The 198,344-nt window shown below is 41.5% G+C and carries 165 protein-coding genes, 1 tRNA gene and 7 pseudogenes; 86 read left to right on the top strand and 87 right to left on the bottom strand.

Translation table 11 applies throughout. From position 1 onward, the window contains the following. Window positions 1-394: 394 nt before the first annotated feature. The 5 genes from V7K46_RS27355 to V7K46_RS27335 form a co-directional block, all read right to left on the bottom strand. Window positions 395-1,183, bottom strand: a complete 789-nt coding sequence (locus tag V7K46_RS27355; protein WP_335118800.1) for an ABC transporter permease — start codon at window positions 1,181-1,183, stop codon at window positions 395-397. Window positions 1,184-1,229: 46 nt separating this feature from the next. Next, a complete protein-coding gene (locus tag V7K46_RS27350) occupies window positions 1,230-2,210 on the bottom strand; it encodes an ABC transporter ATP-binding protein (RefSeq protein WP_335118798.1) in 981 nt (326 codons plus the stop codon). A 245-nt stretch (window positions 2,211-2,455) separates the two neighbouring features. Further along, window positions 2,456-4,102: an ABC1 kinase family protein gene (locus tag V7K46_RS27345; protein WP_335118795.1), complete on the bottom strand. Its 1,647-nt coding sequence runs from the start codon at window positions 4,100-4,102 to the stop codon at window positions 2,456-2,458. A 32-nt stretch (window positions 4,103-4,134) separates the two neighbouring features. Further along, window positions 4,135-4,431 carry a membrane protein insertion efficiency factor YidD gene (gene yidD / locus V7K46_RS27340; RefSeq protein WP_335118793.1) on the bottom strand — a complete coding sequence of 99 codons (297 nt, stop codon included), beginning with the start codon at window positions 4,429-4,431 and terminating at the stop codon, window positions 4,135-4,137. A 78-nt stretch (window positions 4,432-4,509) separates the two neighbouring features. Further along, window positions 4,510-5,631: a mannose-1-phosphate guanylyltransferase gene (locus V7K46_RS27335; protein WP_335118791.1), complete on the bottom strand. Its 1,122-nt coding sequence runs from the start codon at window positions 5,629-5,631 to the stop codon at window positions 4,510-4,512. 115 nt (window positions 5,632-5,746) lie between these two features. Between V7K46_RS27335 and V7K46_RS27330 the strand changes: the two genes are divergently transcribed. Both V7K46_RS27330 and V7K46_RS27325 read left to right on the top strand, forming a co-directional pair. Beyond that, on the top strand, window positions 5,747-7,261 hold the full coding sequence (locus V7K46_RS27330) for an LCP family protein (protein ID WP_335118789.1): 1,515 nt from the start codon (window positions 5,747-5,749) through the stop codon (window positions 7,259-7,261). A 49-nt stretch (window positions 7,262-7,310) separates the two neighbouring features. Then, a complete protein-coding gene (locus tag V7K46_RS27325) occupies window positions 7,311-7,817 on the top strand; it encodes a pentapeptide repeat-containing protein (protein ID WP_335118787.1) in 507 nt (168 codons plus the stop codon). Between the two features lie 106 nt (window positions 7,818-7,923). Here the strand turns inward: V7K46_RS27325 and V7K46_RS27320 are convergent. Continuing rightward, a pseudogene (locus V7K46_RS27320) lies at window positions 7,924-8,178 on the bottom strand (sensor histidine kinase); the annotation flags it as partial. A gap of 177 nt (window positions 8,179-8,355) precedes the next feature. On the opposite strand from V7K46_RS27320, the gene murJ reads away from it, so the two are divergent. The 3 genes from murJ (at window position 8,356) to V7K46_RS27305 (ending at window position 11,131) form a co-directional block, all read left to right on the top strand. Continuing rightward, a complete protein-coding gene (murJ, locus tag V7K46_RS27315) occupies window positions 8,356-9,960 on the top strand; it encodes a murein biosynthesis integral membrane protein MurJ (RefSeq protein ID WP_335118783.1) in 1,605 nt (534 codons plus the stop codon). Between the two features lie 153 nt (window positions 9,961-10,113). After that, window positions 10,114-10,626, top strand: a complete 513-nt coding sequence (locus tag V7K46_RS27310; RefSeq protein ID WP_335118781.1) for a hypothetical protein — start codon at window positions 10,114-10,116, stop codon at window positions 10,624-10,626. Window positions 10,627-10,846: 220 nt separating this feature from the next. Further along, window positions 10,847-11,131, top strand: coding sequence for a hypothetical protein (locus V7K46_RS27305; protein ID WP_335118779.1), 285 nt, complete (start codon window positions 10,847-10,849; stop codon window positions 11,129-11,131). 302 nt (window positions 11,132-11,433) lie between these two features. Here the strand turns inward: V7K46_RS27305 and V7K46_RS27300 are convergent, their stop codons facing one another. The 5 genes from V7K46_RS27300 to V7K46_RS27280 form a co-directional block, all read right to left on the bottom strand. Further along, window positions 11,434-14,394: a DUF3769 domain-containing protein gene (locus tag V7K46_RS27300; protein ID WP_335118777.1), complete on the bottom strand. Its 2,961-nt coding sequence runs from the start codon at window positions 14,392-14,394 to the stop codon at window positions 11,434-11,436. A gap of 196 nt (window positions 14,395-14,590) precedes the next feature. Continuing rightward, on the bottom strand, window positions 14,591-14,707 hold the full coding sequence (locus V7K46_RS27295; RefSeq protein WP_335118822.1) for a photosystem II reaction center protein I: 117 nt from the start codon (window positions 14,705-14,707) through the stop codon (window positions 14,591-14,593). 384 nt (window positions 14,708-15,091) lie between these two features. Then, window positions 15,092-15,793 (bottom strand): acyltransferase, encoded by a 702-nt coding sequence (locus tag V7K46_RS27290; RefSeq protein WP_335118775.1) that lies wholly within the window; start codon window positions 15,791-15,793, stop codon window positions 15,092-15,094. 430 nt (window positions 15,794-16,223) lie between these two features. After that, entirely contained in the window at window positions 16,224-16,379 is a 156-nt protein-coding gene (locus V7K46_RS27285) for a hypothetical protein (RefSeq protein WP_335118773.1), read from the bottom strand. A gap of 712 nt (window positions 16,380-17,091) precedes the next feature. After that, window positions 17,092-17,256 carry a hypothetical protein gene (locus V7K46_RS27280; RefSeq protein WP_179063512.1) on the bottom strand — a complete coding sequence of 55 codons (165 nt, stop codon included), beginning with the start codon at window positions 17,254-17,256 and terminating at the stop codon, window positions 17,092-17,094. Between the two features lie 559 nt (window positions 17,257-17,815). On the opposite strand from V7K46_RS27280, the gene V7K46_RS27275 reads away from it, so the two are divergent. The 3 genes and pseudogenes from V7K46_RS27275 to V7K46_RS27265 form a co-directional block, all read left to right on the top strand. Continuing rightward, on the top strand, window positions 17,816-18,139 hold the full coding sequence (locus tag V7K46_RS27275) for a hypothetical protein (protein ID WP_335118771.1): 324 nt from the start codon (window positions 17,816-17,818) through the stop codon (window positions 18,137-18,139). 823 nt (window positions 18,140-18,962) lie between these two features. Continuing rightward, window positions 18,963-21,527, top strand: coding sequence for an alpha-glucan family phosphorylase (gene glgP, locus V7K46_RS27270; RefSeq protein ID WP_335118769.1), 2,565 nt, complete (start codon window positions 18,963-18,965; stop codon window positions 21,525-21,527). Window positions 21,528-22,451: 924 nt separating this feature from the next. Further along, window positions 22,452-25,040 (top strand): annotated as a pseudogene (locus V7K46_RS27265) (beta strand repeat-containing protein); the annotation flags it as partial. A 28-nt stretch (window positions 25,041-25,068) separates the two neighbouring features. On the opposite strand, the gene V7K46_RS27260 reads toward V7K46_RS27265, so the two are convergent. Next, on the bottom strand, window positions 25,069-25,803 hold the full coding sequence (locus V7K46_RS27260) for a DUF429 domain-containing protein (RefSeq protein ID WP_335118820.1): 735 nt from the start codon (window positions 25,801-25,803) through the stop codon (window positions 25,069-25,071). Between the two features lie 151 nt (window positions 25,804-25,954). On the opposite strand from V7K46_RS27260, the gene V7K46_RS27255 reads away from it, so the two are divergent. The 3 genes from V7K46_RS27255 to V7K46_RS27245 all read left to right on the top strand — a co-directional run bounded on the left by V7K46_RS27255 (window position 25,955) and on the right by V7K46_RS27245 (window position 28,355). Then, window positions 25,955-27,214 carry a glycosyltransferase family 4 protein gene (locus V7K46_RS27255; protein WP_335118764.1) on the top strand — a complete coding sequence of 420 codons (1,260 nt, stop codon included), beginning with the start codon at window positions 25,955-25,957 and terminating at the stop codon, window positions 27,212-27,214. Window positions 27,215-27,326: 112 nt separating this feature from the next. Next, window positions 27,327-28,193, top strand: a complete 867-nt coding sequence (locus tag V7K46_RS27250; RefSeq protein WP_335118762.1) for a calcium-binding protein — start codon at window positions 27,327-27,329, stop codon at window positions 28,191-28,193. Continuing rightward, window positions 28,194-28,355, top strand: coding sequence for a hypothetical protein (locus tag V7K46_RS27245; protein WP_335118760.1), 162 nt, complete (start codon window positions 28,194-28,196; stop codon window positions 28,353-28,355). Between the two features lie 331 nt (window positions 28,356-28,686). On the opposite strand, the gene V7K46_RS27240 is transcribed toward V7K46_RS27245, so the two are convergent. Continuing rightward, window positions 28,687-29,592, bottom strand: a complete 906-nt coding sequence (locus V7K46_RS27240) for an acyl-CoA desaturase (RefSeq protein ID WP_335118758.1) — start codon at window positions 29,590-29,592, stop codon at window positions 28,687-28,689. An 839-nt stretch (window positions 29,593-30,431) separates the two neighbouring features. Further along, a complete protein-coding gene (locus V7K46_RS32190) occupies window positions 30,432-30,677 on the bottom strand; it encodes a hypothetical protein (protein ID WP_442939878.1) in 246 nt (81 codons plus the stop codon). Between the two features lie 330 nt (window positions 30,678-31,007). On the opposite strand from V7K46_RS32190, the gene trpS reads away from it, so the two are divergent. The 3 genes from trpS (at window position 31,008) to V7K46_RS27225 (ending at window position 33,945) form a co-directional block, all read left to right on the top strand. Beyond that, window positions 31,008-32,018, top strand: a complete 1,011-nt coding sequence (trpS, locus tag V7K46_RS27235; RefSeq protein ID WP_335118756.1) for a tryptophan--tRNA ligase — start codon at window positions 31,008-31,010, stop codon at window positions 32,016-32,018. A gap of 57 nt (window positions 32,019-32,075) precedes the next feature. Then, window positions 32,076-32,996 (top strand): methylenetetrahydrofolate reductase, encoded by a 921-nt coding sequence (locus tag V7K46_RS27230; protein ID WP_335118818.1) that lies wholly within the window; start codon window positions 32,076-32,078, stop codon window positions 32,994-32,996. A gap of 127 nt (window positions 32,997-33,123) precedes the next feature. After that, window positions 33,124-33,945, top strand: coding sequence for an Rpn family recombination-promoting nuclease/putative transposase (locus V7K46_RS27225; RefSeq protein ID WP_335118754.1), 822 nt, complete (start codon window positions 33,124-33,126; stop codon window positions 33,943-33,945). 202 nt (window positions 33,946-34,147) lie between these two features. On the opposite strand, the gene V7K46_RS27220 is transcribed toward V7K46_RS27225, so the two are convergent. From V7K46_RS27220 to V7K46_RS27210, 3 genes are all read right to left on the bottom strand, one after another. Beyond that, window positions 34,148-34,393 (bottom strand): hypothetical protein, encoded by a 246-nt coding sequence (locus V7K46_RS27220; RefSeq protein ID WP_335118752.1) that lies wholly within the window; start codon window positions 34,391-34,393, stop codon window positions 34,148-34,150. 215 nt (window positions 34,394-34,608) lie between these two features. After that, window positions 34,609-35,163 carry a phosphate-starvation-inducible PsiE family protein gene (locus V7K46_RS27215; RefSeq protein ID WP_335118750.1) on the bottom strand — a complete coding sequence of 185 codons (555 nt, stop codon included), beginning with the start codon at window positions 35,161-35,163 and terminating at the stop codon, window positions 34,609-34,611. 83 nt (window positions 35,164-35,246) lie between these two features. Further along, on the bottom strand, window positions 35,247-36,167 hold the full coding sequence (locus tag V7K46_RS27210; protein WP_335118748.1) for a tetratricopeptide repeat protein: 921 nt from the start codon (window positions 36,165-36,167) through the stop codon (window positions 35,247-35,249). Window positions 36,168-36,434: 267 nt separating this feature from the next. On the opposite strand from V7K46_RS27210, the gene V7K46_RS27205 reads away from it, so the two are divergent. Next, window positions 36,435-38,483, top strand: a complete 2,049-nt coding sequence (locus tag V7K46_RS27205) for an elongation factor G (protein ID WP_335118746.1) — start codon at window positions 36,435-36,437, stop codon at window positions 38,481-38,483. 98 nt (window positions 38,484-38,581) lie between these two features. Here V7K46_RS27205 and V7K46_RS27200 read toward each other — a convergent pair whose 3' ends face one another. Both V7K46_RS27200 and V7K46_RS27195 read right to left on the bottom strand, forming a co-directional pair. Further along, window positions 38,582-38,785 (bottom strand): type II toxin-antitoxin system HicA family toxin, encoded by a 204-nt coding sequence (locus V7K46_RS27200; RefSeq protein WP_335118816.1) that lies wholly within the window; start codon window positions 38,783-38,785, stop codon window positions 38,582-38,584. Beyond that, a complete protein-coding gene (locus tag V7K46_RS27195; RefSeq protein WP_229550098.1) occupies window positions 38,782-38,982 on the bottom strand; it encodes a type II toxin-antitoxin system HicB family antitoxin in 201 nt (66 codons plus the stop codon). Before V7K46_RS27195 ends, V7K46_RS27200 begins: the two co-directional genes overlap by 4 nt. Window positions 38,983-39,380: 398 nt before the next feature. Here V7K46_RS27195 and V7K46_RS27190 point away from each other — a divergent pair, with 398 nt between their 5' ends. The 5 genes and pseudogenes from V7K46_RS27190 to V7K46_RS27170 all read left to right on the top strand — a co-directional run bounded on the left by V7K46_RS27190 (window position 39,381) and on the right by V7K46_RS27170 (window position 44,215). Continuing rightward, window positions 39,381-40,286, top strand: coding sequence for a polyphosphate kinase 2 family protein (locus tag V7K46_RS27190; protein WP_335118742.1), 906 nt, complete (start codon window positions 39,381-39,383; stop codon window positions 40,284-40,286). Between the two features lie 108 nt (window positions 40,287-40,394). Further along, entirely contained in the window at window positions 40,395-41,036 is a 642-nt protein-coding gene (locus V7K46_RS27185; RefSeq protein WP_335118740.1) for a chemotaxis protein CheB, read from the top strand. 76 nt (window positions 41,037-41,112) lie between these two features. Then, entirely contained in the window at window positions 41,113-43,008 is a 1,896-nt protein-coding gene (locus V7K46_RS27180) for a CheR family methyltransferase (protein WP_335118738.1), read from the top strand. A 170-nt stretch (window positions 43,009-43,178) separates the two neighbouring features. Next, a pseudogene (locus tag V7K46_RS27175) lies at window positions 43,179-43,792 on the top strand (tRNA-(ms[2]io[6]A)-hydroxylase). A gap of 18 nt (window positions 43,793-43,810) precedes the next feature. After that, window positions 43,811-44,215: a VOC family protein gene (locus tag V7K46_RS27170; RefSeq protein WP_335118736.1), complete on the top strand. Its 405-nt coding sequence runs from the start codon at window positions 43,811-43,813 to the stop codon at window positions 44,213-44,215. A 155-nt stretch (window positions 44,216-44,370) separates the two neighbouring features. On the opposite strand, the gene pip is transcribed toward V7K46_RS27170, so the two are convergent. Then, the gene (pip, locus tag V7K46_RS27165) at window positions 44,371-45,318 is read right to left on the bottom strand and encodes a prolyl aminopeptidase (RefSeq protein ID WP_335118733.1); all 948 of its coding nucleotides are present in this window, start codon (window positions 45,316-45,318) and stop codon (window positions 44,371-44,373) included. A gap of 241 nt (window positions 45,319-45,559) precedes the next feature. On the opposite strand from pip, the gene V7K46_RS27160 reads away from it, so the two are divergent. Beyond that, window positions 45,560-46,246, top strand: a complete 687-nt coding sequence (locus V7K46_RS27160; protein ID WP_335118731.1) for a hypothetical protein — start codon at window positions 45,560-45,562, stop codon at window positions 46,244-46,246. A 152-nt stretch (window positions 46,247-46,398) separates the two neighbouring features. Here the strand turns inward: V7K46_RS27160 and V7K46_RS27155 are convergent, their stop codons facing one another. The 7 genes from V7K46_RS27155 to V7K46_RS27125 all read right to left on the bottom strand — a co-directional run bounded on the left by V7K46_RS27155 (window position 46,399) and on the right by V7K46_RS27125 (window position 56,443). Further along, window positions 46,399-48,171 carry an iron uptake porin gene (locus V7K46_RS27155; RefSeq protein ID WP_335118729.1) on the bottom strand — a complete coding sequence of 591 codons (1,773 nt, stop codon included), beginning with the start codon at window positions 48,169-48,171 and terminating at the stop codon, window positions 46,399-46,401. 466 nt (window positions 48,172-48,637) lie between these two features. Then, window positions 48,638-49,036 carry a hypothetical protein gene (locus V7K46_RS27150; protein WP_335118727.1) on the bottom strand — a complete coding sequence of 133 codons (399 nt, stop codon included), beginning with the start codon at window positions 49,034-49,036 and terminating at the stop codon, window positions 48,638-48,640. Between the two features lie 510 nt (window positions 49,037-49,546). After that, window positions 49,547-50,185: a K(+)-transporting ATPase subunit C gene (gene kdpC, locus V7K46_RS27145; protein WP_335118725.1), complete on the bottom strand. Its 639-nt coding sequence runs from the start codon at window positions 50,183-50,185 to the stop codon at window positions 49,547-49,549. Next, the gene (locus tag V7K46_RS27140; protein WP_335118722.1) at window positions 50,185-50,454 is read right to left on the bottom strand and encodes a potassium-transporting ATPase subunit F; all 270 of its coding nucleotides are present in this window, start codon (window positions 50,452-50,454) and stop codon (window positions 50,185-50,187) included. The genes kdpC and V7K46_RS27140 overlap by 1 nt, the downstream gene beginning before the upstream one ends. A gap of 6 nt (window positions 50,455-50,460) precedes the next feature. Continuing rightward, on the bottom strand, window positions 50,461-52,602 hold the full coding sequence (kdpB, locus tag V7K46_RS27135) for a potassium-transporting ATPase subunit KdpB (protein ID WP_335118720.1): 2,142 nt from the start codon (window positions 52,600-52,602) through the stop codon (window positions 50,461-50,463). Between the two features lie 362 nt (window positions 52,603-52,964). Continuing rightward, on the bottom strand, window positions 52,965-54,710 hold the full coding sequence (gene kdpA, locus V7K46_RS27130) for a potassium-transporting ATPase subunit KdpA (protein ID WP_335118718.1): 1,746 nt from the start codon (window positions 54,708-54,710) through the stop codon (window positions 52,965-52,967). Window positions 54,711-55,213: 503 nt separating this feature from the next. Then, window positions 55,214-56,443 carry an FIST signal transduction protein gene (locus V7K46_RS27125; RefSeq protein WP_335118715.1) on the bottom strand — a complete coding sequence of 410 codons (1,230 nt, stop codon included), beginning with the start codon at window positions 56,441-56,443 and terminating at the stop codon, window positions 55,214-55,216. Between the two features lie 371 nt (window positions 56,444-56,814). Between V7K46_RS27125 and V7K46_RS27120 the strand changes: the two genes are divergently transcribed. The 16 genes from V7K46_RS27120 to V7K46_RS27045 all read left to right on the top strand — a co-directional run bounded on the left by V7K46_RS27120 (window position 56,815) and on the right by V7K46_RS27045 (window position 68,476). Continuing rightward, a complete protein-coding gene (locus tag V7K46_RS27120; RefSeq protein ID WP_334726089.1) occupies window positions 56,815-57,060 on the top strand; it encodes a Calvin cycle protein CP12 in 246 nt (81 codons plus the stop codon). A gap of 686 nt (window positions 57,061-57,746) precedes the next feature. Next, window positions 57,747-58,343, top strand: coding sequence for a DUF3177 family protein (locus V7K46_RS27115; protein ID WP_335118712.1), 597 nt, complete (start codon window positions 57,747-57,749; stop codon window positions 58,341-58,343). Between the two features lie 36 nt (window positions 58,344-58,379). Further along, a complete protein-coding gene (locus tag V7K46_RS27110; RefSeq protein ID WP_335118709.1) occupies window positions 58,380-58,676 on the top strand; it encodes a DUF7734 family protein in 297 nt (98 codons plus the stop codon). Between the two features lie 44 nt (window positions 58,677-58,720). Beyond that, entirely contained in the window at window positions 58,721-59,200 is a 480-nt protein-coding gene (locus V7K46_RS27105) for a GNAT family N-acetyltransferase (RefSeq protein WP_335118707.1), read from the top strand. Between the two features lie 7 nt (window positions 59,201-59,207). Further along, window positions 59,208-59,432, top strand: coding sequence for a DUF433 domain-containing protein (locus tag V7K46_RS27100; protein WP_335118705.1), 225 nt, complete (start codon window positions 59,208-59,210; stop codon window positions 59,430-59,432). After that, complete coding sequence (locus V7K46_RS27095) at window positions 59,429-59,761, top strand: DUF5615 family PIN-like protein (protein WP_335118703.1); 333 nt, start codon at window positions 59,429-59,431, stop codon at window positions 59,759-59,761. The genes V7K46_RS27100 and V7K46_RS27095 overlap by 4 nt, the downstream gene beginning before the upstream one ends. 116 nt (window positions 59,762-59,877) lie before the next feature. After that, the gene (locus tag V7K46_RS27090) at window positions 59,878-60,069 is read left to right on the top strand and encodes a hypothetical protein (protein WP_335118702.1); all 192 of its coding nucleotides are present in this window, start codon (window positions 59,878-59,880) and stop codon (window positions 60,067-60,069) included. Beyond that, window positions 60,066-60,248 (top strand): type II toxin-antitoxin system HicA family toxin, encoded by a 183-nt coding sequence (locus V7K46_RS27085; RefSeq protein ID WP_335118700.1) that lies wholly within the window; start codon window positions 60,066-60,068, stop codon window positions 60,246-60,248. The genes V7K46_RS27090 and V7K46_RS27085 overlap by 4 nt, the downstream gene beginning before the upstream one ends. Window positions 60,249-60,654: 406 nt before the next feature. Further along, window positions 60,655-60,945 carry a hypothetical protein gene (locus V7K46_RS27080; protein ID WP_335118698.1) on the top strand — a complete coding sequence of 97 codons (291 nt, stop codon included), beginning with the start codon at window positions 60,655-60,657 and terminating at the stop codon, window positions 60,943-60,945. A 42-nt stretch (window positions 60,946-60,987) separates the two neighbouring features. Next, entirely contained in the window at window positions 60,988-61,233 is a 246-nt protein-coding gene (locus V7K46_RS27075) for a hypothetical protein (RefSeq protein WP_335118696.1), read from the top strand. A gap of 62 nt (window positions 61,234-61,295) precedes the next feature. Then, window positions 61,296-62,411, top strand: a complete 1,116-nt coding sequence (cbiD, locus tag V7K46_RS27070) for a cobalt-precorrin-5B (C(1))-methyltransferase CbiD (protein WP_335118694.1) — start codon at window positions 61,296-61,298, stop codon at window positions 62,409-62,411. Between the two features lie 227 nt (window positions 62,412-62,638). Continuing rightward, complete coding sequence (guaA, locus tag V7K46_RS27065) at window positions 62,639-64,261, top strand: glutamine-hydrolyzing GMP synthase (RefSeq protein WP_335118691.1); 1,623 nt, start codon at window positions 62,639-62,641, stop codon at window positions 64,259-64,261. 861 nt (window positions 64,262-65,122) lie between these two features. Next, window positions 65,123-65,524 (top strand): response regulator, encoded by a 402-nt coding sequence (locus V7K46_RS27060; RefSeq protein WP_335118814.1) that lies wholly within the window; start codon window positions 65,123-65,125, stop codon window positions 65,522-65,524. Window positions 65,525-66,016: 492 nt separating this feature from the next. Then, a complete protein-coding gene (locus V7K46_RS27055; protein WP_335118689.1) occupies window positions 66,017-66,832 on the top strand; it encodes a class I SAM-dependent methyltransferase in 816 nt (271 codons plus the stop codon). 109 nt (window positions 66,833-66,941) lie between these two features. After that, entirely contained in the window at window positions 66,942-67,583 is a 642-nt protein-coding gene (locus V7K46_RS27050) for a DUF4232 domain-containing protein (protein WP_335118687.1), read from the top strand. 101 nt (window positions 67,584-67,684) lie between these two features. Beyond that, window positions 67,685-68,476 carry a GH25 family lysozyme gene (locus tag V7K46_RS27045; protein WP_335118685.1) on the top strand — a complete coding sequence of 264 codons (792 nt, stop codon included), beginning with the start codon at window positions 67,685-67,687 and terminating at the stop codon, window positions 68,474-68,476. 487 nt (window positions 68,477-68,963) lie between these two features. On the opposite strand, the gene V7K46_RS27040 is transcribed toward V7K46_RS27045, so the two are convergent. Then, window positions 68,964-69,413: an NUDIX hydrolase gene (locus V7K46_RS27040; protein WP_335118683.1), complete on the bottom strand. Its 450-nt coding sequence runs from the start codon at window positions 69,411-69,413 to the stop codon at window positions 68,964-68,966. A 481-nt stretch (window positions 69,414-69,894) separates the two neighbouring features. Next, window positions 69,895-70,866: an RsmB/NOP family class I SAM-dependent RNA methyltransferase gene (locus tag V7K46_RS27035; protein WP_335118681.1), complete on the bottom strand. Its 972-nt coding sequence runs from the start codon at window positions 70,864-70,866 to the stop codon at window positions 69,895-69,897. Between the two features lie 151 nt (window positions 70,867-71,017). Between V7K46_RS27035 and V7K46_RS27030 the strand changes: the two genes are divergently transcribed. Then, the gene (locus V7K46_RS27030; protein WP_335118679.1) at window positions 71,018-72,436 is read left to right on the top strand and encodes a DUF2157 domain-containing protein; all 1,419 of its coding nucleotides are present in this window, start codon (window positions 71,018-71,020) and stop codon (window positions 72,434-72,436) included. A gap of 185 nt (window positions 72,437-72,621) precedes the next feature. Next, the gene (locus V7K46_RS27025) at window positions 72,622-73,332 is read left to right on the top strand and encodes a GDYXXLXY domain-containing protein (protein ID WP_335118677.1); all 711 of its coding nucleotides are present in this window, start codon (window positions 72,622-72,624) and stop codon (window positions 73,330-73,332) included. A gap of 381 nt (window positions 73,333-73,713) precedes the next feature. On the opposite strand, the gene V7K46_RS27020 is transcribed toward V7K46_RS27025, so the two are convergent. Together V7K46_RS27020 and V7K46_RS27015 are read right to left on the bottom strand one after the other, a co-directional pair. Continuing rightward, window positions 73,714-74,598 carry a metal ABC transporter permease gene (locus V7K46_RS27020; protein ID WP_335118675.1) on the bottom strand — a complete coding sequence of 295 codons (885 nt, stop codon included), beginning with the start codon at window positions 74,596-74,598 and terminating at the stop codon, window positions 73,714-73,716. Then, entirely contained in the window at window positions 74,598-75,326 is a 729-nt protein-coding gene (locus V7K46_RS27015) for a metal ABC transporter ATP-binding protein (protein ID WP_335118673.1), read from the bottom strand. The genes V7K46_RS27020 and V7K46_RS27015 overlap by 1 nt, the downstream gene beginning before the upstream one ends. 54 nt (window positions 75,327-75,380) lie before the next feature. On the opposite strand from V7K46_RS27015, the gene V7K46_RS27010 reads away from it, so the two are divergent. After that, entirely contained in the window at window positions 75,381-76,400 is a 1,020-nt protein-coding gene (locus V7K46_RS27010) for a metal ABC transporter solute-binding protein, Zn/Mn family (protein WP_335118671.1), read from the top strand. Window positions 76,401-76,499: 99 nt separating this feature from the next. Here V7K46_RS27010 and V7K46_RS27005 read toward each other — a convergent pair whose 3' ends face one another. After that, window positions 76,500-76,907, bottom strand: a complete 408-nt coding sequence (locus tag V7K46_RS27005) for a universal stress protein (protein WP_335118669.1) — start codon at window positions 76,905-76,907, stop codon at window positions 76,500-76,502. A gap of 89 nt (window positions 76,908-76,996) precedes the next feature. Between V7K46_RS27005 and V7K46_RS27000 the strand changes: the two genes are divergently transcribed. From V7K46_RS27000 to V7K46_RS26980, 5 genes are all read left to right on the top strand, one after another. Beyond that, window positions 76,997-78,199, top strand: a complete 1,203-nt coding sequence (locus V7K46_RS27000) for a phosphoglycerate kinase (RefSeq protein ID WP_335118667.1) — start codon at window positions 76,997-76,999, stop codon at window positions 78,197-78,199. 138 nt (window positions 78,200-78,337) lie between these two features. After that, window positions 78,338-79,507, top strand: a complete 1,170-nt coding sequence (locus tag V7K46_RS26995; RefSeq protein WP_335118665.1) for an AAA family ATPase — start codon at window positions 78,338-78,340, stop codon at window positions 79,505-79,507. Between the two features lie 11 nt (window positions 79,508-79,518). Beyond that, window positions 79,519-80,103 carry a DUF4276 family protein gene (locus V7K46_RS26990; RefSeq protein WP_335118663.1) on the top strand — a complete coding sequence of 195 codons (585 nt, stop codon included), beginning with the start codon at window positions 79,519-79,521 and terminating at the stop codon, window positions 80,101-80,103. A 54-nt stretch (window positions 80,104-80,157) separates the two neighbouring features. Further along, a complete protein-coding gene (locus V7K46_RS26985) occupies window positions 80,158-80,775 on the top strand; it encodes an NUDIX hydrolase (RefSeq protein ID WP_335118661.1) in 618 nt (205 codons plus the stop codon). Between the two features lie 488 nt (window positions 80,776-81,263). Then, a complete protein-coding gene (locus tag V7K46_RS26980) occupies window positions 81,264-83,150 on the top strand; it encodes a sensor histidine kinase (RefSeq protein ID WP_335118659.1) in 1,887 nt (628 codons plus the stop codon). Between the two features lie 62 nt (window positions 83,151-83,212). Here the strand turns inward: V7K46_RS26980 and V7K46_RS26975 are convergent, their stop codons facing one another. From V7K46_RS26975 to V7K46_RS26940, 8 genes are all read right to left on the bottom strand, one after another. Continuing rightward, window positions 83,213-83,890: a response regulator transcription factor gene (locus V7K46_RS26975; protein WP_335118657.1), complete on the bottom strand. Its 678-nt coding sequence runs from the start codon at window positions 83,888-83,890 to the stop codon at window positions 83,213-83,215. A gap of 327 nt (window positions 83,891-84,217) precedes the next feature. Beyond that, window positions 84,218-84,919: a hypothetical protein gene (locus tag V7K46_RS26970; RefSeq protein ID WP_335118655.1), complete on the bottom strand. Its 702-nt coding sequence runs from the start codon at window positions 84,917-84,919 to the stop codon at window positions 84,218-84,220. An 18-nt stretch (window positions 84,920-84,937) separates the two neighbouring features. Next, complete coding sequence (locus tag V7K46_RS26965; RefSeq protein ID WP_335118653.1) at window positions 84,938-86,350, bottom strand: HlyD family secretion protein; 1,413 nt, start codon at window positions 86,348-86,350, stop codon at window positions 84,938-84,940. A 24-nt stretch (window positions 86,351-86,374) separates the two neighbouring features. Continuing rightward, window positions 86,375-88,522 carry a peptidase domain-containing ABC transporter gene (locus V7K46_RS26960; protein WP_335118651.1) on the bottom strand — a complete coding sequence of 716 codons (2,148 nt, stop codon included), beginning with the start codon at window positions 88,520-88,522 and terminating at the stop codon, window positions 86,375-86,377. A gap of 207 nt (window positions 88,523-88,729) precedes the next feature. Further along, window positions 88,730-89,062, bottom strand: a complete 333-nt coding sequence (locus V7K46_RS26955) for a hypothetical protein (RefSeq protein ID WP_335118649.1) — start codon at window positions 89,060-89,062, stop codon at window positions 88,730-88,732. A gap of 433 nt (window positions 89,063-89,495) precedes the next feature. Then, window positions 89,496-89,729, bottom strand: coding sequence for a CTB family bacteriocin (locus tag V7K46_RS26950; protein ID WP_335118647.1), 234 nt, complete (start codon window positions 89,727-89,729; stop codon window positions 89,496-89,498). A 167-nt stretch (window positions 89,730-89,896) separates the two neighbouring features. Then, window positions 89,897-90,130, bottom strand: coding sequence for a CTB family bacteriocin (locus V7K46_RS26945; protein ID WP_335118645.1), 234 nt, complete (start codon window positions 90,128-90,130; stop codon window positions 89,897-89,899). 183 nt (window positions 90,131-90,313) lie between these two features. Further along, a complete protein-coding gene (locus V7K46_RS26940) occupies window positions 90,314-90,544 on the bottom strand; it encodes a CTB family bacteriocin (protein ID WP_335118643.1) in 231 nt (76 codons plus the stop codon). Window positions 90,545-91,326: 782 nt separating this feature from the next. On the opposite strand from V7K46_RS26940, the gene V7K46_RS26935 reads away from it, so the two are divergent. Continuing rightward, complete coding sequence (locus tag V7K46_RS26935) at window positions 91,327-92,196, top strand: TauD/TfdA dioxygenase family protein (RefSeq protein WP_335118641.1); 870 nt, start codon at window positions 91,327-91,329, stop codon at window positions 92,194-92,196. Window positions 92,197-92,240: 44 nt separating this feature from the next. On the opposite strand, the gene V7K46_RS26930 is transcribed toward V7K46_RS26935, so the two are convergent. Further along, on the bottom strand, window positions 92,241-94,418 hold the full coding sequence (locus V7K46_RS26930) for a serine/threonine-protein kinase (protein WP_335118639.1): 2,178 nt from the start codon (window positions 94,416-94,418) through the stop codon (window positions 92,241-92,243). A gap of 55 nt (window positions 94,419-94,473) precedes the next feature. Next, on the bottom strand, window positions 94,474-96,156 hold the full coding sequence (locus V7K46_RS26925) for a serine/threonine-protein kinase (protein ID WP_335118637.1): 1,683 nt from the start codon (window positions 96,154-96,156) through the stop codon (window positions 94,474-94,476). A gap of 209 nt (window positions 96,157-96,365) precedes the next feature. On the opposite strand from V7K46_RS26925, the gene V7K46_RS26920 reads away from it, so the two are divergent. After that, window positions 96,366-97,880 (top strand): phenylacetate--CoA ligase family protein, encoded by a 1,515-nt coding sequence (locus V7K46_RS26920; RefSeq protein ID WP_335118635.1) that lies wholly within the window; start codon window positions 96,366-96,368, stop codon window positions 97,878-97,880. Between the two features lie 211 nt (window positions 97,881-98,091). On the opposite strand, the pseudogene V7K46_RS26915 reads toward V7K46_RS26920, so the two are convergent. The 6 genes and pseudogenes from V7K46_RS26915 to V7K46_RS26890 all read right to left on the bottom strand — a co-directional run bounded on the left by V7K46_RS26915 (window position 98,092) and on the right by V7K46_RS26890 (window position 103,918). Next, window positions 98,092-98,679: pseudogene (locus tag V7K46_RS26915) on the bottom strand (Uma2 family endonuclease). Window positions 98,680-98,730: 51 nt separating this feature from the next. Next, a pseudogene (locus V7K46_RS26910) lies at window positions 98,731-98,964 on the bottom strand (transposase); the annotation flags it as partial. Window positions 98,965-99,048: 84 nt separating this feature from the next. Next, a complete protein-coding gene (locus V7K46_RS26905) occupies window positions 99,049-100,377 on the bottom strand; it encodes an ATP-grasp domain-containing protein (RefSeq protein ID WP_335118633.1) in 1,329 nt (442 codons plus the stop codon). A gap of 119 nt (window positions 100,378-100,496) precedes the next feature. Further along, window positions 100,497-100,706 carry a hypothetical protein gene (locus V7K46_RS26900; RefSeq protein ID WP_335118631.1) on the bottom strand — a complete coding sequence of 70 codons (210 nt, stop codon included), beginning with the start codon at window positions 100,704-100,706 and terminating at the stop codon, window positions 100,497-100,499. Window positions 100,707-101,375: 669 nt separating this feature from the next. Beyond that, the gene (locus tag V7K46_RS26895; RefSeq protein ID WP_335118629.1) at window positions 101,376-102,755 is read right to left on the bottom strand and encodes an ATP-grasp enzyme; all 1,380 of its coding nucleotides are present in this window, start codon (window positions 102,753-102,755) and stop codon (window positions 101,376-101,378) included. A gap of 134 nt (window positions 102,756-102,889) precedes the next feature. Then, window positions 102,890-103,918, bottom strand: coding sequence for a D-alanine--D-alanine ligase family protein (locus V7K46_RS26890; protein ID WP_335118627.1), 1,029 nt, complete (start codon window positions 103,916-103,918; stop codon window positions 102,890-102,892). Window positions 103,919-104,295: 377 nt separating this feature from the next. Between V7K46_RS26890 and V7K46_RS26885 the strand changes: the two are divergent. The 3 genes and pseudogenes from V7K46_RS26885 to sppA form a co-directional block, all read left to right on the top strand. Then, window positions 104,296-104,474 (top strand): annotated as a pseudogene (locus V7K46_RS26885) (ISKra4 family transposase); the annotation flags it as partial. 108 nt (window positions 104,475-104,582) lie between these two features. Next, window positions 104,583-105,632 (top strand): type 2 isopentenyl-diphosphate Delta-isomerase, encoded by a 1,050-nt coding sequence (gene fni, locus V7K46_RS26880; RefSeq protein ID WP_335118625.1) that lies wholly within the window; start codon window positions 104,583-104,585, stop codon window positions 105,630-105,632. Between the two features lie 202 nt (window positions 105,633-105,834). Further along, window positions 105,835-107,670, top strand: coding sequence for a signal peptide peptidase SppA (gene sppA / locus V7K46_RS26875; protein ID WP_335118623.1), 1,836 nt, complete (start codon window positions 105,835-105,837; stop codon window positions 107,668-107,670). Here the strand turns inward: sppA and V7K46_RS26870 are convergent. Next, window positions 107,634-107,873, bottom strand: coding sequence for a PCC domain-containing protein (locus V7K46_RS26870; RefSeq protein WP_335118812.1), 240 nt, complete (start codon window positions 107,871-107,873; stop codon window positions 107,634-107,636). The genes sppA and V7K46_RS26870 overlap by 37 nt on opposite strands. A 130-nt stretch (window positions 107,874-108,003) precedes the next feature. Continuing rightward, window positions 108,004-108,210, bottom strand: a complete 207-nt coding sequence (locus tag V7K46_RS26865; protein WP_442939877.1) for a PPC domain-containing DNA-binding protein — start codon at window positions 108,208-108,210, stop codon at window positions 108,004-108,006. Between the two features lie 160 nt (window positions 108,211-108,370). Between V7K46_RS26865 and V7K46_RS26860 the strand changes: the two genes are divergently transcribed. Next, a complete protein-coding gene (locus V7K46_RS26860) occupies window positions 108,371-110,812 on the top strand; it encodes a dynamin-like GTPase family protein (protein WP_335118621.1) in 2,442 nt (813 codons plus the stop codon). A gap of 192 nt (window positions 110,813-111,004) precedes the next feature. Then, window positions 111,005-112,030, top strand: a complete 1,026-nt coding sequence (locus tag V7K46_RS26855; protein ID WP_335118619.1) for a S66 peptidase family protein — start codon at window positions 111,005-111,007, stop codon at window positions 112,028-112,030. A gap of 135 nt (window positions 112,031-112,165) precedes the next feature. On the opposite strand, the gene V7K46_RS26850 is transcribed toward V7K46_RS26855, so the two are convergent. The 3 genes from V7K46_RS26850 to V7K46_RS26840 form a co-directional block, all read right to left on the bottom strand. Beyond that, window positions 112,166-112,687, bottom strand: a complete 522-nt coding sequence (locus V7K46_RS26850; protein WP_335118617.1) for a hypothetical protein — start codon at window positions 112,685-112,687, stop codon at window positions 112,166-112,168. A 68-nt stretch (window positions 112,688-112,755) separates the two neighbouring features. Continuing rightward, on the bottom strand, window positions 112,756-113,193 hold the full coding sequence (locus tag V7K46_RS26845) for a hypothetical protein (protein ID WP_335118615.1): 438 nt from the start codon (window positions 113,191-113,193) through the stop codon (window positions 112,756-112,758). A 126-nt stretch (window positions 113,194-113,319) separates the two neighbouring features. After that, window positions 113,320-114,183, bottom strand: coding sequence for a DUF2382 domain-containing protein (locus V7K46_RS26840; protein ID WP_335118613.1), 864 nt, complete (start codon window positions 114,181-114,183; stop codon window positions 113,320-113,322). A 679-nt stretch (window positions 114,184-114,862) separates the two neighbouring features. Between V7K46_RS26840 and V7K46_RS26835 the strand changes: the two genes are divergently transcribed. From V7K46_RS26835 to V7K46_RS26815, 5 genes are all read left to right on the top strand, one after another. Then, a complete protein-coding gene (locus tag V7K46_RS26835) occupies window positions 114,863-115,318 on the top strand; it encodes a CAAD domain-containing protein (protein ID WP_335118611.1) in 456 nt (151 codons plus the stop codon). A gap of 129 nt (window positions 115,319-115,447) precedes the next feature. Further along, on the top strand, window positions 115,448-115,930 hold the full coding sequence (locus V7K46_RS26830; RefSeq protein ID WP_335118609.1) for a hypothetical protein: 483 nt from the start codon (window positions 115,448-115,450) through the stop codon (window positions 115,928-115,930). A 147-nt stretch (window positions 115,931-116,077) separates the two neighbouring features. Then, on the top strand, window positions 116,078-116,404 hold the full coding sequence (locus tag V7K46_RS26825) for a hypothetical protein (protein ID WP_335118607.1): 327 nt from the start codon (window positions 116,078-116,080) through the stop codon (window positions 116,402-116,404). Between the two features lie 293 nt (window positions 116,405-116,697). Beyond that, window positions 116,698-117,189 (top strand): hypothetical protein, encoded by a 492-nt coding sequence (locus V7K46_RS26820; RefSeq protein WP_335118605.1) that lies wholly within the window; start codon window positions 116,698-116,700, stop codon window positions 117,187-117,189. Beyond that, window positions 117,177-118,796, top strand: a complete 1,620-nt coding sequence (locus tag V7K46_RS26815) for an NAD(P)/FAD-dependent oxidoreductase (protein ID WP_335118603.1) — start codon at window positions 117,177-117,179, stop codon at window positions 118,794-118,796. The genes V7K46_RS26820 and V7K46_RS26815 overlap by 13 nt, the downstream gene beginning before the upstream one ends. Before the next feature lie 157 nt (window positions 118,797-118,953). Here V7K46_RS26815 and V7K46_RS26810 read toward each other — a convergent pair whose 3' ends face one another. Beyond that, on the bottom strand, window positions 118,954-119,322 hold the full coding sequence (locus tag V7K46_RS26810) for a peptidase inhibitor family I36 protein (protein WP_335118601.1): 369 nt from the start codon (window positions 119,320-119,322) through the stop codon (window positions 118,954-118,956). 653 nt (window positions 119,323-119,975) lie between these two features. Here V7K46_RS26810 and V7K46_RS26805 point away from each other — a divergent pair. Then, window positions 119,976-120,860: a hypothetical protein gene (locus V7K46_RS26805; RefSeq protein WP_335118599.1), complete on the top strand. Its 885-nt coding sequence runs from the start codon at window positions 119,976-119,978 to the stop codon at window positions 120,858-120,860. A 306-nt stretch (window positions 120,861-121,166) separates the two neighbouring features. On the opposite strand, the gene V7K46_RS26800 is transcribed toward V7K46_RS26805, so the two are convergent. Both V7K46_RS26800 and V7K46_RS26795 read right to left on the bottom strand, forming a co-directional pair. After that, window positions 121,167-121,433, bottom strand: coding sequence for a hypothetical protein (locus tag V7K46_RS26800; RefSeq protein ID WP_273767019.1), 267 nt, complete (start codon window positions 121,431-121,433; stop codon window positions 121,167-121,169). A 682-nt stretch (window positions 121,434-122,115) separates the two neighbouring features. Next, complete coding sequence (locus V7K46_RS26795; RefSeq protein WP_335118597.1) at window positions 122,116-123,240, bottom strand: THUMP domain-containing class I SAM-dependent RNA methyltransferase; 1,125 nt, start codon at window positions 123,238-123,240, stop codon at window positions 122,116-122,118. Between the two features lie 540 nt (window positions 123,241-123,780). Between V7K46_RS26795 and V7K46_RS26790 the strand changes: the two genes are divergently transcribed. Next, window positions 123,781-125,178, top strand: a complete 1,398-nt coding sequence (locus V7K46_RS26790; RefSeq protein WP_335118595.1) for a hypothetical protein — start codon at window positions 123,781-123,783, stop codon at window positions 125,176-125,178. A 330-nt stretch (window positions 125,179-125,508) separates the two neighbouring features. Here V7K46_RS26790 and V7K46_RS26785 read toward each other — a convergent pair whose 3' ends face one another. Together V7K46_RS26785 and hemW are read right to left on the bottom strand one after the other, a co-directional pair. Next, window positions 125,509-126,396, bottom strand: coding sequence for a sugar phosphate nucleotidyltransferase (locus V7K46_RS26785; protein WP_335118593.1), 888 nt, complete (start codon window positions 126,394-126,396; stop codon window positions 125,509-125,511). A 10-nt stretch (window positions 126,397-126,406) separates the two neighbouring features. Further along, window positions 126,407-127,588 (bottom strand): radical SAM family heme chaperone HemW, encoded by a 1,182-nt coding sequence (gene hemW / locus V7K46_RS26780; protein ID WP_335118591.1) that lies wholly within the window; start codon window positions 127,586-127,588, stop codon window positions 126,407-126,409. A gap of 251 nt (window positions 127,589-127,839) precedes the next feature. On the opposite strand from hemW, the gene V7K46_RS26775 reads away from it, so the two are divergent. Beyond that, window positions 127,840-128,916 carry a PIN/TRAM domain-containing protein gene (locus tag V7K46_RS26775; RefSeq protein ID WP_335118589.1) on the top strand — a complete coding sequence of 359 codons (1,077 nt, stop codon included), beginning with the start codon at window positions 127,840-127,842 and terminating at the stop codon, window positions 128,914-128,916. Between the two features lie 309 nt (window positions 128,917-129,225). On the opposite strand, the gene V7K46_RS26770 is transcribed toward V7K46_RS26775, so the two are convergent. From V7K46_RS26770 to V7K46_RS26755, 4 genes are all read right to left on the bottom strand, one after another. Next, complete coding sequence (locus tag V7K46_RS26770) at window positions 129,226-129,741, bottom strand: hypothetical protein (RefSeq protein WP_335118587.1); 516 nt, start codon at window positions 129,739-129,741, stop codon at window positions 129,226-129,228. A 133-nt stretch (window positions 129,742-129,874) separates the two neighbouring features. Beyond that, on the bottom strand, window positions 129,875-130,708 hold the full coding sequence (locus tag V7K46_RS26765; RefSeq protein ID WP_335118585.1) for a peptidoglycan-binding protein: 834 nt from the start codon (window positions 130,706-130,708) through the stop codon (window positions 129,875-129,877). Window positions 130,709-131,352: 644 nt separating this feature from the next. Continuing rightward, a complete protein-coding gene (gene gloA2, locus V7K46_RS26760; protein ID WP_335118583.1) occupies window positions 131,353-131,739 on the bottom strand; it encodes an SMU1112c/YaeR family gloxylase I-like metalloprotein in 387 nt (128 codons plus the stop codon). Between the two features lie 271 nt (window positions 131,740-132,010). After that, a complete protein-coding gene (locus V7K46_RS26755; protein ID WP_335118581.1) occupies window positions 132,011-132,700 on the bottom strand; it encodes a Crp/Fnr family transcriptional regulator in 690 nt (229 codons plus the stop codon). Window positions 132,701-132,944: 244 nt separating this feature from the next. On the opposite strand from V7K46_RS26755, the gene V7K46_RS26750 reads away from it, so the two are divergent. Beyond that, on the top strand, window positions 132,945-133,568 hold the full coding sequence (locus V7K46_RS26750; protein ID WP_335118579.1) for a chemotaxis protein CheB: 624 nt from the start codon (window positions 132,945-132,947) through the stop codon (window positions 133,566-133,568). A gap of 690 nt (window positions 133,569-134,258) precedes the next feature. On the opposite strand, the gene V7K46_RS26745 is transcribed toward V7K46_RS26750, so the two are convergent. Both V7K46_RS26745 and V7K46_RS26740 read right to left on the bottom strand, forming a co-directional pair. Continuing rightward, window positions 134,259-135,539: a vWA domain-containing protein gene (locus V7K46_RS26745; RefSeq protein ID WP_335118577.1), complete on the bottom strand. Its 1,281-nt coding sequence runs from the start codon at window positions 135,537-135,539 to the stop codon at window positions 134,259-134,261. Next, window positions 135,536-136,792, bottom strand: coding sequence for a vWA domain-containing protein (locus V7K46_RS26740; RefSeq protein WP_335118575.1), 1,257 nt, complete (start codon window positions 136,790-136,792; stop codon window positions 135,536-135,538). Before V7K46_RS26740 ends, V7K46_RS26745 begins: the two co-directional genes overlap by 4 nt. Before the next feature lie 159 nt (window positions 136,793-136,951). Here V7K46_RS26740 and V7K46_RS26735 point away from each other — a divergent pair, with 159 nt between their 5' ends. Together V7K46_RS26735 and rnhA are read left to right on the top strand one after the other, a co-directional pair. Beyond that, complete coding sequence (locus V7K46_RS26735; RefSeq protein WP_335118573.1) at window positions 136,952-137,095, top strand: hypothetical protein; 144 nt, start codon at window positions 136,952-136,954, stop codon at window positions 137,093-137,095. Window positions 137,096-137,360: 265 nt separating this feature from the next. After that, window positions 137,361-138,269 carry a ribonuclease HI gene (gene rnhA / locus V7K46_RS26730; protein ID WP_335118571.1) on the top strand — a complete coding sequence of 303 codons (909 nt, stop codon included), beginning with the start codon at window positions 137,361-137,363 and terminating at the stop codon, window positions 138,267-138,269. Between the two features lie 40 nt (window positions 138,270-138,309). On the opposite strand, the gene cruG is transcribed toward rnhA, so the two are convergent. Further along, window positions 138,310-139,530 (bottom strand): 2'-O-glycosyltransferase CruG, encoded by a 1,221-nt coding sequence (cruG, locus tag V7K46_RS26725; protein ID WP_335118569.1) that lies wholly within the window; start codon window positions 139,528-139,530, stop codon window positions 138,310-138,312. Between the two features lie 132 nt (window positions 139,531-139,662). Further along, complete coding sequence (gene cruF, locus V7K46_RS26720; protein ID WP_335118567.1) at window positions 139,663-140,571, bottom strand: gamma-carotene 1'-hydroxylase CruF; 909 nt, start codon at window positions 140,569-140,571, stop codon at window positions 139,663-139,665. A gap of 531 nt (window positions 140,572-141,102) precedes the next feature. On the opposite strand from cruF, the gene V7K46_RS26715 reads away from it, so the two are divergent. The 3 genes and pseudogenes from V7K46_RS26715 to V7K46_RS26705 all read left to right on the top strand — a co-directional run bounded on the left by V7K46_RS26715 (window position 141,103) and on the right by V7K46_RS26705 (window position 143,934). After that, window positions 141,103-142,188 carry an ABC transporter substrate-binding protein gene (locus V7K46_RS26715; RefSeq protein ID WP_335118808.1) on the top strand — a complete coding sequence of 362 codons (1,086 nt, stop codon included), beginning with the start codon at window positions 141,103-141,105 and terminating at the stop codon, window positions 142,186-142,188. A 48-nt stretch (window positions 142,189-142,236) separates the two neighbouring features. Beyond that, window positions 142,237-143,130 carry an ABC transporter permease gene (locus V7K46_RS26710; RefSeq protein ID WP_335118565.1) on the top strand — a complete coding sequence of 298 codons (894 nt, stop codon included), beginning with the start codon at window positions 142,237-142,239 and terminating at the stop codon, window positions 143,128-143,130. A gap of 54 nt (window positions 143,131-143,184) precedes the next feature. Next, window positions 143,185-143,934 (top strand): annotated as a pseudogene (locus V7K46_RS26705) (Uma2 family endonuclease). Between the two features lie 22 nt (window positions 143,935-143,956). On the opposite strand, the gene V7K46_RS26700 reads toward V7K46_RS26705, so the two are convergent. The 8 genes from V7K46_RS26700 to V7K46_RS26665 all read right to left on the bottom strand — a co-directional run bounded on the left by V7K46_RS26700 (window position 143,957) and on the right by V7K46_RS26665 (window position 156,311). Continuing rightward, window positions 143,957-147,583, bottom strand: coding sequence for a hybrid sensor histidine kinase/response regulator (locus V7K46_RS26700; RefSeq protein ID WP_335118563.1), 3,627 nt, complete (start codon window positions 147,581-147,583; stop codon window positions 143,957-143,959). A gap of 48 nt (window positions 147,584-147,631) precedes the next feature. Next, entirely contained in the window at window positions 147,632-147,982 is a 351-nt protein-coding gene (locus tag V7K46_RS26695; protein ID WP_335118561.1) for a four helix bundle protein, read from the bottom strand. Between the two features lie 123 nt (window positions 147,983-148,105). Then, window positions 148,106-151,414 carry a GAF domain-containing protein gene (locus V7K46_RS26690; RefSeq protein WP_335118559.1) on the bottom strand — a complete coding sequence of 1,103 codons (3,309 nt, stop codon included), beginning with the start codon at window positions 151,412-151,414 and terminating at the stop codon, window positions 148,106-148,108. A 130-nt stretch (window positions 151,415-151,544) separates the two neighbouring features. After that, on the bottom strand, window positions 151,545-152,018 hold the full coding sequence (locus tag V7K46_RS26685; RefSeq protein ID WP_335118557.1) for a chemotaxis protein CheW: 474 nt from the start codon (window positions 152,016-152,018) through the stop codon (window positions 151,545-151,547). An 89-nt stretch (window positions 152,019-152,107) separates the two neighbouring features. After that, window positions 152,108-152,473 carry a response regulator transcription factor gene (locus V7K46_RS26680; protein ID WP_335118555.1) on the bottom strand — a complete coding sequence of 122 codons (366 nt, stop codon included), beginning with the start codon at window positions 152,471-152,473 and terminating at the stop codon, window positions 152,108-152,110. Between the two features lie 591 nt (window positions 152,474-153,064). Beyond that, window positions 153,065-154,264 carry a response regulator gene (locus V7K46_RS26675; RefSeq protein WP_335118553.1) on the bottom strand — a complete coding sequence of 400 codons (1,200 nt, stop codon included), beginning with the start codon at window positions 154,262-154,264 and terminating at the stop codon, window positions 153,065-153,067. 621 nt (window positions 154,265-154,885) lie between these two features. After that, window positions 154,886-155,812 (bottom strand): N-acetylmuramic acid 6-phosphate etherase, encoded by a 927-nt coding sequence (gene murQ / locus V7K46_RS26670; RefSeq protein WP_335118551.1) that lies wholly within the window; start codon window positions 155,810-155,812, stop codon window positions 154,886-154,888. A gap of 70 nt (window positions 155,813-155,882) precedes the next feature. Beyond that, complete coding sequence (locus V7K46_RS26665; RefSeq protein WP_334723735.1) at window positions 155,883-156,311, bottom strand: DUF3110 domain-containing protein; 429 nt, start codon at window positions 156,309-156,311, stop codon at window positions 155,883-155,885. A 262-nt stretch (window positions 156,312-156,573) separates the two neighbouring features. Between V7K46_RS26665 and V7K46_RS26660 the strand changes: the two genes are divergently transcribed. Next, entirely contained in the window at window positions 156,574-162,519 is a 5,946-nt protein-coding gene (locus V7K46_RS26660) for a translocation/assembly module TamB domain-containing protein (protein WP_335118549.1), read from the top strand. 67 nt (window positions 162,520-162,586) lie between these two features. Here the strand turns inward: V7K46_RS26660 and V7K46_RS26655 are convergent, their stop codons facing one another. Then, window positions 162,587-163,516, bottom strand: a complete 930-nt coding sequence (locus V7K46_RS26655) for a carbohydrate ABC transporter permease (protein WP_335118547.1) — start codon at window positions 163,514-163,516, stop codon at window positions 162,587-162,589. A 124-nt stretch (window positions 163,517-163,640) separates the two neighbouring features. Between V7K46_RS26655 and V7K46_RS26650 the strand changes: the two genes are divergently transcribed. After that, entirely contained in the window at window positions 163,641-164,297 is a 657-nt protein-coding gene (locus tag V7K46_RS26650) for a GIY-YIG nuclease family protein (protein WP_335118806.1), read from the top strand. Window positions 164,298-164,396: 99 nt separating this feature from the next. Here V7K46_RS26650 and V7K46_RS26645 read toward each other — a convergent pair whose 3' ends face one another. Beyond that, entirely contained in the window at window positions 164,397-166,235 is a 1,839-nt protein-coding gene (locus V7K46_RS26645) for a tetratricopeptide repeat protein (RefSeq protein ID WP_335118544.1), read from the bottom strand. A gap of 442 nt (window positions 166,236-166,677) precedes the next feature. Further along, a complete protein-coding gene (locus tag V7K46_RS26640) occupies window positions 166,678-166,806 on the bottom strand; it encodes a hypothetical protein (protein WP_335118542.1) in 129 nt (42 codons plus the stop codon). A gap of 297 nt (window positions 166,807-167,103) precedes the next feature. Between V7K46_RS26640 and V7K46_RS26635 the strand changes: the two genes are divergently transcribed. Further along, a complete protein-coding gene (locus tag V7K46_RS26635) occupies window positions 167,104-167,511 on the top strand; it encodes a hypothetical protein (protein ID WP_335118540.1) in 408 nt (135 codons plus the stop codon). A 245-nt stretch (window positions 167,512-167,756) separates the two neighbouring features. Continuing rightward, window positions 167,757-168,929, top strand: a complete 1,173-nt coding sequence (locus V7K46_RS26630; protein ID WP_442939876.1) for a sulfate ABC transporter substrate-binding protein — start codon at window positions 167,757-167,759, stop codon at window positions 168,927-168,929. 8 nt (window positions 168,930-168,937) lie between these two features. Here V7K46_RS26630 and V7K46_RS26625 read toward each other — a convergent pair whose 3' ends face one another. Both V7K46_RS26625 and V7K46_RS26620 read right to left on the bottom strand, forming a co-directional pair. Beyond that, window positions 168,938-170,344 carry a lysophospholipid acyltransferase family protein gene (locus tag V7K46_RS26625; protein ID WP_335118536.1) on the bottom strand — a complete coding sequence of 469 codons (1,407 nt, stop codon included), beginning with the start codon at window positions 170,342-170,344 and terminating at the stop codon, window positions 168,938-168,940. A gap of 152 nt (window positions 170,345-170,496) precedes the next feature. Then, a complete protein-coding gene (locus V7K46_RS26620; RefSeq protein WP_335118534.1) occupies window positions 170,497-170,943 on the bottom strand; it encodes a DUF2127 domain-containing protein in 447 nt (148 codons plus the stop codon). A gap of 291 nt (window positions 170,944-171,234) precedes the next feature. On the opposite strand from V7K46_RS26620, the gene V7K46_RS26615 reads away from it, so the two are divergent. After that, window positions 171,235-171,636 carry a hypothetical protein gene (locus tag V7K46_RS26615; RefSeq protein WP_335118532.1) on the top strand — a complete coding sequence of 134 codons (402 nt, stop codon included), beginning with the start codon at window positions 171,235-171,237 and terminating at the stop codon, window positions 171,634-171,636. A 190-nt stretch (window positions 171,637-171,826) separates the two neighbouring features. Here V7K46_RS26615 and V7K46_RS26610 read toward each other — a convergent pair. Continuing rightward, window positions 171,827-171,896 (bottom strand) — tRNA-Ala (locus tag V7K46_RS26610). 72 nt (window positions 171,897-171,968) lie between these two features. On the opposite strand from V7K46_RS26610, the gene trhO reads away from it, so the two are divergent. Continuing rightward, complete coding sequence (gene trhO / locus V7K46_RS26605; RefSeq protein WP_335118530.1) at window positions 171,969-172,886, top strand: oxygen-dependent tRNA uridine(34) hydroxylase TrhO; 918 nt, start codon at window positions 171,969-171,971, stop codon at window positions 172,884-172,886. A gap of 52 nt (window positions 172,887-172,938) precedes the next feature. On the opposite strand, the gene V7K46_RS26600 is transcribed toward trhO, so the two are convergent. Both V7K46_RS26600 and V7K46_RS26595 read right to left on the bottom strand, forming a co-directional pair. After that, window positions 172,939-174,471, bottom strand: coding sequence for a SagB/ThcOx family dehydrogenase (locus tag V7K46_RS26600; protein WP_335118528.1), 1,533 nt, complete (start codon window positions 174,469-174,471; stop codon window positions 172,939-172,941). 590 nt (window positions 174,472-175,061) lie between these two features. After that, on the bottom strand, window positions 175,062-175,910 hold the full coding sequence (locus tag V7K46_RS26595; RefSeq protein ID WP_335118526.1) for a M28 family peptidase: 849 nt from the start codon (window positions 175,908-175,910) through the stop codon (window positions 175,062-175,064). Window positions 175,911-176,229: 319 nt separating this feature from the next. Between V7K46_RS26595 and dnaK the strand changes: the two genes are divergently transcribed. The 4 genes from dnaK to V7K46_RS26575 all read left to right on the top strand — a co-directional run bounded on the left by dnaK (window position 176,230) and on the right by V7K46_RS26575 (window position 180,559). Continuing rightward, window positions 176,230-178,296, top strand: a complete 2,067-nt coding sequence (gene dnaK, locus V7K46_RS26590) for a molecular chaperone DnaK (protein WP_335118524.1) — start codon at window positions 176,230-176,232, stop codon at window positions 178,294-178,296. 146 nt (window positions 178,297-178,442) lie between these two features. Continuing rightward, window positions 178,443-179,438, top strand: a complete 996-nt coding sequence (locus V7K46_RS26585; RefSeq protein ID WP_335118522.1) for a J domain-containing protein — start codon at window positions 178,443-178,445, stop codon at window positions 179,436-179,438. A gap of 254 nt (window positions 179,439-179,692) precedes the next feature. Then, window positions 179,693-180,217, top strand: a complete 525-nt coding sequence (locus V7K46_RS26580; RefSeq protein ID WP_335118804.1) for a J domain-containing protein — start codon at window positions 179,693-179,695, stop codon at window positions 180,215-180,217. 69 nt (window positions 180,218-180,286) lie between these two features. Next, window positions 180,287-180,559: a DUF3143 domain-containing protein gene (locus V7K46_RS26575; RefSeq protein ID WP_335118520.1), complete on the top strand. Its 273-nt coding sequence runs from the start codon at window positions 180,287-180,289 to the stop codon at window positions 180,557-180,559. Window positions 180,560-181,159: 600 nt separating this feature from the next. Here the strand turns inward: V7K46_RS26575 and V7K46_RS26570 are convergent. From V7K46_RS26570 to lysA, 3 genes are all read right to left on the bottom strand, one after another. Next, complete coding sequence (locus V7K46_RS26570) at window positions 181,160-181,909, bottom strand: isoprenyl transferase (RefSeq protein WP_335118518.1); 750 nt, start codon at window positions 181,907-181,909, stop codon at window positions 181,160-181,162. Continuing rightward, window positions 181,906-182,832 carry a diadenylate cyclase CdaA gene (gene cdaA / locus V7K46_RS26565; RefSeq protein WP_335118516.1) on the bottom strand — a complete coding sequence of 309 codons (927 nt, stop codon included), beginning with the start codon at window positions 182,830-182,832 and terminating at the stop codon, window positions 181,906-181,908. Before cdaA ends, V7K46_RS26570 begins: the two co-directional genes overlap by 4 nt. A 213-nt stretch (window positions 182,833-183,045) precedes the next feature. After that, entirely contained in the window at window positions 183,046-184,464 is a 1,419-nt protein-coding gene (gene lysA / locus V7K46_RS26560) for a diaminopimelate decarboxylase (RefSeq protein ID WP_335118514.1), read from the bottom strand. A gap of 92 nt (window positions 184,465-184,556) precedes the next feature. Here lysA and rimI point away from each other — a divergent pair, with 92 nt between their 5' ends. From rimI to V7K46_RS26515, 10 genes are all read left to right on the top strand, one after another. Further along, window positions 184,557-185,108 carry a ribosomal protein S18-alanine N-acetyltransferase gene (gene rimI, locus V7K46_RS26555; protein WP_334969682.1) on the top strand — a complete coding sequence of 184 codons (552 nt, stop codon included), beginning with the start codon at window positions 184,557-184,559 and terminating at the stop codon, window positions 185,106-185,108. A 579-nt stretch (window positions 185,109-185,687) separates the two neighbouring features. Continuing rightward, window positions 185,688-188,156: an ATP-dependent Clp protease ATP-binding subunit gene (locus V7K46_RS26550; RefSeq protein ID WP_335118512.1), complete on the top strand. Its 2,469-nt coding sequence runs from the start codon at window positions 185,688-185,690 to the stop codon at window positions 188,154-188,156. Window positions 188,157-188,311: 155 nt separating this feature from the next. Further along, a complete protein-coding gene (locus tag V7K46_RS26545) occupies window positions 188,312-188,518 on the top strand; it encodes a hypothetical protein (RefSeq protein ID WP_335118510.1) in 207 nt (68 codons plus the stop codon). Then, complete coding sequence (locus tag V7K46_RS26540; RefSeq protein ID WP_335118507.1) at window positions 188,518-188,787, top strand: type II toxin-antitoxin system RelE/ParE family toxin; 270 nt, start codon at window positions 188,518-188,520, stop codon at window positions 188,785-188,787. The genes V7K46_RS26545 and V7K46_RS26540 overlap by 1 nt, the downstream gene beginning before the upstream one ends. A gap of 232 nt (window positions 188,788-189,019) precedes the next feature. Continuing rightward, window positions 189,020-191,884, top strand: a complete 2,865-nt coding sequence (locus tag V7K46_RS26535; protein WP_335118505.1) for a UvrD-helicase domain-containing protein — start codon at window positions 189,020-189,022, stop codon at window positions 191,882-191,884. A gap of 113 nt (window positions 191,885-191,997) precedes the next feature. Then, on the top strand, window positions 191,998-192,159 hold the full coding sequence (locus V7K46_RS32185; protein WP_442939875.1) for a DUF6972 family protein: 162 nt from the start codon (window positions 191,998-192,000) through the stop codon (window positions 192,157-192,159). Beyond that, the gene (locus V7K46_RS26530) at window positions 192,107-192,376 is read left to right on the top strand and encodes a hypothetical protein (protein WP_335118503.1); all 270 of its coding nucleotides are present in this window, start codon (window positions 192,107-192,109) and stop codon (window positions 192,374-192,376) included. The genes V7K46_RS32185 and V7K46_RS26530 overlap by 53 nt, the downstream gene beginning before the upstream one ends. Before the next feature lie 219 nt (window positions 192,377-192,595). After that, window positions 192,596-192,868, top strand: a complete 273-nt coding sequence (locus V7K46_RS26525) for a hypothetical protein (protein WP_335118501.1) — start codon at window positions 192,596-192,598, stop codon at window positions 192,866-192,868. Then, entirely contained in the window at window positions 192,865-193,230 is a 366-nt protein-coding gene (locus V7K46_RS26520; RefSeq protein WP_335118499.1) for a clan AA aspartic protease, read from the top strand. The genes V7K46_RS26525 and V7K46_RS26520 overlap by 4 nt, the downstream gene beginning before the upstream one ends. 249 nt (window positions 193,231-193,479) lie before the next feature. Next, on the top strand, window positions 193,480-195,024 hold the full coding sequence (locus V7K46_RS26515; RefSeq protein ID WP_335118802.1) for an ArnT family glycosyltransferase: 1,545 nt from the start codon (window positions 193,480-193,482) through the stop codon (window positions 195,022-195,024). Between the two features lie 107 nt (window positions 195,025-195,131). Here the strand turns inward: V7K46_RS26515 and V7K46_RS26510 are convergent, their stop codons facing one another. Together V7K46_RS26510 and V7K46_RS26505 are read right to left on the bottom strand one after the other, a co-directional pair. Further along, window positions 195,132-196,397: a mannosyltransferase family protein gene (locus tag V7K46_RS26510; protein ID WP_335118497.1), complete on the bottom strand. Its 1,266-nt coding sequence runs from the start codon at window positions 196,395-196,397 to the stop codon at window positions 195,132-195,134. 670 nt (window positions 196,398-197,067) lie between these two features. Next, window positions 197,068-197,892: a hypothetical protein gene (locus tag V7K46_RS26505; protein ID WP_335118495.1), complete on the bottom strand. Its 825-nt coding sequence runs from the start codon at window positions 197,890-197,892 to the stop codon at window positions 197,068-197,070. Between the last annotated feature and the right edge of the window lie 452 nt (window positions 197,893-198,344).

Here is a 198,344-nt window from a genome sequence, read left to right as displayed (position 1 = left end):
TCGTTTCCAGGCTCTGGCTGGAAATGCTGTTCATTGCGGCTCTGCCGCGAGTAAGGAAGGCTCCGCCTAAGAGTAGGCATTCCCAGTCTCAGACTGGGAACGAGACACAAAACCCTTTTCAAACCTCGTTTCCAGGCTCTGGCTGGAAATGCTGTTCATTGCGGCTCTGCCGCGAGTAAGGAAGGCTCCGCCTAAGAGTAGGCATTCCCAGTCTCAGACTCTTAACGAGACAACCCCTACGGGTGTACCTCATATAAACGAGAACCGCTTTAGTCCAGCAAATCGTGAGGTGGGATATATCAGTGTTCGAGAAATCTTTCTTTTATCAAGGAAGTTTTAAATTACCTTAACTTAGCCAAACTCTGGGGTGGTAAACCTCTTAATTATGAATTGTTCATGCTCCCATTCCAGAATACCGCTTCAAACCCGCACGCCACAGCAAGCGATTCACACCCAAAAACACTAATATCCAACCCACCATTGACCAAAATCCTCGCCCTATATCCACAGGTAGCCCTACCAAAAGACTCGCAGGAAAATCAATCAAATAAGGAAAAGGCGTAAACATGACTATTTTCCGTACAGGTTCTGGAAAGACCTCTAAAGGTGCTATTAAACCAGATAAAAATAGATAAAACAACAACCAAAAATTTTCTAAAGCGCTAGCCCGTTCTGTCCAAAAGGCGAACATAGCAAAGGTGTACTGAATCGTAAACCGCAAAGCAAAAGTTAGCACCGCCGCCAACATAAAAAACAAAAATCTACTTAAACTTGGTAACCAAAAAGCTTGGGGATAAAGAATAAAAAATAATGCCACTAATAGAAAAGCAAACATTAGCCGAGTAAATCTTTCAGAAATATGCCCCGCAACATGATGCCATACTGGATCAAGTGGTTGTAGCAACTTGGGCGAAAGCTTGCCTTCCACTACCTCTGTTTCAAAGTCCCAAATTACCCAAACAGCGGTGAGTTGTCTAATAATGAAAACCGTGATGAAGTAACGGCCAAAATCCACAGGTGATAGCCCAAACTGTCCGCCTTGTGCCGCCTGTATCCAGATACCCATGAGGATAATCGGCAAAGAACCAGACAAAACCCAAAAAATTAGCTCTGCTCGATACTCAACCGAATAGGCGTAGTATACTGACAGTAAAGTTAGAGCTTTTCTAATAATCTTTTTCATTTGTGGTGCATTCTCCTCTTAGCAACTCTATTCCTCGCAGCACTCACTACACGACACCTGCCTGAAAAACTCGTCCAATCACTTCCTCCACGGGCGGTTCGGTAACTGTTAAATCAATTACCTCCAAATCCGCCAAAATCTGAGAAACGGTGCGGGTGAGCGCCTCTCTCGACACCATAAAACGCACTGCTCGCCCTTCTAAGAGTTGCACATCACCATAGGTCATAAGTTTTTCTATCGGTAGAGGTTGGGCTAACTCTATATGGACTTCTCGGTACGGGGCAAAACGTTCCAGCAGTCCATCTAAACTACCGTCATACATCAGCTTCCCCTGATGAATCAACAGCACCCGTTGACACAAAGCTGTGATGTCAGCCATGTAATGACTCGTCAACAGCACTGTAGCCTGATAAAGCTGATTGTACTCGCGCAAGAACTCGCGCACTGCTGCTTGAGCATTTACATCCAATCCCAGCGTTGGTTCATCTAGGAACAATACGTGGGGACGGTGCAAAAGTGCTGCTAGCAATTCTGCTTTCATTCGCTCACCCAAAGATAGCTTCCGTACTGGTTGGGTAAGTTTGCCTTCTAAGGAAAGCATCTCTGTTAATTCTCCCACCCGCCGCTGGAACTCTTTATCAGAGATGTTGTATACAGCGGCGTTAATTTTTAAAGAATCCAGCGCTGGCAAGTCCCAAATTAGCTGCTGCTTTTGCCCCATTACCAAGGTGATTTTTTGCAAAAATGCTTCTTTACGATGAAACGGAATTTGTCCAGCTACTGTGACTGTACCGCCAGAAGGATGAATTAGCCCCGTGAGCATTTTGAGTGTAGTGGTTTTACCAGCTCCATTTGGGCCCAAAAACCCCACTATTTCACCAGGTGCAATTTCAAAGGAAACATCCTGAACTGCTTTAATTGAGCGGTAGGTACGGCGAAAAAGGTGGGTGATTGTACCTTTAATACCCGGACTTTTAACTGCCACTGGATAAGATTTACTCAGATTTTCAGCAATAATGATTGACATATTTTTATGCAGCAGATTGCAACTTAGTGAGGTACAGATTATTGTGAGGGCACAACAATGTTGTGCCCCTACCTGTATACCTCATTTACCTGAAAAACGTTGTATTAGAACCACGGATGTACACAGATAAATCATTGCTGTTTAGCGCTATTTATCTGTGGTTCCAAATACTAAAGCCGGAATTTTTACCAGTGATATATGATGATTTCCTGTAGTGGGCATTACTCAAGCACAACACATAGACTTTACCGTAAACGTCCCGATCGCAATGTACTAATAATTAACCACAAACCCAATAAACTAGCGACTGCAAACAGGGTGGTGCTTAAAAAAGATAGCTGAGTTGTCTGCGCTTTGGTGGAAATTATTGCTGCACCCATAATCAGCGAACCCACTAAAATACTAAAAGATAGTCGGTTAGCTGCATCGTCCATAGTGCGCCGCACGCCATCTAACCCCCGCAGCGATAGATTCCACTGTAAGGTTTCTGAGGTAACTCGGTCTAATAATAGTTCGATTTGGCGAGGAGATTGGAGAGACAGACTTTTAATATCTAAGGCTGTCCGTAATAGCGATCGCACTGGATTATCGCCTAGTAACTGCCGACGAAACAAGTCTGTAATTAATGGTTTGATTTCATCAAAAAAATTAAGCTCCGGGTTGAATGTCCGCGCCACCCCTTCTAAATTTGCTAGGGTTTTGGCATACAAACCCATATTGCTAGGCAACCTAATTTTATTGTTGCGGGCAACTTGTAAAACTTCATAAATTATCTGACTGAAGTTTATTTGGGTGAGGCTGACATTGTGATACTTTCGCAACATGCGATCGTAATCATTTTCTAACCGCGACAAAATTACTGGCTGACCAGAATCTGATAGCTGTAAAGTTAACTGAGCGCACCGTTGAGCATCTAAATCAACGATCGCTAATAACATTTCCGTTAATATCTGCTGTGTACGGGGATCGAGTCTTCCCACCATCCCACAATCTAAGAGGGCAACACGACCATCTTTGAGATAAAACAAGTTTCCTGGATGAGGATCGGCGTGAAAAAAGCCATCAATATATAGTTGCTGAAAAAATACCCGAAATAACAAAGTGGTTATTTCTTTACGCTTTTCGGCAGGATCTTTAACATTGGGGTCACTATCCAAATCCGCCGCCAAGAATGGTACTCCATCCAGCCATTGCATTACCAGTAACTTTGGTGTGGTCAATTCCCAGTTAATTTCCGCAACCACTATTTGTGTAGGATCGTACCAGCGACTTTTAGATAAGTTGCGCCGCAGTTGGTCTGTAAAACCCGCTTCCCGTGTAAAATCTAACTCAGCTTCTAGAGCTTTGGTAAATTCTTCGGCGATAGATTTGATTTCGTAGGTTTGCCCAAAATCAGTTCGCGCTACTAAATCAGCAATACCTTGAATTAAAGCAATATCTTGAGCAATAGTCAGATCAATTCCCGGACGTTGCACTTTCAGAGCAACTTCGCTACCGTCTATTAATGTGGCGCGATGTGTCTGGGCAATTGATCCCGCCGCTACTGGGATCGGGTTAACTGTGCTGAAGGTTTCTGCTAGTGAAAGTTTTAATTCTTTACGGAGGATTATTTCTATCTCTGACCAAGGAACTGGCGGTACTTCGTCTTGTAAAGTTGATAGTTCCTCAATGTAGGCGGCGTTCAGTAAATCTGGACGCGTAGACATTAGCTGGCCAAGTTTGACATAAACTGGCCCCAAGTCTACCAGGATATTTTTTAAAACCGCAGGTGTAGGTAGCTGGGGTTCATCAGCTTTGCCACCAGTAAGTAACCTTCGCATATAGTCCCAGCCATTGCGAAGGAATACTTCAAGAATTTCTCGTTGACGGGGAACAGTTTGGGTGAGGAACATTTTTGTAAAGAATTGCAAAGAAGCAGAAAAGTTTAAAGAGGTAAGCAGCAGGGGATGACAATACAACGAAACTTGGCTGTAGCTTTGGTACTTGTTAAAGTTTTGCTAGCTGCGGCACAGTCTTGGAATCTTTTTATGGATGATTGTACGGCTTGGTGGAGCTTCTGTTCCTTCAAAAGAGTTTTGACGTAATTAGAGCAGGAATCCCCGCCGTGTAATAAGCGATGGGAGCAACAAAATCCTTTGGACGGAGAAATATATTTTTGATAGGCAGTAATAGACTCGATTGCGATTGTCTTGGCCAGAGGCTCAAAGCTAATAATGTCCATAACTGTCAGATAGAATAATAGACTGTCAAGTTATAATGGAAAAATAGACTTTTTCGCCTCTGCCAAGGGTTTTAATTTTTATAGCAGGTCAGTAAATCGGGAATCGCTTTGGAGAATTTTGAGGATCTGCTTGATTTCCTGGGTACGTTCTTTTTTGACAACGAGGGTGACATTGCGATCGCGCACAATCACCACGTCCTCTAACCCAATAGTAACAACTACATCCTCTGGATTGGAGGCATAAATAATCGCTCCCTGCGTATCCAGCCCTACATGTGTACCGAGTTCTACATTGGGAGTCTCCTCTGTTTTGAGTAAGCGCTCGATCGCATTCCAATCTCCTAAATCATCCCAACCAAAATCAACTGGCAAAACGTATGCTAGAGTTGTCTTTTCCATTAACGCATAGTCTATACTCTTCTTAGGCAACTGGGGATAGATATCAGGACCATGTTGTTCTAAAGGTTCGATAATTTCTGGTGCATGGGTATGTAGTTCCTTGAGAACAACCCCTGCCCGAAAAACGAACATTCCACTATTCCAGCTAAAGCGTCCCGTAGATAAAAAAGTCTCGGCTGTTTCACGGTTGGGCTTTTCAGTAAAACGGTTGACGTGATAAGCTGGCAACTCATTAAAGCTACCTATTTTTTCACCTTGTTCAATGTAGCCGTAACCGGTTGATGGAAAAGTAGGCTTGATCCCCAGTGTAACGATCGCTGCTGTGCTTGCTGCCAGTTGCGTAGCCGCGCTTAATGTGTGTGCAAACGCCTCTTGATCAGCAATCCAGTGGTCAGCAGGGAAAAAGCCAATAACAGCGTCTTCTCCATAGCGTTGTTTGATTTCTAAACTTGTCCAAGCAACGGCTGCGGCAGTGTCTCTACCTTCCGACTCAATCAGTAAGTTTTGAACTGGTAGATCAGGTAATTGTTGTCGTACCCCTTCAGCTATCTGACTAGAAGTTATTACCCACAAGAAATCCCACCCCCTTGGGGTTCGCCAGTCGCCTGTGGAGGGAAACCCTCCCGCAGCGCTGGACTCACCGCCACCGAGTTCAATCAATCGATCGGCGGTTGCTTGTAATAAGCTTCTAGAGCTACCATCAAGACTTAAAAATTGCTTGGGTCGGTCTTTGCGACTCAGGGGCCAAAAACGTTCACCTTTACCACCAGCAAGGATTACGGGGAACAATAAAGTATTCATGTTGTCATACACGCCTACCGAAGAACATTACAAGTTTACAGTGAGCTTTTCCACTGGCAATATTTGTAGCTTGGATTAACATACTTTTAGGGAGTGGTTGAGTGGGGAGATAATTGTGATAAAACAAGTCGAATGGTCGGAAAATCCGCTCGGATCTCAGCAAGTAGCATTTGAAACTGAGGTGCGATCGCAGCAACTTCAACGCCCGGAAAATCAGGTAACGCCTGCACCAGTAGCAGACGCACAGGAGGAGGTAGAACTAAACCAGCCAGCGAATCCGAACCGTAGCGTCGTCGAATCAGTGGGTGCAATTCCCAATCAGCTTTATGAGAGACTGGGCTTGACCGTGCCTCGATGGCTGTTGTGGATCATGACGGTGGTCCTCGGCATCATCTTATCTGGGTTACTGGTATCAACGTTGGCCCTTTGGACTCCGTTGTGGAGCAATCTAGATCGAACAGATGAAGATTTAGGAACTGCTGGTAAAGACGAGATAAAAATACCACTACCAGGGGAGTTATGGAGCAAACTCTCCCAATACCAGCTTTCACGACCGATGAATATTTTAATTATGGGGATTGAACCAGTCACCGGTACTGTTGATGGTTCACCAGAAAGCTTTGCTGGGAAAAGCGACACCATGCTGCTGGTACGGCTTAACCCTAGTGAAAAATCTGTACGGGTGCTTTCGATTCCCAGAGATACGATGATCGCCATCCCAGAAAAGGGAGAAAAGGGATTAACTAAGGTATCTGATGCCAATGCCAAAGGCGGCCCAGTCTTGGCAGCGCGGGTAGTTAGCCGTACCTTAAATAATGCCCCAATTGATCGTTACATCCGCATTTCTACCAGCGGCTTACGGCAGTTAGTTGATCAGTTAGGCGGAGTAGAGGTCTTTGTTCCCAAATCAATGGAATATAAAGACTCTAGCAGCCGGCTGTCGATTAATTTAGTCAGTGGCTGGCAAACCATCAACGGCGAACAAGCAGAACAGTTTGCCCGGTTCCGCGACCCAGGTTTGGGAGATTTGCCGAGAGTGCAGCGTCAACAAGCACTAATAGCAGCCCTGCTGCAACGCCTCAATAGTCCCACCGTCTTACCCAGGTTGCCTCAATTAACTCGCTTGATGCGAAAATATTTTGATACCAACCTGAAGATGGAAGAAATGATGGCGTTGGTGAACTTCGGACTCAACTTGGATCGGGATAATTTCCAAATGACCGTGTTGCCTGGTACGTTTAGCCGTTTTAGCAAAGACCCTGATAGCTATTGGCTGAACATGACTGGACAACAGAGCCTGTTGAATGATTATGTTGGGGTAAATGTACCTGGTTTAAAACCAGATATGCGCCGGGTTCCTAACCTCAAAATTGCTATTCAAAATGCTTCCAATCAACCTCAGCTAACTGAAAAAGTTATTGCTTATCTCAAACAGAAAGGCTTTACTAATATTTACAAAGTGCCTGATTGGCCAGATACCCAACGTCAAACTCAGATTGTTGTCCAAAAAGGCAACCGACAAGTTGGAGTTGATTTGCAAAAAGTCTTAGGCTTGGGTCAAATCGAAGTGTCGGCGATTGGTGATTTAGAATCTGATCTCACAATCCGCATTGGTAAAGATTGGAAATAAGTTACTAGAGGCGCACAGTTAGCTGTACGCCTCTACAAATAATAAAGTTATGAAAAAGATTTTACTACGCTTTTTTGGTTTGATTGTAATTTTAATACTAGCATTTTTGTGGATAATACTTAATCCCAAACCTGCTTTTGCTCAACTAAACACAATTAACTACAACAATATAAATTTAGAAAATCGTGACTTTTCTAATGCTGATTTGGCAGGTGTGACTTTTGTAGCAGCAGAAATGCGAGGGGCGAATTTCCAAGGAGCGAATTTAACCAACGCAATTCTCACTAAAGGAGTTTTATTGAAAGCAAATTTGGAAGGCGCGAACCTGAGCGGTGCTTTAGTCGATCGCGTGACTATGGATAGTGCTAACCTAAAAAATGCCATTTTTACAGAAGCAACTTTGACGAGTAGCCGCTTTTACGATGCCGAAATTACAGGCGCTGATTTTACAGACGCTTTGATTGACCGTTATCAAGTGTCGCTATTGTGTGAAAGAGCCGATGGCGTAAATTCAATTACGGGTGTGTTAACGCGAGACAGTTTGGATTGTAAGTAAAAAATTTCAGTTGTGAGTATAAATACATCGGTAAACAGAATAAAACTCTACTTATCCTCGCTCTTTTACTTAAGATTGACTGAGAATTGTCAAAAACCAGTCACCTCTAATTATTGCTGGAAATTTCAATCAAAAACTCTGTTCCTTCTCCTGGTTTAGAAGAAAATTTAATCTGGCCATGATGTTTTTCAACTATTATTTGATAGCTGATAGACAATCCTAAGCATATACCTTTACCTGGCGCTTTGGTGGTAAAGAAGCGGTCAAACATGTGCGAGCGCACCTCTTCTGGAATCCCAAGACCATTATCAGCTATTCTAATTACAATCTGGTTATTAACGGCTTGCGTACTAATCCAGATAGTTAAGGGTATTATTGGACACGTTTTAGAAAACTTCAAATACCTTTATCGCTCTGCCTTCACCCTTGGCGTAGGCATTTAAAATCACTAATTTGTCAAAATTTACCTGACAAACTGCGGGATTTCAGGTTAAATGTTTTAAGGTATGCACTCTGCAAGAGTTGTCGGGTATTATTCGTGACACAACAAGACCAAAAACCCTCTCGTTCTTTCGCTGGAATTGCTGGCATTGTTGCCGCAGCCACATTAATTAGTAAAGTCTTCGGTTTAGTGCGGCAGCAAGCGATCGCTGCCGCTTTTGGTGTTGGTGCAGCTGCCACTGCCTATAGTTATGCTTATATTATCCCTGGCTTTCTATTAATATTACTAGGTGGCGTAAACGGCCCATTACACAGTGCAATTGTCAGCGTTTTAGCCAAGCGTCGGCGAGAAGAAGCGGCTCCCCTAGTGGAAACCGTGACAACGCTGGTGGGTGGATTGCTGTTGTTGGTGACAGTTGCTCAGATTTTCTTTGCGGATGCGATCATTGATTTCGTCGGTCAAGGTTTGCAAGAGACAACCAGAGCGATCGCAATTCAACAGATCCGGATTATGGCACCGATGGCTTTATTTGCCGGTTTAATTGGTATTGGCTTCGGTACTCTCAATACAGCCAATCAATATTGGTTACTCTCCATTAGTCCTTTATTATCCAGTATTACCGTTGTTGGCGGTCTTGGTATCTTGGCTATGCAACTGGGCAAGGACATTATTAAGCCGGAGTTCGCTTTAATCGGTGGAATGGTGTTAGCTTGGGGAACCTTGGTAGGAGCCATTCTCCAATGGTTAGTGCAGCTAATTGTCCAGTGGCGGTTAGGATTAGGCACATTACGCCTGCGGTTTGAGTTTAAATCTCCAGGCGTTCAAGAAGTAATTAAAATCATGACTCCGGCAACAATTTCCTCTGGAATGATGCCAATTAATGTCGCTACTGACCTTTATTTTGCCAGTCCTATCCCTGGTGCTGCGGCAGGATTTAACTATGCAAATCTATTAGTACAAACTCCTTTAGGGATTATTTCTAATATCATTTTGCTGCCCCTATTACCGATATTTGCCAAACTAGCCGATCCAGAAAATTGGCCAGAGTTAAAATTACGCATTCGCCAAGGATTGCTACTGACTGCTTTCACCATGCTACCGTTAGGGGCGCTGATGGTGTCGTTATCTGTACCTATTGTGCAGGTGGTATATGAACGCGGTGCTTTCAAGCCAGAAGCCACACAGCTAGTTTCATCATTGTTAGTCGCTTATGGGATTGGGATGTTTGTCTATTTGGGACGTGATGTTTTGGTGCGGGTATTCTATGCTTTAGGCGATGGACAGACACCTTTTCGCATCAGTGTTTTTAACATCTTGCTCAACATCTTATTAGATTCGTTTTTCGTTAAACCTTTTGGCGCTCCCGGTTTGGTGTTGGCAACAGTGGGTGTAAATTGCAGCTCAATATTAATGCTGTTATGGTTGCTTGATCACAAACTTAATGGTTTACCTTGGCGTGAGTGGAGTTTGCCGATTTTGGGTTTGACTGCTGGTAGCGTAGTAGCTGGGGTAGCAAGCTATGGGACTTTGGTTGGTTCTCAGCAGTTGTTAGGTAAAACGGGTTTACTGATATTGCTGTTGCAGTTGTGTGTATCTGGCTTCGTGGGAATTGCGGTGTTTGCTGCGATCGCTTCATGGATAAAAATACCAGAGGTGAATATTTTTATATCTCGCCTACGTCAGCGCTTTTTGAAGAAATAACTGTTATTTGAAAATTTTAGTTGGTACACCCAAATGGGTGATTAATAATTCAGCCATTTGGGTGAACCAGGTGTGCGAGGTTACATTTTGTAAAAAAAGAGATTCTAGTACTAGAGAATATTGATTTTACTTAACTCTGGTGAGAAGAATTCTATGAAACTTACAAAATTAGCTGCGTCTTTCCTTGCTGTTGCTTCCATTGTCCTCTCAGGGGGAATTGCTTCTGCTCAAACTGCGGGTACAAACGGCAATTACATCGGTGCTGGTGTTGCTGTTGGTGCAACCAGTGGCGGACAAGGAAACGATGAGGCACAAGTTGGTGGCAATATCCAAGGACGGTACGCCGTTCCCAAAACACCTCTTTCACTGCGAGGTTCTGTGCTGTATGGTGGTGATGCTGCCGCAATTATGCCTATAGTGACTTACGATGCGCCCATCGCCAAAAATACTAACGTTTACTTCGGTGGTGGTTATTCTTTTGTAACTGACGAAGGTCAAAAAACCCCATTGGGCAATCAGAATGCACCTGTAGTCACCCTTGGTATTGAATCAGAAATTAGAAACAATGTCATTGCCTATGGCGATACTAAATGGGGTATTGACGCCTACAGAAATAGTGATGCTGATGCTGTCAGCTTTCAAGCTGGATTAGGCTATCGCTTCTAGTGATTACAAACTAGAAAACGGCTTATTCGGAAACTGAAGCAATGATGTTTCCCAGGCGTAATAGTAATTCATTCGTCATATCTGAGTATTCATACTCAGGTATGAACTTTTTTTTAATCATTTTTATTTATGATTTTGAAAAAAAATTATATTGGCTAGTATTCACCCTTTCTCTTAAAGTGAAATGAGTAATCGTGAATACACGTATAAGATATTACTCATGAAAAAGATTAATCCCATTCCAGAAATACTGGGTGAAACAACTGATGTAGAATCTTGGCTAATTCGGGCTGGGCTAAGATTTTCAGACTTAGGTGACGATGCCGCCAGTATAGCAATCCGTAAGCAATGGCGAGAGTACCAAGCCGCAGTTCAAAGATGCTGTGCAACTCTACACCAACCACCGTCACGTGTTCAACTAAGCGGCGATTATGCCAACCTGAGAATACCTGGTAGTGGATTAACCAATTGTGCGATCGCCTGTCGAGTCGTGCCAAGTCCTTAGACTGGGCAAAAGATAGAAAATCTGTAAATAGAAAGTATTCATTGCGGTTAAAGAATCAAGTGTTGGGTAGGGCACCTGATAACTGTTTGACCGTGCCAATTTTAGATTAAAAATTATTTCGGTTCATGCCCCGCCCTGTTCATTTTGGATTTGAAATTGAATAATTGTTCAAATAAAAACACGGCTACCTCTAGGTATTTTCTTCCAATCTAAAATCTCAAATCTAAAATTGATTGCCCCAAGCCATAAAGTGGTCGGGGTAAATTCCATTTTTCCATTATTTAAAATCTAAAATCGATTGACTAGTAATCCTGTTGCACGCCACCTACTACTGGCTTAATTTCAGAAAATGGATCAGTACCGCCACCCCAGTTAAAATCACTAATTCGGATGCTGAAGCCACCTAACTCCAACACTGGATTATAACGTAAGGTGATGCCATAGGTGCGACGGCTATATTCCAAAATGTAGTCGGTGCTAGCTTCTCTACCAGTATCCAAGTTAACAGACGTTTGAAAGCCTAAGCGAAAAGGACCGTAGATTTGCTGTGATATCCCAGCACTCAACACTTTGTTATCAACGGAGCGATCGAACAAAAAGGGTGATAATCCGTTATTTAAGCCTTGAGAATAACTAATATTAAAGGCGGTATAGTCTAAAAAAGGTCGAGAGAAATGACCAATTTGCCCTTGTAAGCCAATTGTAGCAGTTAGAGTGCTTTGGTTATCACTATTGGTGTAATAACTGGTAGTGCCCGTAAGAACAGCGAACGTTTGCAAGTAAGGAACTACAGGGTTAGCTGTGTATCGTAATCCCTCAGTGGCAGTGGGTGGTAATGGTTTTCCTTGCCACAGCAACAGCCCTTTACTCAGAGAAGCGCTGGCTTGTAAACGACCTAGTGAGATGCGATCGTTTTCCCGCACTGGTTCTAGTAAGTCTTGGCGATCGGTGTTGGCATTGATATATCGAGCGCTTGCCTGATAGGTAAGGTTGATACCACTTTTTCCTAAAGGAATCACAGGAGAGGTAATAATGCCGCCAAGACTGCTCTGGACGGTTTGAAAGCCGAGAGTACCGTTGTAGAGACGATTGCGGTAGTTGTATTGCAGATTCAAGATATGGGGAAGGGAAGTCCCTATTATTTGGCGCAATCCCAAATTCACCCGCAAATTGTCTTCCACCTTGTTTAAGTCAAAACTGGTTAACTCCCCAGTCCCCTGAATTACTGTTCGTGGACTCAAAACAGAATTTATCTTTGTCTTCACAGCAAACAGTGCGCCTAAGTCACCCGTGCCTTCTTGCACAGCTCTCTGTACTAGCAACTGGGGCGTGATCGTCCAGCGAGTCTGGTCTGTATCGATCACTGGAAAACCACGCTCAATATACAAACCACCCCGATCTTTTCCATCAAAGCCGGGGGAGACTATTGCAGGTGTAACGTCTCGTTCCCGGCGGTCAATAGTCCGCTCATTCACCGGAATTGGTAAGGAGAGTCTTTGATCCAATACCAAACGCTGCTTCTGTGTCCTGATGCGGTCTACCAAGGGTGATTCTCGCGTCAGAGTTACTGTATCTGCGCGTAACTCTAATTCTGGCGGTGAAAAAGGATCATTGGTGATGCGGACATCCCTTGCTTGCCAGCCTTGCGGATAGAAGTCAATGTGTTCAGCTTCAAACCTGAGCCGCTTGACTACACCCCCTGATTTTGGTGGCGGGATGTTGGTAGCGCCTGTCTGACCACCAATTGTCACATCAATTCCTCCAGGGCTGCTCACACCCGAAACGGGCTGATTGGCTATAATGCGATCGCTGGGCGGACGTTTTGGGACTCCACCAGCACTTACATCCGTGGGTAAGAAAGCAAAATCTGTTTGTGCTGAGGGTACGTAAATTTCTCCTCTACCATTTAGCAGTTCCCCACTATCTTGAACAAAGTTATAGGTAAAGCGTTGTCCACGCAGTACCTGATCACCCCGTGTTAAAGTTACGTTGCCGAACCCCGCAGCGATCAAGTTGTCTAAATTGACTTGCAGGCGATCGGCATCCACCACCGCCCCATCAAATCGCACAACTACATTCCCAACAGCTGTAATAATTCGCCGTTGCTCGTCATACTCTTGCCGATCTGAAGTGACTTCCACAATTCTCGGTCTGGCTGGCGGCGTGCTGGCTGGCGCAGTTGTACCAGATGGTTGACCTTGCGGCTTATTAGTAGTATCTACCTGTGGTGTAGGTATTGGTACTTGAGCTTGTTGCTGAATTTGGGAATTGAATTCTACAGTGAGGGGCGTTGAGAGTTGGTTTGTCGAACTGCGAGACTTGAATTTTATAAAATTTTGTACTGATTGAGAACTTGGTGCAAGATCAGCAGCAGATACAGAGATATTGTCTCTTCCTAGAGACTGTGGTGCAGTAATATCACTTTGCTGTTTTTGCTGGGTTAACTTCTCAGCTAAAATTTCCGCCTTGGATTCGACTAACTTGTTGCTGTTTGTGAGACTTGGGGCAATTTCAAGAGGACGCAAAGATTGAGCGACTTGGGGACTTGGGGAAACTCTATAGCTAAAGCTACCATTTAAAAATGTTTGTTTTTCTCCACCACTATAGTTGGGATCTGGCGTAGACGCGGAGCGGCTTGTCGTCAGACATCGCTCACCGAGTTTTTGAGAAGGTTCACGTTTTGCGTCTCCCAATGCCACTTGATTCGAGGTCGAGAATCCCAAGTTGGGATGTTTGACCACAAGCCGCTTTGCATCTAGGTTAAAAGCCTCCGCTCCAACTTTTCTTGGCAACGCAGTCGCTTCGGTTTGCGTCTTTTGTTTGTGCGACAACCTGAGGAGAAGTTCCGAGCGTCGGCGTCTGGCACTTAGACTTGTCTTTGTGTCTTCTTTATCTTGGCGATTAGAGGTTTTAACCTCCTGCGTGGGATAACCAACAACCAGTGACTGCCCCAAAAGTGCAGCACTTCCAGGTGCGGTGATCGGGGAAATTTCTAGTGGATGGGATACAGAGGGAGTTTTGACAACTACCAAGTCATCCTGAGTTGAGTCGATCTCAGTTGGCAATGGCGGATTACTGTTGGTGTTACCCGCAATTGCCAACTGAGTCAAATCCTTGGGCTGCTTGGATTTGTCTGTCTTTTCCTGCATTCCAGTCTTTACAACTGAAAGAAACTTTGTATAACTACCAGACGGGGCGGGATTTACAGGTTGTAAAGATTCGAGGATCGGAGGCGGATCGGGTGGCAGAACTGGATGAAGCATATTTGAGCAAAATCGGGCTAACAAACAGCCAAATGACGGGCGGAAGGATAAATATACATTATTGCCTTCCGACTGTCGCCTTCTGCTACCTGCAGTAAGCCACTTGGACGAGGAAACTTACTAAGCGAAAGTTTAGTAAGTTTCCGTGGCGTTTAGTATCTTCCGCCTTCCAAAGTCGCGGATGATTTATCGCCTTTTACTCTAAGTCCCGACGGCCGGGGTTACGAGCTGGGTCGTTCGACAAAAATCCGAAGACGAAGATAATTACGAAGAAGGCAACAACAATATAAACAGCGATTTTTAAAGTCAGCATAGAAATATCTCCAAGGGGTAAGACAAAGAAAGCTTTTCTTTCAGGATCTGCCATGCAGAAAAGATAGCTCCTTTATATTACCCAAATCTTGTCCCTTTTTTAGAGGACTCTGGGGACTTGGGACTGGGACTTAGAGATTAGGGACTAGCAGTGCCTACTTTACAGTTATTGAGAATGGTGCAAGATGTCAGTTATCTGACTTTTAGATGCCCTTAAAAAATAACTCAGAGACTGTTTACTCTTGTGACGTTAACTGACGGCAAAGGTTTCCCAAAAAAGGTAACAGGTTATAGCTTACAGGGGATAGTTAATATTCCAAATGCCCCATAACGCCACTTGCTTTAAGTCGGGGAACCCTCTTGGGCGCAGTGGCTCCCCAATGCCCTATTTTTCGGTTTGAACTTTTGCTAGGTCTTTGCCAATTCGGTTTTTGATTACTCGTGCAGGTATGCCTACAGCAATGGAAAAAGGAGGAATATCTTTATTGACAACAGCTCCGGCACCAATAACACTGCCTTTACCGATAGTAACTCCATCTAATACCGTTACTCCATGCCCTAGCCAACAGTCATCCTCAATCACAATTCCCTTGCGAGTAACACCTTGGTATTTAATCAGCTCCATCGGATCAGCAAAATTATGATTATTGGCATATATCCCTGAGTGGGCAGCAATCATGCAATGTTTGCCAATTTTAATGTCTCCTGGCCCTTCAATACATACGTTGGGAGCAATGAAGGTGTCTTCATCAATATGTATACACGTATTTTCTAAAGACCCTATATCAACGTTACGCTCAATAGCGACTCTATTTCCTAGATGAATTCTATTATTTTTGTGTCCTCTAGCATCCATCCGTACACCCTTAAAAATATATACTCCACTGCCTATCTCAATACAAGAAGTACCGTTAAATTCAACACCATTTTGAATATAAACTGGGCTGCCTATTTGAGCAAAAATACTACGATATCCCAAATTACGCAACTTCGGACCCAGAATGAGTGTAGGAATATCCCCTAACACAGTAGTTACTAAAAGTTCTTGCACGCGCTGCAATTTTGAAACATATTGCTCGTTATGCATGGCTACATATCTCTTCAATCAATTGTTGTTGACAGTATTGAAAGTTGTTTTGGCTGTATCCCTAATCTTCTGCCAATACCAATAAAATTTGTATTTCTTAATACATCAGGTAAGTTGGCAGTATTACCGAAATTTACCCATATTTTTAAATGGTTTTCCAACATTTGGAAAACTAAAGTCTAGCTTTGACTATGTGAGCAATTCCTTAATTTAGGTGCGATAGAATTACTCAATTGATATACACAATTGATTTGGGTCGCTAGAAGCTTTTGTACCTAGTTTATCAATTTTAGATTTTGGATTTTGGATTTTGGTGAAGCAGCGTGGTCGTCTCCCCTTGGGAGACGCCAAGGGCGATGGGGGTTTCCCCCATGAGCGACTGCTGTTAGCGCAGCGTTAGCGATAGCGTAGCGTTAGCGATAGCGTAGCGTTAGCGATAGCGATAGCGCAGCGTTAGCGAGGAACGAGCGTCGGAACGAGCGTCGGAACGAGCGTCACCTGAAGGGATTGACCCCAGCAAGATTGGGTGTGGGGCAAGCCGAATTTTGGATTTTGGATTTGTTCCGCCCACGCTTGGATGAGGCATAAACCGAAGTAATTTTTAACACTTTGCCTCCTTTACCTCGGCAACTCTTGGAGACGCTGCGCGTAGCTTGCTTCCCCATAGGGGTACGCTCAAGGCAAGTCGCTCAGTGTTAAAGCCGAGCGGACTTGTACTGAGAATTTCGGCTTGCTTCTCTTCGAGAGGCTGCGCCAACGACTGCGCTTAACACAAGTCGCTGATGGAGCCGGCGTCGAAGTAGTCGAGGCTTTAATTCTTCAATTCTTTAATCTAAAATCGTTCGACTGAGCGTAGCCGTACCACTTCGTGGAAGCAAGCTACGCGTAGCGTTCCGCAGGAAAGTCTAAAATCTAAAATTGGCACAGTCAAGGCACGTAACAATTCTGCTTCTTTTTTACCAGTTCAATTAATCAAACAATATCACTGCATTGCAGAGTCAAATATCAGACTATTAAATTGTCTGACGGGTAAATTTGCTGGTTAGATAGGCTACTGTTTTGGTTATCCAATAAATTTGAAAAGGTTGTTACGTAACTAGGGATGGAGTTGTTTGCCTTGAAGCTACTTTCTCTCAGGCGGTTTTAGTCTTTTAAAACAACTCAGTTCCACAAGCTATTTTGCAACAAAAAATACATTTAACTAGACTATATTCAAAGTTTAGATAAAATTTTTGCCTAGCATGACAATGTAATTATTGTTGGATTATTCTGGGTATTTTTGCCCAAATAAAATCCAATTAAGGTGGATTATCTCCCACATCAGCCATCACATTGAAATTAACCATCGGTGCAAACAAGTAAGCGCTTCCCCGACTGCTATGACGGCTTTCTTGCAACGAATTTCTAGAGTATGCTGCTCCAATCATGTTGCACACAGATGATTTACAGACTAACCAGTTCACGTTTGTAATTACATGAATGGTTTTTAATAACAATTGTTTTTAACGATAACACATTTTATTTTTAGTGGAACACTCTCAATAAATAAGTTGATTTCCAGGTTGCTTATTGATGAGAATATTGGAAATCAGTTAACTTTTTTACTGGAGCGATCGCTACCTAAAATAATTTTATACACTTAGAGTAAATCCATTGAAGATGGGAAGTTTAAAAATGCTGTAAGCGGTTAATTGGCATTTTTGTCCATATTTCTATCGTCGCTTGTCCAAGTTATTTTATGATTGAGCGTTCAACTCAGAATGATATCTACTATACTTATTACACCCTCTTCCTGAAAATGCTAAAAATATTCCTCTTGCCTATTACTTATATCTAAAACATTTGTAAATCACCCATTCGGGTGATCCAAGCGGGTGATGCGTGCTTGGCACTACTCATTATAAATTTAATTTTATCGAGAGGAAGCTAAAACATAACTTAGTTTTCAGGAGAAGTCCACAAAACAACATCCAATTGCTCAAATTGAGGTATCGGTTTTAACTCACACACTTGGTTCAAATTATGGCTTTAATTAAAGAAATTGTCGAAGAAGCTCTAACTATCGGCTATCTGAGTGTTGTAGCTGAAGATCAACTGCGATCGCAACTTCAAAGTAATTATGACTCAGAAGACCTAGATGCCTGGATCATTTTACAGCGGGCTATTGTGGCGGGTGATGTTAAGCAAGAGTCGCGCCGAAAAAAGGTTTCCCTCTCTCCTAAAGCTAAAGACGCTTCATCGAGTATCAAACTTGCTTATCAAATGGCAGCGGAGATTGCTTATGCAGCAGCTGTGGCTTTGTCAATGACAAAAAATACCAAAGATCAGCCTTCATTAGGCGCGTAAAATAACACGCTAAGAAGTTATTTTCCTGATTTAGTATTAAAAATTATACCAAGTAGTTAGCGTCGGCGTAGCCCGCACTTCTCTACGAGACGCTGCGCGTAGCAAGATCCCCGTAGGGGTACGGCAAGCTCAGTGACCACCGCAGGCATCGGTTTTCCTGGTTAATTGCTTGGTAAGGTTTTCGTGCGATTATTTATGGGGTTTACATAGCTGCTTTCTGCCCCCTGCCTTCTGACACTGCTTCTTTGCCAGCGCCATTTTATTAAAAAATATAGGACTTACGCACTGTACAAATTAACCATAATGTAAATTATGAGATTTCGTCGTTTCAGGCGCTTCGTATAACCCTAATTTACTCCCATATTTGCGTAGGCGTAGCCCGTCGTGTAGACATCGCTGGCTGCTAAACATGGTTGAAATACCTAAATAGCCTGTAGTACTTATGTACGATGCGTAAGTCCTAAAATAACTAAAAATTTAATTTTTCTGGACACAGGTATGGGGAATTTTCACCCTCAGCTAAGACCTAGAATTGATCCCCAGAAGCAATACTAAAAAAAATATAAATTATTTATTCAAAACTAGATTTTTTTTAAGTGATCCAGTGCCAGTAAATGATTAAATCTTAATATACCAAGTACATGGCTGAGGGTAAGGCATAGAATTAGAAACACCTTGGTGTAAACTTTAGCAACGAGGTAAAGAATAATTCTCAATGCTTAACAAAGTCATCGCTTTTTCACAAAATACAGTATAAAGAATTGGCAACATTGGTAAAGAGAGTAAACAATAACCATAGCTAAACTTGGAGTTTTGCCAACCTATGCAGCCAATTCGCACATTTAACGTATCCCCTTCACTACCGCCGCGACTCGAACCACTACGGCGGCTGGCACAGAACTTGCACTGGGATTGGAATGTTGAAACTAAAGATTTATTTCGTCGCTTAGACTCTGACCTATGGGAGTCTAGCCATCACAACCCGGTGTTAATGTTAGGTACTATCTCTCAATCACGGCTTCTGGAAGTTGTCGAAGATGAAGGCTTCCTAGCGCAAATGGATCGAGCTGACCGTCAGTTAGAAGATTATTTGCAAGAGCGCACCTGGTATCAGAAACAACGAGAGCAGAAACCAAAAGAATGCTACGCCTATTTTTCGGCGGAATTTGGACTTGTAGATTGTTTACCCGTCTATTCTGGGGGCTTGGGCGTTCTAGCGGGAGATCACCTCAAATCTGCCAGTGACTTGGGTCTACCGCTTGTAGGTGTAGGTTTACTGTACCAGCAAGGCTACTTTGCTCAGTACCTCAATGCCGATGGCTGGCAGCAGGAACGCTATCTGAGCAATGATTTCTACAATATGCCCTTGCATCTAGAGCGCAATCCCGATGGTTCAGAACTGCGGATTGCGGTAGATTATCCAGGACGCAAGGTGTATGCCAGAGTTTGGCGCGTACAGGTAGGAACGGTGCCCCTATATTTGATGGACACCAACATTGAACCCAACAATGTTTACGACCACGACATCACAGATCAGCTGTACGGTGGCGACATCGATATGCGTATCCACCAGGAAATCATGCTGGGGATCGGTGGTGTGCAAATGCTTAAAGCTTTGGGGCTGAAAGTCACCGCTTACCACATGAATGAAGGTCACGCCGCCTTCTCTGCCCTAGAGCGCATCCGCTTGCTGATTCAGGAAGAGGGACTCAATTATGCCCAAGCTAGACAGGTGGTGGCTTCCAGTAACATCTTTACTACGCATACACCAGTACCGGCGGGAATTGACTTGTTTGCTCCCGATAAAATGTTGTACTACCTGGGGTACTATGCAGAGATATTTGGGTTGCCCAAAGAGCAATTTTTAGGACTGGGGCGCGAGAATACAGGCGATTTATCTGGGCCTTTCAGTATGGCGGTGCTAGCGCTGAAGATGGCCACATTTTCTAACGGTGTAGCACAACTGCATGGTGTAGTGTCGCGGCAAATGTTCCAGGGCTTGTGGCAGAATGTGCCTGTAGAAGAAGTGCCGATCGCAGCAATTACTAACGGTGTCCATGCCCGGAGTTGTGTGGCGAAATCGACTCAAGAATTGTACGATCGCTACTTGGGGCCAAATTGGTCATCAGCACCACCAGATAGTCCATTGTGGGAGCGGATGGACGCCATACCCGATGAGGAGTTGTGGCGCAATCACGAACGCTGCCGCTTAGATATGATTTTGTATGTGCGGGATCATTTGGTTAAGCATTTGAGCGATCGCGGCGCTTCCGCCTCCGAAATTACCCAAGCCCAAGAAGTTTTAGATCCTTACGCTTTCACCATTGGTTTTGCCCGTCGGTTTGCCACCTACAAACGCGCTACCCTTTGGATGCGTGATTTGGATCGCATTAAGCGGCTTTTGCTGGCTAACAAAGACCGAAAAGTGCAATTCGTGATTGCTGGTAAGGCGCATCCCAAGGATATTCCCGGTAAAGAACTGATCCGCGAAATCAATCACTTTATCCGCGAACAACATTTAGAAAAGCAGGTAGTGTTTGTTCCGAATTACGACATTCACATATCCCGGTTGATGGTTGCAGGTTGCGATATCTGGTTAAACACACCGCGTCGTCCACGGGAAGCTTCTGGTACCAGTGGCATGAAAGCGGCAATGAATGGATTGCCGAATTTAAGTGTACTAGATGGCTGGTGGGATGAAGCTGATTACGTCCGCACGGGCTGGGCAATTGGACATGGAGAGAATTACGACGATCCCAACTACCAAGATGAAGTAGAAGCAAATGCTCTCTACGAGTTGTTAGAGAAGGAAGTTGTACCGTTATTTTATGAACATCGGGATAGTGATGGTTTACCCCGTCCGTGGGTTGCGAAAATGAAGGATGCAATTCGGTTGAATTGTCCATTCTTTAATACAGCGCGGATGGTAGGAGAGTATGCCGGACGGGCTTATTTCCCAGCTAGCGATCGCTATCATACCCTGACTGTTGATAACTATGCCCCAGCTAAAGAACTAGCTGCTTGGAAGGAAAAACTGAGGGAACACTGGTTCAACATCAAAATCAAAGATATTGACGTATCGGCAGTTTCGGACATTGAGGTTAACCAAACTGTTACAGTCAAAGCCAAAGTTGACTTGGCAACTTTGACGAATAATGATGTGCAGGTGGAGCTATACCAAGGTGCGATCGATCCCAATGGTGAGATTGTCAACGCTGTGTCAGTGGTAATGGATTACGAAGGTGAGGATGGACAGCAATTGGGTATTTACACGGGTAATATCACCTATACCGCTTCTGGTTTGCAAGGCTTGTCTTTGCGTGTATTGCCGAAAAATCAATACCTGGCTAATGCTTATGAACCAAGGTTGATTGCTTGGGCAGAGTAATAGTGCTGAGTAGTTATTGACTACTCAAGATTAGGCGTTGCTGATTTAAGTTTAGCAACGCCTTTTATTATGCTACGCAGTCACACCCAAAAAATAACTATTGCTAGAATTACGAAGAATTATAAGGAAATGCGATTTGACTGGGATAATCACAAAAGTTAGCTTCTTAAGCTTTGATTGATCCGTGCTTCAAAGCCAGAAGTACTAATGTCTGCGATCGCGGATTTCTTGGTTTACAAACCTTATACCAATCCGTAATAGCTTAGGGTAACATTGACTATCAAAAGATTAATAGTATACAAACGAAGTATTTTTACGTGGATTTATCAGCAAATAATGTGAAGAATATGTAAAGATGCGTCTCGAAGCAAAAATATCTAAGTAAATACAGTAGTATATGCTCAGTGTTGGGTTATTTAGATATTCTCTATTTTCAAGTTAAATATCTACGCATAATTGCTCATAAAAAAGGTATAAAAATTTTCATCGCTCAAAAGTTGACTATTTTCTCTTCTACTAGGACTTAGATTTGGCAAAAAACCAAATATCGAGTGTGAATTTTACGTATTCAATTGTCAGATTTTTTAATCTCCTGCGTAAAGCCTGCGGCATAGCTTCTTTACAAGACGCTATGCGTGCTTCCCCGCAGGGGTACGCTTAGAAGCGAGTCATCTCCCAAAGGGAGACGCTTTAGCGCAACGAGCGTCGCGGAAAGTGCCGTGAGATATATATAAAGCGTTCAAGATGAATACCACGTTTTTAAACGTGGATTCCCTTCTGTCTTCTGAATGATCCTCAAAGGTGACGGATAAAGTATGCCGAAAACGTCAAATTTCGATGATCTATTTGTGCCATAAAACAGCACTAACTACAAATTAACAACTGAAAGTTACTCAAAAAATCGATTTAGGTAGGTAAAAAGTTATGGCAAATATCAATGGCACCAACGGTAATGATACCCTAGTAGGCACTCAGAACACGGACACGATTAACGGTAAAGCTGGTAACGACATCATCATGTATTCCAATGGCGATGATACCTTGACTGGTGGAGGCGGCAAGGATAAATTTGTTAGCATGGACGGCAACTCCTACTCTGAGAGTTTTAATACCATCACCGATTTCGGTGGTGTAGGTAAAGGAACAAACCCGACAGCAGCAGTCATTGCCGAAGTTGATACCCTGATATTCCAAGGTGATGGCTTTACTGCCCGAAATCTGCTGCTTACCCAGAATGGCAACAATCTGGAAATCACCTTTGAAGGAGTGATAAATACTTTCAAAGTCATCCTGCAAAACTTTGCCCTGGAAAACCTGGAAAACTTGAGCAAATCTACTGGAGCCACTGTAGACTTGGGTAATATCCTGTTTGATGGGCAAACTAGCATTACGGATAGCTTTGATGTTTTCAATGCCAACTCCACTCAAAGCACTATCTTTAATTTGAATACAGTCACGTTCCTTAACGACCTCTCCAATAATGTTAACGGCTTTGATAACTCAGATGATGTGATCAATGGTCAGGGGGGTGATGACAAAATTGACGGCAAAAGTGGCGATGACATGCTCAGAGGTGGTGCCGGGAATAATACTCTCATTGGTGGTGCGGGCAATGACACTCTCATTGCTAATCAGGGCAATAACTTGCTCTCTGGTGGCGATGGAAATGATTATGTCTTTGCCTCTGGTGACTACAGCGAGTACCGAGCAGGCTCAATTGTATTTCGCAATCCTACCTCTGGCAAAAACACCCTCTACGGTGGTGCTGGTGACGATACCTTGGATGCTAATTATTCAACAGGGAATAACACTCTCAACGGTGATGCTGGTAATGATAGCTTGAATGTTGACTATTCAACAGGTAATAATCTGCTTTCTGGTGGCGCTGGTAACGATTATCTCTCCGTTTCTGGCTTCCACGACGACCAATATGGATTTTTTAGTAGATTTTATGGCACAGGCAACAATACCCTCTACGGTGGTGCTGGTGACGATATCTTGGATGCTAATTATACAGCAGGTAATAACACTCTCAACGGTGGTGCTGGTAACGATACCTTGGATGTTAGTTATACAACAGGTACTAACACTCTTAACGGTGATATTGGTGATGATTACTTGAATGTTAACAACTCAAGAGGCAATAATTTGCTCTTTGGGGGCGATGGCAACGATACCTTCTATGGGGGCACTAGTGGCAATGATCAGCACGCTCTGGGCATTACTGGCAAAGATACGATCGATGGGGGTAAAGGTGATGATTTGTTGTCTTTCGATTACACCTATACTACACAAGAAATTACAACAAATTTCAATGCTACTACTAACATTGGATCAATTACAGCAGGCACGAATCTGGTTAGCTACAAAAATATCGAACGATTAGATATCGTAGGTACAGACTACGATGACAACATTGTGGGGAGCAATGGCAACGATACCCTCTCTGGGGGCAACATTGGCAATGATACGATTGATGGGGGTAAGGGTGACGATGTGTTGTTCGCCAATGGTGCCTATTATGCTACCGGAGGAATCACAACAAATTTCAATGCTACTACTAACATTGGATCAATTACAGCAGGCACGAATCTGGTTAGCTACCAAAATATCGAACGATTAGATATCGTAGGTACAGCCTACGATGACAATATTGTGGGGAATAGTGGGAACGATACCCTCTCTGGGGGCAATGCTGGCAATGATACGATTGATGGGGGTAAGGGTGACGATGTGTTGTTCGTTAATGGTGTCTATGCTACCGGAGGAATCACAACGAATTTCAATGCTACTACTAACACTGGGTCAATTACAACAGGCACAAATCGGGTTAGCTACAACAATATCGAACGATTAGATATCGTAGATACAGCCTACGATGACAACATTTTGGGGAGTAATGGCAACGATACTCTCTCTGCGGGCGATGGCAAAGATACGATCGATGGGGGTAAGGGTGACGATTTGTTGTCCGTAAATTATGGCAGTAGTTTCGAAGCAATAACTTCGACTTTCAATGCTACTACTAACACTGGGTCAATTACGAGAGGGATCAATAGTGTTAGCTACAAGAATATCGAACAATTAAATATCGTAGGTACACATAGCAGTGACAACATTGTGGGGAGTAATGGCAACGATACGCTCTCTGGCGGCTACTTTGGTGGCAATGACACCCTGACAGGTGGGAACGGTACTGATACCTTTAATTTCTATAATTACACCAAAGGTGTTGATACTATTTATGACTTCAACCCTACTAATGAATTGATTCAGCTATCGGCTTATGGGTTTGAAAGTCGCTTGTCAATAGGTTCACTTTCAGCAAGTCAGTTTACAATCGGAACATCTGCAACTACTAGTGAAGAGCGATTTATTTACAACAGCGCTACAGGTGCATTGTTCTTTGACCTTGATGGTAGTGCATCTGGGTTTATTCAGGTACAATTTGCACAACTATCTGCTGGATTGTCACTAACCAACAACAATTTTGTGGTTTTTAATCCTGATTAGCGTAAAGCTGCATATGCAAAGCCTTTGTTCAAATTCTTTGAGGGATGACAATGTAGCCGCTGGTGCGATCGCCTAATACGAGATTACGTTGTTCTCCCCAATACCACCAATAAGCAGCAACATAAGCGCAAATTAAGCTATCTAGCTTATCTTCGGTTGCTTTGAGTGCTGCGCCTGTGGTGGGGATTTCAAGAAGGAAGGAACCGCAGAGGCGCAGAGGGCGCAGAGGAGGAGAGAAAGAGGGGAGAATATCGAGAAGATAATTTTGGAGTTTGATTAATTCTAGGCGGCGCTCATTGAGGCGTCCTTTTTTGTATTTGAGGATGCGTTCTAAGTTGAATAGGTTAACGATTGCTGGGTGGGGAAAGACTTCTATTTGATATCGGCTGAGTTTTTGCGCTTCAATGGTGGGCGCGTGTGCAAAACCGCGTGATTCTAATTCTAAACCAAAGTTGATGGTGCGTTCTGCAAAGGGTAGGTTTTTGTTAGCTGGGTAGCATCCTGCATGATATCTGCCAAAGTACTTATGGCTGAGTTTGTCGGGAAGGCGACTCCCGCTATCGTTGGGTATGAGAGTAGGTGCATCTACGGCGATGATGGCTGGTTCATCTGGTTTTACTCTCTGATCAATCCAGGTGAGGATGTCTGCAATGGCTTCTTGGCGGTCTAGATCAAGTAGTTGCAGTTGTCCATCTATCCATTCTAAGCAACATAATCCACTTGGTTGTGATTTCCAACCTAAATCAATGCCAAGAAATTTCATGGTCATAACACGAATTTGTGATTATTTTCGCATTTTCGGGCAACCATTTACCTAAGTTTACTTGCTAAAAATCGTGGTAAATAATCTTATAATCTTAAGCAGCTTGTCTTAATTTATTTTATCTCGCAATAAATTAATCAAGATTATTCCAATGAAAATTTTATTTTTACATCCCAATTTTCCCTCTCAATTTCGCAACTTGGCGACAGTTTTAGGTAAAAATCCTAATTACAAAGTCGTCTTTGGGACAAATCGTCGTGAGGGAGAAATACCTGGCGTTTATAAAGCTATTTACACTCCTTCTCGTGAAGCTGCTCCCCAAACCCACCACTACGTTCGCAACCTGGAAAATGCTGTTCTCACTGCTCAGGCTGTGTATCGCGTGGCAGAAAACTTAAAAGCTCAGGGTTTCGTTCCAGATATAGTTTATGGTCATTCTGGTTGGGGACCGACTTTATTTATGAAAGATGTTTTCCCCAAAGCCGAATTATTGTGTTATTTCGAGTGGTTTTACCACGCTCACGGTTCGGATGCAGATTTTGATCCCAAGGAACCACTGAATGCTGATGATGAATGCCGCATCCGCGTAAAAAATGCGCCGATTTTGACTGATTTATATAGTTGCGATCGCGGTCTTTCTCCGACGAATTGGCAGCGACAGCAGTTTCCTAAAGAATATCATAGCAAAATCACTGTACTTCATGATGGTATTGATACCAATTTTTTTGTTCCCAAACCAGGCGCAAAGTTAGTTTTACCAAGAATCAATCTTGATCTTTCGCATGTAGAAGAGTTGGTAACTTATGTGGGACGGGGAATGGAACCTTATAGAGGTTTTCCGCAGTTTATGGAAACGGTGGCACTAATTCAGCAGCGAAGACCTAAGTGCCATGTGGTAGTTGTGGGAGAAGATAGGGTGGCTTATGGGAAGAATCTCCCCGATGGTCAGACTTATAAAAAATTAATGCTAGAAAAATTATCTTTGGATTTATCGAGGCTCCACTTTACAGATAGGCTACCTTACAATGAGTACCTTCAGGTTTTACAAGCTTCTTCTGCTCATGTTTATTTAACCCGTCCTTTTGTTTTATCCTGGTCAATGTTAGAAGTCATGGCAGCAGGATGTTTACTAGTAGCTTCTAAGACTCAGCCAGTATTGGAAGTCGTACAGGATGGGGTAAATGGACTGCTGGTAGATTTCTTTTCTCCGCAGAATATTGCTAATCGGGTTGAAGAGGCGCTGAATCATCCTCAGGAGATGAATGCAATTCGTGCGAATGCGCGAGAGACAATTTTGAAGCGTTATGATTTAGCGAAACTGTTACCACAGCATTTGCAATGGATGTTTGCTAGTAAAAGTTCTAATAGCTTGAAAAATCGCCCATCTTCTAAAGGATTTGGCAGAAATTAGATGATTAGTTTGGGTTGAGTTTTCCGAAGTTTAATTAAGGTACACTGAAGTTTTTTGATTGGGAAAAATTAATGAAACTAAGATATTTACAAAGAATAAATTAATAGCCTCAATGCGAATTATTTTTACCATTGCTCATTTTTTCAAACCTAGCGGTGAGGGTCGTCATGCTTCCCAACGCAAAGACTCACAACCCCGCTTGCAGGCGTTAACTAAAAGCCTTACCGCCTTACACCAATTATTTGGCAAATCTCAAAGTATCATCAACATTGCTCAACGACTAGCTTTCCCTGCTAACCAACCCCAGTCGCACGAACTAGATATTGTTATTTGTACAACCAAAGATAATCATCTTCTGAATCAGCTTCCCTTACCATCCCATTTATATAAGCATCATTCTACTAATATAGAACCTCTGCTTTTGGGGTTTGAATGCCAAGCTGTTTTACAAAGTTGTCTCGGTCAGTATGATTACTACTGCTTCCTTGAAGATGACCTAATTATTTATGACCCTTGGTTTTTTATAAAATTAAACTGGTTTACGCAACAAGCGGGTGATTTAAATTTGCTCCAGCCACATCGTTATGAAGTCTCTCCCCACGGTTTGGTTAACAAAGCTTACATTGATGGGGATTTAGCTTTGCGAGTAACTGCTCCTTTTCAAAATGTGCAAGAGCAGCAGGAACTAAAAGGTACAATTATGAATGCACCAATTACCTTTTGTCGTGCCCTTAATCCTCATTCAGGCTGCTATTTTTTGAATGCAAATCAGATAACTCATTGGGCTAATCAAACTTATTTTCTCGACCGCGATATTAGCTTTGTTGGGCCTCTAGAAAGTGCTGCCACGTTGGGAATTATGAAGACATTTCAGGTTTACAAAACCTCACCAGAGCAAGCAAGTTTTTTGGAGATTCAGCACTTTGGAACTGGATTTCTGGGGCTAATTGGAGGACGGGTGGGTTTAGCAGAAAGGTGAATGCTACAAGGTAATCATACAATAAATCCGGTTTCTGGAAGGCGATCGCAACCAACTGCCACTAGAAACGGAAACGAGTTGAGCGAACAAGTTATAGGACGTTTGCCCTTGGTATGCTTACCTTTTATCAAGTTAAAGTGCCGTCAGGTGCATTGGAGATAAACATTCCTAAATGTATGTTACAAATTCTTACATTTTGGTGTTAAAAAACTAAAAAAATCTAATTAATTATTATAGTCATGTTGCATGGTTATAATGCTTGTTTAAAAGTGTGACTATGACTGCTAGTACCCTGCTGCAATTTTAATGGTTCATGCTTAACCGCACAAAGCTAGTGTTTCACCTGCTAGGGGATGGACATCCTGCCTGTCCTTATTTAACTGGCTGAAGATGCCTTCTTGACAAAAACATCTTCATTCTGTTAAATATTTGGATTCTTGACTGAGAAGGCAAGGAACAGACTTTTATCCTGAGCAATCTGTCAACCAGAATATCAAATAGATGTCTTTGCTTCCACCTTGAAAACTGAGTTCTGATAGTTGCGGTTTCTGGCGCGAGTGAGAAGTTCTGTTTCAGAAGGTACTCTAATCTTTGACGCTAGCTTCAGAAACTCAAGGATTTTGATGAACCAAAATGTTGGGTCTGGAAGATAGGCAACCTGACCCTCTCGCACGGTTATGCCATGCCGGGCTGACCACTGGAATGCATGATGAAGATTATGCCAGCCTTCACCCAGGGTCAGAAACGCGACGAGCCAATGGTTCTTACTGTGGTCGTTGGTTATGAATGGTTGCTCACCCAGTATGTGGCTGAGTGAGTTGACGGTAGCAACACCGTGGAAGAGGACAGTCGTGCTGAGGAAAAAAGCGCCGAGATATTCAACTCCACCGATGTAGTACGAGAGCGCACCAAGAGCAACGGTGGGAATAAAGTGCAAACGGTCAACAATCTTCAAAATCACATTACTCTCAACATCGGTAGGAAGCTTCGAGGGAAAAAACTCTGGGGAGAATAGCCATCCAGCTTGAGACCACCAGAATCCTTTGATTCCCTTGAAAGGCATATAGGGGGAATGAGGATCTTTTTCCTGGTCTGAGCATTGATGATGCTCCACGTGGTGAGCTTTCCACCAACTTGGCCCCATCTGCCCAGCTGAAGCAGCCACGATGCTTCCAACGCATAGAACTGAGGTTGGAGCCTGGTAGCTCTTGTGGGTGAGTAGCCTATGGTAAATGCCAGTAGTTGCAAGCATTCGTATTACATATAACAACACGGCCCACAAGGCAGCACCCCACGATAAGCCAGTAACAATAATCAGTAGTGATCCTAAATGACTCACCACGATTAAAGTAGGCCCTAATATGTAAGAAATAATTGTCAGTTGAGAGTACTGCTTCATTAGTCTTTTAATGTCCTTAAGCTTCAAAATAGAAATGCACCATATCTTCGCCGCAGTTTAGCTCATGGACAGCAGAACGCCCACCGTTGCCAGCGTTAATACCACAGGGATATCTTGGCATAATTCGCTTGGAATATGAAAAGCAGCTTCAAACACAAGCGATGGCAAAAAAGTATTGAAAATGAGTTCCTTTGTAAGCGAATGGCACTAAGCAATTTCTGAGAAAGCAATTACGACCCTTGTTGCTATCAGTCCTACCGTGTATGGTAGTTGCACCCTCCAAGCAAGCATTGCCATGACAACTGCAATCAAAAGTAGGATCTTAATTAGTTCAATGCTCAGTCTTATGAAGTCAATTTTCGTCTAGCCATTGGTTACACTTACAATCCTTTAAGCTTACACTATTTGGGCTTTTTAGGGTTTTTAAATGGTTGCTCTATTTACGCCGTGTTGTATTATAGACAGTCCCGGCTAAGGTTTCACCTTTTCTAAGTGCCATTCCATTTTCGGCTAAAGTTGTAAAGCTTTCATCAACAGACTTCCCGGAGTGGAAAAATTAACTTACAATTCTCAGGTTAGTCCTCCTTCCTTTGACAAAAACTTAAATTTTGTCTATCTCTATAAATTAAAGATACATAAAGCGCTCAGATCAAGAGAAAAAGTATTGTTATTTACAGGGTCTTACGGTTTAGTATCAGGAGTTACGCAAAATCATGATAAAACGAACCGCAAAGGGGAGGCAGCGCGGTCTTGGGGGTTTCCCCCATGAGCGACTGCCGTCGCAAAGGACACAAAGGAATAATAGTTTCAGAGAGTTCTTGCGTAAGTCCTGAGTATTTCTATTGCCGTGCTATATAAACGCAACCTTCTGCATTGTTAATGTATCGACTTACAATGCGATTGTATCGATTTACAATGCGATTGTATCGACTTACAATGTGATTGTATCGACTTACAATGTGATTGTATCGACTTACAATGTGATTGTATCGACTTACAATGTGATTGCATCGACTTACAATGTGATTGCATCCATTTACAATGTGATTGCATCCATTTACAATGTGATTGCATCGATTTACAATGCGATTGTAGCGACTTTTTATTTACAGCAGACTACAGTAAGGCATTACAATGCCCACCCTATAATCTATTGTTACTACACAAAGTTGTCGTTTTATTTCATGAAGAGTTTCTATACCAATCCGAGTTGAGTTAAAATCTCTAATCCACAACGGCGAGTTGACCTGGAAAATGTCAAAATTAAATGAGTTTTGCGTAGGCGCATACTCCTACGGGGATCTTGCTACGCGTAGCGTCTCCTTGGCGCAGCCTCTCGTAGAGAAGAGTTGCGACTTGTCGCCAGACATTGCCACTTTACATAACGCGGATTTGAGATAACTAAGTTGAAATTTATGGGCAAGCAACGTGTTCTTTCTGGAGTTCAACCAACGGGCAATTACCATCTAGGCAACTACTTGGGAGCCATTCGCAACTGGGTAGAAGGTCAGAGCGAATACGAAAACTACCTCTTTGTGGCTGATTTGCACGCGATTACAGTGCCACACGACCCAACACAGTTGGCCGTTGATACCTACACTCTCGCTGCGCTCTATCTAGCTTGTGGTCTTGATTTAAATCACTCCACCATCTTTGTACAATCTCATGTTTCCGCCCACAGTGAACTCACTTGGTTGCTCAACTGCATTACACCTCTAAACTGGCTGCAAGATATGATCCAGTTCAAAGAAAAGGCACTCAAGCAAGGAGAAAATGTCAGTGCAGGCTTATTGGATTACCCTGTGCTGATGGCGGCTGATATTTTGCTTTACCAAGCCGATAAAGTGCCAGTGGGTGAAGACCAAAAGCAACATTTGGAATTGACACGGGATATTGCAGCTCGGTTAAATCACCAATTTGGTAAACCAGATCAACCAGTTCTGAAGTTACCAGACCCTTTGATTCGTAAGGAAGGGGCAAGGGTGATGAGTTTAGCAGACGGTACACGCAAAATGTCAAAGTCTGATCCTTCGGAGTTAAGCCGAATCAGTTTGCTAGATCCGCCAGAGCAGATTCAATACAAGATTAAGCGTTGTAAAACTGATCCGATTCGTGGGCTGACTTTTGATGATCCAGCGCGTCCAGAGTGTAATAACTTGTTAACGCTCTATACATTGCTTTCTGGTAAGAGAAAGGAAGATGTAGCAGTTGAGTGTCAGGATATGGGCTGGGGACAATTTAAGCCATTGTTGACGGACACGATAATTGAGTCCCTGAAACCAATCCAAGAAAAATATCAGTCAATAACGGCGGACAAAGGCTATTTGGAATCTGTGTTGCGGGATGGAGGGGAAAAAGCTAGAGCGATCGCAAATCAAACTTTATCACAAGTAAAGGCTGCTTTAGGCTACTCTCTTCCTTTATAGGTTTTCCCTTCAGGTGTGATTTGCTATACCATTTAATAAATGGAAGTTCTTAATTTTATGCATCACACCCATAGCCCCACAGCCTTCAAGAGAGCTGTACAAGCAGGTGAATTTCTAGTTACCGCCGAGGTAGCACCGCCGAAAGGAGGAGATCCAGCCCACATGATTCAAATGGCGGCGACCCTTAAGGGAAGGGTTCATGCTGTCAATGTTACTGATGGTAGCCGTGCAATGTTACGCATGTCTTCGTTAATGGCGTCGGTGATTTTGTCACAAAACGGCATAGAGCCGATTTGTCAAGTTGCTTGCCGCGATCGCAATCGCATTGGTTTACAAGCTGATTTAATGGGCGCTCATGCTTTGGGCATCCATAACATTTTAGCTTTGACTGGTGACCCAGTAAAAGCAGGCGATCATGCAGACGCCAAATCAGTATTTGATTTGGAAGCTGTGCGACTGCTGCAACTAATTCGGAAGATGAATCAAGGTGTTGATTGCAACGAGAAACCCTTGACTGATGGAGCGCTAGATTTATTTGTTGGTGCAGCGGTAGATCCACAATGTAAAAGCTGGTCGGGTTTGCAAAGTCGATTTGAACGCAAAATTGAAGCAGGAGCGCAGTTTTTTCAAAGTCAGTTGATTACCGATTTTGACCTGCTAGAAAAATTTATGGACACAATTGCCGCTGACTATAAAAAACCGATTTTGGCAGGAATTTTTCTGTTGAAATCGGCAAAAAACGCCCAGTTTATTAATAAGTGTGTTCCGGGTGTAAATATTCCCCAGCATATTATTGATAGATTGGCAAAAGCCAAAGACCCTTTTGAGGAAGGGATAAAAATTGCAGCCGAGCAAGTGCAAATAGCGCGGCAATTGTGTCAGGGTGTCCATGTGATGGCGGTGAAGCGTGAAGATGCGATCGCGCCAATTTTGGATTTAGCTGGGGTTGCGCCAGTTAATCAGTTGGTATCCAAGTAAACGAAATGATGGATTTTTTATTAAAGCAGATGGAAACAACCATCTGCTTTTTTTTACACTTAATCAGACATGAATACACTATTTTTGATAAACTTTCAATATCCAATTTTCGCTTGACTAAATCCAGGTGCAAACTGAAAAAATATTTTATAGTTTATTTCAAGCTTTTCCTAGCATATTTTTTACAATAATTGGCGAGCCGACTGTCAATGTCAACGCCTATGAATTTGTTTCAGTCGAACTAAAAGAAACTGCTTTTAGGATTGATGGGGTATTCATCCCCACAAATCAAACCACAAATCAACCACTGTACTTTGTGGAAGTCCAGTTTCAATTAGACTCAACTTTTTATAGACGCTTTTTTGCCGAAATCTTTCTTTACTTGCGTCAAAACGAATCAGTACATTTTTGGCGTGCTGTTGTTATTTATCCGCAACGAAGTTTAGATCCCACCGATCGGTTACCGTATGAGTTGCTGCTAAACAGTTCACAAGTGCAACGCATTTATCTAAATGAATTAGATACGGGGGAGAACTCACTTCAAGTTGCGATCGTTAAATTAATTATTGAAAGAGAAGAGATAGCCGTTGACAAAGGTAGGGAATTGATTTTACAAGCAAGACAAGAACTGACAGATGAAGCAACCAGAAAGCAAATTGTAGAATTAATAGAGACTATCCTGTTGTACAAATTTACCCGGTTAAGCCGAGAGGAGTTAGCAGAAATGTTGGGTATAGACGACGAATTCAAAAAGACAAGGATGTATCAATCAATCAAGCAAGATGGCTTGGAGGAAGGTCGGCAAGAAGGTCGGCAGGAAGGTCGGCAGGAAGGTCGGCAACAAGCTAAATTAGAAGCTATTCCTCGGTTGTTGGCATTGGGGTTAAGTGTGGAACAAGTGGCAGTGGCTCTCGATTTGACAGTGGCACAAGTACAACAAGCAGCCTAGAATCAGTTTGGCTGATAGTGGGCGCGCTTGAGTATTGCGCTTTATCTTTGGAAACACTTTGCTATATATTGCTTAAGCAAAGCGTGCAAGATATCAATAAAGTTTTTTACCTGAAGTGCGATCGCCTCTTTGATGTTTAATTTCACTAAATGAGAAGCGATGTCTACGACGGGCTATTCGGCGTCGCAGTTAAACACCTGGGTTACATCTTACCGTGTTGCATCACTTGTTGTAGATGTTGGCGAATCTCTTGTGCGTGTTCAATATCAGATTGCCGCAATTTTTGGAATAACTCTACACAAGGCTGAGAACCTGCTTGCTCTGCATCTTTGATGTAAATATCGTAAGCTTTAACGGCTTCAGCCTTGTTTTGCAAAACGGTAATAAAATCATACTCCAAGTTGCTAATTGGTTCTTGAGACTGTCCGTTACCTGTATTTGTAATCATTGCTTGACCCTCTTTTAGAATTTCTAATTAACTTTATACTCAGCCTTCAAGAGCAATTCATCTCCCAAAATGAGTATAGTTGAATACGTCGGAAGTACCTTATGAGGGTAAGTTAGGTACTAATACTTTTGGCTTAACAGCCGTCAAAGAAACCGATATGGTTTCAACTCTTTCTCCCTGCTCTCCCACTCCTCACTTCCTAATTTCATAGAAGTTTATCCAAGAGGTTGATTTTCATCACATTGACGTGAATACTGCAATTCCAACTCATTTTGCCGTTCCCTATCTCCTCTATGCACAATCGGGCACAATTTAGTGTTAGCGCTCATACAATCCATGTGTGGTGTCTTAGCACAGACTACAAGTAGTCCACCCAAAACAAACAACAAACCACAAATTGCAGCTGTATTAACCCAAGAAATTTCCAGCGCTCCCTGAACTACTACTTCTCGCAGGAGAGATACAATTGTTACCTCAACTGCTACCCCTACAGAGATACTATGTTCTTGCAAGTAGACCATTAACAGTCGAAATAACTCGACTAAAATCAACACAAATAGGATTTTTGCAGTCACATGTTTATAATCCAGTTGCTGCGTAATGGCGATAAATAACCCCCACAATTGCATCAGCATGACGGCAAACAAAGCCAAACACAAGACAATCACAATTAAGTCTTGGAAGGCTTCCATATTGCGAACAATTGAGTGCCGATCAAGCCAGCGATCACTAAATAAAAATCGACTCTTCAGGCGCTTTTGCATGTACATTTCATTCCAATCGGGACAAGTTAAGACAACACCAGCGAGTCAACCCAATAGTTTTATGTTATGCAATATTAAGCTTTTGCGCCTCAGCGAGGTTGGTAATTTAAATTTTGTGCCTGTTGCAACAATTGCTCGGCATTTTTCGTCCATTGAGGATTTTTCTGAGCATTGTATAAATCTCTGGCAAATTGGAATACTTGTACTGCATTTCCATATTGCTGTAGCTGCATAAAAACTAACCCTGCACCATAATAAGCGTTGGGATAGTTGGAATTAGCTTCGGCTGATTTTCTAAAAGCTTCTAATGCCTCTTGTGATTTACGTTGTTGAAACCAAATTGAGCCGAGATTGTAGTAAGCTTCAGGATACTTCGGATTAATTTTTACTGCTTGACGAAAGGCATCTTTGGCTTGATCGAGTTTACCTTCTTGGAGATAACACATCCCTATATGATAAGGAGGCTCTGGTGCATTTTTGCTATATTCTATGGCTTTTCTAAAAGATGCGATCGCTCGCTCACAATCTCGTTGCTGTTCTCGTACCAACCCCAAGTTATAGTGGGCAAATCCTAGTTTGGGATCAAGTTCTAAGGCGCGTTGCAAATAATCGTTAGCTAACTTTAAATTATTCCCTTCTAACAACGCACCACCTAAATTAGCAAAAGCTGGAGCAAATTTGGGATCGGCTTGCGTCGCTCGATAAAATGCATCCGCAGAGGGTTGTAATTGTCCCGTTTGTCGGAATGCTAGCCCTAAATTATAGTGCGCTGGTGCTAATGTCGGATCTAATTGGGCTGCTTGTTTAAAGGCGGCGATCGCATCTTGTACCCTTCCCGCCTGAATTGCCTGTAAACCTTGGTTTAACCAGTCTATGGCAGTTTTACCATTAGATTGTACCAGCTTTGAGGGGACAGGAGGAGATAAAGAAAGAGAAGGGGAAGGAATGCTAACAACCAGTATCAAACTTACTAACCCTACTATGCGATATTTAGATAATGATAATCCCATTGATTTCCTAACTTGCAACACTTTCAGTTAAATTTACTTCATCAGAAGTTTTTTACAAATATTTTTAATTTGCCATGAAAATTTGTGATAATTAATTTTTCTTAAGCTAAATCTTACGACAGACTACAATTTTTTGAAGTTTCGATTAAAAGAAGGATAATAATAAATTAAAGAAGGGGTAATTTTGACTCCAGAGAACCATTTTTTATCCCTGATATATACAGCAGAATAATGCGGTTAGGAAAGACTTACCGCAAGGGGAGTTTTATGAACGAAAAAGTAAAATCGGGTTCGCGGAATGTTGCAATTGTCGGGCCTTATTTAAGTGGAAAAACCACTTTACTAGAAAGCTTGTTATTTGTCACAGGGGCAATTTCCCGCAAAGGGAGTATTAAAGACAGCAATACAGTGGGAGATTGTGCTGCCGAGTCGCGCGATCGCCACATGAGTGTAGAAGTCAGCGCCGCTAGCACTGAGTATAGCGGTATTCGCTTCACTTTTATTGACTGTCCGGGAAGTGTAGAATTTGCCCAAGAAACGTACAATGCTTTAATCGGAGTGGATGCGGCAATTGTAGTTTGCGAACCCATACGCGAACGAGTCCTCACCCTTGCCCCTCTATTTAAATTCCTAGACGATTGGGAAATTCCCCACCTTGTCTTTGTTAACAAAATGGATCGGGCAAATATTCACGTTTTGGAAACATTGCACGCCCTCAAAGCAGTATCTAGCCGTCCTTTGGTAGCGCATCAATATCCGATCATGAACGGGGAACAACTCATCGGCTTTATTGATATGGTGAGTGAACAGGCATATCAATATCATCCAGGCGCACCTGCTGATCCCATCCCCTTTCCCGAAAGCTTAAAAGAAGAAGAACATATAGCACGAGCAGAAATGCTCGAAGCCCTAGCAAATTTTGACGACCATTTACTCGAAGAACTTTTAGAAGACATCGAGCCACCCCAGGAGGAAATCCTCAAAGATTTAAAAATGGAATTAGGGGCAGATTTGGTAGTGCCCGTTTTCTTTGGTGTAGCAGAACAAGATTATGGTGTTAGACCTCTATTAGAAGCCTTGTTACGGGAAGCCCCCGAACCAGAAACCACAGCAGAACGTCGCTTAAAAAACTTAAAAGGTGATACAGCCTTAGCACAGGTATTAAAAACTTACTACACTCCCCAAGGTGGCAAACTCTCTCTGGTGCGTGTTTGGCGGGGCAAATTAACTGATGGTATTGTCCTCAATGGCATTCGGACTGGTGGAATTTACCGCCTCATGGGACAACAACAGCAGTTTGTTAACCAAGTTAGTGCTGGTGAAATTGTCGCATTGAGCCGTTTAGAAGGAATCAAGACAGGGGATACAATCTCTATAGAACAGCAGTCTGCAATAGAATTACCCAAAGCTGTACAGTTGGAACCAGTGTATGCTCTGGCTATCACACCAGAAAAGCGCAACGATGAAGTTAAACTCAGTGGTGCCATTACCAAGTTATTGGAAGAAGACTGCTCACTTGCTTGGGAACAACACGGCGATACTCACGAAGTAATCTTGTGGGGTCAAGGTGAGATTCATTTGCAAGTCACCCTAGACAGACTGCGCCGCAAATATAACTTGCCGATGACAACCCACTTGCCGCAAGTGCCTTACAAAGAAACCATCCGCAAAACGGTAGCTTCAGTTCATGGGCGCTACAAGCACCAAAGCGGTGGTCACGGACAGTTTGGTGATGTTTTTCTGGAAATTAAGCCTTTACCACGCGGTACAGGTTTCAACTTTAATGAAACTATTGTCGGCGGCGTGGTTCCCAAACAGTACATTCCTGGAGTAGAAATGGGCGTGCGGGAATTTTTGACACATGGGCCTTTGGGCTTCCCAATAGTCGATTTGGCGGTAACTCTGACTAATGGTTCATACCACAACGTTGATAGTTCCGAACAAGCTTTTAAGCAAGCTGCCCGATTGGCAATGCAAACGGGGATACCCCAAGCGGAACCTACGCTGTTAGAACCAATTCTGCGGGTGGATGTTACCACACCTAGCGAATTTACCTCCAAAGTGCTGCAACTGTTGAGTGGTAGACGGGGGCAAATTTTAGGCTATGAGGGGAGAAACGATTGGCAAGGCTGGGATAATGTCTCTGCATACTTGCCACAAGCAGAGATGCAAAACTTTATTGTAGAGCTGCGATCGCTCACCTTAGGCGTTGGTTCCTTCCACTGGGAATATGACCATCTCCAGGAAGTGCCAGAAAAACTCGCCGAGCGTGTGATTCACAGCAATGGTAATAGTGCTAACGGCAACGGCAAGTAATTTTGGATTTTGGATTTCAGATTTTGGATTCATCTAAAATCAACACTAGCCCGGAACTTTAAGTTTCGGGCTAATAACTAAAGTCTAATAAATCGTTGTCAGTCTATATCTTCTTCAGTAAGACCTGCATCCTTCAGCAGTCCTTTCAGTGTTCCAATAGGTAAATCGCGATTGCCATGAACAGGAATAGAGAGAATGATCCCTTTGTTGACATAAATATGATGACTGCCAGTAATCCGTTTCAGGTTCCAGCCATACCGTTCAAGAATTTTACATAAGGCTTTACCAGAAACAGATTTTATAGAGATATTTCAATCAACTGTTGATCAGGTTCAAGTTCTTCCTGCTGGCTAGCAACTTCAAGCCAACCCTGAATTGCATCTTTAAGCATTTCTAACAAGTGTTCGTAGCTTTCTCCCCATGTGTGACACCCTGGTAGGGCTGGTACTGAAGCACACCACACATCATCTTCTTGCCAGATAACAGCTTTGATTTTCATGATAAATCTGTTGCAGTGTCGTGTTGTATATCTTAGCGTAACTACATTTAAGAGTTGCGTAGGCTTTGTCCGCCGTAGGCATCGCTCACTCTCAGCGTTGGTTCCTTCCACAAGACAACCTCTAAAAGTTTTTTCGCTTACTGGCTTTCAGCTTAAGTTGACACGCATGAGCTTTTTCTGTGCCCCGAAAGTGCGGGTCTATTTATTATCAAAGAATGATTAATAAAAGCCTGAAACGACCTATGCATGGTAAACTCATACCATAATTAATTTGTACAGTGCCTAAAGCCTAGTATTTTAAATTAAAATTCTTCTTGAATTAAGAAATAATAATTGTCAGAAATTAATACTTCATAATATGCTTGGGTATAAGTAGCTGTCAGGAAATTTTATTATATATGAATTACGATGCTTTCATTGTTCCACCTGGTTCAAAGATTTCTCTAAAAAAAAACTATGACCCAGCTTATAAGACTGATTTTAATCAAAAAGCTGAAGCTGCAATCAAATTACAAGCAGATATTGAACGACTAGCAAATTACCAAAATATTCTCTACGCTCAAAACACTTATGCCTTATTAATTATTTTTCAAGCAATGGATGCTGCTGGTAAAGATAGCACAATTAAACATGTGACATCTGGTGTTAACCCGCAAGGATTTCAGGTGTTTAGTTTCAAGGCTCCCAGTGCGGAAGAATTAGACCATGACTACCTGTGGCGAACAACTAAGGCTTTGCCAGAAAGAGGTCGAATTGGGATATTCAACCGTTCATACTATGAAGAAGTGCTAGTAGCTCGTGTCCATCCAGAAATCTTGAAAAAGCAACAACTTCCTTACTTACCTGAGGGAAATAAGATATGGAAACAACGCTTTGAAGAAATTAATGGTTTGGAAAAATATTTGGTAGACAATGGTGTAATCATCTTGAAGTTTTTTCTCAATGTTTCTAAATCAGAGCAGAAAAAACGTTTTTTACAACGGATTGATACTCCTGAAAAAAATTGGAAGTTTTCAGATAGCGATGTCCGAGAACGAGTTTTTTGGGATGATTATATGAATGCTTACGAAGAAGTTTTCAATCACACTAGTACGAAATCGGCTCCATGGTATATTATTCCTGCCGATCGCAAATGGTTTACCCGGCTGGTAGTCGCTAATATTATCTGCACAAAATTAGAACAACTAAATCTGCAATACCCAACAGTGAGTAAGGAACATAGGCAGCAGCTTTTAGAAGCAAAACGCATTCTAGAGCAGGAAGATGAACCTATGAAATCAGTAGAGAAAGAGAAAAAAAAGTAAATTATTTCAAATACTACATTGTAGAATTAATTCAATTGAATATGAAAAATGAGAAATTTATTTTCTCTGTAACTAATAAGTTTGGTTGATAGTAAGAGCCTAAAAATCATGATTAAAATCGCGGAAAATGCCAAGAATCATCCACCTTACTTTACTAATGCTGCTTTTGATATTCTAACGATCGCAGCTTCAGCAGGCGGTCTGACTGCTTTAATTGAAGTGCTATCGACTTTACCAGCAGAATTTAGAGCTGCGATCGCCATTGTGCAACACCTTGCCCCGCAATATCCGTCGCTCATGGCAGAAATTGTCAGTCGGCGCACCGTTATTAGCGTCAAACAAGCAGAGGAGGGAGATATTCTTACCCCAGGAACGGCTTACATTGCTGCACCCGATCATCACTTGTTGGTTAACGGTGACGGCACGCTTTCCTTATCACAGTCGGAATCAGTACATCATTTACGTCCTTCGGCTGACTTGTTATTTGAATCGGTTGCAGCCACTTACAAAAATAGAGCGATCGCCCTTGTGCTAACTGGAACGGGTAGTGATGGCACGATTGGGGTAGAGGCAATTAAAAAAATGGGCGGTACTGTGATTGTCCAAGACGTAAAAACCGCCGAATTTTCCGGGATGCCCTCAGCTGCGATTGAAACTGGCAAAGTAGATTTTATTCTCCCCCTGAATGAAATCTCTAGCACCTTGGTGACTTTGGTCATGGGGTGCGATTCGTTCACTCGAAATGAATAGAATGCGTTAACGAGTCTTTGATACTCAAAGGACGCAGTTCAGAACTCCACTCCTCTGCCCCCCTTGCGCCTGCCTTATGACTTCCGCAGAAAGAGACCTTAAATTTGAAAATCTACTGATTTATCTCAGACAAAGCCGGGGATTTGATTTCACAGGTTATAAGCGCTCGACTTTGGTCCGTCGGGTACGCAAGCGGATGCACTCATTGAGCATAGAGAGCTTTGAAGATTATCTAGACTACCTAGAAGTTTATCCAGACGAGTTGAATCATCTCTTCAACACTATCCTAATTAACGTCACCGCTTTTTTTCGAGATTCATCAGCTTGGGAATATCTAGCAGAGCAAATACTGCCTAATCTGATTAAAAATAGAAAAAGTTCTGACCAAATTCGCATCTGGAGTGCTGGCTGTGCCTCTGGGGAAGAAGCTTATACCCTAGCAATGTCAATGGCTGAAATGTTGGGAATAGAGGAATTTCGCCAACGAGTGAAAATCTACGCCACAGATGTAGATGAAGAGGCTCTCAACCAGGCTCGCCAAGCTATGTATTCAGCAAAAGATATCCAGGCGGTGCCAGATGAACTGCGGCAAAAATACTTTGAGATTCTCGGTAACTGGTATGTCTTCCGCTCAGACTTGCGCCGCTCAGTGATTTTTGGACACCACGATCTACTTGAGGATGCGCCAATTTCGCACTTAGATTTGTTGGTTAGTCGCAATACCATGATGTATTTTAATTCTGAGACTCAGGGGCGAATTCTGGCCCGATTTCATTTTGCACTCAATGATACTGGCTATTTGTTTTTGGGGAAAGCAGAGATGCTATCCATGCATTCAAGGCTGTTCACCCCATTAGACTTAAAAAACCGGATATTTACTAAGGTATTGTCGGTGAATGTACGCGATCGCCTTTTAGGGATGGGAAATTCAGTAGATGACGAATCTAGCAGCCGTTTGTCTCGACATCTCCAACTGCGAGACATGGGTTTTGACACATCACCAATCGCCCAAGTAGTCATTGATAACAATGGCATTATAATACTGGTAAACGAGCAGGCGCGGACTTTGTTTGCCCTTTCCTCCAGAGATTTAGCTCGTCCCTTCCAGGATCTAGAACTTTCCTATCGACCAGTTGAGTTGCGATCGCTTATTGAACAGGCTTATGCCGAACGCCGCCCGATCACCCTGACAAATGTAGAGCGCTATTTGTCCAACACAGAAACCCAATATCTGGATGTGCAGATTACGCCTTTGCAAGAAACAAACACCAGCTTCTTAGGTGTCAGTATCACCTTTCATGATGTCACCCCTTACATTCAACTCCAAGAGGCACTGCAACGCTCGCAACAGGATTTAGAAACTACCAACGAAGAATTACAATCCACTAATGAAGAATTAGAAACTACCAACGAAGAATTACAATCCACCAATGAAGAATTAGAAACTACCAACGAAGAATTAAAATCCACTAATGAAGAATTGGAGACGATGAATGAAGAACTCCAATCTAGTAATGAAGAATTACAGACAATTAATAACGAACTGAGTGAGCGCACCGCAGAACTCAATCGCACAAATATTTTTTTCATTTCTATTCTTAAAAGTCTCCAAACTGGAATAGTAGTAATTGATAGCAACTTTAACATCTTAATTTGGAATTACATGGTAGAAGATTTATGGGGCCTGCGGACTGATGAAGTACTAGGAAAGTCTATCTTCAGCCTAGACACTGGGCTACCCATTGAGCAGTTGCGATCGCCCATCCGTGAGTCCGTATCTGGGAAAAAGCAGTTTCAAGAAATAATCCTCAATGCTACCAATCGTCGGGGTAGGCAAATAAAATGTTACCTGGCAATCACTCCGCTGCTTGATATTTCAATGCAAGGAGCAGTTTTGATGATGGCAGATATAGAGAGAGTCAATAGTATGATTTCTACTCAAGAAATCGAGAAACGGCAGCAGCAGGAATAAAAGTAACAAATTACCCCATCCGCCATTACAGCAGTTTTCATTTATTTGAACCACGTCTGTTATCGGGAACATTGCTGTACCCCAAAAGCACAAGTTTATTTACCAAAAAATAGCTGTAAAATCAATTTGCTGGGCTATTTAGCTAAATTAAAATTCTGGAATTTTGTGATCTGCTTACTCAGTTACCGACTATCAACGCCCTGAACCAGCCCCTAGTTCTGCTTGGGTTGAATAAGCGATGCCTGCGGTGGGCTACGCCTACACTAACTTAGACATCATCTTACTCGACCACTCCCACTGTGAACCCAAAGCAGCAAGCGTAGCCTTGAACTTGATGTTTCGCTACCCTTCCAATACTAAAATGGTTCGGGTACTAACTGCGATCGCCCGCGAATAACTAAAACACTTTGAGCTAATTAACCAATGGTTAGAACGCCGAAATATTCCCCTGGCTCCTTTAGCACCACCTCCCTACGGCGCTCTTTTAAAAGCTACTGTCTGCCCTCAAGAACCTGAGCGATTTCTGGATTCCTTGCTAGTCATTGGTTTAATTGAAGCTTGCTCTCACGAACGCCTGAGACTATTAGCTACTCATTGTCCAAAGCCAGAATTAGCAAAATTTTATCTGGAGTTAATGGTATCCGAAGCGCATCACTACGGTATATATTGGGTTTTAGCTGCTACTTACTTCGACAAAGAAATTGTCATGCAACGGCTTGATGAATTAGCAATTGTCGAAAGTGAGTTGCTGGCGATGCACCCAGAACCTAGAATTCACAGTTAGTAGACTAACCCAACAGATATGAAGCTTCAGCTAACACACCTGAGACTGCTTGTCTCCAACTACAAAGATTCTTTTCTGTTCTACCGGGATCTGCTGAAATTTGATGTCGATTGGGGCGATGAAGATAGCGGATATGCTGAGTTTAATACTGGATCTCTCAAGTTGGGTTTGTTCAAAAAAGAATTAATGGCTGAAGTAGTCCCAAGAATCGAACAGCCTTCATATGTTGTCAACCGAGATAAAATTGTCTTGATTTTCGCAGTTGATAATGTGGATGAAGTCTATAAGCAAGTAAAAGATCAGAATGCGATAGTTGTAACTCAACCACAAGATCGCCCAAGCTGGGGAATCCGCACAGCTCATTTTCGCGATCCTGATGGCAATCTCATCGAAATCTACAACAATCTAGGAATTGTCAGTTAACTGAACCTTAGGGATTTCCCAGAAAGAAATTATCCAATCTTGTGGGCTGGGCGAAAAAGCCCGTCTCTAACAAAAAGCGGACTTTCCGGCCCGCCCCACCCGACAAATTTTAGATTCCTCCTTTGGTGGACTCCCCCATCCCCCAAGCTAAGTATTCAACAGAACTCGATATTATCTGTTGCTTCAATCAAGGCACTACAAATTCCTGGTTCACTCATCGAATGCCCAGCATCAGGAACGACTATAAATTCTGCTTCTGGCCAAGCGCGATGTAATTCCCAAGCTGATATCATTGGGCAGACTACATCATAGCGCCCCTGAACAATTACAGCCGGAATATGGCGAATGCGGTCTACATTTAAAAGTAATTGATCTTCTGTTTCAAGAAATCCCTTATTCATAAAATAATGACATTCAATGCGAGCGAAAGCTGAAGCAAATTCATTCTCGCCAAACTTTTGCATAAGTTCTGGGTCAAAGAAAAGTCTACTGGTACTAGCTTCCCAAATTGACCAAGCACGCGCTGCTGCTAATTGAATTTCTAAATCTGGACTAGTCAACTGCTTGTAATATGCTGCGATCAGATCGTCATGTTCATCTATGGGAATTGGTTTAAGATATTCTTCCCAAGCATCAGGAAAAATATAGCTAGCACCCTCTTGGTAGAACCATTGCAACTCTTTTTGCCTCAACATGAAGATACCACGGAGAATTAACGCCGTACATCGAGAGGGATGGGTTTGACTGTAGGCTAATGATAAAGTGCTACCCCAACTACCACCGAAGACCGCCCACTTTTCTATACCTAAATGTTGGCGCAGTTTTTCGATATCACTGACTAAATCCCAAGTAGTGTTTTCCCGTAATTCAGCATGGGGCGTACTTTGACCACAACCACGCTGGTCAAACATCACCAACCGCCATTTTTCTGGGTGGAAATATTGCCGATAAAAAGCTGGACATCCACCACCAGGTCCCCCATGCAGCAAAACGATGGGTTGACCTTGCGGGTTACCTGACTCTTCAAAATGAATAGTATGAAGGTCAGAAACCTGTAAACTGCCTTCTAAGTAAGGCTCGATCGCTGGGTAAAGTTCTCGCATTTTAGGCATTTTATCAGTAATTTTGTTATTGCGATCGCTTGTCTTTGTGAAACAACTTCAGTCTCTTCACGTCAACGCCTGGGTGCGGGTTCTAAGTTTTGCCTAATACTCTTTCCCGCGCTTTTTTTTGGGCTGTTTCTGGCAAAAATTAGACTACCTCTGTTTTTGGCAAAGGTATTTTTAGAAAAAAGGGAATCTTAAGTACAGGATTTAAATCTTGATAGTAGAGGACAGTAATTCAATGGCATACTATTCTAATTCAGCCCCGTTCCGTTTGCGGATATATCTGAAACAGAATCGTAATTTTCAAGTTTTTATTGGTTATCCTTTAGCAAATCCTACCGAATGGATACAAATATTCAATTTTAATAGTACAGAATTAATTTGTGCAAAACAGAGATTTGATATAAATGATGTACGTTCATTTATTATTGCTTATACCAGTGGTGAAATATTAGATGGGGAACTAATATTTTACCCACTTCCTCAAGGAATATATTATATTGAAAATGAAAAAAATATAAAATCAGAAATTATTCTTCCAGAAAATCTCAAGAGAGGAAACAAACTTTTAAAAGTAGTACATGAAAAAGCAATAGATGAAAAAAGAAATAATTATTATTCAACTAAATTAATAAATATATCTCCAGAAAAGATTAGAGTTATCAAATTTGCTGCTTATACGCTATACCACGGAATGTATATTATTAGTACTATTACTGGTGGTTATTTCAGCGAACAAAATTTTAGAGAGTGGTATGGTGTTGATGAAGACGGTTGGATAAAACTGGAACAAATAGTCATAGACCCAAATAATTATAGTGGCGGCAAGAGTTATTGGGTTTACTTTTGTGTAAATGAGAGTGGTAAAGAATTCATTGCAGGAGCGCAATTTCAAGAAGTAAGTCCCTGGTGGAAGCTATGGTAATTATAGCTATTTTCAATTAATTGAACTACTCTACAAAGGTTCTGGATAACGCATATTTATTTAATTTCACTAGATGTCTAATTAAAATTAGAGGTTAAAATTACCGCAGGGGCACACAGATGTACGCCCCTACAGCAAATTGCTATAAACCTTTAGAAGGTGAAAGTTGTTCTCAGCGTACCGATAAACGCATCGTCGTTATCGCTGTTTTGACCAGGAGAGGTCAACCAGATCACACCAGGGGTGATTGAGACATTATCTGACACGCGATACTTGTAAAAGCCTTCAAAGTGATAAGGTATATCATTCCCAGCAAAACCTGGTCGGTTAAAGGCATAGGGTTCTGCACCAGCAAAAATGCCTAAAACGTTACCCTTTTTACCAAAGTCAGGCAAGGCTACGCCAAGACCGTAGCTCCAAGCTTGAAAATCATCATTTGCACCGAAGCCTGTAACATCGTGGTAAGAAATGAAACCACTAATTGACAGTTTGTCGCTGGGTCTGAAGGCTGCCGACACACCATAGGAATTACTGGAAGATGCATTTAGGGCACTTAGAGTGTTAGCTTGAGCAGTGCCTACTACGCGGCTAGTACTAGCCAAACCACCACCTAGATCAAATAAATTACCACCTGCACCGTGATAACCGTGAACGTAGGTAGCAGCTATAGCAAAGCGATCGCCAACACTAAAGTTCAACTGTCCAAGAGCTGCATAGTTCCCCTCCAACAAACCTAGATTTGGCCCAGGATTATTAGCATTTGACGCCAAGTAGCCTATAGTCAGTGAACTTGCTTTGAAAAAACTGCCACCGCTACCAAAGGGTAAAGTCAGTGCTGCACCGGCACCACCACCAATGCGATAGATGGCACTTTCAGAAGCAAAGGTAGACAAAGCACCATTACCGCCATCATAGTCCTCAAAGTAAGGGTTATTAGTGGCAACATAATCGCTATGAATACCTCCCGTGCCCGCAAAGTAAGCTTGGACTGGACCTATGGGTACGTAATACGCTAGCCAGTCTATAATCACACCGTTGTTACCAGTGCTGCCGATTTGAAAAGTTTGTGTGCCTTCAGCAGTATCAATAGGAAGACCAGCATTATCCACTTGATTAAAGGCTAATGCATTCCCAGCTGCAAGACGGGTGTGTAAAATATCTTTACCAGTAAAACTGGTTTGCAAGTCTAAACGTACCCTATCTTGGAAGACAGTATTGTTAGCATCGCCAGTGTTTCCGCCAAAAATATCATTAACGGCAAAAATAGCTTCACCCACCAATTTTGTGGTAGTTGAAAACTGATTAGCTTCTAGTTCAGCAGTCCGTGCTTCTACAGTATCTACTCGACCACGCAAAGTTGTCAGTTCTGCCGAGAATTCTTCTTGCAAACGCTGGAGGGTCGCCAAATCTTGTTTTGACACCAAGTCACCAGTTGCTGTCGCAATCAGTTCATTAACCCGATCTAGACAAGCATTCAAACCTGCGGCAAACTCATAACGGGTTAATGCCCGGTTGCCACGGTAAGTGCTATTGGGGTATCCAGCAATACAACCGTAGCGTTCAACCAGGGATTGCAAAGCTTGGAATGCCCAGTCAGTCGGCTGTACATCAGAAAACTGAGAAACTGATGTGACTTGAGACAGTGAATTCTGGTTCTTACCTTCGCTGCTGTAGCGGTTAACCTCTTCTAAAACTTTATTATCATCAGTCTTTTGGGCAACCAACTGCTGATTAACTTTTGGTTGCTCTGTTTGAATGAATATTGAAGCAGTAGAAGCTATTGGTGCTTCTGTCTGAGTAACTTTTGCCTTTATATCTTTAGAATAGCTTGCTACTTCAGCAGCCATAGCCCTAGCACAAACCAACACCGTCACTCCCAAAACTACTGGACTTAGTACCAGAGTTTTCCACAATAGATGAGACATTTTTATTTTCCTTTCCCAAAAAAGACCCGAAATCACTGGCTTCAAGAAAAAGATAACAAGCAGTTATTCTACTTGTTGGAAATCTTATCAGATTGCTGTGAACTAAGCTATAACTGACAGAATGTTTACAAAAAATTGTAAAGTATTACAAATGACTTGTTTGCCAAATAGAGGGTTTCTTGTAAATTAAAGGGTTTTTAACACCCCTACGTCTAAACGTAGCTCGTCCTATTCGGTGGCTTCGACTCCGCTCGGTTTTCGTCGGGGTTTAAATCCCTGTCTGAAAATGTCTTTAATGCGTGAATGCGTGAATGCGTGAATTGTTAAGCTGGGATTTCGCTAGATTTCGCGCTGTTTCTGATTTGAGCAGTTTACCTCGACATATCTCATCGCCTATTAAAGATTGCGGGCTAGTTTCAATTAATGCATCTAGTCGCATATTGCCATAGCGTGGCGATAAACTCACCTATTTAGGTTTGTAATCAGAGCAATTGAGTGCTTGTTTACTTAGAACAGTGGAAGGGTGTACTGCACAGTTTAAAAAATGGTTGTTGTTAAAAAATCGGCAATTTTTACAGGGATGTTGCCAAAAATGTTTAATGCTTACTATTTCGTCTTTATCTTGTGTTGCATTTTCTAGGGGATCTTCTACTGCTTTGCAGACGTATGAAACAATATTAACGACAAGTCCGCAAACAATTATGAAGCAAAGGTGAGCCAAAATCACTGCTAGAAATGGAATATCTCCGTTATGTGGTTTTGTGTCATGATGTGTTAATCCAGCCGGGTTAGCTTCAATCAAGCTGGATTGATTAACACTTTTTTGGGCGAATAAATAAAATCTTAAAAGCTCCGAAGTGTGCATATTTAAAGCCTTAAATGCTATTTCCTTGGATTAAAAAATCAAATAAGCTTGGCTCTAAAGCTCTTTTGTTTTTGAACACAAAATATTTTTTAACTCTAATAACATTGTCCAATATTAGATAAAACTTTTTATTCATCTTTGATATATTTTTAAGCTATTTGATATATACCGGAATAAATAAAAATATGTTTATTAAATACTTAAAACCATATATATTTAGAGATATATTTTTTATAAATTTAATAATATTTGGTAAAAAAACTTTTTACGTAGACATCTAGTGGTTTGTCACAGCGAAAAATCTGAGCGGCGGGAACGGCTGCTCAGACTTTTCAAGACAGGCTAGCGTAGATAATAGAAAAGGAGAAAATCTTAATTTAACTGTATTAATATATGACCATTGCTAATAATTAATAAAAAATAATGTCTCCGATTTATTGAATAATTCGGAGATATAATATTTAAAATTAAATCTGATAATAAATAGCTTTTTTAACTACTTTCATACCTTTATACCTTGATTTTATCCAGAGCTAAATTCAACTTCAAAACATTAACTCCAGGTTCGCCAAAGATGCCGAGAAAGCGACCATCGGTGTTTTGAGAAATCAAAGTTTGTATTTGGTTCGGCTGAACTCCTCGCACCTTGGCTACTCTGGCAATTTGCGCGATCGCAGCTTCGGGGGTAATGTGAGGGTCAAGGCTGGAACCAGAGGTGTAGACTAGATCACCAGTCGGCTGTACACCTGCTGTTTTTAGACGATTCAGGTCACCTTCAATCTTTTTGCTCTTTTCGGGATCATCTTTACCTTTAATGCGTTCCAGCAATGCAGGATTACTGGGAGCCAAATTACTAGCGCCGGAAACCCCAGTTTTCAAAACTCCCGCATCGTCCTTTTTGGGGTCGGCTGTGCTGTAGCTGGTGGTACTGGGACGGCTGTTAAAATAGCGATCGCTACTAAAAGGTTGACCAATCAAGGCAGAACCTACAACTTCACCTGTACTATTTTTCAGTAGACTACCGTTTGCTTGAAAGGGAAATACAATCTGCCCAATGGCAATCATCGCAAAAGGATAAATAATCGCTCCAATAACCCAGAGTACCAGGGTAGAACGAACAGCTCTGCTAGCTTCACGTGCAAAACTCATTAGAATTTCTCCGGTACAAACATTACAAAAAATAGGTAGATGGAAAGCCCTAGTGTCACCAGTCCTAATAGTCCCAATCCCCAAGATTGACTGCGGGAAACTTGTTCACCAGTAGCTGCATAAACCAAAGGTGCAACTACTAGGTTGAAACACATCGCCAAGAACAAATACAGTGGCAGCTTTTGTCTACGCCATTGACACCAGATTTCAGTTATTTCTTCAATTACTTGGGATACAGGGATAGTGCGTCGGATATGAGAAGGTTTCATAGTTAATTAAGACAACGGCAGAATAATATCTATCAGTTTGATGGCAATGAAGGGAGCAATAATGCCGCCAAGTCCATAGATGAAGATGTTGCGGCGTAGCAGTTGATCTGCTGTTAAAGGTAAAAACTTTACCCCTTTGAGTGCTAGCGGAATTAGTGCCGGAATAATCAAGGCATTGTAAATCAGCGCTGAGACGATCGCAGATTGGGCACTCTTTAATCCCATAATATTAAGTGCGCCGATTCCAGCAGCTGCAAAGATAGTGGGAATGATCGCAAAATACTTGGCAATATCGTTTGCGATCGAGAATGTTGTCAATGCGCCACGAGTAATCAGCAACTGTTTACCTATGGTTACTAGGTCAATTAACTTTGTGGGGTCTGAGTCTAAGTCCACCATGTTAGCAGCTTCTTTGGCAGCTTGCGTCCCCGAATTCATCGCCACACCCACATTTGCTTGAGCCAAAGCAGGTGCATCGTTAGTACCATCCCCGGTCATTGCCACCAGTTTACCCTGAGATTGTTCGGAGCGAATCACCTCAATTTTGTCTTCTGGAGTCGCTTCGGCAATGAAATCATCAACTCCAGCTTCTTCGGCAATTACTGAAGCGGTAATTCGATTGTCACCTGTGAGCATAACGGTGCGAACACCCATGCGGCGGAGTTGGTCAAACCGTTCCCGTAGACCAGGTTTGACAATATCTTTGAGGTAGATGACCCCATAAATCTTGTCATCTTGGCAAACAGCTAAGGGTGTACCGCCTAACTGGGAAACTCGCTCATAAGCTGCGTCTACATCATCAGGAACATAGCCGCCACGGGAACGGACAAATCCGTTAATTGCCTCTACCGCTCCTTTGCGAATTTGTTTACCATCAGGTAGATTCGTGCCACTCATCCGGGTTTTCGCTGAAAATTCCACACCTTCGGCTTTGTCGATATTAAAGTCTACTGCAACCTGGGACTTTTCTGCCAATATCACGATTGACTTGCCCTCTGGTGTATCGTCAAACAAGCTAGCAGCTAGGGAGACTCGCGCCACATCTTCAAGTGAGTGATTATCCAGAGGAATAAACTCATCAGCCATCCGATTACCCAAGGTAATAGTGCCTGTTTTATCCAGCACCAAGGTATTGATGTCGCCACAGGCTTCTACTGCTCGACCAGAAGTAGCGATGACATTAAATTGGGCAACTCTATCCATACCAGCGATGCCGATCGCACTGAGCAAACCACCGATAGTTGTAGGAATTAAAGCTACCAGTAGCGAGATTAGAATAGCAACGCTAGCACCTGCACGCAAGCTGTTTCCTGCTTCAACGCCAAAGGCAGCGCTGATAAAGCTGGCAATGTAGCCAACAAATGGAGGCATAGTCGCCACCACAATCAAGAAAACCTGTGTTAGTACTGCCAACAATACCGTCAAAGCAATCTCGTTGGGAGTCTTGCTGCGTTCTGCCCCTTCTACCAGGGAAATCATCCGATCAATAAAGCCTTGACCAGGATCAGCACTAATGCGAATTGTCAACTCATCTGAGAGAAGGCGTGTACCTCCTGTCACGGAACTTGCAATATCTGTACCTGGTTGCTTGAGTACAGGGGCAGATTCTCCAGTAATCGCAGACTCATCCACTGAGCCAATGCCTTTAATTACATCCCCATCGGCGGGAATCATATTATTTGCAATCACCTTAACCAAATCACCCCGTCGCAGTTCCGTAGAATTGACTTGTTGTATAGAACCATCGGGGAGGATTTTGTTAGCGATCGTATCCGATCGCGTTGAGCGCAGTGAATCAGCCTGTGCTTTCCCGCGTCCTTCAGCTACGGCTTCGGCAAAGTTGGCAAAAACAAGTGTGAAAAAGAGAATAAAGCTAATCAACCCGTTTAACAGGCGTTGTTGATTGATATCTGCCTGGATTGTGCCAAACAGATTTGGGTTAAGGGTAACAAGGAAGGTGACAATTGTCCCCACCCAAACAACAAACATAACTGGATTTCTGACAGTAATTCGAGGATCGAGCTTGACAAATGACTCACGAATTGCTCTCTGGTAAAGCCCCCGCATATCTGTTTTGGGGGTGTGCTTGCGCGAGTCACGAGTTCCAGATGGAATAAGGGGGGAGGGAGAATCAGTAGTAATTGGCATACATTAAATTTTGAGCATAAGTCTTTGAAGTGGATGAACGGAGTTAAAAGGTGAATTGACGGAGTTAAAAGGTTGATTGACGGAGTTAAAAGGTTGATTGACGGAGTTAAAAGGTTGATTGACGGAGTTAAAAGGTTGATTGACGGAGTTAAAAGGTGAATTGACGGAGTTAAAAGGTGAATTGACGGAGTTAAAAGGTGAATTGACGAAGTTAAAAGGTTGATTGACGAAGTTAAAAGGTTGATTGACGGAGTTAAAAGCTGGATGAACGGAGTTAAAAGCTGGATGAACGGAGTTAAAAGGTTGATTGACGGAGTTAAAAGCTGGATGAATCAGTCTCTAATTCTCCTTGTCCCCAATTCCTAGCCAATGCCTTTGGTGATAAAGAAGGCTTCAGCGATGGGGCCTAACGCAAGTACTGGGAAGAATGTAAGTGCGCCCAAGATTAAAATCACACCTGCGGTAACGCCTGTAAATAGTCCAGTATCGGTTCGCAATGTACCAGTGGTGTAGGGAACAGCTTGCTTACGAGACATACTATCTGCTAAAAACAGCAAACCCAAAATTGGAATATAGCGGCCAGCTAGTAAACTGAAGCAGGTACTCAAGTTCCACCACAAGGCTGTTGCAGTGGTTTTTGCGCCTGTGGCGATCGCAAAAGGAGATGGTTGTGAATCGCCTAAACCTTCAAACCCAGAGCCGTTGTTAGCAGCAGCTGAGGCATATTCGTAAATCACTTGAGAAAACCCATGAAAGCCAGGATTGCTAATCCCCGCCAGTTGGTCAGAAAAAGCTAAGGCAATTCCCCCCGGAATTAAAATTGCGATCGGGTGAACCAGCAAAATTAGGAAGCTAGCAAGCACTACCTCACGTTTTTCAATCTTGCGTCCCAGAAATTCTGGCGTGCGTCCTACCATCAGACCTGTGACGAATACTGCCAGGATGCTATAGGCAAACAAGTAAGCTGTTCCTGTACCCTGTCCACCCCAGATGATTTGCAGGAACATATTAGAGAGAAAAATAAAACCGCTGATCGGCATGAAGGAGTCGTGAAAACTGTTAACTGCTCCGCACATGGTTGCAGTTGTACTTACTGCAAATAATGCCGATTCTGCCCAACCAAACCGGACTTCTTTACCCTCTAAATTCGGTTGCTGACTGCCCAAAAGCGTATTTACAGCCGGATTGCCGTTGTATTCCCCAATCGCGGTAACAATCAGAAATCCTAGAAAAATTACACCGATCATGCTGTAGAGTAACCAGGCTTGCTTGGTGTTATTTGCAAACAAGCCGTAGGTGTAGATCAGGGAAGTGGGAATCGAAAGCATTGCCACAATCTGAATTAAGTTAGAAAATCCGTTGGGATTTTCAAAGGGGTGTGCCGAGTTGATGGCGAAAAAGCCGCCACCGTTTTCCCCTAATTGCTTGATAATTTCAAAATGGGCAACTGGGCCACGAGCGATCGCCTGACTAATATTCGGGTTTTCCAAGGTCGGGAATACAACTGCACCCGCCAGGGTTTCTGGAACGCCAACTGCCATCAAGGCAATGCCACCCACAATACAAATAGGCAGCAAAATTCGGGTAATCGAGCGAATTATATCTACATAAAAATTGCCTAACGGTCTACCCGTCAATCCCCGAATAAAAGCAATTCCTACCGCCAAACCAGTCGCAGAGGAGGTGAACATGTGATAACCAAGTCCCCACATTTGGCTGGCATAGCTCATGTAGGTTTCACCAGAATAGTGCTGCTGGTTGGTATTAGTAATAAAGGAAATAGTAGTATGTAGCGTTGTGTCCCAAGTTGGGGCATTTATCCCCGTGGGGTTGAGTGGTAACCATCCCTGATTCATGATGATAGAGAAAATCAGCAACCCCATTACTACATTGCTATACAGGATTGCCCGCCCATACTGCCAACCGGTCATGTTTTCTTTAGTTTTAACGCCAACCAAAGCATAAAGCACTCGCTCAACCGGATTCAAAATTGGGTCGAAAAAAGTACTTTGCTCCAGGTAGACACGCGCCATGTAGCGCCCAAAAAAGGGAGTAAGCGCTACTACAATTAGTAGCGTTAATACAATTTGAATCCATCCTTCTAGCATTGGATTAGTCGAACTCCGACATGAATAAATTTCAGATTAATATTAGATATTTTCTTGCTAGTAATCAGAAAAAATAATGAAGTTTATTTGCATTCATTATTAACTCACCTAAAACTATGTACTTTCTCAATCAATCATAGAGCTTTTAGTTAAATAACACAAGGTATAAATTAATATTTAAACTAGTCTATATAAAGAATATATTTCTCTATATATAAGTCTTCATAGCGTTTATCTCAATATATATCTGCAAATATATAGCAATCCTAAATGAGTCGTGAAAATCTCCGATTCCTCTCTCTGCGCTCTCTGCGCCTCTGTGGTTAATTTATTTTTACAAATGATTTAGGACGCTAAATACTAAACAAACATGTGTAGCAGCCATAAATCATTCGTGAAAAGTCAGATCCCCGACAACTTTTACGAAGTCGGGGATCTGGACACCGCGAATTTGAACTAAATTCAGATAAGATTGCTATAGAGTCAGGAGTCTAATTCATAATTCATAACTGATTTTGGCGACAAATTCCAAATACTGAAGTGTAGGCGTGTAAGAAGGTTCTGCCACCAACAGGGCCGATTTCACCACCACAGAAAAAGCCGACTACAGGAATATCGTTAATGTAGCGCCGAAATAGTTCAGAATCGAAATTGGGTTTACCATACAGTCCTTCACCTCGCCCCAGACAGGCAAACATCAAGGCAGCTACGGCAGAGGGTTCAGATTCTCGTTCGGTTTGATAGCTTTGGAGAAGTAACTCTAGGTCTTCAGCAGAGGCTTGGGAATCACGTAGGTGGAATTGCAGCCTTTGACCAGGACGGACGCGATCGCCAATTGCGATCGCCCCAGCTGCTGGATCGACCCCAAGAATACCACGAATTAAAAAGTCTCCTTGCTGCAAAGCCAGCTTAAATTCATCCATTGCCACACCAACAAACAGAGAGTGCTGTGCTAAAGTCCGTTCTTCTTCGCTGAGACTGGCAATCAAATCCCGTAACACCATCAGAGGGACTTTATCATCTAACTCCAGAATAATATTGCGATCGGCTTTTGTGACTTGCAGTGGTTTGCCAATCGGTCGGCATCCTTGGGCTACAATCGTTTCCAAAACAATATTGCCAGTCAAAGCTATACCAACAGTGCCCTCGCGATACAGGTTTTGGTGTTCCTCAGCATCATTACAAAATAGGGCAACACGACCACCCATACCCCCACCACTAGCCTGTCCCCCCACTATCACCGATCCTGGATAAGCAAAATCCAGTCCCTGCAATAAATTGTTGATTCCAGAGGCGAAAGAACTAGACAGCAAGATGAACTTGGGTGTCGGTGATGCTGGCACACCGATCAAATCAACCCAAGCATCTGGTGAACTGTCTAAGTCAGGTAATTCTTCAGCAACAATATGAAAGACTTGAACCTTCACTCCTGGAAGGTGTGCCAAAGTCAAGCTGATAGCTGGTTCAGTTTCCAGTTCTTGGGTTTCTCCGCTAACTGTCGTCCCAATCACACCTCCACCACTACAGCCAATTAGGACTGGCACAGAAAGTTTTTCGGCTAACAACGGTAACAGTCGGGAATACTCACTCGCAAAAGCAGACGAAATGAATACCAGTCCTAGATCCGCAGGTGCTGTTAATGATGAGACAGCTCGTTCCACCACATCTGTAACAGCGGCTTCCAAAGAATGACGGGTTGATAGGGCGTTTGCCCACTGCATTTGGTCTGCCATGAGTTTTGAGCTTCTTTCTCTTTTTAGGCTAGTAGGTTTTGATTTTTTCTTTTGGGAAGAATTGCATCTTAACAAGAATTAGCCCCAGCCCTTTGTCTCCTCCATCCCAAGAAGCTGGGGTTGTCATTCCCTAATAGATGCATCTAAATATATTGTATGATTGTTTATCTCTAGTACTGATTCCACAAAATCTTAAAAAATTAAAGATGAATGCATTATAGATACGGCAGTTTCCTGTATTGGTTATAAATCAATAGGCTAAAATACTAACTTATGAGCTAAGTGGTTAGAATGGTTAGTAATCAAGCCAAAATCTGCCATTTCTTAATTTTTCTATACTGGTATTAACAACACACCACGAGATTAAAGCAATGACTAACATCCAAGAAACAGCAAAGAGCGGTATCCAAGAGAAAATTCAAGAAGAAGTCGAACAAGCGCGTACTGTCTGTGATACTAGCGGTAGCAACTCACCAGAGTGTGCTGCGGCTTGGGATGCAGTAGAAGAATTGCAAGCCGAAGCTTCCCACAAGCGCCAAAGCAAGCCAAAAAACTCTCTAGAACAGTATTGTGATGACAACCCAGATGCAATTGAATGCCGGGTTTACGACGACTAGAAATTCAGGTAAGTGAATTTTCTGTTCATTTGGTCAGCAAGCAACCAGGATTTACTTACTCAAATGTCGCATTATCACCTCACTCCCGCCTAAAATCGCACTCTCCCTCTTTGATCATTTTCTCCAACGGCTGGAAAATTGGTGAAATATATCAAGTTACGGATGTATAAAGGTTAAACTTTGAGAGTTTTTTATCTTATAAGGAAACCTTTACACCCAAAAAAGTTGGGGTTTTGTCTGGGAGTGCCGAGTTTGTAGTTGGTGGGTGGGTTTTAAACAGACTCCCTGATGCTACTACAGGTAGGTGCAAAATCTAAGTTGAGGATCTTTGAGTTGCTTGTTTTTTGCTAAATAGAGAGATTAAGGAAAGTGAATTGAGCATCTTACCATGTAATACCTTTTCCAAAAATCTTTGCAACAAATGAATTGACTGTAGGGGCGTACACATGTATGCCCCTACAAACGTATTTATAGTATAAATTTCGTGAAATGGTATGAGTTGGGGAGCCACTTACTTGCACAAAGAAGTTAGAGCGCAGTCTTGAGGCAAGACACTGAGCTTTGTGCTTTGATTAAACTGTTATCTAATATAGATAGACTACTAGCTAGCTAATAGCTTACAGGTTTGTCAGTTATGGATACTTGCTCTTGGTTAAAAATTTTTTATTTATCGTTTGAGAAAAACAATGGACTATAGTATTCGGTTTCGCCCTTTCGTCTGGATTGATTACCGACTAGCAGTATTATTCCTGGTAATTATTCCGCTAATTCTTCTGATTTGGGCATTTGTGCAAAAAGCAGAAAGCATACAACGCTTATTGAGTATATACTGGCGGGTATCAAGCCTGGTGGCTATCACGATTTACTTAATGATTGCCCAGTATCCAGTTAGCTTTATTTCTGGATTGATAGCTCAGATTTTGATCCCGATTTCGCTGTGGTTCTGGGTGGATATCAACGATGAAATTGAGTATCAAACCAGTGGGTCTTTGAAATTTATTTTTACCTCCTGGCGCTGGGCTACAACTGTTTATTGTATTTTGGGTACACTAGCCTTTATCCCTTTTTTGGGTTGTGCTTTTTCTGGCAATATGCTTAAGACTCCCTATTGTCGCGTCTGGTTCGAGGCTCCGTTGCTATTCAAAGAATATTTCCATGCTAATAGCAAAGCTGAGTTTTTAGGTTTTCTTGGCATAATTAGTTTAGTAATTTATGTGCTTTACTTAAGCTATTTTGTTCTGATTAAGCTGGGCAAACAGGGACGTTCAGCCACACCACAGTAACCGTCGCTGCACCACCGTACCCCTACTCTTAAAAAAATGAATTTTATTGGCAAGCGACTGGAACAATACACCGCTAAACGCCCCCAAGAAGTGCTACTTGTAACGGTGGAAATTGCCGATGAGCAAGATACAATTGCTATTTTCAAAGGCTTTTCCAGTTCTTTGATGCGTCCAACGGCATTTGATGCAGATGTACCAGTTTTACCCGATGGGGCAAAGATACTCAATATTGACCGAATAGCTAGTCCTTACAATCCTGAAGCACCTCGTTATATTCAACAAGGAGTTTTTTGGGAAGCTATGGAAGCTCTATTATCAGAAGTAGGTGTTTAACTAATTAGGCGTTGCATAATTTGTAATTCCTAACATAGAGCAGTATGACAATAATTAGCCAAGTAAAGCCGCACAATACTCAAGCCATTAAAGTTTTTTACAGCCACTGTGGTTATGGAGGTGATTTAAGCACACTAGAAGAAGATTTGATACTCATTGCTCAATTAGAGGAAAAAATTGTTGGTGCAGTACGTTTGTGTCCAGAGACTCGGTTCTTTGTGCTTCGAGGGATGCAGGTTTTAGCTCCGTTTCAGCAGCAAGGCATTGGTACACGGCTACTTCAGGCATGTACTGAGCAACTTGTCGATCAAGTCTGTTACTGTATTCCGTGGCAGCATCTGCGATCGTTCTATCAACAAGCAGGGTTTCAAGAAGTTGCACCAGTCGAAGTTCCAGACCTCTTGCGTAAGCGATTTGATAACTATATTTCCAGGGGAATGAACGTCGTTCTAATGTGCCGATCGCCAGCCGTTTATACAATGAAGATCGAAGAACGCATGGCATTGATTAAACAAATATCTTGACTAATTTATGAATTACCACGACATTATTACGATTGATCCTGGAAAACGCAGTGGAAAACCCTGTATCCGGGGAATGCGAATCACTGTTTATGATATTTTGGAGTATCTTGCGGGCGGAATGACTGAAGCAGAAATCCTAGAGGATTTTTCTGAATTAACTTCCAAAGACATTAAAGCGTGTCTAGCTTTTGCTGCCGATCGTGAGAAGAAGTTATTTGTGGTATCCCTGTGAAACTGATTCTAGACGAAAATCTATCTAATCGGATTATTTCACAAATTGTAGATTTGTATTCTGATTCAGTACACGTTAAAACTTTAGGGTTAATCAACACAGACGATGTGGTTATCTGGGAGTACGCTAAAGCACACGATTTCGTAATTGCTTCCAAAGATTCTGATTTTCATCAGCGCAGTCTTCTCTATGGTCATCCACCCAAATTTATCTATCTCCGTATTGGTAACAGCCCAACTTCTAAAATTGTCCAAATCCTACGAGATAACTTTGGTATAATCAGCCAGTTTGGAAATAGCGAAGTGGAAAGTATTTTGGTGTTAGCGTAGGTTAAAAATACGGCATAACAACGGTATTGCAGCGGACGGTGTACAGATATTGGTTGCGATCACCCAGTTTGATAAGATGGTTAACATAGTTGGAGAAGTTCATAAGTAGTTACCCTATGACGACCAAGAAATATGTTTACTGGCAAGATGAACAGATGTGGCTCGGTTATCTGGAGGAGTATCCAGACTACTGGACTCAAGCAGAAACCGAAAACGAATTGAAGGAGAACTTAACTGATATTTACAAAGAATTAACGAGTGGGATAATCCCCAATGTCCGAAGAGTGGCTGAACTTGAGGTATCGTGAAACGACGGGACTTGATCAAACACCTCGAAGAAATGGGTTGTGTATTTATTCGTCATGGTAGCAAACATGACTGGTATCAGAACCCAAGAACGAAGGTATCTCAACCTGTTCCAAGACATCGAGAAATTAAGGAACAGCTTGTCAAACATATCATAAAAGTGCTTGGCGACGAGGGCTGACACGACGTTGGATCTGAACGCTGAGAGGTTATTTGATGAGAAGATGAGGAGAATAGACCTCTTGCAAAAATAATTCATGGTACAATAGGAGGTTTTAAAAATATGCTTTCTATCTTAATCAGACATACTAATGAAGTAATATAAGTTATCAGTATATATTTTGATATGCATTTTTTATAAAATCTTTGATGATACCACAAAATAATTATGCAAGAGGTCTAATCATTAGGTTGGGTTGTAGCTTGCTTCCCCGTTGCTGTACAAAGTGAAACCCAACAATTAACAGGAAGCCTTACCCAAGCCAACAATACTTAGAGTGGGTAGGAAACACTTTTATGGTAAGTACAGCTTTAAGTACCTGACGATAGATAGAGTAAGTTATTAGTAATTACCTTTAGGGAATTTTATGGTAGAAAAACCAAAATTATCAACTAATAGCGAGTTGTTAGCTAATATTTATAAACCTCTAATTTACATCCTCCCTAGAGAGTCATATAATCTGAACCAATTGGTCTCACCTGAGATATCAACATTAGAAAAAAGGGTTAGTAAAGGATATGTAGATGTTGTTATAGACAGTGCATTAGCCACATCTGAAACAATTGCAGGGTTGGGGCTAAATTCAATATCTTCACAACTTTTAATATGGGGTTTGAAACGATTAAAGGAAGCCCAAAGCTCTACTAGCAGGCTATAAAAGAGGAAATAAGCTCTTTGTTCACTGAGAAGAGTACGAGTTATGAAAACCATTACAATTTCAGAGGATTCTGCTGAAATTCGCGCTTTATTAGAACAAGCTCGTAGTAAGGATGTGATTGTGCGGCTTGCTGATGGTAGCGAATTTATTCTAAGTGCAGTTGATGATTTTGATGTTGAAGTTGCACAAACGCGACGAAATGAGAAGTTAATGGCATTGTTGGATGAACGTGCTAAACAAACACAGACAATTCCATTTGATGAAGTCAAACGCCGATTAGGTGATTAGTAGTTGAGCTTGACACTGCGCCAAGAATTTTGAAGAATTATTTTGACTTTGAAATTTAAAAAATGTCCCGTTCTGGATACACACTTCCCGTTTTTGCGTGCGCTGCTGCTGTTGCAGCTTTACACTGGTTACACGATCGCCAACCCCTAAAAGTTGCGTCTGTAGATTTACTTGAACCGACTAAAATCGCAGAAATCCCCATTGAACAGGTAGCAGGACTATCTGAGAATACAGCTTTGGCAATCACCCGTAGCGATCCTGGTGATAATCTTGACCTGACCAAAAATACACCGATTTGGGCATTGGTGGAGTGGGGAGGGGGAGATGAGGAGACAGTAATTATTAAAGGAGGGGAAGGAATTGGCAAACAGATGAATGCTGATGACAAGCCGGCTATTTATGCTTATGCTCAAAGGCTTTTACGCGATAACTTGCAACGAATGCTAGCACCGGGGGAAAAAATCACGGTGACGATTATTCTACCCGAAGGGCGATCGCTAGCTGTTCGGACTTCAAATTCTGCTTTTGGTGTGGTTGAAGGACTTTCCCTTTTAGGCACAACAGGCATTTCTCAACCATTGAGTACACCAGATCAACTTGCAGTTTTTCGGGCTGAATTACAAAATAAAGCTAGTCGTTTTGAAAGTTTAGTATTCTGTATCGGAGAGAATGGCCTAGATTTGGCGCGTAAACTAGGGATTAATCCCGATCAATTGGTCAAAACTGCTAACTGGCTTGGCCCAATGTTAGTAGAAGCTAATGTGCTGGGCGTAAAAGAAATCTTATTATTTGGCTATCACGGTAAGCTGATGAAACTGGCTGGAGGGATTTTTCACACCCATCACTATTTGGCTGATGGACGCCGGGAAATTTTGGCAGCGCACTGTGCGATCGCAGGTTTAAAATCACCAGATATCCAAGCTGTGTTTAACAGTGCTACCGCAGAAGCCGCATTAACATATTTAAAATCGTTAGATGCTGCAACTGGTAGTGATTGGGTAAATCAAGTTTATACTGCGATCGCCGAAACTATCGATCTGCGTTCCCAAGAATACATCCAAAGCCATAGTGAAAGCACCACAGGAGTAACAGTCTGTGGCTCTATCCTCTTTGATCGCGATCGCAAAATTATCGTGAAGAGTAAAACTGCTGGTCTGTTGATGGAAAAATTATGTTAATTTATTATGAATAATCGTAAACAATCCAAATAAATAATCTTTTAAGTAACCACTCTAGGGTAGATTTATCGTTTTCATACCATCTCCGCCTCCAGGACTAGACAAACGCACATAACCTCGCGTTTGTCTAGGGCTTCTATACCATTATCAGCCTATGCAGGCTGAATAATAGCATCACCATAGACCACAAAGCATCTATTTATCCTTAACAGATATAATTTTCCGTCATGAATACAGCGGTGACTCTACCAGCAGAACAAGCCCCCCAAACATTGGAAGATTTTGGGCGGCTTGATCGTCAATTGATTGTAATTCTGGACTTCGGCTCTCAATATTCTGAGTTGATTGCCCGGCGCATTCGCGAGACTCAAGTATACTCTGAAGTTTTGTCCTATCGCACTTCTTCTGCACATTTGCGCCAACTTAATCCTAAGGGAATCATCCTCTCTGGTGGCCCGAGTTCGGTTTATGGTGATAAAGCTCCCCATTGTGACCCAGAAATCTGGAATTTGGGAATACCCGTCTTGGGTGTTTGCTATGGGATGCAGCTAATGGTAAACCAACTCGGTGGGGAAGTGGTAAAGGCTGACCGAGGTGAGTACGGCAAAGCATCATTATATATTGATGATCCCACAGATTTGCTCACTAATGTCGAAGATGGCATCACCATGTGGATGAGTCATGGAGACTCAGTTATCCAAATGCCGTCAGGGTTTGAATTGCTAGCACATACAGAAAATACTCCCTGTGCTGCCATTGCCGACCACGAAAAGAAACTTTACGGCGTTCAATTCCATCCAGAGGTAGTGCATTCTATTGGCGGTATAGCATTAATCCGTAATTTTGTCTACCATATCTGCGATTGCGAACCCACTTGGACAACAGCGGCTTTTGTCGAAGAGGCAATTGGGGAAATTCGCACCAGAGTTGGCGATAAGCGGGTGCTGTTAGCGCTATCTGGGGGAGTGGATTCTTCTACTCTGGCCTTCTTGCTGTATAAAGCGATTGGTGAGAAACTAACTTGCGTATTTATCGATCAAGGCTTTATGCGAAAGTATGAGCCAGAGCGATTGGTAAAGCTGTTCCAAGAGCAGTTTCACATTCCTGTAGAGTATGTGAATGCCCGCGATCGCTTTTTAGCTACAATTGCCAATATTACAGATCCTGAAGAAAAACGCCGCCGCATCGGACACGAATTTATCAGCGTATTTGAGGAAACATCCAAGCGCCTCGGCCATTTTGACTATCTGGCTCAAGGGACTCTTTATCCAGATGTGATCGAATCTGCTGACACCAACGTTGATCCCCAAACTGGTGAGCGCGTAGCGGTGAAAATTAAGAGTCATCACAATGTTGGCGGTTTGCCCAAAGACTTAAGATTTAAATTGGTGGAACCACTGCGGAAACTATTTAAAGATGAAGTCCGCAAAGTTGGGCGTTCCATTGGTTTACCAGAAGAAATTGTCCAACGGCAACCTTTTCCTGGTCCTGGTTTGGCAATTCGCATCCTGGGGGAAGTCACATCTGAACGGTTAAATATTTTGCGCGATGCTGATTTGATTGTCCGGCAAGAAATTAACCAACGCGGCATGTATCATGATTTCTGGCAAGCATTTGCTGTCTTGCTGCCAATTCGTAGTGTTGGCGTTATGGGGGATCGGCGTACCTACGCTTACCCCATCGTCTTGCGAATTGTGACTAGTGAAGATGGCATGACTGCTGATTGGGCCAGAGTCCCTTACGATGTCCTGGAAGTGATTTCCACTCGGATTGTGAATGAAGTGAAAGGGGTGAATCGGGTAGTTTATGACATCACCTCTAAGCCACCTGGAACCATTGAATGGGAGTAATCAAGTTTTGAGTTTACTTAACTAAAAGCTGATCACCGAATTTACGATGTTTAAATTTTGGATTTTGGAATTGAAAGATTCAAAATTCAAAATTTAAAAAGTCTGTTCGCGCAGCATCCGTACCAAAAGCAAGCGAACGAGACGCTTCCTTGGCGTTGGAAAGACCGCAGTAGCTCCCCTTTTTAAGGCTTGCTCAATGCTACGCCTTGATCTAGTAGAGAGCGTCTGGGGGTTTCCACGCCAATTGTTCTACTTGGAGAAACCCCTGTGAGCGAGTAGCGTGGGTTAAAGAGGATCGAGTCTTAACCCAAGCGGATTGATTTTAAAAGCCTCCATCAAAATCCAAACCTATTAGTAAGAAAGCAGTCAACCAATTTTGGATAATGGAAAAATAGAATTTATATTGACCCCAGCAATCAAGTCACTTGCTTGTCAAAAAATGTTTGGATAATGGAAAAATAGAATTATTCTCGCGTTTAAATTCGCAAGTATCAAACATGCATTAAATAATGGAATACAAGAATCTTCTCTACGATAGGCTCCGCCAACAATTCCATTATCCAAAATTTAAACATCGTAAATTCGGTGAGTAATTATGAAAATTATTCTGAAACTCCAACTATTTGTTAAAATGGATTTTTTAAATGTAAAGGAATTTAAATACCAACATAATTTTAGCCAGTCAATAATTATAAATGCTAGCTAATAATTAACCATCAATTGGATGTGGCTGGACAAATTGAATTATTGCTTAGAAAAATAGGCGCGATCGCAGTAAAATTACCAATGGTGTGGTCACTGAGAAAAAACAAGCAGCTGATTAGAAATAACTTTCATTTGATCAACATTAATGGAGATGTTATGGAACCTGTTCCCCTTGCTGGCTTAAACATCCTCGTAGTTGATGATGATGACGATAGCCGCTTTTACATTACTACCGTGTTGGAAGCAGATGGAGCCACTGTGATGGCAGTTGCATCCGCAGCGATCGCATTGAAAGTACTACCTGAGTTGCAACCTGATGTCTTGATTTGTGATATTGCTATGCCTGGTGAAGATGGCTACACTCTTATCCGCAAGATCCGGGCGCTAAAGCCTGATATTTGGGGAAAACTCCCCGCTATCGCCTTAACTGCCTATGGCGATAGCGAGTATCGTAGCCATGCCCTGGAAGCGGGCTTTCAGACTCATGTGGCTAAACCAGTTGACCCAGGAGAACTAGTTGCGATCGTCGCAAATTTGGTCGCTTCTTATAAGAGTTAACACAAAGATTATTTTATGAGCGATCGCATCCCCTCTAGTTGACTGGCGATCGCAATGATAACAGGACTTACGCAAGAACTCTTTGAAACTCTTATTCCTTTGTGTCCAACTCTTGGAGACGCTGCGCGAATGCGTCCTTTGCGGTAGCCTGCGGCAAGCCGCTTTGCGTCTACGTTTTATTATGATTTTGCGTAAGTCCTGGATAATATTACTGATAAAATATCGAAAATGTGATAACTTTACCCAGCGCTCAAGCCTTATTTAGAAGGTAGTTTACAGGTTTGTCACCTTCATACCATTCATGATATCAAACCAATTGCGATCGCAAAACGTTTCGGGTTTGCATTTAGTAGCTGACAAGCTTTCTTCCAAAAAAATCCCAATCTTTAGAGGGTCTTGCAAACAGTATCGAGACAATCGATATTGAATTGGTCTTTGATCCACCAGACCAAATAAAATGAAGTTGGACTCAAAAGCTGATAAAACTAGCTTATGCAAGACTCTAAACAAGAGATAAATGCCAGAGCTTCTATAGATTTAGAACAGCGAAGGAATTGGTATTCTTTTGTAGCTGATATTTATTACAACGCCAGACCAAAATATCCAAAGGAACTGATCGAGCGGTCCGTCGTTTTAGCCCAACTTGACTCAGATGCATCGATTCTTGAGGTCGGTTGTGGTCCAGGAAATGCGACGGTAGCTTTTGCTCAATTCGGTTTTTCAATGACGTGTATTGAGCCAAACCAGGATTTTTGTCGTTTGGCACAACGCAACTCTGCAACCTATCCAAACGTTGCAATCTACAACACCTCATTTGAGGAGTGGGAACCAGAAGCGAAACAGTTCAATGCCGTTCTATCTGCTAATGCCTTTCACTGGATACCGTCAGAGATTCGGTATGCCAAGGCAGCGACGGCATTACGCGACAACGGGTTTCTCATCCTGCTATGGAATCTAAGACCTGAACCGAAATACGAAGTTTACCAAGCGATCGAGGAAGTATATCAAGTTTATGCTCCCTCACTTGTCCGGTATGAAGGTGCAGAAACTCAAGCGGAAATTTTGAGAGGGTTTGAACAAGACATTCTAGACTCTGGTTATTTTAAGGAGTTGGTAACTGAGCAAATCGCGTGTGAGGTAACGTACAGCATCGATGACTTCCTTAAACTATTAAATACCTTTGGGAGACTGGAGCCAAAGGCGAAGGAGTTGCTATTTGCAGGATTGCGGGAAAAGCTGAGGAACTTTGGAGACAGTGTAGACCTCTCGTTTCTTTCTGCTGTTCACGTTGCCCGAAAAGATGGATAAGCTGTTAAATTCGTTACGTAATGACGCAGCAACGCTAACCCTTGTGAATTTGGAAACTTATACTGGATGTGAAGCATCAGTGTAAGTAGTTCACTACAAAAAAAGAGCTATGCGAATTCTAATTGTGAAAGGCAGTGTATTATTGCTCCTGACTGCGGTGACAACTGGCTGTGTCGGTTCTTCCTCTGTTACAAAACAGCCACAAGCCTTACCTGTAAGCACTGAACAGCCGACCAAAGCAACTGTGTTGACCTCAACACCTACACCTGCTGGAAAAACTACAGAGAATTCTACCCCTGAAGCCACTATTGCCACAAATCCGACGCGCTGTGAAACTAGTCAATTGTCAGTGCGCCGAGTCTCCGAAGATGCTGGCGTTGGGAATGTTGCCCTCACCTACGCCTTCAGCAATAACGCCTCATCTCCTTGCAACCTCTACGGTTATCCGGGATTGGCACTACTGGATGCAAAAGGTCAGCCTTTGGAGGGGGTTAAAGTCATCCGCTCCCAGGACACTTACTTTTCGAGTAAGCAACCTCGACAACAAGTAACTCTAGCTCCTGGAACACAAGCCTCATTTCAGATAGCATACAACCACATTAATTCCCCAGAGGAACACTGCCCAATGTCTAGTAAAATTGAAATCACGCCTCCTAATGCTTACCAGCACTTTACCCTCACAGAACAAATCAAGCCTTGTACAGGCAAAGTCACAGTAACTCCGGTGCGAGCCGTTGGCACTCAACCCTAGTAAATTTCTGTAATTTACTCAAACATCCAGAAATAGCATAAATTTGATCACAGCCTCTGATAAGTTCAGTATTGTACTGTTTAAAAAGGTTAAAAAATTCTATGGAAGGAATTGATGTTGCTGATCAAGACGGCAGAGTAGATTGGACGGCAGTAAAAAACTCTGGTAAAACTTTTGCGTTTGTCAAAGCTACAGAAGGAGTTAGCATCAAAGATTCTGCTTTTGCTCATCACTGGCAGACCATGAAAGCTGTTGGTATTATTCGGGGTGCTTATCATTTCTTTCACCCACACACATCTGACCCGGTTGAGCAAGCGAAGGAATTCTTAAAAACGTTGGGGAAATTAGAACCAGGAGACTTACCACCAGTTCTGGATGTCGAGGTAACTGACAGAGGAAGTAACCAAGCTGTAATTAATGGAGCGAAGCAGTGGTTAGCAGAGGTGGAAAAAGCCCTTCTACAACAAACAAAAAAACCAATCAAACCAATTATTTATACCTTTCCTAGTTTCTGGCAAGAAATTGGTAATCCATCTGATTTTGCTAGTTATCCGTTATGGATTGCCCATTACGGAACCAAGAACCCAAGTATTCCTAGCGCTTGGCAGGGGCAATACCTAATCCATCAATATGAAGGTGATATATCTGGTGTAGCTGGTGTTAGTGGTCGAGCCGATTTGAATAGATTTAATGGATTGCAGCTAGGAGATTCTGGGCTAATAGTCAAACAATTACAACAGCAATTAAAAAATATTGGATTATATACTGATGCCATTGATGGGCATTTTTCGGAGTCAGTTAAAAATGCAATTGTCAGTTTCCAAACATCTAAAAAATTGCAAGCTGATGGAATTGTCGGTGTAAAAACTTGGGTAGCTTTATTGTGGATTTAAAATTGATTGTACACTCAATAAATAGACCAATACTCACCATAAACTGAATGTAAACATGGGTGATACTTTACATCTAAGGTTTACTTATTTTAATTAACGAGTACAGTTGTTTTAAATATAGCTACTTATTGAAAATCCCTTACGGTGCTTAGAGTGCTTTTCAATAAGTAGCTAGGCGTAAATAAATTAAAGTTTGTAGTAAGTTAGCGCGGCAAGGGTAAGGACTTTAGTCCCGATAAACCTTGCTATGAGCAATGAATCGCTCACTACGAGCTAGGATTTTATTGTATGTTTAGTTATGCCTACCTACTTGTAGCCATTTTCAATTCGGTAAGTATACAAGTATGCAGACAGACCTAGCCCCCTAGCCCCCTTCCCACTTCGGGAAGGGGGAAAAATTCAAAGCCTCTTTCCTAAAAACACAGAGGAATGGAAGTGAGGTCAAAACTGTACCTCACTGGGTCGAAAACCGCTATAGTGTGTATTTTTATATCTGACTAGCATCTCGAAATGCACAAAAGTGAGATTTGACTTGAAAAAAACCTTTCAGGATTCGTTTGAGTGAATTAAACTTAACCCACCTGATAGCTTTATTCACTTCCACCCACTGCCGTTTTCTTTTACTTGCTTCTGGATAATCTTCACTCAGCATCTCCACTGGCAACAAATACATCTTGACCCGGTAAATTTTACCTCGTTTGCGGTACTTGTAAGTGCCCAGTTCATTGGCGTCTACCTGCCCAATTACCCCTGCTTCTTCCCACGCCTCTTTGGCTGCTGAAGCGGGCGGACTCATACCATTAGGAATATCTCCTTTCGGAATTACCCAGTGTTGAAAGTTACGGCTAGTGATTAGTAATATTTCGACTTTGCCATTGTTTACTCTATAAGGAATCACCCCAGACTGTTCAAACACTTTGCTGACTTTTCGACTCATGTAATTTGCATCTTGTACGGTCTAGCTTTTTTGTACAATGTTTATTTCAAAAAGTCGAGAGCTGATACTGGATAAATTTTGGTTAATTTTAGGTTATGAAAAGGTTAAGTTTTTATTCATAAGAGTTAATTATTGGAAGTTTTTATTAATCTTTTAATCTCGTTTCCAGATTCTAGCTGGCAATGCTCTTCAATTGCGGCTCTGTCGCTTGGACTAGAGGCAGAGCCTCCCAATTGCATTCCCAGTCTGAGACTGGGAACGAGGTACGAGATTTTTAAAGCTTTTGGCTGTAATTTGATGTAGATAAAAATGTTTTATCCGTAGCGCATGTTGCATTTATACGAGAATTACTATATCTGTTACCTTAATATAAAGTCAACTGGCTTAAAAGGTGTATTCCTGATGGCTGATTGACAAATGCAGCATTATTCAAAGCATTATATATTCTGGCATTAAGCTAGAATATATGTCACCAATGTAACTAACTTGACTTTTTCAAATTTTGGTAGATATACAGCGAAGATATTGTATTTAAATCTAATTCTTTAGGCTCATCTTCATCGTCATTAGTATTTTTAAACAAAACTGTAAACGCACCAGCGCCTAACCCATCTTGAGGAAACATCCGATAACAAGGCATGGTAGTTAAATGCGACTGATATTTGGCTAAATCACTCATTTCTATTGCCTGAAACTGGGGAAAGCGTTCTAAAAACCATTCACAAATTTGCTCATTTTCTTCGGGTGAATATGTACAAGTCATATAAGCCAGATAGCCTTGTGGTAAAACAATTTTAGCAGAGTTAGCTATAATGCGCTTTTGCCGATTTGCACTCTTATTAATAGCAGTTGGGTGAAAACATCCGGGTGCTTTTTCACCTTTAGCAAGTAAGGATTGTCCAGTACAAGGAGCATCTACTATTACTAGATTGCTAGAGCAGGGAAACATTTCGGCAAATATACTCGAATCTCTATTAACCACTGCACTAGGGCTAATCTGACAACGCTTAAAATTAGAAATTAGCATTCCCAGACGTTTGCCAATGACTTCATTACTGATCAGTAAGTCAGGTTGTAAAGCTTTCCAAGCGAAGATACTTTTACCTCCTGGTGCGGCACACATATCAAAAACTAAACGTATTGACTGAGGAATAGCTAACAAAGTAGTAGCTGCAAACACCGAAGAAAAATCTAAGCAATAAAAATATCCTTTTTGATGTAAGGGATGCTGACCAGGTTTTTCTCCCAGGTATAAGCGGTCTATAAATTTTGGTTGCCAAGAGGTTGGTGTTTCCACTGCCAAAGGTGAAATATCTGGCTTTTCTTGACACCAAAGAATACTGGGTGAAAAAGGCTGAGGATTCATTAAAGCCTCGGTAAATTTTTCTTGTTCATCTAGATTAGTGAACAAACGCCGCGAGACTTTAAGTAATAAATTAGAAGGTTTTTCCATGTAGATATATAAATAACTAGGTTGTATCCAAATACAAATCAAACTGTTACACAAGAACAATGTAATTAAGGCTTTTGGCTTCATACTCAAAATATAATGACCGCCATTGGGATTGCAATGGCCAAGCTACCCCACTGCACCGGAGAAGGTCATGATCTTAGAGAATTTTCCGCAAAAATTACGCAAAGAAGCACAACTATGGAGGGATGAAGGATTAATTAGTTCTTCGCTGTATGAGCAATTAGCAGAACGTTATCAATTTAAAAACCTGGAAGCTGCTGCACGCGATCGCAATAAAGCGATCGCGATTGCTGTAGGCGGCATCCTTTTATGCTTAGGCATAATTACCTTTGTAGCCGGAAACTGGCAGGGAGGGTCACGAGAAATCAAATTTATTCTGATGATGAGTTTGTTTTTTGCGATCGCTATCACTGGTTTTTACACCTGGAGACCACCTGAAGGAAAGAAGCCACAACGGAGTAAACGCTTACTGGGAGAGGGGTTGCTAATTTTAAGCGCCTTCATTTTCGGTGCAAATTTACTGCTGATGGCCCAGATGTTTAATATTGCCGGTTCAACTTCCCAATTGTTTCTCGCCTGGGGGTTGGGTGTTGTGGTGATGGCCTTTGGTTTGTGCTTAAATTCTTTAGGAATTCTGTCAATTGTCCTCGTGGAAATCGGGTATTGGACTGGACTTGAAGACTTGTGGTCCGCTTCAGGTGAGTTCACTTGGTCGCGGCTAGTGGTGCAGCATATGCCTTTGTTGGCATGGCTGGTGTTTGTTCCCTTAGCCTACTTCTGTCGATCGCGTTGGATTTTTGGTCTAGCAGCCTTTGTCTTTGCTAGTTCCTTACAAGCCAACCTCAATCCGCTGCCACTGCTGAATTATGCTGATATAGCCCCTTGGGTGGCATCTTTTGCTTTTGCACTCCCACCTGCATTATTCTGGAGTTATGATGATTTGCTGTTTCCAAGCATAAATTACAGGTTGTTTCAATCCCTGGCCCGTAATTTAGCGTTGGTAAGCTTCGGCATTGTCTTTTACGTTCTCTCTTTTCGTTGGGTCTGGGAATCTCCAAATTATGGTTATAATCAGCCAACGAATGTGACAAACTTGTTCGAGTCTCTGCCGATCATCGATCTGGGGATTCTCAGCGGGTTAGCGGTATTGCAATGGTTGTTTCTACTGCGTCAAAGAAATAACCCTCCGCGCCGCGAAGTGATTTTCACAACTGCTGTCATTAGTACTTTTCTTGCCTTTATTGCCATAGTACCTTTTTGGCATCAAACTATCAGCCGGATTGATGAACTTGGTGTTTTTATTTTCAATGTACTTCTAGCAACATTAGCCTGGGGACTAATTCAAGAAGGATTGAAATTAAGCAACAGAAATTCATTTTGGGGCGGTATGCTATTATTAACAGTCCAAATTATCAGTCGCGTGCAAGAGTACGATACAGACTTACTTTTTAAGTCGCTGGTCTATGTCTTGTGCGGTTCTGCTTTAATTAGCGCTGGACTTTGGTTTGAACGCCGTCTACCTGGTGGTAGCTCTACAAGTAAGAAGTAGTGCAAAAGATGAAACAAGCCGTGAAAATTTTAGATTTTTAATTTTGGATTTTAAATTGAATAAAAAAATCTAAAATCTAAAATTCTGAAATCTCTGTGCGTCAAAATTTTTAAAGTTTCTCTGCGTTAGTCCTAATCTCGTTACTTTTGACCTCCTCAATCCCTCTGCTTTTTAGGACTACGCTCATGACTAATAGTTCTCCTGAATCTAAAAATAAAACCTTGTCTCCCGAAGCCGAATTCTCCAATAAGGTGACTTTTCGGGATTACTTGATTGCCAGTGAACAAAAATCGAATAAGCCCTTACCTTTTTGGCGGTTACTAGCTCCCCTGGCGCTGCAAACAGGGCTAATTATGGCAGTACCAGCCCAAGCGGTTTATACAGACGTGACAGGTAAGACGGTGATTTTGCAAACCGTACCTGTAGACCCTAACAATGTGCTGGAAGGTAACACCTTAGCGTTAGATTACAACATATCCCGTACCGCAAATTTAAGCCGACTACCTGGTTGGCAAACATTAGTCAGCAGAGGTCGTGGAAGTGGCAGAAGATTGCCTGAAGGAACCAACATCTTCGTGACTTTGCAAGAGCAACTATCCGCTGGTGGCGGTGTTCCTAGAGCTTGGAGACCGTTACGAGTAAGTAGTGATCGCCCCACTTCTTTAAGAGCCAATCAGGTAGCCTTAAAAGGTGTTTATCAGGATGGTTCTGTTAACTACGGCTTAGAAACATATTACATAAAAGAAAACCAACGGCGGCAGATTAGCAACGACTTACAAACTCAACGCGCCCGCAGAGGACAGCTACCACCCATTGTGGTGAAGGCGAAAGTAGATCCACAGGGGAAGGCAGTGCCAGTTAGTATGTGGGTGCGCGATCGCAACTATCGCTTTTAAGCTGTTAGTAGATCACAAACTTTCGGAAGTTAACGGAAAACAAGGGTTTGTGCCCTCGTGAAGAAAGAGTATTCAGCATTGGTAATAGAGCGATCGCTTTCAAGCAGCTAATAGTATCGGCTGAAATGCTGATTAATATGTTTTGTGACGGGGATTTCAACCCCGACACAAAACAAGCTGTTTATAGAAATGGGGGTATCAACCCCTATTCAATTACGATTGACAAGTAACGATTTTGGTAAATGTGCTTGCATTGGGATGCTCCCAGGCGACAGAAATGCACTAGTACGCCACGGCGGAAATAGAGCAACCATTTAAAAACCCTAAAGAGCTTATTCCGTAATACTTTTGAATGAGTGACTTCCGCCTTGCGGTACTGGCTCACTTCGTCTTTTGAAATTTTAATTGGCTAATAAGTCTAGCTCTTCGATCAGTCATTTCTGGTCTGGTCAAAATTCCTTGGGTAGGACTAAAAAATAATGCTAATAAAAATAGGACGGAAACAACTAAAACTATAGCTGCGCCTGATGGGACGTTCAAATAGTAACTAATATACATTCCAGTTACACTGCTAATTACACCAATAATTGCGCCTAATTGCATCATTTGGTGTAACTCTTTCACTAATAAATAAGCTGTAATTCCTGGCCCGATCAGCAGGGAAACAACTAATACTACACCTACAGTTTGCATACTAGCAATAATCGTCAAGGTGATAGCACCAGTTAAACCAAAATGAATCAAATTAATTGGTAAACCACTTGCTTGAGCGCCAAGTGGATCAAATGTATAAAATAGCAATTCTTTGTAAAAAAGCTTTACTAAAAGCAAGACAATAACCGTAATAATTACAGTGCGCTTCACATCATCTGTAGTTACACCCAAGATATCGCCAAACAAGAATTCATGCAGGTCTAACTTACTTTTCAATAGAGTAATTAGCATGATACCCAAGGCTAAAAATCCCGAAAAAACTAACGCCATAGCTGCATCAACTTTGATCCGAGATTGGGATTGAATCCAACCAATTACAAAGGTGCTGAGAGTTCCAGAAATAAATGCACCTAAGAAAATATCAATACCCAAGAAAAAGGCTATAGCTAGTCCTGGTAAAACTGCATGAGCAATCACATCTCCTAGTAATCCCATGCGTTGAACGATTAGGTAAGTACCAACAACAGCGCAAAGAACACCCAACAGAATTGCTGTAACAAGTGCGCCACGCATAAATTCAAAACTTAGGGGTTCAATTAGCCAATTTAACATTAAACTATTTCCCTATTCAATATAAATACACTATCTCCATAGGCACGTTGAATATTATCTGCTGTCATCACTTCGTTCATCGACCCGTTGGCAATTATTTGTTTATTTAATAACAGTAACTGGTCACATTTTTTCAAAACTGTTCCCAAATCATGAGTGACCACTAATAAAATCTTGCCTTGAGATTTTAGTTCTTCAAAGACATCAAACATTATGGCTTCTGTCTTTTTATCAACTCCGACAAATGGCTCATCGAAAAATAATAACTCGGCTTGTTGTGCTAAAGCTCTTGCTAAAAATACTCGCTGCTGCTGTCCGCCTGATAATTCTCCAATTTGACGCGATCGCAACTCTAACATCCCCACCCTTGCCAAAGCATCTTTAACTATTTCTTCAGAGGATCGTGAAGGTGCGCGAAACCAGCCAGTATGCACAGTCCGCGCCATCAGCACCACATGCCAAACTGTGATCGGGTAATCCCAGTCTATTTGCGATCGCTGTGGTACATACGCAACAGAACTTAATTGTTGTTTCAAAGCGCGATCGCGAAACTTCACAACTCCACTCGTAGTTGGTACTAAGCCCAAAATTGCCTTCACCATTGTGCTTTTACCAGCACCATTTGGGCCAATTACACCCACAATTTGTCCCGGTAAGGAGCGGAAACTCACATTCTCAACCGCCATCACTCCTCGGTAATTTACAGCTAAATGTTTAACCTCTAACATAAATTTACCATTTATATGATAATGATAATCACTATAACTAAAGCAATCAGATTTATGATATCTTACAAATTGCGATTAAAATCCCTAGCTGCTCTTGCCTTAACATGCGGAGTACTTGGATGTAGTCCGACATCAGAGACTAGCCAATCGACTCCCACACCTGCTAATAATGTGGTGGCTCCCCAAACAGGTACTTCACCTGTTCCAGAAGCCAATGGGAAAGGCCCATTAGTCGTCGCCACCAATACCGTTGCTTGTGGCTTAACTAAAGAAATCGCAGGTGATACAATTGACCTCAAATGCTTAATCGATCCTGGTTCAGACCCGCACGTATACCAACCAAAGCCAGAGGATAGCAAAGCAATTGAGCAGGCTAAATTAATCCTCTACGGCGGTTACAATTTTGAACCTGGTTTAATCAAGTTAATTAAAGCTAGTTCAAATTCTGCTGCCAAGGTAGCTGTAGATGAAGTTGCAGTCCCCAAACCTCAGCAGTTTGAGGAGGATGGTAAAACTGTTACTGACCCCCATGTATGGCACAATGCCCAGAATGGGATAGCTATAGCTCAAACTATTTCCCAAGAATTAGCAAAGATAGCTCCAAATAATGCTGCAACTTATACCAGCAACACCCAAAAATTAACAACCGAAATCAGCCAGATAGACACCTGGATTAAATCAGAGATTGCCACAATTCCACCTAAGCAACGCAAACTAGTCACCACTCATGATGCTTTTGGTTACTATTCCAAAGCTTATGGAATTCCTCTTGAAGAGGCGCTAGGGGGCATTAGCACAGACGAAGCGCCGACACCGAAGCGAGTTGGTGCATTATCAAAAGATATTGAAAAAGAGGGTGTGCCGACAATTTTTGCAGAAACGACGATTAACCCGAAACTAATTCAAGCGGTAGCAAAAGAGGCAAAAGTTAAGGTTTCAGACCGAGAATTGTTTGCTGATGGTTTGGGAGAAAAGGGGACAGAGGGGGAAACTTACCAAGGAATGTTAATTGCCAATACACGCACGATTGTAGAAGGTTTAGGGGGCAAATATACGGAGTTTAAGCCTAAATAAACAGAGTTAGGGACGCCGAATAGTTCCCCCTAGCGATCGCCCTCTTGGTGGATACGAGAGTGTGTATCTATAAGTAGAAGCGATCGCGCCGATATAAACCTAAGGCACAATCAGCACTGGGCAAGGGGAAAGGTTAATCACGCGAGTCGTGACACTATCATCAGCTCCCTCTTCAGTCAAACCTAGCCCCCGACACCCCATGATGATTAAATCGGCCCCCATTTCATCAGCGACATCGCAGATAGTAAAAGCTGGTTTCCCTTGCCTTTCCAGGATTTCGGATTTAATTCCTTGCCCAGAAAATAAAGATTGGGCACTTTCCAGCAGTTTGGCAACTACCTCTGGTGACACCATCGGATCTGCACTAGGTGCGTCTTTTGATGGTTCTTCTACCACAGACAGCAGCACCAAGCGACTGCCGAACTTTTTAACTATGTTGGTCACCATATCAGCAGCTTCCCGCGTTTCCCGGCTTTGATCAATAGGAAATAGTACTGTCTTAAACATCTCTGTCACTTGGGTACCCCTGACTCCGGTAAAATCTTGATGGTTCTACTTTCAAAACAATAACAAAAAGGCAATCAGGAGAGTTTGGTGTGTCCAAAAAAAGTTTAGCAAGTTTATCTTCGGCTGATATATCTGGGAAACGTGCCTTAGTGCGGGTTGACTTTAATGTGCCTGTGGATGATCAAGGCAATATTACCGACGATACTCGTATTCGCGCAGCTCTGCCAACCATTAAAGATTTGACGCAGAAGGGTGCTAAGGTCATTCTCACGAGCCATTTTGGCCGTCCCAAGGGTGTGGATGACAAATTACGCCTAACTCCCGTTGCCAAGCGTCTATCGGAATTGTTGGGGCAAGAAGTCATTAAAACTGATGACTCCATTGGCGATGAAGTTGCAGCTAAAGTTGGCGCGTTGGAAAATGGCCAAGTGCTGTTACTGGAAAATGTCCGCTTTTACCCAGAAGAGGAGAAAAACGACTCAGAATTTGCGAAAAAATTGGCAGCTAATGCTGATTTTTACGTAAATGATGCTTTTGGTACTGCACATCGCGCCCATGCTTCTACTGAAGGTGTGACTAAATTCCTCAGCCCTTCTGTGGCTGGATATTTGGTTGAGAAGGAATTGGAATATCTGCAAAACGCCATTGAAAATCCCCAACGTCCTTTGGCGGCAATTATTGGCGGTTCCAAAGTTTCCAGTAAAATTGGTGTGATTGAAACACTGCTGGAGAAGTGCGACAAGCTGATTATCGGCGGTGGGATGATTTTCACGTTCTACAAAGCCCGTGGTTTGAATGTCGGTAAGTCGTTGGTGGAAGAAGACAAGCTAGAACTAGCGAAATCTTTGGAAGCGAAGGCTAAGGAACGGGGCGTTACCTTCTTGTTACCCACGGATATAGTATCGGCAGATAAATTTGCTGCCGATGCTAATGCGACAACTGTCAGCATTGAGAATATCCCCGATGATGGTATGGGTTTGGATATTGGCCCAGACTCGGTGAAAGTTTTCCAAGAAGCCCTTGCAGATACCAAAACGGTAATTTGGAACGGGCCGATGGGTGTGTTTGAGTTTGATAAGTTTGCGGCAGGTACGGAAGCGATCGCTCATACCCTCGCCGAAATTAGCAAAACTGGCACAACTACCATTATTGGCGGCGGTGACTCAGTAGCGGCTGTGGAAAAGGTTGGTTTAGCCGACCAAATGAGCCACATCTCCACTGGCGGCGGCGCAAGCTTGGAGTTACTTGAAGGCAAGGTATTGCCTGGAATTGCGGCTTTAGATGATGCTTAAGAAAATTAGCTCTTAAGCTACTGAAAAAAATCTGGTAGTTTTTGACAATTGTGGTAAGGGTGCGGTATACCGTACCCTTACTGTATTTATTAGCATTTTTGGCAACTATACCACCAAAATTGTGGAGGTGAAAGTGTAATGGCAAGAATTGAAGAAATTTCAGTCAAAAACTATAGGGTTTTACAAAATATTACCCTAAAAGATATCAAACCTTTTTCCGTTTTTCTTGGGCCTAATGGTAGTGGCAAGACTACTTTTTTTGATGTGATAGGTTTTCTTTCCGATTGCCTTACTACTAATGTTCGCAAAGCCTTAGAAAAGCGAGGAAGGTTTCAAGAAGTTATCTCCCGTGATTGTCAAGGTCAAGAAATTGAAATTGTAATTAAATATCGTGAAGATAATAAATCTCCTAAAATCACCTATACAGTTGCTATCGCTTTACAAAATGGAGCCCCAATTGTTTCAAGAGAAACTCTCAAATGGAAGCGCGGTTCTCGTGGAAAGCCATTTGATTTTCTTAAGTTTGAAAATGGTGGAGGTGAAGTAATTAGTGGTGAAAATCCCGAAATTAATGACAAAAGAATTCACTATCAAATGGATGACCCCAGTTCTTTGGCTATTAAAACAATAGGTCAATTATCAGATAACCCACGCATTGCTAGTTTGCGCCGTTTTATTGAGGGATGGTTTCTCTCTTATTTCATACCAGATCAAGCTCGTCAGCTAGCGACTGCTGGTGCAATGGAACATCTTTCTCGTGAAGGAGACAATATTGCTAATGTAGTTCAATACCTTGCTGATGAACATCAAGAAACTTTATCCAAAATTTTGAAGTTACTGGCTAGCCGTGTTCCCCAGTTAGAAAAAGTGGAATCGGAGCCAACAATTGATGGCAGACTTGCTCTTTTATTTAAAGATGCACCTTTTAGTAAACCATTTCTAGCAAGATTTTCCTCAGACGGCACACTAAAGTTACTGGCATATTTGATATTATTAAATGACCCTAATCCTCCTCAATTACTTTGCATTGAAGAGCCAGAAAATGGATTACATCATCGACTTCTTGATTCTTTAAGTGAGGAAGCTCAGGCTTACTCGCAACGCTCACAAGTATTTGTTTATACTCACTCCACATTTTTTGTTAATACAATAAAAGATGCTAAACAACTCTGGATTTTTCAACGTGATGATAAGGGTTATACAACTGTTAGAAGGGCTGATAAAATCGATGATGCTAAACCTTTTATAGAATCTCAAGCAGGCTTAGGTGATCTATGGTCTGAGGGATATTTTAGAGAATTACCTTAGTAGTAGCAATTATGCATATAGAGTTTTTAGTAGAAGAACCTTCAACTGAAGTTGCTTTAAATTTTATTGTACCTAAAATTATAGGTTATACTCATACGCTGAAAATTCATAACTTTCAAAATAAAGATAGACTTTTAAAAAGACTACCTGAGCGGATGAAAGCTTATGCTAACTTTGTGCCTGATGACTGGCGAATCGTGATTCTAGTAGATGAAGATAGATCTGATTGCCAAGAATTAAAGAGGAAACTTTGTGATGCTAGCAGTATTGTGACTAAACACAAAGGAAATATTGTTCTCCATAGAATTGCAGTAGAAGAACTGGAGTCATGGTTTATAGGTGATGTGACAGCCATTAGGGCTGAATATGAAAAGATTCCTATTTCTTTATCCCAGCAAGCCAAGTTTCGGAATCCAGATACTATCAAAGGTGGTACATGGGAGCAACTAGATAAGATCCTAAAAAAATATGGCTATGAGACAGGGTTACAAAAAATCGACTTTGCTGAGAAAGTTTCTCCCCACATGGATGTAGAAAACAACCTCTCTAAAAGTTTTCAGATTTTTCGAGATGGACTAAGAAGCATCATAAAATAAAATTTATTAATCAGATGCTTGCCTGCACTAACTTACATAAACTTGGAAAAAACTGTGGAAACTAAATGGCTGGAATGGGCACAGAAGTTACAAGCGATCGCTCAAAATGGTCTAACCTATTCTGAAGGCCCTTTTGATATCGAACGCTACAAACAATTACGAGCGATCGCCACAGAAATGATGGCGACTTACTCAAATGTAGAACACAGCTATGTCCTCGATTTGTTTAGCCGTGAAGTCGGATATGCAACTCCCAAAGTTGATGTGCGGGCAGCAATTTTTCGTGATGATACGATATTGTTAGTCAAGGAAAGAGCCGACGGCTGTTGGACTTTACCTGGTGGATGGGCTGATGTCGGCGAGTCTCCCAGTGAGGTAGTTGTGAAAGAAGTATATGAAGAATCTGGATATCAAGCACGCGCTATCAAACTACTAGCAGTCTATGACCGAGACAAACAGGGACATCCACCATTCCCGTTTTATGTCTATAAGCTATTTTTTAAGTGTGAAATTATTAGTGGTTCTCCATCATCAAGTATTGAAACTGAAGAAGTAGGTTTTTTCCGTGAAGATGCGTTACCAGAACTTTCTCTCGGACGTGTGACACCAGCGCAAATCACGCGACTTTTTCAACATTACCGCCAACCAGATTTACCAACAGACTTTGATTAGTAGCCGCTTTTGCCGATCTGTTAGCAAAAATCAAATAGAATTCCTATATATTTATCAAAAAAATAGTTGAGTAATCTTCACAAATAAAAAGCACTAACTTTGTTCAGTGTACTGAACTTAACCTGATTAAATTCAAAGCTATTGTCTACAATTTCAACCCTATAGAATGACAAGTATACGAAGACCAGCTATACAAGAAATTAAAATTTTATGAAGACTACTCAACAATTGAAGATGTGATGAAGACCACTAAGTAAATCTGACATACTCAGGAACTTTGTGATTTGATAGAAATAATAAATATATCACGCAAGTGTCGCTTTCACTGACAGTGTTTTAAATAAATTACTGATAGTACAAGTAAAGCATTCAATTTGTGTCTTCAAGGTTATTCTTAGGACTCTCAAATGATAATGATTAGTTTTAAATCTAAATTACTAAACGCTATAGCTGCTACCGCTGCATTCCCCAGATGAAGGCGGACGTTTATGAAGCCTAAACTTTGGAGAACAATTAAAGAGGAAATTACTATTTGGCGTGTAGGTACATTACCAGGTATTGCAGTGATTGGGCTGGTGATGATTGCTCGTCTCACTGGTTTAATGCAATCTTTGGAGTGGCTGGCTTTTGACAATTTTCTCCGACTACGCCCCGATGAACCTAGAGATGAGCAAATTGTAATTGTGGGGATTAATAAAGATGATATCAGCACTTGTACAGATTTTTCCCTATCAGATCACGATTTGGCACAGTTGCTGTTGAAATTGCAGAGTTATAAACCAAGAGTTATTGGTCTTGATATTTATCGGGATTTACCAGTTAATCCTGGTCATACTGAATTAGTTACAGTTTTTCAAAGTTTCAAAAATTTAATTGTTACTGAAAAAGTATTACCTGATGAAATTGTCCCACCACCAGCATTGTCAACTGAACAGGCTGGTTTTGCCAATCAAATTATAGATAGCGATGGCAAATTAAGGCGTAGCCTGTTAAGTACACCAACAAGTAAAGGTTACAAGTCATCTTTATCTCTAAGTCTGGCAGCAGTATATTTAGGTCATCATGGTATTAGTATAGAAAACGGTATTCGCGATCGCGCTGCTATCAGGTTCGGGAAGACTGAAATACCCCGGTTTTTCGCTAATTCTGGAGGATATGTCCGAACTGATGCAGGTGGAGTTCAGGTACTACTCAATTTTCGTAGTGGTCGAGAAAAATTTAGAACTTTATCTTTGTATGATCTCAAAAGCGATAAATTTAATCCAGACTGGATACGCGATCGCATTGTCATTATTGGGATAACTTCGCCCAGTTGTAAAGACTTTATCCCTACTTCAGCGATTGAATCTATTGAACCTGCACCAGAGCGAGTTTATAGAGTAGAAATTCAAGCACATGCTGTTAGCCAAATTATTAGCGCGGTGCTTAACTCTAGACCACTCTTAAATACTTGGCAAGATGGATGGGAATATATATGGATTTTGGCTTGGGGTTTGGTTGGAATTGCCATTGCTAGGCTCACTCAATCGCCTCTGATTAGTCTATTAGTTGTTGGTGTCGCTAACTGTAGCCTGCTGGTCTTTTGTTATTTACTCCTGACTTGGGGTTGGTGGGTTCCGCTGATCCCGACACTCGTTGTTTTAACTTTAAATGGTATGAAAATCACAGCTTTATATCAATACGATCAAGCTTTGCGTTCTGGAATTAGAGCTAGAGAAGCTCTTATTGAACGCATATTTGCAAAAATTCATAATGGCCCCCTGCAAAGGCTAGCTAAAGTTTTGAAACTAGTTCGAGACAAGGATTTACCAATGAATGACTTGCTACTAGAACTAGAAAAAGAGCTTGAAAAATTGAACTACGAGTTACGGGGAATTTATGAATTTTTGCAACGAGAACCTATCGACGAAGAAACGAATCTTTATTTAGGCAAAAATCTCGTGCTAAATTTGCGAGACCCTCTTCATGAAATTCTTTATCAAGTTTATAACTCTACCTTAGAGCGAGAGTTTCCCTGTTTTAAAACTATCAAAGTTAAAATTAGAGCTTTTGAACCTCTAAATGAACGAGCCTTGAATATTGAAGAAAAACAGGGTCTCTGCCTATTTTTGGAAGAAGCTTTATGCAATGTGGGCAAACATGCTACAGGAGTCACCCGTCTCGAAGTTACTTGCTCTTCATCTGAAGGCTGGTACACTCTAAGCATTATCGATGACGGCTTAGGGGTGAATTCATCTAGAGAAGGTTGGGGAACACAACAGTTTATAAATTTAGCTCGACAATTAAAAGGGAAATTTCGGCGAGTACCCCTTTCTCTTAAAGGTACTCTTTGTGAGTTATCTTGGCCAATAGTTAAAAAATCAAGCTATTTTTAGACTTTTGACTATTGCTCGGATCAATATAAATTATCAAAAAATTGATTAATTATTATTAATAATTAATCAATTAGTCCTTCTTCTCTAGCTCGCATTTCAGTTTGAATTCTGATATTTTTTCCCTCTTCAGGATAAACATTTAAAGCGTCTTGTAGCTTACTCCAGTAATGACGCACCATCCGCTCAGATATACATATACGTTCAGCAATTGTTTTATCTTGCAATCCTTCCTCAAATGCTAAAGTCAGCACCCTGAGCCACTCTGGTTTAACCTCTAATACAGAATGTATTCCTTTAATATCTTTTGTATGAGTTAAGCCCTGTAACGCCCAATCAATCCTGGTCAACATTTCCTGAGTCGATAGGCTTTTATCCGCGACTGTAAAGCCTCCTTTATGACTATCAATATCAAGTCTAATCCTTACCAGGGTTCTTACATTAGCACTTTGGACAACAATATTTAAGTTGGGATAGTTTTTCGTCAGAGTTCTTAGAAGTTGAACCCCTATATCAGGTCGGGCTGTCATTCCAGAGTTATCTGGAATAGAAAGATCCATTACAACCATATCTGGCTGTGAGGTAACAATTTCATGAAGAGCGTTCTTAGCATTTACCGCAATGATGAATTCAGCGTCAGGGTAATGCTTTTGCAACACATTAACAGTTCCAGCTAAAACTGATTCGTGGTCATCAATTACTAAAATTTTTAGAAGTTTTTTATCTTTTAAATCTTGTCTCATAATTAACAATACCCTAATAAAATCATATTTTAATTAATGCATAACTGTGATAACTGGCTAAATATATAAGACTATAAACTAACTAAAATATTTGACTAACAATTAAAATATTTTTACCATTTACTTTAAAGTTTTTACATAAGTTTTTGGTTGATACCTATAATATTTATTATACTGTTTTATCTAACTACATCTAATAAAAATTTCAGAACTATTACTTGTTGAAAAAATATTTATAACCTTAACCTGTCAAGGATGAGTAACGACTGACCCAGAGACTTTACATCCTTGTAAATTTTCCCAACCACTTACTTATCGCAATAATTCTTACCAATAAAAATAACAAGTAATGCTCAGGTTATCTTTACGATAAAAGCATTTACCCGAAGTTAAAAATCGAAAACTTTTGCAAAGATACTCTAGTTCTTTAAAATTAGAAGAGAAAATAATTGTAGATGGCTCAGGATATGTAATTTGCACCATTAGCTGACCGAGATTTTTGTGTTGTTTTAAACTGATAAAAATTGATATAGGAACCGAAATATTCGGCAAAGTTAATATTAGTAGTTCTTCTAAAGATTTGAAAACTATCAAACTCCGTTCAGCTTGCTCATATCGCCAGTAGGGTGGTATATCGAAATGGAAACAGAGGTGGGAATTTGATGTTAACCACTGTTCTAATAGGCACTCAATAGCCAACGGTAGGCTATCTTGAATATATGCCGGAAATAAGCGATCGCTCAATTGCACTAAAGCGTGATGAAAATTATCAGCTTGTTTTAGGTATTCTTGGATTTTGTTAATTGTTAGATTTAGGTTGTCTTGTGCCAATAAATCCAAGCTGCGACGGATTGTGAAGGATTCTTGTAATAAGCCTTCATGAATTTTACTTGCTTCTAGAAATAACTTGATAGATTGTCTATAAGACCACCATTGTAATGCTTGCTGAATTCTATAATAAGTTTTCAAATACATTATCAATGTCAGGACATAAATAGCTACAACTGTAATTTGTACATAAAATTCCATTATCACATATTTATATCCTTATAAATCAGTAATTAACCTAGCCTTTCTCAACATAAATTGCAGTGCTGTTTCTTCTTTTGAAATAATGTCAGCTTTGGCTTCCATGCCAGATTGGATATGACACTGGCGATCGCCATTGCCAAATATCATTATTTCAGGTTGAATAGTAGCTTCAAAGTAGCTACTTCCAGGGGTTGTAGAACCTGATATGGGGCTTTCTGCATTGTTACTTTTAGACGTAATTGTATCGGGAGAAACAGCCGTGACCACACCTTTGAGAGTGCCATAATCAGGATAAGGACAAGCATCAATTCGCAATTGGACTTTTTGACCAACTGCAACATTTTTAATTTCTTGAGTAGGGATAACTGCTTTAATAACTAGAGGAGCATTATTAGGAGCAATTTCAGCAATAGCTTCGCTAGCACGTAGCACTTGACCGGGGTTGCGTAAATTGAGCTTGAGAATGATACCATTACTACTTGCTCGCAGAATAGTATCTTGTAATTGACTAATTACTTGTAAAAGTTCTTTATGAGATTGTCCGAGTTGGTTTTGCATTTCCACTCGCCGCTGAATTAAAGCTTGTTTTTCCTTTTTTAAAATAGCGATGCTGACTTCACCTCTAGCAAATTCTTGGGCAATGCGATCTTGAGCGATCGCAACTGTGGCAGTGGTAGGATTAACAGCACCTAAAGCTACTTGCACTTTAGCTTTAGCAATATCAACAGCTTTTTTTTCAGATTCAAGTATGGCTTTAGTCTGGACAACAACTAGCTTTTTCTGCTCAAATTCGCGCTTACCAATTGCGCCAACCTGCGCCAACTGCTCATAGCGATCGCGATCCACCTCAGCAAAGCTTAAATCAGCTTCGGCTTTTTGCAATTCTGCTTGGGATTTTTGCAAACTTGCTTGTGCTGCTAGTAATTCGCTGCTGGTGGTAATCTGTCGCTCTTGATATTCCCGTTGATTACGTGCCAAATCCGCTTGAGCAGAGGCCACAGTTCGCTCTGCTACTGTTGCTTCAGCGATAATTTGAGTATCTAAAATCTTAATTTGGGCATCAAGTTGAATTATTTGTAACCTGATTTGTTGAATGTTATCTTTTAATTGACTCTGTTTGATTTGCAGTTGTTCGTCATCTAAGCGAGCGATCGCATCTCCCTGTTTGACTAGTTGATTTTCTTTCACAAAAATATCTTTAACAGTCCCTTCAATTTTCGGTTGCACTAACCGAATTTCTCCTGTAGGACGCACTACTGCTCCTGCTTTCACTGTCACATTATACTTCACCCATGAGCTGAGACTAATTCCAGCACTAAGGCTTCCAACCAGGAAAATTCCTGCTAAAGATGTCCAACGACTTACAGGAGGAAGAAACTCTTCACTTTGCACCGATGGCAGAAGTTTTTTACTATCTGTGTAGAGCATAATTATCTGAATAGATGTTAATAATTAAGAATTTAAAAATTCCAAATGCTCTCCAGATTGGGAGCGTAACTCATTTAAAGAACCTTGAGTTTTTAACTTGCCTTGATCTAGTAGAACTATCCAATCAGCACGATTAACTACCTTAGGACGGTGAGTAATCAAAATAGTGGTTTTACCTTGGCGATGCTCAAACAATTTATCTAAAACTTGCGCCTCACTTACTGGATCAAGTCCACCAGTAGATTCATCTAAAATAAGAATTGGTGGATCTGTGACAATGGCTCTTGCTATTGCTAATCTTTGCCGTTGCCCACCAGAAATATTTGCACCAAATTCCCCTAAAACAGTTTGATATGTATTAGGTAGCTTACTAATAAATTCATCAGCTTCTGCCACTTTACAAGCTCTTACAATCTCTTCAAACGTAACTTCGGGAGCAACTAAACGAAAGTTTTCTATAATCGATCGACTCCAAAAATGAGGTTCTTGGGGAACAAGAACCACCTGTTTTCTAAGACATTCAAGGGACAGGTCTTGAAGGTTATAGAGTCCAATACGAATATTACCAGATTGCAGTGGATATAACCCAGCAATAAGTTTGGCTAAAGTACTTTTGCCACAACCAGATTTGCCGATCAATGCAACATTTTTCCCGCCCGGAATTATTAAAGAAAAGTCATCTACTAAATCTAGACGACCAGCATAATGAAAATTAATATTTTTACAAATAATGTCATCATCCCCTGCAATCTTGGCGTAAGGCTTTATCTCATCGCCCTCATTTTCTGAGGTAGCATCTATGACTTCTGTTAGACGTTGTGTAGCAGTTTTTGCACGAGTAAATTCCTCAACAAAGCTGATTAAAGTAGCAAATAAGCCCAGAAAATTACCATTCATTGAGTTAAAGGCAAATAGTTGCCCGATACTCAAGTTTTCTACTGGGTTAATTACCAAATTGCCACCAAACCAAAGCAAAATAACGCCACCAACTCCCGAAACCAAGCCAGAAAAAGTATTATTAATGATCCCAATGTGTATTGTGCGATATGTAATGTTAGCAAGACGACCAAATCGACTTTGTAATTCCTCCCAAAATTGCAACCCAGATGTAGTAGTTTTGAGAGTTAGTGCGCCTTTAAAAGTTTCTACTAAAACCCCTTGTGTTTCTGCTTCTTGAACTAAAAGCTCACGAGTTTTTTGCTGCAAATTTGGCTGAAAGACTACTGTCGATAAGCTCATTACTATAGCGATGAATACAGCTACTACAGTAAGTTTCCAGCTATAAAAAACCATGAATCCAAAAGAAATCAAGGCAATAAAAAATTGGCTAGGTAAACCAACAACAACTTGAGCAACTAATTGATTAATTTGGTCGATATCTTGCAGACGACTAACAATTTCACCACTGCGACGGGCTTCGTAGTATGAGAGAGGTAATCGGAGAATTTGCCGCCCAAATTCTAGCACTAACCCCAATTGCAGACGTTGTGCAAAGTGAGCAATTAAATTAGACTGCACAAAGGACAGACTACGGGAAATAAAATTCATCACTATCACAGCGATCGCTACAGTAGTAAGTAACTTTGTATCACCTCTAACCAGCACATCGTCAGTCAAAATTTGCATCAAAAAAGGGGAAGCTAAAGATAGCAATCCCAACATTAGGTTAAGAGGTAAGGCTTGAGCTAAAATAGCACGATAAATCCAGACGCGCCTGAAGAAACGCCAAAATCCACCTAGTTTTTCATCTTTTTGAGCAAAAAACTTTACATCTGGCTCAAGTAAAAGCATCAACCAATCTGTACAACCTTCGGCTATCTCTTTTTTAGAAAGATAACGGATACCTACAGCCGGATCAGCAACTAAACATTTTTGACCTTTCTTACCGTATAAAACAACCCAGTGATTACCTTTCCAGTGAATAATTGCAGGTAATGGTGCTTCTTTAATCCTGTTTAAAAAATCTGGTGAAGTTTTAACTGGACGAGCATTGAAACCAAGTGTTTCTGCTCCTCTCTTTAATCCTAATAAAGTAGTGCCGAACTGCCCAGTACCTACAGCTTCACGGATGCGACTCAAAGTAAAAGTCCGTCCATAATATTTAGAAATAGCCGCAAGGCAAGCAGCCCCACAGTCTTCTTCACTATGCTGTTTAACAAATTGGTATTTCATAGGTAATTTACCTTATCTAATGACAACTTTAAGCTAATAATGTTGTCAATCTGTTGGTATATTTTTTGATAATTGGAGTGCGCTCAACTGATATAGGACTCATCTCTGATTTTTGAACAAAATTTCATAGAAAACTCTGATCAAACAGGTTTTTCATTCTCAGGATGTTTTCAAAAATCAAATCTGAGTCCTATAAAATCTTTAGGATTAACCTAGAAGAGACATCATGCTAAACAACATATTAAGTAAACCAGAGTTGCTCCTCGCTGACCTACCCCCCCGTAGTTGACGACCTAGACTGAATCCAAAGGTAATTTGTGAGAACCTATATCCAGTTTGTTGAATAGAAGAAATACTACCATTACTACCAGATACATTAATTGCACTATTGGCAAAAGTTTCTATATCTGTTTTTTGGAAGAACAAAGTGCCAAAATCTAATCCTGAAGAAAGTGAGCCTCCACCAGAGATAGTTTCTTGTTGTTGTGCTGATAAATCAAGAAATAATTCAGAAACTTCCGGTTTGATATCCTTAGACATTGTTGTTAGGTTTGTAAAAGTAGAATTTAGATTATTTATGAAAAGGCATAAGGTAAACCCCATAAATAAATTTTAGTGGTTTAAAACAAGGACACCTTTTTTATTGCGCTTCGGTCTTTAAAAAATCTTTTTATCCAATTCAATAAAATTAGGGGCTTTAACCCCTTTGGTACAGGGCAAAATATATATTTTATTCCTTATGCCTTTCTACGGTAAAAGCATTAAACTGACACAAAAATTTAGAATGTAAAATGCAGTTAGCTTTCAGTAATTTATGGAACCATAATTAATTGTGTGTCCATAAACATTTAATATATAGCTGATTGCTAACTGCTATGAAACCAATAAGCTAGGGAAAGATAGGGGAGCGCTGATTACTCCCCTTCGTAACGCGTTGAGAGACGATGATACTCGTCGCAATCTATTGCAGAAACTAGTCAACCAATGCCTTAAATGAAGTACCTGATTTAATCAAGTTTAGGCTTAATGTTTGCACGCCACCACTTGATATACTGCTACCGCCAGGACCAGACATACTATATACTGGCGAGATGTTTGCAGTTTTTAATTTCAAGAGAGAATAAAAGGTGTCCTGGAAAACTGCTGCACCACCAGCTACGCTTTCTTGTTGTTCAGTAGATAAATCGGTAAATAGTTCGTGTGACATAGTTGAAAACTCCCTTGATTTTATTTGAGTTGAATAATCTCGAAAACTGAAATACTGAATTAAAACATCAGTTAACTAAGAAGCTAGGGAAAGATGGGGGAGCGCTGATTACTCCCCTTCGTAACGCATTGAGAGACGATGATACTCGTCGCAATCTATTGCAGAAACTAGTCAACCAATGCCTTAAATGAAGTACCTGATTTAATCAAGTTTAGGCTTAATGTTTGCACGCCACCACCTGATATACTGCTGCCGCCAGGACCAGACATACTATATACTGGCGAGATGGTTGCAGTTTTTAATTTCAAAAGAGAATAAAAGGTGTCCTCGAAAACTGCTGCACCACCAGTTACGCTTTCTTGTTGTTCAGTAGATAAATCGGTAAATAGTTCGTGTGACATAGTTAAAAACTCCCTTGATTTTATTTGAGTTGAATAATCTCGAAAACTGAAATACTGAATTAAAACATCAGTTAACTAAGAAGCTAGGGAAAGATAGGGGAGCGCTGATTACTCCCCTTCGTAACGCGTTGAGAGACGATGATACTCGTCGCAATCTATTGCAAAAACTAGTCAACCAATGCCTTAAGCGAATGCTTTAAACGAAGTATCTGATTTAATCAAGACTAGGTTTAATGTTTGCACGCCACCACCTGATATACTGCTGCCGCCAGGACCAGACTTACTATATACTGGCGAGATGGTTGCAGTTTTTAATTTCAAAAGAGAATAAGAGGTGTCCTCGATAAGTGCTGCACCACCAGCTACGATTTCTTGTTGCTCTTCGCTTACATTGATAAACAAATTGTCAGACATAATTACCAACCTTTAATTTTGAGTTTAATTGATTTTCAGCTATTTAGTTGAGTGCCTTTGTTTGGTGTCTCAACCTTTCGCTTAATCAATACAATAAGTTAAAGCACTGAGGTTGTCATTTCCAGTTTACGTAAACTTAATTACCATATTTAGAAAACTAGATTTCACAATTACGCCACTACTATTTCCGAAAAATACATAGAGAGCAATTGCCCTGAAACTATAGCAATCCGATTTGATTGTGTGAAAAAATTTAACTATATGTAGGGTGCGTTAGAACGGAGTCCGTAACGCACCAAAGCCTTCGGACGTTGCCGTACTTTCGTCTAGTACAACGCCAGTTGCTACAACAGATAGCGCAGCGTAAAGCCTTCTCTTCTCCCTACAGCCCTTGCCTAACGGGACGCCTTGCGGCGAACAGGCATTCTACGGCAGGCGCTAGCCTCTGGTAATGGGAAAAGGGGCAATATCCCCAGATACAGGAAGCCACAACTCTACAAGATGCTTTGCGTAGCTTGCTTCTCCGTAGGAGTACGTATCTACGTGTCCTTAAACATTTTTTTACTTGCCAACTTTCTGAGGTAAAATACTACTACACAAATTTCCTAACTAATTGACTACATAGTTTGCTCCAGAAATAGTTGCATGAACCTATCCCACTATTCTAAAAATCCCTACTTCTTTTTGTAAAATGTGCTTTAAAACCTTGATTTTTCGTTTTCATTTATCAATAAGCTTAAGCTTTGTAGCACAAATATTATTAGTGGGATAGGTTCATAGCAATGACTCCAATAACTAAACACCAACCAAGACTCGGAGTTGAAGTCCTGCGGGGTTGCAATCTTAGCAACCTTACAAATCTAGAGTCGCGTGAATTAAAGGAATCACTTTGGAAACACGGCGTTGTCGTCGTTAGACAGCAACACCTCACCGCAAAGCAGTTGGAAGAATTTGCCAGGAAGACCTTTGGTGACTTAATGTTTGGCTATTCTAAAACCAAAACATTAGATCCTGATATTAGTCCAGACCTCCAAAGCCAATTTGTGAATATTTTGGGTAATCCCAAGGGGCTTGCTCAACCAGTAGTAGGGAAGTTTGCTTGGGAATGGCATCATGATAAAGATGGCGTCCCCTGCACAGAGGGACTGGATATGAATGCACTATATGTTGTCATGCTTTATGGTGTGGAAGTGCCTGCCGAAGGTGTAAATGGGCAGCCTCACACCACAGAGTTCCTCGACATGATAGAGGCTTATAATAACCTAGATCATCAACATCAGCAGCAGTTAGAGCAGATGTCGATGTATCACTCACCACCCATGTTTTCTAAAAGTACCAATGTAAAGACTGATGTACCGAGGAAAGTGCATCCCATTGTGTCTACTCACAAAGTCACTGGTAAAAAGGGATTATATCTAGGTTCGGACACTGCGATCGCAGTTGGTATGGAAGATAGACCAGAGCAAGCAAAACGTTTCTGGCAGGATTTGTTTGGAACTGTTCTAGACTGCACACCAGTCTACTCCCATGTTTGGCAGCCAGGAGATATAATTTTTTGGGACAACTCACAGGTAATGCACAGAGGTGTACCCTATGAAGCAACGAATTACAAGCGAATTGCGTTGCGTTTAGGTGTAGTGGATCAGACATAATTTTTATCTCACGTAGAGATGCTTTAGACGCAGAGGATAATTCTCTACTGAGGCGTTGTCTCCTGCGTCGGTGTCGGTATCGGTGTAGGAGTGCCGGTTTCTGTAGGTGTAGGTGTAGGTGTGGGTGTTGGCGTGGACGTGGGAGTTGGCGTGGGTGTTTGCGTGGGCGTTGGTGTAGGCGATGGGGGAGGGGTGGGATTTTCTGCTGTAATGCTGAGTTGATAATCTACTGGTTTCGATGCTGTAGAAACCACGACAAACTCGTAAAATCCTTTTTCTGGTAATTTAGTTGATAAACTGCGCTGGGTAGAATCTTCTAAAAATTGAATTTTGCCAGAAGGTGAATAGACTGATAACAAAACTTGGGAATTTGCTTGTAGCTTCAAATCCAGAGATTGCTCTTTGGCAAGTCCAGCAATGAATACTTTACCACCGCCAGGTTGGAGAGTACCGTTGACTGTTTTACTGATAGCGCCCGGTTCAAAGACAAGTTTCTCAAAAGCGCTACCGCCGAGGATAGCACTGAGTTTATCGCTAACAAAACCGTACCAAACTTGTCCAATCGGCTGAACTCGGAAATTTTTACCACGCTGCTCAGGGAATATATTTAAGAAAGCAGCATCTCCCAAATCATACAAAGAACGACTACCAACGTTGATTTTGTTAACTTCTACTTTCCAGCGATCGCGTTCAGCAGTTGTGTAAGTTCCCAATTGTCGGCGTGTATTGGCACTTAATGGTACTAGCTTTTCCAGCAATTCTGAGCCTGTTTTATCCCATTCTGCCCGCAAACTCTCATCTTCAGGGCCATCGCTGAGAGTGCGTCCCCGTAAACTGGGATTTCTGTCCCAAAAAACTTCATTCACCAAGTTAATGTAAAACTTCTCATTAATACCCAACTGTTGACGGCGATCGCTTAATCTTTCTTTGCGTTGCCGTTCTGCTGGTGAATATTGCGCTAAGGGATCAGTTGGCTGATCGCTGGTTGGAATTGGGCTGGCTGTAGGAGTAGGTTTGACTTCCCCGACATCACGCCTGCTATTCACTCCCCACCAAAGTAATCCAACAGTACCAGCTACCGCCGCCGCCACAAGGAAAGTTTTTGTTGGTGTCCACCAGGTTGTGGGTTGAGGAGATGGGGAAGATGTAGCTTTAGCTTCCCGCAGGGTAGGGTATGAAGGAGATGGGGGAGGTGGGGAGATGGCGACGGTGGCGGATGTGGGTTCTGGTGCAGTGGAATATTGAGTTGGGGGAAAGTTAGCTGGGGATGGGTTGAGGATTTGGAGTACTTGACGGGCTGATTGATAGCGATCGCTTGGTCTGGTAGATAGCATTTTATCTAATACCTGTGCCAAAATCGGACTCAGGCTTACTTCCCGTCGCCACTGCCAGGTAAGATTGTAGTTATCAATTAATTCTTGGGGTTGTTTGCCTGTCAACAAAACTAGCATTGTTGCAGCCATTGCATACAAGTCGCTGTGGGGAGACACTAACCCAGTTTGCATCTGTTCTGGGGGAGCAAATCCTACTTTACCCAATAGGGTTGGTGATGGGGAAGATGCAACTACGCCGGGTTGGTAATATTCAGAAGCAACGGTTGCTACTACTTGTTTGACACCGCCAAAATCAATTAATACTGGCAGTTTGTCAACAGTGCGAAGCATTAAGTTATCTGGAGAAATATCTCGATGAATTACTCCTAGTGAGTGGATGTATTCCAACACTGGCAAAATTGAAAGCAACAATTGGCGTACTTCCGCCTCTGTAAAGCGCAAACCCTGCTGTATCCGGGCATTTAACAACGAGTTGTAAGTTTCCCCTTCCACATAATCTTGCACCAAAAACAGATATTCTTTGCCCCCTAAGTTCATGCGAAGCAGTTCCCGGAAGCGGGGAATTTGGGGATGTTGCAGTTTATAGAGAACACTCGCTTCTCTCTCAAACAGTTCTTCAGCTTTTTGGACAATGTAAGCGGTTTGAACTTGGGGGGAAAATTCTTTTAAAACACAAAGTTCGCGGAAACGGTTGACATCTTCAGCTAAATAAGTCCGTCCAAAGCCACCTTGGCCTATTTGACGCACAATTATATAGCGATCGCCTAAAGTTAGTCCCGGTTGGATACTATAACTCATGGGCGTATCCAACAATTTTTCACCACACTGGAGACAAAAGCGACTACCTGGGGAATTTTCATGTCCTTTAGAACAATATATTGAATTCATAAAAAAGTGAGCAATTAGGAGTTAATTCATAACTCATCACTTATAACTCCTAACTCTATTTTTGTACTTTACTGACTTGATCAGCTGCGATCGCATACCAAATTTGACCAAAAGTCTGTTGATTCAGTTTCCCACGCTGCTGACCAGGAAACAACCGATCAAATTTTTTATTTGTCTCTTTGTTCAGTTGATCAATTGTATAGTTCCCGAATTGCCCCGATCGCGCTTGTCGTCTCCATGTTTCGTAATCTTGTGCAGTATATTTCCCCAATTTCCGACGAGATTCTGTACTGAGGTTAACCTGTTCTAGTTTATTCAATAAATCGTCAGCGATACCAGACCATTCATCTCGTAAACCAGCGTCTTCAGGTTTAGATGTAAGGCTACGTCCCTTTAATTCTGGTTTTTTTGTATAAAATAAATTATCTACGAAGGGAATAAAAAATCCTTCAGTAATTTCTAGCTGTTGGCGACGACTGACTATTTCCTGGAGATCACTATTTTTTCCTTTGTCGCTGACTGGTTTACTGCTCGGATTTGGAAACTGGGGAATTTGCGGTAATGAAATTGATGGAAGAGTGATTGAAGATACGCTCCGAATGACTGCATTTCCCACCGCCAAAGTTAATCCAACTAAAGCTGTTCCCCCTAAACTGATCACAAAAGGGCGAATCCAAACAGGCCAAGATATCGGTTTAGCAAGCGCTTGGGTTTTGCTCTGGAATCCACTCACAACAGCACTGGCGCGTTGTCTTCCTGGAGCAACTACCATCGTCTTGATCTTGGCGCTAATATAATTACCTATGGGTTTAGTAGCAGTTGGCGATGGTAAATCTTTGAGGATTTGCTCGGCTCGTTGATAGCGATCGCTCGGTTTATAAGCTAGCATCTTTTTTAACACCGCTTCCAGTTGGGGACTAACTTGAATTTCCTTTGCCCATCCCCAAATTCCCTGATAGCTGTCGTATAATTTTTGCGGTTCTTTCCCCGTGAGCAACACCAATGATGTTACCGCCAAAGAATATAAATCACTACTTAGAAATACTTTCCCCTGCCGTAGCTGTTCTTCTGGAGCGTAGCCCTTTTTACCCAGCAAGGTGTTATTTCCAACCAACTTAGTCTGCCAAAAACCTTGAGAAGCTGGCAATTGCTTGACACCACCAAAATCAATCAGCACTGGCAGATGATCAGAACGCCGCCAAATCAGATTATCAGGAGTGATATCACGGTGAACCACATCTTGTGAGTGGATGTATGATAACACAGGTAAAATCTGTTGCAGTAGGGTGATTACTTCCTCTTCACTGAAGGTTTTTCCTTGACTCTGACGCTGTTCTAATAATTGGTAGTAATTGTCACCATCGACATAATCTTGTACTAAAAAGAAAAAATCTTTAGTGCCTATCTTCACTTGTAGCGAGGCGTGAAAATGCGGAATCTGTGGATGCTGGAGTTTTTTCAGAACATTTGCTTCTCGCTCAAATAACTCTTTAGCTTTTTGTAAATCTTGCTGTTCTTGTACTTGGGGTGCAAATTCCTTCAGCACACATATTTGATGGGATTTACTTCTATCCTGTGCCAAATAGGTGCGTCCAAAGCCGCCCTGCCCTAAATGACGGATAATTTGATAGCGATTATCCACCACCTGTCCCACAGCAAGAGGTAATGGCTCACCACAATGGATACAAAAGCGGTTACTACCATTATTTGTGTGTTGTTTACTGCAATAGAGCTGCATGGTGCTGAAGGATAAGTTAAGGTTTTATTGATTGACTACGACGTGCATACCCTCATTTTCGGATATTTTAGGAAATGTTAAAAGCAGGGTGTTCCTATATAAAATCCGTGTTGTTAAGAATCACTGGGGTTTTGGGGTATTAAATAACAGCTAAAATACTGGCAGCAAGTAACGGTGTTGGTTCTACTTCAGGATAAACAACAAGCGTCATGAACTGCAAATCACAACAGCAGCGAGCAATTAAAGCATTTGAAGATTTTTTGTCTACCCCTTTAGAAACGCTACTGCAACGGCATCTCAACACTCAAACTTCGGCAGCTTTGAGTTTATTTCACGATGTGGCGGCTAATGTACCAGCCTACAAGGCTTTTTTAGCAGAAAGGGAAATTAATCCGGCGACTATTCAAACCTTGGAGGAGTTTCAAAAACTCCCAGCGATCGCTAAACAAAATTATATACTGCGTTATCCTTTAGCTGACTTGTGCCGCAATGGGCAACTCCAAGCGTGCGACATGATAGCTGCTTCATCAGGTTCTAGTGGAAAACCGACATTTTGGCCCCGTTTTTTCACAGATGAACTCCAAATCGCCATACGCTTTGAACAGATTTTTCACGATAGTTTTCATGCAGATACTCGACGTACCCTAGCAGTGATTTGTTTCACTTTAGGCACTTGGGTAGGTGGAATATTCACTACTAATTGCTGTCGTTATCTTGCTAGCAAAGGTTATCCCATCACTGTAATTACTCCTGGTAATAACAAAGAAGAAATTTTGCGACTTGTCCAAGAATTAGGTTCAGCATTTGAACAAGTAGTGCTGTTGGGATACCCGCCATTTTTAAAAGATGTGATTGATACTGGTATCGCCCGTAGTGTGGAGTGGCAGCAATATCAGATTAAATTAGTGATGGCGGGAGAAGTATTTAGTGAAGAATGGCGGAGTTTAGTTGGCGAAAGAGTTGGTTCACAAAATCCTTGCTCTGATTTTGCATCACTTTACGGCACTGCGGATGCAGGAGTTTTGGGTAATGAAACACCGTTAAGTATCTGCATTCGCCGTTTTTTGGCAGAAAATCCCGATGCAGCTAGAGCTTTATTTGGGGAATCACGTTTACCCACACTAGTACAGTATGATCCTTGCAGTCGCTTTTTTGAAGTTGACGATGGCGGATTGCTGTTTTCTGGAGATAACGGTATTCCCTTAGTGCGTTATGACATCTTAGATACTGGCGGAATAATTAGTTATGATGCCATGCTGCAATTTTTAGCTGAATGGGGATTTAATCCGCTCGAAAATCTCCGTTCTGACACTCAACAATCACCTAGAGGTATTCATCAGCTACCTTTCGTTTATGTCTTCGGTCGTTCTAATTTTACAGTTTCTTACTTTGGCGCAAACATCTATCCAGAAAATGTGACTGTGGGATTAGAGCAACCAATAATTCAAGAATGGGTGACAGGTAAATTTGTATTGCAGGTGCAGGAAGATGCAGACAAAAATCGATTTTTATCGGTGATTGTGGAGTTAGCACCAGGGGTAGAGGGTAGTGAAGAGAAAAAAGAAGCGATCGCATCTTCTATTCTTTCACAACTGCTACGCCTCAATAGCGAGTTTGCTAATTATGTTCCGCCAGAATATCAAACACCACAAGTTACATTAGCCCCAATGGGTGATTTTGAATATTTTCCTATTGGAGTGAAACATCGTTATACCCGTCAATAGGGAATAGGAAATAGTTTTCAGTTAGATGTAAGTCCCTTAATATTAGTGATTTTGCCTGTTAATCTAACTGCGAACTTACTTTAAATAGAGCATCCAAAATGTGTAAAAACATAATTTGTCATGAATCATGTATAAATAATGATAACCACTATACATAGGGAGTCAGGGCGTAGGCGTCGGCTACGCCCTGACTCCCTATTTATCTACTGTTTTATTCCTCAATCAACTCAAAATCAACCCGTTCATAAATATCACGCAAGGCAATTTGAAAATCGATAGAATCTAGGACTAAAACTGCCTCTTCACCTTCATATTCCTTAAAAATCCATTGACCCTCTGCTTGCTTGGCAAATTGTTCCACAGCAAAACTATACTGGTCAATCATAATATATTCCTGAAAACCAGGAATTGAACGATAATATTTAAACTTATCTGTTTTGTCATAATTCTTAGTTGAATTTGATAAGACTTCAACAATTAACAAGGGATTAGTAATAGTTGTTGTACCTGTTCCCTCATAAATAGGCTTACCTTTGATGACTATAACATCAGGATAAGTATAAAGGCGATAACGAGGTATTGATAATTTAACATCGCCTATATATATGTCATAAGCTTGATCTTACACTGTCAGGGGAAATTTTCTACAAAAATTAAGTGCAATTTTATTGTGGTTGGTTGTTCCTCCTGTCACAGGTATAATTTCTCCGTCTCTGTATTCATTTTTATATTCAGCCTTCTCTTCTAATTCCAAATATTCTTCTGGGGTGTAGTAGCGTTTTTCTGTTTGTAAAACCATATTAATTAACCTCATAAAATGGGGAGATGACTATGTTAAGCTAGTCGGTATTTAAATTGCAACATAGTCTCTATTTCCCTTTTTTTTGATTTTCCTATGCCACTTAATGACTAACTCATCCTGATTCAATAGCTTATCTAGTAAATACTTCAACTCATCTAATAATTGAAATAGACAATGAGCAATGTATTCCTTACATGAATACCAGACTAATTCGATGATGTTGTAATCATGACTATATGTGGGTACAAATTCTAATACAAAATTAGGAATGCTTCTGTCAATACCTGCTACTGAGAAACCATTACTGGCAATTACTGCTCTAGTTTTTCATTTTACCAATATTACGTTTTAGAATGCGGATTGGTATCACTCTATAAGTTCGCCCATATTAAAGTCTATTCTTATCCAACCTTTGAGTCTTCGTAAATTGTCGAGAATCAGTAAGGGAATCTGCCAATGATGTACTATCAGGAAGGGTAAGGGATCGCCCACCTCAAAAATTGCTTCTTTCCCCCGCCTGATGTTTCTTACCCAGGTTTGCAGTTGCTTAAACGATCTAATCTCATTCAGCCGCCAAACTTCGTGGTACAGCCAATAGGTTGGCTTACTATCACCAAGAGGCTGCAAAGATTCAGCCAGAGGCTCATTACCAAGATAGGCATCCGCTACTCCTGGATGATTGTAAAACATAGTAATGGCGGAGTGAGTCCGGGGATTACACTCAATTGCGTAAACAGTTCCGTCTTCTGCCTGGATGAAGTCAAAGGAAAGTTGCCCAGTTTTTCCCAGTTCTTTGGTAAAATGACTCGCCCATTGCATAATTTCTCGCTGATCAACGTTTTCGTAGTTGACTTGAAAGGCGGATGACTTACAGCAGCAGTACATTCTTGATTCTCCATCTCGCGCTGTAGTATGAGTGCAGTATTCCTTTCCAGGGATGAATTCCTGCATAATCCAAGGATTCTCCTCACTCATGGGCAGACTGTTGACAAATGCTGCTGTTTCTGCTTGTGTATCGCAAGGTAATTTGGTGAGATTCAAGCGACGTATTTGATCGTAGGGGATGCTTTTAAGAATGTATTTGCACTTCTCCTGAGAAAAGTCAAAGTTGATGACTTGTTCGGGATCGGTAATTTTGAAGGATTTGGGGACAGATAAACCGAACGATCGCGCTGTTTCAGCAAAGGCAAACTTGTCATCCAGGAGCTTTGTGACATCAGCATCGAAGTGGAAAAACTCTACACAGTCTGGTAATGGTGGCTTGCCGCGATCATAGTGGATGACAGAAAAAATCGCTACCGGAATAAAAAAGTCGATCTTTTCTTTTTTGGCGATCGCGTGTAGGGTTTCAATGTAGCCTTCTAAGTCTTTGCTGGGATCAGGAACGGTATAAAAGCCTGCAACAGAGTTGGAATATTTATTACCACTTGACCAGAATTTCTCAATGTCAATTATAATAACCCGATGCCCTGCTGCATGAAATGAACGCGCTAGCTGAAGGGTTTTAGTCATTCTAGCGCCAGCAATCAAGATATTTTTGGAATTGGGGTTAACAACAGTTGACTTACTGAATGGTTGCTTAAGAAAGTTCCACAGTAGCGATGTTAAGACGACGATGCAGTTTAAGGGAAATGCGATCGCTAGTAATACAAGAGTGCCCAAGTTTTGGAACACTACAAAAATATGCTTTCTCATAATTATAATTGTTACATAATAGTGGAATCATTCGCTGGTGGATCAAAAAAGGTTAAGGAGACAAGCAGATACAAGCCTGCTCTTACTTCCATGCTTTCCTACACTTGTATATATGATCGTCAAGCCGTCTCGAATTGACAGCGAACACTTACATGGTACTGGGAATCATCTTTGACGATGCGATTGCAATAAGCGATCGCCTCTCCATTTTTGGATCGCTCCTCTAAGCGCAAGTAAACTTGCCCTTGAAGCAATGTGTTGTCCACACAGATGAATCCAAGAAAAGCCAACAAATTGTCGTTGGCGAGCGTGACCAGATGAATTGACATAGTGATGCTGTTATGCTTTCAAAATGCAACATTTACCTCATTATTAAAAATACAGCATTTCCGAGCGCATTCCAAGCAATCTGGGATGAACACTCTTTAGTTTGCTTTATCGAATGGTATTTAACCTGGGGAGCAAAGCGAAAGATGGCAAGCAAACTCATTCTCCAAACTGCACGAGTTTCCCGATGTTGAAATCAATCCTTACCCAACCTTGTAACGGGCGCAAATTATCGAGTAATAGTAAAGGAATGTGCTAATTATGTACCATTAATAACGGTAGTAGGTTGTTAACTTCAAAGATTGCATCCTTTACTCGCAAAATATTTTTAAATCAATAATTGCAACTGCTTTAACGAGCTAATTTCATTAGACTTGTCCAGAATTTTAAAACTCAGTCTGTACAAGGGTTTTAAAGTTTGACTATATGTCTTCATTCAACGTAGCAATAAGGGTTTGGCATAGTTGATGATAGTTTAGAGAGAAAAAATAGGATTTTTAAATTTTGAGCGGGAACATGATTTATTATGCTGTACAATCCGCAGAAACTATATCCGGTAAATATTAGTATTTATAAAGATAAAATTTTATATTCTATCTTTACGCAAATTTAATTTTAGGACAGGTATATTAAATCTCTATTCGTGACTAAGCCGATAACTAGGCTTACTATTACTTAGGGGTTGCAGAGGTAGAGGTTTTATATTTTACGTCTTCTCCAAACTGGATGAGTTTCCCGATGCAAAAATCAATCCTCACCCAAGTTTTTAAGGAGCGCAAACTATCGAGTAACAATAAAGGAAAGTGCCAGTGATGTACCATTAAGAACGGTAGTGGGTCGTTAACTTCAAAGATTGCATCTTTTCCTCGCAAAATATTTTGAAACCACTTTTGCAACTGCTTAAACGATCTAATTTCATTAAGTCTCCAAAGTTCGTGATAAAGCCAATAAGTAGGCTTACTATCACTCAGGGGTTGCAGAGGTTCAGCCGGAGGTTCTTGATTGAGATAGGCATCCGCTAAACCTGGATGGTTGTAATACATTGTAATCGCCGAGTGAGCGCGAGCGTTGCACTCGATCGCATAAATTGTTCCATCTTCCGCCTGAATAAAGTCAAAAGAAAGTTGTCCAGTTAGTTGTAATTCTTTGACAAAATGACTCACCCACTCCTGAATTTCTGGGTGATCAACGTTTTCGTAATTGACTTGAAAAGCAGATGATTCGCAGCAGCAGTGTACCGTTAATTCACCGTTTCTCACTGTACTGTGAGTACAATATTCTGTTCCGGGAATAAACTCTTGCAATATCCAAGGGGTATCTTGACTAATTGGCTTACTTTTAACATGAAGCGCCATTTTTTCGGGAGACTCCATTGGTAGCTTAGTCAGATCCAAGCGTAAAACAGAGTCATAGACAATAGTTTTGAGAATGTATTTGCGCTTTTCGTTGGCAAAGTCGAATTTAAGAACTTGTTCGGGATCTGTAATTAGGAAGGTTTTCGGGACAGATAGCGAGAGTGAGCGGGCAATTTCTGCAAAGGTAAACTTGTTATCCAGCATCTTCATTGTATCAGCATCGAAGTGAAAATTCTCGCAATAGCCTGATAACACTGGCTTGCGCTCAGAGTCAAAGTAGCTGGCAGCAAAAATGCCTACCGGCACAAAAAAGTCTATGTTTTCTTTTTTAGCGATCGCCCGCACGGCTTGAGTATAGCCGTCTTTGTCTTCTTGCGAGTCAGGAACTGTGTAAAAGCCAGCCACAGAGTTGGAAAATCGATAACCACTGAACCAGTATTGGTGGAGATCAAATAAAATGACTCGATGCCCAGCAGCATGAAATGATCGCGCTAGCTGAAGGGTTTTGGTCATTCTACCGCCACCGATCAAGATATTTTTCGGATTCTCGTTCAAAACCACTTGTTTGCTGAACGGTCGGCTGAAAAAATTCCACAGTAACGATGCGAGTACGACGGTGCAGTTAAAGGGAAATGCGATCGCCAGTAATGCAAGAGTGCCCAAGTTTTGGAATATTGCAAAAATCTGCTCTCTCATAGTTGTAATTGTGACAAGTTAGTGATTAAGTGGCATGGCTAGATAAAAATAAAGGAAATAAGCAATATGTTGCATTAAATGCTTATTAGCTTCTTCCAAGTTAGAAGAAAGCTAATAAGGTGATTTGCCGGACATCAGTTTATGCTCAACGCTTGATTGATCATCATCGGAAATAACTCATTTAAAGGAATTCCCACTTTGTTCGCCGTACAGGAAATCACCGCATTGTGGTCAAAAATACAAAACAGCCCCGCTTCTAAGAACCAAGGTTGTCCCTGTGGGTCGATCCGGAAGTCAAATAAACTATAATGGCGACAGCCCAAAGCCAAATGACACTTTTTAACTTCTTCCTGAACCTTTTGGGTGATCGGGTCATTAATATCTACAATCCAACCTGGGACATAATTTTTAGCAGTTGAAGCCAAGTCGCCCTCGATGGGTATTTTGAATTTGTCAGTATAGCTGCGGATTGGTCTGTTTTGAGGGTCTATCTGATACTCTTCAAGGGGTAAACCGATTAGCTCCCCATCTTTGACAATGGCACCGCATCTGACTTCTCGACCGGCTTCAATGAATGTTTCTACAATCACCTCATCAGCAAATTCAAATGCTTTCTTCAAGGCAGCGTCATACTCACTCTTTTCTTTGACTAAGGACACCCCTAAAGAGTTGTCAGCATTTGCAGGTTTGATGACTACTGGAGGTGTAATTGTCGGAACGTCTCCTTGGCGGAGCAGTTCTCCAAAAGGTACTTTCACCCCTGCTGCTGCCACAATTGCTTTGGTTCTGGCTTTGTGAGCCGTTAATGCCATGACATCCGCAGTATTGCCTATGTAAGGGATCTTAAGCAGGTCGAATAGTGCCCGGTACTCAGTCATTCCAGGGAGACAAAACATTTGTGGCAACATAACGTCAATGTTTTGCGCTGTTATAAACTGTATGGCATCTAACAGAGAAACCGGTTTGGCGACAGCAATATCTTCAAGACTGAGAGAGGAAGGAAATCGCCACTGACCATCAGGTGTGATGTATGCAATCAGAAAGTCATAGAGCGATGAATCTGCTGTAGCCATTATACAGCTTAGGGCGTAATTACGTGACAATTCACAATAAAAATCATTGTATGCAGACCCAGCTAAATGAAGGATACGAAGTATTGCCATGATTCATCTTCTAGTTACTATTATATTTTATATAACAACTGCGATTGTAAAAAATAACTTGATGTGAGAAGATTTTGAAAATGGAATCGGAAACTCTAAAAACAAGAGTAATAGGTAAATTGCATCGCTATTTTACAATATAAATGTATTTTTAAACTGAATAATCATCAGTCGTTACTGGAGTTTGGATTAGTCAGAGTGCGAAACTGCTAAACAAATCAGATATAAAACTCTGTTCATAATCAATAGTTAGCACATGCAACTATTGATTATTAATAAAGTTCAGAGAGTATGGAATTTAGTCAAAGAATTTGCGTAGGCGTTCCTTGCGTGTCTCGAAGAGTTGCCCGTCGTAGACATCGCCTTTCCATTGGTGGGAAATTTTAGACTGGTTTCAACGATAAAGAAAATCTCTTGCATTGTTGGTGATTCCGTCAAACGGCTCAAAAAAGCCGAAACCTTATTGTGGCAGGGGCAAGCGGAGGCAGCCCAAGCTTTGTTTACCGATATTTTGGGTAAGCAGGCGAAGAATTTCTGTACTTATCTTGAGCGACATCGTTTGACAATTGACTAAAGATAGCGAAAATAAATATTTTTGTTGTAAAAAGACGATTGCAGACAATGTAACAATAGCGATCGCAAATACTTTTAGCCATACCCACCAGTGAACGCCCCTACCAATATCTCTGCACAAACTCAGAATCGCAAAGCCGATCACATTCGGATCTGTTTAGAGGAGGATGTTCAGTGTGATCAAATCACCAATGGACTAGAACGCTATCGCTTCACCCATTCTTGCTTACCCGAACTAAACCCCAACGATATTGATATCAGTACAACCTTCCTGGGGAAACACCTTGGCGCACCCTTGTTAATTTCTTCCATGACTGGCGGAACAGAACAAGCCGCAATCATTAACCAACGTTTGGCCGAAGTCGCGCAACACTACAAAATTGCAATGGGTGTTGGTTCCCAACGGGTAGCGGTGGAAAAACCCCAGGTGGCTGATACTTTTGCTGTCCGCAAGTATGCCCCCGATGTTCTGCTATTTGCGAACTTGGGCGCTGTGCAACTTAACTATAAGTACGGCTTAGATGAATGTTTGCGGGTAGTTGATATCTTAGAGGCTGATGCCCTGATTTTACATATTAACCCTCTACAAGAGTGCATTCAACCCAAAGGTGATACTAATTTTCGGGGTTTGCTTGACAAAATATCTAAATTATGCAGTAAAATGCCAGTACCAGTGATTGCGAAGGAAGTTGGTAACGGCATTTCAGCAGCGATCGCCGAGAAACTGATCGCCGCAGGGGTAGCAGCAATTGATGTGGCGGGTGCGGGGGGTACTTCTTGGGCAAAAGTAGAAAGTGAACGGGCAGAAAATCCCTTGCAACGTCGCTTAGGGAGAACTTTTGCCGATTGGGGTTTACCGACGGCAGAGTGCATTACAACTATTAGAGCGATCGCTCCAGATGTCCCCTTAATTGCTTCGGGAGGTTTGCGTCATGGATTGGATGTTGCAGCAGCGATCGCCTTGGGAGCAGATATAGCTGGTTTAGCAATGCCTTTTTTGCAAGCAGCAGCAACATCTGAAACAGCAGTAGCGGAACTCGCTGAAGTATTAATCGCTGAAATCACCACAGTCTTATTTTGCACTGGCAACGCCACCTTGTATCAGTTAAAGCACTCTGGCAGTTTACAGCGCATAGAATAAATTAAGTAGGTCATTGGGCATTGGGGAGCCAGCGCGGTCTTCTCCCATTCGTGAGAAGACTAGACTGCTGACGTTCCTACGTCACTACCGCTTGGCATCGATGACTAGCTAACGCTAATACCACAGCGCTGGCTCCCCAATGCCCAATGCCCAATGCCCAATGCCCAATGCCCAATGCCCAATGCCCAATAACTAATAACTAATGCGTAATTTTATCAAACAAACTTTTGCTAGTTTAGTTGGCACTTTACTAGGACTAATTATTTTCGGTGGTCTAGGAACCACTGGACTGTTCTTGCTAATAATGGCTGCTACCTCCTCTAAAGATAGTGGACCATATGTGAAAGATAAGTCAGTGCTGGTTTTTGACTTGTCGATGAAAATTACTGATAGCGAACCTAGTTCAGGCGAACTGTTTCAAAACACAATATCAGGTGTGGATGACGAAAGGATATCACTCCGCAAAGTTGTGGAAACTTTGGAAAAGGCGCGGCGCGATCCACGAATTGTCGGGATCTACCTGGATGCAACTAGCACAAGCCAAGTTAGTAATGTCGGCTATGCCTCCCTTAAAGAAATTCGGAAAGCGTTGGAGGAGTTTCGCGCTGCTGGGAAAAAGATTGTGGCCTATGGCAGTGATTGGAGTAAAAAGGAATATTACGTCAGTTCAGTGGCAGATTCCATTGTACTTAATCCTCTGGGAATGATGGAAGTCAACGGTTTGAGTTCACAATCGATGTTTTTAGCAGGAGGATTGCAGAAATATGGCATTGGTGTGCAAGTTGTGCGGGTGGGGAAATTTAAAGGAGCTGTTGAACCGTTTATCCTCACAAAATTGAGTCCAGAAAACCGGGAACAAACTCAGAAATTATTGGATGATGTTTGGGGAGAGTGGCGCACTGCTGTGGGCGCAAGTCGGAAAATTGAACCTAATCAGTTGCAAGCGATCGCAGATAATCAGGCGCTACTGGAAGCCACACAAGCCAAAACTAGCGGTTTAGTTGATCGAGTAGCATACCCCGATGAAGTTGTGACTGACCTTAAAAAGTTGACAAATAGTGATAAAGACGACAAAACATTCCGACAAATTAGCTTGAATAGCTACGCAGAAGTTTCCGGCAAATCTTTCGGTGTAGAACGGAACTCAAAAAATCAAATTGCCGTTGTTTATGCTGAGGGCGAGATTGTCGATGGTAAAGGTGATGATGGGCAAATAGGAGGCGATCGCTTTGCCAAAATCTTCAACAAACTCCGACAAGATAAGGCTGTGAAGGCTGTTGTATTACGGATTAATAGTCCTGGTGGTAGTGCTACCGCAGCTGAAGTGATGCAGCGAGAAGTGAAATTAACTCGTGAAGCGAAACCAGTTGTAGTCTCAATGGGTGATGTCGCCGCCTCTGGTGGTTATTGGATTGCTAGCGACTCTAACCGCATTTTTGCTGAACCAAATACCATTACAGGCTCAATAGGTGTATTTGGGTTGCTATTCAATGGGCAAAAGCTGGCGAATGATAATGGCATCACCTGGGATTCAGTGAAAACTGCACGCTATGCTGATAGTCAAACAGTTTCGCGTCCGAAATCGCCCCAAGAGTTGGCACTTTATCAGCGCAGTGTTAACCGCATTTATGATATGTTTCTGAATAAAGTTTCTCAAGGTCGGAAACTCCCAGAACAAAAAGTAGCAGAAATTGCCCAAGGAAGAGTTTGGTCGGGTGTGACGGCCAAAGAAATTGGTTTGGTGGATGAAATTGGCGGTTTGAAGACTGCGATCGCATATGCTGCCAAGCAGGCGAAACTAGGAGAAGACTGGGAAGTGCAAGAGTTTCCTCGCACTAACAACTTCGGAGAACGGTTTTTTGGGCGTGCAACTGAAGAGGCGCGGACTGCTTTAGGAATTGAGGGGGCGCAACTCAAACCATCTAATCCCCTTACCGCTGAATTCCAGAAACTGCAACAGGAAGTAGAGATTCTACAAAAGATGAACGATCCACAGGGGGTTTACGCCCGCTTGCCTTTCAACTTGAAAATTGAGTAGATACTTTTTTGAGCATCAGTAGGGGCGCAAGGCCTTGCGCCCCTACGACAGATGTGGTTCAAATATTTGAATTCTGCTGTAAAGTTAAATTCCTCACTTGCACCAATGACTATTTCAGCAGTTGTGTAGATAATGCATCCATCGCCCTGATGCCCACCGATAGTTTTGCCTTCTTGATCAAAGATAGCGATCTGCAAATGCACACTTGTAACAATACGGTTCACTTAATAAAATTGTAGGTTGGGTAGAACGAAGTAGAACCCAACAAAGTCACGGAAGTGTTGGGTTTCGTTCCTCAACCCAACCTATGCAAAAGTTGAGTTTTAGGCTTAACTAAACTGTATTGACTGTAGTTGCTGTTGTCCCATTGAGAGTGATGATTTCAAATTTTTTGATTAATACTGTACTAATGACTTGATTAGCAAAGCTAATTTTTGCTTTTTCTAGGCTACCAATGGCACTTAATATAAACCCTGCTTTGATCTCTTCCTGTTTGACAAAATTCTTTAAGCTTTGTTTTAAATCGTCATCCGGTTTTATTTAATCTGATCGCAAAACTTTTCATTAGTCAATAGTCTTTAATTAGTTGTTTAGGTAATATCTAGCAACTAAACATCATTAATTTTATCAGAAATTTTACTGAGCCATCCTCCCAATAAATATTATTAATATATACATAAATATTATCAGGATGCTGAATATGTCAGATTTACCGCTTCAGTGCCAAAATTTGAAAGAGCAGGTTGAATCTATATTACAACTTTTACAGCAAGAACCCACGCTACGTTCCCAAGATATTACACCTGTACAAACTTCTCTAAGTAAGGCGATTTCTCCCAAGTTTGAGATTGTGTTTGCGGGTGCATTTAGTGCTGGTAAATCAATGCTAATCAATGCACTGTTGGAGAGAGAATTACTGTACAGTGCAGAGGGACACGCTACAGGTACAGAATGCAAAATCGAGTATGCAGAAGTAGATCAAGAACGTGTTGTTTTGACGTTTTTAAGTGAAGTAGAGATTCGGGAACAAGCAGTTTATTTGTGTCAACAGCTAGGATTTAAGACAGTAACTAATATTAACAAAGTTGAGGTAATTAAGTTGCTATGTCAAGGTTGTGAAACTATTATTCACCAAGAAGGTGGTGAGAGTAAATCAGAACGTGCAAAACAGGCGAAGGCGTTAATATTATTGCTAGAGGGATATATAGCCAACCGCGATCGCATCAATACGGTTAAAAATGCTACATATTCAATGGAGCAATTTCACTTTTCTAACCTTAAAGAAGCTGCTGGATATGCGCGTCGTGGTAGTAATAGTGCAGTATTGAAGCGGATAGAATATTACTGTAATCATCCTTTACTAGAAGATGGTAATGTAATTATTGACACGCCGGGTATAGATGCACCAGTGGAGAAAGATGCACAACTAACTTATGCCAAAATTCAACATCCTGATACTTCAGCGGTGGTGTGTGTGCTAAAACCTGCTTCGGCGGGTGATATGACAAAAGAAGAAACAGAACTTTTGGAATTAATGCGGGAGAATGGGGGAGTACGCGATCGCGTTTTCTATATCTTCAACCGCATCGATGAAACTTGGTATAATACCCAACTACGGCAGCGATTAGATGATTTAATTAGTAGACAATTTGGTAATTCAAGCAAGGTTTATAAAACGAGTGGATTATTAGGATTTTACGGCAGTCAAATTAAACAGACAAGCCAACGAGATAGATTTGGTTTAGATTCTGTTTTTGCAGAAAGTATTAAAGGTTTAAATGGTAAAGAAGAAACACCACAATTTGTCTATGCGTTTAACAACTACTGTGTAAATTCAGGAAAGCTGTCTTCCAGTAAATTTCATGTCTCTGTTAACGGCTTTGAAACCCCAAATCAAAATTATGTGCGGATTCTGGGAGATTGGGGAAATGAACTGATAGAAAAGCTAATTAAAGATAGTGGTACTGAAGAATTTTGCACAGCTATAACTCGCTATCTTACAGAAGAAAAGCGTCCACAATTATTTAAAAATCTTGCTAATGATTTGGGAGATGTTTGTATTAAACTGAAAAAAAATTATCAAAGTGCCCAACGTAATTTAGATAGTCAGCCCCAAGAAATTGAGACGATGAAGGCACAAGAATTGCAACGTCTAAATCAGCAACTACAGCAAATTTGCAGAGAATTTATTGAGCATATCACAGAAGAAGTTAACCATGTAATTAATAACTCCTGTGATGCTTTTGAAGCAGATTTTAAGCAATTGCAATCACGAATGATTCGCCGTCTAGATGAATTGCTAGATACTTTTTCTGTAGCTTCTGCTTATCAACGTGCAACAATTAGTCATCCTCGCAATGCTACGGCACCTTTAATTGCTATTTTAGTAGAGGCATTTTATTACTTAGCAAATCAATTAGAAGATATTTTGGTTGAATCTTCTCAGCAAGTAATTGCCAATTTTTTTCAACGGTTGATTGAAAAGATTCGCAAGTCAGAATATTATCGCCAGTTGTATCGCTTGTTAGATAATGATGGTGGAATTGAACTAGAAATCAGAATTTTAGAAAAACTAGTTACTCAAGCACTGCTGAGTGCAGCTAGCGTAGAGTGCGATCGCTTCGTGCGAGAAAGTCCGAGATTTTATGATGAAGGCACTTTTTCTATATATCAATTTCGCCAGACTTTATTACAAACTTCTCAAAGTTACGATGCTGAAAGTATCGTAGAAGCAGAACCAGCAATTAGGCAATTATTGAAGTTAGATTTTGAACCAAAAGTTTCTCAAACTATTCGGAAATCTTTCCGTCAAACCATCAACCAAACACTCAAAACTCAGTTGTTACCAATGGCAGATCAGCAAGCAGATGCAATTTTGCAGCAATACCCACAGGCGCGTGCTTATTTAGAGAAAACACTGCAACAAGAAGCTGAAGAACAAATTGCGAATAATCGGCGATTATTGAGTGTTCTTGAAGAAAATATTGCCGGATATAATTCAGCAGCTTCTAGCATCAATAGTTGTTTACATGCGATGCAATTATCTGACCATTCTTTGCCTATAATTGGTGATTTATTTGACACTGATGCTAAGTTTGCTAATAATGGATTTGTGATTTCAGATGTGGTACAAGAGGTTTAATTTTAGATATTACAATCCTATTTGATGTGTGAAAATTCGCAGTGTTCAGATCCCCGACTTCTTAAAGAAGTCGGGGATCTAACTTTTTGATGAATGATTTAGGCTTGCGAAACCGAATCTACTCTTGGTTGGGTTTGAGTCTCCAGCAAAATTTGTCACTATTCCTAATCCCCAGTCTCCAACTTAATGGTTATGCTTATCAAGCGTCGGCAATTTCTCACAACCTGTGGACTAACTACCCTAGCCACCCAAATATCACCACTTACCGCCCAAGGTAAGCTATCCCCAAACACCATCCGCAAGCCGCCCCGCCTCCAAGTGGGCGATACCATAGGATTAATCGCCCCTGCGGGTATCGTTGATGTCAAAGACATTGAAGCAGCGCAGCAATGCATTCCACAGTTAGGATTAAAAGTCAAGCTAGGGAAACATATTTTAGATCGTTATGGCTATTTAGCGGGGAAAGATGCCGATCGCGCTGATGATATAAACTTGATGTTTAGCGATCGCACCATAAAAGCAATTATTCCCATGCGCGGTGGCTGGGGTTGTAATCGCATTTTACCCCTACTCAACTACTCGCTGATTCGTTCCCATCCAAAAATTCTCATCGGGTACAGCGATATTACAACGCTATTGTTAGCAATTAATGCCCGTAGTCAAATGATTACTTTTCATGGGCCAGTTGCTACCTCTACCTGGAATCAGTTTACAGTGGATTACTTCAAGCGCATCCTATTTAATGGTGAAGCGGTGACTATGCAAAATCTCAACCCTAGCGAAGTGCGGGTAGAGATAATAGCACCGGGAAAGGCGAGGGGTAAACTTGTAGGTGGAAACTTATCAGTACTATCAGCGATGGTTGGTTCACCTTACCTACCTTCTTGGAACAAAAGCATTCTGTTTGTGGAAGAAATTGGCGAGGATGTTTATCGTGTAGATAGGATGCTGACGCAATTAAAAACTGCTGGAATACTGAATCAAATTGCTGGCTTTATCTTTGGGCAATGCACTAAATGTAGTCTTGGAGATGAACCGTCATTTACATTAATGCAAGTATTGCAACAACACATACTTCCTTTAAATATCCCTGCTTGGTACGGTTCAATGATTGGTCATATAAAGGATAAATTTACCTTGCCAATCGGTGTAGAAGTGGAAATAAATGCTGAACTTGGAACAATACGAATGTTAGAGGCGGCTGTTAGCCTTGTGTGAAGGAGGCAGGAGGTTAGAATATAAAAATAGTGACTCACATTTTATCTAATATGTAGGGGCAATTCATGAATTGCCCCTACGGATAAATCAAGGCTTTCACTGCCTTTTTGCCTATTGTATCAAGTTTGGGAATGCTTACTTATGACCACCAAACCATTTAGAGGCGATCGCTCCTAAAGCTGCTCCGACCACTGGATTACTGAGAAACTTAATCAGCGCTGGTTGTTCAGCCATCACTTCTCGGAAGATATCAGGATGGCTATGATATGTGAAAGATGCAAGTTTGCTCAGGTCATCTGCATTCACATGGTTAGGGTTATGAGTAGAAAGTCCCAAGTCTTTCTCTAGATGGCGCTCGTCTAGACCTCTTTGCTTTAAGTGCTTGAAAAATGCCCGTGCAACATCATCCCGTTCGTTAGGCTTAATCTGAGCGATCGCCTTCTGCAATTCTGGCTCCATCTGGCTGGGAGGAATGCTGTTATGGTTGAAAGACCGACCAAATAATTGACGACGTTCTTCGTGGGATGAGCGTTGAGCAAAATCATCAAAATTTTGGTATTCCTTGGTTGGATCAGATGAAACATCATCTAAAGACTCTATATTACCGTGAGCCAACTCGTTGAGGATTTCGTGTTTATACTTGTCACTGCTGCTCATTTTAAATGTCTCCTTTTCTACTTACAATCAACTTGAATTAATTCAGGTTTCCCTAAAATCGTGAGTCGTTATTTATAGTCAATTTGCTGAGATTGCACATCATACTGAGCCGTCAAAATCAGTTTTTTGTCTGGTGCATACATCAAAACTTTTAAGTCTTGATTCGGGAAATTTTGGTGAAAACCTTGGAGTAAGGATTTTGCTAATGGTCGCACTTCGGTCGGACGAACTTGAGGTGCAATCACGACACCTAACTTATTGTTGTCACGTACATAAGCATCCTGGACAATTCCCTTGGCTGTAGCGACAACCCAGTTCCCAAAATCTTGACCCTGTACACTGTTACCGCGTGACAACAAGGCATAGTCGGCACTCTGACTGATTCCAGGCGTTAATTGAGTTGGTTGTTTAGCTTGAACAGTACCACTACAAGCGGCAGTCGTTGTTACTACTAATACCAATACTAAAGCTGTTAAAACCCGACGAAACTGTTGAATTATTTTCAATTTAAGCACCTCATCTAAACTAATGACTTTTCTGCAATATCAATCTTCTGAAAGTATTTGAGTAGAAGTAGGTAGAAAACCCACTCTTACTAACTCAAATGCAATGACCTTTGTAGTTTAAGTAGGTTAACCCCGGTCAGTTTTATTCTCTATTCGAGTTCCATCAGTGTTAACATCTAATTCTTCGCGTCGAATCGTTTCTTGAGCTTCAACGGTTTCTTTGTCTACAACTTTCTGCACTTTGACTTCTTCGCGCAAAAAAGCTTCCTTATGGATGTCTGCAACTTCTTCATAGAGGTCTATATGCGCTACCTCGCCCTCGTCAAAGTCAGTCGCTTCAGCAGACACAACTTTGCCTGCATCTTGAGGAGTAACTCGCTCAATCACGACTCGCTCTTTTTCCACCGGAACAGCAACTCTTGCAGTTTCGGTTTCAACATGCTTACTAATCGAGACTTCTCCGCTTTTTCGGCGCTGTTTATTAGCAACTAGCCTTTCTTGGTAAAGTTTGAAAGTTTGGTCTTCGTGAGCGCTGACATCATACAGATCCGCGTCGTGTGCGTAGGTATAGTTGTCAGGACTTGGAGTAGTGCGGCCAACTGTCGATGCTAGCGCAGCTGAACTTTCTACAGACGGTGTACGATATCCTCCACGCACCTGTTCTTCATAGTCGTAGTCAAGTGTTGTATGCTCTTGATATTCAGGTAAATTTTCCGCTTGCTCTCTAGTTATACCAACGACATATACACGGTTTGCTGTAGAGTCAATACGCGATTTTCCTACTGGTAGTAAGACTTTTTTGCCAAAAATCCAAAAGCCGATGTCAACAATTAAATAGCGGAATTCTCCTTGGTCGTCTACTACAGCATCATTTACTGTGCCTATCTTCTCATCAGTTCCTTGAACATACACACCCATTCCTTTGATGTCATTGCCTTCAATAGTATTATGGTAGTCTGTATCAAATTCACTTATTTTCTGGAGTGGCATTCTTTTATTCCTTAAAATCTTGCTGTGTCTTTTTTATAAATTACACAATTTAGTTTAGGTAAATCTTCTGTCCGAGGATTGACTTCAATCATCTTAATATTTAATCAATCGAAGTAATTAAATATAGTTTTATAACCCAAAAGTATGAGATAGGATAAGGCTTTTAGTATTGATGTATTACTCTCAATGAGATGGATTATAACTAAAACTTTATAACTTTCGTGACTAGTTTCTAGCATTTATGTGACTACTTACTAGCAGTAGATTTTAATTCTAAATTTAGCTAAATCGATACATACCATCAAAACTAGCTAGTTTAATATGTTTATTAATACCTTACACTTAAATCAAATATCCTTACATTCTTAAAGATTTACTGCCTGAAGTTGTAATGCTTGCTCTATCACTCTTGTTGAAAACAGAATTTATTCCAAAAGATTGATGATAAGTAAATCTAAAAATGCCTAAATATTATTAAAGTCCTAATAAATTTGCAAACAAATATTTACCTGTGCTGCTAAGGAGCAATAAGGAAAAATAATGGACTTAAGTGTACATCAGCGTGCTATAGGCGTATTTACTCATCATCGGGATGCAAACAAGCGCTGCATAAATTGATAAATTGTGGCTAAGTGTAAACTTTAAAACTGCTCTCATTGCAGAAAATCAGGAGATAATTATGGATACAGAATTAGAGCAACAGCAGTATGTCGATACTGTTTCCCAAAACCAGATAAAAGCACTTAAAGGTTCAGAGTCTGGAAACCTGCCAATGTTGCCACCCGCCTCGAAAAATGAAGAACAATGGCAAATAATTGGTAAACAGATTTCTATATTTTTGGCAAAAATACCTGAGTACATAGGTAGATTCTACCAAGAATACAAACTACCGATTATCAGCTTTGCTTTGCTTGTGATAACGGTTACGGCACTAAGAATTTTTCTAGCGGTACTCAACGCAATAAGTGATATTCCACTAGTTTCTCAATTTCTCCAATTAATTGGACTTGGTTACACAATTTGGTTTACTTTCCGCTATTTGCTCACAGATTCCACTCGGCAAGAATTAACAGCAGAAATTCGCTTGCTTAAAAAACAAATTCTAGACACAGAAGAATCACAGACTTTAAGCTAACTAAAGTATAGTGGCGAATCCAGTGTACTTTAACTTTCGGTCAAGTAAAACTCGGCTTTTTACTTGAGCATTGTATAGAACTGTAGACTCTTATACCACGTCAGCTAAATTAGCAGGAAAAGAAAATGTATGATCAAGACAAATAGATTAGCTTCGCTGACAACAACAGTATTTCTTTCAACATTGCTAACAGTCCCGCTGCTTAATAGCTGCGGCGGAGGTTCCCGAAATGCTGCGCCACCTCCAATTGACGATAGTGTTGGTAGAAATTTAAATAATCCCGCCCCCGTAAATCAACCCCAAGCTAGGAGGGGATTGAGTACAGGGCAGAAAGTGGCAATATTGGCAGGAGCCGCTGGACTTTTCTACCTCTACAATCAGCGAAAAAATGCCCAAGGAACAGGAGCGCAGGGGAAATACTACCTTTCTAAGAATGGGCGTGTTTACTATCGAGATGCTCAACGTCGCCCTGTCTGGGTAACAGCGCCACAAGAGGGCATTCGTGTTCCACAGGAGGAGGCACAACAATACCGGGACTTTCAAGGATATAATAACAGTCCCACAGGGCGAGACTTAAGGGGTTTGGGTGAAGGTACTGTTCCAACAAATTAATTTTTGTACATATTATAAATAGATGGCGTTTAACCGTCATTCTATTTATTAATAGAAACTTTTTTCCATATATCAGGAATCTGCACAAGAAGCCTTCAGTCGGATGTCACCACAAGAGCGGATGCAGTTTGGTCGCTCTCTTCAAACTTGAATTTTCCCGATCTAAACCAAGATGGTATAGACGATCGCTTTCAAGACCCAAATTATCTTGCTCAAACGACAGGCCGGGTTCACCAGCAACAACCAGATATACTCAGTCAAATTATGAGTGGTGCTGCGGGGAGCTTTACAGGTGGTCAAGGTGGTAACATTATGAGTAATCCATTAGCTAAGGGAGCGATCGCTGGTATCGCGGCTCTAGCTGTCAAAAAGTTAATGCAAAGAGGCAATCAAGGAAATTCCGGGCAGTATGGTAATATCCACCCAGCTAGCGAAGACCCGTATAGAGATCCCGCTGACCAACAGTACCGTTAGTAACGATCAAGCAGCAAAGCTGCAATTCGTAATTGATAATTTGTAATTCGTAATTACAATCAGTGAAAGCTTGAACTCATCACTGATAATTATGGTCAAGTAAAATCAGTTTTTTTACTTGACCACTTTTTATTAGATTGGTATCACCTGGTGTCAAATATCTTACATTGTTGGTGGTTGTTTAAAGCGACTCAAAGCGGCTGAGAGTTTATTCTAGCAAGGTCAAGTAGAAGAAACTCAGGCTTTATTTCATCATTGTAAATTATTTACGTAAGTAGTAAATTTGTATAAAAATGACTTATTTAACAAAAATATTATATAGTAAACTTCTGCATTTATTTCACCAGGTAATGAGAATTACCATTTCCCGTAATCCAAATTCAAAAGAAACTAATGTTGCTCTTGATGAAGAATCTCTAAAAGACCCAACTACTCAATTATCAAAGCAAATTCCTCTTCAAGACAGAGTTAATAAAGATGAGCAAAAATTACAATTAAATTACCAGTATTCAGCAAAACCTCGGCAATTCAAAAAAGCTTCTTTATTTACTGATAGTAAGACTAATGTTGCTGCCTTGTCGCTAGTTTTGTATGGAGTTGCTGAAGTCTTATCTCAAAAAATGAATCTGTCATGGAATCAAGTAAATAATACTTTTAGTTACGAAAAAGAAGCTGAAACCGGAAAAGGAAAAATCTTTTATAAGGCAGTATTCGTCCTGCCTCCTGCCTCTCTTGTTAATATTTTGATAGACAGTATGCATTTCTCCTCGCTATGTTACGACTAACAGAAGTAAAGCTTCCGCTCGATCATCCTGAAGATGAGATCAAGACTGCTATCCTCAAAAAGCTGCAAATCACGCCCCAAGAATTGATCAGCTATTCCATCTTCAAGCGTAGCTACGATGCCCGTAAGAAAGGAGAGATTGCCCTTGTTTATATTCTGGATGTAGAAACGACTCAGGAAACTCATTTACTCAAGCGCCTGAAAAAAGATCCCCATGTGATTGCCACGCCAGACATGAGTTATCGCCCAGTGGCACAAGCACCTAGCAATTTGGCAATTCGCCCCATCATTATTGGTACAGGGCCTAGCGGCTTGTTTGCGGGTTTGATGCTGGCGCAAATGGGCTTTTGTCCAATCATTTTAGAACGTGGCAAACAAGTCCGCGATCGCACCGTTGATACCTTTAACTTTTGGAAGAAAAAATCAGACTTCAACCCAGAATCCAATGTCCAGTTTGGCGAAGGTGGTGCGGGTACATTCTCCGATGGCAAACTCTACAGTCAAGTCAAAGATCCTCAGCATTATGGGCGCAAGGTGTTGACCGAACTCGTAAATGCGGGAGCCTCACCAGAAATTCTCTATATCAACAAACCGCATATCGGCACTTTCAAACTGGTGGGAATCGTCCAAAGTATGCGTGCCCAAATCGAATCCCTCGGTGGCGAGATTCGTTTTCAAAGTCGGGTGGAAGATATCAACATCGAAAATGGACAGGTGCGGGGAGTCACCCTCGCCAGTGGGGAATATATCGCCAGCGATTATGTGGTTCTGGCAGTAGGTCACAGCGCCCGCGATACCTTCCAAATGCTATTTGAGCGTGGGGTTTACATAGAGCCTAAACCTTTTTCCATCGGCTTTCGAGTCGAACATCCCCAGTCTCTGATCGACCAATGTCGTTTCGGCACTCAGGCGGGTCATAAGATTTTAGGTGCTGCCGATTACAAACTGGTTCACCACTGCCAAAATGGTCGTTCTGTCTATAGTTTCTGTATGTGTCCAGGGGGCTTGGTAGTTGCAGCCGCATCCGAGCCGGGGCGACTTGTTACCAATGGAATGAGCCAATACTCTCGCAATGAGCGCAATGCTAATAGTGCGATCGTTGTGGGCATTACCCCCGAAGATTATCCGGGAAATGCCTTAGCGGGAATTGACTTCCAACGGCGCTTGGAAGAACGGGCTTTTGAATTGGGCGGTGGAACTTATGAAGCTCCAGGGCAGTTGGTGGGAGACTTTCTCAACCATCGCCCCTCTACAGCATTGGGCACAGTTAAGCCGTCTTATACACCTGGGGTACATTTGGGTGATTTGAGTCAGAGTTTACCAGATTATGCGATCGCAGCCATCCGTGAAGCACTTCCCGCTTTTGACAAACAAATTAAAGGATTTGCGATGGACGATGCTGTGTTGACTGGGGTGGAAACCCGCACGTCATCACCGATTCGGATTAAACGCCAAGAGGATTATCAAAGTTTAAATACAGTCGGTCTTTATCCGGCTGGTGAAGGTGCGGGATACGCAGGGGGAATTCTCTCGGCTGGTATCGATGGTATCAAGGTAGCGGAGGCGGTGGCTTTAAGTATTTTGAGGAATTGCGATCGTAAAATCTGAAATAGTGAATGCGGTACCTACGGTAAGCTGCCAAGAGCGTAAAGTACGAGTAGTTGAAAGCATTCAGAAGATCGGATTAAGTGACATACTCCACTTTCAGGACAAGCGCCTTACCCCTAGCTGTCTAATACTTATCCGAACTGTATTGGAGGATGACTTAACGAATTGATTTGAGGGATGAGATTCTATTATTCACCTTACCAAGGTTTCCACGAGCCTCATCTGGTCCTACATCAATATATTCACCTGTGAAGTTTTTGTCTGCGTAGAATCTCCACTTTTGACCATTGTTGACTTGAATAGCTGAGGCTTTGTTGTTGAATCCAAACTTAGTTAAATCTGCCACAGCATTGTTTGTATCAAATGATGCTCCTTTTCCAATTTGCTGATCCCATAAAGTTACATCTGTTACAGTCTGTGAAGATTGTGCCAATACACTTGTGTGGTAAATGGCAAATCCACCTATGGAACTGGCAATTAAAACTGCCAAAAGTGTGAATTTATTATTCAGCATTACTGGATTCATGATGTTTTTTCCTATTTTGTAAGTGAAACTTGACTTCTATATATTTATCGGTGTGAGGAATCAATATTATGCATTTAGTGGGAAAAAATTTATTTTTGCCAAGCTGTACTAGCAGTCCACCTGCATAAAGTTTTTACAATTTCTCTATCTTTAAATCACAACTTAATTTCAGTTGAGCTTTATACAGCAAATACACATATACCTGCTTCTCTAACTAATTAGCTCCCTGAGTGTAGATATTCCTGATTTGGCACAGAAATGACTTCTATATTAGACAAGTCCTAATGTCTTTTTTAGTCACTACATTAAGTGCATTTATAATAGCTTGATCTAACTTATGATAAGTTTTGGCAACTTGCGAACGTAATACAAATTATTTAGCTTTAGGTGTTTTTATTCTTATTTGTACCCCCTGAACGTTTACAATTAATTTAATGGCAACCTAACTAGTGCGTCACACACTTACAGGTGTAATCTTGCATATATAGCAGATTTCAAGTTTGTGAGGTACAAAAATACCCCACCCGCACTGTCGCGCACCCTCTCCGATGCTTTGGGGAGGGTTGGGAAGGGGTGTACTTAATTTACTTGCAAAGAACTGTAAACTCCTCACTCGCTGAGAAAATTAATTGAATGGTAACAGAATTACAGTAATGATGAACAAATTCAAATATTTTTCCATCTTATTTTTATATATCCTTTTGATGGACGGAGCGACTGTAAATATTTCTGCCCAGGCTGCTGGAAGTAAAGTTTTAGTAACGGCTCAAAACGAATCTCTCAACAAATCGGATATTGATAAAGTTATCGCTTTTTATGAATGGGCATTTTCAGCAAAATTCACTAGCGAACAGCGCAATGAATATCAGTCAATCAAATTAAATGAGTTTCGCAAAGACCCAGATAGAACCAGAAAAAGCATTGACAATTTAATTTCCAATTATACCCAAGCTCGTGCTAAGAATGAAGAGGAACAAAGCCGGATTCGGCAGGCATTTAACGGAGATTTTGTAGGGCAATTGCGAAATTTACCGAATGATCCAGAAGCCAAACTTTTGCTGTCTGTTTACGATAGCGCACACGCGGCTGAAACCGCTTCAAATGATGCTGGTGATTCATCTGGTAGCGTTGGAGATATTTCGTCTCTAGTTGGAAAATGGGTTTGGGCGCATACCGGAAACAGTGCTATAAGCACGAGTGGTACATATATCGGATCAAACGGTTCGCGTTTCACTTATCAATTTATGCCGAACGCAACGGTCGAATTTACGGGAATAATGAACGTAATGAACGGCAGCTGCAACCAGCAAATTTTCCAATCTAAAAAAGGAAAAGTCAGTCTGAGCGGCAGTACGATGACAATTAACTGGTCTCCGGCAACTTTCACTCGTGACTTTTCGTGTGACAGAGCGAACAACTACACAAAAACTCTGCCTGCTGAAAACGAAACTTATCAGGTTAAATTCAAAACCGATCTGGGTCAGAAACAGCTTTGTCTAATAAGTAAGGATGAAACCTGTTTCAGCCCGACAAAGTAGGGCAAATGACAAAGCAAGCTTTACTCGTTTACTCAACTAGCTAGATTGTCAATTTCTTTAAGGCGATCGCAATACTTACGGTAAACTGCGAAGATCGCAAAGTCCAAGTAGTTGAGAGCGATCGCCTTAAACAGACTACAAACCGGAAATCGCAAAATCTGAGCTATTTTGTATCAATTCTAATATCAAGCCCCACCTAGATACTTTCGAGGTAGGGCTTTTGTTTTTATGTCTGGAGTCAATATACAATCATGTCTCAAGTGCGATGGCGTACACGCCCGCTTTATAGCGATCGCAGTCGGGAATTTATCCGATTGTTAAAGCTGGTTCTTTACAGAAGTTAAATAGGGCTGACTCAGTTTCTGATTCATCTTCAAATACAGCAGAGATGTACCATTCACAGGGCGAACCATTCGTATATTCAGCCCAAGCAATTGTTGCTGTTTGACCTGATGGAATCCCTGACTCACCCAAGCTAAATGAAGCCCACTCCTGATCATCGACAGATACCCATAACTCTGTAATTGTCAGTTCGGTTTTATTGGTAACGGTAAAGGTGAATAGGTCTGACATAAATAGCCTTTTGGCAATAAATAAATTGCAGATTGTCAGTAATAGATCATACTGGTACTTTTTTAAAGCATTTGTGATCTTAACTGTCAGAATCTATGCTCAGAGAAGGGTCGAAGTTTTTTTAGCTCAACTTAAATTTATGAAACAGGATTAAAAATCTCACTGACTCTATATGAGTCTATTGAGATAGCCAATGCTACACAAGAGCGGATTTAGGTTACAGCTTTCACAAACTCCGACAATACAGCACATCCCTAATGTCACTAAATTTTGAGGCAATGTATTTTTTACTGAGCAGAAGTAGTTGAGAGCGATCGCCTTAAACATACTACAAACCAGAAATCGCAAAATCTGATCGATTCTGTCTTAGTACAGTTTTGCATAAAAGCGTAGTGTTTTTAATGCAGGGGGATGCATTGGCATTGCGGCCAACGCATTAACATTGTATCGGGATGCATTGGCATTGCGACCAACGCATTAACATTGTATCGGGATGCATTGGCATTGCGGCCAACGCATTAACATTGTATCGGGATGCATTGGCATTGTGACCGACGCATTAACATTGTATCGGGATGCATTGGCATTGCGGCCAACGCATTAACATTGTATCGGGATGCATTGGCATTGCAAGGTATTACCAAATTTAATTCGCTAGGAATTAATGAAATATGAACTCTACTTAGTACAACTCATATTTCATTAACTGACAGGGCAGCGTTCCGTTGTACACTGCAATCCGCTGGGATGATTTTAGTCCAATCGATTGAGACAGTTCTTTGTTGCCACTCAGGACAAACGCAGTCCAGCCTTTGAAGCGTTGTTTCAAGACATCGCCCAAAAGTTTGTAAAATGCTCCCAAATCACTATCTCGCCCCAGGCGTTCGCCATAGGGTGGATTGCAGAATAAAACCCCACTGTCTGCGGGGGCGACAACATCAGCAAGCTCCATTTGAGAAAACCATACATGGTTATCAACGCCGCAGTTTTGAGCATTGTTAATTGCTTGCTCGATTATATTTTCATCGCGATCGCTTCCCCAAATAGGCGCGGGAAGGGTATCCAGTTGGCTGTCCTTAGCTTCTTCGAGCAGCTTTTCTAAAAGGGACAGATCAAAATCGAGCCAAGTTTCAAACCCAAAGCACTCACGAAACAGCCCTGGTGCTATGTTCAGTGCCTTTAAGCTAGCTTCTAAGGGTAAAGTGCCAGATCCACAGAGAGGATCATAGAACATCTGGTTTGGCTGCCAACCCGAAAGTTGAATCAGGGCAGCAGCCAGAGATTCCTTGAGAGGGGCTGATCCAACCGCAGGGCGGTAGCCTCGGCGATGCAAACTATTTCCAGAACTGTCGAGTTTAACGGTACAACTATCGCGTTCAATATGAACATTGATCCGCACATCTGGGTCATGCAGCTCTACATTTGAACGCTCGCCCAGATTTTCTTGCTGCTGGTCAACGATCGCATTTTTGACTTGGAGAGATGTGAAGTGGGAGTGGTTGAGGCGATCGTTTTTGCCCGTGACATTCACCGCCAGCGTCATGTCTGGCGTCAAATAGTTTTGCCAATCAATGGTCTGGATGCCGCGATAGAGATCCTTGGCATCAAGGCATGGAAACTCATGGATGTTCACCAAGATTCGGAACGGCAGCCTAGCCCAGAGGTTGACGCGATAAAGCAGGGTGCGATCGCCCTCAAAGGCTACACCGCAAAACCCTGGCTCTACCGAATGGGCACCCAGTTGCTCTAACTCCTGAGCTGCAAGGCTTTCTAATCCGCGAGCAACGGTTGCAAAATACTGATTCATCCTCTAATCCAAAGCATTGTCTTCATTGCTGACCAATTGACGCACTTTAGCTTAACTCATATCTTGTGACATTCTCTCTCGTTAAGTCTGCGATTATAACGTTAGTAGGGTACAACGACAGAACTAGCCCAAACAAGCGTGAGCATATGTACTATCAAAGTTTTTACGGCATTTCAGGTATTGGCTGGAATTGAGCAAAGAATTTATGCATTAAACTCCAAATTTTTGGACTTTAAATTAAGTGATGCCTACGCAATCGCCAAAATATTAAGATTAGGTTAAAAAATCATTTATTTCATAGTACAAACGTTCACCTTGAAAGGGCTACTTCTGAACGAATTAAGTAACTCAGCATCACAAGTTCCAGAGAAACGGAATTAAGGCTGAGTTAGGACACAAAAAATATTTTTTGAAAGAGATTATATTTCTTCAGTTGAAGTACTATCTTAAATCAATCAACCCTGCTAGTATCAGCCTGAAATAGCATTTTTGCACTTTGCAATACAACCCATTAATTAAATCTAGTCAGAGGAATAAACTATGACTTTAATATCTGATATTGTTCTAATACAAGACTTAACAGCGTCAGATGATCACGAATTGGTCGAGTTAAAAGCTGAACTTCCGGCGACGGTGAATCGGTTAACCAACCCGCTTTTAGCAAGTATCTTTGGTCGTGACCTGAAATTTGGTATTGCCTCTTTCAAGGATAAGCCGATTCCGCCTTTTGGCGGTTACGCTGACTATGTATATCAAGCAGAAGTCCCTTTGACAAATAATGTAACAACAGTTAAAGACAAAATTTTTGGCTTTGAAGCTTTTGGTGGCAATGATGGGCCGGAATCACAATTAGACGCACTCTTGTACGCAGCCTTAGATAGCGGTGGCAGCCTTGGTTACAGAGTAGGTTCATTTCGTGTTGTTTTCCTAGCCACTGATAGTGTTTATCATGTTGCCGGCGATCGGGCAGCAGTTAGTCCAAGTGATACTATTGCTAATAATGGAGATGGTGTAATTGATCCTTATGAAGATTATCCAGAGATTGGACAAGTAAAAACTGCGCTAGAAGCAAATAACATTATTCCGATTTTTTTAACTACAAGTAATGTTGTAACCGATTACGAGAAACTAATTACTAAGCTTGGTCGAGGTGATGTACTGACTCTTGGTTCTAAAAGTGAGAATGTTGCTGATGCCATAAAAGAGGCAATTGCTCGATCCAGAAATGTGATAAGTACTGATGTCGTTACGACAAATGCTGATGATACCTTTAATAGGAGGGATTTTTCACCTGGTAATAAGGTTATTTTTGCTGAGGGCGGTAATGACAGTATTTCGCTTTCTGGTGTTGCTGGGAACCATTACATTGATGGGGGGGCCGGTTCTGACACCCTTTTTGGTGGATCTGGTGCCGACAGAATAGATGGGGGTAGTGATGACGACAAACTCGTGGGGGGCAAGGGTGATGATATTCTCTTTGGCAGTAGTGGAAAAGATACTCTGATCGGTGGCAACGGCAACGATTACCTCCAGGGAGATAGTGGGGACGACATCTTAATAGGAGGCGCAGGTTCAGATAAGTTTGCATTTGCAACCGGATCAAAGTTTGATATTAGGGAACTCGGAGTTGATACTATTAATGACTTCACTCCTGATCAAGACAAGATCCAACTATCGCAATATACCTTTACCGCTCTTAGTAACTCGGTTTTCCCAACTGCATTAAATTCTACAGATTTTGCCACAGTGACGAACGATAGTTTAGCAGCAGTTAGTAGTGCTAAGATTGTTTACAATAGGGTTAATGGTAGTCTCTTTTATAACCCCAATGGTTCAGCGGATGGTTTTGCTGATATTAATTCGGGGGGTAAATTTGCACAATTGGGTGCTACCTCCTTTCCGGCTCTAACTACCGCTAGTTTTGAGGTAGTTTTGTGATTGAGTTAGTTTAATTTTCAACTTCACACAAACGACTTCCAACGAATAAAGTACTTAGTCATTGATAATAATCATTGGAGAGTGTGATCAGTCAGTGCTGCATCACACGCTCCACACACCCCCGCTATAAGCCAATACGCTTCGGTTAAGGCTATGCAGTCCTAATAACAAAGAAAACAGGGGGCTGTCACCAAGGGCAAACTAAACGGTGTAGTTTCAATGTGCCTCAAGTTCTTGCTCATCGCTCTACTTACCTCAATGGGTTACTATCTGCTTGAGCCACCTTAAAAAGTGAGATCCTCCCGACAAACTAATTGAACTGAAATTAATCTATAATTTTCTAAAATCAATCATTGTCTGACGATAGGCATCTGGCAATCCTGTATCAAAACACTTGCCTTTAACAACATATCCTGTCATTCCCTCTTCCTGACGCAATTCTTCAAGACAGGATGTTAACTGAAATTCGCCTCGTTCTCGGAAATTTTTGTTGATGTGTTCTGCTAGAAAGTCAAAAATTTTCGGCGTTAGTAAATATAAGCCAAATATACATAAAAACTCATTTTCTGACATTCCCTCTACACGCAAATGCTGTTGTGCATACTCAATGGTAGGCTTTTCATAGAGTTGTGTAACTTCCAGAATCGAGTTTATATCTTGCCAAACTCCTGTTACACACCCAGATGTATGAAGAAGTTCTGCTGGCTTTGTAGTTAAGCTGACAACGCTTTGATTAACTTGTTCATAAACTTCTATTAGTTGACTAGCACAAGATTTGTCAATATCAGATGCATAAATGTGGTCACCCAACATTAGCAAAAACGGCTCATCTTGCACCCAATCTTTAGCACAAAATACCGCATGTCCATAGCCTAATTGCTCCTCTTGCAATAAGATGGTAATTCTGCCACCTAAATCTTCGAGATATCGGCTATATTCTTGATTTTGCGGTGAAAGTTTATCTAAAAGTTCTTTTTTGGGTGGGTTTTTCAATAAATCTTCAAATATTTCTTTGTCATCTGGCTGCACCACGATCGCCACTTCTGCAATTCCAGCACTGATTGCTTCTTCAATAATTGCAATAATAACAGGTTTTGCCCTGCCATCTTGATCAATAATCGGGAAAAGTTCTTTTTTTACAACTTTAGTAGCTGGAAACAAACGAGTGCCAAAACCAGCTACTGGAATCACAGCTTTTCTAACTTGATTTTTCTGCATAAGCAGTTCGTCACCCCAATTTTTCAAACAAGTGTGCCAACACCACATTAGAAAACAGAAATCCTTGGGGATCAATCAAACGCAACCTTCCGTCTGCAACTTCCACCCAACCTGTCTCAAAATACGATCGCAAACACTTGCAAATCTCTTCTACCTTCTCTTCCCCAAACGCCTGTGCCAACGCCACCAAACTCAAACCCTCCGCCAAACGCAACCCCAACATTAACGTCTCTAACAATACTTCTTTTGGGGGAGTCAGATCACAATCAATCACACCGCCAGCTTGTACCCACTGGTAATACTCCCTAGTTTTGCGCGGACGAGTGAAGCGCTTCCCCTGAATATAACTCGCCGCACCCATTCCAAAGCCGTAGTAAGGGCGGTTTTCCCAATAGACTCGATTATGCCGACACTGATGACCAGGTTGGGCATAATTGGAAATTTCATAATGCTCATAACCTGAACTAGTCAAAATCTGCTGCCCCATCTGGTACATTTTGACTGTGGCCTCATCCGTAGGCAAAGGGGTATCACCAGGTTTGTAGTAACGCCCAAAGGCTGTACCTGGTTCGATGGTAAGATCATAGATGGAAATGTGAGTGGGTAAAAGCGCCACCGCTTTTGTTAGGGAATCCTGCCATTGATCCAAAGACTGATGCGGCAACCCGGAAATTAAGTCTAAACTAAATTCGGGAATCTCGACTTGGTGGATTAGTTCCACAGCTGCAAAAATATCTTCAACCGAGTGCGATCGTCCCGCCCTTTGCAATAATTCTAATTGAAAGGCTTGTACACCTAGACTTACTCGGTTCACGCCCACATTGCGATAGCCTGCTATATGTGCTAAATCAAAGGTGGCTGGGTCTATTTCCATAGAAATTTCTGCCCCAGATGCAATACCAAAATGCTTCTCTAGCTCTGTCACTATCCGTTGTAACTGCTCTATTGATAGCAGCGAAGGAGTACCACCACCGAAGAAAATTGTCTTCAGAGGTTGACCAAATGCTGGTGTAATGGCAATTTCTTGACATAGCACCTCAACATATTGGGAAATAGTACCAGATGTTTCGCCCCGCAAGCGATCGCCCACAACAGACACCGGGAAATCACAATAAAAACATCGCCGTCTGCAAAAGGGAATATGCACATAAGCAGAACTCGCAATTCCAGAAATACTAAATTTTTGACTCATTTTGAGAAAAGTTTTAAGTTAACCCAACTGCGAATTAGAAACAATGAAAATAAGTGATTTTTTTACAAGTTTTTGTCGTTCTACAACGAAACAATGAAAAATATTAAGATAAAAGCCTTTCGTTATAATAATTGCAGATATTGCCCTACTAAACCCTTAGTGTAAGTCAATATTGATTAGTTTATCTTACCGATGACATAAAAAATACTTAAGTTTCTCGGTTAACACAGTTGCAGAAAAACAACACAACCATGCTTGACGCAATTATCGTTTTCTCATTTATCCTAGCAGCGTCGGGAATAGCGTTCTACAGCATTGAACTACTACCCAATGGCACGCTAGATCAAGTAACAAATCTTGAAGCTTTACGCTTAGTTGTTGCCGTCTTTGCCGCTATTATTGGTGGTGCGATCGGGCTGAGTTTCCAGACGACATATCGTCGCCTAGAATCACAAATCAAAGAAATGCCTCTGGAAGTGATCTTAACTCGTGCCATTGGCTTAGTGATTGGGCTATTACTAGCTAACCTCATGCTAGCCCCACTATTTTTACTACCTATACCGGCAGATTTTGGATTTATTAAGCCACTAGTGGCAGTTGTCGGCAGTATTATCCTCTCTGTCACTGGCATGAATTTGGCAGACACCCACGGACGAGGCTTATTGCGGTTCATTAATCCCAACACCGTCGAATCGATGGTTGTGGAAGGAACGCTAAAACCAGCCAATACCAAAGTTTTAGACACCAGTTGCATTATCGATGGTCGCATTGAAGCGTTACTAGAAACAGGGTTTCTGGAAGGGCAAATTCTCGTGCCACAATTTGTCCTGCAAGAACTCCAACAAGTAGCGGATGCTAGCAAAGACCAAAAGCGAGTACGGGGAAGGCGAGGATTAGAGATTCTTAACCGGATTAAGGAAATTTACCCCGATCGCATCCTGATTAATGCAGTTGACTACGAAGATATTCCCACAGTGGATGCGAAGTTAGTGCGCTTCGCCCAAGAAATTAGCGGCACACTGCTAACCAACGATTACAACTTGTCTAAAGTCGCCAGCGTCCAGAAAGTACCTGTTTTGAATGTGAATGATTTAGTGAACGCCGTCCGTCCCAGTTATTTACCTGGTGACAACCTGGATTTGAAAATTCTCAAGGAAGGCAAAGAACCCAGTCAAGGTATTGGCTACCTAGATGACGGTACAATGGTAGTCGTTGAAGAAGGTAGTAGTTATGTGGGTGGTGAATTGCGCGTGGTAGTCACCAGTGCTTTACAAACTACAGCAGGAAGAATGATTTTTGCCAAACCCCAAGCTTCCGCATTAGCGTGAGGGAAATGCCAGGTGCAATTAGAGTTAAATTGTGCTTACGCGCAGCGTCGGCGCAGCCATCGGTGCAGATTGACTGCACCGATTTTGTATAGGGTGAAATATTAAGAGGGTAACAAGTGGATTTTTGTCTGTTCTGAATGTTAGCCTTCTGTCAGTGAAAACAACCCGTTTTATGTTGACGGTGGAACGTGGAAAGCTCAAAAAACTAGATATCTAGAATCATAACTAATCAAGCAGACATGATATGATTATCCAGACAAAATATTACTTAAATCGGCGTTGAATCCCTGGTATACTAACTCGTAATCTCTAATCAGTTCCACCCCAACTCCACGCTGGATTGCCATTATTTAAACTCTTCTTAATAACCATCAGAGGATAGTCATTAGCGTCGTGGCCGCCAGCCAAATCCAGGATGAAGTAAACCTTACCTTTTAAAAAATGTGTTCGTAAATAATTGGTGTTTCCAGAGTAGTCTTTGCCATCAACCTTTGTTATTCCAGCAGATGCCAAACATTTGGCATATTTTGGCTTTAGCTTACCAACCCATGTAACGCTAAATCTATTACTACCATTGACAGAGATATTACTTGCGTATGCACTCAGGTCAACAGAGCCATCTGTCGCAAAACCACCTTCTTGATAAGGACGAGCTTTTTCAGTAACTATAACTTTGTCTGGACAGCTTTGTTTGCGATCGCTTTCGCTATGAACTTTTAGCTCAATAGTTTGTGACTCTTGTTGGGCTTGGACGCTCAAGCTGGACAATAGGGATAAACTAATACTTGCACCTATAATTAGATGCTTCAAGGAAATGATACTCATACTAAATAATGATTTCAATGGGACAAGTTGAGGAAACTCAAAAATAAATTATTAAAGCTGTTATCAACTTTTTTGTCAAAATTTTGTCAGTAATTGCATAAAAAATATTATCCAAGCACAACCAAATACTCAGCTATAATCCCAGCGCTTTCAACGTCGTTTCTCCAACCCTACCATCTACACTTAAACGCTTTGTTGCTTCTTGGAACTGCTTAACTGCATTTTCAGTAGGAACATCAAAAATTCCAGTGACTTTAATATCTATTTTCGCTATTTTAGCATTTAGCAATGCTGCTTGCACTTTTTTGACATCATCGCCCTGCATAGGTGGGTTTGTTAATCCTAATGTCCTAACAGGAATAACTTTAAAGCCCTCAGCAGGTGAATCTGCCAGTCGTGCTTCAGTCTGAGGCCCATAATCACCATCTTCAAGAATGCGATCTTTGGGATTAAACTGATTCCACAATTTCTGAAAAGCTATGATGCCAATTTTGCCTAAATCTCTGCGAGTAGCAGCAGGAAATTTGTAGTCATAGTGAGGAAAGTCAAAGTCTCGACCAAGCCTAAACCAATTGTGCCGTTCAAAAAACTGTTGCCAATCATCAGCATGTTCTATATCCAATGCTAAACCGCCTTCATGATTACTAGAACCAGGATAGGCAGCAGCAGTAATTCCACACAGATTCCTCTCATACTGTTTACGTATAAGATACTGCTGGGCAACCGTTCGATAAGCTGAGTTAACAACAAGTTGTTTTCCACGTTCTTTAATCGCCAAACGTAGTGACTCTTTAGCAGCAGGTTGCAGATATGGGTTAATCTGATCACCTGACACATCTACGTCTAGATCGTCAAAATTGACAAGTAAATTCGGAACAATTGTGTTGATTACAGCAATAATCTGCAAATTGAGACCCTTGCTCAAACCAGTATCGCACTTATTAATAATATCTTTAACTTTTGTCATACTTAAGTCTTATGCAAAACTTTTCAATAGAGGAGTTGATAGTATACTTTGCGACTTTGGAAACATCCTCTTAGACAATTCATTTAGGGGATTACTACTATTTTATGTTTATTTAGATTATTTTTATCTATAATGTATTTTAGATTAAAATCAATAAGTTTAATAATTAATTTTATAAAAGTTTATAAAATGTCATCTTCTTGCAGATATTTCGTTATACTCCCGTTAACTATATCTAATTCAGGCTGTCTTTTGTTATTTGTCATTTGTGATTTGTCATTAATAGTTTCTCACAAATGATTTAGGACTGCTATAGGAATCTGATTTTATTCATAAACTTACTTGGTTTAGCAGGCAATAGGCGATAGCAAAGAAAATTCTTTGATATCTACTGAGTTTTTTCAAAATCAAATAGGAGTTCTATATATGGGTAAAAGGTGATCTATATAGATAGCAATCCTAAGTCATTCGGAAAAAAAATCTATTGCCTATTGTTTATTGCCTGCTTCCACGACTAATTTTACAACAAAATAGGATTGCTATATTAGGCTATGGATTATTATCTCAAAACTCTGGATTTTATGGAAAACCTAAAAAGCTATCTGTGTAAGGGGTAGGACTTACGCAAGATATCTCTGAAACCTCTAACCCTCATAAATCTCCAATGGCAAATTATCTGGATCTTTAAAGAAAGTAAATTTTTTAGCTGTAATCTCATCAACTCTGATATTTTCTACTTCAACATCATGAGATTTCAAGTAATCAACAGTTTGCTTTATATTATCAACTTCAAAAGCAAGATGTCTTAAACCACAAGCTTCTGGATTACTGACTCGTTCTGGAGGATTTGGGAAAGAGAATAGTTCTATTTGAGTATTTTCTGCAACTTTTAAATCTAATTTATAAGAATTTCTTTCGGCACGAAAAGTCTCTTGAATAATCGAAAAGCCTAAAACTTCTACATAAAATTTTTTTGAGCGAACATAATCAGAACAAATAATTGCTACATGATGAATACCAGTGGTTTTCATGTATACTTCTCAAGCTCCCAATCATTTAGCTTTATCACTTTTAGCAGAATTTTACTAGTACACTGTAGCGGAAGTTTATCCACCTTTAAAGCAAAAGGGATTTGTTTATAAAACAATACAGTTCAGTTAAGGCTTGATCCTCCCTAACCCTCCTAAAAAAGGAGGCAACTAGAGCAAGCCTTTTTAAGGGGAGTGCGATCGGTGCATTTACTCGCACGTAGTTTTGGCTTTTGGGGCTTCGTGTGCAGATCCCAAGATGGAGCTAATAACCTTATTTGCCGTTAAGCAAACGGTTAAACTCCGCTCTGACGACTTGGTAACACTCGCAGGTGATATCTTCTAAACCTGGGCGGTCAAGGATAGTCATTTGTCCGCGAACATATTCGATTAGCCCCGCCCTTTGAAGAATAGAGGCAGTAAGGCTAACACTGGAGCGATTCACACCTAGCATTGTGCTGAGAAATTCTTGAGTCAGTGAAAAAGAGTCTGTCTCTACTCGATCAGCAGTCATCAGCAGCCAACGGCACATTCGCTGTTCTATTGAGTGCAGGCGGTTACACGCAGCTGATTGGGCAATTTGATTAAACAGCGCTTGCGTGTATCGTTGTAGTAGATTGTACAACTGACTATCTGTGGTGACATTAGTTTTAAATGCATCTACTGTCATCCTTAAGCCAGAGCCAGCGACTTGTATAAAACACTCGCCCGGAATCCTATCGGCTCCCAGGAGTATTGGAAGACCCACCATTCCTTCATTGCCCACCGTAGCCACTTCGATTGCCGAACCGTCCGTCATCACTGTGAGCATAGAGGCTACGCCATAGTTGAGGAAATAGACGTACTCAATTGGTTGGTTACGTATGTAAAGGTCTTGCTTTAACTCTAGGGGGACAACCTCCATATAAGGAGCAAGACGAGAGTATTCCTCAGGGGATAGGGCAGCTAGAAGTTGGTTTTTCACAAGTGCAGGATGTTTGAAACACAGATAGCAAGAGGCTGTTTAAGTCACTCTTATCTGTATTAAATAACTGGCAGCAATCAAGAACCTCTAACAAAAGGTTTATTTATTGTAAAGAATATATGTTAGCTAACTAACATATACTGTTTAGTATGTTAGTTAGCCAACACAGCAGTGTAACTTGTCAAGCTGCTACAGCACTAATTAGACGATCGCTACTAAGCACTAAACATTCTCAAAGAAGAAAATGGCGTTACAACAACGACACCGAATTCTGTCACACTTCCCCAATGTTGCCTACAACATAGTGGCGATCGGAGCTTCTATAGGCGGGCAAAAGCCAATGATCGAAATTTTATCGGCTTTACCAGCAGATTTCCCGGCGGCGATTGTTGTAGTTCAGCACATGAATCCTCTCTACCCTAGTTTTCTGGCACATATCCTCAGCCGCCATACAGCGTTGCGGGTAGAGCAGGCAAAATCAGGGGAGATAATGCGTCCAGGGACAGTTTACACTTATGTTACAGATCGGCATTTAGTAGTCGGTGCTAACGGTAAGCTGTCTCTGTTAGAGTCGCCAAAGATGAACTTTGTTCGCCCCTCAGTGGATAAACTATTCATGTCGGTAGGACTTAATTACGGAATCCGGGCGATTGCTGTTGTCCTAAGTGGGTTTGGCAGAGATGGTGCTTTAGGAGTGATGGCAATCAAAAAGTATGGCGGCACAACGATTGTTCAAGATGAAGCTACTTCGGAGTACTTCGATATGCCAAAAGCTGCTATTGACACCGGGAAAGTAGATTTTGTTCTGGCTCCAGAGGCGATTGCCAAGAGGTTGACCAGCCTGGTAATGACGGAATTAGCAGTATAAAGAGTAATTATATTAATTAAATGCTGCACTAGTACAGCGCGGCGGAAATAAACAACCCCTTCGGGTGACGCTCGCAGGCTCGCTAACGCTGCGCTAACGGCAGTTCCTCATGGGGGGAACCCCCAAGACCGGACTGCCTCACCATTTCAAATCAACGAAACGTTTACGCTGTATTTCTTTTGAATGCATGACTTTTGAATGCATGACTTCCGCCTTGCGGTACTAGTGCGATCGCCTTGTGGCAATTTCGCCTCGGCTAACTGGGTTTGGCGATACTTTGCTTTACTTGAGGTGGGAAATTACCTGAATCATATCATGTCCGCTTGATTACTTATTAAACCCGAAGAACCCCACCCCGCCAAAGCTACGCTTTGTCTCCCCTCCCCGCAAGCGGGGAGGGGATTAAGGGGAGCCAGTGCGTTGGGCGGTGCCGACTTGTTCGCGTAGCGTCTCCCCTTAATTAGCTCAATCAAAAAGACCTCTCCCTGATTTTACTACGCAAAATCGTCCCTCTCCGACTCGGAGAGGGACTGCCTTGAACTTTAGTTCAAGGCAGGGAGAGGTTTATCGAACTCACGTTAAATTAGAAATATGCGATTACTTTGTTGCTCAATTGAGGAATCAAATATTTTTTCTCGCTTTGCGCTTTGGCGTGAAACTTTCATACCGTTAATCAACAACGCTGGATTACTATTCTTGTAAAACAGTCTTTGACACAATTCTAGTTTTCTTCAGGTCTGCTTCGGAAAGTTCTTCCCCAGCTTGCAGGCGGGTGGCAGAAGTTTGCAATACTGTCGCCGCCCCTTTATCTCCGATTTGTAAAGCAGTTTTGGCTGCTGTTTGCAACATTGTGGCTGCACCAGTGCGATCGCCTTGTTGCAATTTCGCCTCGGCTAACTGGGTTTGGCGATACTTCGCTAATGCTAAAATAGACTGTTGTACCTGCGGATTCGATGCCGATTGATACGCCCGCACTACATCTGCATACACTGGCACAAGGGGCGAAAGTAAGCCTTGTTCGTTAACCAACGGGTCATCATAGCGAATTTGCAGATGGGCGATCGCTTGTTTACCTTCTGGCAATTGTCCCAGATAAATGTTAGCCAAAACTACCCGTTCTACATTTTGCATCAAATCTCCCAAACGCACAGCAAAGCTACCATCAGTTTCCGCTTCCACTGGTAACTCAATTGTGTCTGGGGCAACTTGGGCAATGGGTTTCAATTCTGCTAGTCGGACATTGGGCACTAGAGATAACAGCAAGTAGGCATTAGTTAGCCCAATCGACTGAATCCGTCCAAACAGTCGGCTAAACTGATCCACAGCTTGTTCAGGACGTTCAATATGGGCTAGAGTCCCACCACCGACATCAGCAATTTTTTCCAGTAAATCCTGATTCCAGTTATTGCCAAATCCGAAAGTGTTGATAGTTAAGTTCAACTTGGCAGCCTTTTGTGCAAGTGCAAGACAGCGCTTGTTGTCATCTCGCCCAATATCCCATTTCCAAATTCGCAAACCGCTTTCACCATGCCCATCCGTCAGCAGAAACGCTTGGGAAACAGCGCCTCTTGTGCCTTTCATCAGTTCTGTAATTCCCAGTTCCAAACCATCAGCGATGACTGTACCGCCGCTAGCAGTCAGTTTGCTTTTTATTTGAGATTTGATGCTTTCGGGGTCTTGGATCTCTTGGTTGGGGATAATGACTTCCGCAGAACCAGAAAAAGCCACAACTGAGATGCGATCGCCTACTTTCAACCGATCTATTAATCTTTCCACCGCCTGGATCACCGTTTTAATTGGCTGTCCATGCATAGAACCACTTCTATCCAAAATCAAGCAGAGGTTAAGGGGCAGATTTTGGTCAAACTCACCAGCAATCGCAAAAATTGTCATTGCCAGTTGACGTTGGCTACTTGTTTGAGCCACATCAACATTATTGTCATTTAACGCCGATAGCAATTTAACTTTCATTGCAAAGGGGTACCTTGCAAAATTGTTTTAGAGACAATTCTGGTTTTCTTGCGATCGCTTTCGGATAAATCTCCACCAGATTGTAGCTGGGTGGCAGAAGTTTGCAACACCGTCGCTGCACCAGTATCTCCCATTTGTAGGGCGGTTTTAGCAGCCGTTTGTAGCATCGTCGCGGCACCAGTGCGATCGCCTTGTTGTAATTTCGTCTCTGCTAGCTGGGTTTGGCGATACTTAGCTAATGCTAAAATAGATTGTTGCACCTGGGGATTCGGGTCTGCTTGGTAATTTTTGACTACATGGGCATAAACTGGGATATTTGGTGTAATTAAACTTACCTGGTTGGCGGCTGGATCATCATAGCGGACTTGCACATTAGCGATCGCTTGTTCACCTGTTGGCAATTGTCCCAAATAAATATTAGCTAAAATCATCCGTTCCGCATCTTTCATTAAATCTCCCAACCGTACAGCGAAACGTCCATCAGTTTCTTGTTGCAGTGGTAACTCAATTGTGTCTGGGGAAACTTGGGCAACAGGTTTGAGTTCCGCTAGCCGGACATTGGGCATCAAGGAGAATAGCAGATAAGCATTAGTCAATCCCACTGTTTGAATGCGGCTGAACAAGCGATTAAACTCATCCACTGCCTGTTCGGGTTTTTGAATATAAGATAAAGTCCCCAAACCAGCATCGGCAATTTTTTCTAAAACATCTTGGTTCCAGTTGTCACCAAATCCTAAAGTGTTCAAAGTCAAATTATAACTAGCAGCCAATTGGGCGAATTTCAAACAGCGATTGTTATCACCGTGTTCATTTTCCCCGTCGGTTAATAGGAAAGCTTGGGAAACAGTATCTTTTTTTCCCTTCGCCAACTCCTCAATCCCCAAGCGCAATCCTTCATCAATCGCAGTCCCACCATCGGCAGATAAACGGTTAATTTGCTGTTTGATTTTCTCTGGATTTTCGACACTTTGACTAGGTATTAAGACTTTGGCACGGTGATCGAAAACTACAATACTGAGGCGATCGCCAGGATTGAGTCTATCTACCAGACGATTTGCTGCTTTTTTGACCGTTTCCAGTGATCGCCCATTCATGGAACCACTATGATCGAGAATTAAGCATAAATTCAGTGGCACATTGCGGTCTTGATTTTCGGCGATCGCCGAAATCGAAATTCCCAACTGACGTTGACTATTCAGTTGATTCGCGTCCAAATTACCATCATTCAAGGCAGGCTGCAAACTAACCTTCATAACTCAAAGTCCCTATTCAGCATATACATATTAATAAATAACTTCAAAGCACCACTTTAACTCTACGGAAAGCCTATCCGACACAAATACATTCATATAATCAGAATATCTTAGCTTAATTGGGCAGAAGCCCACGTCTGTCACTTCGGGCAGCCTGGGATGAATGACCCGACAAAAACCAGACGCACCTTAACCAATATCAACCGCTCTTTGATCAGCTATGCATTACTGGGAAGTTTATTAACAATTATAAAACACTTTAATGATCAGGGTTTTGAAGAAAAAGCAGAAGTTGAGACTTGACAAATATTAATAAGTGTGGAGGGTGGAGATTGACTGGATGACAAATTAGATTTGAGAATGCGATCGTTAACTAAAAATGGAAGCTAGGGAATGTGAATGAATCAATTTCCAAGTTGAGGCAATGTCATGTAAATGTCTCAGCCTTAGATAAATCCTCATAATACCTGGTTCTACGTCTCTTTTAGCCCTAAAAACCCGCAGTCGCTACAACTTTGGGAACCAAAGCAATGCGCTGCCTCTTTTTTGCAGTTTGATATCCTAAACCATGTCCACCCAAACCACAATCCAAAGCATATACACCGATGGTGCTTGCACCGGGAACCCTGGCCCTGGCGGTTGGGGAGTAGTTGTCTACTTCAGCGATGGCTCAATCCACGAAATGGGCGATGCATCTCCTCATACCACTAATAATAAAATGGAAATGCAAGCTGCGATCGCGGCCTTACAATTCCTGCAAACATCTCAACAAGCCCAAGCCATCACCCTTCATACCGATAGCGAATACCTGATTAACTGCGTTACCAAGTGGGTGAAAGGCTGGAAAAATAAAGGCTGGAAAAAGTCAGATGGTAAACCCGTCCAAAATCAAGACCTTTTGGAAACTCTCGATCAACTCAATACCCAACAGGTAAAATGGCAACACGTCAGGGGACATTCTGGTAACATAGGTAACGAACGTTGTGATGTGATCGCTCGCACCTATGCTAGTGGGAAAATCCCTTCGCTACAACAATTAACTCCGATAAATTTTTATAAATCTTTACTTTCTACAAATGAACTAAATGTAGCAAAAGTAGCTGATTCTGAGAAAAACTCTAGAGTAATTAACCAAAGTAGACAACAAGTCAGTACTTCTGCACCAGAAATAACTCTTATGGAACCATCAACTGGGCCAATTGCGGCCGCAACCGAAGAGAAACCGCCAGAAATGAGGGTTTCGCAACTCCGCAGCTTGGTCGAAACTCTGCGTATCGCTGACGAAATCTCTGAAAAAGGCTACTTAATCACCAGTTCTGAGTTAGCAGACTTGATGGATGTCCACGCCAGCGCTGTTACCAGTCGGGGAGATCAATGGCGCTGGCGAAACTGGATAGTGTCACGGGTACGTCGTGAAGGAAATCAAATTCTTTGGGAACTGGAACGCGGGGATAAAGTAGGAGGTGAAGAGGAGTGAGGAGTGAGGAGTTAGGAGTTGAAAATTCATAATTCATAACTCATAATTCAGCACTGTATTTGCGTCCTCGCCACTCGCGCGGGGTATGGAACGCAGATAAGAAGATTCGCAACACAGCTAAGGGATCAGCCAAAGGGGAAAGCCAGAATAACCAGCTGCCTTTGGCGCTTTTGCGATCGTAAGAAGGTGCGATCGCAATTAGCATAGCAAAGCGAATCACCACCAAGAATAAATTCAGTCCCACCAGGAGGAGTAGTGAAGTTGGTAGAGACGCGATTAATCGCGTCTGTGGGGGAGAAATCAACAAAAAAGTGAGGACAATTAAAAGGGGTAGACCCTGAACAGATGTGAGTAGCCATAAATCTCCCCACAACTGCGATCGAGTTGTTGCATCTTTAAGATCCAGACTCCGCCCCCATTCCTTCCACGTCTCCATCGCCCCTTCATACATCCGTACCTTTAGCACCTTTGCACCATCTAAAAAGCCCACTTTATACCCTTGAGCAGCAATCTTTCGTGCCAAAGTGACATCATCACAAAAAGAAGCACTCGCACTGCTATAGCCACCCACAGCAGCTAAAACCGAGCGACGACACAAAAAACACTGCCCATTTGCCATCACCCGTTCTGGCTGCTCTGTATTGATCCCAGCGGGGTCAAATCGGTAAAGCAAAGTCATCAACAAAGCCGGTTGTAGCCAGCACTCTCCTGGATATTTGAGGATAAACTGGGGTGAAAGGGAAACCAGATCATAGCCTTGTGCTTCGGCCGTCTTCACCAAACCAGCAACCAAACCAGGATGCGGTTGGATATCAGCATCCAGCCCCAGAAACCACTGACTAGCCTCAGAGCTATATAGAAAACCGTTATGCAACGCCCAAGGACGCCCCACCCAACCAGAGGGTAAGGGGTCATCTGTCATCACGCGAAAGCGCGGATCTTTCTGCTGTGTCGCTTTTACCAAGTCGGGAGTGCCATCATCAGACTTGCTGTCTACAACAATAATTTCCCGAACTTCGTAGCTTTGTTGACTTAAACCAGCCAACAGAGGGCTAATGCGAAGCGCCTCGTTCAGCGTGGGAACAACGACGCTAACCCTACCCAAAAGCTCCGGCGTTGGCTGTTGCGGTTCTATTGGGGGAAGGCGTCTTGGCCCCTTTAGCAGGCGCGAAAACAGAATCGCCGTTGCTGGTACTTGGATAAGTAGCAATAAAAGGGAGATGGCGCTTTCTACTATCAAAGCGTTGTCTACTGTTGTCAAAATACTTAACAATTAAAATTGCGACTATACAAAATAAATGGGCAAGGGGCAAGGGGCATGGGGCATTGGGCATTGGGTTATTGGGCATGGGTTATTCTCCTAGTCCCCACTCCCAACTCCCCAATCTCTAAGCTATTTCAAAGCAACTTCAACCTTTGCTACTGATACTTCCTTGCTTGCTGATTCAACAGCAACTGGAGTGGGTGTGGTTGAACTCCTTAACCACAGCGCCACGGCGGGAGCCACACCAAGCAATAAGCCGAGCAATACAGGGATGGAGAACCCAGCAGCCACACTTAGTCCGGCGGCGAAGGCAAAGTTAGTTAAATAAACGACTAAGGGTAGATTGAGTTGCGATCGCTCTAATTTAATCGATGTATTTCTCCACAACAATCCTGCCACACTCATAAACAGGGCGCTAGTGCCAAACCAACCTGCATAGTTCTGGTAAGGTGTCCCAAAGAAAGCTCCCGGTTGTTCCCAATACCAGAAGGGCAGAGAAGATTGACTCATAGCTGGCTCAAGGGCAAAATCCCAGCAAGTAAAGAGCAAAGCACCAACGGCTATAGCAGTAATATGGCGTCCCCAACTGGGTTTTTGAGCCACTTTCAAACCAGATATTGCAATTAAATAAGACGACAGCCCAACATAGAACCAAGATAAAGGAATTGTGAAAGGAACTAGCCCCCCAATCTTATAACCCAAGCCACTCAAGTAGCTATAATCACCAAATGGAAAACCTGTACTAGTTCCCAGTAGTTCACTTCCCAAAGAGATAAACATAGCCGGCAGCATAAATGCTAACCAAGTTCCCAATCCCAATGTCCGGTAGGCATAAATAGAGACAGCTATTGTCCCCAATATGATATCAACTACACCGCCACCAGCCATACTTAACTGTATGGCAGTTTCGCCAACCTGCGATAAGTTTAAAATTATTTCAGCATTAGGTACGACCAGTAGCATCCCTACCAATCCAAAGGCTTTTGACACGATATGACCAATGAGGCATACGCGCTCAACGATAACAAGTTGTCTCATAATAATTCCTTAACAAGATGTGACACGCGGCTACTCGGCTGCTAACAGTTTACAAATGTTTAACAACATATTTAAATACTTTGTGCCGCAATTCTCTACAAACTTGTTTGGCTTTCTTGGGAACAGCATAACAGCCTATTGATTGAAGCTATAAGAAATATGATGATAAACCTACTAGTGTAAGCCATATAGTCAAAATCTACATAATTTCATCTGCAAAAACTTCTGGTTTTTTGTCCCACTGATACCCGTATGGTGAAAAACTCTTTTCATCCAGGGATCTGCTTGAGGCAGGACAACCATCATAGATTAACCAAGTCCGAAAGTAAAATAAAGTCTTTAGCTAACTCCGACAGAAGCGCCACATCTCACCCGTTCGTAGAGCGTACATTCGCGTAGTGGGCGACCATAGGAGAAGGAAAGGGTGCGTTTGGTAAGTGTGAAGAATGATACATTTACCCCAGAAAATCACGCCAGGGGCTATGAGGTATACCGTAATCTAGAAGTTGTCGATGAATGACTTCTAACTTAATGACTAACAGACGGCAATTTTTAAAAGGGGTGGCAGCGCTTTCTAGCTTATCTTTAGTTAGTTGTGGCTGGAGGCTGGGTGAAGTCCGTGCTAATTCTAAGACTTCTGGTCAACGTGACCAACTTTATATCTTTACCTGGACGCAATATACTGACAACCAATTACTGAAAACCTTTAGCACCCAAACTGGTATGAAAGTGCTAGCAGATGTATATGATTCCAATGATGTGATGCTGGCTAAGTTGCAAGCTGGAGGCGGTGGGACTTACAGCATCATCTATCCATCTGATTATATGGTGCAGAAGATGGTAAAGAAAGGTTTGTTAACAGAAATAAATCACGATAGCTTAATCGGTTTAGAGAATTTATTTCCCCGGTTTCAGAATCCTAGTTATGACCCCAATAACCGATATAGTATCCCTTTTAATTGGGGAACAACAGGTTTCCTTTACAATTCCGAAAAAATAAAAGATGCACCACAAGACTGGGATTACCTTTGGCAAAACCAAGACCAACTTAATCAGCGGATGACCTTGCTCAATGATGTTCGAGAAGTTATGGGTGCGACGTTACGGATGCTAGGTTATTCTTACAACTCAAAAAATGAACAACAAATCAAACAAGCTTATGAAAAGTTGAAGGTGCTAAAACCTGCGATCGCACGTTTTGACACCGATGCTTGGCAAAATCAAATTTTAGCAGGAGATTTACTATTGGCAATGTGCTATTCAGCAGATGCGGTGAAAATCTCTAAAGAAAATCCTAAACTAAAATATGTGATTCCTCGCAGCGGTTCTTCATTATGGACAGACACTATTGTTATTCCCAAAACAGCCCCCAATTTAGCTGGAGCTTATGCTTGGATTAACATGATTCTGCAACCAGAATTAGCGGCCAAAATCAGTCAGCGTCTGAGTATTTCTACGCCTAATAGTGCTGGATTTGAACAATTGCCAAAAGCAATCCAAAACAATGCTAATTTATTTCCATCAGAGTCGTTTTTAGCAAATTGTGAACGTGTTACCCCTGTAGGAGAATTTGAAGAGGTTTACGATCGCTATTGGACTCAATTAACTAGTAGCTAAAATAGACGCGATTAATCGCGTCTGTACAGGAGTTAGGAGTTATAAGTGGTGAATTTTGAAAAAAACGATATTTCTAAAATAGAAGAATTGCATCGCTTGCGAGGAAACTGGCTGCAACCTTTGGTATTACTTGCACCATCTGGGATTTGGTTATTACTTTTGTTGGTGCTGCCAACTTTGATAATTTTCGAGTTAAGTTTGGTTGCAGACATCCGGCCGGGAGATTTGGTCAATCCCAACGGATTCAAAAACTATATCCGAATATTTGATCCGCTTTATGTGCAAGTAATTGGGCGATCGCTATTTTTTGCGTTTGGTACTACAATAATTTGTTTAATTTTGGGCTTCCCTGTCGCCTATTGGATTGCTCAGATAGCGCCACAGCGTTGGCGAAATTTGCTGCTATTAAGCTTTATATTACCTTTATGGACTTCCTCATTACTTCGCTCCTATGCTTGGATTACAATTCTTCGTCCTACTGGTTTATTGAACAGTTTACTCAGCAATTTAGGCTTGCCTACTTTGGAATTACTTAACCAAAGTCAAGCTGTATTTATTGGCATGAGTTACAGCTTGTTACCTTATATGGTTTTGATTTTATATGCTTCTCTCGAAAAGCTAGACAAGCGGTTGTTAGAAGCAGCGGCTGATTTAGGTGCAAATCCGGTGGAAACTTTTTGGCAAGTAACCGTACCACAAATTTTTCCTGGAATTGCGGCTGCTTCTATGCTTGTATTCATCACAGGCTTGGGGGATTTTGTCGATCCAGAATTACTTGGTGGTGCTTCTAGTATGACGGCGGCGCGGTTAGTTTATAACCAGTTTCTTGGAGCAACGCAAAATTGGGGATTTGGTTCAGCCTTGAGTATGACGTTAATTTTGCTTGTTAGTATTGCGATCGCGCTTTTGATTAAGTTTGGTGAACCTGCACCCAAACTCTAAACTTTCCCTCACTAACCTATAATAAGGGCATTAAACGCCAGCGAGACAACGGTTATGCTCTCACCTGATCTCAAAAATGCGTTACCAACCACTGATGAACTTCCCTGTTCAGACGATACACCAGTGGATAACGTAGACTGAAGGGCTTGGCGAAGCCTAGACCAAAACTTTTTGCCCAACATTTTACTTTTCTTACTCAACTCTATTTGGGCAAATCGCATGGATTGGTACTTCGGAGTAGATATGGGAGTCTATCACACCACAGGAGTAAATCCTAGAGTCCCAGTAGTGCCAGATGCTTTTTTAAGTGTGGGAGTAGAACGCAAAAAGGGTGGCAAATCACGCAAAAGTTACGCGGTTTGGGAAGAAAAGGGGATAGTTCCAATATTCACATTAGAAATGGTATCCCACACCCCAGGAGGTGAATATGACGAAAAGCTAGATATATACCGGAAACTCGGTGTATTATACTACATAATTTATAACCCTGAGTTTTGGCGACGCGACCAACATCAACCCTTTGAAGTGTATAAGTTGATAGATGGAAACTACCAACTACAAATAGGTGAACCCTATTTGATGTCAGAGGTGGGGTTAGGTATTGGGCGACACCAAGCTGTAATTGCCGGAATACAACAGGAGTTTTTATGTTGGTATGATCAGCAAGGAAACCGCTATTTGACAGACGCAGAACAGGCACAACAGGAGCGACAAAGGGCTGAACAAGAACGGCAAAGGGCTGAAAAGTTAGCGCAGTATTTACGCTCTTTAGGTGTAGATCCAAATAATCTACCTGGTAATTAAGACGATATAATTTTCCAAATTATCAATGATTTTTCACCATGAGTAAATGGTTAAAATCATCTGTATTACTGTTCATTAAACCCTTAATTGTAGAGAGAAACTCATGCTCTAAATAAGGCTTGGTCAAGTAAGCCTTTGCACCCAATTCTTGGGCAAGCTGACGATGTTTTTCAGCGCTGCGAGAAGTGAGAATCACTACAGGTATTTTGGCGAAATTAGGGTATTGACGGAAATTGCTCAACAACTCAAAACCATTCATTCGTGGCATCTCTAAATCGGAGACGACAACTTGAATTTCAGGATGTAACTGCAACTTTTCTAGAGCTTCTACACCATTTTGGGCTTGTATTACTTGATAGCCAGATTTTTGCAGAGTCAGAGAGAGAGTCTGCCGCAGACTAATTGCGTCATCTACTACTAAAATAACTTTTGGTGATTTATGATCTGGCTCTTGAGAATAACTGGGTTGGGTTTCTATAGTTGTTGTAGAAGTAGATGCAGCAAGTAATCGTGTAGATGAAAAAGTGTGTCCTGATATCGGCAAGGCTTTTTTATTTGAGGAAGAAGCTATTGGTAACGCCATGATATCAAGTGTTGTTTCTTGGATCTCGTTAGATACCAGCAATGAAGCATCAATCACTAAGATGAGATTACCATTAGCTAAACTACTACAACCATAAATATATTTTGGCGGTGCGATCGCATTTCCTAAAGGTCTAATTACCAGTTCTTGTTCACCAATGATTTGGTCAACTTCTAAAGCAAATGTTCCCTGATTTCGTCGTAGCAAAAGCACCGGATTTTTGGCTATGCTTGGGTCGTGAGTATTTGATGTGTTGTATAAAGTACTACTATTCAAGAATGAACCATTATAATCAATCAACTTTGAAAGTTGACGGAGGCTGACCATAGTCTCATCATTGTCTGTGTTCCAATGCAAGACTTTTTTTCCTTCAATTTCTTTAATCTGTTGTTCAGAGGGAATCAATATTTTTTCGATACTGTCCAAAATCAGGGCATAAACAACACCTTTGGATTGAACTAGCATTAATTTTTCTGTAGTCATAGAAAAAGGAATTTTGAGTATGAATATTGTTCCTTGGTTGGGCAAGGATTCAACTGAAATTGAGCCGTTGAGCGCGTGCATTTGAGTACGCACAATATCTAAACCCATACCGCGCCCAGAAATTTCACTCACTTTATTAGCGGTAGAAAATCCCGGTGAAAATATCAAATCTAAAAGTTCAGATTCAGCCAGATTAGAAGTATAATCTCTAGTTTTGTCTTCAGTTTGTATGGGATAAAATTCAGCAGCTTTTCTGCGAATTCTCTCTAAATTCAATCCCTGACCATCATCCCGAACTTCGATAACAGTTTGGCTACCCTGATGATAAGCGCAGATTTCGATTAAACCTTGTTCTGGTTTACCAAGCTCTTGGCGAACTTGTGAAGCTTCAATACCGTGGTCAAAAGCATTACGCACTAAGTGTAATAAGGGATCGTAGAGCTTTTCTGCGATCGCTTTATCTACTAGTACTGCTGTACCATTAAGTTTCAATTCTACAAGTTTGTCATAAACATTCCCCAACTTATTTACCATGTGGGGAAAGCGATTTAGGATATTGCCCAAAGGCAACATTCGTGCTTCTACTAAGCTATCTATAATATTAAGAGTTAAATTCTCTTGTTTGTCACTAATTTGAGCAGCTTGTGTCACGAGTAAGTCAAGCGACTCTGTGGTTTCTTGTAGTTGTAGTGTCTCTTCTATTGCTTCATGCAATGTCATATGAAATTCTGTATAGACATCCATTTCTAAAGAGTCAAACTTCACTGCAAAATTTTGCGTTTGTTGTAAGGTAATATTTTGTATTTGTAATGGTAAATCACGTAATTCATTTAAAGTTGTTTGGTGTCTAGTTAGTTGCTGTATTAATTGCTCAATTATTTCTTTGACTTGTTCATCTTGCAAACTACGCCGTTTTTGGTAAATCAGCAATTCTCCTGCTAGATAATTGAGGTGTTGCAGTCTCTCTGTATCTACTCGAATAAATGAAGGTTGGCGAAAATTTTTAGTTTGAACATCCTGTAATTTATCTTCTATTTCTATGTTGATTTGTGTAGTTAAATCAGGCATGACTTCAATAGCTGTTTCCGAACCATCTGTAACTACCTGCTCACTGACAGTTAATGAATCAAGCTTTTCTGAAGAATCATCATTCTGAAACGTCACGATTTCAGCAGCAATATTTTGGCTAACTTCTTCTCCCCATATTGATTCTAGGAGGTTATTAGTTGCTTGATCAGATAGAGATTTAGATATTTCTTTAAGAATTAACAGTGTTTGTAACTTGGGACTATCAAGCCAATTTTTCTCCTCGCCAGTAACAGGAAGATAATTTTTATATTCTTGTGCTAATGTATGAATTCGGTTTTGTAATATTTTAATTACTGAGAGGTAGCTGTCAGATGGTTTAATAGAATATTGAAATTTTGCAACTGCGAATAGGATGATTAAGATAATCCCACGTCGATAAATACAAAGACTTTGACTATCTTCTTCCTCTTGGACAAAATTAAGAAACTTTTTCAGCCAGTTTTCGATATAATTAAGTAGACTTTTTCTTTCTAATATGGGAACCAGTAAAGTCAAACTGAGTTCTGGCTCTGGTATTTCCATCTGGTGATTAAACCAGCCAAAAATGTAGCGAATTACTTTTAAATAAAACTTGGCAGTTGTTGGGTTTACGGATTCGTTTTTATTGTGATCAGATGTAGTGAGAAACTGGTAAAATTGTTCTTCATTGACAATAAATGCGCCAGCAGAGGAATTATTTTGTAATTCTCCAGATGACTCATTATTTGCCACTATCGTGAGTTTTCGCAAACCTGGAGAAGTTTCTCCACCAAATGTGCGATCGCCTTCTAATACTAATTGTTGTGCTTGTTGTAAATCTGCAAGGGCAATTTCTGCAATTTGCTGCACGTGCGTGGGATTTGCTTGCAGCGCTAACAGAATTGTTTGGGCTATTTCTCCCAATCCAGGTAAATTTAAAGATTCTGCTAATCCGAAAAACACTTCAGCTTGAGAGTGTAAAAACTCGATAAATTCGTCACTATTTGGTGGATTGTTAACAGCGTCAGCAATACTGTTTAGACGTTGCTCTACTCCCACTTCAAAAACAGACTGTACAATATCAAATCCCAATTCTTCAGAACTGGGAATATGAGACTCAGCACCAAATGCATCGCCCAGTTTTTCTTGCAACTGTGCAAACACTGAAGTTGCTCTATGGAGGAGTTCTTCATCATTAATAGTACTGCCTATTAGCTCGGTATTTAATGCTATGCTCAGACACTCATAAGCTTGTAACAAAAGTGTTTGCAACTCTGCATCAACTACCACTTGTGGATTATATAGAGCCTTAAATACATCTTCTAAAAAATGGGCTATCATCTTAATTACTTCTAGCCCAACATTAGCAGCGCCACCTTTAAGTGTATGAGTAGCCCGCATTAAGTTATGAACTTTGGCAATGCTATAACCTTCCGATAAGCTAAATAGTTCTTGTTCAATAATTTGGACTAATTCTGGAGCTTCAGCCAGAAAGTAGATGTATCCTTGTTCGCGAATTTCGTTATCTGTAATCATAGTTAGGAGTTAGGAGTTAGGAGTTAGGAGTTGGGAGTTGGGAGTTAATTAACCAATTGATTTTTCAGTTCTCTTGACTATTGAACTCAAAATCCGAATGATTTCATCTGCATAGATTAGTTCATTTGTTAAATCAATATTTACTAGATTAGACTGTTGTAGTAAACGTAGCCAGTATTTAGTTTCTCTAGCTTCTTTATAAGCAATATACATTTTTGCCAAGAAATCCTTTCTACTCTGACCCCCACTAGCTTCTTCGACATTTGTGCCAATACTTGTTTCACTGCGTAATAATTGCTTAGAAAGCACATATTCCCGTTGCTCTTGCAGTTTAATATATAGGTGAATAATTTCCAAAACAGATTTAAAACTCTTCTGCTGAATAATACTTTCTGGCAATTAATGTTCTCCTATCTTCAACTCAAAAATTAGAATTATTTAAGGTCAAAGCATTTTCCAAGTTGCGAATCAGATCATGATTTATCTAACTAATGCTTTGACCCAATAACTCCTAACTTTTTTTCAATTTACTTTAAACTTACTAGCAGTTGTTAATAGTTCTTGCGCCATTCCTGATAAACCTTGGAACACAGTAGCAATTTCTTGAGATTCAGCAAAAGTTTTATTAGCAATTTCTGCTACATCTTCCATTGATTTAGTTACTGTTACAGATTGCGCCATTTGTTTTTGAGTCGCTGCGGTAATTCGCTCGATTAGGTGACTAATTTCGGCAGTTGCAGAAACGATCGCATTTAAGTTTTGACGAGTATCACTGACAAGATTTGTACCTTCTACCACCTGCTGAATACCAGTTTCCATCGCTACTGCAACTTCTCCGGTTTCTGCTTGAATCTCCTGGACTAATTTTTCTATTTCGATGGTTGCTGCTGCTGACTGGCGAGATAAAGAACGGACTTCATCAGCTACAACTGCAAAGCCTTTGCCATATTCACCGGCACGAGTAGCTTCAATGGCTGCATTCAGAGCCAGTACGTTTGTCTGTGTGGCAAAATTACCAATCAAATTCACCACTTTAGAGATTTTTTGCGAAGATTCACTGAGGCGTTTAATTTTTTTGCTGGTTTGAGCAACGGTTTCGCGAATTCCTTGGATTGCTTTTACAGTCAGGTTCATGGCGGTATCGCCAGACTCTACAGTTTGATTGGCTTGTTGCACTGCTAGTTGCACTAACTCAGCATTCGCTACTACAGCTTGAGTAGAGTCCACCATCTGTTGAATTTCGCCTAATGCTGCGGTAATTTCCTCAGATTGTTGTTGCGCCAGATTGGTCAGTCCCGCCAGTGAAGCGTCGCTATTGCTAGAAGTTTGGGCAACTTGTTGAGCAGCTCCCTGTACCTGAATAACTATTTGCCGCAGCGCTTGCAGAGTATTATTGTAAGCATCGGCGATCGTGCCTAGCTCGTCTTCTGTAATCGGTGCGCGTACCGTTAAGTTGCCGTTGAGGGCGGGTCTAAGGGCTGTTAGAAGTTGAATAGATCGTTGTTGTAGTAACTCCTTGGCTGCCTTTTCCCGTGCTCCTGCTTCTGCTAATTTTGCTGACTGCGCTTGTACTTGTTGCAAAAATTCAGTCTGTTGTAATCCCAGTCCTAACTGATTACCAATGCGTGTTAATAAGGTGACTTCCGATTCTTCCCAATCACGAGTTCCAGAATTTTGATAAGCTGCCAGCAATCCCCACAATTCTTCCCCAGCAAATACAGGAACAATCATATAAGCTTTGACTTCAAACTGTTCTAACATCTCAATGTGGCAGGGGAAATGACCCACCTGGTAGATGTCATTTACAACAAAGTTTTCTCCTTCAACATATCGACCTCCCTGAGTTTCTTGTAAGTGGGTATCTTCCCAGACAGTTTTGATATCGGGGCCTACCAGTTTTACCCAAGTATGACCTACTGATTCTGCTACAAATTCGCCACTCCAATTAGGGTTGAAGCGATAGACTGCGACGCGATCGCATCGCAGTAATTGCCGTACTTCTTGAGTGGTTGTTTTGAATATTTCTTCTACATCTAAAGATTGCCGGATGCGGTTACTGATCTTGGTGAGAGCTTTCTCTTGTTCCGCTATCTGAGCTAGTTTATCAGATTTTAACCGAACTAATTCCAAATAATCTATCTGTGATTTAGCTAGGCTAAATTGCAAGCTAGTCTGAACCAAAAAGTTCGCTTCCCAAGTTTCCCATTCACGGGGGCTAGAATTTTGATAAGCTGCCAGCAAACCCCATAATTTATCCCCAAAGAATATAGGAACAATTATGTAAGCTTTGGCTTCAAACTGGTCTAAAATCTCAATATGGCAAGGAGCAAGCCCTAGTTGATAGATGTCATTAACGATAAAGTTTTCACCTTTGGCATACCTACCTCCCTTAGTTTCTTGCAAGTAGGTATCGTCCAAAACGGTTTTAATATCAGGGCCTACCAGTTTTGTCCAACCAGTACCCACAGACTCAGCCACAAATTCGCCACCCCAGTCAGGGTTAAAGCGATAGACTGCGACGCGATCGCATTGCAATGATTGACGCACTTCTTGGGTGGTTGTTTTGAAGACACTATCTACATCTAAAGATTGTCTGATACGGTTGACTATCTTAGTGAAAGCTTTCTCTTGTTCAACTATTTGAGCTAGTTGGTCAGATTTCGTCTGCACTTGTTCCAGATATTCCCCTTGTGAGATAGCCACACCAAATTGCAACCCAATTTGAGTCACAAAGGTTTCTTCCCAAGGTTGCCAATCACGAGGTCCAGAATTTTGATAAGCTGCCAGCAAACCCCATAATTTTTCTCCAGAAAATATTGGCGCAATGATGTAAGCCTTCATTTCATACTGCTCTAAAATGTCAATGTGACATTGAGCATGACCCATTTGATAAATGTCATTGACCACAAAGCTTTCACCCTTGGCATAACGTCCTCCTTGAGTGTCTTGTAAGTGGGTATCTTCCCAGACCATGTAAAAATCAGGGCTGACCATTTTTATCCAGCCATTACCCACTGACTCCGCGACAAACTCGCCACTCCAGTCAGGTTTGAAGCGATAGACGCCGACGCGATCGCATTTTAGTAATTGACGTACTTCTTGAGTGGTTGTTTGAAAAAGCTTATCGACATTTGATACCCGCAGAATTTTATCGATGACTTTAGCTACCGATTTTTTTGCTAGTATCCGCTGTTGCTGTTCTTTTTGGAATTCAAAGCTCTGCAATTTGTAGGTCAATTCTGTTGTAATTTGAGATAGTAGGCTAATTTCTACCTCTTGCCACTGTCGCGTTGAATTACAATTATTTACTGCCAGTAACCCCCATACTTTACCTTCTACTAAAATCGGTAAACTCAAACTAGCTTTAATTTGAAACTTCTCTAACAGTTGCTTTTGATAAGGTGTAAGTTGTATCTGATTGATATCGTCAATAACTACAGGTTCTATATAGTCTTGATTGGTATATAAGCCAAAAATAATTCCTGGAATATTTTCGCCTAAAGTCGGTGTCCAACCTAATGTTCTGGATTCTGCTAAAACATTACCTGATTCTAGAGAAGTAAACTGATAAATCAAGGCGCGATCGCAGCCAATCTTTTCTCTAATCTGCGCTACAGTGATTTTGAGTAATGTATCAAGGTCTGGCGCTTGACGCATATGAGTTGCGATGTCTTGTAACTGTCGCCGCCAAATTTTAAATTCCTGAGCGATTGCATTTAATAAAGATATTTCATTGCTAGCAATATTCGCTATATTTGCGTTTCCATTCTGATTTTTTAATTCAGAAATTAGATGATCATTTTCATGGCTATTATTATACAAAAATGTCATGTAATTAACCTCCAAAATTGTGATTTATACTACTTTTATATGTGGCAGATTAGAATTAACTGGTATTTCGTAATTAAGGATTAGGAATTTTCAAAATACTACACGTAACTAATCACCCATTACTAAATGTTCAATTATGAATTCCCCACATGGGAGCTTGGATAATAGTTGTGGCATCCAGATTAAAAATCATATCCTCCGAATCATTAATAAAGTATCCTTGTAAAAAAGGTGATATTTTAGGATAAAATAATTCAGCAGTTGCGGGTTTCATTTCTTTAGTATCCAGCCATTCAATATCTATAAGCTGTCGCACCAATAGTCCCAAATACTTACCCTTATTTTCCAGAACAATCGCCATCATTCTTGAAAGTAAATTTGGTCTTTGCAAAATTGGAGGATAACCTAACATTGCCTCTAAATCTATCAACCAAAGCATTTCACCGCGCCAGTTATAAATACCCAAGACGCTACTGGGCATTTGAGGAACGCCACATATTTCTGGTAATGATACTTGCAAAACTTCTGTGATGTGTTGTAACGAAATTACGGCTGTATCACTTACTCCTAAATTAAAACTTAAAAACTTTTCCTGGGTTTCCAAAATTATTGCTCCTTTATCCTTGATGATTTATCTTTAGCCACTATTTTGAATTATTCTTTAATTTATAATTAGTGACTTTTTGGACATTATTATTTATTAATTAACAGCTTCAACATTCCCACTAATTCCTCTCGAACAATCGGTTTTGATAAATAACCATCAGCGCCCAACATATTACCCCAAATTTTATCTACATCACTATTTTTGGTAGAGCAAAAAACCACAGGTATTTCGCTAGTGTTGGGATTGGTTTTCAGTTCTCGGCAAATTTCAAAGCCACTTTTCCCTGGTAAAATTACGTCGAGAAATATTAGGTCTGGTTTATTTTTATCTATTTTATCTTGGGCCTCTTCACTACTTGTGGCGCTAATTACAGAATAACCTGCCTGTTGTAAGTAACGGCTGATTATTTCCATATCAGTTAAGCCATCTTCAACAACTAAAACAGTATTCATGGCAATTACTCGTTAAACTTTTCTCAGAATGTAAACAAATTAGACATACAAATCCTAAATGATTCCTCAACTAAGACATGGAAGGGACTAGAGACTAGCCCCTAACCCCTTTCACATAACTAATATTTCATAACTCAAATAGGACTGCCATAAATACAAAAACTTGTATTTATCTAATTTTGATTCAATCTTTATGTATCAACCTCAGAAAAAGTACGTAATAAATATAACTTAATATATATTGAACATTAAATAGTTTTGTCACCTCAACAATTGAATTTTTGCTGAAGTGTAAAAGTCTATGAGTTATAAATTTTGGTTATGGCTATTCCTAATAGGTTTATATTCAGGAATGAAGTTTTCAAGCTAATGGAATTATCTGATGAATAATCGTAAATTAAAATTCCTAATAGACCATTTATCAAGTAATTATTAAACTTGTAGTGTCTATTAAAGCGGAACCTAACGTACCAAAAAACACATGATAGATGGCGGCATTTTTATTTATTTTTTACTTGCAGTATCAACGTAGCATTGCTACACACCCACTCTACGCTTAATATTTTATTTATAAATAGCCTCTAATTTTCTCTAATTACAAATGTCTAAATTAGATTTATTCTTGTCGATGGATACACTCGGTGTAGGTAAATATTTACGTACTATAGCCATCACCTTATCAGCGACTACAGGTTTAGTGAGAAAATCTGTAGAACCAACTACTTTGGCACGAACTCTATCCAAAAGACCATCACTGCCTGTTAATATAATTATTGGTGTGTTGGCAAAGGTGGATATTCGTCGCAACTGAGTGCAAATTTCGTAACCACTGGCAACTGGCATAATCAAATCCAAGAAAATCAGGTCTGGTTTATCTTGAATGAGGGTTGGTAGAGCCTGTACAGCATCTTGAATCTTGACAAACCTTAATCCATTGGAAGTGATAATATTCTCTAGCATTTTACATACCTGAGGGCTATCATCGACGCAAGCTATTAGTGGAGCAGGCCGCTTCTTTGGTTGTGTGGTGGGAGAGTTATTGTTGACTTCAGTAACTCTTAAGGGCAAGTCAGGTACTTCCACCAATTCAATGATTCCTTTAAGAACATAGGAAAGCAACGAACGCGTGAGTGGCAGTACATTGTGCTTCATTTTCACGGCTAAATCTCGCAGAGTAGATTTGCCGTTGATTAAATTGACAAGGTTTTTGTAGACAAATGGACTTACCATCTGCTGGAGTTGTTCTGGTCGCCGCAAAACTGGTGCTAAGTCAGGAGAAAAATTTGCTAAACCAGCTTCTGACCAAATTTTCCACGAGTCTTGCATATGCTTTACAGACATTTCTGCACTTGTGAAACTCATTGGAGTTTCTAAAATAACTTCTTGGCTGCGATTGCAACTTATAGAGGCAAAATTTCCTTGCATAGCTAGGTCAAATAATAGTTCTGCTATCGTGTTATCGACAATAGAGTTAATCTGTTCCCGTTGGATTTTCTGTTTTTTATAGAATATTTCTAAAAGGCGATAATCCCAGTAATCGATTGATAGGTCTTGCAAACACAACTGCAACTTATCAACATCAATCTGGGGACAATTTTGAGCCATATGTCTACGCCAGCGTCGGAAGGGATGAGTTCCCCCTGTTGCCCAAACTATCCGTCCCAGTCGATAGTAAAAAGTCCATTGGCTGCCCTTTGAACTCTTAATATTTAATTTGCCATTGTATTGCAACTGAGTACAAATTTTAAATTCATTCATTAGATTATTTGGAATAAGTTCCTGATGGGGCATAGTTTGTTCCTTTTATTAAAAAGCTAGCCATTAAAAACCGAGATTAGTATAGCAGGCGCGTAAATCCAGCTATCATCTCAATTAACAAGATAATTGATTAAGCCCTTTGTTAAAGGTAGGCAACACTTGCGCCACAATGTACTAGCTATATAAGTAAATATGTAAATAAGTACAAATGAGTTGGGTATATAGCAGTCTAAATCAAGATTATTAGAACCAAGGTAGATGAGAAGATAGCAAAACTATTGTTAATAAATAATTTATCCAGTATATATTTTTGCTTGGCAGACTTTAGTTTTCTGCTAATATTTATCACTCAAGTAGGTTGCCATAGTCCACATCATAATTAATTCAGTATTGATATATCATTTTAATATTTATAATACTGATTTATATCCGTATAAGTTCTGAATTTTTGTTTAAAAAAGTTAGCAGTCTCTAAAGAGTTTTGCTTTATTTATTAAGATCAACAATAAATGTTATAAATATTTATTTAATTTTACTATTTTTAGTTATGCTAGATAATGTGAGCTTTTTTAGGGAATATTATTCTTAAAAAAGGCGTGCTACTAAGACAAGTAGCAGCCATATTATATAGAGTATTTATTTAGGAAAATTTCTTTAAGGTTGGTTGTGGTTTTGATAGCTCATAATAGCTGCCCTGAGATTACTTTGATGTTCTGAAAGAAGCCGATCGCCCTCTTCTTTTTCCAAACCAGTCCAGTGCATTAATAGCGCTAGCTTAACCCATTTACCACTGCGTTCTAGTAAAAAACCAGCAGCTTCCCGACTTAAGCCTGTGAGGTCTTGCAAAATTCGCAAAGCGCGATCGCGTAACTTTTGATTTGTTACCGCCACATCCACCATCCGATTGCCATAAACTTTGCCTAGCTTGACCATCACCCCAGTGGAAAGGATATTTAAAGCTAACTTAGTGGCTGTACCAGCTTTCAGGCGAGTTGAGCCAGCGATTATTTCTGGCCCTGTCAATAGGCGAATGTCAATATCGGCATCACAGTTAACTTGTTCAGTGGGAACACAGGCGATAAAAATAGTTGTGGCTCCTCGCACACGAGCAGCATGAAGCGCACCGTGGACATAAGGCGTTGTCCCACCTGCGGTAATGCCGACTACTACATCTAGTTGGGTAATGTGTCGCCCAGCGATCGCCGCCTCACCATCTTCGATGCTATCTTCTAAATTTTCTGAACTGCGTACCAGCGCACCTGCACCACCAGCAATAATCCCCTGTACCAACTCTGGGGGCGAACAAAAAGTAGGTGGACACTCAGCAGCGTCTAACACCCCTAACCTGCCACTTGTGCCGGCACCAATATAAAATAGGCGTCCGCCGTGGCGCAAACGCTCTGCTGTGCTATCAATAGCCTCTGCCAACTGAACTTTCGCCGCCGCCACCGCCGCGACTGCTTTTTGGTCTTCGCTATTAAACAGCTCCACCAATTCCAGAGAACTGAGCTGGTCTAAGTTCAGACTGTTAGGATTTACCAGCTCGGTTAAAAGATGCCCGCGTTCCTGCAAGTTTGTCATTTGTCCTCTGTCATTTGTCCTTTATCCTTAGTCATTAGTCATTAGCAACTGACTAATGACTAATGATTAATTACAACAATCCTTCCAATTTACGACGCATCTTCTCTAGTTCAGAATCAGATAATTCTGGTTCTTCTAGTGGCTGTTCATTGAGGGGGAAGGTGTCTTCAACAGTATCCTCCTTCTGGGCATCTGCTTGCCAGTCAGTTTCTTCCACGTTCAGTTCCGGGGGAGTGACAACTAAATTGCTGTTTTCTGGGATGATTTCCCATTCATATCCAGCACTTTCGCAAAATTCCTTAATTTCCTCAGCATCAATTGGCTCTGGTGTAGGTGAGGGGAAATCCTGAGCTTCCAGCATCAGGGCAAAGCGCGTGGCGTCGTCTTCTGACTCGAACATCAGAATTTTATTGCGATCGCCCTCCCGAATCGTGTGAATCCCCTCATTTTCCGTTCGAGCATTAAAAATTAACACAAAAAGACGCATTGGTGTAATCATCTGTCTTTTTTAAGGTCTATTAATATTAAAGTTCTAGGTTGTGCCTCAGCGAAAGTCACAGGAACAATTTATTTTCACTCTATTCAGATTTTCCTGAAAACGCCAATATTATAAGCATAAGTATTGGATCAAGGAAATACCGTAACTCAAGAATCAGGTCTTGGGTTTAGTTGGCGTATTCTGGAAATGGCATACTGAATCAATGTGCCAGTTAATGCTTGTGTGTGCCAGCGATATCCGGCAATTAATACAGTGAAAGCAAATGACTAAATCTCCCAATCAAGATATTCATTTACCGTCCCCTATCCGCAAGCGTCTATGGTTGCTGGTGTTGAGTCGCGGTAGCATTGCCTTGGGCGGACTTTTACTGTTAGGAATTGTTGTTGGTATTTGGCGGTTGTGGACTTTTGTCCAAACAGAGTTAACGCCGTTGGCACAACAAAGTCTCACGACTACACTCAACCGTCCGGTAAAACTGGGAAAAGTCACACAATTTTCGTTGACGGGAGTGGAGTTTGGGGCTTCAGCTATCCCAGCAACACCCACAGATCCAGATCGGGCCACAGTCGAAGTTGTAGAGGTAGGTTTTGACCTGTTACAACTAATTTTTAATCGCCACTTAAAGCTAGATGTCACCTTAGTCAACCCAAATATTTACATTCAACAGGATGACCAAGGGCGCTGGGTTTCCACTAACATTGTGTCGTCAGGTGAAGGCAGTGCCATTAAAACCGATTTGGACAAACTATGGTTTCGCAATGCCAAGCTGGCGTTGATGCCGCAGAACAGGGGAGCAGAAGGGCTGGGGGGCAGGGGGGCAGAGGGGCAGGGGGGCAAAGGAGAATACCCAACTTCTAACTCAGCACGGGCTAAACAACAGCTATCCACTAACAAAACTCAGCACTTACCCGTAGGATTTTCTCAACTCAACGGATCTGCTCAACTTTTAGCAAACAACCAGTTGATCAGGTTTGATGTCGGGGGTCAAGCAGACAGTGGTGGTAGTATTTCCATTCAGGGAGAGACACGTTCCAAGGTGCTAGCAGGCAACTTCCAGTTGCGAGCAGAAGACTTCCTGGCTGAGGATATTACTCGGTTGATTAAGTTACCACTGAGCTTACAGGCGGGTCGAGCCAATGGCGATTTGTTAGTTCGGTTGACACCAGGACAGCGGACTTTATTGTTTGGCAGCGCTGCTGTGCAAGGGGTAACACTTCAAATACCCAAAGTCCCGCAACTGTTGAGCAATACTCAAGGAAACCTCCGCTTCCAGGGAACGGAGTTGCAGTTAAACAATGTTAATACCAACTACGGTAAAATTCCCCTAGTGGCTACGGGAATCATCGACACTCAAGCAGGTTTTAAGTTGGCGGGGCGTGTAAATGCGGTGAGTTTGGCTAATGCCCAGGAGACTCTGAAGGTAAAACTACCTGTGCCGATCACTGGACAAGTACAAGCTTCTTTGCAGATTACTGGATCAACTAAAGAGCCAATTCTCTCAGGTTCAGTTGCCACGATCCAAACTGCCCGGATTGATAAAGTTGATTTTGATAGCATCAGTAGTAAGTTTGAGCTTGTTACTAGTTCCTCTTTAATTACCCTAAAAGATATTCAAGGTAAAGCCAAAGTTGGTGGTGAAATTACAGGCGCTGGCACAATTCAACTTGGCAAAACCCCGCGACTGGATTTAAATTTCGCCGCCAAGAATGTTCCAGGGGATGCGATCGCAAAAGTTTATCAAATAACACCCGCGTTCCAAATCGGCAATGTCTCAGCTACAGCCCAATTAATCGGCACTTCTACCAATGTCCAAACTGTGGTACAGTTTCAAGCTCCTAATGGAACTTACCCCGGAACTGGCGAAGTCGCGATCGCTCCAAATCGCACCGTCTCCTTCCGTAATGTGGCTCTGAATGTGAGTGGTGGTACAGTACGGGCAACTGGCAGTTACGCTAATCAGCGTTGGCAAGCTGTGGCTGTTGCCTCTGGGGTAAAATTGGAACCCTTTGTAGACAAAAGTCAACTGCAAAATGTCTCTTTGGCTGGGGCACAGTTCAATGGTCGTCTCATTCTCTCAGGAAGCACAGCACCATTTGAAATTGCTACGATTCGCACTGATGGTGCAGGAGTTCAAATTGGTGGCGGCATAGTTGCAGTTTCTAATGTCCAACTGCAAGACCAAGGCTTCTCTGCTCAACTTGTAGCTAATGGTGTACGGTTGGGACAAATATTGAAACAGTCTCCCCCAGCTTTAAATAATCCATTGGCGGGTACGTTCCAAATAGCAGGCAACAGAGATAATTTCAGCCTGAAAACCCTGCGTGGCAGTGGTGAAGGTAGCCTTGCTATTGGCGGTGGAACGGTTACAGCTAAAAATATTCAAGTGGCTAATGGTGTATATCAGGCGCAAGTTCAGGCTAAGAATGTACCTGTGCAGCAGTTGGCAACACTACCAAAGCAGTTCCAGGGAGCGTTAAATGGTCAGTTCAACGTCGCGGGTTCTGTTGATCCTTTTAAACCGCAAACTATTCAAGCCAGTGGTCAGGCGCGGGTGGATGTTGCAAGTGGAACTATTACAGCCTCTAATATCCAACTTGCTAATGGTGTCTATCAGGCGCAAGTTCAGGCTAAGAATGTGCCTGTGCAGCAGTTGGCAACAGTTCCAAAGCAGTTCCGAGGAGCGTTAAATGGTCAGTTCAACGTCGCGGGTTCTGTTGATTCTTTTAAACTGCAAACTATTCAAGCTAGCGGTCAAGCACGGGTAAATGTTGCAAGTGGAACTATTACAGCCTCTAATATCCAAGTGGCTAATGGTGTGTATCAGGCGCAAGTTCAGGCTAAGAATGTACCGTTGCAGCAGTTGGTAGCAGTACCAAAGCAGTTCCAAGGGGCATTAACTGGTCAAGCAAACGTGGCGGGTTCTGTTGAGTCCTTTCAACCGCAAACTATCCAAGCCAGTGGTCAGGGACGGGTGGATGTTGCAGGTGGAACGATCGCAGCTTCTAATATCCAATTGGCTAATGGTCGCTATCAAGCTGTAGTTAATGCTTCAGGTGTAGAATTAAATCGGTTAAATCAGCAATTGCGAGGTCAGTTTGGCGGTCAATTGCAATTAGCTGGCACGCTAGGATCATCCAAATTAGCTGATGTGCGTGCCGCTGGACAGGTGCAATTATCCCAAGGTATCCCTGGTCTTGAGCGACCTCTGAGGGCTGCGATCGCTTGGAGTGGTGAAAGGCTTACCATTGAACGAGCAACTGCTCCCGGTTTAAATGTTACCGGTAACATATTAGCCAATGCTCAGGCAGCAGGTATACCGGAAATTACTGCCCTAAATCTCAACGTTCAAGCCCAGAATTACAACTTAAAACAGTTACCCATCAATCTTCCTAATCAGGTTGCTGTGGCGGGAAGAGTAGATTTTAATGGTCAAATAACTGGTAAGCTGCCCTTGCCAAATGTGGTAGGGCAAATTAATTTACGAGACTTGGTTGTTCAAGATATTGCTTTTGAGCCGTTGTTAACTGGAAGCATCGATTCAGCACAGGGACGCGGTTTAAATTTGAACTTGGCAGGAAATAGCGATCGCCTGGCCTTGAATTTAGATGCTAATAATCGTCCTAAATCCTTCTTAGTAAAATGGCAGCAAGCATCAGCCACAGGTAATGTTCAAGGGAATGATTGGGCACTCAAACTTGCAAATTTCCCCTTGCAAATATTGAATTTGACTCCGCCACCAATTACTCGCCTGGGTGCTGGTAAGATAGCTGGGTTGTTAACTGGGGATTTGCTGTTTAATCAGCAGACATTGGCAGCAACGGGGAATTTAGCGATCGCCAATCCGCAAATTGGCCGAGTTAAAGGCGATCGAATAGCTGCTCAATTCCGCTACAGTAACGGTAAAGCCACACTCGCCAGTAGTGAATTTGTTAAAGGTAAAAGTAGCTACGCCCTTGTCGGCACTTTTGCTCAAACCCCTAAAGGTCCTCAACTACAAGGTAAACTGAACGTCAACCAGGGAGAGATCCAAGATGTTCTAGCCATAGCACAGGTATATGATTTACAAAATTTGCAAGGTGGTTCAGCACCAATCTACGGCACAGCAGCGGATCTGACTACCAACCCCCAAGGAGCGCAAAATCAACCCTTATTAACCCAAATCCAACGGTTTTCAGAAATTGAAGCTTTGCTAGCACAGCAGGAAGAACAGCGACTTAATTCAACTCCCATACCAGATTTGGCAGACTTAAAGGGGACTTTCAATGGGGAAGTGGCTGTAAATACAGCTACAGCCAATGGATTATCAGTGGATTTTAATTTGAATGGACAAAACTTTGCCTGGGGTAAAAAGGAAGAACGGAATCGTTTTTATACTGCCGACCAAGTTATTGCTGAAGGCAACTTTGAAAACGGTGTTTTGAGTTTGCGACCTTTACGGCTCGAATCTAAAAACAGACTGATTGCCTTCACGGGTAACATTGGTGGTGATGAACAATCTGGTCAGCTGCGGGTGAATAATTTTCCTGTACAAGTACTGAATAATTTTGTCAAACTGCCAGTTGGAATCACAGGTAATCTTAACGGTACAGCAGCTTTAGCAGGCAGCATTGCTAATCCTCAAAGTAGAGGGGAATTGCAAGTTACAGAAGGAAAACTAAATCAGAACAAAATAGAGTCAGCAACAGCAAGTTTCAGCTATGCCAACGGACGCTTAAACTTTAGTAGTACTGTAGCAGTTGCTGGACCAAAACCTGTTGATATTACTGGCAGCATACCTTATAAATTGCCTTTTGCTTCGGTGGCACCAGACAGTGAGCAAATCAGTTTAGATATGAAGTTGGAAAATGAGGGATTGGCGCTGTTAAACGCATTGACTAAGCAGGTGGTATTTGAGAAAGGTGAAGGAGAAGTAGACCTTAAGGTGCGCGGAACATTACAAAAACCCGAAGTAGATGGAACTGCTACTATTAATAATGCTATTTTTTCAGCCCAGGCTTTGCCAGGTAAGCTGGAAGATGTCACAGGTAAAGTGCTGTTTAATTTTGACAGCATCTTAGTAGAAAATCTTCAGGGTAGATTTAGCGATGGAAAGGTAGAAGCTGCTGGAGAAATACCCATTTTCAACAATGACACCACTATCAATAATCCCCTGACTGTTAATCTCGATCGGCTGGCGTTAACTCTAAAGGGACTTTACCTGGGAGGTGCTAGCGGCAATTTACAGATTACTGGTTCTGCCCTTAACCCAGTAATTGGCGGTCAAGTAAATTTATTTGATGGTCAGATATTGCTGGCAGAATCTACCGATGCCAGTCTCGGTGTATCACCCACCAAAGCCAATAAGCAGAGCAAATCTGAAATTGAAAATGGGACGGGAAATGCGATTGCCAGATTTAACAATCTAGATTTGGAACTAGGCAAAAACGTCCAAATTACCCGTCCCCCTATTCTCAGCTTCCGTGCAACTGGTAATCTCATAGTTAACGGCTCAATCAATCAGCCTGTACCTGATGGTACTATCCGGTTGGAACAAGGAGGGGTGAATTTATTTACTACCCAATTTAACCTTGCTCGTGGCTATACACACACCGCAACTTTTAGTCCCTCTCAACCCCGCGATCCTGAGTTAGATATTCGGCTATTTGCTAAGGTACTAGATGTAATTCAAAGTAATGATTTCAGTCGGATAAATACCACAGGTTTATCAGCCTTAGAGAGTATTCGAGTCGAAGCCACTATCAACGGTCTCGCCAGCAAACTAAATGAAAATTTAGAACTAACAAGCAGTCCGTCACGTAGTCAAACTGAAATTGTGGCTCTTTTAGGAGGTGGATTTGTAGACACCCAAGGACGTGGCGACAGTACTTTGGGTTTGATTAATATCGCAGGCTCGGCTGTGTTCAACAATTTCCAGTCAGCTTTTAACCAGATTGGGAGTACCTTTGGCTTAAGTGAACTGCGGATATTTCCTACGATTATTTCTGATAATCCGGAAGCGGGAAGGAGCAGTTCAACGTTGGAATTGGCAGGAGAAGCTGGGGTTGATATTTCTTCCAAAATATCCGTTTCCAGTATCAAAATTTTAACAACAAGTGACCCCTTCCAATGGGGTATTAATTATCGGATAAACAATGAATTTCGTGTGCGTGCTTCCACTAATTTAACTGATGATAGTCGTGCGGTAGTGGAATATCAAACGCGGTTTTAAACAAAAAATAATTGAGGGTGCTGAAAGTGCGAATGATTTAGGATTACGATATTTAAATTAAGTCATATCAGATTGTGATATTATCGTCACCCTGCTGATTAATAACTAATCGTAAAATTGATAACCCCAAAATTATCAAAAATAACACTAGCCCAATTGTGCAAGCGTAGCTAATTTCCAAATTGTTGAAGGCTTGCTCATATAGATAATAAACAATCGTTTTCGAGCTACTGAGTGGGCCGCCTTGGGTCATAATATATACTTCTTCAAACACTTTGGTCGCAGAAATAGCCGAAATCACCGCCACTAGTGCTAGATACGGCTTCATCAAAGGTATGGTAATATCCCAATGTTTGCTAATACCATCAGAGCCATCGATCGCAGCGGCTTCGTACACATCACCAGGAATCGATTGCAACCCCGCTAAATAAATCACCATGTAGTAACCTAATCCCTTCCACACAGTGACAGCCATGACGCTGGCAAGAGAAATTGGTACAATGCCAAAAATTTTCGCTGGGCTAGTTAGCCAAGGAATACCTTCTGGGAAAAGGCCCAAAGCTTTCAGTAACTGATTCAATAATCCGTTTTCTGCATACAGCCATTTCCAAGCTATTCCCGCAACCACCATTGAAATTACCACTGGGGTGTAGTAGGCGGATCTAAACCAATTCATCCCCCGCAGTTTCTGATTTACCAAAATTGCCAGCACTAAGGGAGCAATTACTAAAATTGGGACTACACCCACAAGATATAAAAAAGTGTTTTCCAAGGTTTTCCAAAAAACTGCATCCTTCCAAAGCTTGAGGAAGTTGGCGAAACCAATCCATTGTGGCGGTTGGGCAATATCTTCATACCTAGTAAAGCTGAGGTAAAACGCTTGCAGTGCAGGCCAAAAGACTGTTAACCCTAAAAGAAGTAAGGCGGGTAGTAAAAATAAATAAGGAGTCAGCCGCTGTTTGATAAATATCCAATTTTTAGGCGTCAATTGATTCATATAAGGTCTAATAGTTGTTTTCGCTTTGTCAGCAATAATTTGGGGATGTGAGTAGATTTGAGCTTCAATATTCTAAAGGCATATATTTGCGTAGCGCTAATTAATAACTCGGAGATCAACTGTGATGGAAACTCAGCATAACCCGCCAATTGAACATCAAAATGTCCCCATAAACCACCGTGGACTACATGACTTTTTGTACAGTTCTGACGACGAACACACCGCCACTGAGGTGAGTATAACTCCTGAACTAGCAAACAATGGTACTGAAATCATTGACGTTCAGGTTTGGAGTGCAGCTGCTCAGAACGCTAAAATTGCAGGTGTTTACGCAGTATTGGATGCAGAACGCGGCGTGCAGTACATTGGCTATTCTCGGAATGTGTTGCTTTCCCTAAACGGTCATGTCAGCCAAAATGGTGAGCAAAAGTGTGCTTTTGTGCGCGTGCAAGCATTCAAGTTCCCCAAGCGTCAAGAAATGGAAGATTTACGAGATGCGTGGATAGCAGAACTCGAAAGCACACCCTCTGGTAATGCAACTAATCGCGAAATGTGGGCTAGCACGGTAGGGGAAGCTGCGAAGGCGGTAATGTCAGAGGTGGAACGTCAAGCCTACGAGGATAAAAAGCTAAAACTGCGGAAAGCAATGGCTGACACAACCCTCTCTAAAGAGTCAGAAACAATAGATGTGAGTCAAGGCGAACGTCAGCGTCAACTTGAAGCTGCTGTGGAAAACGATGACTGGAGTGTAATTATCGACGCACAGACACAGGAGAAGTAAACCAATATTGCCCAAGGTAACAGCTTCACCTGTGTGATCGCCCACAGCCCGAATAAGGGGCAGAGCTTGGTTGTAAAAATCGAGTGCTTTTTGCTTTTGTCATAAATCGTCGTAGACTGCACCGATGTTATTCAGTGTACGAGCTTCTCCAGAGCGATCGCCCACAGCACGCCATAGAGGCAGAGCTTGGTTGTAAAAATCGAGTGCTTTTTGCTTTTCTCCTAAATCGTCATAGACTGAACCAATGTTATTGAGTGTAGTCGCAACACCTGCGCGATCGCCCACAGCCCGAATAAGGGGCAGAGCTTGGTTGTAAAATAAGAGTGCTTTCTGCTTTTCTCCTAAAGCGTCGTAGACTAAACCGATGTTATTGAGTGTAGCCGCAACGCCTGCGCGATCGCCCACAGCACGCCATAGAGGCAGAGCTTGGTTGTAAAAATCGAGTGCTTTTTGCTTTTCTCTTAAAGCGTCATAGACTGAACCGATGTTATTGAGTGTAGCCGCAACACCTGTGCGATCGCCCACAGCCCGTGAAAGGGGCAGAGCTTGGTTATAAAAATCGAGTGCTTTCTGCTTTTGTCCTAAAGCGTTGTAGACTGCACCGATGTTATTGAGTGTAGTCGCAACACCTGTGCGATCGCCCACAGCACGCCATAGAGGCAGAGCTTGGTTGTAGAAATCGAGTGCTTTTTGCTTTTCTCCTAAAGCGTCGTAGACTTTACCGATGTTATTGAGTGTAGTCGCAACGCCTGCGTGATCACCCACAGCCCGCGAAAGGGGCAGAGCTTGGTTGTAGAAATCGAGTGCTTTTTGCTTTTCTCCTAAATTGTCATAGACTTTACCGATGTTATTGAGTGTAGTCGCAACGCCTGCGCGATCACCCACAGCCCGCGAAAGGGGCAGAGCTTGGTTGAAAAAATCGAGTGCTTTTTGCTTTTCTCCTAAAGCGTCGTAGACTTTACCGATGTTATTGAGTGTAGCCGCAACGCCTGCGCGATCCCCCACAGCCCGCGAAAGGGGCAGAGCTTGGTTGTAGAAATCGAGTGCTTTTTGCTTTTCTCCTAAAGCGTCGTAGACTTTACCGATGTTATTGAGTATATGAGCTTTACCAGTGCGATCGCCCACAGCCGGAATAAGGGACAGAGCTTGGTTGTAGAAATCGAGTGCTTTTTGCTTTTCTCCTAAAGCGTTGTAGACTAAACCGATGTTATCGAGTGTAGTCGCTTCACTAATGCGATCGCCCACAGCCCGAATAAGGGGCAGAGCTTGGTTGAAAAAATCGAGTGCTTTTTGCTTTTCTCCTAAAGCGTCGTAGACTGCACCAATGTTATTGAGTGTAGTCGCAACGCCTGCGCGATCGCCCACAGCCCGAATAAGGGGCAGAGCTTGGTTGAAAAAATCGAGTGCTTTTTGCTTTTCTCCTAAAGCGTTGTAGACTTTACCGATGTTATTAAGTGTACGAGCTTCAGCAGTGCGATCGCCGATGGCCCGAATAAGGGGCAGAGCTTGGTTGTAGAAATCGAGTGCTTTTTGCTTTTCTCCTAAATTGTCATAGACTAAACCGATGTTATTGAGTGTAGTCGCAACACCTGCGCGATCGCCGATGGTCCGAATAAGGGGCAGAGCTTGGTTGTAGAAATCGAGTGCTTTTTGCTTTTCTCCTAAACGGTCGTAGTTAAATCCAAGGCCAACCAGTGCAATTGCTTCAAATTTTTGGTCTTTGAGTTGTCGTGCAATAGTTAAAGCCTGCTGTAATATTTGTATTGCCTGTTGGTGTTCCTGTTGCTGTGTCAGTTTTGCCCCTTGCTCTAGCAGTCTTTCTGCTTCTTGGGCTTGCGAGTTTTGAGTTTGTCCCCAGGTGGGTTGAGCCATCAACATTACTGTTATAGGCATTAGACATATGCCCACAGCTAAAAGACTGGTGAAAATTTTTTTCATAAAATAGCGCAGAGGTAGCTGTTTTTAATTGGGTATTAGCAGAAGTTGTTGTTAGCAATATCAAAGTATTTGGTCAAGACTAGGATTGCTACATTGCCAGAACGTCAAGGGCGTAGACGTAGCCCATCGTAGACATCGCTCCACTTACAATGACGAAAATACGTTGAATTTACGTAAGTCCTATAAACTTTGAAATATTTTTTACTAACATCAAAGCAGTTGTTGGAAACGTTAAACCATTTATTGCAAATGTTTAAACATTTGTTGGAAATATTTGAACATTTGTTGCTAGCAACAAAGCATTTGTTATAAACGCTTGAACATTTGTTGTAGATGTTTAAGCATTTGTTGGAAATGTTTGAATATTTATTGCAAATATTTGAATATTTGTTATAAACGTTTGAACATTTGTTGCTAGCAACTAAGCATTAGCAATAAATGTTTAAACATTTGTTGGTAACATGATGTTTCCTGCTAATGCTGCTGCCATTACTAAGATTGCCACAACCCATCCCTGGAAAAAAGCTTTCATGGCTTTAACAGTATATTTGACTGTATTTAACTTTCTCATTAAACTTCAAAGGCGTATACCAAATTTCCCTAAAATCACAAAAACAAGATCCCCGACTTCTTCAATAAGTCGGGGATCTGAGCCTGAAGTTAGTAGATTTTTTCCCTCATCTCCCCTATTTCAGTCTCTATAAGTCAATTACTACTGAGTCGTATCATCTCTGCTACTCAACGCAAAAGCTCATGGACAGCGAAACAGCTAAAATCTCTAGCTGAATTTAGTTCTGGGCAACTGCGCTCAGTTGATTTTCTGCGATCGCTAGTCAATGAGATAGTAATAGTATCTTGGGTACTAATTGTGATATTTTGGTTAGCTCGTTGGCAAGGCATTGCAGATGCCCGACGAGATGCTGGTCAAAACTCTACCTTGCCCGTTGTAGCCTTAATTACACCTGAAGAAAAGTTTGCTGTGGGACGCAAACTTGATGATATCTTTGCCGATCCGTCTTTGAAAGGTTATCGCATTATTGGCGATCGGGGTCTATTCGATGACTTGCGAGGCAGGGAAGATAATGATATCAGCAATCCACAGCAGCCGCGAGTCTGGCGCTTACTCTTAGAACGTGGCGGCTGGATTTATTTGTTTCGCGCATTGCCCCCAAATGTAAAACTTGACGAGATACCGTCGGTATTGGCTATTCAAGAAAGCGATAAGGGACATATCATCATTCGCAGTCCAGAAGCTTCCAAAACTAGTTCTCCTTGATATATTAGACCTCTTGCATAAATCAAAAATAAGAACCCCACCCCGCCAAAGCTACGCTTTGTCTCCCCTCCCCGCTTGCTCTTAGGGGTTGGGGGTGGGGTGTTAGGGACTTTTGCAAGAGGTCTATTGAATAATTTGTTTAAATTTAGGTTAATAAAAAATTATTTATCCTTAACCATTGTTTTATAATGCCCCTTAACTACAGCATCTAGCTCAAGTTACCGCAGATTCAGGGGAAAAATTTGATGAACCAGGGGCAACGTACTCCAAAATCAAGGAGATATTTGACTGAATTAGTTCAGACTTATATCATTAAAGCTTTACACGCTGCAAGACAGTGGCGTGTACAACTAATACGATGGTTGTACAAGTATTCTGCGTGGGGTGTTGCGTCCCTATTCTTGGTCGGAGTTAGCTTGAGTATCATGATGGCTGCCTGCTCTCCACGTAATGTCAATAATACTGGTAATGCTGGCGCAGCTTCCCAGAGTGATGTAACCCTAACCTTTGTTTCTTACTCGGTTACTAATGCAGCATACCAGCAGATTATTCCCAAATTTATCGCACAGTGGAAGAAAGAACATAACCAAAATATCACTTTTAATCAAAGCTATGATGGCTCAGGTTCCCAAACTCTTGCTGTGATTGACGGTAAGGAAGCTGATGTCGTACACCTGTCACTTGCCCTTGATATTAATAAACTTGTTCAGGCAGGTTTTATTCAATCGGGTTGGGAAAAAGAAGCGCCTAATGATGCAATTGTTACCAAATCTCTAAATGCGATCGCTATCCGTCAGGGTAATCCCAAAAATATCAAAACTTGGACAGATTTAGCACAAGATGGTGTAAAAGTGGTTACAGCAGACCCCAGAACCTCCGGCGGCGCTCGTTGGAACTTCCTTAGTCTGTGGGGTTCTGTGACAAAAACTGGTGGCAATGAAAATCAAGCAATAGACTTTATCGCCAAAGTCTATAATAATGCACCTTTATTACCTAAAACTGCTCGGAATGCCAGCGAAGTATTCTTCAAAGATGGTCAGGGTGATGTTTTGCTCAACTATGAAAATGAGATGATTTTATCAACGCAAAATGGCGAGAAAATCTCATATGTTGTGCCCGATGTAAATATCTCCATCGACAATCCTGTTGCTGTTGTAGATAAGAATGTTGATAAACATGGGACTCGGCCGATTGCGGAAGCATTTATCAAATTTCTTTACACCCCAGACTCGCAACGAGAGTTTACTAAATTAGGATTTCGTCCCGTTGATCTGGCGATCGCTAAAGAAACGGAAGGCAATTTTCCCAAAATTAAAACTATCTTTAAAGCTGAAGATTTAGGAGGATGGAACGAGATTCAAAAGAAATTCTTTGATGAAGGGGCAATATTTGACAAAATTAGGGCTAAAAAGTCTTAAAAGTTTCGTTATCTAATCATCTTCTCTAAAGCGATTTGCAAATCTTTTGTCAAATCGCTCACAGCTTGTTTAGCAGCATAGCGATCGCCCTGACAATTTCGAGAGCGTTCTGTAACTGAAATTGGCTCCCCCACGGTGATTTGTGCCTGTCGCAAACCTAACCGAGGTCGCCCTGGAAGGGTTGTATCCTGAATTCTAGAAAGCATATCGAATATTAGCAAAGCTGTTTCTGCAAACCGTTCTGCCGTCGGTTGTTCCTGAATATAAGTAGCTGTAACTGCAACAAAACTTTCCACTATCCGCATATGTCGCATTCGCAAGTCTGCTTCCTCTGCAATCCAGTCTGCCAAACCACGTTTAAAGGGTGATAAAGCATTGATATCTGGCAAATCTTCCCGATAAATGTAATTCCAGCCAGCCTCTTCTAAACGGCGACAGCGGTCAATAAAATTACCCTGCCCTTGAACTCCAAAATATTGCTCGGTAACTTCTAAAGCCTTATCTAATAAGCGATGCAGTCGGGCAATCAACACCTGATTAGGACTAGCAGATTCATCAGTTGAGATGGTTTTTGGGATGTCTTGATGATAGAAGCGACGATAAAACTCTTCCATCTCGGTAATCAGATATTCAGCCAATTTACACAGGCGTTGATAGTAAATCTCTTCGCCATCGCCGTGATCAATTTCCTTAACTGGCAAGCCACTATCAGCTTCCAACTTACTGAGGAGCCAATCCAGTTTAGACCAAGGTGGCTCAACGTAACCATACTGGATGGCGATCGGCACAATGATCACAGTCTCAGTCCGGTTAGCTTTTTGTAAGTCTTGTACACACCAGAACCCCATTTGAGCTACACCGGGTTCCAGTGGGCTAACAATACCACTATGACCATTAGTACCTCCTTCCGGTGCCACTGCGATCGGTAGTTTAGCATTAGCAAACAACTCCCGTGCTGTTTGAATAGCTTGGCGATCTAGTCGTCTACCGCGATGAACCGGCACACCCCCCAGCCGTGAAAACAACCAACCCAGCCAATCTCCAGCCCAAACCGTCATCCCCCGGTCATAGAGAAAATAACTGTGAACAAGGGATTGTAATCGAATACCTTTTTGACGAGCAACCTCTGGCACAATGCGAGAAAGCAAATACTGCATACAGAGGGGATCTTCCACCTCTGGGTGACGAAATGCCAACAAAAAGCGAATTTTTCCAGCCTGGAATTGCTGATAAAGTTCGGCCAATACCTCAACATTCTTGGCTTCAATCCTGACAATACCAGCTGGTAGCCAAGGTCGAGTGCGAAACCGTAGTGCGATCGGCAGTAACCACCGAAAAATCTGGAGTATCAGCGGATTAAACTGTTGGGGAATAAATTTCAGTGGTGGTTGAGTAGAGTGAATCGTTTTGGGCAAGTCGCTCTCCAGATTGCATTTCTAGCGATTGTACAACGTGGGGTCTTGGTTTTGCATCGACGCACAGAGAAGTCTAAGGGACGGAAGCCACTTTTGTCAGACATGGCTCAGTTTTACCTATTTAACGATAGACACTATCAGCGAGTAAAAAATTATTTTCGATGTTTAGGAAAATTGCGTAATAGATACCAAAATACGGCTAAATTCAACAAGAAAATCACTATTTTTATCGGAGAGATACCCCGAATTAATTCATAAATTTCTGGTGGAATACTGATACCGACAAGCACTAATACTAAGACATGTGCCCAACCTTTCTCGTACCACAAACCAACAGCCTCAATAGTACTTACAATAGCATAGATTCCTGTGCCAATGCCGCTAAAGGCTAAGGTTCTTGGATTTAAGTTGATAATTTTTTTTAAAATCCAATCAATAATTATCGATTTTCCTTCTAAAACATAATTGTCTGAAAAAACCTCTAGAGTTTGATAATTTTTTAATGTCAATAATAAAGCGATCGAAGTAACCATAAGTAGCGAGGCAGTAAATGATTTGTAGAGAACAATTGCCACTAACCCCAATGGACGCTTTTTCAAACAACCCCCTAAGTATATATAAGCCCAACTTTGATTAATTGGCTCTGGAGCCTGCCAAGTAAAACGCTTATTGTAGCAGTACTTAATCGCCCCATTTTTACCATTTTCCCTTTGTCCAAATAAGTATGAAATACTGAGTATTAACCTATTCCTGATAGCTTCAGAGACTCACTCAAATGGGTGAGAAACAATTCAACCAATTGGATGAGCTAAATGTAGGAGGCTAAGGTTTATAACAAAATAGATACTGTTATTAACAATCAAGTAATTAAACCTTACAAGGATAACCCGATGAAACTTGCAACTTTAATTAATTCTGTAGCTATTATTGGTGCTTTTGCGCTTACATCTGGAATTGCTAACGCTGAACCACCCACAGATAACAACTATGATGCTGGGCAAACAAATATAGCTACCAACTCTAACACATTAAACAGTAATTCCATGAATCCCAGCTACCTCAAACCCTTTAATCTCGTTTCTCTTGCTTACCAAGGTGGTTTAAAGCAGCAGGGTATTCCCAGTGGGGGAACTTTAATCTTTGAACGCCAGAACAAAAAGATTGTTGGGGAAGATTTAGTTAGGGCCGCTGTCAATGCTAACAAATTACCGCCGCAAATTTTGAACGATCAAAATTACCTGAGTGCTGTCAGGGCAGAGTTGACTTCATTATCTAGAGATTTCTCTAACTAAGTACGACTTTGAAAATAGGGCAATTGGATGCAATACCAACTTACCTCTGGCTTAACCCCTTGCCTAGAAAGTGCTAAAACCCCATTCTGTACTAGAGAATGGGGTTTTGATTTAGGTGTGTTTTCTTTGGGATATTTCAAGCGATCGCTTTTTAAATTTGCGATCGCACATTTAGATAAATCATATCCAATGGAGGTTAGCGGACTCGAACCGCTGACATCCTGCTTGCAAAGCAGGCGTACCAACTGAGCTAAACCCCCATAAAATTAAAATAGTAGGTAACTTTGATTGCAGTTGCTATTGTAACTTAATATTGTTTTGTTACTAAAGGGATGAAGCCAGAAAATATCCAAGTTGTTGCAGCATTGTATAAATTTGTCAAGCTGCCAGATTTTGCCGACAAACGAGATCCTCTGCTATCTTACTGTCAAACGCAAGGTGTCAAAGGGACAATTTTGTTGGCACAAGAAGGCATTAACGGTACAATTGCGGGTTCGCGTCAGGCGATTGATTCTGTTCTCTGGTTTCTGCGTTCTGATCCCCGTTTAGCAGATTTAGAATACAAAGAGTCCCATACCGAAACCCCGCCCTTTGAGCGGATGAAGGTGCGGTTGAAGCCAGAAATTGTCACTTTGGGATTGCCCGAAATTGACCCAAATGAACAAATTGGTACTTATGTCAGTCCCCAGGAATGGAATAATTTGATTTGTGATCCAGAAGTAACCGTGATTGACACCCGCAATGATTATGAGGTGAATATCGGTACTTTCCAAGGAGCAGAAAATCCCCAGACTAGCTCATTTCGGGAATTCCCTGATTATGTGCGCCACCATCTCGACCCAACGAAACACAAAAAGGTTGCTCTGTTTTGTACGGGCGGTATTCGTTGTGAAAAAGCCTCATCCTTCATGCTTGTTCAAGGCTTTGCAGAAGTTTATCATCTCAAAGGCGGCATTCTCAAGTATTTGTCAGAAATTCCAGCAGAGGAAAGTTTATGGAAAGGAGAATGTTTTGTCTTTGACGAGCGGATAGCCGTCAGTCATGGATTGGAGTCAGGAAGTTGTGAGCCGTGCTTCAGTTGTGGGCGTCCGATTTCTGAATCAGATAAGGCGTCTAGTAAGTATGAGCAAGGTATCTCCTGTCCCCATTGTTTTGATAGCCTCACCCAGGAGAAAAGAGCGCGTCAACAGGAAAAATGGCGGCACTACCAAACCCAAGTTGCTAATTCCAAAAATCTGGATGTAAGCTAACCGCAAACTACGCAAAGAATTTTTTGGTACTTTGTGTTATTTGCGGTTTATTTTATCTTGGGCGTCCCAATGTAGTGATATATAAAACAGCTTCATCAGCAGGGATACCCAAAACTTCATTTACTTGGTCATCAAAGAATCCACCGATACCACTGACGCCTAGATTCAGGTGGACTGCGGCTAAATTCAGGCGTTGTCCCAAATGGCCGGCATCCATATGTAAGTAACGGTAAACGCGATCGCCATACTGGGCGATCGCAGCTTTGAGATCAGCTGTATGAAACAACACCGCTGCTGCATCTCGCCCTAATTCTTGCCCCAAACAGAGAAAATGTAACTCTCGCCGAAAGTTTTTAAACCGAATTTGGCGTAATTCTTGGGCTTTGGGTGCGTAATAGTAACAACCTGCGTCCAATCCTTTGACTCCGCAGACAGCAATGAATGTTTCTATTAAATTCAAATCAAAGTAGTCTGGAGAAATATCTAAACTTTGGTCGATGTAATTTCGCGGTTGGTAAGTAAAATCGAGTAAACCTTTCAATTCATCGAAGGTTAAATCATCACCATTATAAGCGCGGGTAGAGCGTCGCTTGTACATAGTAGTTTCCAGTTCTGACAGTTTTTGTCCCCAGTCTATAGGTGCGGTGGTGGTGGGAATTTTTAAGCAGAAAGGAAAATTATATTTATCCTCCAAAGATTTTTCTTGTTTGATAGTTGGTAGATTGAGATTGCCAGTTATACCTGATTGGATCTGGGTGTGTCGATGGAAATATGTCAGCAGTTCGCCATCGGGGATTTGAGGATAACTGGTTTCAGTGGCCGAAGGTAAAGCAGTACATCCCAATGGCAAATTTTGATTGACATCTAACAAGTCTGCCAGAGGTAAGACAGCGATCGCACCTTCTTGTTGCGGATCGATATAAAGCAGATCGTTTACCGATTCATCCACAAAACCGCCGATTAAATGGGGGCGATAGTCATTAATGGCAGCAGCCAATTCGATATTACCCAACAGGTGTCCTGTATCGAGAAAAATCCGGCGATAAGCCCGATCTTCATAGCGCCACGCAGAACGATAGAAAACCGCAGTAACAATAATTGCTAGTTGGGTATTTTCTAAGGAAGGATGCCAGAAACAAGCAGCTTGGAGAGTTTGCCAAACATCACTTTCCCAATAATGCATTAGAGAATGAGTCCGACACTGGTAGTTATACAGACCAGGCGGCAATAACGCCGTGCCACGGGAAACCAGATAGACTTCGGCAGGGTATAGTCCGCCTGCACTGGGAGCAGCACGTAAATACACCCCACTACCCATAGAAGGCATTCTCGCCGTCAATCCATAGCTGTGAAACAGCAGCCGTGAAAGTCTTTGCCACCATTGAGCATCTGGATTATTAACAAATCCCTCTGGTTTTTCTTGGATATAGGGTTTGAGAGCAAAAGTAGAGCCAATTTTGTACTCTTTGAAAGGCACTGGCTGTTTAGCCCAGTCTATCTGGTGACTTTTGGAGGCGAGAGTCTCAGGGTCGTATTTAGTCCGTTCGTGGTAATGCTGGGCAATTGATTGGTGTAATTCTGGCATAGTACTTTTAAATATCCTTGAAGCATCCTTTTTTTGATCTTGGCATTCATTAGCCTCATTGTTTCGTGTCAATTCGTACAATTCTCAGAGTCATAAAGTGGTAATTGGTAACAACTGAATTGGGCATTGGGCACTTGTACTGAGCTTTGCGGAAGTATTGGACATGGGGCATTGGGCATCGGTTATTTCCCCTCTGCTCCCCTGTCCTATCTTCCAATACTTTTCGGTTAAGCTTTATGCGGTGTTGAGAATGAAAAAGTTAAGATGCTCACTTTGAATTCCACTTCCTTAATGAAGTGGTTTTTTGGGTGGATACTTTGTACCTGTCCCTCCAGTCGAGACTAACTACCAAAAAAAAGACATAAATTAAAAAAGTTATGTCTAAGAAGTTAATTTACAAAGCCGGATTAGTAGAGGTTAAAACTTTTTGATTTACTGGGGTACATAATAGTGACTACTGCTGTATGGTCATAATCGATAGGATATGTACCTTAGCTCATGGAAATTGCAGACCAGATTATTGCAGGAAACGACAGGTTGAATGATGCTTTAGAGGGCAAAAGATAAACTTATTAATTTATCTTAATTTTTCACAACTGCCGAATCGCAATTTCCAATCCTTCACATCCACCGCGAAGAAAATCTAAATCTAAAGTAGCGATCACATCACTAGGTTTGTGATAATGTGGATTTCGCAAGAATGCCGTATCTGTGACCATAATTGCCGGATAACCCAAATCCCAGAAAGGTGCATGATCACTACGTCTGGTTTGAGGAACTATTAAACCTCGATTCGGCACGGGTAGCCATTGACTAGGTACGCCTGCTTTGCGAATATTACGGCTCATGCCAATTAAATCAGGCAATGTCCGCAAATTGCCAATTAAAGCAATAAAATCACCTTTATCTGGGTAGAAGCGTTCCAGAGGAGGGGGGTAACTTTGAGAACCAGGTGTAGAATTTTTATAGCCCAGCATTTCTAGGGAGATCATTAAGCGTAGCTGTTGCTTTTGTTGGTGCAACAGGGCTGCATAGTTAGCACTACCCAGTAAGCCGTATTCTTCCATATCGAAAGCAACCAGCCTTAAAGGATATCTTACAGGTTCACCAGCAAACTTTCTCGCTAATTCCAGCAACACCGTTACACCAGTGGCATTATCATCAGCTCCTGGTGTTCCCGGAACAGCATCATAATGAGCACCAATTAAAATAGGTAGCAAATCCTTTTTTTGTCGTCTAGCTTGGGAGGGTAAATTTAATATCAAGTTCTTACAAGCTTTACCTCTGACTTCAAAGGTGTGGATTTCCACACTCCCCCATTGGAAAAATTGCTGGCGGATGTATTCTTGGACAAAAAAATGTCCAGCCGAAGCCATGTAAGGATCGCGTTCTCGCGCTATCTCACTCAGTGAAGTCTGTAATCGCTCTGTTAAATTCAATTCTTTAAAATAGTGGCAATATTAAGGTTTTCAGGCACTCAAAACTTGCAGAGCAAGTATTATTAAGGTGCATTTACCAACTTGCAGATCCAGTGCATAGAAGTAGGCGGATAACAAGAATTGAGGCTGCTTGGACACAGCAATCATCGTCAATGCTATCCTAGTGTTGCAACTATCTCCTCTAGCTGCATTTCTTAACTTACTCCCTTAATGATGACTATTATACCATTTAGGTGTTTTAATCCTATAGTACAAAGCTAGAGGTAGTTCCGCCCAATCATAATAAATATAGTAAGACACTTTAGGAGAAGAGTAACGCATGGGCAAGGTAGTCGGCATCGACTTGGGTACAACCAACTCAGTAGTCGCCGTTATGGAGGGTGGCAAGCCGATGGTGATTGCCAATGCAGAAGGAATGCGAACAACCCCCTCCGTAGTTGGCTTCAGCAAAGAAGGTGAAAGGGTGGTTGGGGAAATGGCACGGCGACAAACCATCCTCAATCCACAAAATACCTTTTTCGCCGTTAAACGCTTCATTGGGCGCAAATATGGCGAACTTAGTCCAGATTCCAAGCGTGTACCCTACACCATCCGCAAAGACGAAGTAGGTAATATTAAAGTTGCCTGTCCCCGTCTCAATAAGGATTTCGCCCCAGAAGAAATTTCGGCAATGGTACTGAAGAAATTGGCTGACGATGCTAGTCGCTATTTGGGTGAACCAGTGACAGGGGCAGTGATTACAGTACCCGCTTATTTTAACGATTCTCAGCGGCAGGCAACCCGCGATGCTGGCAGAATTGCCGGTTTAGAGGTGCTGCGGATTCTCAATGAACCAACTGCTGCATCTTTAGCTTATGGATTTGATCGGGGTGAGACGGAAACTATCTTAGTATTTGACTTGGGTGGCGGTACTTTTGACGTATCGATTCTGGAAGTTGGCGATGGCATATTTGAAGTCAAAGCTACCAGTGGAGACACGCAACTTGGTGGTAACGACTTTGACAAAAAAATTGTAGATTGGCTAGCAGAGCAATTTCTGGAAACAGAAGAGGTAGACTTAAGGCGCGATCGCCAAGCCTTACAACGGTTGATGGAAGCAGCAGAGAAAGCCAAAAGAGAACTTTCTGCTGTCAGCGTCACTGATATTAATTTACCCTTCATCACCGCCACTATAGATGGCCCCAAACATCTAGAAACTCGCCTGACTCGTTCCCAGTTTGAAGATTTGTGTAGTGATTTGGTGGGGCGATTGCGGACACCAGTGAAACGCGCCCTCAAAGATGCCGGACTCTCACCTAGAGACATTGAAGAAGTTGTGCTAGTGGGCGGTTCTACACGGATGCCAATGGTGAAGCAGCTTGTACGGGACTTGATTGGTACAGAACCCAATGAAAACGTCAACCCCGATGAAGTAGTGGGAGTGGGTGCAGCAATTCAGGCAGGCATTCTCGCAGGCGAACTCAAAGATGTGCTGCTTTTGGATGTCACACCCCTCTCTTTGGGATTGGAAACCATCGGCGGCGTGATGAAAAAACTCATTCCTCGCAACACCACCATCCCAGTCCGCCGTTCTGATATTTTTTCCACATCAGAAAATAACCAAAATACTGTGGAAATTCACGTAGTCCAGGGCGAACGGGATATGGCAGCAAACAACAAGTCTTTAGGACGGTTCAAGCTGTATGGCATCCCACCAGCGCCACGGGGTATTCCTCAAGTACAAGTATCGTTTGATATTGATGCTAACGGGATTTTACAGGTAACAGCCTTAGATAGAACCACTGGTCGAGAACAGAGTATCACCATTCAAGGCGCTTCCACCTTGAACGAGTCGGAAGTGAATCGGATGATTCAGGACGCTGAGAAATACGCCGATGTTGATCGCGAACGGAAAGAAAGGGTAGAAAAGCGGACTCGTTCTGAGGCGTTGATTATCCAAGCAGAACGACAACTCAGAGATGTAGCGCTCGAATTTGGTATGCAGTTTGCCCGTAGCCGCCGCCAAAGAATTGATAATATTTGCCGAGACTTAAAGGAGAGTCTTAAGGAAAATAGCGATCGCGGTATTGACCAAGCCTACGCCGACTTGCAAGATGCTCTATATGATCTAAATCGGGAAGTCCGCCAGTCTTATGATGAAGAGGAAGAGGACGACTTGTTGGGTACTATCCGTGACATTTTTACTGGCGGTGACAAGGATAAAGAACGCGAATCTCCCAGAGATACATATCGGGAACGCGATTCCTATGGTAAGGACTATGGCAGAGATTACGGTAAAGACTATAGCCGAGACAGTCGTTCCTCCTATGAAAGCCGTCCTCCCCGCAAATCCCGTCCCAGCTACCAAGATAATTGGGATGATGAAGAAGACAATGATTGGTCGTAATACTCCTAATAAAAGTTAAAAGTGAGAAGTTAGGAGTGAGAAGTTAAAAATTAAATCTTCCAACTCATAACTCCTGTACAGACGCGATTAATCGCGTCTCTCCTAATTAATCCAAAATCTAAAATCTAAAATTTAAATAACTGACTATGCAAAATTTGCCGAATTTTCGAGATTACTACGAGATTTTAGGAGTATCTAAAGACGCCTCTAGTGAGGAAATTAAAAAGGTTTATCGACGGTTAGCAAGGCAATATCACCCCGATCTCAATCCGGGTAACAAAGCATCTGAGGAAAAATTTAAGGATATCGGCGAGGCTTATGAAGTCCTTTCAGACCCAGCCAAGCGAGCGCAGTACGACCAGTTTAGCCGCTACTGGAAGCAAAAAGGTTTTGCGGGCAACCCGAAGACGCCAAAGACTAAAACTTGGCAGAGTAGCCAAAGCGATCGCAACAGTAATCAGGACGTAGATCCAAGCCAATTTTCTGACTTTGAAAGCTTTATTAATCAAGTTATTGGCGTCAAAAATAAGAATGGCACAAGTAACTCCAGTAATGGCAATACTAGCGATCCGTTTCGTTCCCCCAGAACAAAAGTTGCCTACACCGTTAACACACCACCTCGCACTACCCGTCGGGATATAGAAGCTAGATTAACACTCCCACTAGAAAAAGCTTATCAAGGTGGTAATGAACGCATTCGTTTGGAAGATGGGCGATCGCTAGAAGTTACCATGCCTCCAGGTATGGTAACAGGTCAAACCATTCGTTTGCGGAACCAAGGTGTTGGTGGTGGCGACCTATATTTAAAAATTACCGTTGAACTTCATCCATTATTCAAGCTAGAAGGTTTAAATATCCTCTGCCAAGTACCAGTTACTCCCAGTGAAGCAGTTTTAGGAGGACAGGTAGAAGCACCAACTTTGGATGGGCCAGTGAAAATGACAATTCCCCCAGGAGTTAGGTCTGGTCAAAAATTTCGACTAGGGAATAAAGGCTACCCCAGCGATGACGGTAAACGTGGTGATCAATTAGTAGAAATTCAAATAGTTACCCCGAAAAATATTAGTCAGGAAGAACGGGAACTTTACGAAAAGGTACGGGAAATTGAAACCTTTAAACCCCGTGCTGATTTAATCCGTTAGGGATGAGGGAGTATATCTAGATTATTTAATGATCCGATATCCACCCTGTGAAAATTAATCAAATGAACAGTGAAATTTCCATCTTGGTCTTGATGCCCAAACAACGCTATAAATCTCAAACTCTGCGATTTTGTGCGTTTGAAATCAAATCTGGGAATAAAGGCGGTTAGCCGTCTATGGCATTAGCAGGTTTACAATATTAGAAAAAACTTGATTGCAAGGTGACTCAAACAGCCGTGAATCATAACGGGGCAATGCCACAAAGCAGTAAACCAACTTATTACTCCCTGCTAGGACTGCATCCCTCGGCATCGGTAATCGACATTCGTCGCGCTTATCGGCAACTGAGCAAACGCTATCATCCTGATACTACAGACTTGCCTACTGCGATCGCCACTCCCAAATTTCAGCAAATCAACGAAGCCTACGCCACCCTTAGCCATCCAGAAAGTCGGTTAAGCTACGATTTAAAAATTGGCTATTCCCGCTTTGGAGTGATTCAACCACCCTCTGATTTGAATCATCCCGTCTCGCGTTCCCATGACTGGTCAAAATCAGCTTACCTCGATGCGAGCGATCGCCCCCTCTCATCTGGCGAAATCTTTGCCTTATTTATGCTGGTGTTAACATTTGTAGGTTGTCTGCTACTAGCAGTTGCCATTGGCTTAACTCGTGGTGAGGCTGCTTTCCAAACCCATTTGCTGCAATTAACTGCATCTGTACAACAGCAAATTACCCATGCGTCACAACTAATTACCCCTATGATAATTAAAAATTAAAAAATTCCCTAATCCAAAATCGTTCGACTGAGCCAAGCCAAAGTCCCAAATCTAAAATCCCAAATACCTATGCTTCTTCTTCCCTCTGATACCCCCCTATATAATCATCCCCTGCCACAAATTGAACAGTGGCTAAAAGACCAAGGCTGTCAACAAGACGATGTACAGAGGCATTGCTGGCGTATACAGCGGTCTACTTGGCAAGCTGAACTATGGCTCGACGTTGAGCAAATTGTAGTGCGATATGTCCAATCTGGAGAAAATGGACAAGATATCCAACGTTCATTCAAATATTCTCTCAGTCGGGATGATATAGAACAAGCTGTGTTTTCTGGGCCATAGATGAAGTGCTAAGTACACTTCATCGGAAATTTAGACCAACTTATAGGAAGTTTGGCTATCAGATAAAACTTCCTATATTTTTACTCTGGGGTTGGGGGTGAGGTTCTTGTACCTCACTCAAGCGAGAACCGCTATATCATCCCAGTTATAAAAGTTAATAATCCATATCATAATAGCACTCCAAAAACTTGGGATGCTTTTACTTTAATTATTAGATTTTGCAACTGAAATTAACATATCAATAATGTCATATATTCCTAATACATATAATACAAATAATGGTCTAAATATAAAATATAACGCAATACCACCAGTTATTAAATTAGGAACAGGTACACGTTTAGATATACATTTAAGCATCTTATATTACTATTTATATTTTCATAATAATGGTAATATTTTAACTTTTATTAACCTCAGTATTATTATTAAAAACTACCAAGTTACTAGCTGTAGCGCCCAAAGAGGTCAGTTACTCCATCAAGGCAGTTAACCGCCCCGATACCCGCTAAGTCTACCGCGATCGCTATGACGGCTGTTTGCGATCGCCAATTTTCTAGCTTCGCTAACGCATCCTAGAAACTTAGTAAATGTACTATTTTACACTTTCCCAAACCGCCGCTCCCGTTGCTGGTAGGCACACAAAGCGCGGTGAAACTCAGCGCGGTCAAAATCGGGCCAGAGAGTATCGGTAATGTAAATTTCTCCATAAGCCATTTGCCAGAGCAGAAAATTTGAGAGGCGCATTTCTCCACTTGTGCGAATTAACAAATCTGGGTCAGTAATTCCTGCTGTGTACAAGTGGCTCTCAAATACTTGTTCATCAATTTCATCGGGTTGCAGCAGACCTTGCTGGACTTGTTTTGCGATCGCCTGACAAGCTTGTAAAATCTCCTGCCGTCCGCCATAATTAGTTGCCACCGAAAACCGGATACCACGATTATCCTTAGTTTCTGCCATTGAACGGGATATTTCTTGTTGGAGCGATCGGGGCAAGTCTTGTAAATTCCCCACAAACTTAATTTGAACATTCTCTTCGACCATTTCCCGCAGTTCTTGGCGCAAAACTCTTTGAAACAGAGTCATCAAAAAATCTACTTCTTCCTGCGGTCTTTTCCAGTTCTCTGTTGAAAAAGCATAAGCTGTCAGTGCCTGAATTCCCCAATCCTGACAACAGCGAAGTAAATCTTTGAGAGCATCTACTCCTCGCTTATGACCCATAATTCGGGGTAGACCCTGACGTTTAGCCCATCGACCATTGCCATCCATAATCACCGCAACGTGCTGCGGCAATAGTTCTCGTTTTAAGTCAGTAGGCAAATCTTGCAATTTAGTTTGTTGTGCTGTCATTTTTTATCTCGAGAAGCGGTCCATGGTAATCTGAGTAAACGTGAAACCAGTGCTAATGTCTTCCCACCTATCTGACGAACAAAACTCAACACACCAGGAGCAACAGCTTCCCTATCCACAGTTGGAGACAAAAGAGCCTCTTCTAATGACTCTTTCAGTTTCTTAATCGTCAGCGGTCTATTTAGGGTTCCTCGTTCCGCTAAGGAAATGGAACCCGTTTCTTCAGATACAACGACACAAATGCAATTTTCGACCCGCTCAGTAATTCCCATTGCCGCTCGGTGGCGTGTTCCCAACTGGCGCGAGGCTGTGCGTCCCGAAAGTGGTAAAATTATACCCGATGACACGAGCCGTGAGCCACGAATCAATGTTGCTCCATCGTGTAACAAAGTTTTTGGCTGAAAAATTGTTTGGATCAGTTCTTTAGAAACCTCCGCATTTAGCTTTACTCCTGGCACAGAAAAATCTCGCTCATCAATTTGTCCTGTGGTTTCCAAAATTAGTAAAGCTCCAATGCGGTTTTTTGACAATTCTTTAACAGCCTCAACAATTTCATCAATTACACTATCAGATTTAGGGATTGCCAGCCGATCGGGTTGAAACAACTGGCGGAATTCGCCACGCCCCAATTGTTCCAAAAACCGTCGAAACTCTGACTGTAAAGCAACTGCCATTGCTACAGCACAACCAATCACCAACTTTTCCAGTACAAAACTTAGCAGAGGTAGTCCTAATCTGCCACTTAGTGCTGAGGCTAGCATTAAGATAATGAATCCTCGCACCATCCACAGTGTCCGGCGCTCACTAATAATAATTAGTATCATGTATGTCAGCGCCAGCACTAACACAATATCCAGAGTCCCAAGTAGCAAGGACTGTGACCATCCTAGGTTTGTCAGCCATTGCTTCCACCAATCTCTCATGACATCTGGATTAAACTTTTGCCTCTAATTACGGTTATGAATTGGGAGTGAAGAGTTATAAGTTATGAGTTATGAAAAAACCTTTAATTGACAACTCTTAACTCCTAATACCAATTCTTTGTGAAACTGCACAAAATCAGGCTTGGTCACACTTGGGGCAAAATCCCCAAGTTCTGGAGCACCCTTATAGATAATCGGTATAACTCCTAACTCCTAACTTTTAACTCCTAGCCCTTGACTTTTCAGTCTTTCTGGTAGGCGATCTTGTCGAATTAAGTCTTGATAAGTTTCACGTTGCAAAATTAAATTTGCTTCGCCATTCGTCACTACAACTGCTGCCGGTCGGGGCAAGCGATTGTAGTTAGATGCCATACTGTAATTGTACGCACCAGTTCCCATAACTACGAGAATATCTCCTGGTTCAGTTTTTGGGAGTAGTGCATTTTTAATCAGAATATCTCCTGATTCACAATGTTTACCAGCAATTGTGACTGTTTGGGTTAAAGGAGAAGACATTTTATTAGCAACTACTGCCCGATAAACTGATTGGTAAGTAATTGGGCGGGGATTATCGGACATTCCCCCATCGATCGCTACATAGGTACGAATTTCTGGGATAACTTTGGATGAACCAATAGTATAGGCAGTAACGCAGGCTGTGGCAATTAGCGATCGCCCTGGTTCACTCAGTAATTTCGGCAAAGGCAGATTTTCGGCTGCACAAGCTTCTTGGATTACTTCACAAATCGCCTTCACCCACTCTTCAATACTAGGGGGATCGTCTGATTCTGTGTACTTAATCCCCAAACCACCACCAACATTTAACTCTGTAATATTTAAACCATACTTCCTGGCATCTCGCAGCCACTGCACCATAACAGCAGCCAAATCTTGATGCGGTTGGCGCTCAAAAATTTGGGAACCAATATGAGCGTGTACCCCTACGCAATGAAGGATAGGTTGTTGACTGACAAAAGCAAATACCTCATCTAAATCGTTGGGATCAAAGCCAAATTTGCTATCTAAGTGTCCCGTGCGAATATATTCATGTGTATGACACTCTATACCAGGAGTTAGCCGTAGCATGATCCGGATTGGTTGAGCAGGTTGGGCGATTTCCACAAGGGTACGCAGCTCGTGCCAGTTATCCGCCACAATGGTGACACCAGACTCGATCGCTAAAATTAATTCTTCACGAGATTTATTATTTCCGTGAAGGTAAATCTTATTGGGACTAACACCCGCTTGCAGGGCGGTGTAAAGTTCGCCCCCAGAAACTACATCGATTCCTAGCCCAACAGAAGCTGCGATCGCACAAACTGCTAAACAATTCCAAGCTTTTGAGGCATACAATACTTGAGATTCGCCCTTGTAGTACTGTTTGAAAGCATCTCGGTATTGCTGACAAGCCGAACGCAGGGTTTCTTCATCTAAAATATATAAAGGTGAACCAAACTGCTCAACTAGGGTTGTGACATCACACCCACCAATTTCTAGGAGGTCATGGTTATGAACTCTGGCAGTCAAGGGTAAAAGTTCTTGATTAGGCGATGGATTTGCGTTGGTGTCGTATTTTTGAGGTAAATATTGACTTCCAGTATGTTGAACCCCAGTGGGGTGAGTCGATACCATAAATGTAAAAGTTGTCCTTGTTCAAATTACGGGCTTTGAATTCGTCTCCCGATTCCCAGTTTACAAAGGGTTTGTAATCTTATTCAATAAATGTGATCTCATCAGACTTAGAAATTAAATTACTGACACTAGAAAATCTCAGTGCAATACTAGAACTCGATCAAGCCTGTTTTGGCGGACTTTGGACTCTGGAGGGCTACAAACGAGAATTGGATAGTCCCAACAGCGATTTACTCGGTTTATTTTCCCGGTTCTCTACCATAAGTTTGCTAGGAATCGGTTGCTTTTGGTCAATTTTAGAGGAAGCCCACATTACAATTTTGGCAGTTCATCCCCAATATCATCGTCAAGGTTTGGGTGCAGCTTTACTATATTCACTCATTAAGACAGCTTGCGATCGCGGTTTGGAGCGAGCTACCCTCGAAGTCCGAGCTTCTAACTTAGCGGCAATATCTTTATATCAAAAATTTGGCTTTAAAACAGCTGGGCGGCGACGGCGTTACTACCAAGATAACGGTGAGGATGCGCTAATCCTTTGGATGTCAGACCTGCAACACCCCCAATTTCAAAAGACTTTGGATAATTGGTATACCCTAGTTAGCGATCGCTTGGACAAATCCTCTTGGCACTTGCTTTTTAAGTAAGAGAGGTAGGCGAGAATAAATCAAACTATGTTAATTAATGTAAAAAATGTGGAATTTAACTCGTAGTGTTCACGTAGGGTATCGTAATAGAGGCTAAAGCCCTACTTTGAGGGCTGAATCCTTACCTACAAATCTTTAATTATTTACGCTGCTCTACGTAGTTAGGGATTATTAATTTTGAATTATCGAGGCTTGTGATCAGCTTCAGCAAAAAAATGCAACTTTGCTCCACTTCTTTATATTTAAATATTTTATATTAAAATTGAAATACATAATAAAAAACTATTCAAACTTTAAATGATTGACATTTTAAGACAAATGTGTTATTAATAAAAGTTTGGGATAGAGTAAAGAAAATCTTAATGTAAGTAGTCAGCTATTTGTAATAAATCCCAAAAACGCTGGTGAACTAAAGCTCCTCAGTACACTAGCTACATAAAAGTAGTCAATAGTTAACAATCAGCCCATCAACCCAAGTCATAGCTTCAGGATGTCTATAATCTGTTATACAGGCATCCAAAAGCTTTGCCTGTGCTAAAATCAGCATACCGGCACGACCGCAGATGATGGGATAAAGCCATGTTTGAGCGCTTCACAGAAAAAGCCATTAAGGTAATCATGCTGGCCCAAGAAGAGGCCCGCCGTTTAGGTCACAACTTTGTCGGAACCGAGCAGATCCTCTTGGGTCTGATTGGCGAAGGCACTGGAGTGGCTGCCAAGGTGCTGAAATCAATGGGCGTCAATCTCAAAGATGCCCGAATTGAAGTTGAAAAAATTATAGGACGGGGATCAGGCTTTGTTGCCGTGGAAATTCCGTTTACGCCACGGGCAAAGCGAGTTCTAGAACTCTCCTTGGAAGAAGCACGCCAACTGGGGCATAACTACATTGGCACCGAGCATCTGCTGTTGGGCCTAATCCGCGAAGGGGAAGGCGTCGCAGCCAGGGTGCTAGAAAACCTCGGTGTGGATCTATCTAAGGTAAGAACCCAAGTCATCCGCATGTTGGGAGAAACTGCCGAAGTTTCACCAGGCGGTTCATCCGGGCGCACAAAAACCCCGACTCTGGATGAATTTGGTTCCAACCTGACCCAAATGGCAATGGATAATAAGCTCGATCCAGTGGTGGGACGCGCCAAGGAAATTGAGCGGGTGATTCAGATATTGGGTCGCCGAACTAAAAATAACCCAGTGCTGATTGGGGAACCAGGGGTTGGTAAAACTGCGATCGCTGAAGGTTTAGCTTCACGCATTGCCACTAAAGATATCCCTGACATCCTAGAAGATAAACGCGTCGTCACGCTGGATATTGGTTTGCTCGTAGCAGGCACCAAGTATCGGGGTGAATTTGAAGAACGCTTGAAAAAAATCATGGATGAAATCCGCTCTGCGGGTAATGTCATTCTCGTGATTGATGAGGTACACACCTTAATTGGTGCAGGTGCGGCAGAAGGTGCTATTGACGCAGCTAATATTCTCAAGCCAGCTTTGGCAAGAGGTGAGTTGCAGTGCATCGGAGCTACAACCCTAGATGAATACCGGAAGCACATCGAGCGAGATGCAGCACTAGAGCGGCGTTTCCAACCAGTGATGGTTGGCGAACCCACTGTAGATGAAACAATTGAAATTTTGTATGGTTTGCGCGAACGCTATGAGCAACACCATAAATTGAAAATCTCCGACGAAGCATTAGTCGCGGCGGCGAAGTTATCAGACCGTTACATTAGCGATCGCTACCTCCCAGACAAAGCCATCGACTTAGTTGATGAAGCTGGTTCTAGGGTGCGCTTGATTAACTCCCAGTTGCCGCCCGCAGCTAAGGAGTTAGACAAAGAACTGCGTCAGATATTAAAAGAAAAAGATGACGCGGTGCGCTCTCAAGACTTTGACAAAGCTGGAGAATTGCGCGATCGCGAAATGGAAATCAAAGCCGAAATCCGGGCGATCGCTCAAAGCAAGACCAATGCAACTGGCAATGAAGGTGAAGAACCTGTAGTTACAGAAGAAGACATTGCCCACATTGTCGCTTCTTGGACTGGGGTACCGGTGAACAAACTCACCGAATCTGAATCTGAAAAGCTGCTGCACATGGAAGACACCTTGCATCAGCGTTTAATTGGTCAGGATGAAGCTGTAAGGGCAGTTTCACGAGCAATTCGTCGCGCTCGTGTCGGTTTGAAAAATCCCAATCGACCCATAGCTAGCTTTGTCTTCTCTGGGCCTACTGGTGTAGGTAAAACCGAGTTGGCGAAGTCCTTAGCTGCTTACTTCTTCGGTTCTGAAGAAGCGATGATCCGCTTGGATATGTCGGAATACATGGAGCGTCACACCGTCAGCAAGCTGATTGGTTCACCTCCAGGTTATGTTGGTTATAACGAAGGTGGTCAGCTAACCGAAGCCGTGCGGCGGCGTCCTTACACCGTGGTGTTGTTCGACGAAATCGAAAAAGCCCACCCCGATGTATTCAACATGCTGCTGCAAATTTTGGAAGACGGTCGGTTAACTGATGCCAAAGGTCGCACGGTGGACTTCAAGAACACCTTGCTGATTTTAACTTCCAATATTGGTTCTAAGGTAATTGAAAAAGGCGGTAGCGGTATCGGCTTTGAATTCTCCGAAGATGCCAGCGAGTCAACTTACAACCGGATTCGCTCTTTGGTGAACGAAGAACTCAAGCAGTACTTCCGTCCAGAGTTCCTCAACCGACTCGATGAAATTATCGTCTTCCGTCAGTTGAGCAAGCCTGAAGTCACCCAAATCGCCGAAATTATGCTCAAGGAAGTATTTGGTCGTCTAACCGAAAAGGGTATCACCTTAGAAGTCACAGACCGCTTCAAGGATCGTTTGATTCAAGAAGGTTACAGTCCCAGCTACGGCGCAAGGCCATTACGCCGGGCAATTATGCGCTTGTTAGAAGATAGCCTAGCAGAAGAAATTCTGTCTGGTCGTATTAAAGATGGCGATACAGCCCTTGTTGATGTAGATGAAAATGGCGTTGTGCAAGTTAGTTCTCAACAGCGTCGGGAATTGTTACCCCAAGGCGTTGAGTAGGATTTAGAGTTTGGGATTTAAATCTCAAATAAAAAATTAGAAAACGGTAGAGTGTTTATTGCTCTACCGTTTTTTTCGGTCTGCGGTAGTATATCGTTCACTAAATTGTTACTATGTTACATTGATCGGGCAAACACTAAAAGGTGTTCTAGATTATGACCTTCAGTGATGTAGTTGAAGCAATTAAAAGTCTTTCCAGCGAAGAAAAGTTAGAACTTCAACTGTTATTGCAGCAATATCTACGGGAAGAAAGGCGTGAAGAGATTTATCAAAATTTTCAGGCGGCGCAAGTAGAACAGCAAAATAGTGAATTAAAGTTTTCCTCGAATATCGATGAACTGAGACAACTGATAGAAGAGTGATGTTAAAAGTAAGTTTCAATTCTTCATTTAAACGTGCTTTTAAAAAGCGAATTCAAAGGAATGTAGATTTAGAAGCACGGTTTTGGCAAAAGTTGGAGCAGTTTACAGCAGACCCATTTGAGCAGGGTTTGAAAACTCACAAATTGTCAGGTAAGCTTAAAGACTTATGGAGTTTTAGTGTAGATTATGACGAGAGAGTAGTTTTTTACTTTACAGATGATGAGGATGCTGTGTTTGTAGATATTGGTAGTCACGATGATGTTTACTAAATAAAATCTATTAATAGGCAGATAAAAATCAATATTCAAAAAACGGTAGAAGACAAAACTTATCTACCGTTTTTTTGTTATCTATCAATATGACAAAAACACAAACAACAGATGAATCTAACCTTATTCCTTCTATAATTTCTGCTTCGCTGTTAATTATGCTCTGTCTGCGGGAAAACTAAGAAGAGGCACTTAAGTCGCTGCAAGCAGTTGAGTAAGAGTATAGCAGAGTATGGATAACAGTTTACAGATTGACAACGTTCAAAGCTTTGTAAAAGCAATTGGTGATAACAATAATCTTTGGAGATTACTGCATAAAAAAGAAGTTAGTCGCCTTAAAGAAGAAGTTAAATATAAAGATCAAAAACGAAATATAGTAGGAGTGAAGTATTATACTCAAGGAAAAGTTTACGCAGTACATGAACTAAAAACATCAGAAGTATCAATCGAGATAAAATACAGAGATGGATTAATTTGTAGATATAAAAAAGAGCAATTCCTTAGAAAATTTAGCAATATATCACCACCTCTTTCTCGTCAAGAAATTTTTGAATTAGTCCGAAGGGAGCAAGAAGTAAGGGATACACAAAGATGGAAAGCAGAAAAACAGGTTTTACTTGAAAAATTAAAAAACCAGTTTGAGCAAGATTTTCTCAATGTTGATAACTTCTATCAAGCCCAATGTACTGAACGTATACTATTTGAAGAGTACCAATCTGAAAAGTTAAATTATGTGCAATCTTGGCTAATAACCAACTTAAATACCTCACCTGACCTTGAGCAAGCAGCAGCAATTGGTGCTGGTGAAGGTCATATTCAAGTAGTGGCAAGGGCTGGAAGTGGCAAAACTTCTACCTTGGTAAGTCGAGCTTTATTTCTACAAAAATATTGTGGTGTTGCACCCAGTGAAATGTTTATTTTAGCCTTTAATCGTAAAGCTGCGGAGGAGATAAAAGAACGGCTCACTCTACAATTACAAAGCTCTATTCCTCATGTAATGACTTTCCATGCATTAGCATACGCTTTAGTTCATCCAGAAAAAAGCATTCTTTTCAATGAACCAGATGGACAACAGAACAAAGCCCAAGTTTTACAGACTGTAATTGACGAGTATCGCCGCAAGCCAGATATTTATGAAAAAATTCGCGTTTTGATGATGGCGAACTTTCGTGAAGATTGGGAGCGCATTGCTTGGGGTGGTTATGATAAAAGTCCTGAAGAAATGTTGCGTTACCGTCGCTCATTGCCAAGAGAAGGGCTTGATGGAAACTACTACAAGTCTTTTGGTGAGAAAGTAATTGCAAATTTTTTATTGGAACACAATATGACATACAAATACGAGCGTAATTTTTGGTGGAATGAGATTAATTATCGCCCTGATTTTACAATTTTTACTGGAGAAAATCAGGGGATAGTTATTGAATATTTTGGACTAGAAGGCGATCCAGATTATGATATAATTTCAGAAGAAAAGCGAGAATATTGGCGAAATCATCGTAACTGGCATTTTGTGGAGTTATCCCCGACAACCCTCAGATTTGAGGGAGCAGAAGAGTTTTGTACTTTACTTAAGCGATGCCTTGAAAGTTATGGTGTTAGGTGCGATCGCTTGAGTGAAGACGAGATTTGGAAGAAAATTAGACTTAGAGTTATAGACCGTTTTACCAAAGTAGTAGAAAAATTTATTCAGCGTTGTCGCAAACTGTCCCTCACTTCCGAAAAATTAGCCTCACTCGTTGATAATCATAAGTGTGCTAGTGATGTCGAGCAGCGTTTTTTGGAGCTTGCACAAAAGTTTTATCAGTCCTATTTGCAACAGCTTCAGGCAACAGGCGAGGATGATTTTGATGGACTGATGCAAAAAGCCGCCGCAGTTATCGTATCAGGACAAACTGTATTTCGTCGCAAATCTAGCACTGGCGATTTAAAGTGTCTTCGATACATACTGATTGATGAATATCAAGATTTCTCAGAACTTTTTCACCATTTAATAAAAGCAATTCGACAACAAAATCCTCAAGCACAATTTTTCTGTGTTGGTGATGACTGGCAAGCAATTAATGGTTTTGCTGGTTCTGACCTTCGCTTTTACCAGAATTTCGCACAATTTTTCCAGCCTTCGCAAAAATTAAATATAGCTACTAATTACCGTTCAGCTACTTCAATTGTCGATATCGGTAATACATTGATGCATGGATTGGGTACTCCTGCACGCGCCCATAAAACTATTTTTGGAACGGTTGAGATTGCTGATTTGGGACAATTTAATCCAAATCTAAACGAGCAAAAAGATCATCCAGGAGACAATATAACACCTGCTATATTGCGCTTAGTAAACCAGATTATCAAAAATGGTAAAAATGTGGTTTTACTCAGCCGAAAGAATAGTTTACCTTGGTATGTGAATTATCGTAGACGGAAATCAAGAGATGGCGTACTCGACAACTTCTTAAACTTGGTACGCTCCTACCTTCCTGAAGAATCAAGAAAGGCTGTAACCATATCAACCGCTCACAAGTATAAAGGTCTTCAGAATGATGTAGTTATAATACTTGATGCTGTCTCTCGTTGTTACCCATTAATACACCCTGATTTGATGTTTAGCCGTGTTTTTGGTGATAACATTGAGCAAGTAGTTGATGAGGAACGTCGTCTTTTTTACGTTGCCTTAACTCGTGCAGTAGAGCATTTATTTATTCTTACCGAAACTAAAAACTTGTCACCTTTCCTTGAGGAATTAAAAAGTAGGAAAAGAATTAACTTACTTGATTGGTTAGATTATCCGCCTTTTGTTGGAAGCATACAGCGCATTACTGTTAAAGTGGGTAATCAGGCTGGAAAAATTGGAACCGGCACTTACGCAATCAAACATTTACTTAACGCTGAAGGCTATACCTGGAGGACAATTGAATGGTCAGCTTGGTGTTGTACCTATCCTGCACTGGATTTCTCAATCCAACAATATTTTGATAACGCTCAGTGGATTTCTCACGCTTATGGAATCGAGGTGCGATTTTATGATGATTTAGAGAATATGCTGGCGAAGTATCATGTTGACTATGGACAATTTATTCCTGTGATTAATAATATTTCTTAAGTCGATTTAGATATAAACCCTTGGTAAAAGTTGGACCATTTTATTAAGAGTTAAGATGCACTAAGAAAGATGCGATCGCTTTTCGCAGGTGATTTCAGGTATTGTTCACCGGAATGATTCGAGGATATGACCGTTATGGGATGTTTTTTAATGAACCTATAGGTTATAGAATCAGTCCAGATGGTAGCCGTATTCTACTTTACTATGGGGAGATAAAAATCAATGCAGACGACCAATACCACGTCATCCCCCGCACAAGACCGAGTGAAGAATAACTGGGAATTTACAGAAGTATGGATAGATCCAATGTTATCCCCTCCATATATTCTTTTATTGCTTTGCGATAGTGAAGATAACTGTCAAGTTTATGATCCGGCGCAGGGTTATAAAATTGTATTTTCTAGTAATGACTATAATACAGCCAAGTTCTGGTTACTAGAAGATGAATATGAACCAATTGAAGGTAGGCTTTTAGCGGCAGAATTAGTCTGAGTTACTAGAGAGTTTTTAGAGAATATGATTGGTTTTACTGTTGAAGAAATGTTGGGGTAGAAGTCAAACTAATACTTACTTCTAGCAAATAGCCGAAACCTCTGGTGCTGAGTCTTGCGACATTATGAAAATGTTCTTTGTTTTTATCTTTAGCTCAACTACATTGCAGTATACCTTGGTAGTAGAATTAGTATACAACATCAACAAAGGAGCAAAGACGTGAAAAGCATACTTTTAAGCCGCGAAGAAGTTGCACGACGTGCGAAAGAATTGTATCAAAATAGCATTCGCCAAGAAGTGGATCGAGAAGAAAACATCGGTAAAATGGTGATTATTGATATAGAAACAGGTGAATACGCAGTTGATAAAATAGGTATAGAATCAGCGCGATATTTACGTAAAAAACACCCATTTGCTCGACTATACGGTATTCGCATTGGTTACAAAGTTGCTGTTTCATTCTCTGGTTTTATGGAGCGTGATTCACAGTGATTTCTGGTATTGTCAAGGATGCACATCCAACTATTAATGTAGAATTTCGACTGCCAAATCTACCAGATTTTACTATTGAATTTGTTATATACACAGGTTTTACAGATTACCTTTGTCTACCACCAGAAGCAGTTGTTTTGTTGAATTTACCTTTCCTGTATGAACTACCTGCAAATCTAGCTGATAATAGTTGTGTAGATATACCAGTACATGAAGCTGTTATTATTTGGAATGGCGAAGAAAGGGTAGTTAATGTACTTGCCACAGGAAAGCGACCTTTATTAGGAACTACTTTACTTGATCAGCATGAACTTGTTATACAGTTTATCGAGGGCGGTTTAGTAACAATTGATGAATTATAGTTGCTTTATGTATATATCGAGTTTTTCTCAATAGCAATATAGCAGCTACCTCTATTAGGTACAGCTTTACTTGAGGAACCAATCGTTATGACTGTGATAGTTGCTAAGTGGATGATTCACGAATATCACCGCATGATTGACGCTGGCATTTTGAGCGATCGCACCATATAAACGCCGCTTTTTAACATTGCAGAATCTGGGGTACAATACCGCCTTACAGTGGTTGAGATGATTATCCCGATTTTAAATATGCGTCTATTCCGAGAAAGAGAATGGTTATTTAGCCTACTGGTAATATCTCTAGTTTTATGGCTGATATTTTTAGGAAACTCCCCTTTACGAGATTGGGATGAAGGTACTGTGGCACAGGTTGCCCGTGAAATTTGGCGTGCCCCACTTGGTTCAATGCATTGGCTTTACCCCACCTTGGGAGGTGAACCTTATTATAATAAGCCACCCCTGATGCACTTGCTAATTGCTTGGACTTACTCCATTGCAGGCGTGAATGAGTGGACAACACGCCTACCAGGTGCAGTGTTAACGGCCTTGGGAGTGCCTTTGCTTTACTTGGTAGGATGTTTGCTTTTTAACCAAAGTTTACCAGCTCTGTTTGCCGCTTTAGTTTATTTGACGATGTTGCCTGTGGTGCGTCACGGACGGCTAGCAATGCTAGATGGTACAACTATTACCTTTTTCTTGCTGTTGTTGTTTTGTTTGCTAAAAGCACGTCATAATCGGCGGTATGCTTTAGGCGTGGGATTTTGTCTAGGGTTAATCACTCTAACTAAAGGAATGATGGTTTTGCCACTAGGGGCGATCGCTTGTTTATTCCTGATTGCAGATCGGCAGTTTGCTTTGTTAACAAGCCCCTATTTATTAGTAGGAATGTTTTTAGGAAATGCACCAGCGATCGCTTGGTTTGCTGCTCAATTGCAACATTATGGCGAAAATTTCTTCCAAGTGAATTTTCAAGCACAAACTTTTGATCGCCTTGGACAAATTGTTGAAGGTCATAGTGGCCCTCCCTGGTACTATTTAATTGAGTTAATTAAGTATAGTTTTCCTTGGCTATTATTTTTACCGGGAGGTTTTTATCTAGCTTGGAAAAAACGTCATACTACCTGGGGTTGCCTAATTATTATTGGCACAATTGTTTATTTGGGAACCATCTCTTTAATGAGAACTAAACTCCCGTGGTATATTATGCCTCTATATCCATTTTTAGCTTTGGCAATTGGTGCTAAACTTAGCGAAATTTGGCAGTACAGTCATTTTAGAGTGCGAATTTGGACAATATTTCTGGCTATTATTGCTTTTGCTGGTTTAGGAGGTTGTGTCTACTTTATTATTGCAAATCAAGAGCCTATTTTAATAGTAATGAGTATTGTTTTGGCAATAAGTATGACCACCGCAGCCTGGTTAGTTAAACAGCGCGATCGCAACTTTATTCCAGTGTTATTTACAGGGATGTATTTAGTTTTAACCCTGTTGATGAGTTCACAATCATGGATTTGGGAATTAAAGGAAGCTTTTCCAGTTAAACCAGTAGCAGACTTAATTCGGGCAAATGTTTCACCAGGAACACAAATTTACACCTCTTTTGCTTATGGGCGTCCTAGTTTGGACTTTTACAGCGATTGCAAGGTAACTGCTACAACTGTGCCACTTTTACAAAAAATGTTATCTAATAAATCTTATTTACTGTTAGACAATGTGGCTTTACAGCAAATAAATTTAACTGGTAGTAAAGTTATAGGAGCAACTAACGGATTTACACTGATTACAAAAAAATAATTATACTAACGAATATTAGCTCGGAGATTACCTAAGGTACCCGACAACTTTTATGAAGTCAGGTATCTTATTTATCGGTAAACGATCAATGAATGATATTAATCAACCTAAGCTACCCAAAGATCGTGGGCAAATCGAATAGAAAATATGAACATTAGTATTCCAAAAAAGTACATAATTGGGTATCCCCAACGAGGATAATGGGAAAGTAATAACCCAAATGCCATTGACAGCGATACAATACCGTAAGCGTAGCGTTCAGATGAGGCTGTAATCCCAGTGTTTAAAATTAAAGCGAAGGAAGAAAACCCATAGACAACAGTAACAAGGGGAATTTTAGCCCGTGATAACCATAGTAAATATATCCCACCAAAAACTAGTGCAATTTTAACTAATTCATCTTTTGTTAATACCCACAACGATAGCCATAAAAAATATAATCCATAGCGGAATTTCATCATCCCCAGATGTACACGAAATTGCCATAAAAAACAGCCACTAACAATAATTATTAAAAACAATAACGGATGCAAAGGGTCTTTAATATAGCCAGATTTCCAATTAGTGAAACCTATCGTAATTTGCATCAGCATCTGCCACCAACCCTGCCAAGCAAATCCTGTTGCATCACCACGCCATGCTTTTTGTGCATGGATGAAAGCCAAAGGGTCACCAAATTGAATTTGACAATAAAGACTGTACAAAGATATACCTAAACCAACAGTCAAACTGGCAATATAAGCTTTTATACCTCTACGTTCTTTCCAAGAAACAAACAGAAAAGCTGGGATAAGAGCAACTCCAGGTAGTCGCGTCGCTGTAGATAATGCTCCCCAGAATGCTGCCCAAATATATTGCTTTTTATCAAAAGCTCGTAAAGCAGATATGGTACACAACAAAAACAGACCTTCAGTGTAAATTACGGTTCCATAAAGGGAATAGGGACACCATGCTAAAGTAGCTGTTGCCCATCGTGCTGTGCTTGTGCTGTAAAGCTCCTGTACCCAAAAATAAAGTATGATCAAGGCAGCTAAAAAAGCCGCATTGTTAACTAATATACCTGCCACTTTCAAAGGCAAGCCGATGAACATAATTATCCGGCTTAACAATGGAAATAAAGGGAAAAATGCAACTGTGTGCATTTCCTTTACGTTACTGGAGAAATCGTAACCAGAAGTCACAATTCTCTCATACCAAACACTATCCCAAGCAGAGAAAACATCCCAACTAAACGTGGCAGTAACGCCATCTGATGAAGTTGGAAACAATGGGGCAATCAGTAACATAGCGATAACTATTAGAAGTCTACTAGACAACCATATTGCTATGATAAAAAATAAGTCATTAGCCAAAAACTTTTTCCTTATATTCATCTTTGCAGATAGATAAATTAACTTTTAATTGAGATTTTAGCAAAATCCAGCTTTTAATTTTGGATAAATAATCTCACAATTTTGCACAATCAACCACAGTCTAAAACCTAAAAGTATAGAAAAAATTTGGATATATAGAAGTACCTAAATAGCCAAAAAATGAGGATATTTGCACAACAATAGCACCCACAAATATCGGGAAAAGCAAAAGGCAAAAATTAGAGGAAATATATCAGCAGGATAGATATATCTGTCGTGCATTTTGGGCAGGATATGTGGCATAAATAAAACTGATATAATGGCTAAGTATATTAATCTGTTCTGAATAATTTTTCGTCTACTTTTATAAACAATATATGACAATAAAAATATTGCAGATATACTTAAAGTTAAACCTATGGGAACAAGAATATTATAAAAGTTACTGAGAACCCATTGATAAAGATTAGGTGCGTTTTTAGCGAGTTTTTTATATTTATTAGCTTGGTTAAAGTATATTAACTCCTGCATCAACAAACGTTCTAGCTGGCTGAATTTTATTCAACTCAATGGGGTGAGAGTGAAAAGTTACTTTTTAGTAGTATACCATTTTTAGATGGTAAAGAATATTTAAATTTTTACCAAATTTTTTGCAATTTTATAGTCTTCAACTTTAATTTTTAAGCTCCAATCACAAATTATATTCCCTTTCTTTTATCTTCTTGGAAAATTGAGATGCTAGCGTGCCTAAACCTAATTTCTTAAGTAATAAATATTTATATGTTTCCCAGGTAGACACACGAAATGTACTTTTGAATAACCATGCATCATTATCAACTGTAAAAGGAGTTCCAACCTTAGCTACAAGAAACGAAGAAGTATTATCTGAAGTTGAGACTAACTCTTCCCAATTAGTAGGCTGTTCTTTGCCCCAATTAAAAATTTCTTTTAAACTCACGACTTCTAAAAGTTCCCTTCTCATTAAACATGCTGAATTTCCAAAATATTGAATGGGATGAGAAAAAACATCACTTGCAAAATAATCTTTACCTGGACCCCACTGTCCCCCAGCACTTCTATCTACATGCATTAAATTTATTCCCAGAATATTTTTATCTTCATTAAGAATAGTAAGGCCATGTTCCAAGATATTAATACAGTCTTGATGTGTTCCCACTATTTGAATATCGTCATCCAGATGTAAAATATAATCAGATTTACAAAGATTCAGACTAATAAGAATTCCAAAATTACTATGAGGGGGATGGCTGATAGTATTATATCTTACAGAATCAAAATGATTGATTTGATTGGATGATTGAAGTAGCTTCATCCCATTTAAATCAGGGCTACTATCATCTAAAAATATTTTTTCAGCAAAAGGAAGCTCTAGTATTTTAGCCCAGCTTTGTATGGCACAACGAACAATCACTGGGCGATAATCGCGTAAAGACTTAATATATGAGCATGTAGAAAATGATGTTTTTTTCCACAAATCATTACTGAAATTTTGCATATTCTGCATTTCTTTATCCCTTCATACTGTATTTAGAGCAAAGGTTAGAGTATACACCATCAACATAATTTTTTCCTAAATTCGATTTTACTACGAATCTGCAAAACAATTGTGACGCCTCCATCAGCCTTTTCGCTTAATTTAACAATACTCCGGACAGTTTTCGCCCCAATGCATAAAAAAGCCACTTATTGTTGTAGGCTGCAAATAGTTAAAAAAAGCATACTGCTAGATCAGCTATGAATACGGTAGAAACGGTACTCGCCCAAATGGGTAATTTAGCAAACCTCATTATAAATACTTAGTAATTTTATTTACCATATCTAGGATTATGTTGGGAAAAGTGAACTTCACAAATCTAATACCATTTCTGTATGAAGCTGCGCTAAATTATCACCAAGGGTAAATTTGGTTTAAGCGTGATGGGTTTAAGATTACAAGTCGAAATAAAA

The organism is Nostoc sp., from assembly GCF_036917395.1.
GTDB lineage: Bacteria > Cyanobacteriota > Cyanobacteriia > Cyanobacteriales > Nostocaceae > Nostoc.
This window is presented reverse-complemented; position numbering and strand designations above follow the sequence as displayed.

Excerpts from the sequence above, each read along its gene's own strand:
- V7K46_RS27195 (WP_229550098.1), bottom strand. The coding sequence starts at position 38,982 with ATGAAAATCAAAGCTGTTATCTGGCAAGAAGATGATGTGTGGTGTGCT.
- V7K46_RS27215 (WP_335118750.1), bottom strand. The coding sequence starts at position 35,163 with ATGTACATGCAAAAGCGCCTGAAGAGTCGATTTTTATTTAGTGATCGC.
- V7K46_RS26790 (WP_335118595.1), top strand. The coding sequence starts at position 123,781 with ATGACTTTAATATCTGATATTGTTCTAATACAAGACTTAACAGCGTCA.
- V7K46_RS27110 (WP_335118709.1), top strand. The coding sequence starts at position 58,380 with ATGAATTTTATTGGCAAGCGACTGGAACAATACACCGCTAAACGCCCC.
- V7K46_RS27205 (WP_335118746.1), top strand. The coding sequence starts at position 36,435 with ATGAACGAAAAAGTAAAATCGGGTTCGCGGAATGTTGCAATTGTCGGG.
- V7K46_RS27255 (WP_335118764.1), top strand. The coding sequence starts at position 25,955 with ATGAAAATTTTATTTTTACATCCCAATTTTCCCTCTCAATTTCGCAAC.
- V7K46_RS26675 (WP_335118553.1), bottom strand. The coding sequence starts at position 154,264 with ATGCCCCATCAGGAACTTATTCCAAATAATCTAATGAATGAATTTAAA.
- V7K46_RS27030 (WP_335118679.1), top strand. The coding sequence starts at position 71,018 with ATGATCTTAGAGAATTTTCCGCAAAAATTACGCAAAGAAGCACAACTA.
- V7K46_RS26820 (WP_335118605.1), top strand. The coding sequence starts at position 116,698 with ATGACTTATTTAACAAAAATATTATATAGTAAACTTCTGCATTTATTT.
- V7K46_RS27045 (WP_335118685.1), top strand. The coding sequence starts at position 67,685 with ATGGAAGGAATTGATGTTGCTGATCAAGACGGCAGAGTAGATTGGACG.
- V7K46_RS26735 (WP_335118573.1), top strand. The coding sequence starts at position 136,952 with ATGAATGACCCGACAAAAACCAGACGCACCTTAACCAATATCAACCGC.
- V7K46_RS27150 (WP_335118727.1), bottom strand. The coding sequence starts at position 49,036 with ATGCACACTTCGGAGCTTTTAAGATTTTATTTATTCGCCCAAAAAAGT.
- V7K46_RS26645 (WP_335118544.1), bottom strand. The coding sequence starts at position 166,235 with ATGAAAAAAATTTTCACCAGTCTTTTAGCTGTGGGCATATGTCTAATG.
- V7K46_RS26795 (WP_335118597.1), bottom strand. The coding sequence starts at position 123,240 with ATGAATCAGTATTTTGCAACCGTTGCTCGCGGATTAGAAAGCCTTGCA.
- V7K46_RS27325 (WP_335118787.1), top strand. The coding sequence starts at position 7,311 with ATGAAAAAGATTTTACTACGCTTTTTTGGTTTGATTGTAATTTTAATA.
- V7K46_RS26935 (WP_335118641.1), top strand. The coding sequence starts at position 91,327 with ATGACTCCAATAACTAAACACCAACCAAGACTCGGAGTTGAAGTCCTG.
- V7K46_RS27345 (WP_335118795.1), bottom strand. The coding sequence starts at position 4,102 with ATGTTCCTCACCCAAACTGTTCCCCGTCAACGAGAAATTCTTGAAGTA.
- V7K46_RS26970 (WP_335118655.1), bottom strand. The coding sequence starts at position 84,919 with ATGGAATTTTATGTACAAATTACAGTTGTAGCTATTTATGTCCTGACA.
- V7K46_RS26785 (WP_335118593.1), bottom strand. The coding sequence starts at position 126,396 with ATGCAGAAAAATCAAGTTAGAAAAGCTGTGATTCCAGTAGCTGGTTTT.
- V7K46_RS26510 (WP_335118497.1), bottom strand. The coding sequence starts at position 196,397 with ATGAATATAAGGAAAAAGTTTTTGGCTAATGACTTATTTTTTATCATA.
- V7K46_RS27310 (WP_335118781.1), top strand. The coding sequence starts at position 10,114 with ATGAAACTTACAAAATTAGCTGCGTCTTTCCTTGCTGTTGCTTCCATT.
- V7K46_RS27300 (WP_335118777.1), bottom strand. The coding sequence starts at position 14,394 with ATGCTTCATCCAGTTCTGCCACCCGATCCGCCTCCGATCCTCGAATCT.
- V7K46_RS27240 (WP_335118758.1), bottom strand. The coding sequence starts at position 29,592 with ATGAAGCAGTACTCTCAACTGACAATTATTTCTTACATATTAGGGCCT.
- V7K46_RS26650 (WP_335118806.1), top strand. The coding sequence starts at position 163,641 with ATGGAAACTCAGCATAACCCGCCAATTGAACATCAAAATGTCCCCATA.
- V7K46_RS26855 (WP_335118619.1), top strand. The coding sequence starts at position 111,005 with ATGCTTATCAAGCGTCGGCAATTTCTCACAACCTGTGGACTAACTACC.
- V7K46_RS26630 (WP_442939876.1), top strand. The coding sequence starts at position 167,757 with ATGAACCAGGGGCAACGTACTCCAAAATCAAGGAGATATTTGACTGAA.
- kdpB (WP_335118720.1), bottom strand. The coding sequence starts at position 52,602 with ATGCCAATTACTACTGATTCTCCCTCCCCCCTTATTCCATCTGGAACT.
- V7K46_RS26585 (WP_335118522.1), top strand. The coding sequence starts at position 178,443 with ATGCAAAATTTGCCGAATTTTCGAGATTACTACGAGATTTTAGGAGTA.
- V7K46_RS27010 (WP_335118671.1), top strand. The coding sequence starts at position 75,381 with ATGATATCTTACAAATTGCGATTAAAATCCCTAGCTGCTCTTGCCTTA.
- V7K46_RS26540 (WP_335118507.1), top strand. The coding sequence starts at position 188,518 with ATGTTAAAAGTAAGTTTCAATTCTTCATTTAAACGTGCTTTTAAAAAG.
- V7K46_RS27190 (WP_335118742.1), top strand. The coding sequence starts at position 39,381 with ATGAATTACGATGCTTTCATTGTTCCACCTGGTTCAAAGATTTCTCTA.
- V7K46_RS27250 (WP_335118762.1), top strand. The coding sequence starts at position 27,327 with ATGCGAATTATTTTTACCATTGCTCATTTTTTCAAACCTAGCGGTGAG.
- V7K46_RS26750 (WP_335118579.1), top strand. The coding sequence starts at position 132,945 with ATGGCGTTACAACAACGACACCGAATTCTGTCACACTTCCCCAATGTT.
- V7K46_RS27055 (WP_335118689.1), top strand. The coding sequence starts at position 66,017 with ATGCAAGACTCTAAACAAGAGATAAATGCCAGAGCTTCTATAGATTTA.
- V7K46_RS26680 (WP_335118555.1), bottom strand. The coding sequence starts at position 152,473 with ATGAATACTGTTTTAGTTGTTGAAGATGGCTTAACTGATATGGAAATA.
- V7K46_RS26715 (WP_335118808.1), top strand. The coding sequence starts at position 141,103 with ATGACTAACAGACGGCAATTTTTAAAAGGGGTGGCAGCGCTTTCTAGC.
- gloA2 (WP_335118583.1), bottom strand. The coding sequence starts at position 131,739 with ATGAAAACCACTGGTATTCATCATGTAGCAATTATTTGTTCTGATTAT.
- V7K46_RS27285 (WP_335118773.1), bottom strand. The coding sequence starts at position 16,379 with ATGCCTCATCCAAGCGTGGGCGGAACAAATCCAAAATCCAAAATTCGG.
- V7K46_RS32185 (WP_442939875.1), top strand. The coding sequence starts at position 191,998 with ATGATTCGAGGATATGACCGTTATGGGATGTTTTTTAATGAACCTATA.
- V7K46_RS26980 (WP_335118659.1), top strand. The coding sequence starts at position 81,264 with ATGAAGCCTAAACTTTGGAGAACAATTAAAGAGGAAATTACTATTTGG.
- V7K46_RS26660 (WP_335118549.1), top strand. The coding sequence starts at position 156,574 with ATGACTAAATCTCCCAATCAAGATATTCATTTACCGTCCCCTATCCGC.
- V7K46_RS26905 (WP_335118633.1), bottom strand. The coding sequence starts at position 100,377 with ATGAGAAAGCATATTTTTGTAGTGTTCCAAAACTTGGGCACTCTTGTA.
- V7K46_RS26550 (WP_335118512.1), top strand. The coding sequence starts at position 185,688 with ATGTTTGAGCGCTTCACAGAAAAAGCCATTAAGGTAATCATGCTGGCC.
- V7K46_RS27025 (WP_335118677.1), top strand. The coding sequence starts at position 72,622 with ATGACTAATAGTTCTCCTGAATCTAAAAATAAAACCTTGTCTCCCGAA.
- V7K46_RS26940 (WP_335118643.1), bottom strand. The coding sequence starts at position 90,544 with ATGTCTGACAATTTGTTTATCAATGTAAGCGAAGAGCAACAAGAAATC.
- V7K46_RS26805 (WP_335118599.1), top strand. The coding sequence starts at position 119,976 with ATGATGAACAAATTCAAATATTTTTCCATCTTATTTTTATATATCCTT.
- V7K46_RS27105 (WP_335118707.1), top strand. The coding sequence starts at position 58,721 with ATGACAATAATTAGCCAAGTAAAGCCGCACAATACTCAAGCCATTAAA.
- V7K46_RS27355 (WP_335118800.1), bottom strand. The coding sequence starts at position 1,183 with ATGAAAAAGATTATTAGAAAAGCTCTAACTTTACTGTCAGTATACTAC.
- V7K46_RS27220 (WP_335118752.1), bottom strand. The coding sequence starts at position 34,393 with ATGATTACAAATACAGGTAACGGACAGTCTCAAGAACCAATTAGCAAC.
- V7K46_RS27075 (WP_335118696.1), top strand. The coding sequence starts at position 60,988 with ATGAAAACCATTACAATTTCAGAGGATTCTGCTGAAATTCGCGCTTTA.
- V7K46_RS26745 (WP_335118577.1), bottom strand. The coding sequence starts at position 135,539 with ATGAAAGTTAAATTGCTATCGGCGTTAAATGACAATAATGTTGATGTG.
- V7K46_RS27080 (WP_335118698.1), top strand. The coding sequence starts at position 60,655 with ATGGTAGAAAAACCAAAATTATCAACTAATAGCGAGTTGTTAGCTAAT.
- V7K46_RS26835 (WP_335118611.1), top strand. The coding sequence starts at position 114,863 with ATGGATACAGAATTAGAGCAACAGCAGTATGTCGATACTGTTTCCCAA.
- V7K46_RS26505 (WP_335118495.1), bottom strand. The coding sequence starts at position 197,892 with ATGCAAAATTTCAGTAATGATTTGTGGAAAAAAACATCATTTTCTACA.
- V7K46_RS27120 (WP_334726089.1), top strand. The coding sequence starts at position 56,815 with ATGACTAACATCCAAGAAACAGCAAAGAGCGGTATCCAAGAGAAAATT.
- V7K46_RS26995 (WP_335118665.1), top strand. The coding sequence starts at position 78,338 with ATGGCAAGAATTGAAGAAATTTCAGTCAAAAACTATAGGGTTTTACAA.
- kdpA (WP_335118718.1), bottom strand. The coding sequence starts at position 54,710 with ATGCTAGAAGGATGGATTCAAATTGTATTAACGCTACTAATTGTAGTA.
- rnhA (WP_335118571.1), top strand. The coding sequence starts at position 137,361 with ATGTCCACCCAAACCACAATCCAAAGCATATACACCGATGGTGCTTGC.
- V7K46_RS26640 (WP_335118542.1), bottom strand. The coding sequence starts at position 166,806 with ATGAGAAAGTTAAATACAGTCAAATATACTGTTAAAGCCATGAAAGCT.
- V7K46_RS26690 (WP_335118559.1), bottom strand. The coding sequence starts at position 151,414 with ATGACATTTTTGTATAATAATAGCCATGAAAATGATCATCTAATTTCT.
- V7K46_RS26810 (WP_335118601.1), bottom strand. The coding sequence starts at position 119,322 with ATGAATCCAGTAATGCTGAATAATAAATTCACACTTTTGGCAGTTTTA.
- V7K46_RS26530 (WP_335118503.1), top strand. The coding sequence starts at position 192,107 with ATGCAGACGACCAATACCACGTCATCCCCCGCACAAGACCGAGTGAAG.
- V7K46_RS27020 (WP_335118675.1), bottom strand. The coding sequence starts at position 74,598 with ATGTTAAATTGGCTAATTGAACCCCTAAGTTTTGAATTTATGCGTGGC.
- V7K46_RS27180 (WP_335118738.1), top strand. The coding sequence starts at position 41,113 with ATGACTTCCGCAGAAAGAGACCTTAAATTTGAAAATCTACTGATTTAT.
- V7K46_RS26740 (WP_335118575.1), bottom strand. The coding sequence starts at position 136,792 with ATGAAGGTTAGTTTGCAGCCTGCCTTGAATGATGGTAATTTGGACGCG.
- guaA (WP_335118691.1), top strand. The coding sequence starts at position 62,639 with ATGAATACAGCGGTGACTCTACCAGCAGAACAAGCCCCCCAAACATTG.
- V7K46_RS27335 (WP_335118791.1), bottom strand. The coding sequence starts at position 5,631 with ATGAATACTTTATTGTTCCCCGTAATCCTTGCTGGTGGTAAAGGTGAA.
- V7K46_RS26700 (WP_335118563.1), bottom strand. The coding sequence starts at position 147,583 with ATGATTACAGATAACGAAATTCGCGAACAAGGATACATCTACTTTCTG.
- cruF (WP_335118567.1), bottom strand. The coding sequence starts at position 140,571 with ATGAGACAACTTGTTATCGTTGAGCGCGTATGCCTCATTGGTCATATC.
- V7K46_RS26945 (WP_335118645.1), bottom strand. The coding sequence starts at position 90,130 with ATGTCACACGAACTATTTACCGATTTATCTACTGAACAACAAGAAAGC.
- trpS (WP_335118756.1), top strand. The coding sequence starts at position 31,008 with ATGGGCAAGCAACGTGTTCTTTCTGGAGTTCAACCAACGGGCAATTAC.
- lysA (WP_335118514.1), bottom strand. The coding sequence starts at position 184,464 with ATGGTATCGACTCACCCCACTGGGGTTCAACATACTGGAAGTCAATAT.
- V7K46_RS27245 (WP_335118760.1), top strand. The coding sequence starts at position 28,194 with ATGCTACAAGGTAATCATACAATAAATCCGGTTTCTGGAAGGCGATCG.
- V7K46_RS26815 (WP_335118603.1), top strand. The coding sequence starts at position 117,177 with ATGTTACGACTAACAGAAGTAAAGCTTCCGCTCGATCATCCTGAAGAT.
- glgP (WP_335118769.1), top strand. The coding sequence starts at position 18,963 with ATGCAGCCAATTCGCACATTTAACGTATCCCCTTCACTACCGCCGCGA.
- V7K46_RS26545 (WP_335118510.1), top strand. The coding sequence starts at position 188,312 with ATGACCTTCAGTGATGTAGTTGAAGCAATTAAAAGTCTTTCCAGCGAA.
- murQ (WP_335118551.1), bottom strand. The coding sequence starts at position 155,812 with ATGACAAACTTGCAGGAACGCGGGCATCTTTTAACCGAGCTGGTAAAT.
- V7K46_RS26850 (WP_335118617.1), bottom strand. The coding sequence starts at position 112,687 with ATGAGCAGCAGTGACAAGTATAAACACGAAATCCTCAACGAGTTGGCT.
- V7K46_RS27060 (WP_335118814.1), top strand. The coding sequence starts at position 65,123 with ATGGAACCTGTTCCCCTTGCTGGCTTAAACATCCTCGTAGTTGATGAT.
- V7K46_RS27275 (WP_335118771.1), top strand. The coding sequence starts at position 17,816 with ATGGCTTTAATTAAAGAAATTGTCGAAGAAGCTCTAACTATCGGCTAT.
- hemW (WP_335118591.1), bottom strand. The coding sequence starts at position 127,588 with ATGAGTCAAAAATTTAGTATTTCTGGAATTGCGAGTTCTGCTTATGTG.
- V7K46_RS27015 (WP_335118673.1), bottom strand. The coding sequence starts at position 75,326 with ATGTTAGAGGTTAAACATTTAGCTGTAAATTACCGAGGAGTGATGGCG.
- V7K46_RS27290 (WP_335118775.1), bottom strand. The coding sequence starts at position 15,793 with ATGCATAACGAGCAATATGTTTCAAAATTGCAGCGCGTGCAAGAACTT.
- V7K46_RS27140 (WP_335118722.1), bottom strand. The coding sequence starts at position 50,454 with ATGAAACCTTCTCATATCCGACGCACTATCCCTGTATCCCAAGTAATT.
- V7K46_RS26575 (WP_335118520.1), top strand. The coding sequence starts at position 180,287 with ATGCTTCTTCTTCCCTCTGATACCCCCCTATATAATCATCCCCTGCCA.
- V7K46_RS26535 (WP_335118505.1), top strand. The coding sequence starts at position 189,020 with ATGGATAACAGTTTACAGATTGACAACGTTCAAAGCTTTGTAAAAGCA.
- pip (WP_335118733.1), bottom strand. The coding sequence starts at position 45,318 with ATGCGAGAACTTTACCCAGCGATCGAGCCTTACTTAGAAGGCAGTTTA.
- V7K46_RS27170 (WP_335118736.1), top strand. The coding sequence starts at position 43,811 with ATGAAGCTTCAGCTAACACACCTGAGACTGCTTGTCTCCAACTACAAA.
- V7K46_RS27210 (WP_335118748.1), bottom strand. The coding sequence starts at position 36,167 with ATGGGATTATCATTATCTAAATATCGCATAGTAGGGTTAGTAAGTTTG.
- V7K46_RS27035 (WP_335118681.1), bottom strand. The coding sequence starts at position 70,866 with ATGGAAAAACCTTCTAATTTATTACTTAAAGTCTCGCGGCGTTTGTTC.
- V7K46_RS27090 (WP_335118702.1), top strand. The coding sequence starts at position 59,878 with ATGACGACCAAGAAATATGTTTACTGGCAAGATGAACAGATGTGGCTC.
- V7K46_RS26895 (WP_335118629.1), bottom strand. The coding sequence starts at position 102,755 with ATGAGAGAGCAGATTTTTGCAATATTCCAAAACTTGGGCACTCTTGCA.
- V7K46_RS26900 (WP_335118631.1), bottom strand. The coding sequence starts at position 100,706 with ATGTCAATTCATCTGGTCACGCTCGCCAACGACAATTTGTTGGCTTTT.
- cdaA (WP_335118516.1), bottom strand. The coding sequence starts at position 182,832 with ATGAGAGATTGGTGGAAGCAATGGCTGACAAACCTAGGATGGTCACAG.
- V7K46_RS26615 (WP_335118532.1), top strand. The coding sequence starts at position 171,235 with ATGAAACTTGCAACTTTAATTAATTCTGTAGCTATTATTGGTGCTTTT.
- V7K46_RS26770 (WP_335118587.1), bottom strand. The coding sequence starts at position 129,741 with ATGAGTATCATTTCCTTGAAGCATCTAATTATAGGTGCAAGTATTAGT.
- V7K46_RS26655 (WP_335118547.1), bottom strand. The coding sequence starts at position 163,516 with ATGAATCAATTGACGCCTAAAAATTGGATATTTATCAAACAGCGGCTG.
- trhO (WP_335118530.1), top strand. The coding sequence starts at position 171,969 with ATGAAGCCAGAAAATATCCAAGTTGTTGCAGCATTGTATAAATTTGTC.
- V7K46_RS26775 (WP_335118589.1), top strand. The coding sequence starts at position 127,840 with ATGCTTGACGCAATTATCGTTTTCTCATTTATCCTAGCAGCGTCGGGA.
- yidD (WP_335118793.1), bottom strand. The coding sequence starts at position 4,431 with ATGGACATTATTAGCTTTGAGCCTCTGGCCAAGACAATCGCAATCGAG.
- V7K46_RS26765 (WP_335118585.1), bottom strand. The coding sequence starts at position 130,708 with ATGACAAAAGTTAAAGATATTATTAATAAGTGCGATACTGGTTTGAGC.
- V7K46_RS26570 (WP_335118518.1), bottom strand. The coding sequence starts at position 181,909 with ATGACAGCACAACAAACTAAATTGCAAGATTTGCCTACTGACTTAAAA.
- V7K46_RS26840 (WP_335118613.1), bottom strand. The coding sequence starts at position 114,183 with ATGCCACTCCAGAAAATAAGTGAATTTGATACAGACTACCATAATACT.
- V7K46_RS27185 (WP_335118740.1), top strand. The coding sequence starts at position 40,395 with ATGATTAAAATCGCGGAAAATGCCAAGAATCATCCACCTTACTTTACT.
- V7K46_RS27115 (WP_335118712.1), top strand. The coding sequence starts at position 57,747 with ATGGACTATAGTATTCGGTTTCGCCCTTTCGTCTGGATTGATTACCGA.
- V7K46_RS27100 (WP_335118705.1), top strand. The coding sequence starts at position 59,208 with ATGAATTACCACGACATTATTACGATTGATCCTGGAAAACGCAGTGGA.
- V7K46_RS27155 (WP_335118729.1), bottom strand. The coding sequence starts at position 48,171 with ATGTCTCATCTATTGTGGAAAACTCTGGTACTAAGTCCAGTAGTTTTG.
- V7K46_RS27260 (WP_335118820.1), bottom strand. The coding sequence starts at position 25,803 with ATGAAATTTCTTGGCATTGATTTAGGTTGGAAATCACAACCAAGTGGA.
- V7K46_RS27295 (WP_335118822.1), bottom strand. The coding sequence starts at position 14,707 with ATGCTGACTTTAAAAATCGCTGTTTATATTGTTGTTGCCTTCTTCGTA.
- V7K46_RS26830 (WP_335118609.1), top strand. The coding sequence starts at position 115,448 with ATGATCAAGACAAATAGATTAGCTTCGCTGACAACAACAGTATTTCTT.
- V7K46_RS26890 (WP_335118627.1), bottom strand. The coding sequence starts at position 103,918 with ATGGCAATACTTCGTATCCTTCATTTAGCTGGGTCTGCATACAATGAT.
- V7K46_RS27305 (WP_335118779.1), top strand. The coding sequence starts at position 10,847 with ATGAAAAAGATTAATCCCATTCCAGAAATACTGGGTGAAACAACTGAT.
- V7K46_RS27350 (WP_335118798.1), bottom strand. The coding sequence starts at position 2,210 with ATGTCAATCATTATTGCTGAAAATCTGAGTAAATCTTATCCAGTGGCA.
- sppA (WP_335118623.1), top strand. The coding sequence starts at position 105,835 with ATGCGTAATTTTATCAAACAAACTTTTGCTAGTTTAGTTGGCACTTTA.
- V7K46_RS26600 (WP_335118528.1), bottom strand. The coding sequence starts at position 174,471 with ATGCCAGAATTACACCAATCAATTGCCCAGCATTACCACGAACGGACT.
- V7K46_RS26665 (WP_334723735.1), bottom strand. The coding sequence starts at position 156,311 with ATGATTACACCAATGCGTCTTTTTGTGTTAATTTTTAATGCTCGAACG.
- V7K46_RS26955 (WP_335118649.1), bottom strand. The coding sequence starts at position 89,062 with ATGTCTAAGGATATCAAACCGGAAGTTTCTGAATTATTTCTTGATTTA.
- V7K46_RS27050 (WP_335118687.1), top strand. The coding sequence starts at position 66,942 with ATGCGAATTCTAATTGTGAAAGGCAGTGTATTATTGCTCCTGACTGCG.
- V7K46_RS27125 (WP_335118715.1), bottom strand. The coding sequence starts at position 56,443 with ATGGCAGACCAAATGCAGTGGGCAAACGCCCTATCAACCCGTCATTCT.
- V7K46_RS26950 (WP_335118647.1), bottom strand. The coding sequence starts at position 89,729 with ATGTCACACGAACTATTTACCGATTTATCTACTGAACAACAAGAAAGC.
- V7K46_RS27230 (WP_335118818.1), top strand. The coding sequence starts at position 32,076 with ATGCATCACACCCATAGCCCCACAGCCTTCAAGAGAGCTGTACAAGCA.
- dnaK (WP_335118524.1), top strand. The coding sequence starts at position 176,230 with ATGGGCAAGGTAGTCGGCATCGACTTGGGTACAACCAACTCAGTAGTC.
- V7K46_RS27040 (WP_335118683.1), bottom strand. The coding sequence starts at position 69,413 with ATGAGTCGAAAAGTCAGCAAAGTGTTTGAACAGTCTGGGGTGATTCCT.
- V7K46_RS26965 (WP_335118653.1), bottom strand. The coding sequence starts at position 86,350 with ATGCTCTACACAGATAGTAAAAAACTTCTGCCATCGGTGCAAAGTGAA.
- V7K46_RS26580 (WP_335118804.1), top strand. The coding sequence starts at position 179,693 with ATGCCACAAAGCAGTAAACCAACTTATTACTCCCTGCTAGGACTGCAT.
- V7K46_RS26960 (WP_335118651.1), bottom strand. The coding sequence starts at position 88,522 with ATGAAATACCAATTTGTTAAACAGCATAGTGAAGAAGACTGTGGGGCT.
- V7K46_RS26860 (WP_335118621.1), top strand. The coding sequence starts at position 108,371 with ATGTCAGATTTACCGCTTCAGTGCCAAAATTTGAAAGAGCAGGTTGAA.
- V7K46_RS26925 (WP_335118637.1), bottom strand. The coding sequence starts at position 96,156 with ATGCAGCTCTATTGCAGTAAACAACACACAAATAATGGTAGTAACCGC.
- V7K46_RS26920 (WP_335118635.1), top strand. The coding sequence starts at position 96,366 with ATGAACTGCAAATCACAACAGCAGCGAGCAATTAAAGCATTTGAAGAT.
- V7K46_RS26515 (WP_335118802.1), top strand. The coding sequence starts at position 193,480 with ATGCGTCTATTCCGAGAAAGAGAATGGTTATTTAGCCTACTGGTAATA.
- V7K46_RS27005 (WP_335118669.1), bottom strand. The coding sequence starts at position 76,907 with ATGTTTAAGACAGTACTATTTCCTATTGATCAAAGCCGGGAAACGCGG.
- V7K46_RS26930 (WP_335118639.1), bottom strand. The coding sequence starts at position 94,418 with ATGAATTCAATATATTGTTCTAAAGGACATGAAAATTCCCCAGGTAGT.
- V7K46_RS26990 (WP_335118663.1), top strand. The coding sequence starts at position 79,519 with ATGCATATAGAGTTTTTAGTAGAAGAACCTTCAACTGAAGTTGCTTTA.
- V7K46_RS26975 (WP_335118657.1), bottom strand. The coding sequence starts at position 83,890 with ATGAGACAAGATTTAAAAGATAAAAAACTTCTAAAAATTTTAGTAATT.
- V7K46_RS26800 (WP_273767019.1), bottom strand. The coding sequence starts at position 121,433 with ATGTCAGACCTATTCACCTTTACCGTTACCAATAAAACCGAACTGACA.
- V7K46_RS27160 (WP_335118731.1), top strand. The coding sequence starts at position 45,560 with ATGGCATACTATTCTAATTCAGCCCCGTTCCGTTTGCGGATATATCTG.
- kdpC (WP_335118725.1), bottom strand. The coding sequence starts at position 50,185 with ATGAGTTTTGCACGTGAAGCTAGCAGAGCTGTTCGTTCTACCCTGGTA.
- cbiD (WP_335118694.1), top strand. The coding sequence starts at position 61,296 with ATGTCCCGTTCTGGATACACACTTCCCGTTTTTGCGTGCGCTGCTGCT.